208 protein-coding genes, 2 tRNA genes, 2 other RNA genes and 1 pseudogene (1 of these 213 cut by a window edge) are annotated in these 230,686 nt (G+C 57.1%); 91 read left to right on the top strand and 122 right to left on the bottom strand.

Annotated features, from left to right (window positions below; all coding sequences use genetic code 11):
* The 3 genes in view from BMX55_RS01710 to BMX55_RS01720 are tightly spaced (at most 48 nt apart) and all read left to right on the top strand, a layout consistent with a single transcriptional unit that may run on beyond the window.
* Positions 1-65: the 3' end of a DMT family transporter gene (locus tag BMX55_RS01710; RefSeq protein ID WP_091451780.1), read on the top strand. It extends 283 nt beyond the left edge of the window; only the last 65 of its 348 coding nucleotides appear in the window; its start codon lies off the left edge, out of view; it ends in the stop codon at positions 63-65.
* 7 nt (positions 66-72) lie between these two features.
* A complete protein-coding gene (locus tag BMX55_RS16050) occupies positions 73-2,649 on the top strand; it encodes a DUF7657 domain-containing protein (RefSeq protein ID WP_143059558.1) in 2,577 nt (858 codons plus the stop codon).
* A 48-nt stretch (positions 2,650-2,697) separates the two neighbouring features.
* Complete coding sequence (locus tag BMX55_RS01720) at positions 2,698-4,689, top strand: ABC-F family ATP-binding cassette domain-containing protein (RefSeq protein ID WP_091451787.1); 1,992 nt, start codon at positions 2,698-2,700, stop codon at positions 4,687-4,689.
* A 266-nt stretch (positions 4,690-4,955) separates the two neighbouring features.
* On the opposite strand, the gene phbB is transcribed toward BMX55_RS01720, so the two are convergent.
* The 4 genes from phbB to BMX55_RS01740 all read right to left on the bottom strand — a co-directional run bounded on the left by phbB (position 4,956) and on the right by BMX55_RS01740 (position 9,659).
* Positions 4,956-5,693, bottom strand: coding sequence for an acetoacetyl-CoA reductase (gene phbB / locus BMX55_RS01725; protein WP_091451790.1), 738 nt, complete (start codon positions 5,691-5,693; stop codon positions 4,956-4,958).
* A 123-nt stretch (positions 5,694-5,816) separates the two neighbouring features.
* The gene (locus BMX55_RS01730; RefSeq protein ID WP_091451794.1) at positions 5,817-6,587 is read right to left on the bottom strand and encodes an EAL domain-containing protein; all 771 of its coding nucleotides are present in this window, start codon (positions 6,585-6,587) and stop codon (positions 5,817-5,819) included.
* A gap of 144 nt (positions 6,588-6,731) precedes the next feature.
* Complete coding sequence (locus BMX55_RS01735; RefSeq protein WP_091451798.1) at positions 6,732-7,913, bottom strand: acetyl-CoA C-acetyltransferase; 1,182 nt, start codon at positions 7,911-7,913, stop codon at positions 6,732-6,734.
* Between the two features lie 39 nt (positions 7,914-7,952).
* The gene (locus BMX55_RS01740; RefSeq protein WP_091451800.1) at positions 7,953-9,659 is read right to left on the bottom strand and encodes a PHA/PHB synthase family protein; all 1,707 of its coding nucleotides are present in this window, start codon (positions 9,657-9,659) and stop codon (positions 7,953-7,955) included.
* Positions 9,660-9,770: 111 nt separating this feature from the next.
* Between BMX55_RS01740 and BMX55_RS01745 the strand changes: the two genes are divergently transcribed.
* Positions 9,771-10,097, top strand: coding sequence for a hypothetical protein (locus tag BMX55_RS01745; RefSeq protein WP_091451803.1), 327 nt, complete (start codon positions 9,771-9,773; stop codon positions 10,095-10,097).
* On the opposite strand, the gene pgeF is transcribed toward BMX55_RS01745, so the two are convergent.
* Positions 10,008-10,859, bottom strand: a complete 852-nt coding sequence (gene pgeF / locus BMX55_RS01750) for a peptidoglycan editing factor PgeF (RefSeq protein ID WP_091453091.1) — start codon at positions 10,857-10,859, stop codon at positions 10,008-10,010. The two genes, BMX55_RS01745 and pgeF, sit on opposite strands and share 90 nt — an antisense overlap.
* An 82-nt stretch (positions 10,860-10,941) precedes the next feature.
* On the opposite strand from pgeF, the gene BMX55_RS01755 reads away from it, so the two are divergent.
* Both BMX55_RS01755 and BMX55_RS01760 read left to right on the top strand, forming a co-directional pair.
* The gene (locus BMX55_RS01755) at positions 10,942-11,637 is read left to right on the top strand and encodes a fumarylacetoacetate hydrolase family protein (protein WP_091451806.1); all 696 of its coding nucleotides are present in this window, start codon (positions 10,942-10,944) and stop codon (positions 11,635-11,637) included.
* A 17-nt stretch (positions 11,638-11,654) separates the two neighbouring features.
* A complete protein-coding gene (locus BMX55_RS01760) occupies positions 11,655-12,203 on the top strand; it encodes an NUDIX hydrolase (RefSeq protein WP_091451810.1) in 549 nt (182 codons plus the stop codon).
* A 10-nt stretch (positions 12,204-12,213) separates the two neighbouring features.
* Here BMX55_RS01760 and BMX55_RS01765 read toward each other — a convergent pair whose 3' ends face one another.
* A complete protein-coding gene (locus tag BMX55_RS01765; RefSeq protein WP_091451814.1) occupies positions 12,214-14,343 on the bottom strand; it encodes a putative bifunctional diguanylate cyclase/phosphodiesterase in 2,130 nt (709 codons plus the stop codon).
* Between the two features lie 147 nt (positions 14,344-14,490).
* Positions 14,491-15,132 carry a maleylacetoacetate isomerase gene (gene maiA, locus BMX55_RS01770; RefSeq protein ID WP_091451816.1) on the bottom strand — a complete coding sequence of 214 codons (642 nt, stop codon included), beginning with the start codon at positions 15,130-15,132 and terminating at the stop codon, positions 14,491-14,493.
* Positions 15,133-15,291: 159 nt separating this feature from the next.
* Here maiA and katG point away from each other — a divergent pair, with 159 nt between their 5' ends.
* On the top strand, positions 15,292-17,466 hold the full coding sequence (gene katG / locus BMX55_RS01775) for a catalase/peroxidase HPI (protein WP_091451819.1): 2,175 nt from the start codon (positions 15,292-15,294) through the stop codon (positions 17,464-17,466).
* Between the two features lie 18 nt (positions 17,467-17,484).
* Here katG and BMX55_RS01780 read toward each other — a convergent pair whose 3' ends face one another.
* The 4 genes from BMX55_RS01780 to BMX55_RS01795 are packed head-to-tail and all read right to left on the bottom strand — an operon-like array spanning position 17,485 to position 23,072.
* The gene (locus tag BMX55_RS01780) at positions 17,485-19,146 is read right to left on the bottom strand and encodes an ABC transporter ATP-binding protein (protein ID WP_091451824.1); all 1,662 of its coding nucleotides are present in this window, start codon (positions 19,144-19,146) and stop codon (positions 17,485-17,487) included.
* Positions 19,147-19,183: 37 nt separating this feature from the next.
* On the bottom strand, positions 19,184-20,254 hold the full coding sequence (locus BMX55_RS01785; RefSeq protein WP_091451827.1) for an ABC transporter permease: 1,071 nt from the start codon (positions 20,252-20,254) through the stop codon (positions 19,184-19,186).
* The gene (locus BMX55_RS01790; protein ID WP_091451830.1) at positions 20,220-21,251 is read right to left on the bottom strand and encodes a microcin C ABC transporter permease YejB; all 1,032 of its coding nucleotides are present in this window, start codon (positions 21,249-21,251) and stop codon (positions 20,220-20,222) included. The genes BMX55_RS01785 and BMX55_RS01790 overlap by 35 nt, the downstream gene beginning before the upstream one ends.
* Before the next feature lie 3 nt (positions 21,252-21,254).
* Positions 21,255-23,072 (bottom strand): extracellular solute-binding protein, encoded by a 1,818-nt coding sequence (locus BMX55_RS01795; RefSeq protein ID WP_091453099.1) that lies wholly within the window; start codon positions 23,070-23,072, stop codon positions 21,255-21,257.
* A 136-nt stretch (positions 23,073-23,208) separates the two neighbouring features.
* Between BMX55_RS01795 and fabI the strand changes: the two genes are divergently transcribed.
* A complete protein-coding gene (fabI, locus tag BMX55_RS01800) occupies positions 23,209-24,006 on the top strand; it encodes an enoyl-ACP reductase FabI (RefSeq protein ID WP_091451833.1) in 798 nt (265 codons plus the stop codon).
* A gap of 30 nt (positions 24,007-24,036) precedes the next feature.
* A complete protein-coding gene (locus BMX55_RS01805; protein ID WP_091451837.1) occupies positions 24,037-28,473 on the top strand; it encodes a PAS domain-containing protein in 4,437 nt (1,478 codons plus the stop codon).
* A gap of 54 nt (positions 28,474-28,527) precedes the next feature.
* Here BMX55_RS01805 and BMX55_RS01810 read toward each other — a convergent pair whose 3' ends face one another.
* The 11 genes from BMX55_RS01810 to BMX55_RS01860 form a co-directional block, all read right to left on the bottom strand.
* Complete coding sequence (locus BMX55_RS01810; protein WP_091451840.1) at positions 28,528-29,052, bottom strand: phosphoribosyltransferase; 525 nt, start codon at positions 29,050-29,052, stop codon at positions 28,528-28,530.
* A 50-nt stretch (positions 29,053-29,102) separates the two neighbouring features.
* The gene (locus tag BMX55_RS01815; protein WP_091451844.1) at positions 29,103-30,479 is read right to left on the bottom strand and encodes an adenylosuccinate synthase; all 1,377 of its coding nucleotides are present in this window, start codon (positions 30,477-30,479) and stop codon (positions 29,103-29,105) included.
* A gap of 24 nt (positions 30,480-30,503) precedes the next feature.
* Positions 30,504-31,655, bottom strand: coding sequence for an ATP phosphoribosyltransferase regulatory subunit (locus BMX55_RS01820; protein ID WP_091451847.1), 1,152 nt, complete (start codon positions 31,653-31,655; stop codon positions 30,504-30,506).
* Between the two features lie 552 nt (positions 31,656-32,207).
* Positions 32,208-34,667, bottom strand: a complete 2,460-nt coding sequence (locus tag BMX55_RS01825; RefSeq protein WP_143059559.1) for an MFS transporter — start codon at positions 34,665-34,667, stop codon at positions 32,208-32,210.
* 36 nt (positions 34,668-34,703) lie between these two features.
* The gene (locus BMX55_RS01830) at positions 34,704-35,867 is read right to left on the bottom strand and encodes an ABC transporter substrate-binding protein (RefSeq protein ID WP_091451853.1); all 1,164 of its coding nucleotides are present in this window, start codon (positions 35,865-35,867) and stop codon (positions 34,704-34,706) included.
* A complete protein-coding gene (locus tag BMX55_RS01835) occupies positions 35,864-37,885 on the bottom strand; it encodes a SpoIIE family protein phosphatase (protein WP_091451856.1) in 2,022 nt (673 codons plus the stop codon). The genes BMX55_RS01830 and BMX55_RS01835 overlap by 4 nt, the downstream gene beginning before the upstream one ends.
* Complete coding sequence (locus tag BMX55_RS01840) at positions 37,882-39,402, bottom strand: glutamate-cysteine ligase family protein (protein ID WP_091451859.1); 1,521 nt, start codon at positions 39,400-39,402, stop codon at positions 37,882-37,884. The genes BMX55_RS01835 and BMX55_RS01840 overlap by 4 nt, the downstream gene beginning before the upstream one ends.
* Positions 39,403-39,565: 163 nt before the next feature.
* The gene (locus tag BMX55_RS01845; protein ID WP_091451863.1) at positions 39,566-40,360 is read right to left on the bottom strand and encodes an ABC transporter ATP-binding protein; all 795 of its coding nucleotides are present in this window, start codon (positions 40,358-40,360) and stop codon (positions 39,566-39,568) included.
* 21 nt (positions 40,361-40,381) lie between these two features.
* A complete protein-coding gene (locus BMX55_RS01850; protein ID WP_091451867.1) occupies positions 40,382-41,272 on the bottom strand; it encodes an ABC transporter permease in 891 nt (296 codons plus the stop codon).
* Between the two features lie 106 nt (positions 41,273-41,378).
* A complete protein-coding gene (locus BMX55_RS01855; protein WP_091451869.1) occupies positions 41,379-42,344 on the bottom strand; it encodes an ABC transporter substrate-binding protein in 966 nt (321 codons plus the stop codon).
* Positions 42,345-42,406: 62 nt separating this feature from the next.
* On the bottom strand, positions 42,407-44,113 hold the full coding sequence (locus BMX55_RS01860; RefSeq protein WP_091451872.1) for an electron transfer flavoprotein-ubiquinone oxidoreductase: 1,707 nt from the start codon (positions 44,111-44,113) through the stop codon (positions 42,407-42,409).
* Positions 44,114-44,394: 281 nt separating this feature from the next.
* On the opposite strand from BMX55_RS01860, the gene BMX55_RS01865 reads away from it, so the two are divergent.
* From BMX55_RS01865 to BMX55_RS01910, 10 genes are all read left to right on the top strand, one after another.
* Positions 44,395-45,198 carry a sulfite exporter TauE/SafE family protein gene (locus BMX55_RS01865; RefSeq protein ID WP_091451875.1) on the top strand — a complete coding sequence of 268 codons (804 nt, stop codon included), beginning with the start codon at positions 44,395-44,397 and terminating at the stop codon, positions 45,196-45,198.
* A 10-nt stretch (positions 45,199-45,208) separates the two neighbouring features.
* The gene (locus BMX55_RS01870) at positions 45,209-46,981 is read left to right on the top strand and encodes a nitrite/sulfite reductase (protein ID WP_091451879.1); all 1,773 of its coding nucleotides are present in this window, start codon (positions 45,209-45,211) and stop codon (positions 46,979-46,981) included.
* A gap of 23 nt (positions 46,982-47,004) precedes the next feature.
* Positions 47,005-47,394, top strand: coding sequence for a DUF934 domain-containing protein (locus tag BMX55_RS01875; RefSeq protein WP_091451881.1), 390 nt, complete (start codon positions 47,005-47,007; stop codon positions 47,392-47,394).
* On the top strand, positions 47,391-48,152 hold the full coding sequence (locus tag BMX55_RS01880) for a phosphoadenylyl-sulfate reductase (RefSeq protein ID WP_091451884.1): 762 nt from the start codon (positions 47,391-47,393) through the stop codon (positions 48,150-48,152). Before BMX55_RS01875 ends, BMX55_RS01880 begins: the two co-directional genes overlap by 4 nt.
* A gap of 14 nt (positions 48,153-48,166) precedes the next feature.
* Positions 48,167-49,099, top strand: coding sequence for a sulfate adenylyltransferase subunit CysD (gene cysD, locus BMX55_RS01885; RefSeq protein WP_091451888.1), 933 nt, complete (start codon positions 48,167-48,169; stop codon positions 49,097-49,099).
* On the top strand, positions 49,099-50,421 hold the full coding sequence (locus BMX55_RS01890) for a sulfate adenylyltransferase subunit 1 (protein ID WP_091451891.1): 1,323 nt from the start codon (positions 49,099-49,101) through the stop codon (positions 50,419-50,421). Before cysD ends, BMX55_RS01890 begins: the two co-directional genes overlap by 1 nt.
* 112 nt (positions 50,422-50,533) lie before the next feature.
* Positions 50,534-50,863 (top strand): ferredoxin FdxA, encoded by a 330-nt coding sequence (fdxA, locus tag BMX55_RS01895; RefSeq protein WP_091451893.1) that lies wholly within the window; start codon positions 50,534-50,536, stop codon positions 50,861-50,863.
* A gap of 30 nt (positions 50,864-50,893) precedes the next feature.
* Positions 50,894-51,970, top strand: coding sequence for an NAD(P)/FAD-dependent oxidoreductase (locus BMX55_RS01900; RefSeq protein ID WP_245751207.1), 1,077 nt, complete (start codon positions 50,894-50,896; stop codon positions 51,968-51,970).
* Between the two features lie 105 nt (positions 51,971-52,075).
* On the top strand, positions 52,076-54,922 hold the full coding sequence (locus BMX55_RS01905; protein ID WP_177172797.1) for a bifunctional diguanylate cyclase/phosphodiesterase: 2,847 nt from the start codon (positions 52,076-52,078) through the stop codon (positions 54,920-54,922).
* A gap of 32 nt (positions 54,923-54,954) precedes the next feature.
* Positions 54,955-55,422 (top strand): SH3 domain-containing protein, encoded by a 468-nt coding sequence (locus BMX55_RS01910; RefSeq protein ID WP_425432035.1) that lies wholly within the window; start codon positions 54,955-54,957, stop codon positions 55,420-55,422.
* Between the two features lie 11 nt (positions 55,423-55,433).
* Here BMX55_RS01910 and thiD read toward each other — a convergent pair whose 3' ends face one another.
* On the bottom strand, positions 55,434-56,288 hold the full coding sequence (gene thiD / locus BMX55_RS01915; protein ID WP_091453104.1) for a bifunctional hydroxymethylpyrimidine kinase/phosphomethylpyrimidine kinase: 855 nt from the start codon (positions 56,286-56,288) through the stop codon (positions 55,434-55,436).
* A 252-nt stretch (positions 56,289-56,540) separates the two neighbouring features.
* On the opposite strand from thiD, the gene thiO reads away from it, so the two are divergent.
* The 4 genes from thiO to BMX55_RS01935 are packed head-to-tail and all read left to right on the top strand — an operon-like array spanning position 56,541 to position 59,539.
* Positions 56,541-57,629, top strand: coding sequence for a glycine oxidase ThiO (thiO, locus tag BMX55_RS01920; RefSeq protein WP_091453107.1), 1,089 nt, complete (start codon positions 56,541-56,543; stop codon positions 57,627-57,629).
* The gene (gene thiS / locus BMX55_RS01925) at positions 57,626-57,823 is read left to right on the top strand and encodes a sulfur carrier protein ThiS (RefSeq protein ID WP_091451902.1); all 198 of its coding nucleotides are present in this window, start codon (positions 57,626-57,628) and stop codon (positions 57,821-57,823) included. The genes thiO and thiS overlap by 4 nt, the downstream gene beginning before the upstream one ends.
* A gap of 4 nt (positions 57,824-57,827) precedes the next feature.
* Entirely contained in the window at positions 57,828-58,640 is an 813-nt protein-coding gene (locus tag BMX55_RS01930; protein ID WP_091451905.1) for a thiazole synthase, read from the top strand.
* On the top strand, positions 58,637-59,539 hold the full coding sequence (locus BMX55_RS01935) for a thiamine phosphate synthase (RefSeq protein ID WP_091451907.1): 903 nt from the start codon (positions 58,637-58,639) through the stop codon (positions 59,537-59,539). The genes BMX55_RS01930 and BMX55_RS01935 overlap by 4 nt, the downstream gene beginning before the upstream one ends.
* An 18-nt stretch (positions 59,540-59,557) precedes the next feature.
* Here BMX55_RS01935 and BMX55_RS01940 read toward each other — a convergent pair whose 3' ends face one another.
* From BMX55_RS01940 to BMX55_RS01975, 8 genes are all read right to left on the bottom strand, one after another.
* A complete protein-coding gene (locus BMX55_RS01940) occupies positions 59,558-59,833 on the bottom strand; it encodes a FixH family protein (protein WP_091451910.1) in 276 nt (91 codons plus the stop codon).
* Positions 59,834-59,855: 22 nt separating this feature from the next.
* The gene (ccoG, locus tag BMX55_RS01945) at positions 59,856-61,301 is read right to left on the bottom strand and encodes a cytochrome c oxidase accessory protein CcoG (RefSeq protein ID WP_091451912.1); all 1,446 of its coding nucleotides are present in this window, start codon (positions 61,299-61,301) and stop codon (positions 59,856-59,858) included.
* Between the two features lie 71 nt (positions 61,302-61,372).
* A complete protein-coding gene (gene ccoP, locus BMX55_RS01950) occupies positions 61,373-62,299 on the bottom strand; it encodes a cytochrome-c oxidase, cbb3-type subunit III (protein WP_091451915.1) in 927 nt (308 codons plus the stop codon).
* 23 nt (positions 62,300-62,322) lie between these two features.
* Positions 62,323-62,460 (bottom strand): cbb3-type cytochrome oxidase subunit 3, encoded by a 138-nt coding sequence (locus tag BMX55_RS01955; protein WP_091451919.1) that lies wholly within the window; start codon positions 62,458-62,460, stop codon positions 62,323-62,325.
* A 14-nt stretch (positions 62,461-62,474) separates the two neighbouring features.
* Positions 62,475-63,107 carry a cytochrome-c oxidase, cbb3-type subunit II gene (ccoO, locus tag BMX55_RS01960; protein ID WP_091451922.1) on the bottom strand — a complete coding sequence of 211 codons (633 nt, stop codon included), beginning with the start codon at positions 63,105-63,107 and terminating at the stop codon, positions 62,475-62,477.
* A gap of 18 nt (positions 63,108-63,125) precedes the next feature.
* A complete protein-coding gene (gene ccoN, locus BMX55_RS01965; protein WP_091451924.1) occupies positions 63,126-64,568 on the bottom strand; it encodes a cytochrome-c oxidase, cbb3-type subunit I in 1,443 nt (480 codons plus the stop codon).
* A gap of 67 nt (positions 64,569-64,635) precedes the next feature.
* A complete protein-coding gene (gene ccoS / locus BMX55_RS01970; protein WP_091451927.1) occupies positions 64,636-64,773 on the bottom strand; it encodes a cbb3-type cytochrome oxidase assembly protein CcoS in 138 nt (45 codons plus the stop codon).
* Positions 64,774-64,790: 17 nt separating this feature from the next.
* Positions 64,791-67,187 carry a heavy metal translocating P-type ATPase gene (locus BMX55_RS01975; RefSeq protein ID WP_091451930.1) on the bottom strand — a complete coding sequence of 799 codons (2,397 nt, stop codon included), beginning with the start codon at positions 67,185-67,187 and terminating at the stop codon, positions 64,791-64,793.
* 101 nt (positions 67,188-67,288) lie between these two features.
* On the opposite strand from BMX55_RS01975, the gene BMX55_RS01980 reads away from it, so the two are divergent.
* The gene (locus BMX55_RS01980; RefSeq protein WP_091451934.1) at positions 67,289-67,732 is read left to right on the top strand and encodes a universal stress protein; all 444 of its coding nucleotides are present in this window, start codon (positions 67,289-67,291) and stop codon (positions 67,730-67,732) included.
* Positions 67,733-67,741: 9 nt separating this feature from the next.
* Here BMX55_RS01980 and BMX55_RS01985 read toward each other — a convergent pair whose 3' ends face one another.
* From BMX55_RS01985 to BMX55_RS01995, 3 genes are all read right to left on the bottom strand, one after another.
* Positions 67,742-69,205 carry a malonyl-CoA decarboxylase gene (locus BMX55_RS01985; protein ID WP_091451936.1) on the bottom strand — a complete coding sequence of 488 codons (1,464 nt, stop codon included), beginning with the start codon at positions 69,203-69,205 and terminating at the stop codon, positions 67,742-67,744.
* A gap of 85 nt (positions 69,206-69,290) precedes the next feature.
* Complete coding sequence (lgt, locus tag BMX55_RS01990) at positions 69,291-70,112, bottom strand: prolipoprotein diacylglyceryl transferase (protein ID WP_091451938.1); 822 nt, start codon at positions 70,110-70,112, stop codon at positions 69,291-69,293.
* Positions 70,113-70,146: 34 nt separating this feature from the next.
* On the bottom strand, positions 70,147-70,950 hold the full coding sequence (locus BMX55_RS01995) for an alpha/beta hydrolase (protein ID WP_177172799.1): 804 nt from the start codon (positions 70,948-70,950) through the stop codon (positions 70,147-70,149).
* 147 nt (positions 70,951-71,097) lie between these two features.
* Here BMX55_RS01995 and BMX55_RS02000 point away from each other — a divergent pair, with 147 nt between their 5' ends.
* On the top strand, positions 71,098-71,982 hold the full coding sequence (locus tag BMX55_RS02000) for a pirin family protein (RefSeq protein ID WP_091451944.1): 885 nt from the start codon (positions 71,098-71,100) through the stop codon (positions 71,980-71,982).
* Positions 71,983-72,019: 37 nt separating this feature from the next.
* Here BMX55_RS02000 and ilvD read toward each other — a convergent pair whose 3' ends face one another.
* Together ilvD and BMX55_RS02010 are read right to left on the bottom strand one after the other, a co-directional pair.
* Positions 72,020-73,879, bottom strand: coding sequence for a dihydroxy-acid dehydratase (gene ilvD, locus BMX55_RS02005; RefSeq protein ID WP_091451946.1), 1,860 nt, complete (start codon positions 73,877-73,879; stop codon positions 72,020-72,022).
* Between the two features lie 85 nt (positions 73,880-73,964).
* Positions 73,965-74,207, bottom strand: coding sequence for a TIGR04438 family Trp-rich protein (locus BMX55_RS02010; RefSeq protein WP_091451949.1), 243 nt, complete (start codon positions 74,205-74,207; stop codon positions 73,965-73,967).
* A 109-nt stretch (positions 74,208-74,316) separates the two neighbouring features.
* On the opposite strand from BMX55_RS02010, the gene BMX55_RS02015 reads away from it, so the two are divergent.
* A complete protein-coding gene (locus tag BMX55_RS02015; RefSeq protein ID WP_091451953.1) occupies positions 74,317-74,622 on the top strand; it encodes a c-type cytochrome in 306 nt (101 codons plus the stop codon).
* 72 nt (positions 74,623-74,694) lie between these two features.
* On the opposite strand, the gene BMX55_RS02020 is transcribed toward BMX55_RS02015, so the two are convergent.
* The 4 genes from BMX55_RS02020 to BMX55_RS02035 all read right to left on the bottom strand — a co-directional run bounded on the left by BMX55_RS02020 (position 74,695) and on the right by BMX55_RS02035 (position 80,292).
* A complete protein-coding gene (locus BMX55_RS02020) occupies positions 74,695-77,781 on the bottom strand; it encodes an efflux RND transporter permease subunit (RefSeq protein WP_091451958.1) in 3,087 nt (1,028 codons plus the stop codon).
* A 12-nt stretch (positions 77,782-77,793) separates the two neighbouring features.
* Positions 77,794-78,927: an efflux RND transporter periplasmic adaptor subunit gene (locus tag BMX55_RS02025; RefSeq protein WP_091451961.1), complete on the bottom strand. Its 1,134-nt coding sequence runs from the start codon at positions 78,925-78,927 to the stop codon at positions 77,794-77,796.
* 126 nt (positions 78,928-79,053) lie between these two features.
* The gene (gene rnhA, locus BMX55_RS02030; protein ID WP_091451964.1) at positions 79,054-79,506 is read right to left on the bottom strand and encodes a ribonuclease HI; all 453 of its coding nucleotides are present in this window, start codon (positions 79,504-79,506) and stop codon (positions 79,054-79,056) included.
* Positions 79,507-79,527: 21 nt separating this feature from the next.
* Positions 79,528-80,292, bottom strand: coding sequence for a class I SAM-dependent methyltransferase (locus BMX55_RS02035; protein WP_091451967.1), 765 nt, complete (start codon positions 80,290-80,292; stop codon positions 79,528-79,530).
* Between BMX55_RS02035 and gloB the strand changes: the two genes are divergently transcribed.
* From gloB to BMX55_RS02095, 12 genes are all read left to right on the top strand, one after another.
* Positions 80,291-81,070, top strand: coding sequence for a hydroxyacylglutathione hydrolase (gloB, locus tag BMX55_RS02040; RefSeq protein ID WP_091451972.1), 780 nt, complete (start codon positions 80,291-80,293; stop codon positions 81,068-81,070). The two genes, BMX55_RS02035 and gloB, sit on opposite strands and share 2 nt — an antisense overlap.
* A complete protein-coding gene (locus BMX55_RS02045; RefSeq protein WP_091451975.1) occupies positions 81,070-82,686 on the top strand; it encodes a transglycosylase SLT domain-containing protein in 1,617 nt (538 codons plus the stop codon). Before gloB ends, BMX55_RS02045 begins: the two co-directional genes overlap by 1 nt.
* A 114-nt stretch (positions 82,687-82,800) precedes the next feature.
* Positions 82,801-84,591 carry a methyl-accepting chemotaxis protein gene (locus BMX55_RS02050; protein ID WP_177172800.1) on the top strand — a complete coding sequence of 597 codons (1,791 nt, stop codon included), beginning with the start codon at positions 82,801-82,803 and terminating at the stop codon, positions 84,589-84,591.
* A 24-nt stretch (positions 84,592-84,615) separates the two neighbouring features.
* Complete coding sequence (cheB, locus tag BMX55_RS02055; RefSeq protein WP_091451982.1) at positions 84,616-85,653, top strand: chemotaxis-specific protein-glutamate methyltransferase CheB; 1,038 nt, start codon at positions 84,616-84,618, stop codon at positions 85,651-85,653.
* Entirely contained in the window at positions 85,650-87,161 is a 1,512-nt protein-coding gene (locus tag BMX55_RS02060) for a CheR family methyltransferase (protein ID WP_091451985.1), read from the top strand. The genes cheB and BMX55_RS02060 overlap by 4 nt, the downstream gene beginning before the upstream one ends.
* Before the next feature lie 2 nt (positions 87,162-87,163).
* Positions 87,164-89,332: a hybrid sensor histidine kinase/response regulator gene (locus BMX55_RS02065; RefSeq protein WP_091451987.1), complete on the top strand. Its 2,169-nt coding sequence runs from the start codon at positions 87,164-87,166 to the stop codon at positions 89,330-89,332.
* 44 nt (positions 89,333-89,376) lie between these two features.
* Positions 89,377-89,748 carry a response regulator gene (locus BMX55_RS02070; RefSeq protein ID WP_091451989.1) on the top strand — a complete coding sequence of 124 codons (372 nt, stop codon included), beginning with the start codon at positions 89,377-89,379 and terminating at the stop codon, positions 89,746-89,748.
* Positions 89,745-91,415, top strand: a complete 1,671-nt coding sequence (locus BMX55_RS02075; RefSeq protein WP_091451992.1) for a GGDEF domain-containing response regulator — start codon at positions 89,745-89,747, stop codon at positions 91,413-91,415. Before BMX55_RS02070 ends, BMX55_RS02075 begins: the two co-directional genes overlap by 4 nt.
* Entirely contained in the window at positions 91,412-91,930 is a 519-nt protein-coding gene (locus tag BMX55_RS02080; RefSeq protein ID WP_091451995.1) for a chemotaxis protein CheW, read from the top strand. Before BMX55_RS02075 ends, BMX55_RS02080 begins: the two co-directional genes overlap by 4 nt.
* A 5-nt stretch (positions 91,931-91,935) precedes the next feature.
* A complete protein-coding gene (locus BMX55_RS02085) occupies positions 91,936-92,337 on the top strand; it encodes a hypothetical protein (protein ID WP_143059560.1) in 402 nt (133 codons plus the stop codon).
* Positions 92,338-92,526: 189 nt separating this feature from the next.
* Positions 92,527-93,042: a GNAT family N-acetyltransferase gene (locus BMX55_RS02090; RefSeq protein ID WP_177172801.1), complete on the top strand. Its 516-nt coding sequence runs from the start codon at positions 92,527-92,529 to the stop codon at positions 93,040-93,042.
* A 51-nt stretch (positions 93,043-93,093) separates the two neighbouring features.
* Positions 93,094-93,879 (top strand): MetQ/NlpA family ABC transporter substrate-binding protein, encoded by a 786-nt coding sequence (locus BMX55_RS02095; RefSeq protein WP_091452004.1) that lies wholly within the window; start codon positions 93,094-93,096, stop codon positions 93,877-93,879.
* A 35-nt stretch (positions 93,880-93,914) separates the two neighbouring features.
* On the opposite strand, the gene BMX55_RS02100 is transcribed toward BMX55_RS02095, so the two are convergent.
* The 5 genes from BMX55_RS02100 to dnaX all read right to left on the bottom strand — a co-directional run bounded on the left by BMX55_RS02100 (position 93,915) and on the right by dnaX (position 98,513).
* Entirely contained in the window at positions 93,915-94,580 is a 666-nt protein-coding gene (locus tag BMX55_RS02100) for a methionine ABC transporter permease (RefSeq protein WP_091452008.1), read from the bottom strand.
* Positions 94,573-95,628: a methionine ABC transporter ATP-binding protein gene (locus tag BMX55_RS02105; protein WP_091452012.1), complete on the bottom strand. Its 1,056-nt coding sequence runs from the start codon at positions 95,626-95,628 to the stop codon at positions 94,573-94,575. The genes BMX55_RS02100 and BMX55_RS02105 overlap by 8 nt, the downstream gene beginning before the upstream one ends.
* Before the next feature lie 48 nt (positions 95,629-95,676).
* Positions 95,677-96,273: a recombination mediator RecR gene (recR, locus tag BMX55_RS02110; protein WP_091452015.1), complete on the bottom strand. Its 597-nt coding sequence runs from the start codon at positions 96,271-96,273 to the stop codon at positions 95,677-95,679.
* A gap of 17 nt (positions 96,274-96,290) precedes the next feature.
* Positions 96,291-96,623 carry a YbaB/EbfC family nucleoid-associated protein gene (locus tag BMX55_RS02115; protein WP_091452018.1) on the bottom strand — a complete coding sequence of 111 codons (333 nt, stop codon included), beginning with the start codon at positions 96,621-96,623 and terminating at the stop codon, positions 96,291-96,293.
* A gap of 63 nt (positions 96,624-96,686) precedes the next feature.
* Positions 96,687-98,513, bottom strand: coding sequence for a DNA polymerase III subunit gamma/tau (gene dnaX / locus BMX55_RS02120; protein ID WP_091452021.1), 1,827 nt, complete (start codon positions 98,511-98,513; stop codon positions 96,687-96,689).
* A gap of 102 nt (positions 98,514-98,615) precedes the next feature.
* Here dnaX and BMX55_RS02125 point away from each other — a divergent pair, with 102 nt between their 5' ends.
* Positions 98,616-99,167, top strand: coding sequence for a cytochrome b (locus BMX55_RS02125; RefSeq protein ID WP_091452024.1), 552 nt, complete (start codon positions 98,616-98,618; stop codon positions 99,165-99,167).
* Between the two features lie 25 nt (positions 99,168-99,192).
* Positions 99,193-99,289, top strand: an RNA gene (ffs, locus tag BMX55_RS02130) — signal recognition particle sRNA small type.
* A 74-nt stretch (positions 99,290-99,363) separates the two neighbouring features.
* On the opposite strand, the gene plsY is transcribed toward ffs, so the two are convergent.
* The 3 genes from plsY to BMX55_RS02145 are packed head-to-tail and all read right to left on the bottom strand — an operon-like array spanning position 99,364 to position 101,723.
* Positions 99,364-100,062: a glycerol-3-phosphate 1-O-acyltransferase PlsY gene (gene plsY / locus BMX55_RS02135; RefSeq protein ID WP_091453110.1), complete on the bottom strand. Its 699-nt coding sequence runs from the start codon at positions 100,060-100,062 to the stop codon at positions 99,364-99,366.
* A 54-nt stretch (positions 100,063-100,116) separates the two neighbouring features.
* Entirely contained in the window at positions 100,117-100,620 is a 504-nt protein-coding gene (locus tag BMX55_RS02140) for an aminoacyl-tRNA deacylase (RefSeq protein WP_091453114.1), read from the bottom strand.
* Positions 100,621-100,661: 41 nt separating this feature from the next.
* Complete coding sequence (locus tag BMX55_RS02145) at positions 100,662-101,723, bottom strand: aldo/keto reductase (RefSeq protein ID WP_091452027.1); 1,062 nt, start codon at positions 101,721-101,723, stop codon at positions 100,662-100,664.
* 144 nt (positions 101,724-101,867) lie between these two features.
* On the opposite strand from BMX55_RS02145, the gene BMX55_RS02150 reads away from it, so the two are divergent.
* Positions 101,868-102,785, top strand: a complete 918-nt coding sequence (locus BMX55_RS02150; protein WP_091452030.1) for an alpha/beta fold hydrolase — start codon at positions 101,868-101,870, stop codon at positions 102,783-102,785.
* Positions 102,786-102,814: 29 nt separating this feature from the next.
* Here the strand turns inward: BMX55_RS02150 and BMX55_RS02155 are convergent, their stop codons facing one another.
* Genes BMX55_RS02155 through BMX55_RS02165 form a run of 3 tightly spaced genes read right to left on the bottom strand, consistent with a single transcriptional unit; the run spans position 102,815 to position 107,454 of the window.
* Positions 102,815-103,201, bottom strand: a complete 387-nt coding sequence (locus tag BMX55_RS02155) for a response regulator (protein WP_091452032.1) — start codon at positions 103,199-103,201, stop codon at positions 102,815-102,817.
* 1 nt (position 103,202) lies between these two features.
* Complete coding sequence (locus BMX55_RS02160) at positions 103,203-106,385, bottom strand: response regulator (protein ID WP_091452035.1); 3,183 nt, start codon at positions 106,383-106,385, stop codon at positions 103,203-103,205.
* The gene (locus tag BMX55_RS02165) at positions 106,378-107,454 is read right to left on the bottom strand and encodes a response regulator (protein WP_091452038.1); all 1,077 of its coding nucleotides are present in this window, start codon (positions 107,452-107,454) and stop codon (positions 106,378-106,380) included. The genes BMX55_RS02160 and BMX55_RS02165 overlap by 8 nt, the downstream gene beginning before the upstream one ends.
* A 183-nt stretch (positions 107,455-107,637) precedes the next feature.
* Between BMX55_RS02165 and prfB the strand changes: the two genes are divergently transcribed.
* From prfB to BMX55_RS02185, 4 genes are all read left to right on the top strand, one after another.
* Positions 107,638-108,742, top strand: a protein-coding gene (prfB, locus tag BMX55_RS02170) for a peptide chain release factor 2 (RefSeq protein WP_143059561.1) whose coding sequence is annotated in 2 segments (ribosomal slippage) — positions 107,638-107,718 and positions 107,720-108,742 — 1,104 coding nt in all. Because the reading frame shifts where the segments join, the coding sequence is not laid out codon by codon here.
* An 8-nt stretch (positions 108,743-108,750) separates the two neighbouring features.
* Positions 108,751-111,459: an aminopeptidase N gene (gene pepN, locus BMX55_RS02175; protein WP_091452041.1), complete on the top strand. Its 2,709-nt coding sequence runs from the start codon at positions 108,751-108,753 to the stop codon at positions 111,457-111,459.
* A 10-nt stretch (positions 111,460-111,469) separates the two neighbouring features.
* Positions 111,470-112,477 carry a class 1 fructose-bisphosphatase gene (locus tag BMX55_RS02180; RefSeq protein WP_091452043.1) on the top strand — a complete coding sequence of 336 codons (1,008 nt, stop codon included), beginning with the start codon at positions 111,470-111,472 and terminating at the stop codon, positions 112,475-112,477.
* A 10-nt stretch (positions 112,478-112,487) separates the two neighbouring features.
* Positions 112,488-112,563: transfer RNA gene (locus tag BMX55_RS02185), tRNA-Thr, on the top strand.
* Positions 112,564-113,888: 1,325 nt separating this feature from the next.
* On the opposite strand, the gene BMX55_RS02190 is transcribed toward BMX55_RS02185, so the two are convergent.
* The 16 genes from BMX55_RS02190 to BMX55_RS02265 all read right to left on the bottom strand — a co-directional run bounded on the left by BMX55_RS02190 (position 113,889) and on the right by BMX55_RS02265 (position 124,253).
* Positions 113,889-114,542 (bottom strand): hypothetical protein, encoded by a 654-nt coding sequence (locus BMX55_RS02190; RefSeq protein WP_091452046.1) that lies wholly within the window; start codon positions 114,540-114,542, stop codon positions 113,889-113,891.
* Between the two features lie 149 nt (positions 114,543-114,691).
* On the bottom strand, positions 114,692-114,931 hold the full coding sequence (locus BMX55_RS02195; RefSeq protein ID WP_091452049.1) for a hypothetical protein: 240 nt from the start codon (positions 114,929-114,931) through the stop codon (positions 114,692-114,694).
* A gap of 202 nt (positions 114,932-115,133) precedes the next feature.
* Positions 115,134-115,727, bottom strand: a complete 594-nt coding sequence (locus tag BMX55_RS02200; RefSeq protein WP_091452052.1) for a hypothetical protein — start codon at positions 115,725-115,727, stop codon at positions 115,134-115,136.
* Entirely contained in the window at positions 115,724-118,534 is a 2,811-nt protein-coding gene (locus tag BMX55_RS02205; protein WP_091452057.1) for a DUF927 domain-containing protein, read from the bottom strand. Before BMX55_RS02205 ends, BMX55_RS02200 begins: the two co-directional genes overlap by 4 nt.
* A complete protein-coding gene (locus BMX55_RS02210; protein WP_091452061.1) occupies positions 118,531-118,902 on the bottom strand; it encodes a hypothetical protein in 372 nt (123 codons plus the stop codon). The genes BMX55_RS02205 and BMX55_RS02210 overlap by 4 nt, the downstream gene beginning before the upstream one ends.
* A gap of 10 nt (positions 118,903-118,912) precedes the next feature.
* Positions 118,913-119,104: a hypothetical protein gene (locus BMX55_RS02215; RefSeq protein WP_091452064.1), complete on the bottom strand. Its 192-nt coding sequence runs from the start codon at positions 119,102-119,104 to the stop codon at positions 118,913-118,915.
* A complete protein-coding gene (locus tag BMX55_RS02220) occupies positions 119,101-119,379 on the bottom strand; it encodes a hypothetical protein (protein ID WP_091452067.1) in 279 nt (92 codons plus the stop codon). The genes BMX55_RS02215 and BMX55_RS02220 overlap by 4 nt, the downstream gene beginning before the upstream one ends.
* On the bottom strand, positions 119,376-119,591 hold the full coding sequence (locus BMX55_RS16340) for a hypothetical protein (RefSeq protein ID WP_177172802.1): 216 nt from the start codon (positions 119,589-119,591) through the stop codon (positions 119,376-119,378). The genes BMX55_RS02220 and BMX55_RS16340 overlap by 4 nt, the downstream gene beginning before the upstream one ends.
* Before the next feature lie 406 nt (positions 119,592-119,997).
* Positions 119,998-120,264: a helix-turn-helix domain-containing protein gene (locus tag BMX55_RS02230; protein ID WP_091452075.1), complete on the bottom strand. Its 267-nt coding sequence runs from the start codon at positions 120,262-120,264 to the stop codon at positions 119,998-120,000.
* 9 nt (positions 120,265-120,273) lie between these two features.
* Complete coding sequence (locus tag BMX55_RS02235) at positions 120,274-120,819, bottom strand: helix-turn-helix transcriptional regulator (protein ID WP_245751210.1); 546 nt, start codon at positions 120,817-120,819, stop codon at positions 120,274-120,276.
* A 204-nt stretch (positions 120,820-121,023) separates the two neighbouring features.
* The gene (locus BMX55_RS02240; RefSeq protein ID WP_091452078.1) at positions 121,024-121,341 is read right to left on the bottom strand and encodes a HigA family addiction module antitoxin; all 318 of its coding nucleotides are present in this window, start codon (positions 121,339-121,341) and stop codon (positions 121,024-121,026) included.
* Between the two features lie 12 nt (positions 121,342-121,353).
* A complete protein-coding gene (locus tag BMX55_RS02245) occupies positions 121,354-121,692 on the bottom strand; it encodes a type II toxin-antitoxin system ChpB family toxin (protein WP_091452080.1) in 339 nt (112 codons plus the stop codon).
* Positions 121,689-121,943, bottom strand: a complete 255-nt coding sequence (locus tag BMX55_RS16345) for an AbrB/MazE/SpoVT family DNA-binding domain-containing protein (protein ID WP_177172803.1) — start codon at positions 121,941-121,943, stop codon at positions 121,689-121,691. The genes BMX55_RS02245 and BMX55_RS16345 overlap by 4 nt, the downstream gene beginning before the upstream one ends.
* 142 nt (positions 121,944-122,085) lie before the next feature.
* Entirely contained in the window at positions 122,086-122,397 is a 312-nt protein-coding gene (locus tag BMX55_RS02255; protein WP_091452087.1) for a HigA family addiction module antitoxin, read from the bottom strand.
* An 11-nt stretch (positions 122,398-122,408) separates the two neighbouring features.
* Entirely contained in the window at positions 122,409-122,687 is a 279-nt protein-coding gene (locus BMX55_RS02260) for a type II toxin-antitoxin system RelE/ParE family toxin (RefSeq protein ID WP_091452089.1), read from the bottom strand.
* 354 nt (positions 122,688-123,041) lie between these two features.
* Complete coding sequence (locus BMX55_RS02265) at positions 123,042-124,253, bottom strand: tyrosine-type recombinase/integrase (protein WP_091453119.1); 1,212 nt, start codon at positions 124,251-124,253, stop codon at positions 123,042-123,044.
* A gap of 668 nt (positions 124,254-124,921) precedes the next feature.
* Here BMX55_RS02265 and BMX55_RS02275 point away from each other — a divergent pair.
* Positions 124,922-125,950, top strand: a complete 1,029-nt coding sequence (locus BMX55_RS02275) for an SH3 domain-containing protein (protein WP_091452097.1) — start codon at positions 124,922-124,924, stop codon at positions 125,948-125,950.
* 606 nt (positions 125,951-126,556) lie between these two features.
* Here BMX55_RS02275 and BMX55_RS02280 read toward each other — a convergent pair.
* The 14 genes from BMX55_RS02280 to BMX55_RS02340 all read right to left on the bottom strand — a co-directional run bounded on the left by BMX55_RS02280 (position 126,557) and on the right by BMX55_RS02340 (position 141,810).
* Complete coding sequence (locus BMX55_RS02280) at positions 126,557-126,892, bottom strand: hypothetical protein (protein ID WP_091452101.1); 336 nt, start codon at positions 126,890-126,892, stop codon at positions 126,557-126,559.
* Between the two features lie 13 nt (positions 126,893-126,905).
* Complete coding sequence (locus tag BMX55_RS02285; protein ID WP_091453122.1) at positions 126,906-127,193, bottom strand: BrnT family toxin; 288 nt, start codon at positions 127,191-127,193, stop codon at positions 126,906-126,908.
* Between the two features lie 120 nt (positions 127,194-127,313).
* Entirely contained in the window at positions 127,314-128,270 is a 957-nt protein-coding gene (locus BMX55_RS02290) for a hypothetical protein (RefSeq protein WP_143059562.1), read from the bottom strand.
* Positions 128,267-129,073 (bottom strand): hypothetical protein, encoded by an 807-nt coding sequence (locus BMX55_RS02295; RefSeq protein WP_091452108.1) that lies wholly within the window; start codon positions 129,071-129,073, stop codon positions 128,267-128,269. Before BMX55_RS02295 ends, BMX55_RS02290 begins: the two co-directional genes overlap by 4 nt.
* Complete coding sequence (locus BMX55_RS02300) at positions 129,073-131,838, bottom strand: toprim domain-containing protein (RefSeq protein ID WP_245751212.1); 2,766 nt, start codon at positions 131,836-131,838, stop codon at positions 129,073-129,075. The genes BMX55_RS02295 and BMX55_RS02300 overlap by 1 nt, the downstream gene beginning before the upstream one ends.
* A complete protein-coding gene (locus BMX55_RS16060) occupies positions 131,831-132,046 on the bottom strand; it encodes a hypothetical protein (protein ID WP_143059563.1) in 216 nt (71 codons plus the stop codon). The genes BMX55_RS02300 and BMX55_RS16060 overlap by 8 nt, the downstream gene beginning before the upstream one ends.
* Positions 132,047-132,441: 395 nt before the next feature.
* Complete coding sequence (locus BMX55_RS02310) at positions 132,442-132,642, bottom strand: MerR family transcriptional regulator (RefSeq protein WP_425432036.1); 201 nt, start codon at positions 132,640-132,642, stop codon at positions 132,442-132,444.
* A 152-nt stretch (positions 132,643-132,794) separates the two neighbouring features.
* Complete coding sequence (locus tag BMX55_RS16065) at positions 132,795-133,472, bottom strand: cupin domain-containing protein (RefSeq protein ID WP_143059564.1); 678 nt, start codon at positions 133,470-133,472, stop codon at positions 132,795-132,797.
* 108 nt (positions 133,473-133,580) lie between these two features.
* Complete coding sequence (locus tag BMX55_RS02315) at positions 133,581-133,910, bottom strand: helix-turn-helix domain-containing protein (protein ID WP_091452116.1); 330 nt, start codon at positions 133,908-133,910, stop codon at positions 133,581-133,583.
* On the bottom strand, positions 133,907-134,236 hold the full coding sequence (locus BMX55_RS02320; RefSeq protein ID WP_091452119.1) for a type II toxin-antitoxin system RelE/ParE family toxin: 330 nt from the start codon (positions 134,234-134,236) through the stop codon (positions 133,907-133,909). The genes BMX55_RS02315 and BMX55_RS02320 overlap by 4 nt, the downstream gene beginning before the upstream one ends.
* A 46-nt stretch (positions 134,237-134,282) precedes the next feature.
* Positions 134,283-135,623: a tyrosine-type recombinase/integrase gene (locus tag BMX55_RS02325; RefSeq protein WP_091452122.1), complete on the bottom strand. Its 1,341-nt coding sequence runs from the start codon at positions 135,621-135,623 to the stop codon at positions 134,283-134,285.
* A gap of 299 nt (positions 135,624-135,922) precedes the next feature.
* Positions 135,923-136,990, bottom strand: a complete 1,068-nt coding sequence (locus tag BMX55_RS02330) for a DMT family transporter (RefSeq protein WP_091453127.1) — start codon at positions 136,988-136,990, stop codon at positions 135,923-135,925.
* 17 nt (positions 136,991-137,007) lie between these two features.
* On the bottom strand, positions 137,008-140,526 hold the full coding sequence (locus tag BMX55_RS02335) for an ATP-binding protein (protein ID WP_091452125.1): 3,519 nt from the start codon (positions 140,524-140,526) through the stop codon (positions 137,008-137,010).
* A 15-nt stretch (positions 140,527-140,541) separates the two neighbouring features.
* A complete protein-coding gene (locus BMX55_RS02340) occupies positions 140,542-141,810 on the bottom strand; it encodes a metallophosphoesterase family protein (protein WP_091452128.1) in 1,269 nt (422 codons plus the stop codon).
* Between the two features lie 160 nt (positions 141,811-141,970).
* Between BMX55_RS02340 and BMX55_RS02345 the strand changes: the two genes are divergently transcribed.
* Positions 141,971-142,333, top strand: coding sequence for a collagen-like domain-containing protein (locus BMX55_RS02345; RefSeq protein WP_091453130.1), 363 nt, complete (start codon positions 141,971-141,973; stop codon positions 142,331-142,333).
* Positions 142,334-142,469: 136 nt separating this feature from the next.
* Here the strand turns inward: BMX55_RS02345 and BMX55_RS02350 are convergent, their stop codons facing one another.
* The gene (locus BMX55_RS02350; RefSeq protein WP_091452131.1) at positions 142,470-144,869 is read right to left on the bottom strand and encodes a serine/threonine-protein kinase; all 2,400 of its coding nucleotides are present in this window, start codon (positions 144,867-144,869) and stop codon (positions 142,470-142,472) included.
* Between the two features lie 314 nt (positions 144,870-145,183).
* Positions 145,184-147,178, bottom strand: a complete 1,995-nt coding sequence (gene acs / locus BMX55_RS02355; RefSeq protein WP_091452132.1) for an acetate--CoA ligase — start codon at positions 147,176-147,178, stop codon at positions 145,184-145,186.
* Positions 147,179-147,307: 129 nt separating this feature from the next.
* Between acs and BMX55_RS02360 the strand changes: the two genes are divergently transcribed.
* The 4 genes from BMX55_RS02360 to BMX55_RS02375 are packed head-to-tail and all read left to right on the top strand — an operon-like array spanning position 147,308 to position 150,549.
* On the top strand, positions 147,308-147,724 hold the full coding sequence (locus tag BMX55_RS02360) for a DUF2069 domain-containing protein (protein WP_091452135.1): 417 nt from the start codon (positions 147,308-147,310) through the stop codon (positions 147,722-147,724).
* Positions 147,725-147,752: 28 nt separating this feature from the next.
* Positions 147,753-149,180: an FAD-binding oxidoreductase gene (locus BMX55_RS02365; protein WP_091452138.1), complete on the top strand. Its 1,428-nt coding sequence runs from the start codon at positions 147,753-147,755 to the stop codon at positions 149,178-149,180.
* A gap of 46 nt (positions 149,181-149,226) precedes the next feature.
* Positions 149,227-150,039, top strand: a complete 813-nt coding sequence (locus BMX55_RS02370; protein WP_091452143.1) for a thymidylate synthase — start codon at positions 149,227-149,229, stop codon at positions 150,037-150,039.
* A gap of 12 nt (positions 150,040-150,051) precedes the next feature.
* On the top strand, positions 150,052-150,549 hold the full coding sequence (locus tag BMX55_RS02375) for a dihydrofolate reductase (protein ID WP_091452146.1): 498 nt from the start codon (positions 150,052-150,054) through the stop codon (positions 150,547-150,549).
* Between the two features lie 24 nt (positions 150,550-150,573).
* On the opposite strand, the gene BMX55_RS02380 is transcribed toward BMX55_RS02375, so the two are convergent.
* From BMX55_RS02380 to BMX55_RS02390, 3 genes are all read right to left on the bottom strand, one after another.
* A complete protein-coding gene (locus tag BMX55_RS02380; RefSeq protein WP_091452149.1) occupies positions 150,574-150,924 on the bottom strand; it encodes a type II toxin-antitoxin system HicB family antitoxin in 351 nt (116 codons plus the stop codon).
* Positions 150,921-151,133, bottom strand: a complete 213-nt coding sequence (locus BMX55_RS02385; RefSeq protein WP_091452152.1) for a hypothetical protein — start codon at positions 151,131-151,133, stop codon at positions 150,921-150,923. Before BMX55_RS02385 ends, BMX55_RS02380 begins: the two co-directional genes overlap by 4 nt.
* A gap of 189 nt (positions 151,134-151,322) precedes the next feature.
* Positions 151,323-151,718 (bottom strand): MarR family winged helix-turn-helix transcriptional regulator, encoded by a 396-nt coding sequence (locus BMX55_RS02390; protein ID WP_245751214.1) that lies wholly within the window; start codon positions 151,716-151,718, stop codon positions 151,323-151,325.
* A gap of 204 nt (positions 151,719-151,922) precedes the next feature.
* On the opposite strand from BMX55_RS02390, the gene BMX55_RS02395 reads away from it, so the two are divergent.
* The 3 genes from BMX55_RS02395 to BMX55_RS02405 are packed head-to-tail and all read left to right on the top strand — an operon-like array spanning position 151,923 to position 153,502.
* A complete protein-coding gene (locus BMX55_RS02395; protein WP_091452158.1) occupies positions 151,923-152,378 on the top strand; it encodes a hypothetical protein in 456 nt (151 codons plus the stop codon).
* A 21-nt stretch (positions 152,379-152,399) separates the two neighbouring features.
* A complete protein-coding gene (locus tag BMX55_RS02400; RefSeq protein ID WP_091452161.1) occupies positions 152,400-152,849 on the top strand; it encodes a cytochrome c in 450 nt (149 codons plus the stop codon).
* Positions 152,846-153,502: a cytochrome b/b6 domain-containing protein gene (locus tag BMX55_RS02405; RefSeq protein ID WP_091452164.1), complete on the top strand. Its 657-nt coding sequence runs from the start codon at positions 152,846-152,848 to the stop codon at positions 153,500-153,502. Before BMX55_RS02400 ends, BMX55_RS02405 begins: the two co-directional genes overlap by 4 nt.
* A 165-nt stretch (positions 153,503-153,667) precedes the next feature.
* Here BMX55_RS02405 and BMX55_RS02410 read toward each other — a convergent pair whose 3' ends face one another.
* The 3 genes from BMX55_RS02410 to BMX55_RS02420 all read right to left on the bottom strand — a co-directional run bounded on the left by BMX55_RS02410 (position 153,668) and on the right by BMX55_RS02420 (position 157,385).
* Positions 153,668-154,870 carry an amino acid aminotransferase gene (locus tag BMX55_RS02410; RefSeq protein WP_091452168.1) on the bottom strand — a complete coding sequence of 401 codons (1,203 nt, stop codon included), beginning with the start codon at positions 154,868-154,870 and terminating at the stop codon, positions 153,668-153,670.
* Between the two features lie 71 nt (positions 154,871-154,941).
* Positions 154,942-156,771, bottom strand: coding sequence for a TRAP transporter large permease (locus BMX55_RS02415; RefSeq protein WP_091452171.1), 1,830 nt, complete (start codon positions 156,769-156,771; stop codon positions 154,942-154,944).
* An 11-nt stretch (positions 156,772-156,782) separates the two neighbouring features.
* Positions 156,783-157,385, bottom strand: coding sequence for a TRAP transporter small permease subunit (locus BMX55_RS02420; protein WP_091452174.1), 603 nt, complete (start codon positions 157,383-157,385; stop codon positions 156,783-156,785).
* A gap of 217 nt (positions 157,386-157,602) precedes the next feature.
* Between BMX55_RS02420 and scpB the strand changes: the two genes are divergently transcribed.
* From scpB to BMX55_RS02430, 3 genes are all read left to right on the top strand, one after another.
* Positions 157,603-158,421 (top strand): methylmalonyl-CoA decarboxylase, encoded by an 819-nt coding sequence (gene scpB / locus BMX55_RS02425; protein ID WP_245751216.1) that lies wholly within the window; start codon positions 157,603-157,605, stop codon positions 158,419-158,421.
* Between the two features lie 113 nt (positions 158,422-158,534).
* On the top strand, positions 158,535-158,672 hold the full coding sequence (locus BMX55_RS16350) for a hypothetical protein (RefSeq protein ID WP_177172804.1): 138 nt from the start codon (positions 158,535-158,537) through the stop codon (positions 158,670-158,672).
* The gene (locus tag BMX55_RS02430) at positions 158,662-159,099 is read left to right on the top strand and encodes a bacteriohemerythrin (protein ID WP_091452182.1); all 438 of its coding nucleotides are present in this window, start codon (positions 158,662-158,664) and stop codon (positions 159,097-159,099) included. Before BMX55_RS16350 ends, BMX55_RS02430 begins: the two co-directional genes overlap by 11 nt.
* An 11-nt stretch (positions 159,100-159,110) precedes the next feature.
* On the opposite strand, the gene BMX55_RS02435 is transcribed toward BMX55_RS02430, so the two are convergent.
* The 5 genes from BMX55_RS02435 to BMX55_RS02455 are packed head-to-tail and all read right to left on the bottom strand — an operon-like array spanning position 159,111 to position 162,510.
* Complete coding sequence (locus tag BMX55_RS02435) at positions 159,111-160,403, bottom strand: hypothetical protein (protein WP_091452184.1); 1,293 nt, start codon at positions 160,401-160,403, stop codon at positions 159,111-159,113.
* Positions 160,404-160,417: 14 nt separating this feature from the next.
* The gene (locus BMX55_RS02440; protein WP_091452187.1) at positions 160,418-161,167 is read right to left on the bottom strand and encodes a hypothetical protein; all 750 of its coding nucleotides are present in this window, start codon (positions 161,165-161,167) and stop codon (positions 160,418-160,420) included.
* A gap of 20 nt (positions 161,168-161,187) precedes the next feature.
* Positions 161,188-161,760 (bottom strand): hypothetical protein, encoded by a 573-nt coding sequence (locus BMX55_RS02445; RefSeq protein WP_091452190.1) that lies wholly within the window; start codon positions 161,758-161,760, stop codon positions 161,188-161,190.
* Between the two features lie 45 nt (positions 161,761-161,805).
* Entirely contained in the window at positions 161,806-162,102 is a 297-nt protein-coding gene (locus BMX55_RS02450) for a DnaJ domain-containing protein (protein ID WP_091452193.1), read from the bottom strand.
* Positions 162,103-162,132: 30 nt separating this feature from the next.
* Positions 162,133-162,510, bottom strand: coding sequence for a hypothetical protein (locus tag BMX55_RS02455; protein WP_091452196.1), 378 nt, complete (start codon positions 162,508-162,510; stop codon positions 162,133-162,135).
* Positions 162,511-162,609: 99 nt separating this feature from the next.
* Here BMX55_RS02455 and BMX55_RS02460 point away from each other — a divergent pair, with 99 nt between their 5' ends.
* Positions 162,610-163,245 carry an ABC transporter ATP-binding protein gene (locus BMX55_RS02460; protein WP_245751218.1) on the top strand — a complete coding sequence of 212 codons (636 nt, stop codon included), beginning with the start codon at positions 162,610-162,612 and terminating at the stop codon, positions 163,243-163,245.
* A gap of 14 nt (positions 163,246-163,259) precedes the next feature.
* Here BMX55_RS02460 and BMX55_RS02465 read toward each other — a convergent pair whose 3' ends face one another.
* From BMX55_RS02465 to BMX55_RS02475, 3 genes are read right to left on the bottom strand one after another with little or no spacing between them, the layout of a single operon-like run.
* Positions 163,260-164,075, bottom strand: coding sequence for a LytR/AlgR family response regulator transcription factor (locus BMX55_RS02465; RefSeq protein ID WP_091452199.1), 816 nt, complete (start codon positions 164,073-164,075; stop codon positions 163,260-163,262).
* Positions 164,072-165,154: a sensor histidine kinase gene (locus BMX55_RS02470; RefSeq protein ID WP_091452201.1), complete on the bottom strand. Its 1,083-nt coding sequence runs from the start codon at positions 165,152-165,154 to the stop codon at positions 164,072-164,074. The genes BMX55_RS02465 and BMX55_RS02470 overlap by 4 nt, the downstream gene beginning before the upstream one ends.
* A gap of 31 nt (positions 165,155-165,185) precedes the next feature.
* On the bottom strand, positions 165,186-165,599 hold the full coding sequence (locus tag BMX55_RS02475) for a DUF2306 domain-containing protein (RefSeq protein WP_091452205.1): 414 nt from the start codon (positions 165,597-165,599) through the stop codon (positions 165,186-165,188).
* A gap of 209 nt (positions 165,600-165,808) precedes the next feature.
* On the opposite strand from BMX55_RS02475, the gene BMX55_RS02480 reads away from it, so the two are divergent.
* From BMX55_RS02480 to BMX55_RS02490, 3 genes are read left to right on the top strand one after another with little or no spacing between them, the layout of a single operon-like run.
* On the top strand, positions 165,809-166,636 hold the full coding sequence (locus BMX55_RS02480) for an undecaprenyl-diphosphate phosphatase (protein WP_091452209.1): 828 nt from the start codon (positions 165,809-165,811) through the stop codon (positions 166,634-166,636).
* A gap of 8 nt (positions 166,637-166,644) precedes the next feature.
* Positions 166,645-167,511 carry a MipA/OmpV family protein gene (locus tag BMX55_RS02485; protein WP_091452212.1) on the top strand — a complete coding sequence of 289 codons (867 nt, stop codon included), beginning with the start codon at positions 166,645-166,647 and terminating at the stop codon, positions 167,509-167,511.
* A 48-nt stretch (positions 167,512-167,559) separates the two neighbouring features.
* Positions 167,560-168,771 (top strand): alpha/beta hydrolase family protein, encoded by a 1,212-nt coding sequence (locus BMX55_RS02490; RefSeq protein WP_091452213.1) that lies wholly within the window; start codon positions 167,560-167,562, stop codon positions 168,769-168,771.
* A gap of 17 nt (positions 168,772-168,788) precedes the next feature.
* Here the strand turns inward: BMX55_RS02490 and rraA are convergent, their stop codons facing one another.
* Both rraA and BMX55_RS02500 read right to left on the bottom strand, forming a co-directional pair.
* Complete coding sequence (rraA, locus tag BMX55_RS02495; RefSeq protein ID WP_091452215.1) at positions 168,789-169,298, bottom strand: ribonuclease E activity regulator RraA; 510 nt, start codon at positions 169,296-169,298, stop codon at positions 168,789-168,791.
* 36 nt (positions 169,299-169,334) lie between these two features.
* Positions 169,335-171,371: a methyl-accepting chemotaxis protein gene (locus BMX55_RS02500; protein WP_091452219.1), complete on the bottom strand. Its 2,037-nt coding sequence runs from the start codon at positions 171,369-171,371 to the stop codon at positions 169,335-169,337.
* A 128-nt stretch (positions 171,372-171,499) separates the two neighbouring features.
* On the opposite strand from BMX55_RS02500, the gene BMX55_RS02505 reads away from it, so the two are divergent.
* From BMX55_RS02505 to BMX55_RS02520, 4 genes are all read left to right on the top strand, one after another.
* Positions 171,500-171,575 (top strand) — tRNA-Lys (locus BMX55_RS02505).
* Positions 171,576-171,662: 87 nt separating this feature from the next.
* Positions 171,663-172,676, top strand: coding sequence for a tRNA dihydrouridine(20/20a) synthase DusA (dusA, locus tag BMX55_RS02510; protein WP_091452222.1), 1,014 nt, complete (start codon positions 171,663-171,665; stop codon positions 172,674-172,676).
* Between the two features lie 145 nt (positions 172,677-172,821).
* Positions 172,822-174,303 carry a polyhydroxyalkanoate depolymerase gene (locus tag BMX55_RS02515; RefSeq protein WP_091452225.1) on the top strand — a complete coding sequence of 494 codons (1,482 nt, stop codon included), beginning with the start codon at positions 172,822-172,824 and terminating at the stop codon, positions 174,301-174,303.
* A gap of 21 nt (positions 174,304-174,324) precedes the next feature.
* Positions 174,325-174,960: an RnfABCDGE type electron transport complex subunit B gene (locus tag BMX55_RS02520; RefSeq protein ID WP_177172805.1), complete on the top strand. Its 636-nt coding sequence runs from the start codon at positions 174,325-174,327 to the stop codon at positions 174,958-174,960.
* A 9-nt stretch (positions 174,961-174,969) separates the two neighbouring features.
* On the opposite strand, the gene BMX55_RS02525 is transcribed toward BMX55_RS02520, so the two are convergent.
* Positions 174,970-176,757 carry a GGDEF domain-containing protein gene (locus BMX55_RS02525; protein ID WP_091452232.1) on the bottom strand — a complete coding sequence of 596 codons (1,788 nt, stop codon included), beginning with the start codon at positions 176,755-176,757 and terminating at the stop codon, positions 174,970-174,972.
* Between the two features lie 235 nt (positions 176,758-176,992).
* Here BMX55_RS02525 and BMX55_RS02530 point away from each other — a divergent pair, with 235 nt between their 5' ends.
* A complete protein-coding gene (locus BMX55_RS02530) occupies positions 176,993-177,415 on the top strand; it encodes a phasin family protein (protein WP_218144453.1) in 423 nt (140 codons plus the stop codon).
* A 170-nt stretch (positions 177,416-177,585) separates the two neighbouring features.
* The gene (locus tag BMX55_RS02535) at positions 177,586-178,086 is read left to right on the top strand and encodes a helicase associated domain-containing protein (RefSeq protein WP_177172807.1); all 501 of its coding nucleotides are present in this window, start codon (positions 177,586-177,588) and stop codon (positions 178,084-178,086) included.
* Positions 178,087-178,102: 16 nt separating this feature from the next.
* Here BMX55_RS02535 and BMX55_RS02540 read toward each other — a convergent pair whose 3' ends face one another.
* From BMX55_RS02540 to BMX55_RS02560, 5 genes are read right to left on the bottom strand one after another with little or no spacing between them, the layout of a single operon-like run.
* Positions 178,103-178,744, bottom strand: a complete 642-nt coding sequence (locus BMX55_RS02540) for a glutaredoxin family protein (protein ID WP_245751220.1) — start codon at positions 178,742-178,744, stop codon at positions 178,103-178,105.
* Positions 178,745-178,768: 24 nt separating this feature from the next.
* Entirely contained in the window at positions 178,769-180,799 is a 2,031-nt protein-coding gene (locus tag BMX55_RS02545; protein WP_091452246.1) for a M3 family metallopeptidase, read from the bottom strand.
* 56 nt (positions 180,800-180,855) lie between these two features.
* Complete coding sequence (folD, locus tag BMX55_RS02550; protein ID WP_091452249.1) at positions 180,856-181,713, bottom strand: bifunctional methylenetetrahydrofolate dehydrogenase/methenyltetrahydrofolate cyclohydrolase FolD; 858 nt, start codon at positions 181,711-181,713, stop codon at positions 180,856-180,858.
* A 46-nt stretch (positions 181,714-181,759) separates the two neighbouring features.
* Positions 181,760-182,386: a response regulator transcription factor gene (locus BMX55_RS02555; protein WP_091452251.1), complete on the bottom strand. Its 627-nt coding sequence runs from the start codon at positions 182,384-182,386 to the stop codon at positions 181,760-181,762.
* Positions 182,383-184,935: a PAS domain-containing sensor histidine kinase gene (locus BMX55_RS02560; protein WP_091453134.1), complete on the bottom strand. Its 2,553-nt coding sequence runs from the start codon at positions 184,933-184,935 to the stop codon at positions 182,383-182,385. The genes BMX55_RS02555 and BMX55_RS02560 overlap by 4 nt, the downstream gene beginning before the upstream one ends.
* A gap of 186 nt (positions 184,936-185,121) precedes the next feature.
* On the opposite strand from BMX55_RS02560, the gene aceE reads away from it, so the two are divergent.
* The 3 genes from aceE to lpdA are packed head-to-tail and all read left to right on the top strand — an operon-like array spanning position 185,122 to position 191,343.
* On the top strand, positions 185,122-187,833 hold the full coding sequence (gene aceE / locus BMX55_RS02565; RefSeq protein WP_091452254.1) for a pyruvate dehydrogenase (acetyl-transferring), homodimeric type: 2,712 nt from the start codon (positions 185,122-185,124) through the stop codon (positions 187,831-187,833).
* Between the two features lie 18 nt (positions 187,834-187,851).
* Positions 187,852-189,495, top strand: a complete 1,644-nt coding sequence (gene aceF, locus BMX55_RS02570) for a dihydrolipoyllysine-residue acetyltransferase (RefSeq protein ID WP_091452257.1) — start codon at positions 187,852-187,854, stop codon at positions 189,493-189,495.
* 12 nt (positions 189,496-189,507) lie between these two features.
* Positions 189,508-191,343, top strand: coding sequence for a dihydrolipoyl dehydrogenase (lpdA, locus tag BMX55_RS02575; protein ID WP_091452260.1), 1,836 nt, complete (start codon positions 189,508-189,510; stop codon positions 191,341-191,343).
* Between the two features lie 68 nt (positions 191,344-191,411).
* On the opposite strand, the gene BMX55_RS02580 is transcribed toward lpdA, so the two are convergent.
* The gene (locus tag BMX55_RS02580) at positions 191,412-195,989 is read right to left on the bottom strand and encodes an AAA family ATPase (protein WP_091452262.1); all 4,578 of its coding nucleotides are present in this window, start codon (positions 195,987-195,989) and stop codon (positions 191,412-191,414) included.
* A gap of 64 nt (positions 195,990-196,053) precedes the next feature.
* Between BMX55_RS02580 and BMX55_RS02585 the strand changes: the two are divergent.
* Positions 196,054-196,218, top strand: a pseudogene (locus BMX55_RS02585) (FAD-dependent oxidoreductase); the annotation flags it as partial.
* A gap of 134 nt (positions 196,219-196,352) precedes the next feature.
* On the opposite strand, the gene mmsB reads toward BMX55_RS02585, so the two are convergent.
* The 3 genes from mmsB to BMX55_RS02600 all read right to left on the bottom strand — a co-directional run bounded on the left by mmsB (position 196,353) and on the right by BMX55_RS02600 (position 200,035).
* The gene (gene mmsB / locus BMX55_RS02590; RefSeq protein ID WP_091452267.1) at positions 196,353-197,249 is read right to left on the bottom strand and encodes a 3-hydroxyisobutyrate dehydrogenase; all 897 of its coding nucleotides are present in this window, start codon (positions 197,247-197,249) and stop codon (positions 196,353-196,355) included.
* 36 nt (positions 197,250-197,285) lie between these two features.
* Positions 197,286-198,452 (bottom strand): acyl-CoA dehydrogenase family protein, encoded by a 1,167-nt coding sequence (locus tag BMX55_RS02595; RefSeq protein ID WP_091452270.1) that lies wholly within the window; start codon positions 198,450-198,452, stop codon positions 197,286-197,288.
* A gap of 83 nt (positions 198,453-198,535) precedes the next feature.
* On the bottom strand, positions 198,536-200,035 hold the full coding sequence (locus tag BMX55_RS02600; protein ID WP_091452276.1) for a CoA-acylating methylmalonate-semialdehyde dehydrogenase: 1,500 nt from the start codon (positions 200,033-200,035) through the stop codon (positions 198,536-198,538).
* A gap of 143 nt (positions 200,036-200,178) precedes the next feature.
* Here BMX55_RS02600 and BMX55_RS02605 point away from each other — a divergent pair, with 143 nt between their 5' ends.
* The 4 genes from BMX55_RS02605 to BMX55_RS02620 all read left to right on the top strand — a co-directional run bounded on the left by BMX55_RS02605 (position 200,179) and on the right by BMX55_RS02620 (position 202,359).
* Positions 200,179-201,078, top strand: a complete 900-nt coding sequence (locus BMX55_RS02605; RefSeq protein WP_091452279.1) for a LysR family transcriptional regulator — start codon at positions 200,179-200,181, stop codon at positions 201,076-201,078.
* 202 nt (positions 201,079-201,280) lie between these two features.
* On the top strand, positions 201,281-201,592 hold the full coding sequence (locus BMX55_RS02610) for a DUF883 domain-containing protein (RefSeq protein ID WP_091452282.1): 312 nt from the start codon (positions 201,281-201,283) through the stop codon (positions 201,590-201,592).
* A gap of 63 nt (positions 201,593-201,655) precedes the next feature.
* On the top strand, positions 201,656-202,051 hold the full coding sequence (locus tag BMX55_RS02615; protein WP_091452284.1) for a phage holin family protein: 396 nt from the start codon (positions 201,656-201,658) through the stop codon (positions 202,049-202,051).
* Complete coding sequence (locus tag BMX55_RS02620) at positions 202,048-202,359, top strand: hypothetical protein (protein WP_245751222.1); 312 nt, start codon at positions 202,048-202,050, stop codon at positions 202,357-202,359. The genes BMX55_RS02615 and BMX55_RS02620 overlap by 4 nt, the downstream gene beginning before the upstream one ends.
* A gap of 41 nt (positions 202,360-202,400) precedes the next feature.
* On the opposite strand, the gene BMX55_RS02625 is transcribed toward BMX55_RS02620, so the two are convergent.
* From BMX55_RS02625 to ompA, 5 genes are all read right to left on the bottom strand, one after another.
* Positions 202,401-203,471 carry a quinone-dependent dihydroorotate dehydrogenase gene (locus BMX55_RS02625; RefSeq protein ID WP_091453138.1) on the bottom strand — a complete coding sequence of 357 codons (1,071 nt, stop codon included), beginning with the start codon at positions 203,469-203,471 and terminating at the stop codon, positions 202,401-202,403.
* A gap of 92 nt (positions 203,472-203,563) precedes the next feature.
* Positions 203,564-203,941: a transfer-messenger RNA gene (ssrA, locus tag BMX55_RS02630) on the bottom strand.
* Positions 203,942-203,953: 12 nt separating this feature from the next.
* On the bottom strand, positions 203,954-204,619 hold the full coding sequence (locus BMX55_RS02635) for an HAD family hydrolase (RefSeq protein WP_091453140.1): 666 nt from the start codon (positions 204,617-204,619) through the stop codon (positions 203,954-203,956).
* Positions 204,620-204,630: 11 nt separating this feature from the next.
* The gene (gene ubiG, locus BMX55_RS02640; RefSeq protein WP_091453143.1) at positions 204,631-205,344 is read right to left on the bottom strand and encodes a bifunctional 2-polyprenyl-6-hydroxyphenol methylase/3-demethylubiquinol 3-O-methyltransferase UbiG; all 714 of its coding nucleotides are present in this window, start codon (positions 205,342-205,344) and stop codon (positions 204,631-204,633) included.
* A gap of 91 nt (positions 205,345-205,435) precedes the next feature.
* Entirely contained in the window at positions 205,436-206,083 is a 648-nt protein-coding gene (gene ompA, locus BMX55_RS02645; protein ID WP_091452292.1) for an outer membrane protein OmpA, read from the bottom strand.
* A 223-nt stretch (positions 206,084-206,306) separates the two neighbouring features.
* Between ompA and gyrA the strand changes: the two genes are divergently transcribed.
* The 9 genes from gyrA (at position 206,307) to lapB (ending at position 217,920) form a co-directional block, all read left to right on the top strand.
* The gene (gene gyrA / locus BMX55_RS02650; RefSeq protein ID WP_091453147.1) at positions 206,307-208,961 is read left to right on the top strand and encodes a DNA gyrase subunit A; all 2,655 of its coding nucleotides are present in this window, start codon (positions 206,307-206,309) and stop codon (positions 208,959-208,961) included.
* A 38-nt stretch (positions 208,962-208,999) separates the two neighbouring features.
* Complete coding sequence (gene serC, locus BMX55_RS02655) at positions 209,000-210,112, top strand: 3-phosphoserine/phosphohydroxythreonine transaminase (RefSeq protein WP_091452295.1); 1,113 nt, start codon at positions 209,000-209,002, stop codon at positions 210,110-210,112.
* Positions 210,109-211,233 carry a prephenate dehydratase gene (gene pheA / locus BMX55_RS02660; protein WP_091452298.1) on the top strand — a complete coding sequence of 375 codons (1,125 nt, stop codon included), beginning with the start codon at positions 210,109-210,111 and terminating at the stop codon, positions 211,231-211,233. The genes serC and pheA overlap by 4 nt, the downstream gene beginning before the upstream one ends.
* Before the next feature lie 9 nt (positions 211,234-211,242).
* The gene (locus BMX55_RS02665; RefSeq protein WP_091452301.1) at positions 211,243-212,124 is read left to right on the top strand and encodes a prephenate dehydrogenase; all 882 of its coding nucleotides are present in this window, start codon (positions 211,243-211,245) and stop codon (positions 212,122-212,124) included.
* Positions 212,125-214,146, top strand: coding sequence for a bifunctional 3-phosphoshikimate 1-carboxyvinyltransferase/cytidylate kinase (locus tag BMX55_RS02670; RefSeq protein ID WP_091452305.1), 2,022 nt, complete (start codon positions 212,125-212,127; stop codon positions 214,144-214,146). It abuts the gene before it with no gap.
* Between the two features lie 175 nt (positions 214,147-214,321).
* Positions 214,322-216,007, top strand: a complete 1,686-nt coding sequence (gene rpsA / locus BMX55_RS02675) for a 30S ribosomal protein S1 (protein WP_091452309.1) — start codon at positions 214,322-214,324, stop codon at positions 216,005-216,007.
* A gap of 99 nt (positions 216,008-216,106) precedes the next feature.
* Complete coding sequence (locus tag BMX55_RS02680) at positions 216,107-216,430, top strand: integration host factor subunit beta (RefSeq protein WP_091453150.1); 324 nt, start codon at positions 216,107-216,109, stop codon at positions 216,428-216,430.
* Positions 216,431-216,464: 34 nt separating this feature from the next.
* Positions 216,465-216,773, top strand: a complete 309-nt coding sequence (locus tag BMX55_RS02685) for a LapA family protein (protein WP_091452313.1) — start codon at positions 216,465-216,467, stop codon at positions 216,771-216,773.
* Complete coding sequence (lapB, locus tag BMX55_RS02690) at positions 216,763-217,920, top strand: lipopolysaccharide assembly protein LapB (RefSeq protein ID WP_091452318.1); 1,158 nt, start codon at positions 216,763-216,765, stop codon at positions 217,918-217,920. The genes BMX55_RS02685 and lapB overlap by 11 nt, the downstream gene beginning before the upstream one ends.
* Here lapB and BMX55_RS02695 read toward each other — a convergent pair.
* A complete protein-coding gene (locus tag BMX55_RS02695) occupies positions 217,890-218,816 on the bottom strand; it encodes a LysR family transcriptional regulator (protein ID WP_091452321.1) in 927 nt (308 codons plus the stop codon). The two genes, lapB and BMX55_RS02695, sit on opposite strands and share 31 nt — an antisense overlap.
* A 140-nt stretch (positions 218,817-218,956) precedes the next feature.
* Here BMX55_RS02695 and BMX55_RS02700 point away from each other — a divergent pair, with 140 nt between their 5' ends.
* Positions 218,957-219,820, top strand: a complete 864-nt coding sequence (locus BMX55_RS02700) for an MBL fold metallo-hydrolase (protein WP_425432042.1) — start codon at positions 218,957-218,959, stop codon at positions 219,818-219,820.
* A gap of 211 nt (positions 219,821-220,031) precedes the next feature.
* Here the strand turns inward: BMX55_RS02700 and BMX55_RS02705 are convergent, their stop codons facing one another.
* From BMX55_RS02705 to BMX55_RS02720, 5 genes are all read right to left on the bottom strand, one after another.
* Positions 220,032-220,502 carry a GIY-YIG nuclease family protein gene (locus tag BMX55_RS02705; RefSeq protein WP_143059565.1) on the bottom strand — a complete coding sequence of 157 codons (471 nt, stop codon included), beginning with the start codon at positions 220,500-220,502 and terminating at the stop codon, positions 220,032-220,034.
* A 117-nt stretch (positions 220,503-220,619) separates the two neighbouring features.
* A complete protein-coding gene (locus BMX55_RS02710; RefSeq protein WP_245751225.1) occupies positions 220,620-220,976 on the bottom strand; it encodes a nuclear transport factor 2 family protein in 357 nt (118 codons plus the stop codon).
* 169 nt (positions 220,977-221,145) lie between these two features.
* The gene (locus BMX55_RS02715) at positions 221,146-221,790 is read right to left on the bottom strand and encodes a hypothetical protein (RefSeq protein ID WP_091452335.1); all 645 of its coding nucleotides are present in this window, start codon (positions 221,788-221,790) and stop codon (positions 221,146-221,148) included.
* A 137-nt stretch (positions 221,791-221,927) separates the two neighbouring features.
* Positions 221,928-222,806, bottom strand: a complete 879-nt coding sequence (locus BMX55_RS16070; RefSeq protein ID WP_143059566.1) for a hypothetical protein — start codon at positions 222,804-222,806, stop codon at positions 221,928-221,930.
* Between the two features lie 91 nt (positions 222,807-222,897).
* Entirely contained in the window at positions 222,898-223,764 is an 867-nt protein-coding gene (locus tag BMX55_RS02720; protein ID WP_091452339.1) for a hypothetical protein, read from the bottom strand.
* A 113-nt stretch (positions 223,765-223,877) separates the two neighbouring features.
* On the opposite strand from BMX55_RS02720, the gene BMX55_RS02725 reads away from it, so the two are divergent.
* The 6 genes from BMX55_RS02725 to iscA all read left to right on the top strand — a co-directional run bounded on the left by BMX55_RS02725 (position 223,878) and on the right by iscA (position 229,327).
* On the top strand, positions 223,878-224,153 hold the full coding sequence (locus BMX55_RS02725; protein WP_091452342.1) for a hypothetical protein: 276 nt from the start codon (positions 223,878-223,880) through the stop codon (positions 224,151-224,153).
* A 277-nt stretch (positions 224,154-224,430) separates the two neighbouring features.
* Complete coding sequence (gene uvrB, locus BMX55_RS02730; protein ID WP_091452347.1) at positions 224,431-226,494, top strand: excinuclease ABC subunit UvrB; 2,064 nt, start codon at positions 224,431-224,433, stop codon at positions 226,492-226,494.
* Positions 226,495-226,717: 223 nt separating this feature from the next.
* Complete coding sequence (gene iscR, locus BMX55_RS02735) at positions 226,718-227,254, top strand: Fe-S cluster assembly transcriptional regulator IscR (RefSeq protein WP_091452351.1); 537 nt, start codon at positions 226,718-226,720, stop codon at positions 227,252-227,254.
* 101 nt (positions 227,255-227,355) lie between these two features.
* Positions 227,356-228,570, top strand: coding sequence for an IscS subfamily cysteine desulfurase (locus BMX55_RS02740; RefSeq protein WP_091452353.1), 1,215 nt, complete (start codon positions 227,356-227,358; stop codon positions 228,568-228,570).
* Positions 228,571-228,585: 15 nt separating this feature from the next.
* A complete protein-coding gene (gene iscU / locus BMX55_RS02745; protein WP_091452356.1) occupies positions 228,586-228,993 on the top strand; it encodes a Fe-S cluster assembly scaffold IscU in 408 nt (135 codons plus the stop codon).
* A gap of 10 nt (positions 228,994-229,003) precedes the next feature.
* A complete protein-coding gene (iscA, locus tag BMX55_RS02750) occupies positions 229,004-229,327 on the top strand; it encodes an iron-sulfur cluster assembly protein IscA (RefSeq protein WP_091452359.1) in 324 nt (107 codons plus the stop codon).
* Here the strand turns inward: iscA and BMX55_RS02755 are convergent.
* A complete protein-coding gene (locus BMX55_RS02755; protein WP_245751226.1) occupies positions 229,324-230,472 on the bottom strand; it encodes an RNA-guided endonuclease InsQ/TnpB family protein in 1,149 nt (382 codons plus the stop codon). The two genes, iscA and BMX55_RS02755, sit on opposite strands and share 4 nt — an antisense overlap.
* Positions 230,469-230,600, bottom strand: a complete 132-nt coding sequence (locus BMX55_RS02760; RefSeq protein ID WP_091452362.1) for a ribbon-helix-helix domain-containing protein — start codon at positions 230,598-230,600, stop codon at positions 230,469-230,471. Before BMX55_RS02760 ends, BMX55_RS02755 begins: the two co-directional genes overlap by 4 nt.
* Between the last annotated feature and the right edge of the window lie 86 nt (positions 230,601-230,686).

Below are 230,686 nucleotides of genomic sequence, written 5' to 3' on the forward strand. Positions count from 1 at the left end.
TGTATTTTGTTGGGACGGCGCTGATTGTTTCTGGAATTGTAGTTACTGTTGCGGCCTCTCGATAGTTCTCAGATGATGTTTTTTGCGAACTTGGCCTTTTATTACATACGATTTTTCTGCTTATTTTTTCTTGTTGTAAGTATTAATTTTTTTATCACAACAAATTCTTTTGCAGAAATTTCAAATGAATCTACTACTAAAATTTATGGTTATATTGAATCCAATCAATACAACCCAGAATCCAGTTCAATCCATATTGTCGGCTGGGCATTTAATGATAAAATACAACGCAATGCAATAGATTTTGAAATTCAAATTGATGGCCAGCCGGTAAAAAATAAGAATTTTTCCACAACGGTGCGCAACGATCTTGTTCAGCACTTTGGCACTCCTGCGGCGCAACAAGCAGGATTTACCCTAGATGCAGAAACTTCTGCACCGCTATATCCAGGCCGTCACCAACTTTCTATTACAGCAAAATTTGATAATTCAAGCTCCTTGCCATTAACTTTTTTATCTGGCCAACCTGCTACTTTTTCCATTCAAAGTCCAAGCACCCCCAGACGGCATTGGGTTCTTGCAGGCATTCTTACTATCACGATAGGATTTTTGCTTTTTAATTTTCGCTCGAATATCTGGGAGAGAATAGGGATATTTGTTTCTCAAAATCAACGCGGATTAGCATTTTCGTTACTCGGCATCTTTGTTGCGTTGGTAAGTTTAGGCATCACTGGGTCTTCGGTACAACTTTTACTAGGTAAGAAGGGAGATGCTAGCACTCCATTTTTGAATACAGAGAGTGCAGTACAGCGCTTGCTTTTAAAACCACGACCGATACGTTCAGACGAATGGCGGGTAATGGCTCCAAATGCCTTGGCACAAGTCAATCATCACCCTCCATTTCCAATTATTAACCAAAATATAGGATTGGAAGGCCAAAACATGCTGATTATTGGCATGACTGGTGTTCCGGTCTGGCACCCCTCAAGCATCAGTCGTCCTGCAACATGGGGCTTTTTCTTTCTACCGTTAAGCCAAGCACTCAGTTGGCACTGGTTCTTTCCTATTTTTTCTTGCCTGTTAGCTCTTTGGGGATTACTCAATCTTTTCATACCAGAGCGATCTGGACGTAATCTTGCTGCTTCTGCATTATTTTGCCTAGCACCTTATGCTGCTGGCTGGTCACATTGGCCGCTTTATACGGTTTTCTTTCCTACTGCTGCCGTTTTATTAACCATCCAAATATCTCAACTGCATAGCAAATGGAGTATCTACTGGCGATCTATCGTTTTGGGTGTTTTGTTAGCGGGTTTTGCTCTTATATTGTATCCACCCTGGCAAATAACAGTCGCCAGCTTATATGCGACTCTATTTCTTTCTTATATTATAGAGCAGCGACTTAAATTAAAATTCAACAAACATACTTTTGCAGCATTTGCCATAGCATCTCTGCTGTGTACTTTCATTATTTTTCTTTGGTGGGTAGACGCACGTGATGCTATACAAGCCATGCGCAACACTGTTTACCCAGGTCAACGGGCTGCTTTGCATGGTGGGGATCAGTCATGGCTTTTATTGTTTCGAGGCAACAGTAACCTCGATACACTAAGCCACTTAAAAATTAGTAAATTTAATGAGAGTGAATTTAGTTCTTATATGGTTCTAATAATTCCCTTGTTAGCATTTTCTATTTTTAGCATTTATAAAAAATCAGCCCGATGGACGTTATGGTCAGGGTGGCTAATTTTTGTTACATTTCTCCTTGTATTTTATATGTTAGGAGTTCCTGTTTGGTTTGCAAAAGCTATTTTTTGGGATGTAGTTCCATCTTTAAGACTAGATCTTGCTTTGGGGTTAAGTTGCACCTTTGCCTTGGCTTTTGTCGAATATCAATGGACTGCACCAAAATCGACTTCTATTATCTTAGCTGGAATCAGCATGCTACTTGCATTGGCAGGATTAATTTTTATTCCGATTGAATTTTATTCCTCAGCCTCTTCCTTGTTTGTTGGCAGTGTAGTAATCTGTATATTTTTGATGTCATACTGGTTGCTTCGTGGCCATATAGCACAGGCCATCGCTCTAAATATAGCCATTTATATACTAGCTACAGTTAGTTTCCATCCCACATCTATTGCACCAAAACATGTTTTCATTGATAAAGAAGTTGAAAAATTTATCCAAAAATCAGAAAATAGTAGTGTGCGCAACCGTGTTTTGGTAATCAGCGACACTACTGCAGAGCCAATGTCTCTGTTCGCGGCAGGCGTCCCTGTCATCAACGGTACTTTTTATTATCCTCAGTTTACGTTTTGGCATAATCTCAAAATAGCAGCCTCTGAAATCAACACCATCAATAGATACCAGCATTTGACCTTTAAACTTGACGGCACACAAGATAATCCATTTGGTTATCTTGTGCACTCACCAGCACTAGATGCTGTGCAAATAACTTTAGATGCCACGCGCTTTGATTTTTCTACCACTGGTGCCGAAGTGCTCACTGCACCTGAAAAACACCTGAACGCATTGAAATCCAACGCGCAATTACACCATCTCGGCAACCATCAAGGCTGGTCTTGGTATGCCGTAAAATCTTCCGCTATCACCAAACCAAGCGACCTAAAAGGTCTCAACGTTGTCCGGTGATGCAGCGCTACCAGCTTTCTTTTCTGTGACGGTTCTCTTCCGGTTTCCATGATCCTCCTCAAAAACGTCATCCTGCGTCGCAGTGCCAAAGTCCTGCTCAATAGCGTCAATGCCACCATCAATCCCGGCGAGCATGTCGGTTTGGTGGGGCGCAACGGCGCTGGTAAATCCAGCCTGTTTGCCCTGCTCAATGGCTCACTGCACGAAGACGGCGGCGACTTTAATATTCCAGCGCAGTGGCGCATGGCCCAAGTGGCTCAAAACATGCCCGAAACCGACGAGTCGGCCACCGATTTTGTCGTTGCTGGAGACACCCGTTTGGCCGATGCCCAAACCCAACTGACCCAAGCTGAAGAATCTGGCGATGGCATGGCCATTGCCCATGCCTATACCGACCTGCACGATGCAGGCGTGCATGATGCTGTGCCCCGCGCCCAAGCGTTGATTTTGGGCTTAGGCTTTAAGGTGTCAGAGTTAAATAACCCTGTCAATAGCTTCTCTGGCGGCTGGCGGATGCGTCTGCAACTGGCCCGCGCCCTGATGTGCCCGTCTGACCTGTTGCTGCTCGATGAGCCCACCAACCACTTGGACTTGGATGCACTGGTCTGGCTCGAAGCGTGGCTCAAGCGCTACGAAGGCACGATGATCGTCATCAGCCACGACCGCGAGTTTCTCGATGCCGTAACGAATGTCACGATGCACATCGACAATGCCCAGCTCACACGTTACGGCGGCAATTACAGCAAGTTTGAAGAACTGCGCTCGCAACAGCTCGAATTGCAACAAGCCAGCTTTTCTAAGCAGCAAGACAAAATCGCCCACCTGCAAAAGTTTATTGACCGCTTCAAGGCCAAGGCCAGCAAGGCCAAGCAAGCGCAAAGCCGGGTTAAGGCGCTGGAGCGTATGGAAAAAATCGCCCCCGTGCTGGCCGATGCCGACTTTACCTTCGAGTTCAAAGAGCCGCAAAACCTGCCCAACCCAATGCTAGCGGTTACCGATGCCTCGTTTGGCTATCGCGCCGAAGATGGCAGCGAAACTGCCATCTTGCACAAGGTCAGCCGCAGCGTGCTGGCAGGCCAGCGCATTGGTATTTTGGGTGCCAACGGGCAAGGTAAATCCACCTTGGTCAAAACCATTGCCCGCACCATGACACCGCTGGCTGGTACCGTCACCGAAGGCAAGGGCTTATCGATTGGCTATTTTGCCCAGCAAGAGCTGGATGTGCTGCGCCCGCACGAAAACCCGCTAGAGCACATGATCCGCTTAGCCAAAGAGCTAGGGCCGCAAAGCCGCGAACCGAGCCGGGAGCAGGATTTGCGCAATTTCTTGGGCACGTTCAACTTCAATGGCGACATGGTTAAGCAAAGCGTGGGCAGCATGAGCGGTGGCGAAAAAGCCCGTCTCGTACTGGCCATGATTGTCTGGCAACGCCCCAATCTGCTGCTGCTCGATGAGCCCACCAACCACTTGGATTTAGCCACCCGCGAGGCGCTATCGATGGCGCTCAACGAGTTTGAAGGCACCGTGATGCTGGTCAGCCACGACCGTGCCTTGCTACGCGCCGTGTGCGATGAGTTCTGGATGGTAGGCCGGGGCGCTGTTGGGCCATTTGATGGTGATCTGGACGATTACCAGCGCTACCTGCTCGATGAAGCCAAGCGCCAGCGCGAACTGGCCAAACAGGAAGCAAAGCAAGAGGCCAGACAAGAGGTGGCCCCTGCCGCCAAAGCAGCGATCACCAGCGCCGAAGCCGACACCGCCAAAACCCCTGACCCGCGTGAGCAGCGCAAGCAAGAAGCCCAACTGCGCCAACAATTGGCGCAGAAGCTGCGCCCGTTCAAACGCGAACTAGAACAGGTTGAGCAGCGCATGGCTACGCTAGGCACGGAGCGCAGCAACCTAGAACACCGCATGACCCAGCCTCTGGCCCCGGCAGACATTGCCGAGGTAGGCCGCAAGCTCAAAGCCTGCAACGATGAAATCGGTAGCCTAGAAGAGCGTTGGCTCGAACTATCAGCACAGATCGAAGCACACAGCTAAAGCAAAAAAAGGCCCGGTTTTCCGGGCCAATTTTTTTGTTACTGGCTGTCAACGCGGCCACATTGCCGTGCGTTGAAGGAGCATCACAGACACTTTTGCAGAGCAAACCACCATGAACTCCTTCACTATCCTTGCAGCTTGGCCTGAAGACGAACGCGACCGCAAGCGCGCTCCCAGCCGTCTCTAAAGTACGTGTTTGGGGTTGCCCATGAAAAAACCCCGCCAGAATGAAGCGGGGTTTTTTGTGATTCAGTCCTAAAGACCGATCAGCTCATGTGCAGGCCACCGTTGACCGAGAACTCGGCACCAGTAGCGTAGCCGCCTTCTTCCGAAGCCAGCCAAGCAATGATCGAAGCGATCTCGCTGGGTTTGCCCAAGCGTTTGACGGGCACAGTAGCCACAATCTTTTCCAACACGTCAGGACGGATGGCATTGACCATATCGGTACCGATGTAGCCAGGGCTGACGGTATTAACGGTCACGCCCTTGGTGGCCATTTCTTGAGCCAAGGCCATCGAGAAGCCATGCATACCGGCCTTAGCAGCCGAATAGTTGGTTTGGCCCGATTGACCCTTTTCGCCGTTAACCGACGAAATGTTGATGATACGGCCCCAGCCCTTTTCTACCATGTCACCCACCACTTGCTTGGTGACGTTGAACATGCTGTTCAGGTTGGTTTCAATCACTTGATCCCAGCCTTCACGGGTCATTTTCAGGAACATGCGGTCGCGGGTGATACCAGCGTTGTTGACCAGCACATCAATGCTGCCATGCTCGGCCTTGGCTTTGGCAAAAGCCTCCACGGTGGAATCCCAGTCACCCACATTGCCTACCGAGGCGTAGAAAGTGAAACCGAGTTCTTTTTGCTCGGCCAGCCACTTGGCATGGTCACGGGTAGGGCCGCAACCGGCAATGACGGTAAAACCATCTTTGTGCAGACGCTGGCAAATGGCGGTACCGATGCCACCCATACCACCAGTGACGTATGCTACTTTTTGACTCATATTTTCATGCTCCTTGTGAATAATTATGTAAACAGGGTCTCGCCCCCACTGTACCGAAGATTTGCGACAACGCAGTGAAGGTAAACACGGTATTGGGACATTTTTTGCACCTCAGGCCACGCCCTACGCCAGCGGCAGGCTTTCCCAACCGGGCCGGGCAAACCAAAAGCCTTGTTGGTAGCGTATGCCTACCGAAGACAGGTAGGCCGATTCTTGCGCCGTTTCTACGCCCTCAGCCACCATATCAATGCTCAGGCGTGAACACACCAAGGCAATGCCGCAGACAATGGCTTGGCGCACCGGGTCTTGGTCAACGTTGCGGATTAGCTCCATATCGAGCTTGAGCACATGGGGCTGAAAACGCACCAGCATATTCAGGCCCGCATAGCCCGCACCAAAATCGTCGATAGCTGTGATCAAGCCACAGCGGCGGTATTCATTAAAAATGGATTGCAGGTGCTCGCCATTGCTCAGAGGCTCACCCTCCGTCACCTCAAACATGATCCGGTCGTGCGGGAAATTGAACTCAGCAGCCGCCTGCATGGTGGCGCGAATGCAGGTTTCGGCCCGATAGACGGCGTTGGGCAGAAAATTGATGCTCAAGCGGCAATCGGGGAGCTTGGCTAAACCCAAGCTAGAGGCCAACTCAATAGCCTTGACACGGCAGGCTTGGTCAAAGCGGTAGCGGTTCTCGTCATCCACCCAAGATAAGACCGTGGCAGCGCCCTCGCCACTGGTGCCGCGTACCAGTGCTTCATAGGCAAAAGGCCGACCCAACTCCAAATCCATGATGGGCTGAAAAGCCATCGTGAAATCAAAAGGCAACAGGGTTTTGTCGCGGCAAGCCACACAGCCCACCGGTACAAACGGTTGAGCAAAAACGGTCTGATTCATACTAGGATAAGTGTACGCTCGAGCTGGCACCATTGCAAAAAACAAAACGTAAAAATTGCACCAAAATGAAAAGCCGTGAACAAGTCACGGCTTTTCGTTGTGCGGTAAATGAGCCAGCCAATGCTGGCCCCTATCTACGGCAAATTAGCAGCGTTCGAGTGCCAGCGCTACGCCCATACCGCCACCGATACACAGCGAGGCAATACCCTTCTTGGCATTGCTACGCTGCATTTCGTGCAGCAGCGAGACCAAGATACGGTTACCGGACGCACCAATGGGGTGACCAATCGCAATCGCACCACCGTTGACGTTCACCTTGGCAGGGTCAATACCCAGTTCTTGGTTGACGGCAGCAGCTTGGGCGGCAAAGGCTTCGTTTAGTTCGAACAGGTCGATATCGGCAGCGCTCCAGCCAGCACGCTCAAGCGCCTTGCGGGTCGCGTACACCGGGCCCATGCCCATGATGGCGGGGTCAAGGCCGCTGGTGCCATAGGCGGCAATGCGGGCCAGAGGCGTCAGGCCCAAGGCAGCAGCCTTCTTGGCGCTCATCACCACGACGGCAGAAGCGCCATCGTTGATACCAGAAGCATTGCCAGCAGTAACGGTACCAGCCTTGTCGAATGCGGGGCGCAGGCCAGCCAGCACTTCAGCGCTGGTCTTGCGGTTCAGGTATTCATCAACGTTAAAGACAACGGGATCGCCCTTGCGCTGGGGAATGTTCACGCCAACGATTTCAGCTGCAAACTTGCCAGCGTCTTGTGCCGCAGCGGCCTTTTGCTGGCTGCCCAACGCCAGCGCATCTTGCATCTCACGGGTGATGCCGTACTGCTTAGCGACGTTTTCGGCGGTGATACCCATGTGGTACTGGTTGTACACGTCCCACAGGCCATCGACGATCATCGTGTCCTGCATTTTCCAGTCGCCCATGCGCTGACCATCGCGCGAGCCGTTGAGCACGTGCGGGCTGGCACTCATGTTTTCTTGACCGCCAGCGACGATGATGTCGCTGTCGCCGTGGGCAATGGCTTGGGCAGCCAAAATAACCGACTTCAGGCCAGAACCGCACACAGCGTTGATGGTCAGCGCTGGGGTTTCTTTGGCTACGCCGGCCTTGAGCATGGCTTGGCGGGCGGGGTTTTGACCAACACCAGCGGCCAGCACCTGACCCATGATGACTTCACCGACTTGATCGGGGGCCACGTTGGCACGGGCCAAGGCTTCTTTGATGACGATGCTGCCCAGCTCAGTGGCAGCAATCTTGGCCAGCGAACCACCAAACTTGCCCACAGCAGTACGGGCAGCCGAAACGATAACGATGTCTTCCATAGTCTTCTCCTTGTTGTCAATGGGAAATGCTGCCTGAGATCAGGCCTTTTGCTTTACATAGCGGCCTGGAGCCTGTTCAATCACCTTGAACTTGGCTCCATTGCCGTAGCCTTTGGGTGCAGCAACTTGCGCGCCCGCGTGCCCTTGCAGCCAGGTGCTCCAATCGGTCCACCAGCTGCCAGCATGTTCTTGTGCGCCGTCCATCCAAGCATCGAGCGTACCCGGCAATTGGCCGTCATCGCGTGTCCAGTGGCTGCGCTTTTTCTTGGCCGGTGGATTAATCACCCCGGCGATATGGCCTGATGCCCCCATGACGAAGCGTTTGGGGCCGGGCAAAATTTGCGTGCTGGCATAGGCCGAACCAATGGGTACGATATGGTCTTCACGCGAGCCATAGATATACACCGGCGTATCCACGTTGCCCAAATCGACCTTTTGTCCACACACGGTCAGCTTGCCGGGCTTCATCAGGTTGTTTTCAAGGTAGGTGTTGCGCAGGTACCAAGCAAAGAAGGGGCCGGGCAGATTGGTGCTATCACTGTTCCAGTAGAGCAGGTCAAAGGCGGGGGGCGTTTCACCCTTGAGGTAGTTGCCCACCACGTAGTTCCAAACCAAATCATTGGGGCGCAAGAAGCTGAAGGTGGAGGCCAACTCTTGGCCCTTGAGCAAACCGCCCTTGCCCAGTTGCATCTCGCGGAACTTGACGAAACTCTCATCAATGAACACGTCCAAGATGCCGGTGTCAGTGAAATCCAAAAAGGTGGTGAGCAAGGTCAGGCTGGCTACCGGATCACGGCCCCGTGCTGCCAGCACAGCCAAAGCGGTGCTCAGGATCGTGCCACCAACGCAAAAGCCCAGCGTGTTGATTTGCTCGGCACCAGTGATTTGTTGCACTGTGCTGATGGCCTCAATAGCACCGTCTTCAACGTAGTCGTCCCAGGTTTTTTGGGCCAGCTCGGCATCGGGGTTGCGCCAGCTCACCAAGAAGGTGTGGTGGCCCTGTGCTAGTGCGTAATACACCAGCGAGTTGGCCGGTTGCAAATCTAAAATGTAAAACTTGTTGATACAGGGCGGCACCAGCAACAAGGGGCGCTCGTACACCTTGTCAGTGAGGGGCTTGTATTCGATGAGCTGGAATAGCTCGTTCTCAAACACCACGGCACCTTCGGTGGTGGCGACGTTGCGGCCCACCTCAAACTGGCTCTCGTCGGTCATGGAAACATGGCCTTGGCGCAAGTCTTTGAGCAGATTTTGGATACCCTTGGTCAGGCTCTCGCCTTTGGTCTCGACCGCTTTTTTCTGCGCTTCGGCATTGAAGGCCAAGTAGTTGCTGGGCGACATGGCCGCCACCCACTGCTCTACGGCAAAGCGCACGCGGTTGTGGGTTTTTTCGTCAGCTTCAACGGCTTCGGCCAGCTCCATCAGGGTGCGGGCATTGAGCAGGTACATGGCTGCCGAGAAGGCCGAGACGGGGTTGGCTTTCCAGTCTGCACTGCTAAAACGGCGGTCTTGGGCGGCCACTTCTGCCGGAGCTTGCAGCCCTTGGTTCCAGAGGGCGCGGGCTTCTTCAAGATACTGCTGTTGTACCTGCTGGAGCTTTTCTGGGGCGATTTTGAGGGGCGCTACTGGCCCCGGCGTACCAGCGGCACCGATTTGCTGCAATGAGCGCAGCACCTGCGCGAGGTTATCACCGAAAATCTGCTGAAATTGCTGGGTATTTTGGCCCCAAGATGCTTCAGAACTCATTTTTTCTCCTGAAATTGCGGATCACTCGCACGCGGCCACTGTTGCCCCGATTGTTGCTGACCACATGGTTATGGTAACGCCCCTTTTTACTTTTTTAGCCTTGGAGCACGGATGTATCTCGTAGTTATCGCATGGCTTTATGTCACCGTCATGATGGCGCTGGCCGAAGCCACCAGCAGCACTGGCTCCATACTGGGAGCCATCATCACCTTTGCACTCTATGGTTTGCTTCCTTTGTCGATTGTGGTTTATATCCTAGGCACACCGGGGCGGCGCAGGGCCATCCATGCCCAAGAAATGGCTGAACGTGCGCAAGAAGCGGCCACACGGGCTGCGGCAACAGCCACATCAACCAGCCTCATCACGCCAGATGCAAGCGGCCATACGCCCACTGCTGCCGAGGGCAATGGCATCGCGCCGGTGCGAAAAGAACCGTGATGCATTAGCCACCGTACACCAAGGAGAGCTGCTGTCGTTGCCATAGATCTGCGTGATGCCCAAGGCGTGCAAGCGCTGGCGGGCCAGCGCCGCCAAATCGGCCCAATACTTGCCGACACCAGTACTGTGGGGCTGAAAATGCACGGCTGCCGCCGGTAGGCGGCTACAGAAGGCAGCGCGCACCTCTGGCCCTACTTCAAAGGCCGCAGGCCCAATGCACGGCCCTAGCCAAGCCAAAGTCGATGATGCCAGCGCTGCTTTGGCCGCTGGCGTCACCTCGCCCAGCACCTGAGCACAAAAGGCATCAAACACCGATTCGAGTACGCCATCCACCAGCCCACGCCAGCCCGCATGGGCGGCGGCCACGGCGCGGCCTTGCCTGTCCGTGAGCAGCACCGGCAGGCAATCGGCCACCATGATGGTGCAAACTTGGCCGGGCGTGGTAGCCACACAAGCATCAGCACAGGTGCCATCGGACGAGCCGCCATCCAGATGAGCAGTTTGAATGCCATGCACTTGGCGCAGAAAAACGAGTTGGGCCTCTGGGGTATCGGCTTGCAATGCCGCTTGCAAACGCTGCCGGTTGGCCTGCACTGCCTCAGGTGCATCGCCGACATGGTCACCCAAATTGAAGCTGTCGTAAGGGGTGACACTGACACCCCCGGCACGGGTAGTACACAGGGCATGGATATGCGCCGGGGCAGGCCAATCGGGGCGTATCCAGTCAGGATGCCATGCAGCATTAACAGAAGAAAATGACATGCTCACCAGTGTAGCGGGCAAGCGTGGCACACTGTAGTAACCAAACACCTCCCCACTGTTCAAATTTTCCATTGCTGCCACCATGAGCTATGTTTTCCCCCCTGCCCCTGTCACCAGCGTGCCCGTGCAAGGCAGCAGTGATCGCTTTCCGGTACACCGCATTTACTGCGTCGGACGCAATTACGAAGAACATGCCAAAGAGATGGGCTTTACGGGCAGAGAACCACCGTTCTTCTTTCTCAAGCCCGCAGACTCTTTGGTGGTAGTAGATGCTGGCACGACAGGCCAACTGCCCTATCCCAGCCTGACGAGTAATCTACACCACGAGATTGAACTCGTGGTGGCTATTGGCAAAGGCGGCAGCCACATTGCAGCTAGCGATGCCGCCGCGCATATCTTTGGCTATGCCGTTGGCCTAGACATGACGCGCCGCGACCTGCAAAACGACATGAAAAAGCAAGGCCGCCCTTGGTGCATTGGCAAGGCGTTTGAACACAGCGCCCCCATTGGCCCCATCACCCCAGCCGATCAGGCCGGTGCCGTGGCCGAGGCGGCTATCTGGTTGCAAGTCAATGGCGTAGAGCGCCAGCGCAGCCAGATTGCTCGCTTGATCTGGAATGTGGCTGAAACCATTGCGCACCTGTCTGCCGCGTGGGAACTGCAACCGGGCGACCTGATCTACACCGGCACCCCCGAAGGGGTGGGTGCGGTGGTGCGTGGCGATGTGCTCGAAGGCGGCATTGACGGACTAGGCACACTGAGCCTGCAAGTGGTTTGATTTTTCACCTTGACACCATGAGCTTTCACCCCCCGATCAAGCACTGCCGCCAATGCGGTGCCCCCGTGCTCTACCGCCTGCCCGACGATGGCGACACCCGCCAGCGGGCTATTTGCACCGCCTGCCACACCGTGCATTACGAAAATCCACTCAATGTGGTGGGCACCGTGCCAGTGCTGGGCGACAAGGTGCTACTATGCCAACGCAATATCGAGCCACGCAAAGGCAAATGGACGCTGCCCGCTGGCTTTATGGAGTTGGATGAAACCACCGCCCAAGGGGCAGCCCGCGAAACCGTAGAAGAGGCGGGCGCGCAGTTTGAGCTGGGTGCGCTGTTTAGCTTGCTCAATGTGCGCCGGGTAGGCCAAGTACATTTGTTTTACCACGCCACCCTGCTCAACGACCAATTTGACCCCGGCAGCGAAACCATAGAAGCGCGCCTCTTTACCGAGGATGATATTCCTTGGGATGAGCTGTCGTTTCGCACCGTGCGCGAAACCTTACTGCGCTATTTTGCCGACCGGCGCGCTGGCCGGTTTGGCATTCACTGCGTCGATATCGAATAGCCACACCCGCTCAGGCTACAGGGGACGCAGCAGGCAGTATGGTGCCGCCCGTCTGCTCTAGCAAGCGGCCAAAATCGTCTTCACTCACCGGGCGCGAGAGCAGGTAGCCCTGAAACTCATCGCAGCCTTGGTAACGCAGAAAATCAAACTGGGCTTGGTTTTCTACGCCCTCAGCCACCACGGTTTTGCGCAAACTTTTGCCCAAAGAGATGGCAGCACGGGCAATCATGGCTACCTCTTCTTCGTGCTCAATGCCGGTGACGAGAGAGCGGTCAATCTTGATTGTATCGAGCGGAAAGCGGCGCAAATAGCTCAAAGACGAGTAGCCGGTACCAAAGTCATCCATCGCCAAAGTCACGCCCAACGCCTTGAAATCACTGAGCACGGCCACGGCGCGCTCGCTGTCGCCCATAAACACCGACTCGGTGATTTCTAACTCGACTTGGCTGGCAGGCAAATCGGCCTCACGCAACAGCCCGGCGACTTGGGCCACGATATCGTCACTCAAAAACAATTGCGGTGACAGATTAACCGCCATGCACAGCGGTTTGGCACGCTGCTGGTTCCAACGCCGGGCTGCCGCAAAGGCTTGGCGCAAGATAATGCGGGTCAGGGGCAAAATCAGGCCGGTTTCTTCGGCCACCGGAATAAAACGGTCGGGTGCCACAGCGCCCAATTCGGGATGCGTCCAACGCGCCAGTGCCTCTACGCCCACAATGCGCCGCCGGTGATCCACCTTGGGTTGGTAGTGAACGGTAAAGCTCTGGCTCTCTAAGGCGGCACGCATGGCGGCCTCGAGGTGCAGGCGCTCATCGGCTACGCGGTTGAGCTCACGGGTAAAGAACTGAAAATTGTTGCGTCCCCGATTTTTGGCGGCATACATAGCCACATCGGCATGTTTGAGCAAAATTTGGGCATCGTCGCCATCGCTGGGGTACATGGCCACGCCCAAACTGGCCCCAACATGAAATTCACGCCCAGACAGCATGATGGGCCGGGCAATCTCTTTTAAGACCCGCTCTAGCAACGAGATCACGCTGTAAGTACGATAGTGGTCATTGATGACCAACACAAACTCATCGCCACCCAAGCGGGCCACGGTGTCGGGGCTGCGCAGACACCCCGATAAGCGGGCGGCCACCTCTTTGAGCAGCTCATCACCCGCTGCGTGGCCTAAGCTGTCATTGATGAATTTAAAGTTGTCCAGATCAATAAAAACCAGCGCCAAGTAATACCCCAAACGGGTAGCGCGGGCAATGCCCTGCTCGATGCGATCACCCAGCAGCACCCGGTTGGGCAGGCCGGTGAGCAAATCGTGGTTGGCTTGGCGCTCTAGTTGCTCTTGGTAGTGGCGGCGCTCAGAAATATCCTGCACCGTGCCTTCGTAGCAAATAAACTCGCCTTGGGGGCCAAGCACGACATGGGCGTTTTCAGAAATCCAGATGGAAGTGCCATCGCACCGATAGACTTCAGACTCAAAATTGAGCACCTGCCCTTGGGCCTGCATCAGCCGATGAAAGACTTCGCGGCGGCCCGGCTTGACGTACAAGCGCCGGTCGATGTCTGAGAGATCAGCCATGAGCGCATCGGCAGAGTCGTAGCCATAAATTTGCGCCAGTGCGGGGTTAGCTGCCAAGTAGTAGCCATCGCGGGTAGTCTGAAACACGCCCTCGCTGGCATGTTCAAAAATATGGCGATAACGCAACTCGGCGTGTTGAAGGGCATCGAGCGTGGCTTGGCGCTCCGTGATGTCTTCAATAAAGCCCTCCACCACCAGTGCTCCCTGCTCATCCAACACACCGACGCCACGCTCTAGCACATGCTTGATTTGCCCAGACAGGGTGGTGATACGGTACTGGGCAGAGAAACGCTGGCCACTGCCTATGGCCTGTTCGATGATGTCGCGCACCCGATCGCGATCTTCAGGGTGAGTGATCTGCTCCCAAGAAGCGGTGTGGTTGCCCAACAGTTGGGTGGGGGCATAGCCACTCAGAGCCTCACAGCCTCGGCTGACAAACACCATCGTCCAATGTGCATCATTTAGGCAGCGGTAGGCCATCCCCTCTAGGTTGTTGACCAGCGTATCCAAGACACGCGAGCGGTTGACGGTTTCAGTGGACAGCAGGCTGGCGCGGCGCATACAAAATGGAAAAATGGAAGCTCTCAAGAGGAAGGGATTCTCACCGAGAATGCTTGCATTAAACACGCAATTTTTATGCCTTGCTGGGACAAGCCACCGGCCAGCCCTCGATTGCACGGCCCACGCTACCACACATAGGTGGCAGGTTTAGCCAGCGTCGGGCTGCTGGGCCGGAGCGGCACGCTGGAAGGCATCCAGTTCGGCGCAAGCCTTGTCTACGGCAGCCACCAGCGGCCAGCGTGACAGATCCACCTTGAAGCGGCGGGCGCTCTCGATCTGCGGCACCAAATACACATCAGCAATGCTGGGCGCATCGCCAAAGCTGAAACGGCCCCGGTGCGGGTCTTGTGCCAACAGAGCCTCATAGGCGTCAAAACCGCTGCTGATCCAAGTGCCACACCAAGCATTGATGGCATCTTCATTGGCACCGAATTGGTGGCGCAGGTATTCCAAAATACGTCGGTTATTGACCGGGTGAATATCGCAACCAACGATAGCGGCGAGCGCCCGCACTTGCGCGCGCCCATAGGCATCGGCGGGCAGCAAGGCGGGCGTGGGGTGGGTTTCTTCCAGCCATTCAATGATGGCGGGCGACTGGATCAGCACTTGGCCGGACTCGGTAGCCAGCGCTGGCACCAGCATCTGCGGGTTGACGGCCTTGAACTCGTCTTTCAGATGCTGCTCGGTTCGCAAATCGACCGGGATATATTGTGTCTGCAGCCCCTTGAGGTTAAGCGCAATGCGCAGGCGGTGCGAGGTGCCACTACGGAAAAAGTTATAGAGTTTCATAGGTTTTCCCTGATTTCCTCGTTCAGATTAGACCAGACTGACAAGCCGCACCGATACTGCTATGCTGTTTTACACATTAGGCAGCCGGTAGCCATATGACCACAATCAGCTAAGGCCGCCTGGTGCAACCAAGACCCAGAATCCTAAAAGGAGACAGCGATGCAAGAAGCACAAAGCCCACGCAAGGCAGGCACCTGCCCGGTGATGCACGGCGGCAATACCGCAGCAGAGCAATCGAACATGGCATGGTGGCCCAAGGCGCTTAATCTGGACATCCTGCACCAACACGACAGCAAAACCCAGCCTCTTCCAGGTTTGGACTACCGCGAGGAAGTAAAAAAGCTGGATGTGGCAGCGCTCAAAAAAGACCTCACGGCGCTGATGACCGACAGCCAAGACTGGTGGCCTGCCGACTGGGGCCACTATGGCGGCCTGATGATCCGCATGGCGTGGCACGCAGCAGGCACCTACCGTATTGCCGATGGCCGGGGTGGTGCTGGCACCGGCAACCAACGCTTTGCCCCGCTCAATTCTTGGCCCGACAATGGCAACCTCGATAAGGCCCGCCGCCTGCTCTGGCCCCTGAAGAAAAAATACGGCAACCAAATCAGTTGGGCCGACTTGATTATCTTGGCTGGCAATGTGGCTTATGAATCAATGGGCTTTAAAACCTTTGGCTTCTCCTTTGGCCGCGAAGACATCTGGCACCCCGAAAAAGATATCTACTGGGGTGCAGAAAAAGAATGGCTGGCCCCTACCGGCAGCCAAGGCAGCCGCTACTCTGGCGAGCGCGACCTCGAAAACCCACTGGCTGCCGTGATGATGGGTCTGATTTACGTCAACCCCGAAGGCGTGGACGGCAAACCCGACCCGCTCAAAACCGCCCATGACATGCGTGTCACCTTTGCGCGCATGGCCATGAACGACGAAGAAACCGTGGCCCTCACTGCGGGCGGCCACACTGTAGGCAAGGCACACGGCAATGGCAGTGCCGCCAATTTGGGGCCAGCCCCCGAAGCTGCCGACGTTGAAGAACAGGGCCTAGGCTGGATCAATCACCAAAGCCGTGGCGTGGGCCGCGACACCGTCACCAGCGGCGTTGAAGGGGCTTGGACAACCCACCCCACGCAATGGGACAACGGCTATTTCAAACTGTTGCTGGGCTACGACTGGGAACTGACCCAAAGCCCCGCCGGGGCCAAGCAGTACAAACCAGTCAACATCCAGCCCGAAGATATGCCCGTCGATGTGGAAGACCCGGCTATCCGCTGTATGCCGGTGATGACCGATGCCGACATGGCGCTCAAGGTCGATCCAGAGTACCGCAAAATTTCGGAGCGTTTCGCCGCCGACCAAGCCTACTTTTCCGATGTGTTTGCCCGTGCGTGGTTCAAGCTCACGCACCGCGATCTGGGGCCTAAGAGCCGCTACCTTGGCCCCGAAGTACCGCAAGAAGATTTGCTCTGGCAAGACCCAGTACCGGCAGGCCACGCCGACTACGATGTTGCTGCCGTCAAAGCGCAAATTGCCACCGCTGGCCTGAGCATCAGTGACATGGTGGCTACCGCTTGGGACAGCGCCCGCACCTTCCGGGGTTCAGACAAGCGCGGCGGGGCCAATGGCGCCCGCATCCGCTTGGCCCCGCAAAAAGACTGGGAAGGCAACGAACCAGCCCGCTTGGCCAGAGTGCTGGCGCTGTACGAGACCATTGCTGCTAACACCGGTGCCAGTGTGGCCGATGTGATCGTGCTGGCGGGCAATCTGGGCATTGAGCAGGCTGCCAAAGCCGCCGGTGTGGAGGTGACGGTGCCTTTTGCACCGGGCCGGGGCGATGCCAGCCCAGAACAAACTGATGCTGAATCGTTTGCGGTGCTAGAGCCTGTGGCCGATGGTTTCCGCAACTGGCTGAAAAAAGACTACGTGGTCACGCCCGAAGAGTTGCTGCTTGACCGCGCCCAGTTAATGCGCCTCACCGCCCCCGAAATGACGGTGCTGCTGGGTGGCCTGCGCGTGTTGGGCACCAATTACGGCGGCAGCCAGCATGGCGTATTTACCGACCGGGTTGGCACCCTGAGCAATGACTTCTTTGTTCACCTGACCGATATGGCCTATAGCTGGAAGCCTACCGGGCGTAACAGCTATGCCATCGTGGAGCGCAAAACCGGGGCCACCCGCTGGACGGCCAGCCGTGTCGATCTGGTATTTGGCTCCAACGCCATATTGCGCGCCTATGCCGAGGTCTATGCCCAAAACGACAACCAAGCCAAGTTTGTGCAAGACTTTGTCGCCGCGTGGGTCAAGGTGATGAACGCCGACCGCTTCGACTTGGCCTAACAGCCTGCATCGCACCCCTCAAGCCAACGCGGCAGCCATGAGTTGGCGCGTGTAGGCTTGTTGGGGCTGCGCCAACACTTGGGCCAGAGGGCCTTGTTCTACCACTGCGCCGTCCTTCATGACCACAATATGATGGGCCATGGCGCGGATCACATCCATATCGTGGGTGATAAGCAGGTAACTCAAGCCCTTGTGGCGCTGCAAGCCTTGCAGCAAACTCAGCACCTGCTGCTGGATGGTGACATCCAGCGCGCTGGTCGGTTCATCCAACACCAACAGGCGCGGCTGCACAATCAGCGCACGGGCAATGGCAAGCCGCTGGCGCTGGCCGCCCGAGAACTCGTGCGGATAGCGGGCCAACAGGCCCGGAAACTGCGCCTCACTCAAGCCCACTTCTTCCAGCGCCTGCTGCACGCGGCTGCGCCGCTCGGCGGTGCTTAACGTGGGGGCATGGACGCGCAAACCTTCGCCCACAATTTCTTCTACCGTCAGGCGTGGTGACAAAGACGAAAATGGGTCTTGGAACACTACCTGCACCTGTTGGCGCAAGCGCTGGTTGGCGGGGGTGTTGCGACTGGCGGGTGCTTGCCAGCCTTGCCCAGCCAGCTCCAAAGTACCAGCATGGGGCAACAGGCCCAAAATGGCCTGCGCCAAGGTGGATTTGCCAGAGCCGGACTCGCCCACCACGCCCAAAGTCTGGCCGGGCTGCAACTGCAGGCTAGCGCCTTGCACAGCAATAAACTCCCCTTTTTGAAACCAGCCACGCAGCCCCGGCAAAGGCACCGGGTAGGCGACGCGCAAATGCTCGGTTTGCAGCACTGGCGGCAGGGTGGCAGCGGGATCGGCTTCCACCACATCGCGCTGGGGCTGGCTAGCCATCAGGCGACGGGTATAAGCGTGTTCAGGGGTGGCAAACACCGAAGCCACCTCGCCTTGCTCCACCAGTACACCATGTTCCATCACCGCCACCCGGTCGGCAAAACGACGCACCAAATTCAGGTCATGGGTAATAAGCAGCACAGCCATGCCGGTTTCGCGCTGCAAGTCCGACAGCAAATCAAGCATCTGGCCGCGCAGCGTCACATCCAAAGCCGTGGTCGGCTCATCGGCCAACAGCAACAAAGGCTTGCTGGCTAAGGCCATCGCAATCATGGCGCGCTGGCGCTGGCCGCCGCTCAATTGGTGGGCAAAGGCACGGGCGCGGCGCGCAGGTTCTGGAATGCCGGTGCGGGCCAGCATCTCTACGGCAGCATTAAACGACTGTGCGCTGGTCAGTGCTTGCTTGAGTTCTAACACTTCGGCAATTTGCTGGCCGATGGGAATGAGCGGATTCAGTGCCGTCATGGGCTCCTGAAACACCATCGCGATCTGGCCGCCACGCACGGCGCGAATATCAGGGGCAGGCAACGTCAATAAATCACGCCCCTGAAACAGGGCTTGCCCGCTCATTTTGGCATCTCCGGCCAACTGCAACAGACTCAGGGCGGTGATGGTTTTACCAGAACCCGACTCGCCCACCAATGCCAACTTTTCACCAGCAGCGATACCAAAGCTGACCTGATCGACCACCGTTTTATCGTTGAACCGCACCGACAGATTGCGCACCTCCAGCAGGGGCGGTACTGTAGTGGCTGCGTTGTTCTGGTGATGGATGTTGCTTTGGGCGTGATTTTTTGTCATATCCTCATATCATGTAAGTCACATTCAAGGCGATAACTCAATCGGCCTTGCGGGGGTCTAGTGCATCGCGCAGGGCATCGCCCATGAAAGTGAGCAGCAGCAAAGTGACCACCAGCACCGCAAAGGTAGACAGCGAAATCCACCACGCATCAATGTTATTTTTGCCCTGACTCAATAGCTCCCCCAGCGAAGGCGTACCTGGCGGCACGCCCAACCCCAGAAAATCCAGCGATGTCAACGCCAAAATAGCTGCACTCATACGAAATGGCAAAAAAGTAACCACGGGTGTCAAACTATTGGGCAAAATATGCCGCCAAATAATTTGGCCGTTGCTTACCCCTAATGCCCGTGCCGCTTTGACATAATCGAGCTGGCGGTTGCGCAAAAACTCAGCACGTACATAATCTGACAAGCCCATCCAGCCAAATAAACTCAGCAGCACCAATAACAACCCGATGCTAGGCGAGAGTACCGCACTAAAAATAATCAGCAAATACAATTCGGGCATAGAACCCCAAATTTCTATCAGGCGCTGGGCGATCAAATCGGTCTTACCACCAAAAAATCCCTGAATCGCCCCCGCCACCACGCCCAGCACGACACCAGTAAAAGTCAATGCCAGCGCAAACAACACACTGACGCGAAAACCATAAAGCAACTGCGCCAGCAAGTCACGCCCTCGATCATCAGTGCCTAGCCAATTTTGCCGCGAAGGAGCAGAAGGATTAGGAGCCTCAGCAAAATAATTAAGGGTATTGGGGCCGTAGGGATTGAGGGTGTAAAGCGCCCAATTGTCTCCTTGGGTGATGCGCTCACGGATGAACGGATCTAAATAATCCGTGGGCGTGGCAAAATCACCACCAAAGGTAGTTTCGGGGTAATCTTTCAGCATCGGAAAGTAGGTCTGCCCTTGGTAGCGTACCAGCAGCGGCCTATCGTTGCTCACCAGCTCGGCACACAAACTCATGAGCACCAAGGCGCAAAAAATAACCAAGCTCCAATAGCCTAAGCGCTGGCGCTTAAAACGCCGCCAAGCCCGCCGCGATGGCGACAAAGAGACTGAACTCACAGCACTAATCGAACTTGACACGCGGATCCACCCAAACATAACAAAGATCGCTGATGAGCTTAGTCACCAACCCGATCAGCGTGAACAGGTACAAAGTACCCAGCACGACCGGATAATCGCGTCGAATTACGCTCTCAAAGCTCAACAGCCCCAAGCCATCCAACGAAAACAGCGTTTCAATCAACAAAGAGCCAGTAAAAAAAGCGCCAATAAAGGCAGCAGGAAAACCGGTCACAATCGGAATCAGCGCATTGCGAAAGACGTGTTTATACAACACCTGCCGCTCAGATAATCCCTTGGCGCGTGCCGTAAGCACATACTGTTTGCGGATTTCCTCTAAAAAGGCATTTTTAGTCAGCATGGCGGTCACAGCAAAACTACCTAAGACCATCGCTACGATTGGCAAGGTGATGTGCCAGAGATAATCAACAATGCGTGCGCCCCACGACAATTCTTCCCAATGGGCAGAGGTAAGGCCGCGCAGCGGAAACCATTGCAACTGGCCGCCAAACACCACCAGCAGTGCCACCCCCAACACAAAACCAGGAATAGCATAGCCGACCAGAATCAACAGGCTAGTCACAAAATCGAAGCGCGAACCAGCCCGCACCGCCTTAGCGATGCCCAAAGGTACCGCCACCAAATAGCTGACAAAGAAAGTCCACAGCCCCAAGCTGATCGAGACCGGCAGTTTTTCTACAATCAGTTGCCAAACTTCTTTGTTTTGAAAAAAGCTGCGCCCTAAATCAAAGCGGGCAAACTGGCCCAGCATTTGCACAAAGCGCTCATGCGCAGGTTTGTCAAAACCATACAAGGCTTTGATTTGCTCTAGGCGCTTGGGATCGACGCCCTGCGCCCCCCGGTAGGATAGGCCACCGCCTTCAGCCCCGCCGCCAGTGGCACCAGCTTTGGCTTCGGCCAGATACTGCTCTACCGGGCCACCGGGCACAAATTGCAGCACGATAAAGGTCAGCAGCAGCACGCCCAGCAACGTGGGCAGCATTAACAAAATGCGCTTGAGAATATAGGCAAACACCGCTCAAGGCCCTTTCTGTTCTGGCGCGGGCTTGACCCACCAAGTATCCATCACCCAGCCCTCACCACTGGTGTAAGGGGGTACGCTGGCAGGCAGCGCCAGCCGCCAAGCGTTGTAGGCCATGCGGTGCGTGGGGGCTGTCCACTGCGGAATCAGCACATGACTGTGAGCAATAGCCCGCTCTAGCGCGTGGCAGGCGGGTAAAAGCTGGGCTTCGGTTTTGGCGGCGGTCATGGCGGTAATAAAAGCATCCACCGCCGGATTTTTGACGCCAGAAAAATTGCCCGAATCTTCGGTATCGGCGGCTTGGCTGCCAAACAGGTCAGCAAACTCTTGGCCGGGGTTGTGCGTGCCGCCATAAGCAATGCTGGTGATATCGAAATCAAATTTTTGCAGCCGCTGCTGGTAGAGTGCAAAGTCTACCGAGCGAAAACGCAGCGTGATACCCAATTTTTCTAAATTGCGCATCCACGGGGCCACGGTGCGCATCCCGCCCTCGTTGCTGTCCATGTATTCGAGCACCAGTGCTTGGCCTTGGGCATTGCGCAGGGCACCGTCGCGCACCTCCCAGCCCGCCTCTTTCAGCAATTGTTGCGCACGGCGCAAGTTGCCGCGCAAAGACTGCGGCGCATCGGTGCGCGGCGGCACAGTCATGGGGCCAAAGGCAGCAGCGGGCAAAGATGCACGCCAAGGCTCCATCAGGGCCAACTCTGCCGCTGTGGGCTGGCCTTGGGTAGCACAAGCAGTGTTGCCAAACAGCCCCTGCACGCGGGCATAAGAGCCATAAAACATCTGCCGGTTCATCCACTCAAAATCCACCGCCAGCCCCAGCGCCTCGCGCACACGCACATCTTGCAGCAATGGGCGGCGCGTATTGAGCACATAACTCTGGAAACCGGAGGGCAACTGGTGCCGAAACTCGCCCTTGACCAGCTCACCGGTATCAAATTTTTTGCCAGTAACACGCCGCGCCCAGTCTCCAGCGCTAAAAAAGCGCATCAGGTCAAACTCACCGGCTTTCAGGGCTTCTAGCCGGGCCGTGGCATCTTTGTAAATTTTGACGGTGATACGGTCAAAGTTGGCCGTGCCCCGGCGTACGTTCAAATCTTTGGCCCAATAGTGCGGGTCGCGCACGTAGGTGATGTCTCTGCCAAAGCGCACTGGGCCAATTTTGTACGGGCCACTGCCCAAAGGCTCATCCGTGACCACTTGGTCAAATGGCTTGGGTTTGCCACCTTCCACGCCCCAGTCGCGGCTAAACACTGGCAAGCCGCCCACCGTCAAGGGCAGTTCGCGATTGGGTTTTTTGAAGCGATAACGCACCGTGCGCTCGTCCAGCACATCCACCCCAGCCACGTCGATGAGCATGGTTTTGTACGCAGGCGAGGTGTGCGGGCCAATCAGGGTATCAAAGCTGTGCTTCACATCCAGCGCCAGCACCGGCTTGCCATGGTGAAAGCGCGCCTCAGAGCGCAAGCGGAAGGTGGCGCTCAGGCCATCAGGGGCCACCTGTATATCTTCCGCCAGCAGGCCATAGGCGGTAGCGGTCTCGTCCAGTGAACCGGCGAGCAAAGAATCAAACATCAATGGCGGCAAATACGCGGGCGCACTGCCCTTGATGGTGAAGGGGTTGTATTTATCAAAGGTGGAGGCTCTAGAGTTGCTCACCAAGCGCAACTCGCCGCCCTTGGGTGCTTGCGGATTCACATAGCTAAAGTGGCTAAAGCCTGCCGGGTATTTAGGGCTGCCCCACAGCGCATAGCCATGCGCCGCCCAAGCTGGGGCCGCTACACAGAATAAAGAGAGAAACAAACAGCGCATGCGACAATTCTGCACCACGTTTGCCGCCGTGGCTTTGCACAATTTTGGTGCGTACAGCGGGCCTCTGGCTCCAACGGTGGCCGACTCCTTACCTTCTGCCAATTTTTTATTCTTTTTTTGATACAGGGGAACCACCATGGGTTTTTTAACCGGCAAAAAGCTGCTCATCACCGGCGTGCTGTCCAACCGCTCCATTGCCTACGGCATTGCCAAGGCTTGCCACGCCCAAGGCGCAGAACTGGCTTTTAGCTATGTGGGTGAGCGCTTCAAGGGCCGGATCACCGATTTTGCCGCCGAATTTGGCTCCAATTTGGTGTTTGATTGCGATGTGGCGGATGATGCGCAAATTAACCAACTCTTTGCCGACTTGGGCGCAGCTTGGGGCCAATTTGATGGTTTTGTGCACAGCATTGGCTTTGCCCCACGCGAAGCCATTGCCGGTGATTTTCTCGATGGCCTGAGCCGCGAAAACTTCCGCATCGCCCACGACATCAGTGCCTACAGCTTCCCAGCCATGGCCAAAGCAGCCCTGCCTTACCTGAACGATAAATCAGCCCTGCTGACGCTGTCTTATTTGGGTGCGCTGCGCGCGATCCCCAACTACAACACCATGGGCTTGGCCAAGGCCAGCCTAGAGGCCAGCGTGCGCTTTTTGGCCGAATCGCTGGGGCCACGTGGTATGCGCGTCAATGGCATCAGCGCTGGCCCCATCAAAACGCTGGCAGCCAGCGGCATCAAAGATTTTGGCAAACTGCTGGGCACGGTAGCCAATGCCTCGCCGCTGCGGCGCAATGTCACGATTGAAGATGTGGGCAATGTGGCTGCGTTTTTGTTGTCGGACTTGGCCGGTGGTGTCACCGCAGAAATCACCTATGTCGATGGTGGCTTTAGCCAAACAGCGGGCCTGAGCCGCGACAGCGAATTGCTGGCTTGACCATTTACCAGTTGCCAGCACACTAAACTCATGAGCACCCACACAGCACCCCTGCCCCTTAGCAAAAATCAATGCCTCAAAGAATGGCTTTTGCTGCTGTCTGGGTTGCTGTTGCTGGGTAGTTTTATTGGCTGGTCTCTTTGGACGGAACACAAAGAAACCACCCAGCGCGAGCGCCAACGCCTGCAAAGTCAGGCGCAGATAGTGCACGACAACCTAGGCCGCCAATTAGAGGCCATCAATATGGCCTTGCTAGATGTGCGTGACACCGTGCCCCGCTGGCGCAGTGCGCCAGAGCAACTGGCACAGGCCAACCAGCAGTTGCGCACCATCGCCAACGCCATGACAGGCATTCGCACCATGACGGTACTCAACGCCCAAGGCATTGTTGAGGCCGCCAGCCGTGCAGAAATTATTGGCCTCGATTACAGCCAACGCAACTATTTTCAAGCGGTGCTGTCCACCCCCAATAGCAGCACCCTCTATGTTGGCGCACCTTTTACCACCACACTCGGCGTGTGGGCCATGAACGTGGTGCGCATGATCTCTGACGCCGATGGCCGTTTTGCGGGCATCGTCAGCGCAACACTAGACCCGCAAGAGTTTCAGGTGCTGCTCAACTCGGTGCGCTATGCCCCAGATATCTGGTCATCGCTGGCCCACGGCGATGGGGTCAATTTTATGATGGTGCCCAACCGGCCAGAGCAATCGGGCAAAGATTTGGCCCAGCCCAGCTCTTTTTTCTCGCAACACTTGGACAGCGGCCTGAGCAGCAATATCTTTACAGGTACTGTCTACGCTACGGGTCAAATAGGGATGCTAGCCATACACACCATACACCCCCCCAGCTTGAATATGGACAAGCCCTTGGTGGTGGCTGTAGGGCGTGATCTGGAGGCTATCTATGCCGATTGGCAAGCAAGCGCCAAAGAAACGCTTCTGCTGTTTAGCCTGCTGGCTCTAACGGCCTGCGTCGGCCTCTGGCTGCTACAAAGCCGGCAACAGCGTGCTTGGCTCGTCTATGTCAACAACCAAACCGCACTAGACAAGCAAGCCACGGCCCTTGAAGAGCGTTGGCAGGCCGTGATCAATGCCACCAACCAAGGTGTCTGGGACTGGAACACGCAAACCAACCAAGTATTTTTCTCCTCCGTCTGGAAATCGATGCTCGGTTATGCCGACAATGAAATTGGAGACCAGCTAGACGAATGGACTTTACGCCTGCACCCAGACGACCGTGAGCAAGTCTATGCCGACCTGCAACCACACTTAGACGGCAAAGTGGCGTTCTACCAAAACACCCATCGGGTACGCTGTAAAAGCGGCGGCTATAAATGGATTTTGGATCGGGGCTGCGTCATTGAGCGCGACAGCAACGGCAAGCCAGTGCGGATGGTGGGTATACGCACCGATGTCACCGAGCAACGCGAACAACAACAACGCCTGCAACGGCTGGCCGAAAACTTGCCCGGCTTTCTCTACCAATACCGCCTCTGTCCTGATGGGCACACCGACATGCCCTACGCCAGCCCCGGCATTGAGGATATTTATGGTGTCAGCCCGGAGCAAGTACAAGCAGACGCCAGTCCAGCCTTGGAGCGCATTCACCCCGACGATCAGGCGCGGGTGCTGGCCAGCATTGAGCAATCGGCCAAAAACATGAGCCCTTGGCACGATGAGTACCGGGTGCTGCACCCCACGTTGGGCGAGCGTTGGGTTAATGGACAAGCCACGCCACAACCTTGCGACGGCGATTGCATACTGTGGCACGGCTATAACTACGACAGCACAGAGGCCAAAGCCAAGAGCTTGGCACTGCAAAAAACCGAGCACCTCATGCGCTACATGCTCGATGAGATGCCCATTGGACTGTGCCAAGTCAATGCCAAAGACCAAATTTACTTTCGTAACCGGCGCTTTACCGAACTGGTAGGCTACAGCGAGGCACAAACCCCCACCCTGACTGCTCTGCGCACCTTGCTACACCCCGATGCACAATACCGCACCGAAAGCTACCAAGCGTGGATAGAAGCCGTTGACGAGGCCGCACAAACTGGCCGTGAAATCCCACCACAAACATTTTTGTTCTACACCGCCAACGGCCAAGAGCGCACAGTGCAGGTGGGCGGCATTCGGTTTAACGACAACATACTGATCACCTTTATAGACCATACCGCGCAAAAACAGTACGAAGCCCAACTGCGCCAAGCCAAAGACGCCGCCGAAGCCGCCAGCCAAGCCAAGAGCGCCTTTGTGGCTAACATGAGCCACGAAATTCGTACCCCCATGAACGCCGTGCTGGGCATGTTGCAATTGCTACAACACACGCAGCTCGATGCCAACCAGCACGATTACACACAAAAAGCCCAAGAAGCAGCCCGATCTTTGTTAGGCATCATCAACGATATTTTGGACTACTCCAAAGTGGAGGCAGGTAAGCTGGCGCTAGAGACGGTGCCTTTTCGTATGGACCAAGTGCTGCGCAACCTGTCAGTGCTGGTATCTGCTGCTTTGCAGCACAAAAACATCGAAATGGTGTTCAACATTGACCCACAACTGCCCACCGTCCTGCATGGCGATGGGCCACGACTGCAACAGGTGCTGCTCAACCTGAGCAGCAATGCCATCAAGTTCACCGAGCATGGCGAAATTGTGTTGCAACTGCGGGTGATAGACACCGATGCCCACCATGCCCGCATTGCTTTTTGCGTGCGTGACACTGGCATTGGCATTGCACTCGATAGACAACAAGCGATTTTTGAGAGCTTTACCCAAGCTGAAAACTCTACGAACCGCCGCTATGGCGGCACTGGCTTAGGGCTGGCTATCTGCCAATCGCTGGTCAGCGCCATGGGCGGGCAACTAAGCGTAGAGAGCACGCCGGGCCAAGGTAGCTGCTTTAGTTTTTGTCTTGATTTTTTGCGCGATGCCGAAACACTGGCACAAGAACAGCAAATCACACAGCAAGAACACAGCATACCCACCGCGTCAGGGCTACATGTCTTGATTGTCGATGACCACGCCACCACCCGCGAAGTGCTGTTAGACATTACCCAGTCTTTTGGCTGGCGCGCCGTCGCCGTGGGCAGTGGCAGCGAAGCCCTTGAGCAGACGCGCAACACCGCACTCACCGATCCTTTCGACTTGGTGTTATTGGACTGGATGATGCCCGGCATGGATGGTTGGGCCACCTTAGAGCAACTGCGCAACCTCTCTCCTGCGGGCAACTCAGCCAAGGTACTGATGGTCAGTGGCCACGGACGCGAATGGCTAGAGCAGCGGCAAAACACACAAGTACAGCTGCTCGATGGCTATGTGGTCAAGCCGTTTACGCCCTCCTCGCTGCTCAATGCCGCCATTGAGGCCACCAGTGGGCGGCGACCACCGCTGCCTGCCACCACCAGCCCGGTCATACAGCAGCCACTCAAAAACTTACGCATTTTGCTGGTAGAAGACAACCTGCTGAACCAACAGGTGGCGCGTGAACTACTGCTCCATGCCGGAGCGCAAGTGCGAGTAGCCAACCACGGCCAAGCAGCCATCGATTTCCTGCAAGAGCAGCCCGATGCCTACGATGTGGTTTTGATGGACATCCACATGCCAGGCATTGATGGTTACCAAACTACCCACGTCTTGCGTCAAGACCTGCAACTCACACTGCCGATCATTGCCATGACCGCCAACGCGATGGTCAGCGACCGCGAAGCCTGCCTTGCCAGCGGCATGAATGACCATGTCGGCAAGCCGTTTGACATTCAACACTTAGTGACGGTGTTGCGCCACCATTGTGGCCTAGAGAACCTGTCCAACACCCCCAAAACAGCCACCGACCGCAGCGCAACCACCCAGCAGGATTTGCCCGACTACCCTGCCGAGATGAATTTGCCCCAAGCCTTGGCCCGTGTAGACAACAACCGCGCACTCTATGCCAAACTGGCACGTAGCTGTGCGCTAGAACAAGCCGATACCCTGAAGCTGGCCGCACAATACTGGCGCAATGGCGATCATGAGGCAGCATTGCGGGCTATACACACCCTGAAGGGCTTATTGGCTACTTTGGGTGTGCAAGCACTGGCCGATCAAGTGGCGCAAGCCGAGGCCACCCTGCACCACATGGCCGCCACTGAAGCAGATATTCAACCCTTGCTGGCGGCGCTAGAAGCACCCTTACAGGTGCAGCTACGGCTGTTGCAGCAACTGGCCGAACAACTGCACCCGGCCGCCATACAGGCCCGCACAGTGGCACACCACTGCACCCCACAACGCTTGCGCGAACTGCTGCAAGCGCTGCACGAGCCACTGGCCAAACGCCAATTGCGCGCCCGCAAGCTGCATGAAACCCTACAACAAGAAACCGCCGGACTGGACATAGCAGAACTGGCCTTACTAGCCACCGCCGTAGAACGGCTGGACTTTAAAACGGCACTGGAACTGGTCGATGAGTTATTGGCAAAAACCACCGCCTAAGGGCCTCAGCGGTGGACTAACCAACAGCAACAGCAACAGCAACAGTGCTGGCGGTTAGAGCCGCCATTTCTCCAACAGCTTTTCGGGCGGCATACTGTCGTACACCTCAAACGGCTGGTGGATCCACGGGTTGCTAGGCAAAAAATCGACAGAATAGTCGGCAGTAAAAGACGATACCCCCTTCGTCCAGATCACAGCACTGCGCAAATCAGTAATGGGAGGGTAGTTGCTGCGCAACATGTTTATGACGGCGTGCAAGGTCTTACCTGTGTCGGCCAAATCATCAACCAACAGCACCCGGCCTGCAATCTCACCCTGCGGTGTGGTGATAAAGCGAGCAATGTCCAAATAACCCTGCACCGTACCGGCTTCGGCACGGTACGAGCTGGTGGACATGATAGCCAGCGGCTTATTAAAGATGCGACTGAGCATATCGCCCGGACGCAGCCCACCACGGGCCAAGCACAAAATAGTGTCAAACTCCCAACCAGAGCGATACACCTTGAGAGCCAGCTTTTCAATGAGGCTGTGGTACTCATCGTAACTCACGTAGAGATGCTTACCATCTTCTGTCAACATAAGGACTCCTCATTGACGGGGCCATGCTGGCCCGGTTGCACAGGACGGATTTAATCGGCCAGATAGGGGTGGCGCAACAAGATTGTGTGATCGCGGTCTGGGCTGGTCGAGACCACCGCAATCGGCACACCCGTAACGTCTTCGATGCGCTGCAAATAACGGCGGGCCGCCTCAGGCAGGGCGTCGTATTGCGTCACACCCACGGTAGATTGGCTCCAACCGGGCAGGGTTTCGTAAATGGGCTGGCAGCGGGCAATATCGTCAGCGCCCATGGGCAGCAGATCAATACGCTCACCATCCAACTCGTAGCCCACGCACAGTTGCAACTCGGTCAGGCCATCGAGCACATCGAGCTTGGTGATGCACAAACCCGACAAACCATTGACCTGCGCGCTGCGCTTGAGCAAGGCGGCATCAAACCAGCCACAGCGGCGGCTGCGTCCGGTGGTCACGCCTTTTTCTGCACCCACGGTGCTCATGTGGTAGCCGGGGGTGCCGGGCTTTTCCCAGTCCAACTCGGTGGGGAAGGGGCCACCGCCCACGCGGGTGCAATAGGCTTTGGTGATGCCCAAAATGTAGTGCAACATGCCCGGCCCGACACCCGAACCCGCAGCAGCATTGCCCGCCACGCAGTTACTGGAGGTGACATAAGGGTAGGTGCCATGATCGACGTCCAGCAGCGTGCCTTGAGCGCCTTCGAACAGCAGGTTGCTGCCTTGGGCATGGGCATCGTTGAGTTCACGCGACACATCGGCCATCATGGGCTTGAGCAGCTCAGCGTGGCGCATGGCTTCGGCATACACCGCGTCAAACTGCACTTGGCCATCTTGGACATAGGGTGCCAAGCCGGGGCCAAAGTCAAACTTTTCAGAGCCCAAGAAAGTGCGCAGCACATGGTTGTGCAGCGCCAGCAGCTCGCGCAGCTTGCTGGCAAAGCGCTCTGGGTACTTCAAGTCTTGCACGCGCAAAGCACGGCGGGCGATTTTGTCTTCGTAGGCGGGGCCAATACCGCGCCCTGTGGTGCCGATTTTTTCGGTGCCGCCTTGTTCGCGGGCCGCTTCACGGGCCACATCCAGTGCGACGTGGAAAGGCAAAATCAGCGGGCAAGCCTCGCTAACGCGCAGACGCGAGCGTACTTCAACACCAGCCTTTTCTAACCCAGCAATTTCTTCAAACAGCTTGGCAGCAGACAGCACAACACCGTTGCCGATATAGCATTTGACGCCGGGGCGCATGATGCCGCTAGGAATCAGGTGCAAAGCGGTTTTGATGCCATTGATGACCAAGGTGTGGCCCGCATTGTGCCCCCCCTGAAAGCGCACCACGCCTTGGGCGCTTTCGGTCAACCAATCGACCAGTTTGCCTTTGCCCTCGTCACCCCATTGGGTGCCGACCACGACCACATTACGACCTTTGGTAGTTTTCATCTCAAACCCGATCAATTGTCAAATTCACTCAATGGCTTGCACGATCCAGCGGCCATCAATGCACGCCAGTTCGCGGTCACAGCGGAACGCATCCGCCTCAGACGCTTGGCCCGCAAGGACACAAACGACGATTTCTCCCTGACGGCGCAAGTCGGCCACCAGATTGCTCAACTCAGGCTCGTTGCTCCAAGGTGCCCGAATGGCCAAGCGCTGCGACTGCTCAGGCAGGGCTTGTACCAGTTGTTTGATGTCTAGGCTAAAGCCCGCTGCTGGACGGTTGCGGCCAAACACAGCACCGACTTCGTCGTAGCGGCCACCACGCACCAAGGCATCACTGGCACCTTGGGCATAGATAGAAAAACGCACACCGCTGTAATAGGCATAGCCGCGCAAATCGGCCAAATCAAATGTGACCCGATCCGTACCGATATGCGCCATGACGGCCCGCAACTGGGCCAGCGGCTCTTGCACCCCCGGCAGATGGCTAAAGGCTTTGGCTGCGGCATCGAGCACGGAATGATCGCCGTACAACTGCAACAGCACCTGTAGGCCCTCGCGCGAGGCAGCAGGAAAATCGCACGTGAGGGCACGCAGTTCGCTGGCATCTTTGGCCGCCAAAGCGGCATGGACTTGGCGCAACCGAGCGGCATCGGCTGGCACGCCAGTCAATAAACTGCGCACGATGCGTACGTCGGCCAAATCAACACTGACCCGGTCAATACCCGCGCCTTGCAGGCAGTTAAGTGCCAGTTCTACGGCTTCTAAATCGGCTTGCAAACCAGCATGGCCGTAAATTTCGGCACCAAACTGCAAGGGTTCGCGGGTGGCATGGGGGCGGTCAGGCCAAGTGTGCAGCACCGAGCCGCAATAGCACAACCGGGTTACACCGGGGCGATTGAGCAAATGGGCGTCGATACGGGCCACTTGTTGGGTGGTATCGGCGCGCAGGCCCATCATGCGGCCAGAAATTTGATCGACCAGCTTATAGGTCTGCAAATCTAGCGCCTCGCCGGTGCCTGTGAGCAGCGACTCTAAGTGCTCTAGCAACGGCGGCGTGACCAATTCGTAGCCGTAGCTGCGGGCGGTATCGAGCAGGCCACGGCGGAGCTCCTCAATATGCCGGGCCTCGCAAGGCAACACATCGGCAATGTAATCCGGCAAAACCCAGGCAGACATGGAGGAACGCTTCGCTGTTAAAAACGAGATTCTACCGGCTCAAGGTGACTCTGGAGAGTCCGCACCAGAAATTTGGCTGCTGGCGCGTTGGAAAAAGCCCGTCCGCTGGCTACAGTGGACGGGCTTTGTGCTATGGGGTGGCGGAAGGTCAGGGATTCGAACCCTGGAGGGCGGTAAAGCCCTGCCGGTTTTCCTTACCTGCTATGGTTTTCACCACCAAGAACATGCAAAACATGCCTTGTTTGGGGTCTGGACTTTGCCTTCACCGTGGCCTACAAAGGGCTTTAGGTGGGAGCCGTCAAGTCTCTACACGTTCTGCCTCTTTAGATAAAAAAGGGCAGCTTCGCTCGGCGTTACCTCAGCATACGCTAGGGGCTTCTCCGAATTTGACTCCTTACAGCCTATGCGTTTCCACATAGGCGCTCGATTGAACAAGACCGGTGCAATCGACCACTCTGCCAACCTTCCGCAGCCTAGATTGTAACCACTTTACAGGCACCCTCTTCAGTCAGTACCAAAGGTGCGGCACCATGCCAACTACCACTGTGGCTTTCAAGCGCTAGCCGCCCCCAATGGGCGGGGGGGTTGTGCCAACAGCAAGAACAACACCGTGGCCCCCAAATAGAGCAGTCCGGTAATCGCCAACCCCGACGCCGCGCCCACTGAGGCAAACAAAGCACCAATCAACAACGGGCCAATCATCTGGCCGAGTTTGTCTGCGGCCCGCTGCACACCCATCGCTTTGCCCATGCCCATCTCTTGCACCGCGTGCAAATTGAGGGCAAAGGCAGACTGCGCTGCCCCCGCCAAGGAACTGGCCAACCCCAGTGCAAAAACCGACAAGGTGATAGCAAACAGGCTGTTGTCAAAAAACAGATAAATCATGCCCAGCGACCCAACCAGCCCCCCCAGCACGATAAATTTCTTTTTGCTGTCCGAGGCATCGACATAGCGGCCCAAAAATGGCCCCAGATAAATCACTGACAAGCCATAGATCATCATGATGCGACCAATACTGGACTGGCTCACCCCCTGATCGACCAAAAACAGCGGCAGTGTGAAATACAGCAGCCCCACTTGGGCCACCGAAAAAGGCACCACACTGCCCAGCATCAGCAAGGCAAAGTTTCGATCACCCAGCAGTTGCCGCACACTGGGCCAATCGAGTTTGCGTGAGGGCTGCACCGCTTGCGCACCCATGCCACTGGGCAACCCAAAATAAGGACGCATGTACATCAGCACAAACAGGCCGGGCAACAAACTCAGGGCCGCACTGAACAAAAACACCATGGTGTAACCGACTTGCTGTGCCAGCATGGCCCCCACAGCACTGCCACAAATATGGCCCGCAAAAATACCGGCCACCAAATGCGCCATGCCTTGGGCGCGGGTCTGGGGCGTAGCCCAGAGCACGATAAAGCCCTGAATCCCCATCCAAGCCAAGCCATAACCCGCCCCCACCAACGCCCGTGCCATCATGAAAGTCCAGACGTTGTCCGCAGCACTGGAAAACAAGGCCCCAGCCAAGCTAATCACCACACCAGCAAGAAACGGCACATGCCAACCACGGCGGTCTGTCAGGGCACCCGCCACCAGCGCCGTGACCAGCGCGCACAGCATTTCTACCGACAAAGGTAGTGCCAGCACGACATGCTCCGACAAGCCCAGAATCGGGGTGTAAATCTCCCGCATGCGCAGTGGGATAAAAGACAGGGGCAAGGCCCAAGCCAACAGCAACAAAAATGCCGTTGGCCGCCCCAATACATGGCGACCATCATCTGATGGGGTGGGCTGTGGCTGATTCGCAGGCTGTGCCGCTGGGGGCTGACGACGCATCAACACCCCAAGCAAAACAAAAAGCTCAATCACCCACAGGATAGACAGCAATACCACGGTGCCAGCATCAAGCAAACGCTGGCGCGCCCCAGCAGCGATGGCCGCACCATCCAGATGCACCCGCAAACTGCCTATTTGTGGCCCGCCTGCGACGTGGAAAGCGGTAGTCAGATCGAGTGCCGAATCCAGCGGTAGCGCTGGCGGTCGCTTTTCTAAGCGCCCCTCCCGATCAACACGGTACAGCACCGCACCGTCGGCAGCCTGAATCTCCATATAGCCAATTTCTGCGGCCTCATCCATGACACGCTTAAACGGTGCCTCAATGCCCACCAAGCGCTCGATATGTACGCCCTTATCAAACAAGCGTTGAAAGTCCCGGCCCAAGCGCTGCACAGCGATCTTGGCCGTTTCTTGTACAGCCCCTAGGTACTGCTGGTGAAAGGTGTGGATGCTGTCCCAAGAGTACACCCCTTGCGCCAGCACCACGACCACAATCGGCAAAGCAAACAAGCGCCAACGGCTCTGGGTACCCATACCACTGGCATCACCACTGATTCGCAACAAAGACAAGCCAGCCAACAACACCAAGGCCGCCAGCAAGGCTACCAGCGCCAGCACCAGTACATTGCGCCCCAGATGTTCAGACACTGCTTGGGTGATGGTGGCCTCGTGTACCGTCATGGTCAACGCCCCAGCCATCTGGCCCTCGCGGCCTTGGATGGGAAAGACCAGATAGTGGCGTCCCTGTAACTTGTCCACCACGGGTTTGCTAGCTGCCAGCGTACGGCGCACACTGGTGGCCAAATCGTCCCGCACTGGGGCTTGTCCCACACTTTGGATCAAAACCCCTTGCGCATTGGTGACGGCCACGCTAGCAACGGCTGGCAGGTCTTTTTGAATTTGGGTCAGGGTGGCTTTTAGGCCATAAAACTGCTCAATCGGCTTACCAAAACTGATGGCCCCCTGAATACGCAGCGCCCAGTCGTGCCCCACCATACGCACTGCGGCGGTGGTCGATTCAAACTGAACCTTGTGCAAAGCTGCCAGCGTCAGTCCGCCATTGAGCAGCAACACTAACAGTAAAACGGCAAAAAATGCCACAAACAAACGCAAGGTACTCTGGCGCGGTGCAGGAGAAGGGTTTTGCAGTGCCGGATTAGATGCAGCAGAAGTCAAAATAGCTCTCTGAGAGCAGCAGCCAATGCGGTTCGATCACTCGATTTTCTGAAAAATCTCATCACACGCCAACAAAATATCGACTGGCGGGTCGTAGCTGATGGCTTCGGCTACTTTCAGGTTCAAGGCAATCTTGGCCGGAGCCAGCCAGATTTGCGACAGTTGACGCGGCTTGGCACCATTAAAAATGCGTGCAATGGTTTCGGCATGAAAATGCCCAACATAGGTGTAGTTGCCTTGAGCGACACTCATCAGCACCCCCCGCTTGACTTCGCCTTCGCCCAGCATAGAAAACGACGGGCGTTGATAGCGCATCAGCGGCTTAACCACCTTAGGCAAAGACTGGCTATTGAGCCCCCGATGCACCGTGAGATACACCGCATCGACTTCCTTGCTAAGTTTTTCGTAGCAAGCCACCACCTTGGCCTCGGCCTCCTGTTGGGGCACATCATTGAAGGGCGCCAAACAGCGCACCACCTCAAACTTGCGCGCCTTGGCCGTGCGCTCAATCGCATCCACAGCAGCAAAGGTTCTGCCTTCAGGAGAGTCCTCGTACACCAGCCCCAGCTTGTGAAAGCCAATGATGTCGTGGAAAAGCTCTATCTGCCTTGCATAGCGGTCTGGCTCGACCTTAGCATGGACATGATCGCGCCCAGAGTCTTGCGCACTGGTAACAATATGGGAGCCAATCGGGTCGCTGGTAGAAGCCACCACCACAGGCACTTGGTGTTGGTCAGTGGCTAAATCTTGGCCCGCCCAAGTGCCCATTGCAATGACCAGATCGATATCACGCTTGCTGGCCAAACGACCAATCAACTCTGCCTTCACTTTGGGGCGCAAGTCCCGATCAAAGTTGCCTGCGCTGTAGTAGCCATCAGGAATAAACTCCACATAACGGCTTTTAGCATTTTTGACCAGATAGGCCCAAAATCCACCGGGTGTGGAGTTGTTGTGCTCTGGAATATCTAGTGGCTGAATCCAGCCCAGTGCCACCATGCCACGCACGGTGGCTTTCAGGATGACCTCATAGTCGGGGTATTGCCCGCCCTCGTAGTAAGCTATTTTCCATTTACCGCCCGGTTTGGCTTTGGGCAAGGTAGAAAAAGTTACTGTTTTAGGGGCATCTGCGGCCAGTACCGGTGCCGGGCCAGCCACACACAGCGCCAGCATCCACAACATGCCGTGCAAAAAACGTTTCATAGGCTTGCTTCTGCTTCTTTCTCTGAAGAACGTGCCGCTCCTTGGAAGCGCACCGCCACTATGGTGATGTCATCGGACTGTTCGGCCCCTGTAGCATGGGTACGCACATCGGCCATGATGTCCTGCACGATCTGCGCAGCAGTGCGCTGATGGCACTGGGAAAAAAGTTGGTGCAGGCGCTCATTGCCGTAAAGCTGATAGTCGGCATCCATCGCTTCATTAACGCCATCGGTATACAACAGCAAGCAATCGCCCGTGTGCAGCTGGGTTTGCATCAGGGTAAATTCAACATCATCGACCACCCCAGCCGCTGGGCCACTGATGCCCCGCAATATTTCCATCTGCCCCCCTTGGCGCAGCACCAAGGGTGGGCTGTGCCCGGCATTAGCGAACAGGATATGGCCTGTGCGCACATCAAGCACCCCAATCACCAACGTGACAAAAATACAATTGGGATTATCACGACTCAGATCAGCATTGACTCTGCGCAGCATCTGCGCTGGGTCTGACTCACGCTCAGAGGCCACCCGGATGAGCGCCATCGTAATAGCCATAAACAATGCCGCAGGCACGCCCTTGCCCGAGACATCGCCAATCGTAAAGCACAGGTGATGTTCGTCCAGAAAATAAAAGTTGTAAAGATCGCCACCAATCTCCTTGGCGGGCACCACCGTAGCAAACAGATCAATCTCAGCCCGCTCTGGAAAGGCAGAGAACATCTTGGGCAGCAGATCCATCTGGATATCGTGGGCCACATTGAGTTCGCTCTCGATGCGCTGGCGCTGTGAGATGGCCTGCATCAGCCCACGCACATTCTCATGCAGCTTGTTTTCCATAAAAACAAAGGCCCGCGCCAAGCGCCCAATCTCATCCTTGCGCTCCAGTGGCAGCAGGGCATGACCATCATTGCTCTGGTCAGCGGCAAAATCGGTGTTAGGCAGACCGATGGCATAGTCGGTCAGGCGGTTCAAGGGACGGGTAAGGTAATGCGCAAAAAGATAAGCCAACACCAATCCGATACTCAAGGCAGCCAGCAAGATGCCCCCCAGACGGGTCATCAAGTGATGAATAGGGCGCTGCATGGCCTCTACCGACACCAAGGAGGCAATGTACCAGTCAAACGGTTTGATATAAACGGCCCGCCCCTCCAGAGCCATGCTGTTGGGCAAACTCAAGCCAATAGCCAGTCCGGTGTTTACTTGGGCCAGCTTGCGCAACTCATCAATGGTTTCTACAGACACTTGAGAATACGGCTGATCTTTTGGAGGCACCACCATCGCGCCCCTACCATCAAAAATAAACACTACCCCACGCCCGTTAGTCAGAATATAGGGCAAATTGCTGATCAGCTCACTGCGCAACTGGTCTAACTGGCGCGCTACTTGCGCCTCAACCCGCCCCACATCACCCACAATACCAATCAGCCACTTCCAACGGCGATGTTGCACAAAATGGGCAAATTTGGCTTGCGTGTTCCCATCTGCGCCCATCCAATGAAAAGACAAGAAAGTCTCACCAAACCGGTCACTTTCTTCCCAAGCCGCAGAAGCCACTTTGCGCCCTTTGATGTCGTGTAGCTCCTGCAAGGTGCCACCGATTTGGCTGGGTATGGGCGAGAGCAGCACGCGCTGTTGTGCATCGAGCACTAACAAAAAGTTGCTATGACCTGGGAGAATTTCTGCCAGCCAACGCTGGGCCATCGCTTGTGCCGCCGACTCACTGACAGCGCCTTGGTCTACCAGTTCGACAAAATGGTCAAGCGTGGACTGGATCAATTGCGCAAACTCACGCGACTCTTGTTTGCGCGTTTGTATGGTCTCTACCTTGTTTTGCAGCAAGGTGTGATAGCGCCCCCGGATATTGTCCTCTACCAGTTTAAGCACGTTATGTACGGCACGCGCTTCTGCATCGGTAATTTCTTGCTCTAGGGCGTTTCGGGCAGCACTCATGGTGATGCCCGCAATGATGCCCACGACAAGAATGAGTGCCAAGAAAATCCGGGTCTTGATGGAGTTCATGGGCTGCTGAAAATGGGAGGGCAAGGCACCGCAAGCGCCTGCCGTGCCTGAATGAGAGCCTGCATTCTAGCGTTGGGGCTGCCCTGCAAGCTGGCATAAGTGGCCAACGCACGATCAGCGCCATTACAACCTTGGCGCAATACTTGTTCTGGATAGGCCAACATCCAAGTCTCGGTGCTGTCGAGCCCAGCACCAGCCAGCTCCAGCACGTCTTGGCAAAGCGCACGCACCGTCAAGGAACCCACCTTGCCTTGCAAGCCTTCTTGCATGGCCGCCGCACGCAAGGCAGGCCATATGGCCCAAGGCCAGCGGGCCACCCACCGACTGGCCTGTTCCAGATTGCGCAGCAAACCACACTGCAAGGCACTGGGGGCAATCACCACCGAGGCCCCCAGCACATCACCGCCTTCCATAATGTCGCGATCTGGAAAGTTGGCCCCTGGTGCACGCCCTTCGATGTAACAATAGGCCAAATGGGCCTCCAGCAGGGCTTCAAATTGCTCTGGGCTTTGCCAAGCAGCCCAAAAGCTCTCCAACGAAGGTGTTTGGTGCAAACCATATCGGATGCGCGCATCCAAAAAATGGGCAAACTGCTGAAACACCAGATGATCCACCGAGGGGTACACCGTAGTGGCGTTATTGTGTTGTAGGTGCAGTGCTGACCACAACGGCTGGCGCAAATAATCGAGTAAAGCCGGATCACCCACCACGCGGGCCATGTTAGGCGCACCCTTATAATCGCTACTGGTGCCATAGGGCACTGGCTGCATACGACTATCTCTACCAAACATCCACTCGAAATAATCGCGCAGATGGGCAAAAGGCCGGGTGGGGAGGCGATGGAGCCGATCATCAGCGGCAAAACGCGCAGTACTGAACATACGCGGCCACAATGTCAGGCGGTTTTCCTTGTATGCTGTGATCTGGCCGTTTTCAAACGGGCTGTTGGCAAACAAGGCAATAAAGGCTGGGCTGGCGGCCAATATGACATTAAGGGCCTGTACAGCCTTGGACAGCGGCACCCCAGTAGTGGGGCCGTTTTGCGCTTTGGCATCAATACCAGCGCTATGGCTCCAGCCACGCTCACGCACCCAGTAATCGTAAATGGCCTTGGGGGCGCGGATGCGTTGGTAGGCCTGCTCATCAATCGCCATGGCGGGGTGCTGCGAAAAATTGAGCAGCACAGCATCCTCTTGGGCCAAGGTGGCCAGTACATCGGCCACTTCGTCTCGAATCCAGCCATGCAGGGTATTTAAACCGCCGGGCTGCTCGACCGTACCCAAAGGCCCCAAGGCACTTTCTAGGTTGTTAAAACCATTGTCCACCGAGCTGTAGCCACGCTGACCAGCCACTCCCACAGGCTGGCCGTTGTGGGCCAACTCTAAGCTGGCCGACTCTCCCCGCGCCTGTCTACGGATATACAAGTGAGGAAAAAACTGTTCAACAGCATACGAAGCACCATCGCTGCGCCGAGCCACCACCATCTCCAGCTCGACTCCCAATGATGGCGATAGCATGGGCGCTGACAGGTGATGGGTATGAATTTCTGACCTCCGGGTGATGAAAACGGCAGACAGGAAGATGTGCCCTATCTTAGACACTCCACTTCTGACAAGGCAAGCCCAAAAGTGGCAGCTCCAGTATGCCCGCCTTCCAAGGACAAAAAACCAGCTCGATCACTTAACCCAACAACAAGGCATCATCGGCCAGCTTTTCGCCGCGCACTTTTTCAAACATCTGTAGCAAATCGGGCACATCCAAACGCTGGCGCTGCTCGCCCGACACATCCAATACCACTTGGCCTTGGTGCAGCATCACGGTACGCTGGCCGACATCCAGCGCCTGGCGCATACTGTGAGTGACCATCATGGTGGTGAGTTGGTTTTCGGCCACGATACGCGCTGTCAGTTGCAGCACAAAATCGGCGGTGCGCGGGTCTAGTGCGGCGGTGTGCTCATCGAGCAGCAGAATGCGCGATGGCTGCAAGGCCGCCATCAACAAACTCACAGCTTGGCGTTGCCCGCCTGAGAGCAAGCCAATGCGGTCGGTCAGGCGGTTTTCCAGCCCCAAGCCCAAGGTGGCCAAACGGGCGCGGAAGGTCTCGCGCTGGTGGGCCTTAACGGCACTGCGCAAGCCACGGATGGTGCCGCGCTCTTGCGCCAGCGCCATGTTTTCTTCAATGGTCAGGTCTTCACAGGTACCGGCCATCGGGTCTTGAAATACCCGTGCCACCCGCAAAGCTCGTGCCCACACTGGCTGGCGCGTGACATCGCTACCATCAATGCTGATGGTGCCGCTATCGACCCACTGGTCACCAGAAATAGCATTGAGAAAGGTGGATTTACCAGCACCGTTGGAGCCGATGACAGTGACAAACTGCCCAGCCGGAATGCTCAGGGACATACCGCGCAAAGCGCGGGTTTCGATGGGTGTGCCGGGATTGAAAGTGAGTTGGAGGTTTTTGGCGCTCAACATAGCAAGGTTCTCCGGTACGCTTTATTGGGGGCGGCGTGCCGCTAGTTTGCGTTTAAGCTGGGGAATGACCAGCGCCACCGTCACCAACAAGGCGGTGACCAAATTCAGGTCTTGCGCCTTGAGGCCGATGAAATCGCTGTTGAGGGCCAGCGCAATAAAAAAGCGATAGACAATCGCGCCAATCACCACGGCCAATGTGGCCAACACCAGCTTGCGCGATGGCAAGATACTCTCGCCCACAATCACGGCTGCCAAGCCAATGACAATGGTGCCAATGCCCATAGAAATATCCGCGCCGCCTTGGGTCTGGGCAAACAGAGCACCCGCCAATCCCACCAAGCCATTGGATACTGCCATCCCTAACAGCACCATTGCACCAGTATTGATGCCTTGGGCGCGAGCCATGCGCGCGTTCGAGCCGGTGGCCCGAATAGCCAAGCCGCGCTCAGTGGCAAAAAACCAATCCATCGCCAGCTTGGTAGCCAGCACGATCACCGCCAAAATCAAGGGTCGGGCCACATAATCACTCATACCCTCTGGTTGCAACAAGGTCAGCAACGTGGGGTCGTTGATAAGGGGCACATTGGGGCCACCCATGATGCGCAAATTGATCGAGTACAGCGCAATCATCATCAAAATGCTGGCCAGCAAATCCATGATTTTGAGCTTGACGTTAAGCCAACCCGTAATCAGTCCGGCCAGCGCACCGGCAGCCATTGCCGCCAAGGTAGCCACATAGGGATTGGTACCTGACGAAATCAATATAGCGCAGACGGCACCACCGAGCGGAAAACTGCCATCGACCGTCAGGTCTGGAAAGCGCAGCAAGCGGAACGAGATAAACACGCCCAGCGCCACAAGGCTAAAGATGAGGCCGATTTCAACGGCACCCAACAGGGAAAAAAGGGACATGGTGCAACGGCAAGGAAGCAAAAAATAAAGCAGGAGCCAGACATTGCATGACTCCTGCACAGCAGAAGGGGCAACCAGTACGGCACCCCGACAAAACAACGCTACTTTACTTCACGACTTGGGCAGCAGACTTGATGAGGGCCTCTGACAACTTGACGCCCTGTTTTTCTGCCGCGCCGGGATTGACAAACAATTCCATTTTTGTACTTACTTCGGGCTTGATGTCACCGGGCTTCTCACCCTTGAGGATACGAACCACCATGCGGCCTGTTTGTTCGCCCAAATCGCGGTAGTTGATGCCAAAGGCCGCCACGGCACCACGCTTGACGCTGTCGGTATCGGCAGCCACCAAGGGCAATTTGGCTTCTTGACCCACCTTGACCAAAGCCTCGTAGGCCGAGACCACATTGTTGTCGGTGCTGGTGTAAATCACATCCACCTTGCCGATCAGGCTGCGCGCAGCGCTGCCCACGTCCACCGAGCGCGGCGCAGCCGCCTCGACCAAGGTCATGCCCAGCTTGGGCAGCAGTGCCTGCAACTGCTTAACCACCACCACCGAGTTAGCCTCGCCGGGGTTGTAAACCATACCGACGCGCTTGGCACCGGGCACCACTTGTTTGACCAAGTCCATTTGTTTGTCCAGCGCCAGCAGGTCTGACACCCCGGTCACATTGGTTTTGGATGGCTCCCAACTGGCCAGCAGCTTGGCAGCCACCGGGTCGGTCACGGCAGAAAACACCACCGGCACCGTTTTGCTAGAAGCCACCACGGCTTGGGCCGAGGGGGTGGCAATGGCCACGATGGCATCAGGCTGGTCGCCAATAAACTTGCGTGCAATTTGTGCTGCCGTGCCCGTGTTGCCTTGGGCGCTCTGGTATTGCCACTTCAGGTTTTTACCCGATTCAAAGCCTGCCTCTTTCAGCGCTGCCTGCACACCGTCGCGCACTGCGTCCAGCGCCGGATGCTCCACAATGGCAGTAACAGCCACCGATTTTTGTTGGGCGCTGGCCGGAGCCACTGCCGCTACCGCCAAAGCAATAGCACCGAAAGCCATCCAAGGCAATTTTTTCATCACGCAACATCTCCAAGGTAAAAATGGCCTGCACAACAGGCCAACAAAGCGCAAGGCACGGTTTACATGCCAGAGTAGTTGGGGCCGCCACCGCCTTCGGGCGTCACCCAGACGATATTTTGCGTCGGATCTTTGATGTCGCAGGTCTTGCAATGCACACAATTTTGCGCGTTGATTTGCAAGCGCTGGGCACTGCTGCCTTTGGCCTCATCGGGCACAAACTCGTACACCCCTGCCGGGCAATAGCGCGTCTCTGGGCCAGCGAATTTTGCCAGATTGATATTCACGGGCACGCTGGCATCTTTCAATGTCAGGTGGGCAGGCTGGTTTTCGGCATGGTTGGTGTTGCTGATGAACACGCTAGACAGGCGGTCAAAGGTGAGCTTGCCATCGGGCTTGGGGTAGTCGATGGGGGTGCATTCTGACGCTGGCTTGAGGTAGGCGTGGTCGGGTTTGTCGCGGTGCAGCGTCCAAGGGATATTGCCCTTGAGCACAAACTGCTCTAGCCCGTTCATCACGGTGCCGACGGTCAAGCCCTTCTTAAACCACGCCTTAAAGTTACGCGCCTTGTTCAACTCGGTGTGCAGCCAGCTATTTTCAAAAGCACGCGGGTAGGCACTCAACTCATCGTGCTGGCGGCCTGCCACCAAGGCATCGTAGGCGGCTTCGGCGGCCAACATGCCGGTCTTGATGGCGGCATGGCTGCCCTTGATACGGCTGACATTCAAGTAACCAGCATCACACCCCACCAAGGCCCCACCGGGAAACACGGTTTTAGGCAATGAGAGCAAACCACCGGCGGTAATGGCGCGCGCGCCATAGCTGATGCGCTTGGCCGGTTTGATGCCTTGTTCGGCGTTGCCTTCAAGGTAGTAGCGGATGTTGGCGTGCGTCTTCCAGCGTTGGAATTCTTCAAACGGGCTCAGGTACGGGTTGCTGTAGTCCAGCCCGGTGATAAAGCCCAGTGTGACCTTGTTGTCTTCCATGTGGTACAGGAACGAGCCGCCGTAGGTGTTGCTGTCCATCGGCCAACCTGCGGTGTGCATCACAAAGCCGGGCTGGTGGCGTTTGGGGTCAATTTCCCATAATTCTTTGATACCGATACCGTAGGTTTGTGGATCGCGGCCTGCGTCCAGATGGAACTTGGCGATGAGCTGTTTGCCCAAATGGCCGCGTGCGCCCTCAGCAAACAGGGTGTACTTGGCGTGCAGTTCCATACCGAGCTGAAAATCGCCAGTAGGCTCACCTTCTTTGCTGATGCCCATGTTGCCGGTAGCCACACCCTTGACCGAACCATCATCGTTGTACAACACTTCAGCAGCGGCAAAACCGGGGAAGATTTCTACGCCCAAATTTTCGGCCTGCTGGCCTAGCCAGCGCGTCACGTTGCCCAAACTGACAATGTAATTGCCGTGGTTTTGAAAGCATTGCGGCAGCAAAAAATCGGGGGTACGAATGGCCGATTTTTCGCCCAAAAAGATCATCGCGTCTTCGGTCACGGGCTGGTTCAGTGGCGCGCCCAGTTCTTTCCAATTGGGGAGCAACTCCGTCAGGGCCTTGGGGTCCATGATGGCCCCCGATAGGATATGCGCGCCCGGCTCCGAGCCTTTCTCTAGCACCACCACAGAGACGTCTTGGCCTTTCTCTGCCGCCAATTGCTTGAGGCGAATGGCAGCAGATAGGCCCGCAGGCCCGCCCCCCACCACGACCACGTCGTATTCCATCGCCTCGCGGGGGCCGTACTCGGCCAAGATTGCTGCATTATTCATCGGGAAATCTCGCTTAATAGTGGGATAGCAAAAACAGAATTTGAACAGACCTGACGCTTGGCTGACGATTGACGTACACGTAAGGTTAAGCCAGAGATTTTATGCCGCACTGTGCTGCTACCTGGCTTGACGTCGGTTTCTTTTTTTGGGGGCTGGTCGGACTCTGGCTCCTATGGCACTGACACTAAAACATTTCACCGCTCTTTATATGCATTTTTTTACATATAAGAAGCACAAAACAATCGTTTGCTTTTATATGAAGGGCCGCTACATTCGCCGCCATGCACGATTTTGCGTTTATTTTTGCTGGATTTGCCGTCGGACTGATTGTCGGACTGACTGGCGTGGGCGGCGGCTCGCTGATGACGCCTATTCTGATTTTCTTTTTTGGCATCAAGCCACACATGGCTATCGGCACTGATTTGCTATTTGCCGCCTTCACCAAGCTGGGCGGCACCGTCAGTCTGGCCCGCCAACGGCTGGTGCCTTGGCGCGTCGTCGGCATGTTGTGCGCTGGTAGCATTCCGGCAGCACTGGCCTCGCTGTGGTTGTTGCGCTCTCTGGGGCCAGCCAGCGCGCAAGCGCAACACATCATGACCACCACCTTGGGCGTCGCCCTGCTGCTGACGGCAGCAGCCACCCTCTACAAGGTGATTGCTTTTTCGCACGCCAAACAGGCCATCGACCATGCTGCCCGGCTGGCCAATCCGGCACTAGCCACGCGACCACGCCATTGGAGCCTACCAGTGCTACTGGGGGCCGTGATTGGTACCTTGGTCACTTTTACCTCGGTGGGGGCCGGTGCTGTAGGCGTCACCGTGCTGCTGCTGGTGTATCCGCTGCTGCCGCTGCCACGCATTATTGGTGCCGATATTGCCTACGCCGTGCCTCTGACGATGGTGGCGGGCTTGGGCCATGCCTCACTCGGTTCGGTCGATTGGCCGCTGCTAGGTTTGTTGTTGGCAGGCTCGTTGCCCGGCATCTGGTTAGGCTCGCGTCTCGTCTCCCACGCTCCAGAGCGGTTTATCCGCTCGGCGCTTTCCGTATTGCTCGCTTGGGCGGGCGCCAAACTGATTTTGATTTGATTTTTGTCTTATGTACCAATACACCGACTTTGACCGACAGTTCGTCCGCCTGCGCGCCGACCAATTCCGCGACCAACTCAATCGCTGGCAAACAGGCAAGCTGAGCGAGGACGATTTCCGCCCGCTGCGCCTGCAAAATGGCTGGTATGTGCAGCGCTACGCCCCCATGTTGCGCGTGGCCGTTCCCTATGGCGAAATTGCCAGCCGCCAACTGCGCGTGTTGGCCACCATCGCCCGCGATTACGACACGCCCGAGGCTGCCGTGTTCCAAGAAGCCATGACCGGCCAAGGCAAGCTGGGCACCACCTTTTTGCCCAAAAATTGCGCCCACTTCACCACCCGCACCAATGTGCAGTTCAATTGGATTCCGCTGTCCAAATCTGCTGATGTGATGGACTTGCTGGCCAGCGTAGACTTGCACGGCATCCAAACCAGCGGCAACTGCATCCGCAACACCACCACCGATGCGCTGGCCGGTATCGCAGTGGATGAAGTGGTCGATCCACGCCCCTACGCCGAAATCATCCGCCAGTGGACAACCCTGCACCCCGAATTTGCCTTCTTGCCACGCAAATTCAAGATCGCCATTACCGGCGCTACGGAAGACCGCGCTGCCAGCGCTTGGCACGATGTGGGCCTGCAACTGGTCAAAAATGCCGCCGGTGAAGTGGGCTTTAAGGTGTCGGTGGGTGGTGGTATGGGCCGCACTCCCGTGATTAGCAGCGTGATCCGTGAGTTCCTGCCTTGGAACCAGATCATGAACTACATTGAGGCCATTGTGCGCGTGTACAACGAGCAAGGCCGCCGCGACAACAAATACAAAGCCCGTATCAAAATTTTGGTCAAGGCCGAAGGCCAAAGCTACTTTGACGCCGTGGAAGAAGAATTCCGCCAGATCGTCGAGATCGACGGTGGCCCGCACACCATTCCGCAGGCCGAATTGGATCGCGTGGCGGCTTGCTTTGTACCCCCCGTGCTGGCCGATGTGCCCGCCATTGACCCCGCCACCCTGACCGCCCAACTGCAAGCCCAAGGCGCAGAGCACCCGGCCTTTGGCCGCTGGTTGGCGCGCAACGTCCATGCGCACCAAAACCCGCAACTGCGCGCCGTCACACTGTCGTTCAAGCGCCCCGGCCAAGCCCCCGGTGATGCCACTGCCGACCAGCTCGACGCCTTGGCCGCGCTGGTGGACAAATACTCCGCCGGTGAAGCCCGCGTGACCCACGACCAAAACGTGCTGCTGCCTTGGGTGCATGGCAGCCAATTGTTGGCGCTGTGGCAAGAAGCCAAGGCGCTGGGGCTGGCCAGCGCCAATGTGCAACTGCTCACCGACATGATCGCCTGCCCCGGCGGCGACTTCTGCGCACTGGCCAACGCCCGCTCGTTGCCTCTGGCCCAAGCCATCACCGAACGCTACCAAGATTTGGACGAGCTGGACGACATTGGCGAGATTGACCTGCACATCAGCGGCTGCATCAACTCCTGCGGCCACCACCACAGCGGTCATATCGGCATTTTGGGTGTCGATAAGGATGGCAAAGAGTGGTACCAAATCACGCTGGGCGGCTCGGACGGCTCGCGCTTGTCCGGCCCCGCCGTGGCCGGTAAAGTCATTGGCCCCTCGTTCTCTGCCGCCGAAGTGCCCGCCGTGATCGAAGCCGTGCTCACCACCTACCGCGACCAGCGCCAGCCGCGTGAGCCTTTTGTCGATACCGTGCGCCGTATCGGCTTGGATGCCTTCAAGCAGGCCGCCAATGCCGTGCGTATCCCGGTGGCCGCCTAAAAAATACAGTGGATGATCGCCCCATGAACTTTCAGATTCTTGCTTCTGCCAGCCACACCCCGCCCGCCGAAGGCGACACCAGCGCTGTGGCCCTACCCAACGATGCCGATGCCTTGGCCTTGCCCTTGGACGGCGTGACCCGCATTGACCTGCACTTTCCTGCCTTTACCGATGGTCGTGCCTTTAGCCAAGCCTATTTGCTGCGCCGCCGCCGGGGCTTTAGCGGCGAAATCCGCGCCACCGGCGATGTGCTGATCGACCAGTTGGTGCAAATGCAGCGCACGGGCTTTAGTTCTGCCGTACTGAAAGAAGGCGTAGATGCCGCCGACGCCCAGCGCCAGTTTGCACGCTTTCAAGGCTTTTACCAAGCAGATGCCGTACAAGCCAAACCTATTTTTGTCTTGGAGCCCTGATGACTAGCAGCCTGCTTTCACGCGGTGCGCCCGCCAAAGCCACCACGGTTCACGCCCGCCCCAGTGCCGACTTTGCCGCCAAGCTAGAGCAAACCCGCGCCCTGCTGCAGCAAGCGGCGGCCTTGGGTGCGCCGGGTGCCGTGACCCAAGCCTCTAGCTTGGGTGCCGAGGATGTGATCATCACCCACCTGATGAACGCGCTGGAGCTGGATATCCCGGTGTTTGTGCTGGAAACTGGCGCACTGCACACCGAGACTCTGGCCCTGCTGGAGCGCACACAAGCGCACTCGCGCGCGCCCATCGTCGTCTATAAGCCTGAATTTGATGCAGTCATCCAGTTCATCCGCCAAAACGGCCAAGATGCGATGTACCGCAGCATTGAACTGCGCAAAGCCTGCTGCCAGATTCGCAAGATGGAGCCACTGGCCCGCGCACTGGCAGGCAAGCAAGGCTGGATTACCGGCCTGCGCCGCGAACAATCCAACGCCCGCGCCGAGGTACCCGCCATTGACACTTCCGAAGTGGTGTCCAAGGGCCTGACCAAGTTCAACCCCCTGACCGACTGGACGCTGGGCGACGTCTGGCACTACATCGCCGAAAATCAGGTGGACTACAACCCTCTGCACGACCAGTTCTTCCCCAGCATTGGCTGTGCGCCCTGCACCCGTGCCATCAGCTTGGGTGAGGACTTCCGCGCCGGACGCTGGTGGTGGGAAGACGAAGCCGCCAAAGAATGCGGCCTGCACGTCAAGAATTGATTGGAAAACGCACTATGAATGCCCGTATCGACACCTCTGCGCTGAGTCACCTCAGCAACCACCACCTTGACGCCTTGGAAGAAGAAACCATCTTCATCCTGCGCGAAGTGGCCGCCGCCTTTGAGCGCCCAACACTGCTGTTTTCGGGCGGCAAAGATTCATTGGTGATGCTGCGCTGCGCCGAAAAAGCCTTTGGCGCGGGCCGCATCCCGTATCCACTGTTGATGATCGACACAGGTCACAACTTCCAAGAAGTGACCGATTTCCGTGATTTGCGCGCCAAAGAATTGGGCGCAGAACTGATCGTGCGCAGCGTCGAAGACTCGATGGCCCGTGGCACCGTGCGCTTGGCCCACCCCGGCGAATCGCGCAACGTACACCAATCGGTGACGCTGCTCGAAGCGATTGAAGAATTCCGCTTTGACGCCTTGATCGGCGGTGCCCGCCGTGACGAAGAAAAAGCCCGCGCCAAAGAGCGCATTTTTAGCCACCGCGACAGCTTCGGCCAATGGCAACCCAAGGCCCAGCGCCCCGAACTTTGGACGCTGTTCAACACCCGGCTAGCTCCGGGCGAGCATTTCCGTGTCTTTCCGATCAGCAATTGGACAGAACTGGACGTCTGGCAATACATTGACCGCGAAAATATCGCTCTGCCCAGCATCTACTACACGCACCAGCGCGAAGTGGTTGATCGCCGTGGCCTGTTGGTGCCCGTCACCCCCCTGACGCCACCCAAAGACGGCGAAGAAGTGGTCGTGCGCGATGTGCGCTTTCGTACCGTGGGCGACATCACCTGCACCTGCCCAGTCGAAAGTTTGGCCGCTACGGCAGGCGAGATCGTCATTGAGACCTTGGCCGCTGATGTCAGCGAGCGCGGTGCCACGCGCATGGACGACAAGACCAGTGATGCCTCGATGGAAAAGCGCAAGAAAGACGGATACTTCTGATGACTACCCCCGACAACACCCCTATCTCCGCCCTGCGTTTTATCACCTGCGGCTCGGTCGATGATGGCAAAAGCACGCTGATTGGCCGCCTGCTGGTCGATAGCAAAGCCGTGCTGCAAGACCACTTGGCCGGTGTGCAACGCCAAGGCGAAACCGATTTGGCCCTGCTCACCGATGGCCTGTCGGCAGAGCGCGAGCAAGGCATCACCATCGACGTCGCCTACCGCTACTTTGCCACCGAAGCGCGCAAATTCATCATTGGCGATGCCCCCGGCCACGAGCAATACACGCGCAACATGGTCACGGCGGCCAGCAGCGCTGATGCCGCTGTGGTGCTGGTCGATGCCACCAAGCTTGATTGGCAAAACCCACAGCTCACGCTGCTGCCGCAAACCCGCCGCCACAGCCTGCTGGCGCATTTGCTGCGCGTGCATTCGCTGGTGTTTGCCATCAACAAGCTCGATGCGGTGGCCGACCCAGCCTTGGCTTGGAAACACATCAGCGCCGCCTTGGATGCTTTCTCCAACGCTGCGGGCATTGACGTGCATACCACCGTGCCCATCTCGGCGCTCAAGGGCTGGAACGTGGTCGATGCCCAGCCGGGTTGGTGCGGCTATACCGGCCCGACCTTACTGGAAATTTTGGAGCAATTGCCCAACACCCCCACCGATACCAATTTGCCCTTGGCCTTCCCGGTGCAATGGGTAGAAAAGTTTCACGACTCCGCCGTCACCACCCAAGGGCGGCGCGTGTTCTGGGGCCGGGTGGCGGCGGGCAATGTGGCCGTGGGCGCTGAAGTGCAAATCTTCCCCAGCGGCCAAAAAGCTGTGGTGGCCCAAGTCATTGATCATGCCCGTCAGCCCGGCAGCGTAGCGGCTGGATTGAGCGCAGGCATCACGTTAGACCGCGAAGTCGATGTCTCACGCGGCGACTGGATTGTGGCCGCTCCGGTGGCTGCTGCCGTGGCCGAAGACGATTTCGACACCCCCGCCGCCGTCAGCCCTTGGCCGGGCCGCAAGGAGCTGTCTACCACCATCGCTTGGATGGATGACGAGCCACTGGTGGCAGGCCGCACCTACTGGGCACTGCACGGCCACCGCTGGGTCAAAGCCAAGGTGCGCCGCGTCGTGCACAAACTCAATATCAACACCTTGGCCGAAGAAGAAGCCACCCAGCTCGAACCCAACGCCATCGGCCATGTCGAGCTACTGCTGCAAGAAGCCCTGCCCGCCGCCCCATTCACACAAGCCCGCGTGTTGGGCTCGTTGATTTTGGTCGATACTGCCAGCCACAAAACAGCAGCTGCCGTACTGGTGAACTAACCCTTACGCACCCGCTCCACCGCTGCCTCCCCACTGTGGGGAGGCTTTCTTTATCCATCGCCAGTGAAAACTCCTAAAATCACGGGTTTTCACCGCTCCCACAAAAAATCCCATGACCCACGTTGTTTCCGAAAACTGCATCAAGTGCAAATACACCGATTGCGTGGATGTGTGCCCGGTGGACTGCTTCGTTGAAGGCCCGAACATGCTGGTCATCAACCCAGACGAGTGCATCGATTGCGCCGTCTGCGTGCCCGAGTGCCCCGCCAACGCCATCTTTGCCGAAGAAGACCTGCCCCCCGCCGAGTTGGCCTTCATCAAAATCAATGCCGACCTGACCAATGCTCCCGGCTGGAAGGCCATCACCAAGCGCAAGGCCGCCTTGCCCGATGCTGACGCTTGGAACGGCCAGCCGGGCAAGCTCAAAGAGCTGGCACGCTAAGGCTTTTCAGTCGCCATCCACAGGCCCACCTTGCCTACCGTTGCGCCCCCCGCTACTGGCATCATCAGCACCGATGCACTGGTTATTGGTGCTGGGCCAGTGGGTTTGTTTCAAGTCTTTCAGCTGGGGCTGCAAGGGCTGCAAGCGCATGTCATTGATGCCTTGCCACAACTCGGTGGCCAATGTGCCCAACTGTATGGCGACAAGGCCATCTACGACATTCCAGCCCTGCCCAGTTGCAGCGGTCATGAATTGGTGCAACGGCTGGTAGAGCAGTGCGCACCCTTTGCCCCACAATGGCATTTGGGTGAACTGGTCAGCAGTCTGTCCAAACAAGCCGATGGCCGCCTAGAAGTCATTACAGCGCAAGGCACCAAACTGGTGGCGCGCACTGTGTTCATCGCCGCAGGTGTTGGGGCCTTCATGCCACGTCCGCTGCAATTGGCCGGGCTAGAGGCTTTTGCGGGCCAACAGGTGTTTTACTCTTTAGACGATACCGATAGGCTCACCGGCCAGCATGTGCTCATTCATGGCGGTGGCGAGGCGGCGGTCTCGCAGGCGCTCGAATGTGCCAGCCTACCCGCAGCCCAACGCCCGGCCAGCATCACCCTACAGCATCGGCGCGATGCCTTTGAGGCCCCGGCAGAGATGCTGGCGCACCTCCAGACCCTGCGCCAAAGTGGCGAAGTGCAAGTGGTTATCGGCCAAATCACCGGCCTAGAAAGCCAAGCAGGCCTGCTCACGGGTCTGAGCCTGCTCGCCCCCGATGGCAGCACCCAGCGCGTGGGCTTGGATGTGCTACTGGTACGCTTGGGGCTGCTGCCACGTTTAGGGCCGGTGGCCGACTGGGGCTTGGCGCTAGAACGCAAGCAACTCCAAGTCGATACTGCCACCTTTGCTACCAATGCCCCTGGCATTTATGCTGTAGGCGACATCATCACCTACCCCGGCAAACGCAAACTACTAGTCTGTGGTTTTCATGAGGCCACCTTGGCCGCTTTTGCCGCCGCAGAATACTTAGCAGGCCATACGCTTGCGCTCGAATACACCAGCAGCAGCCGTCGGTTGCAACAGCGCCTAGGCGTGCAGGAAACCCCAAGGCCATAGTACGTAGTGCCATATGCCGTAGTGCCATAGAAGAGCCCTAAAATCGGCATACCTCCAATCTAGCAATGTGTCGTGCGCATGGATCTGTCTGTCAATGAAACCACCATGCCCCGATTGCATCTGATCGGGACACTCAGCCTACTCTTGGTAGTCACGCTGGCAATGGCTGGTTTCTTTTCTTGGCAAAGTGTGCAAAACCACCGCGCCGCGCTAGAGCGCATCGAAACAGTCATCCATCAGCAGCAGCGGACACGCCTGAGGAGCGAGACACAATCGGCGGTAGATTATTTAGAATTTTTGCGCCAGCGCACCGAAAGCGTACTACGCCGAAGTATCGTCGAGCAAGTGGACGTTGCCATGCAAATGGTCGAAGCCATCCATGCACGTGAGTCGGCTCATCGTCCAGCAGCAGAGGTACAACGGCTGATCCGTGAAGCGCTGCGGCCTGCCCGCTTTTTTGAGGGTCGGGGCTACTTCTTTATTGATGATATGGATGGCAGCTTTGTGCTCTTGCCTACAGCGCCGCAATACGAAGGCCGTGCAGGCATTGACAACCGCGACGGTACCGGGCATTACATCATGCGCGGCCTGATTGAGGCCGCCCGCAAACCTCAAGGCGAAGGTTTCTCACGCTATCAGTGGTATCGGCCTGATGCACCACAAACCATGGCCGAGAAAATGGCCTATGTACGCCTCTTTGAGCCTTACCAATGGCTGATTGGCACTGGTGACTACCTTTATGAATGGGAAGACCGGCAAAAGAAGGAAGCGATGCAGCGTCTGCGTGCGCTGCGCTTTGGCTCCAGTGGCTCTATTGGTTTACTCGATCGCGATGGACGCTCGCTCATTAGCCCCAACAATCCGGCCCTCGAAGGACTCAAGCCAGAGCAAATGCCTGCGCATGAGAGAAAAGCACTGCAAACCCTTTTTGCCACCGCTCAAGCCGGTGGTGGCTTTGTAGAGTATGACTGGCCCCGGAAAAAATCCCCAGATGACAGCAACACCGAAGTGGGCCGGAAAACCGCCTTAGTCAGTGTTTATGAACCTTGGGGTTGGATCATAGTCACCACCACCTTCAATGACGAGTTGCAGTCCACCCTGCACGCTGAAACCTATGCCCAAGAACAAGGCAACAGTCAACAGCGCTTACAACTGGCCTTGGTGCTGGCAGCAGTCGCTGCCTTGGGCATCATGGGTTCCTTTGTTTTTTCTCGGTGGTCCAAAAAACTGTTTGCCCGCTACCACCAAGAACTGGCACAAGCACAAGCCGACTTACGCATTGCCGCCATTGCTTTCGACTCTCAAGAGGGCATTTTTGTCACCGACCCCCAAGGCGTCATTTTGCGGGTCAATCACTCCTTTACAGACATCACCGGCTACCCCGCCGAAGAAGCCATTGGACAAACACCCGCACTGCTGAAATCGGGGCGGCATGACGCACACTTCTACCAAAAAATGCGCGACACCGTCAACCACACTGGTGGTTGGCACGGAGAGGTGTGGAACCGACGCAAAAATGGCACCATTTTTCCAGAATGGCTGACCATCACTGCCGTCAAAACCGACGATGGCACCGTCACCCACTATGTCAGTACCCTGACCGACATCACCCAGCGCAAAGCCGCCGAAGAAGAAATCCGCCACCTCGCCTACTACGATGCCCTGACGCAATTGCCCAACCGCCGCCTGCTGCTTGACCGGCTGCAACACGCACTGCTCAACAGCCGCCGTACGGGCCGCCAAGCAGCACTGATGTTCATTGATTTAGACCATTTCAAGCTCATCAACGATACCCAAGGCCATGACAAAGGCGACATCCTGCTGCAAGAAGTGGCCCAGCGCCTACTCCAGACCGTGCGTGCCAACGACACCGTTGCCCGCCTTGGAGGCGATGAATTTGTGGTGTTACTAGAAGACCTCAGTCCTGAGGTAGATGAAGCGGCGGCCGAAGCCACAGTAGTGGCAGAAAAGGTTTTGGACGCTGTGGCACAGGCATGGATGCTCGATGGCAACGAAATCAAAAGTTCTTGCAGCATTGGCGTTGTGCTGTTTACCGACAGCAATGCCAGTGCAGAAGACCTGATGAAACATGCGGATCTGGCCATGTACCAAGCCAAAGAATCCGGTCGCAATACTGTGCGCTTCTTTAATCCACAAATGCACGAGTCCATTGTCAAGCGCGTGGCGCTAGAAAAAGACTTGCGCACCGGCCTAGAACGACAGCAGCTGTTCCTGCTCTACCAAGCCCAAGTCAACACCCACGGGCACATTTTGGGCGCAGAAGCACTGGTACGCTGGAACCATCCCCGGCATGGCTTGGTATCACCGAACGAATTTATCCCGTTGGCTGAAGACAGTGGTCTGATTTTGCCACTGGGCCAGTGGGTACTGCACGCGGCCTGTGAGCAACTGGCACGTTGGGCGCAAGAGCCAACCCATGCTCACCTGACACTGGCCGTCAATGTCAGTGGTCGACAACTGCGCCAGCCCGATTTTGTTCAGCAAGTGCTAGACACCCTGAAAAAGACAGGTGCACCGCCCCAGCTGCTCAAGCTAGAGCTGACCGAGAGCCTACTGCTAGACAACCCACAAGATGCCATCACCAAAATGATGGCACTAAAGAAGCATGGCGTCGGCTTTTCGCTGGATGATTTTGGTACAGGCTATTCGTCTTTGGCCTATCTGCGCCGCCTGCCCCTGAGCCAGCTCAAAATTGACGGCAGTTTTGTCCGCGACTTGGTCTCAGAACCACGGGCTGTAGCGATTGTGCGCACTATCGTCACACTAGCCGACAGCTTGGGGCTGCAAGTGATTGCCGAAGGGGTAGAAACCCAAGAGCAACGCGAGAGCCTAGCGCACAATGGCTGCCACACCTACCAAGGCTATCTTTTCAGCCGCCCTGGTACCGTGCAAGAACTCGAAATCATGCCTCAGCCTAGGCTGCCCACATAATGGTGGTGTTTTTCTCGAAAGGAGTTTGCCCTGTGTTGTCTTTGTCTCGTCGTCTTGCGCTATCGCTGCTTACCTATAGCACACTCACCTGCCTGATGGCCAACCCAGCTCAAGCGCAAGCACAAGAGTTTATTAGCGTCAAAGGTGCTGGTGCCAACGTGCGTGAGCAACCCTCCACCAAAGCCACCACTCTGTGGGAATTGAACGATGGCTACCCATTGCAAGTCATTCAGCGCAAAAGCGACTGGCTACAAGTCAAAGACTTTGAAGCAACGCTAGGCTGGATTTATGCCCCACGCACACAAAAAGTACCCCACATGGTCATTACGGCCAAGGTAGCCAACTTGCGTGCCGGCCCCACCCAACAGCACAAAGTCGTGAGCAAACTCGAAGCACAAGAAATTGTCAAGACGCTCAAAAAATCCAACGACTGGGTACAGGTGGAGCGCAGCAACGGCCAACAGGGTTGGATTGCCAGCAACTTGGCTTGGGGCTGGTAAAGCAGTTAGTTCTAAACGCTGTGCAGCCGCTGCGCCACTGGCGCATAAGCATGATTAAGCGGGCCGTGGCCGTGCCCAGTGCGTACCCCAGCACCTGCAGCAATAGCCCCCAAAATATAGCCACGCGCCTGCTCCACGGCTTGGGGCAAGCTGTAGCCCAAGGCCAAATACACGGTCAGCGCCGAGGACAGGGTGCAACCCGTGCCATGGCTGTTGGCCGTGGCAATGCGCGGCGACTGTAGCTGTAACGTTGCACCATTGCGCTGCACCAGTACATCCACCACGGTATCACCCACCAAATGCCCACCTTTGAGCAACACAGCAGGCGCACCCAATTTCAGCAAGGCATGGGCGGCGGCCTCTAACGCCTTTGGGCCATCAATCGCATAGCCTAGCAACAATGCAGCCTCATCGAGATTGGGCGTGACCACCTGCGCCAACCCAAACAACTCCTGCACCAGCACCTGTACCGTCTCGCTGGCCATCAGGCGGTCGCCGCTGGTGGCTACCATCACTGGGTCACACACCACATGGGGCAACTGGTAGTGGCGGATGGCATCGGCCACTACCTGCACCACTTCGGGTGAATGCAACATGCCAATTTTGACGGCGTCCACCCCAATATCCTCCACCACAGCAGCAATCTGGGCCTGCAAAATAGCGGGCGGCACGCCATGAATAGCACGCACCCCTTGGGTGTTTTGCGCCGTAATGGCCGTGATGGCCGTCATGCCGTAGCAGCCCAACGCACTGAAGGTTTTCAGATCAGCCTGAATACCAGCCCCCCCCCCACTGTCTGAACCGGCAATCGACAAGACCCGCACATAGCGAGGAGAGATTTCAGAAGTCGCAGCAGAGATTGACATGAAGAGATTCCAGAAAAACTGGCTACCCACCATCGTGATAGCCAAGATCAGATTGTGGCGTATGCGCCAAGTCAAACCTGACTGCACCGGGCTGTGATGTAATCCTATGAGGACGAAACAGGGGTGTCTGCCCAAGCGGCGCGGACTGAGAAACACCCTCCATCACCCGATCCAGATCATGCTGGCGTGGGGAGCTTTCGACACCGGCACACGCCCGTTTTGTCCTTGGATTTCCTACCAATGGACAAACCGATGATCTCTCCCTCCTCTTCGTTTGTGATTCTGGGCGCGGGCCTGATGGGCCGCTTGCTGGCGGTGGCGCTGGCCCAGCGCGGCCACACAGTCAGTGTTTACGATGCCCAAGGCCCCTGCGGTCAGGGCAGCGCCGCCCGCGTGGCCGCTGCCATGTTGGCACCCTTAGCAGAATCGGCCATCACGGAACCCGGCGTGGTTCGCATGGGCGAATACGCCCTGACGCGCTGGCCGCAATTGCTGGCAGAGTTGCAACAACCGGTGTTTTTTCAGCAAAACGGCACGCTGGTAGTCTGGCACCGCCAAGACGCCACCGAAGCTGCACGCCTGCGCCGCCTCTTTGAAACCACCAGCCGCACTATTGCAAGTCTGCCCATCATGGAGGTACTTGACAGCGCACGCATGGCCGACATCGAACCAGCGCTGGCACAGCGCTTCCATCAGGGCCTGTATTTGCCCGGTGAGGGCCAACTGGACAACCGCCAGTTACTGGCCGCACTAGAGCAACAAATGCTTGCGCTGGGCGTGACCTGCCACTGGAACACGGCAAAATCTCCGGCAGACTTCCAACCCGGTGCCAGCGGACAGCCAGACTGGCTGCTCGACTGCCGTGGCTTGGGTGCGCAGCCACAATGGCCTGCCTTGCGCGGCGTACGCGGCGAGGTAGTGCGGGTGCATGCCCCCGATGTCACCTTGCAGCGCCCGACCCGGCTGGTGCATCCACGTTACCCGATCTATATCGCACCGAAAGAAGATCACCTGTTTGTCATTGGGGCCACCGAAATCGAATCCGACGATATGTCTCCGGCCAGTATGCGCTCGGCCCTAGAGCTAATGAGTGCGGCCTACGCCGTCCATCCCGGCTTTGCCGAAGCGCGCATCTTAGAAATTGCTACCCACTGCCGCCCCACCCTGCCCGATAACTTGCCAGCAGTACGCCAAACTGCACCGCGCACCTTGGAAGTCAATGGGCTGTACCGCCACGGCTTCATGATCTCGCCAGCACTGCTCGATGTGGTGTTAGAACTGCTGACCACCGGCCAATCTATCCTAGCCCCCCGTTTTGATCTGCGTATCGATTTGCCATGAACCTGACCATCAACCAGCAAGCCCACCACCTGCCCGACACCTCCACCGTGGCCGATGCCATCACCGCTATCGATGCCCGCCCGCCGTTTGCGGTGGCGGTCAATACCGTATTCATCCCCAAAACCCAATACACCCAGCATCGCCTGCACGCGAATGACCAGGTAGAAATCATCTCCCCCGTCACTGGGGGTTAAGGCCATGCAAAACCATCCCACCTCTGACGATCCTTTGGTACTGTACGGTCAGGTGTTCCACAGCCGCTTGCTGCTGGGCACCTCGCGCTACCCTTCTCCCAGCGTGCTAGAGGCCGCTGTGCAACGCGCCCGCCCTGCAATGGTCACTGCCTCGCTACGCCGCCAAGGCAGCAACCCCGCAGAAAACGGCCAGCGTTTCTGGGAGCTGCTGCGCCAGCTGCAAGTGCCCGTACTGCCCAACACCGCAGGCTGCCACAGCGCACAAGAAGCTATCACCACCGCACAGATGGCCCGTGAAGTGTTTGACACCCCGTGGATCAAGCTCGAACTGATTGGCGATGACTACACCCTGCAACCCGATACCCTCCATCTGGTCAGTACCGCAGAACACCTGATCCGTGAGGGTTTTCAGGTGCTGCCCTACTGCACTGAAGATTTGGTGGTGTGCCAGCGTTTGGTGGATGTAGGCTGCCAAGCCGTGATGCCTTGGGCGGCTCCGATTGGCACCGGGCGCGGCCCCGTCAATCCTTACGCTTTGCAACTGCTGCGCGAACGCCTGCCAGTACCGCTGTTAGTGGATGCAGGCTTGGGCCTACCCTCGCACGCCTGCCAAGTCATGGAATGGGGCTATGACGGTGTGCTGCTCAATACCGCAGTAGCCTTGGCACAAGACCCGGTCTCGATGGCTGGTGCTTTTGCCGATGCCGTACAGGCCGGGCGCACTGCCTACCGCTCTGGTGCCATGCAGGCCCAAGATGCCGCCCAAGCCAGCACCCCAGTGCTGGGCACCCCTTTCTGGCACCACGACACCCCATGACCTCACAGCAGATTGACACCTTAGCGCAAGAGATCGTGCGCCAGCACAGTCACACCTTTGCACCCTGTACGCCACAACCGGTACCCGCCACGACCGAGCCATCGCCCATCTATCAGGCGGCCTTGCAAGCCTGTAGTACGCTGGGCTTTATTGCGCCCGATGCCCAATGCTTGGCTAGGGCTTGGCTGGCACAAACCAAGCGCGCGGGCAGTTTTGATCCCAGCCACTGGCCTGATACCGCAGAGGATTTTGGCCTACAAGCGCGGCCACAGCCCACCCATTTTGCCCCGTGTCCACACGCTCTGGGCTTGTATGCCGTGCTACCAGATGCCCAATGGGTGGGGCGTATGGCCCGCGCCGGTGTACCTACAGTGCAATTGCGTTACAAATCAGAAGATGCCTGCGCCATCGAGCAAGAAGTGCAAGCGGCGGTACAAGCCGTCCAAGGCACGGCAGCGCGTTTATTTATTAACGACCATTGGGAGGCCGCACTGGCTGCAAAAGCCTATGGCATCCATCTGGGCCAAGAAGATTTAGATGCCATGCGCCCTGAAGACCTAGAACGCATCCGAACTGGAGGCTTGCGTTTGGGCGTTAGCACCCACGGTTATGCTGAGATGGTGCGCGCTGATGCTGTAGGCCCCAGTTATATCGCCTTGGGTGCTGTGTTTCCTACCACCCTCAAGCGCATGGCAACAGCACCACAAGGGGTGGCACGGTTGGCAGCCTACGTAGGGCTCATGCAGCACTACCCCTTGGTAGCCATTGGTGGCATTGGCATAGAGCAATTTGCCTCTATTCGCGCCACAGGTGTAGGGTCTATTGCCGTAGTCAGGGCTGTGGTCAATGCGCCCCAGCCCGAAGCTGCTGCCACTGCACTGCTACAGGCGATGGCCTAAGCCACCGCCCTTTGCAGCTTAACGAGGGGCTGGCTGGTCTACTGGTGGCGTAACAGCATGGTTACGGCCATTGACAGCAGGTAGCAGGCTCTTTTCCACCAGCGTCTTGTTGATCTCGATGCCCTGACGATAGTAATCGTTGCTGACGACAGGGTCAGGGGTCTTAATGGCCAGCCACAGCGTGTAGAACCCAGCCACAATCACGATGGCTGGCCCGGCCAAAATTAACCAAACATAGCCAAATTTCCACCACGGTGGCGCTACCAAATCAGGTTTATTCGTAAGCGTTGTCATTCATTTATCCTTAATATCGGCATTAACGGGGTACCAAGAACACAGATTTTTCTGTCAATTGCGCATCACCATTCACCGTTTGAATATCAAAGTAGAACGGATGCGAACCCGAAGGCATAGAACCATACGGAATTTGCAGACGCACCGGAACCCAGCGCGATTGGGCAGCATCAATCTGCACCTCAGTCTCTGAAGCTACTTCTAGCCCATCCAGACCATGGGCCGAGATGCGATAACGTTGCGATGCTTCAGTGGCATTCATAATTTGCAAGCGATAAATATTCTCCAACTTACCACCTGCCACAATCCGAGACAAGGCAGCGCGATCACGCACCACATCAACCTTGAGCGGTGTACGCATCACCAAGCTGACCAGCATAGCCACACACAAAGAGATCAAAATAGCACTGTACACCAACACCCGTGGCCGGAATACACGCCGCATGATTTGCGATTGGCTCCACCCCTGAGCCACCCCATTTTGGGTAGAGAAACGCACTAATCCCTTGGCGTAGCCCATTTTATCCATCACAGTGTCGCAAGCATCTACACACAAGCCACAGCCAATACATTCGTATTGCAAACCATTGCGAATATCAATCCCCACCGGACATACCTGCACACACAAGGTGCAATCAATACAATCACCCAATCCCTTGGCTTTGTAATCAACTGTTTTATTGCGTGGGCCACGCTTTTCACCACGGGCAGTATCGTAGGTAACAATCAAAGTGTCTTTGTCAAACATGGCGCTTTGAAAGCGCGCATAGGGACACATGTATTTACACACTTGCTCACGCAGGAAACCTGCATTGCCATAGGTGGCAAAACCATAAAATCCTACCCAGAAAAGTTGCCAAGACCCTTGCAAAGCCATCAGTTCTGAACCTAATTCACGGATAGGAACAAAATAACCAACAAAGGTAAAACCTGTCCAAGCTGCAATCGCGACCCACAAAAATTGCTTGAGCGATTTTTTCCAGATTTTTTCAAATGTCCAGCCACTGTTGTCTAGCCGCACACGGGCACTGCGGTCTCCTTCGACCTTGTGCTCTATCCACATAAAAATCTCGGTATACACCGTTTGTGGACAAGAAAAACCGCACCACAAGCGCCCCGCTACGGCTGTAAATAGAAACAGCGACAAGGCCGAGATAATTAACAATCCGGTCAGGTAAATAAAGTCTTGCGGGTACAGTACCAGACCAAAAATATAAAAGCGCCGCGCTCCCAGGTCAAACAGCACCATCTGGCGCTGCCCCCACTCAATCCAGGGCAGACCATAAAAAACAAGCTGGGTCAGGAAAACCATGACCCAGCGCCAACGTGCAAAAAATCCAGAAATTGAACGCGGATAAATCTTTTTTTGTGCCGCGTACAATGACACAGTTTCTTGATCGGAATTAGATTCTGCTGCTACAGGCTTGATCGGAATGATCTTTTGCTGTTTTCCGTCAGAAGGTTGCATAGTGCAATTTCTCAAAAATCACTGGCACTTACAGCGGGTGGTGCCCGAAGGCACCACCAAGGCTAACGAAATTAGCGGGTAGCCGTAGCACCCGGTTTATTCGACAGTCCCCAGACATAAGCGGTCAGTACGCTCAGCTGCGCTTCCGTCAACTTACCAGTGCCCGCTTGTGCAGGCATTTGGTTGACCTTGCCATTATTGATCATTGCAGTGATCGCTGCTTCGCCCCAACCGTGCAACCAGATGTCATCGGTCAGGTTGGGTGCGCCCACTGCCTGCATACCCTTGCCATCCGAACCGTGGCAAGCAGCGCAAGCCACAAATTTGGACTTGCCTTGCGAAGCACGCAAGGAATCGTGTGGGCTGCCAGATAGGCTCAAAACATAATGGGCCAGATTGCGTACATCTTCTGGAGTACCCACAGCAGCGGCCATAGGAGGCATCATGCCAATACGGCCCTTGTGCAGGGTTTCGCTGATTTTCTCGGGGGTACCACCATGCAACCAATCCTTATCGGTCAGATTAGGAAAGCTCTTGCTACCGCGTGCATCAGAGCCGTGGCATTGTGCGCAATTGTTCAGGAACAAACGCTCACCAATCGCCATCGCCTCTGGGTCACCCGCCATTTTCTCAGGGGGCATAGAAGCAAAACGGGCATACAAAGGCTCCAGTGCCGTATTAGCTTCGGCCACTTCTTTGTCGTAAGCACCGTACTGGCTCCAACCAGCCTTGCCTTGGTAAGCGCCCAAACCAGGATAGAGAGCCAAATAACCCAAAGAGAAAATAACAGTCAAAACAAACATCCACATCCACCAACGTGGCATGGGGTTGTTCATTTCGCGCAAATCGCCATCCCAGACGTGGCCGGTGGTGTTGTCGCTGGCAGAGGCTACCTTTTTGCGTGCGGTCATCCACAACAAAAGCAGGCAACCAAAGATACCGACGATGGTAATTCCGGTGACAAAAATCGACCAGAAATTGCTAGTGAAGTCACTCATAGTGTGTTCTCGTTCTGGTGGCTTTAGTCTTGCAGAAAGGGCAGTTGGGCTGCTTCGTCAAACTGCGATTGATTTTTACGGGCGTAGGCCCAAGCCCAGATGCCAATAAAAATAACGAAGGAGATCAGCGTAACCCCAACGCGCATGGTGGTGATGTCCATGGCCAAATCCTTTCTTATTTGAGCGCTAGGCCCAGAACTTGGAGGTAAGCAACCACAGCTTCCATCTCGGTCTTACCCTTGATTTCTTCGGGTGCAGCAGCAATTTGCTCATCGGTATAAGGCACGCCTACCTTGCGCAAGGCAGCCATGTGCGAACCAATGGTTGCAGAATCGACCACATTTTTTTCCAACCAAGGATAGGCTGGCATGTTGGACTCAGGCACCACATCACGCGGATTGTTCAGGTGGATACGATGCCATTCGTCGCTGTACTTGCCGCCTACGCGGTGCAGGTCAGGGCCGGTACGCTTGCTGCCCCATTGGAAGGGGTGGTCGTACACAAACTCACCCGCTACCGAATAGTGGCCGTAACGCAGGGTTTCGGCACGGAAGGGACGAATCATCTGCGAGTGGCAGTTGTAGCAACCCTCACGCAGATAGATATCGCGGCCAGCCAGTTGCAACGAGGTATAGGGCTGCAAACCCTTGATCGGCTCGGTGGTGGACTTTTGGAAGAACAGCGGCACGATTTCCACCAGACCACCAAAGGCAATCACGATCACGATCAGGACGATCATGAGGAAATTGTTGGTTTCAATGGTTTCGTGGGAAAAGCCTGTCGAGGCGCTATGGTTGTTATCAGACATGAAATAGCTCCTCGATACTCAAGCGTGGGCTGGCTGCACGGCAGGAATGGCCACCGTAACGGAACGACCGGAAGTCGCCGTCATGACAACGTTCCAGAGCATCATGACCATACCTGTGAGGTAAAGCACGCCACCTGTAAAGCGGATCACATAGAACGGATAGGTAGCCTTAACGCCTTCAACGAAGGTGTAAGTCAGGGTGCCGTCGGCATTGACCGCACGCCACATCAGACCTTGCATCACACCAGCAATCCACATTGCAGCAATGTAGAGCACGATACCAATCGTGGCCAACCAGAAGTGGACTTCAACGGCCTTGACGGAGTGCATTTTTTCTTTGCCAAACAAACGGGGAACCAAGTAGTACATGGAACCCATCGTGACCAAGCCGACCCAACCCAGGGCACCTGCATGGACGTGACCGACAGTCCAGTCGGTGTAGTGGCTCAGGGCGTTGACCGTCTTGATGGCCATCATGGGGCCTTCAAAGGTAGACATACCGTAGAACGACAGCGAGACGATCAGGAAACGCAAGACGGGATCGTCACGCAGTTTGTGCCAAGCGCCAGACAAAGTCATGATACCGTTGATCATGCCGCCCCAGCTGGGAGCCAACAGAATCAGGGAGAACACCATACCCACCGATTGCGTCCAGTCGGGCAACGCTGTGTAGTGCAGATGGTGTGGGCCAGCCCACATGTAAGTGAAGATCAGCGCCCAGAAGTGAACGATAGACAAGCGATAGCTGTAGACTGGACGGCCTGCCTGCTTGGGGATGAAGTAATACATCATGCCCAAGAAACCAGCGGTCAGGAAGAAACCCACCGCATTGTGACCATACCACCACTGCACCATAGCATCTTGCACACCAGCGTAAGCCGAGTAGCTCTTCATCATGCCAGCAGGAATAGCAGCACTGTTGACGATGTGCAACACAGCCACGGCCAAGATGAAGGCACCGTAGAACCAGTTGGCCACATAAATGTGGCGCACTTTGCGAATGCCGACCGTGCCAAAGAAAACGATGGCATAAGACACCCAGACCACAGCGATCAGAATGTCAATGGGCCATTCGAGTTCGGCATACTCTTTACCTTGGGTGTAACCCAGAGGCAAGCTGATAGCAGCGGCCAAAATGACCAACTGCCAGCCCCAGAAGGTAAAGGAAGCCAGTGGGCCAGCAAACAGGCGCACTTGGCAGGTGCGTTGCACCACATAGTAGCTAGTGGCAAACAGCGCGCTGCCGCCAAAAGCAAAAATCACTGCATTGGTATGCAGTGGGCGTAAGCGGCCATATGTAAGCCACGGGATGCCAAAGTTGAGTTCGGGCCACGCAAGCTGGGCGGCGATGATGACGCCAACCAGCATGCCAACCACCCCCCAGACCACGGTCATGATAGAAAACTGCCGCACAACGGTGTCGTTGTAGTGCGCAGCATCTGCTTGTTTCGGTATATCCATAGTGCACCTCTTGATTTCAGGGAGAATAATAACCGGAGAAGGCGTGATGTCTTTGACAGTGGTCAAGTCAATTGTCGCGAAGAATACGCTCGCCTTCTTGCTCGATGTTTTCAAACTGTCCACGGTAGACCGCCCACCACAGACCCAGCAAGATCATCAACACCAACACCACAGACAAGGGAACGAGCAAATACAGGATGTCCACAGAACGCCCTCCATCGGTTAAACAACTGCATGGGCAGTGGGCTGCACAGCAGCCACTGGAGGCTCCAGCGACGGCAAAGGCAAGGAAAGACGAGCGGCATTGAGCACCACGAGGAGCGAGCTCAATGCCATTCCCAGCCCAGCCAGCCAGGCAGGCATGTATCCGGCCACGGCCAGCGGTACGCTCAAAGCGTTATAGCCTGCTGCCCACCACAGGTTCTGACGCACCACACGCAAGGTGCGGCGTGCCAGCAACACCGTCTGGGGAACCAGCCAAAGCTGATCCCCCAAAACGACGAAATCAGCCTTCGATTGTGCCAGCGCCACCGACTTACCAAAGGCAAAAGACACATGGGCCCCGGCAAGCACTGGCCCATCATTGAGACCATCACCCACCATGACCACATGCCGCCCTTGGGCTTGCAGGGTTTGGAGGGTTTCCAATTTGTCTTGGGGTGTGCAACCAGCACGCCACAAGCTGATGCCAGACTGCGACGCCACACGGGCCACGGCAGCCTCTTGGTCACCAGAAAGCAACTGCACAGCAATGCCAGCAGCCGCCAAGGCACGCACAGCACCAGCAGCTTCAGCGCGCAAGTCTTCGGCCAAATCGAATCGGGCCAACTCCACAGGGGCAGCATTTTCTGGCTGACGCACTAAATACACCTGCTGGAGCACAGCATCTTTTGCAATGGGTGCTTGGGTATGGCGCTCAGACCCCAACAAGACCCGACTGGCAGGCCACTGGCCTTGGGTATCGTGTACCCATGCTGTCAGGCCGTGCCCTATGGATTCTTGTACCTCAGAGACCTGCCAGCGCGACGGCGTTGGTAAGCCCTCGGCCTTAGTTACCACAGCGCGGGACACCGGATGCAGGGAATGGCACGCCAATGCCGCCGCCAGCGCCAGCGCATCGGCCTCAGACAGCCCAGCCACTGGATGCACCCCAGAGACCCACATGCCATCACGGGTCAGGGTGCCAGTTTTATCAAACACCAGTGTATCGACACTTGCCAGCGCTTCTAGCCCTTGCAAATTGCGCACCAAGACCCCTTGGCGCGCCAAAGCGCCTGCCGCAGACAGCATCGCCACCGGCGTAGCCAAAGACAAAGCGCAGGGGCAGGTAACGATCAGCACGGCCACGGCCACCATCAAAGCATGGGCCGGATCGGTAGGCCACCACCACAGTGCAGCCGCGCCAGCGGCCAGCAGCACCGCCACCAGAAAAGGCCGTGCTACTTTGTCTGCCAGTTGGGCGAGACGCGGTTTTTGCAAGGATGCACTTTCCATCAAGGCCACAATCTGACCAAATCTGGTAGCAGCCCCGGTACCCTGCACCAGCACCAGCACCGCTGATTGCAGGTTGTAGCTGCCTGCCGTGACCATGCTGCCTTCGGTGCGCAGCACTGGGGTGGACTCGCCAGTTAACAGGGCCTCATCGGCCAGAGTTTGACCTGAAACAATCTGCCCATCGGCAGGAAAAGCCTCTCCCGGTAGCACGCGCACGGTGTCTCCGGCCACCAGACGGCGCACCGCTACCCGCTCAAAACTGCCATCCGGGTTGCGCCGCTCCACGCTGTCGGGCAGGCGGTTCATGACTGCCTCTAGGGCACCGGCGGTGCGGTCGCGCAGGCGCAACTCCAGCCAACGCCCCGTGAGCAGGAAAAAGACAAACATGGTGAGGGAGTCAAAAAACACCTCACGCCCAAACGGCCCGGACGGATCGAATGTGCCTGCCGTACTGACGACAAAGGTAATCACCATGCCCAAAGCCACGGGCAAATCCATGCTCACGCGGCGCTGACGGATATCGCGCAGGGCGCTGGTAAAGAATGGCCCACAGGCAAACAACACTACAGGCAGCGAAATTACCCAAGAAGCCCAGCGCAACAACGTTTCCATCTCTAGCGTGAGATCACCGGGGGCCGCGACATAGGCAGGCCACGCATACATCATCACCTGCATCATGCAAAAGCCTGCCACCAGCCAGCGCCACAGGGCGCGGCGGTTTTCACGCCGACGCTGCTCGCGGGCCAAAGCATCCATGGCGGGCAGCGCGCCATAACCCGCTTTGCGCACCGCAGCCACCCATTGCGAAGGCAATACTCGGCACGGCTGCCAAACCACACGCGCACGCTGGGTAGCTGCACTGACTTCTGCCTGCATCACTCCCGGAACAGACTGCAAGGCATCTTCGATGGTCAGGGCGCAGGCGGCGCAGTGCATACCCTCCAGCACGACATGGGACTCCCACGGGCCACTCTCAGGGCCAGCTGGGGCCGCCAACTCGGTACAGGGACGCCCAAAGGCGGGCCACTCTTGGGGATCATCTAACAGCGCATGGAGGGTGCTGCCTGCCGCTGCACCATCAGCGGCATGACCCGGTGCAAAGGCATTCTCGGAATTCGTGGACATGCAGCGAGCTTACCCCTTTTGCGTGCCATACTGCCCCGCCTGCGTTATTTTCCCTACTGGCCTAGTACAGCTGCAGGCATGGTTTTTTGAGAGGATTTTGCATGTACCAATGTATTTTGATTGCCACCGATGGTTCCGAGCTTTCTGAAAAAGCCGTACAGAGCGGCCTGTCACTGGCGGCCTTGGCGGGTGCCAGCGTGATTGCCCTGAAGGTGGTGCCACGCTATCCGCGCAGCTATTTTGAGGGCGGCTTGCCTGTGGATGCCCAAGACATTGAGCGCATCGAAAAGCAGTGGGATGACGCCGCCCACAGTTTGATCGAAAAGATCAAGGCCGATGGCGCAGCACAGGGCGTGACCGTGCAGCCGGTGCTGGCCAAATCTGACTTGGTAGCTGAAGCCATCATTGCCGCCGCCAAAAAGCACGAATGCGATTTGATCGTCATGGCCTCGCATGGCCGCAAGGGCATACAGCGGCTGCTGCTGGGAAGCGAAACCCAGCACGTCTTAACCCATTCGCACGTGCCGGTGCTGGTACTGCGTTAAACCAAGCCCTCAGCCCCGGCACAGGCTCTCAACCTCGCGCGAGGCGGCCACGCGCCCTTGGGCCAGCAAGCTGCGGTGCTTATCAATGCGCTTGAGGTCGTAGAGATAGTTGACCATCAGGCCATAGGATTGCTTGATGCCCTTGGCAGACGGATCACCCGCCCAATTGAGCCGCTCGACACGGGCACCATTGCCCAAGTGAAAGCGGGCCACGGGGTCAAGGGGTTTGCCCGCTTGTAGCTCCTGTGTCAGGTAGTAGGCTGCACACTGCAACAGCCATTGGCCTAGCGGTGATTTAGCCTCTACTGCCAAAGGCTTGTCTAAAGCGGCCAGAAGATGTGTGGCCTCCAAGGCTTGCGCTGACTCCAGCCCCAAGGCTCGCGCCAGCTCGGTGCGGCGTTTTTCCGTCAGTGCTTGCAACCTTGCATCGGCCTGCTTGCCCAACCAAGCACGCAGCCCCGGAATGGGGGAAAGCGTGGCAAAGGTACGCAAACGCGGAAACTCTGCCGATAGCGTCTCTACGACGTGTTTAATCAAAGAGTCGCCAAAGCTGACGCCGCGCAGCCCGACTTGGGTGTTGCTGATGGAATAAAAAATAGCGGTGCTGGCACGATGGATGTCTGCGGGAGCTGCCGTTTCATCGAGCAAGGGGGTGATGCAATCGGACAGGCGATCCACCAATGCTACTTCGACAAAAATCAGTGGTTCATTGGGCAGATTGGGATGGAAAAAACCGTAGCAACGCCGGTCGCTATCGAGGCGGTTTTTGAGATCACTCCAACTGCGGATGTCGTGCACGGCCTCGTATTGGATGAGCTTTTCTAGCAGCGATGCGGGAGAGTCCCAAGACAAGCGGCGCAACTCCAAAAAGGCCACATCAAACCAAGTGGAAAAGAGCTGCTCTAAATCGGCGTCCAGCGCCAGCAAACGCTTGTCGGCCTTGAGCCGGGGCAGCAGTTCAGCGCGCAAGTCGAGCAAAAAACGCATACCGCCAGCAAACACGGCAAAACGCTGCAACAGCCGCGTTCGTGGCGACACCAAGGCACGGCGCAAGGCGATTTCGGCCTGTGCCTGCTCCTCTGTGCCTAGGGCCACTTCATAAGCTTGACGGGCTGCCTGCACCCGCGCTGGATCGGAAACAAATTGCTCACACAGCAGCGACCAAAGGTCGCCCCGCTCTTCGGGGGAGGCATTGGCATACCAGACCATCACGGTCTGGGCATGGCGGGCACCCTCGACATCGCTGACCTGCACGGCAGCTGCCGCTTGCAAATCAGCCAACAATTTGCGCAAGGCTCTGGGTGTGAGCGCCTCTTGACCGCGCCGCAAAGTAGCTTGCAAGCGCTCGTGGGTACTGCGCGGTGGTGCAGGTGGGCGCGTAGGCGCAGCGGTCTCATTCACACTGGCCGTATCTGATGCCCCAGAACGCAAACGCGAAACACCACGGGCTAGCCAATCGGTAGCAGTTGTCATGTAACACCTCCTCTAAACCCAAAACAGCTTATGAAATTTATGGGCTGCACAAAGGATACACAATACAGACCAGAGAAAATTCTGACTACCTGCGAATGGTGTCAGTGTGCTGCTGCGCCCACCACCACAGGCCGATACCGCCCAGAATCATCGGCAAACACAGCCACTGCCCCATACTCATACCCAAGGGTAGCAAGCCCAAAAAGCTGTCAGGCTCGCGGAAAAATTCAGCCACAAAGCGCAGCAGGCCATAGCCTAGCAAAAATGCGGCAGCCACCTGCCCCTGACGACGCTGGCGTCGGGCATAGAGCCAGAGCAAGACAAACAGCAACAGCCCCTCCAGCAGAAACTGGTAAATCTGCGACGGATGGCGCGGTTGCAAAGACCCGCTATGGGCAAACACCATGCCCCAAGGCAAATCGGGGCTGGCAAAACGCCCCCACAGCTCACCATTGATAAAGTTGCCTACCCGCCCAGCCGCCAGCCCAGTGGGCACGCAAGGGGCGACAAAATCGGCCACTTGCAACCAAGGGCGCTGGCGCGAGCGCGCAAACCAAACCATAGAGGCCACCACCCCCAACATGCCGCCGTGAAAACTCATACCTCCCTGCCAGATGGCCAAGATTTCTAGCGGATGGGTAGCATAGTAGCCGGGTTTGTAGAACAGGCAGTAACCGAGCCGCCCACCCAAAATTACGCCCATCACGCCCAGAAACAGGATGTCTTCGACATCTTTGCGTGACCAAGCCCCAGGCCCGGAGATATGCACAAACGGCGCATGGCGCAGGCGCAGACTGCCCAAAAACAGGAACAGGCCAAACGCTGCCAAGTAAGTCAGGCCATACCAGTGGATGGCCACCGGCCCCAATTGCAGGGCCACAGGGTTGATGTCGGGGTAAATCAGCATAGTGCCATTGTGCCCGGCTTGTGTGCAATCCGGATCAATGCAGCAATTGCCCCCATTGGGGCGCGGTAAGCTGCGCCATCCAGCTATTGTGATCTGCATCAGCGATGAGCATGACCTCTGCCGGGCCACGTTTTTTGGCCTGCGCCAATAATTGCAATCCGGTTTGTGGGCCAATCACTTCATCTTTTCCCGCAATCAGTATACTGACTGGGCCTGCATAATCTAGCAAATGCTGTGCTGATTCAAAAGTGTCCTTGAGCAACCAGCGCACCGGCAGCATCCAGTATTTTTGCGCAGCCACTTCGGTGATACTGCTAAAGGGTGTTAATAAAACCAACTTGCTCGGTGGCATACTGGCTTGAGCGGCTACTTGTACGGCCACACCAGTACCCAAAGATTTTCCTACCAAGATCACCGGCTGATTTTCTGGCGTCATGTGACGCCAATGGCTGTAGAGTGCCACGCCCTCGTCCACCATTTGATGCTCATTGGGCTGACCCAAGCGCCAACCAAATCCGGGGTACTCGGCCAGTACCATGCGATAGCCCATCGCATTGAATACTTTATGGTAGTGCAGATATTTCCAAGCGCTGCCTGCATTGCCGTGGTAAAAAATAACCGTGCCTTGGCTGGGTTGCTGCGCTGGCTCCACCACAATAGCATGGTGTTTCTGATCTACTTTGGAACCAACAGGCAGTGCTGCCACCGCCTGAATGAGAGCATCCGTACTATGCTGATCTGGATGGTAAAGCAGCTTTCCTTGCTGGCTATACATATAAGCACAAACCAGCAAATATCCTCCAACGATCAAGAGAATCAGGTATTTAAATTTTTTCATTTTGAGCATAGGCTTATCTTTGGTAAAAACGCGCCATCATGGCCGTAACGTGTTCAGGATTGGAACAGTGTTGTCTATTTTTGCCACTTATCAGTAAGCACTGCTTCCCGTACAGTAACCAGCATCCTCCATCCACACCCCACGACCATGCTGCACATCACCGATACCCCTTGGCCTGCCACACCCCGCAGCGTTGAACAACTCATCATCGGCCACCCCACCTCTGACGGGGCTGGGGTCAAGCTCACACGGGTGTTGACGCAAAATCTGCAACGCCGCCTCGACCCCTACCTGATGCTAGACGCCTTTGGCAGCGATAACCCCGATGATTACATTGCCGGGTTTCCAGAGCATCCACACCGGGGTTTTGAAACCATCACCTATATGCTCAGTGGCTGTATGCTGCACCGCGACAGTGCTGGGCACGAGGGCTTGCTGCAAAGCGGCGATGTGCAATGGATGACCGCTGGCAGCGGCGTGATGCACTCCGAAATCCCGCAACAAAAAGATGGTGTCATGGAGGGCTTTCAGCTCTGGCTCAACCTGCCCAGCACCGAAAAAATGTGTACGCCTTGGTACAAAGATTTCAGCAACCAAGCACTGCCACGCTACCAAACCACAGCCGGGGCAGCCGTCACGGTGATTGCCGGTAACAGCCACGGTGTGACCGGTGCCGTAGTGCGGGCCAGTACCCAAGCGCTGTATTTAGACGTGCATCTGCCCGCAGGGGCCGCATTTGCCCACCCCTTGCCCGCCGAGCACAACGCTTTTGTCTATGTGTATCGAGGACAGGTGACGATTGCGGGGCAAGCTGTGCCCACGCAACGCATGGCTATTTTGGACAACATGCCGGGCACCGATGGCGTGCTGATCGAGGCATCCGAAGATGCCCAACTGCTGCTGATAGCAGGCCGCCCCTTGAACGAGCCGATTGTGCAATACGGCCCGGTGGTGATGAACACACAGCAAGAAATCCGCCAAGCCTTGAGCGACATCCACGCCGGGCGCTTCGGCAGCATCTCAGCAGCGTAGCCCCCCAAGCCCTTTCGGGCCTTGGGAGCCAACGCCATTAGTCGTCAAGCAGGGAGACGTCGCGCACCGCACCCTTGTCGGCCGAAGTTACTAGCTTGGCATAGGCTTTGAGAGCAGCCGACACCTTGCGCGGGCGTGGCTGCTCAGGCTTCCAGCCCTTGACCTCTTGTTCAGCGCGGCGTTGAGCCAGCACTTCATCACTGAGCAGCACATCAATGCGGCGGTTCGGGATGTCGATACAAATGCGGTCGCCATTGCGCACCAAGCCAATCGCACCGCCTGCGGCAGCCTCTGGCGAGCAGTGACCAATCGACAAGCCCGACGTGCCACCAGAAAAACGCCCATCGGTAAGCAAGGCACAGGCTTTGCCCAAGCCTTTGGACTTGATATAACTGGTGGGGTAGAGCATTTCTTGCATACCGGGGCCGCCTTTGGGGCCTTCGTAGCGCACGATCACCACATCACCAGCCTTGACCTTGTCGCTCAGGATATTGGCCACGGCTTCGTCTTGGCTTTCAGTCACATGGGCAGGGCCTTCAAACACCAACAGTTCATCATCGACGCCAGCGGTTTTGACCACGCAACCATCGAGTGCGATGTTGCCATGCAGCACGGCCAAGCCGCCTTCTTGCGAGAAGGCGTGCTCAGACGAACGGATGCAGCCTTCAGCACGATCGGTATCCAAGCTGGGCCAGCGCACCGACTGGCTAAAGGCAGTTTGCGTAGGCACGCCACCGGGGCCAGCCATGTAAAAGGTTTTCACGGCCTCGTCAGCGGTTTGCAAAATGTCCCACTGCTTGAGGGCATCGCCCAAAGTTTTGCTGTGGATGGTGGGCACATCGGTATGCAGCTTACCGGCGCGGTCTAACTCGCCCAAAATAGCCATGATGCCACCAGCGCGGTGAACGTCTTCAATGTGGTACTTGTTGGTGTTGGGAGCCACCTTGCACAACTGTGGCACTTGCAGGGACAAGCGATCAATGTCCTTCATGGTGAAGGCAATCTCGGCCTCTTGGGCAATGGCCAGCAAGTGCAAGATGGTGTTGGTCGAGCCGCCCATCGCAATGTCGAGCGTGATGGCGTTTTCAAAGGCTTTAAAGCCAATGGCGCGCGGCAACACGGTTTCTTCGTTGCCTTCGTAGTAGCGCTGCGCCAACTCGACAATCAAATGCCCAGCGCGTTTGAACAATTGCTCACGGTCGGCATGGGTAGCCACCACGGTGCCGTTGCCGGGCAGGGACAGGCCCAGCGCCTCGGTCAGGCAGTTCATGGAGTTGGCGGTGAACATGCCAGAGCAAGAGCCGCAGGTGGGGCAGGCCGAGCGCTCTACTTCGGCCACATCGGCGTCTGACACCTTGTCATCGGCGGCCATGACCATGGCGTCAATCAAATCGAGTTTTTTGATCTCGATGGTTTTGCTGCCGGGCTTGCTCAGTTGCACCTTGCCCGCTTCCATCGGGCCGCCAGAGACAAACACCACCGGAATGTTCAGGCGCATGGCGGCCATCAGCATACCGGGGGTGATTTTGTCGCAGTTGGAGATGCACACCATCGCATCAGCGCAATGGGCATTGACCATGTACTCGACCGAGTCGGCAATGATGTCGCGGCTGGGCAGGGAGTACAACATGCCGTCGTGGCCCATCGCAATGCCATCATCGACGGCAATGGTGTTGAACTCTTTGGCTACGCCACCAGCAGCCTCGATCTCACGCGCTACCAGTTGGCCCAAGTCTTTGAGGTGGACGTGGCCGGGCACAAACTGCGTGAACGAGTTGACCACCGCAATGATGGGCTTTTGAAAGTCGGCATCTTTCATGCCAGTGGCACGCCAGAGCGAACGGGCACCGGCCATGTTGCGGCCAGCGGTGGAGGTTTTGGAACGGTAAACAGGCATGAGAATTTTTCTGGGAAGTTGGGCGCATCCATCCGCAGATGCTGCTGGATTATGTCCCAGCCATCCCCACCCTGCTGGCATCTGGTTAGCGTGGCTTGTTGGGGCGCATACCCAAATTTTCCTTCTGCTTGTTGAGGCGGTCTTGCTTGCGCTGATCGATTTTTTCCATCGCCTTGCGCTTGGTGTAGCCAGAAGAGTCTGCCCAACCCCACCACAATAGCGTCAAACCAAAGGGCGACAACACCCACAACCACGACCACTGTGCTACCGGCCCGACCTCTAGGTACTTGAGCAAGACCAGTGCAATTCCTAACATCAACAGGTACATGGTAAATCCTTCGTCAGATGAGCACCGTACAACAGGGCGCTGCCATCGCATACCAATACAATTGCCATCGCATTGAAACAATGTAACCCAACCCGAAGAAAGCTCCACTATGAAACGCTCTTTGACTTTGCTTGCCTTGGCGCTGTCTGCTGCCGCGCCTGCCTTTGCCGATCAGGCACTGGCCACTGCCAAAAATTGCATGGCTTGCCATGCCGTAGACAAAAAGCTGGTCGGCCCCGCTTACAAGGAGGTGGCCGCCAAATACAAGGGTGACAAGACCGCCGTAGACAAGCTGGCCGCCAAAGTCATCAAGGGTGGTGGCGGCGTTTGGGGTCCTGTGCCCATGCCCGCTAACCCACAAGTCAATGATGCTGAAGCCAAGAAACTGGTGGCTTGGGTACTGACGCAAAAATAAGCCCTGAGCGTTTTGCAACGCTGGTCTTATCCATCCGACCGGAGCGCTATAGCCGCTGCGGTCGGATTTTTCTTAGCGCCTAGCACCGGGCGCAGCAGCACGGGCCAGCAGGGCATACAAAGTAGGCACGACAAAAATGGTCAACACTGTGCCCAAACCCATGCCGCCGACGATCACCCAGCCAATTTGCGTACGGGTTTCGGCCCCAGCCCCACTAGCTAAAGCCAAAGGTACCGCACCGAGCACCATAGCGCCCGTAGTCATCAAAATGGGGCGCAGGCGCTGCGCCGAGGCTTGTACCAGTGCATCGACCATCTCCAGCCCCTGCTGGCGCAGTTGGTTGGTAAATTCAACGATCAGGATGCCATGCTTGGTAATCAAGCCCACCAGCGTAATCAAACCAATTTGTGAATAGACGTTGAGTGAGCCGCCGCTCCAGCGCAAGGCCAGCAAGGCCCCGACCACCGACAGCGGCACGGACACCATGATGACCAGCGGATCGATAAAGCTTTCAAACTGCGCTGCCAGCACTAAAAAAATGAACACCAGCGCCAGCACAAACACCAAGCCCAGCGCCCCTTGTGAGTTTTTGAATTCGCGCGAGGTACCATTCAAATCGGTGGTGTAACCGGGTTTGAGCACCCGCGTTGCCGTGGCATCCATAAAGGCCAGTGCTTCGCCCAAAGCATAGTCAGGAGCCAGATTGGCGGTGATGGTGGCCGAACGGCGCTGACCAAAGTGGTTCAGTTCACGCGGGCTGACGCTCTCGCGCACGGTCACTAAGGCCGACAGCGGAATCATCGCCTCCTTTTGGCCGCGCACGTAGATGCTATCAATATCCTCAGGCGTGGTGCGGCCACTGGGTTGTGTTTGCACTATCACATCGTATTGTTCGGCATCGCGTTTGTAGCGGGTAACGGTACGCCCGCCCAACATGGTTTCAATGGCCTTAGCCACGACATCCACATTGACACCCAAATCGGCGGCCCGCTCTCGATTCACATCAATGCGCAGTTCGGGTTTGTTCAGGCGCAAATCGACATCGGGCGACAGGATGCCCGGATTTTTCGCCATTTCAGCCAGCACTTGCTCGGCCACAGCACTGAGATTCTCGTAACTGTCTGAGGTTTGAATCACATAGTGCAGCGGCCTAGAACGAAACCCCTGGCCCAAAGAAGGCGGCGTGATGGGAAAGGCGTTCACCCCCGGCAAGCCCGCGAGGCGCGGCTGTAATTGCCGGGCAAGATCGAGCGTGCTGCGGCTGCGCTGCTCCCAATCGACCGTGCGATAAACCACGCTGCCTTGGGACACAGTAGGGTTGCCAATGTTGGCAAAGATGCGGTCAAACTCTGGGTAATCGCGGCCTATCTGCTCTAGTTCTAGCGCATAGCGATTCGTGTAGTCGAGCGTGGCCCCATCGGGCGCGGTGATATTGGCGACAATCGTGCCACGATCCTCTAATGGCGAGAGTTCTTGCTTCATTTGTGGGTATACCCACCACAAGGTCAGGGCACTCGCAGCCATCAGTGCCAACACCAACCAACGAGCCTGCAAACAGGCAGCCCCCATAGCCCCCGCCCCCCGATAACGGGCCGTAAGCAACCAGCGCAGCAGCCGTGCATAGGCTTGCGACAACGCCGTCAAGCCGCGCTCCATCGTGCGGTCAAACCAGTGCGGCTGCGGGTTGTGCTTGAGCAGCAGCGAGCACATCATGGGCGACAGCGTTAAGGCGACAAAGCCCGACACCAGCACAGCACCGGCCAGCGCCAGCGCAAACTCGACAAACAAGCGCCCGGTGCGCCCCGGCGTAAAAGCCAGTGGCGCATACACCGCCACCAAGGTCAGGGTCATGGCGACAATCGCAAAGCCGATTTCGTGCGCTCCCTTGATAGCCGCCGCAAACGGCTCCATGCCTTCCTCAATATGGCGGTAGATGTTCTCTAACATGACGATGGCATCGTCCACCACCAAACCAATCGCCAGCACCAAGGCCAACAAGGTCAGAGTGTTGATGGAAAACCCGGCCCACTGCATCAGCGCAAAGGTACCCACCAAACTGACCGGAATGGTGATGATAGGAATGATGGACGCACGCAGCGTGCGCAAGAAAACGAAAATCACCAGCGCCACCAACACCACCGCTTCCACAATGGTCTGGTAAACGCTTTTCACCGAGCGGTCGATAAAAATGGAGTTGTCATTGGCTACCTCCACTTTGACGTCAGCGGGCAAATCAGCCTGCAACGTCGGCAACATGGCGCGCACACCGGCTGACAACTCCAACGGGTTGGCCGTGGCTTGGCGGATGATGCCCACCGAGATCGCCTCGCGGCCATTGAGCCGCACTTTGCTGCGGTCGCTGGCTGGGCCTTCTTCTACATTGGCCACGTCGCGCAGGCGCACCGGAAAGCCATTGACGGTACGCACCACAATGTTGGCAAACTGCTCGGGCTGCACCAGATTGGTCTGCGAAGTCACACTGAACTCGCGTTGCTGCGATTCAATGCGCCCAGCAGGCAGTTCTAGGTTGTTGCGCCGGATGGCGTCTTCTACATCCTGCGGCGTGAGGCTATAGCCCGCCAGCCGCTGTGGGTCTAACCAAACACGCATGGCATAACGGCGCTCACCATAAATCGGCACATCGGCCACACCGGTCACGGTTTGCAACCGGGGCTTGACGATGCGGTTGAGCAGGTCATTGATCTCTAGCGGCGTGCGCGTATCGCTGCTAAAGGCCAACCACATCACCGGAAAGGCATCGGCCTCGACCTTGGCGATCACCGGCTCGTCCACATCGGCAGGCAAGCGGCTGCGCACCCGTGCCGTGCGGTCGCGCACTTCGGCGGCGGCGTTGTCGGCATCTTTTTCGAGACGGAAACGCACCGAAATTTGGCTGCGCTCGGCCCGGCTAATCGAGGTGATGACATCGACCGCATCAATGCCCGCAATGGAATCCTCTAGCGGTTTGGTGACTTGCGATTCAATCACCTCGGCGGAAGCACCCGCATAGGAGACACTAACCGTGACCACCGGCTCGTCAATTTTGGGATATTCGCGCACCGATAAGCGGGTAAAGCTGACCGCGCCAATCAACAAGACCAACAGTGACAACACCGTAGCCAATACTGGGCGGCGGATAGAGATTTCAGCAAGCTGCATGGCTGGCGGCCTTTAACTCGGCTTGCCCGTAGCAACAGGCACAAATACCAGTACCTTGGCACCATCTTTTTGCAAGCGCTGCTGCCCCGCTGTCACCACCCTGTCGTCAGGCTCTAGGCCCTGCGTGACTTCTACCCAACCGTCACGGCGCAGACCCAATTGCACCGGGGTGCGGCGCACTTGCCCACTTTTGCCATCAGCAGCGGTAGTCACAAACTTCCACACGGTGGTGGCATTGCCTTGCGGCACGATGGCTTCTTCGGGCACCATGCGGCTGCCGGTGCGCTGGCCCAGCTCTAAGGTGATACGGGCGAACATACCGGGGCGCAGCGGGCCGTTGCGGTTGTCTAAACTGGCCCGCACCGACAAGGAACGGCCATTGGCGTCAATTTGCGGGTCTAGCGCTTGCACAATGGCGCTGTGTTCACTGCCCGGCAAGGCATCCAAACTGATACGTACCGTTTGCCCCGGTTTAACGTGGCTTTGGTAACGCTCAGGCAGCCGAAAATCCACCAGCAGACCATCAATATCTTCGATATTGACGATGTCGGTGCCATCTTTCAAATAGTCGCCCACATGCACATTGCCAATACCGGCAATACCATCAAACGGTGCCACCATGCGCAGCCGGGCCGCTGTGGCTTGGGCCAGCGCCAGCTTGGCTTGGGCGACTTCTAAATTGGCCGCGCTTTCGTCCAAGGAGCGCTGGCTGATAAAGCCTTGGGCCACGAGTTCGCTGTTGCGTTGGTGGTTGGCACGGGCAATCGAGAGTTCTGCCTGCGCCTGCTGCACCTGCGCTCTGGGCAATTGATCGTCGAATTGGGCCAGCCACTGTCCTTGGCGCACTCTGGCCCCATCCCGAAAATTGAGTGCCGCAATGCGGCCACTCACTTCAGGGCGCAGCACCACACTACGCCGCGAGCGCAAACTGCCCACCGCCTGCACCTCATCACGCAGCGTGACACTGCGCACCGCTGCCACCTCCACGCTTACCGGCTTGGCGGCTGCTGGTGCCCGACCGCCCTCTGCCACCCGTGGAGCAGCCTCTTTGGCTGGAGATACCGGTTGCTGCCACCACCAAGCGGCCAAACCTGAGCCGGCAATACCAATGGCGGCAACAACAATGTAGAGGGCTCTGGGGGTCATGAAAAGGGCTGGAACAGGTCGTGCAAGAGAGGGCACTGTAGCAGTGCCTCTTGGCCAGCACAGCGCCTGATCTTGGCAAGGTAGCAAAAGACAGAGCCTTTTACGCCAGCTTTACCTGCACAGAGCCTATGCCTTACATCCTAGGGCCTGCTCCACGCCCCGGTTGGCCAGCGCATCAGCGCGCTCATTGCCCGGATCGCCCGAATGCCCCTTGACCCAGTGCCAAGCAATGCGGTGGCCGCCGCCATGCACCAAGGCATCTAGGCGCTGCCAGAGTTCGACATTTTTGACGGGCTGGTTGCTGGCAGTTTTCCATCCCTTGGCCTTCCAGCCATGAATCCACTCGGTAATGCCCTTGCGCACATACTGGCTATCTAGGTACAGCGCCACGGCACAGGGCCGCTTGAGGGCCGATAGTGCCTCAATCACCGCCAGCAGTTCCATGCGGTTGTTCGTGGTACCCATCTCGCCACCACACAGCTCTTTTTCTGCCGCACCAGAGCGCAACAAAGCCCCCCAGCCACCGGGGCCGGGGTTGCCTTTGCAAGCACCATCGGTATAAATGACCACCTCGTTCACACTTTTTTCCTATCTATGCGGTTAATCGCGGCTGCGGTTCAGGGCGGATACACCATGTACCACCCGTGACTGGCGCTGACGCCAAGCTGGCTCTAACAGGCGCATACCATGCACCCGCTTGATAGCCACCAAAAAATAGCCCGCCCCGAGTATCGGCCAAGCATGGGGGCCGAGGCGATCCAACCACGCAAAGCGGCGCAACCAACAGGCTGTGCGCAAGGCCGGACGGTAGCAACCAAATTGGGTAGCACCGACCTCAAAACTGAGCAGCCGCAACCAATCGCGCAAGCGCCAAGGGGTGATGAACTGGCAATCATCGGGCAAATACCACGGCCCGCCCCAACGCTGCATCCAGCGCAAACGCCTTTGGTGCATGCCCCACAAACTGACCGGGTTAATGCCACTGATGACCACCCTGCCTTCAGGCACCAACACCCGCGCCACCTCGCGCAGGGTGGCATGGGGGTCTAAACTCAGCTCTAGAGAGTGCGGCAACAGCACCAAATCCAAACTATGGTCAGCAAAAGGCAAGGCCACTGTGTGCAGCAACAAGTCGGGGGCAGGCCCCGCATTGGGGCCTGCCACAAAGGTGGAGTCTGCCGCCCGCCAGCGGTGCGGGATGCGACTGGCACCCAAGCCATCAAGCAAGGGCATACCCACTTGCAAAGCATGGTAGCCAAAAATATCAGCCACGGCTTGGTCAAAGCAGTGCTGTTCCCATTGCAACAAGTAGTGTCCGGGGGGAGAATCGAACCAATGGTGCAAATCTATAATTTGGGTGCTCATGAATCTGCTACCACTGCCCGCCTTCTCTGATAACTATATCTGGCTACTGCACGACGCAGGCCAGGCCCTTGTAATCGACCCTGGTGATGCTACGCCTGTACTGCAAGCGCTAGGCAAGCTGGGGCTGCAATTGCAAGCCATTCTAGTCACGCACCACCATGCCGACCATGTCGGTGGGGTAGAGGCCCTGCGCGCCGCTACGGGCGCTGTAGTGTATGGCCCGGCCCAAGAAACCATGCCCGCAGGCACATTGCCGGTGCAGGGTGGTGCGCAGGTGCAAGCGCTGGGTTTATCGTTTGCGGTGCTGGATGTGCCCGGCCACACTGCCGGCCATGTGGCCTATTACGCTACCGTGCCCGCACAAGCACCACTGCTTTTTTGTGGCGACACGCTGTTTTCTGGCGGTTGTGGCCGCCTGTTTGAAGGCACGCCCGCGCAAATGTTGGCCTCTTTAGACGCTTTGGCCGCCTTACCACCCCAGACCCGTGTGTGCTGCGCGCACGAGTACACCTTGTCCAATTTAAAGTTTGCCCGTGCCGTAGAGCCGGGCAATGCCGCGCTGGCCCAATACCAGCAACAGTGCGAGGCCCAGCGGGCACAGCAGCAGCCCACCTTGCCCTCGCACATCGGGCTAGAGTGCCAAATCAACCCCTTCCTGCGCGCCCGTGTGCCCGCCGTGGTGGCAGCGGCGCAAGCCCAAGCCCCTTCTTCTTGTCTCAACCCCGATGATGCGGTGTCTGTGTTGGCCACGCTGCGGGAATGGAAAAATAACTTCTAATGCAACTTCTGTCCTTGACTTGCTTGGCTGGTGCCCTGCTGCTTTCAGGCTGTGCCACCACCTCGGGCACTGGCAACAGCCCATCCTACAGCACAGACAGCGCTTGGGAAACCACCAGTTCTACAGCACTGGCGCCCGACCAAACCTTGGAGCCCATCACCCCCAGTAAAGCGGGCAATGGCAAGGTAACTCCCCTGTTTACTCCCGCCGATCTGTGGGATCGCATCCGCCGTGGCTTTGCGATGCCCGATCTGCAACATGATTTGGTGCAAGACCGCGAGCAGTGGTACGCCCAGCGTCCAGACTACATGCTGCGCATGACAGAGCGCTCGAGCAAATACCTGTTCCACATCGTCGAAGAGCTAGAGCGCCGGGGTATGCCCACCGAGTTAGCCTTACTGCCCTACATTGAGAGCGCCTTTAACCCGCAAGCAGTCTCTAGTGCCAAAGCTGCCGGTATGTGGCAATTTATGCCTGCCACTGGCACCTATTTTGACCTCAAGCAAAACGTCTTTCGCGATGACCGGCGCGATGTGCTGGCCTCAACCCGCGCCGCGCTGGACTATCTGCAAAAGCTGCACGGCATGTTTGGCGACTGGCACTTGGCGCTGGCGGCCTACAACTGGGGCGAAGGCAGCGTAGGCAGGGCCATTGCCAAAAACCAAAAAGCAGGCCTGGGCATCCGCTACACTGACCTAAACATGCCCGCCGAAACGCGGATGTATGTGCCCAAGTTGCAGGCGGTCAAGAACATTGTTGCCAACCCCGATGCCTTCCGCACCGAACTGCCACTGATTGAAAACCACCCCTACTTTCAGACGGTAGATATCACCCACGATATTGATGTGGCCTTGGTGGCACGTTTGTCTGGGGTGCGCGAGGCTGATTTTCGCGCCCTCAATCCATCGTTTAACAAGCCGGTGATTTTGGCCGCAGGCACGCCGCAAATTTTGCTGCCTTGGGACAACGCCAAAGTGTTTGAGCGCAACCTGCAGGCGCACAACCAAGGCCAATACGCCAGTTGGACGGTCTGGACAGTCCCCAGCACCATGAACGTGGCCGAGGCAGCGCAACGCGCTGGCATGTCCGAAACCGATTTGCGCGCCCTCAACAACATCCCGCCCCGCATGCTCATTAAGGCAGGCTCGGCCCTGATGGTGCCGCGCTCGACCACCATGCGCGAAGATGTAACCGAGCATGTGGCAGACAACGGCCACATGGCCCTAACCCCAGAAATCGTGACCCGGCGCACTGTAGTGCGTGCCAAAAAACGCGATACCGTCATTACGCTGGCCCAGCGCTACCGTGTCAGCCCAGCTAGCGTGGCCGACTGGAACGACATCAAGCCCAAGGCCGCCTTCAAGCCGGGACAAGAGGTGGTGCTGTTCTTGCCAGTGCAAATCAAAACCCATATGGCGGCACGCGATAGCAGCCGTGACACTGCCAAAAAAGCCGTGCCAACCACCCGCATGGCGGCCAAAGACGGCAACAAAGCTGACAGCAAAAAAGCGCTGGCCTCTAAGCCACGGGGCATAACCACTGCCCAAGCCAAAAAGAAAGAACCCGTGCGCAAGGTAGCGCAGGCTGATTCTCCGGCCAAAGTGCGCCGCCACTAATCTCCGGTGCGCCGCGTTGCCACGCGCACAGCGATGAAAAAATACAGATGAGCGCAACAAGTCATGGGTGTTGTCGCTGCACCCGCCTGCGCTTGTGCCCCTCAAGGAATATACATGCGACAGTTCAAATCCAGTCTGCGCTCCCTCTTCGTTTGGCTGACCGTGTTGTCGCTGCTCTTGGTATTGATCACCTTCGCAGCCTTGTCTGGCTTGTCATCGGCAGCCAATCGCGTCATTGAGGCAGAGACCAACCGCCACCAATCCTACCTGCTGGCTGACATGCTGCGCCAAAGCTCGGACGACCTGACCCGGCTGGCCAGAACTTACGTTGTCACTGGCGACGCCCAATTTGAAAAACAATATTGGGAAGTATTGGCCATCCGCAAGGGCGACAAACCCATGCCAGAGGCTTACCACCGTATTTATTGGGATTTTGTGGCTGCTGGACAAGCAAAACCACGCCCAAACGGCCCCAAAGTGGCCCTGCACCAGTTGATGAAAGAGGCAGGTTTTACCGAGTCCGAATTTGCCAAACTCGACGAGGCCGTAGAAAAATCCGACATCTTGGTGCGCCAAGAAACTATCGCCATGAACGCCATGAAAGGTAATTTCCAGGATGGCAATGGGGAGTTTACCAAGCATGGTCGCCCTGACTTCGAGCTAGCACGGCGGCTGATGCACGACGACAGCTACCACGCCGTAAAGTCCAAAATTATGCAGCCCATCGACGAATTTTTTGTGTTGATGGAGCAACGCACGGCCAAGGCCGTCCAGGAGGCAACACAGGACCGCGATTTGGCACGCAAAGAAGTCTGGGCCACCATCGTCCTCAACTTTCTGGGGGTAGCACTGGGTTTACAACTAGCCTACCGACACCTACTCAAAGTACTAGGAGGCGAGCCAGCCACCGCCACACGGGCGGTACAGCGTGTGGCCGACGGTGATCTGCGCGAACTAGAACTAGAAAAATCCGTGCAGCCCGACAGCCTGATGGGCCACCTCAAAACCATGCAACACAAGCTCGGCTTGGCACTGGGCAATGTGAAAACCACCGCCGAAGCCGTACACAGCAGCACACGAGACATCAAGGCATCTATCATGCAGCAGGCGGCATCGTCGTCGCAGATGTCAGCCTCGGTGAGTGAAATCACCGCCACGATGGAAGAGATGTCGGCCACTTCATCGCAAATTGCAGAGCATGCCAAATCAGTGGTCGATCTGGCAGAACAGGGCTGGGAAAACAGCCGCGACTGCCTACAAGCCATCGAAGAAGTGCAATCGCGCATGGCAAGCATTCGTGCACAAAGTGAACACGGCACCCAAGAAATTATCGCGTTGGGCGTCAAGTCCAAACAAATTGGCAAAGTGATGGAAATCATCAGTGACATTGCGGGCCAAACGCGCCTGATTGCCTTCAATGCGGCCCTAGAAGCCTCCAGTGCCGGGGATGCCGGTCGGCGTTTTTCTGTGGTTGCCAGCGAAATTCGCCGCCTAGCCGATAGCGTCACAGCCTCAACACAACAAATTGCCGATGAAATCAACGCCATCCAAGACTCAATTGAGCGCTTGGTTCTGACCTCGGAGAAAGGCGTAGCCAGTATCGAAGAAGGTATGCAGGCCACGGGTGCAGCAACGCAGCGCCTAGAAAGCATGGTTACTGCCACCAGCCGCACCAATGAGGCCGCGCTGCAAATTTCTCTATCGACCCAGCAGCAAAAAACGGCCAATAGCCAGATTTTGACGGCACTGCGTGAAATCATGCAAGCCAGCGGCAATACGTCCGATTCCATCCAGAGCATTTCTAATGTCAGCAAGCACCTGTCAGAACTGGCCGCCTCACTAAACGAGGCCGCAGGCAGTTTCCAACATGACGGACACAGCTTGGTAGACCCGCAGGTTCACTGAGGGACGCCATAGGAACAAGGAACTATGCCTGCCAAAATACGGGTCGTCATTGCCGATGACAGCAAACTGACGCGCGAGGTGCTGCGCACCTTGCTGCAAGAGGACGATGGCATCGAGGTGGTGGGTGAAGCTGCCAATGGCCGCGAAGCCATCGATTTAGTGCAGCGTCTCAAGCCCGATGTCCTCACACTCGACATCATCATGCCGGTCATGACCGGCACACAAGCCATACGGGAAATCATGGCGGCATCGCCTTTGCCAATTCTGGTGATTAGCAGTGTGGCAAATGCCAAAAATGCCTTTGACTGCATCCAAGGTGGTGCCTTGGACGTGGTCATGAAACCCCAGTTTAATGCCACCTCAGGGGCCGACTTGGCACGCCGAATACGGGTGCTAGCCAACACCAAGGTGATGCGAAACGGGCCAATGCGCCGCACGCCAGAATCTAGCCCCACCTCAAGCCTGCTCGAACCTACAGGCCAGCGAACGCAGTTCAGCCGGGTCTTTGCCATTGCATCCTCTACCGGCGGGCCACAGGCACTCGCTACGATCTTGCCCGCCTTGCCCAGCAGCTTTCCTTGCCCTGTGGTGGTGGCACAGCATGTAGCGTTCGGGTTTGCCCAAGGCATGGTGGACTGGTTGGGTAGCCTGTGCCCGATGCCAGTGCATCTGGTCACAGAGGCCGTGTGCCTGCAAGCGGGGCACATCTACATTGCGCCACCAGAACGCAACCTCAGTATCAACCGCCGCCTTCAATTGGTGCTAGACGAACAAAAGTCTGGCGACATCTTTCACCCCAGCTGCGACCACCTGCTCAAATCGGTGGCCAATATCTGCGGCTTGCAAGCGGTGGGCATCATCTTGTCGGGCATGAGCTCCGATGGCGTGCAAGGCATGGCCCAGATTCGCCAAAGCGGTGGTGTCACCTTGGCACAGGATGAAGCCAGCTCAGTGATTTTTGGCATGAACCGCGTTGCCATCGAGTCGGGGGCCGTGCAACAGGTCTTGCCCATCATGGCTATTAGCGAGCAGATGCAAAAGCTAGCAGGTGGCTGGGCATGAGTGCGCCGGTCGATCTAGCACCGTTCAAGGTGCTGATTCATGAGCGCTGCGGGCTGGGCTTTGCCAGCGCTGGCGATGATGCCAAACTGCGCCAAGCCATCATGACCCGGGTGCAATACCTACAGTTGCGCGCCGATGCCTATTTTCTGCGCCTTGGGGTGAGCAATAGCGAGTTTCAAGAACTGGTCAATCTATTAACCATCAACGAAACCTATTTTTTCCGCGAACCAGAGCAGTTGCGTTTTGTGATTGATCGGGTTTTGCCGCGCTTTGTAGCCCGGCCAAGCCAGCCCTCACCGATTCGTATTTTAAGTGCAGGCTGCTCCTCAGGAGAAGAACCCTATTCTTTGGCCATCGCCCTGCAAGAAAAATACGGCACCGCCGCCGCCGAAATGTTTTCCATTCATGCGGGCGATATTGACAGTGCCATGTTAGAAAAGGCGCGCCGGGCGATTTTTTCCGAATTCTCTTTTCGGGGCGTGGCCCCTGACATTCGGCAGCGCTATTTTGAGAAGTCTGCATCCGGCTATGCACTGGCCGCCAATATGTGCCAGCGGGTGCAGTTTCGGCTGCTCAATCTGCTACAGCCCGAAAGGCCGTTGCCACTGACGGATTTTGACGTCATTTTGTTTCGCAACGTCTCGATTTATTTTGACGCTGCCACGCGCAAACGCATTCAGCAGCACCTGTCTGAGGTCTTAAGGCCCGATGGCCTGCTGTTTACCGGCACCGCCGAAACGCTGGCCAACGACCTCAACGTCTTTGAGTTGATCGAAGAAGACGGGATGTTCTATTTTGCCAAGGGCAAGCCGCCGCTGCCCAGTACGCTGTCGCGCCGGGCTGCACTGCACAGACCACCACCAACGCTCACACCACCTCCCCCTCTGCGGCGCGCCCCGATGGCGGCTGCGGCTGCGGCTGCGCCTGCGGTTTCGGCGCTACAACGCCCCACATCTGTCGTCACTAGCCAAGCAAGCACAGCACCGACACGGGCAACAGCCATCGACGGCGATGCCTTGCGCCGCTTGGTGGCCGGTCACCATTACGAATCAGCCTTACAGCAACTCGACGCCGCCCTCGCCATCACCCCCCACAACCCGGCCTTGCTCTTGCTCAAAGCTACGGTGCTGCTAGAGCGGGGCCAGTTCTCAGGGGCCGAGGCGCTGGCCCACAGTGTCTTGAGCCAAGACCACTGGTCGATTGATGCCAGTTTTTTGCTCGGCCAAGCAGCGCGCAGCCAGCAACGGGTGGATGAGGCCATCCGCTGCTTCAAACAGGCTGCCTATGCACACCATGCTTGTTGGCCCGCCCACTATTACTTGGCCGATTTGTACCGCCAGCGTGGCGATACGCAACTGGCCCGTCGGGCCTATCACGCCGTGCTGCAATTGCTCGATGACAGCAACACTGACCACGGCATCCGCCATCTCCCTCTGGCACTGCCTACGGGCGAAATACGCAAGCTGTGTGAGCGCCATCTGGCCAGTCTGCCCGCAGGACGGAAATAGACATGGCCATTGATATCCGCAAGTTTATTACCCGTTTTGTTGAAGAGGCCCGCGACCACATCCGCCAATTGAGCGAGGGCATCGCCCAACTTGGCAATGGCGGCGCCAGCCACGACACCATCAATGCCCTGTTTCGATCAGCGCATACGATCAAGGGGTCGGCACGCATGCTCAAGCTGCTGCCCATCACCGAGACCGCCTTTCAGGTCGAAGAGGTATTGGGCAAGCTGCGCGATACCAGCCTGACCTACACCCCCACCTTGGGGCCATTACTGCAACAGGCAATTGACCAGTTGGCCACGTTGGTCGATGTGCTGGCCGGCACGGGCGACCCCGGCAGCCTGCCCGCTGTAGATGCAGCACTGGTGGCTGCACTGATGCAAGCCAGCACGGGCGTAGGCCCTGCCACTACAACACCACAACCCACAGCATCTACAGACAACGCCGAGCAGAGCGCACCACCAGCGCCCACCCCTGCCCCGGCGGCAGTGGAACCCAGGCTTAGCACCACCGACACCGTGCGCGTGCGCCTGACCAAGCTCGACGAGCTCATCAAGCTAATGGGAGAAGTAGTCTCTAGCCATGTCCGGCTGCAACAGCGCCAAGCAGACTTGCGTGCGCTAGAACACGCTGCGGCCCAGCACGATGCCGGACTAGCCCAGCAACTGCGGCGCTTTGCTCAAGCCCTCAGAGACGACGTGCAATCCCAAGCTATGCTGATAAATGAACTGCATGACAAGACACTGGCTATGCGCATGCTGCCACTAGCCATCGTCTTTGAGCCAGCGGCGCACTTGGTTCGCGACCTTGGACGCTCGGTGGGCAAGCAAATCGATTGCACCGTGCGCGGTGCCGACATCGAGCTAGACAGGCAGATGATCGACCAACTAACCGACCCCTTCATCCACCTGATCCGCAACGCCGTAGACCACGGCATCGAGCCACCAGAGCTGCGGGCGGCCAGAGGCAAGCCCACCGTGGGCACACTCACGCTCAGTGCCTGCCAAGATGGCAACTGGGTTCTGCTGGAAGTGAGCGACGATGGCGGGGGCATTGCACTCGACCAAGTGCGTGATAAAGCCATCAAAAAAGGATTTATTACCCCTGAAAAAGCAGCCGCCTTGAGCGATAGGGGCCTGATCGACCTGATCTTCTTGCCGGGCTTGTCCACCAACCACATCATCACCGACCTGTCTGGGCGTGGTGTGGGCATGGATGTAGTCAAGGAATGCGTCTTGAACGAGCTGCATGGCATCATCAGCGTTGATACCCGCGCGGGCGTGGGCACCACCTTCTCGCTGCGCCTGCCTTTGTCACTGGCGATGATGCGTATGCTGCTGGTCGAGGTGCAGGGCCTGCCCTTTGCCATCAATGCCCAATATGTTGGCGAACTGCTGCGCCTACCCACCGAGGCCCTGATGCTGGTGGCGGGCCGCCAAGCCGTGATTATCCGCAACGAATTTGTGCCTGTGGTACGTCTAGCAGAACTGCTGGCCATTCCGCCCAAACGCACTCCATCACCCCGACAGGGTTCCACCACCGACGCCAACCTACTGATGCTGGTGCTGCGCGTGGACAATCAGGCGCTGGCCGTCTGTGTTGATGCCCTCTTGGACGAACACGACATGGTCATCAAGGCACTGCCTGCCCACCTCAAACACCTGCCACTGCTCTCGGGCATGGTACTGACCGGACACAATGAGCTGGCCAGCGTGCTGCATGCGCCGGCCTTGCTCGATGCCGCCCGCCAAGCACGCGGCGAGTCAGTGCGCGCCGAAGCCACCCACCACCAAGGCGACGTCAGCACTTACCATGTGCTGGTGGTAGATGATTCGCTCAATACGCGTGAAATTGAACGTGATGTACTCCAAGCCTATGGTTATCAAGTCACTTTGGCCGAAGATGGCCTCGATGGCCTCAACAAGGCCTTGGCTAACGATTTTGATGCCGTGCTAACGGATGTGGAAATGCCCCACATGGATGGCTTTACGCTCACTGCACGTCTGCGCCAAGAGACCAAGTACCAAACCAAGCCCATCATTATTATCACCTCGCGCGAAAAAGACGAAGACAAACGACGAGGCATCCAAGTCGGAGCAGATGCTTACATCGTCAAAGGGGATTTTGATCGCAGCAATCTGGTAGATACACTCAAGTCGCTGCTCGGCTAAGTGCTGGCCCACTATCAACAGACCCCTAAAATAAGGACAAGACCATGCGTATTTTGATAGTCGATGATGACCCGATGGCCGCAGAGATGATCAGCAGTATCCTCCAAGAGCTCGGGCACAGCGTGCTGCTGGCTCAAGACGGCATGGATGCGGTGGGCCATCTGAACACCGACGCCACCATTGAGATGGTCGTCAGCGACATGAACATGCCACTGATTACAGGCATTGACCTGTTCCGCGAACTGCGCGAGCAGGGCAGTACGCTGCCCTTTATTTTGCTCACCGGCGACGATCCGGCCAAACTGCTGGCGCTAGAGCCGCGTCTGGGTGCTTGCGTCATGAAAGATTTTGATCTGGATAGCACACTGCCAGTGGCTATAGCCCAGGCCTGCACACTCACCGCAACCAAAGCATGACAGCCCAGGAAAGAATCGCTGCCCTGCGCAAGAAGTTCTTAGAACAACTGCCTGAGCGATTGGAGCGCATCAAGGTATTGTCTACACAGCTGAGCACCACCGCAGCTGCTGCCCCCGTGCTCGATGAATTACACCGGCTGGTACACAACATCAAAGGCACTGGGCGCTCGTTTGGCTTCAGTGATCTTGGCGATGTGGCTGGACAAGTAGAAGACCTAGTGTGTTCTTTGCTCGACTCTGGTGCTAGCGCCCCCACTACAGACTGCCATCAGTTATTTGGGCAATCTGTCCAAGTGCTTGGGCTGCACATTGCTGCACTGTGCACCACCGAATCTGCATCAGAATACACTGAACACGAGGCCCTGCTCTTGCCTGAAACATGTATTGCCCCACTCAGCCCCAAAGAGACCTGCTTGGTCTACCTATGCGAAGACGATGAGCTGCTACTGCAACAACTGTCTATTCAGCTGGGTTGTTTTGGTTATGAAATCCACACTTTTCTGAGCACAGAGGCGTTGCGCGAAGCAGTGCGCGAGCGCTGGCCGGATGTCGTGCTCATGGACATTGAGTTTCCCGAAGGCCGTTCGGCAGGAACCTCCATTGTGCAGGCCATTCGCCAAGAAATGGGCAAACCGCTGCCAGCCGTGTTTATGTCCAGCCACGATGACATCCAATCGCGGCTCAATGCCGTCTTGGCGGGCGGTGAAGCCTATTTTCACAAGCCAGTCAATGTCATGGATTTGGTGCGGGTGATGGACGAACTGAGCAACCGTTCACAACCTGAGCCCTACCGGGTGCTGATCGTGGATGATGAACCGGGAGTAGCCACCTACCATGCCATCTTGCTCCAAGAAGCAGGAATGCTGACAGCACAACTGACCGATCCAGCCCAACTGCGCAATGCACTGGATGATTTCCGGCCCGACATCGTGCTGATGGATATTTACATGCCCGGATGCAATGGTCGCGATCTGGCCAAGTTGATTCGCCAATTGCCCGACTATGTGGGTTTGCCCATCGTTTATCTGTCCAGCGAAACAGATCGCCAAAAACTTTTTTCGGCCATGCAGGTGGGGGTAGAAGGCTTTTTGTGCAAACCGGTAGTGCCCCAAGAGCTGGTGGCTGCCGTGAGCGTACGGGCCGACCGGATGCGCATTTTGCGCTCTCGGATGGTGCGCGACAGCCTAACAGGGCTGCTCAACCACACCGCCATCACACAGTTTCTAGAAAACGTCTTGGCCAACGCCGAGCGGCAACAGGCTGAGCTGTGCTTTACGATGATCGACATTGATGCTTTCAAGCAAGTCAACGACACTTACGGCCACCCCGTGGGCGACCAAGTGCTGCTGGCCTTGTCGCGCTTGATGCAACAACGCCTGCGTGGCTCCGACATTGTGGGCCGCTACGGCGGCGAAGAGTTTGCCATTATTCTGGCAGGAGCCTCGCCCGCGATGGCCTGGGACATCATTGACGAGTTGCGCCGCAATTTTGAATTGTTCAAATTTAAAACGCCGCAAGGCACTTTTTCTTGCACGTTCAGTGCGGGCATTGCCAGTTGCACCCGCCATACCACCCTGACGGCATTGCGTGAAGCCGCAGACAAAACGCTTTACCGCGCCAAGCACAATGGGCGCAATCAGGTGCTGATTGAGGAAGATGCACCATGAGTGGCCAGATTCTCGATCAAATATTGTCCCAACACCAAGAGGCAGAGGCGCGCCAAGGCATCATCAATGTCGATGAGCCCACGCTCAAACTGGTGATTTTTGAGTGTAGCCAGCAATGGTTTGCTTTTCACGGTGAACAGATCAAAGAAATTTTGGCCCACCAGCCGGTGTTTTTTATTCCCGGAACACCTGCCACCCTCGAAGGGGTGATTAACGTGCGCGGCGATATCGAATCGGTGCTGCTGCCACACACGCTGCTGGGCTTGCCTGCCATGCCGGCCTCGACAGACTCACTGATCCTGATCGCACAGGGGGATACGGTGCGCAGCGGCATTCGGGTCGATCGGGTGATCGATGTTTGCGATGTGCTGCACAGCAACATCCAGCCACCACCCGCCACTGTGCCGATGCTACTGCGGCCACTGATTTTGGGCGTGCTGCAACTTCATGGGCAGCCAGTGTCGGTGTTAGATGTCAACCGACTACTGTCAGACTACGCCAACACTGGTGATTAAAGAACGTGTCGCTGCCCTCCGTTGTTGCCTCCCTAGAGCTGGTCGTGCTCAGTGCCGGTGGCTACTGCATTGCTTGCCCTAGCGACCAAGTGGACGCAATGGTGACCACACCAACGTCCGCGCCTTGGGGTAGCCTAGAGAGTCTGCTGGGGCTGGATGATCTAGAGCCTGTCAAGGGCGCTGCGCGCCAATACCTAAAAATTTACCGAGGGCGGGAGCCGGTGTTGATCTCGCTGCCAACCCCCCCGCACCTGATCACGCTCGATGCCACAGCTGTCTACCCCCTGCCCGTGCTGGTGCGCCAACACTGCCGCCTGCCCGGATTGGTGGCGCTAGGCTCCTTGCATCAGGGATGGAGCCAAGGTGCCGATCAATGGTTGCTGATTTTTGATTTTCGCCAGCTATGAGCAGCGGCTCCCTCTTTTTCTGATTTTTACCTCATAACAATCTACAAAATAAAATCAGATAAACAAGATTGTTTTTATATAAATAAATTTCAATTTGTTATATCGCAACAAATACTCTATTCGATACTGATAGATTGATTCTGCTACAATACAAAAACCAATCAATTCACTCCTGCAAAGCCACTGATAATGCACATCAGAGATGCCACTGTGGCTGATATTTCAGCCATTTTAGAAATATACAACCATGCCGTGCTACACACCACTGCCATCTGGAACGAAAAAACCGTAGACTTGGCCAATCGCACAGCTTGGATGGCGGAGCGCCAAAAAATGGGTTATCCGATCTTAGTTGCTGTGGATGCAGAACAACGGGTGCTCGGTTATGCCAGCTTTGGCGACTGGCGCGCTTTTGAAGGCTATCGGCACACAGTAGAGCATTCGGTGTACGTACACCCAGCGGCGCAGCGGGGTGGCGTAGGCAAAGCCTTGATGCACGAACTGATCGAGCGAGCGCAGCAGCTACATAAACACGTTATGGTGGCAGCGATTGAAGCAGGCAATACTGCCTCTATCGGCCTGCACCGTCAATTAGGTTTTACACAAACCGGATTGATGCAAGAAGTTGGCACCAAATTTGGCCGCTGGCTTGATTTGGTTTTTATGCAATTACTCCTTAATACCCAAGAGCATCCCCCGACCTGATACACAGGCTTTCATTGGCAACCACTCTCACTTTAAAAAGGTATTTTTGATATGTTGAAGAAAACCCTCTCTGCCTTGGCCTTGGCGACTTTGGCCCTGACCAGTCATGCTGCTGATGTGCTCAAAGTGGCCGCTACTGCCGTGCCCCACGCTGAAATTTTGCAATTTGTGAAGCCCCAGCTACAGGCCCAAGGCGTAGATTTGCAGGTGCGTGAATTTAGCGATTACATCCAACCCAATGCAGCGGTTGAAGACAAGCAACTAGATGCCAATTTCTTCCAGCACCAGCCGTATTTAGACAGCTACAACAAAGACCGCAAGAGCAGCTTGGTGTTGGTGCCCAACGGCAAAATCCATGTCGAGCCTTTTGGTGCTTACTCGCACAAAATCAAAGATATCAAGGCCCTAAAAGATGGCGCAGTGGTAGCTATTCCCAATGACCCGTCAAATGCCGGTCGTGCTTTGTTGCTGCTGCAAAAACAAGGGCTTATTGAACTCAAAGACCCGGCAAACATCACCGCCACCCCGATTGATATCGTCAAGAACCCGAAAAAGCTCAAGTTCCGCGAACTAGAAGCCGCCTTGCTGCCACGCGCGCTGGCCGATGTTGATCTGGCGTTAATCAACACCAACTACGCTATCGAAGCCAAACTCAATCCAACCAAGGATGCCTTGTTCATTGAGGGTGCTGATTCACCGTACACCAATATCATTACTGCCCGCGCCGACCGAGCCAATGACCCACTCATCCAAAAGCTAGTCAAGGCCCTGCGTACCCCCGAAGTGAAAAAGTTTATCTTGGAAAAATACAAGGGCGCGGTGGTTCCGGCTTTCTAAAGCCGGAAAAGATGAGACTAAAGGGGATGGGGGTATCAGCGGTGGCTTAAGCGCCGCACGGCCCAATCTCCTAGGCTCTGGATGGCTTGCACAAACACGATAAGCACCAGCACCACCGCCAGCATGACATCGGGCAAGAAGCGCTGGTAACCATAGCGGATGCCCAAGTCGCCCAAGCCACCACCGCCAATGGCCCCGGCCATTGCCGAATAGCCGGTCAGGCTGACCAGTGTGATGGTTAAGCCCGCAATAATGCCGGGCATGGCTTCGGGCAACAATACTTTGTACACAATCTGGCTGGTGGTAGCTCCCATCGATTGGGCGGCTTCCACCAAGCCGTGATCGACCTCGCGCAGCGCGGCCTCTACCAACCGGGCCACAAAGGGTGCTGCGGTCAAGGTCAGGGGCACAATCGCCGCTGCCGTGCCAATCGACGACCCCGTGAGCACACGGGTGAGCGGGATGATAGCCACCAGCAAGATGATGAATGGCGTGGAACGCACGGCATTGACCACCCCGCCTACCGTCTTATTGAACAGGCGGTTTTCCAAAATACCGCCTTGGTCGGTCAGGCGCAAAAACACACCCAACGGGATGCCCAGCAGTGCCCCCACCAGCCCTGAAACGGCCACCATCACCAGCGTTTCCCACAAGGAGGTGGCAAACAGCTCCAGCATCATGGCAGAAAGATTGTCAAACATGTTGGGCGCTCCCGGTGTCTACTTCTTCAACGCGCACGCCTTCGCTGCGCAGTTGTGCAATCGCAGCTTGCAATGGCCCACTCTGGCCGCTGACGTAAATCGCCAAGGAGCCAAAAGCCTGCCCTTGGATCTCGTCAATCTGGCCGTGCAAAATGGACAAGTCCAGCCCATACTCCCGAATCAAGTGCGAAAGAATGGGCTGATAGGCACGCTCCCCAGCATACGATAGCCGCAGTAGTTGCCCACTGCCACCATGCAAGGGGGGCTGAAGCTGGCGCACGTGGTCAATCACGGTGGCAGGCAATTCTTGCGGCACGATCTCATCGATCAAGCGTTTGGTAATCGGCTGCTGCGGTGCAGTAAACACATCAATCACCCGGCCCTGCTCGACAATGCGGCCCGCATCCATCACCGCGACACGGTCGGCAATTTGCTTAATCACCTGCATTTGGTGGGTGATGAGCACCACGGTCAGACCCAGTTCTTGGTTCACTTGGCGCAATAGGGCCAAAATGGAGCCGGTGGTTTCTGGATCGAGTGCGGAGGTGGCCTCATCGCTTAACAGCACCTTGGGCTGGCTGGCCAAGGCCCGTGCAATACCCACACGCTGCTTTTGTCCGCCACTGATTTGTACGGGGTAGCGGTCGGCCAAAGCCGTTAACCCGACCAGTTCTAGCAGCGGGTTCACACGCTGGCGGATGTCATTTTTAGCCATACCAGCCAATTCGAGCGGCAGGGCAACGTTGTCGAACACGGTGCGTGAAGACAGCAAATTGAAATGCTGAAATACCATGCCAATATCGCGCCGCGCTGCGCGCAAACGGGCATCGTTGAGTTGCGCCAGATCATGCCCGGCCACAATCACCTGCCCTTGGGTAGGCCGATTGAGCAGGTTGATGACACGCACCAGCGAGCTTTTGCCCGCACCGCTGCGTCCGATGATGCCAAAAACTTCACCCGGCAAGATGTGTAAATCAATGCCGCGTAGTGCTTGTACCGGGCCTTGTGGGCCCGGATAAATTTGGGTGATACCCCGTAAGTCAATCATGAAAAAAGCAAAAGCAGAGAGAAGGGAGAGAAGCGCTACCGGTGCGCCTTAACGGCGCTCGGCCAAGGCGTGGGCAATGGTACCCAGATCGACATATTCCAGCTCACTGCCCACCGGCACGCCGCGTGCCAGACGAGTAGCCCGCAAGCCACGGGCTTTGAGGGCTTGGGCCATGACATGGGCAGTCATTTCGCCTTCTGCCGTGAAGTTGGTGGCCAAAATGACCTCTTGCACCACACCATCGCTGGCCCGGTCTAATAGCTTTTTCAGCCCAAGGTCGTGGGGGCCAATACCATCCAAGGGGCTGATGCGCCCCATTAGCACAAAATACAGGCCAGCAAAGGCCCCGGTGCGCTCCATCGCGGCTTGGTCTGCCGGGGTTTCTACCACGCACAGCCGGGTGGCATCGCGTTGCGGGTTTTGGCAGATGGCGCAAATGGGCGCTTCGGTAAAGGTGTGGCAACGCTCGCAATGGCGCATGTGGTCTACCGCCTGCACCAGTGCTTGGGAAAGCTGCAAAGCGCCATCGCGGTCGCGCTGCAACAGGTGGTAGGCCATACGGGCTGCCGACTTGGCACCCACGCCCGGTAGACGCCGCAGGGCTTGGATGAGCGCCTCAAGGCTGTGCGCAGGTGCAACAGGCATGGGGAAGCGGTTTGGCGTTAGAACGGGAACTTCATGCCACCGGGCAGTCCGGGCATACCTGCGGTGATCTTGCCCATTTTTTCTTGCGAGGTTTCTTCGGCCTTGCGCACAGCAGCATTGAAGGCGGCAGCCACCAAGTCTTCGAGCATATCTTTGTCTTCGGCCAGCAGGCTGGGGTCGATGGTGACACGCTTGACGTCGTGCTTGCAGGTCATGGTGACTTTGACCAGACCCGCACCGGATTCGCCCTGGACTTCGACGTGGCCCAGTTCGTCTTGGGCTTTTTTCAGGTTGTCCTGCATGGCTTGGGCTTGTTTCATCAAGCCAGCCAGTTGTCCTTTGTTAAACATGTAAGTTCCTTTCGTTGTGAACTGAAAAAAGGGAAAAAAATCAATGCCTGTTTGAGCAGCAGCTTACTGGGGCTGGATGCTGCCCGGCACGATGCGCGCATCGTAATCGCGCATCCAAGCCTGCACCCGGCTATCGGCCAGCACGGTAGCACGGGCTTGCTCTTGGCGGGATTTTTCGGCAGCAGCATTGCGGCGGGCGGGGGTGTCAGAGACCGGCCCCAGCTCAATACGCAAACCGCTTTGGGCATGGCCTGCGGCCTGCAAGGCAGTAGTGAGCCGTTCGCGGGCCGTGGGCTGGTTGAGAGTTTCGTGCTCAATGCGCAAGCACCAAGGCCCCTCATCGCAGGACTGCAATTGTGACTGCAACGCCAACTCACGGGCCAAGGCGGTGATGGCCTCACTGGTTACCAGTGACTGCACCAGCGTATGCCAGCGCTCGCCCAAGGGGGTATCGGCAACGGCTGCCGGTGCTGGTACTGGTGCCAAGACTGGTTCTGGAGGCGCATCTTCCCAAGGCAAGGGGGCCACAGGCGGGGCGGGTACAGGGTCTGGCTTGGCAGGAGCGACTGTGGGCACGGGCGGGCGCTGTGCTGTCTCCGGCAGCGCATGCGGCATCACCTTGGGCGCGGGTAGCGGCGCTGGCGCGATGGCTGGGGCAGCAGCCGCAGCCATCGGCGGCGGGGCCGGTGCAATGGCCTGCCTAACGACAAGGGGCGCTGGCAGCGGCGCTGTATCAGCCGTTGTCAGTGTTTTTTTTTCTGTCCCCCCCGCTGCGGCGGCGGGCTTGAACGCCAACAGACGCAACAGCACCATGGTCAAGGCAGCATACTCATCGGGGGCCAAGCCCAGCTCGGCGCGCCCATGCAGGCAGATGCTGTAGAGCAACTGGGTCTCGTCTGCGGGCATCAGAGCGGCCAGACGCACAGTGGCCGCTGCATCAGGGTCATCAGCGTCTACAGCGGCAGCGGCGGCCATTGGCGGCACAGCCTGAAATACCGCCATGCGCTGCAACATCGCAGACATGTCTTCTAGCGCAGCGGCAGCAGAAACACCATGTAAGCGCAGCAGTTCAGCGGTTTCGACCACGGTCTTACCATCGCCCAGCGCCAGTGCTTCAATCAAGCGCAACACATGGGAGCGGTCTACCGCGCCCAGCATCAGGCGTACCGCTGCTTCTTGCAATTGCCCACTGCCAAAAGCAATGGCTTGGTCAGTGAGCGACAAAGCATCGCGCATCGACCCCCGTGCCGCTCGCGACAGCAAGCGCAGTGCCGCCACCTCGGCGGGGATATGCTCTGCTGCCAGCACATGACTCAGGTGCTCCAGCACGGTCTCAGGGGCCATCGGGCGCAGATTAAATTGCAGGCAGCGCGACAACACCGTGACCGGCACTTTTTGCGGATCGGTGGTAGCCAGCACAAACTTGAGGTATTCGGGCGGCTCCTCCAGCGTTTTGAGCATGGCGTTAAACGCCGTGTTGGTCAGCATGTGCACTTCGTCGATCATGAAGACCTTAAAGCGCCCCTGCACCGGCTTGTACACCGCCTGCTCTAGCAGGCTTTGCACTTCATCTACGCCCCGGTTGGAGGCGGCGTCGAGTTCGGTGTAATCGACAAAACGGCCACTGTCGATGTCTTGGCAGGCTTGGCAAACGCCGCAGGGCGTGGCGGTGATGCCGCCTTGGCCATCTGGCCCTTGGCAATTGAGAGATTTGGCCAAAATGCGCGACACGGTGGTTTTACCCACGCCACGGGTGCCGGTAAACAGGTAGGCATGGTGCAGGCGCTGTTGCGTGAGGGCGTTGCTCAGGGCCTGCACGACATGCTCCTGCCCCACCATCTCAGTGAAGTTGCGTGGACGGTATTTGCGGGCGAGCACGATGTAGGACATGGGGCGTGATTCTATGTGTGCCCCGCCTTAGTGCTGAGGCACCTTCAGAAAACCTTCAGTTAGGCGGGCGAAGATGGCCTTTTTGCCTAGGATTCAAAAAACATGGTCACCCCCGCCGCTCCACAACGCTACCACCGCTTTTCTATCGCCATGCACTGGCTGATGGTTTTGCTGTTGATTGCCACAGCCACCACGATGGAACTGCGGGGCATGTACCCCAAGGGGACTCCTGCGCGTGAACTGATTAAATCGGCCCACTATGCCCTGGGGCTGGCGGTATTTGTGCTGGTTTGGGTGCGCCTGATGGCCAGCCTGTCTAGCACCACACCAGCCATTGAACCAGCCCCCCCCGCATGGCAATCCTTGCTGGGCCACGGTGCCCATGCGGGGCTTTATGTTTTGATGATCGGGCTACCGGTATTGGGTTGGCTGGCACTCAGCTTTAAGGGCGCCCCTGTCTATTTTCCGGGAGGTATCCCCGTGCCGCTGCTGACTTCTACCAACAGCAACACCGCCCACTGGTTCAAAGAGGTACACGAAATCGGGGCTGTGGTCGGTTATGGACTGGTGGCACTGCACGCCGCTGCTGCGCTGGTACACCACTATGTGCTGCGCGACAACACCCTGCTGCGGATGCTGCCCGGCAAACGCTGATCTCTTATAGATTACAATTGCCGTTGACGGGCCTCCCCGCATGGGGAAGCGGCCAACCGGGTCAGGTGGGGAACCAAGCAGCCCTAACCGCAGATACAGTGCCGGGGGTAAGGCTCGTCAAACCTCTTTTATGTGCGTTGCCAGCGGCAGCGCCTGCCAGCAGGGCCACCACGGCCCTTGCTTCAATCCCTTTGTTTTAGCGACGGCGCTTTTTGTTACCCACTGGGTGTACATGGCCTACTGCGGGTGCCTCTGGCACAGGCGCTTTGTTTTTGCTTTGGCCCAGCTTGGACTCGGTGCCACGCAGCAAGCGCCCAATGTTTTCTTGGTGCCGCCACACCAGCAAGCCCGCCATCGCTCCAATGGCCGCTGCCACACGGTGATCGGCATACCACAGCGGCCCACCCGCCAATAAAAAGAAGGTAGGCGCAAACAAAGCCGCCGCCATAGACGACAGCGAGACATAGCGCGAGATGGACACCACCACCAGCCAAGCCGCCAGTGTGGCAAGCCCCAGCCAACCACTCACGCCCAACAACACCCCCAACGCCGTAGCCACGCCCTTGCCGCCCTTAAAGCCAAAGAACACCGGCCAGAGATGCCCGACAAACGCCGCCAAAGCCACCAGCGCTTGCGTGCCTTCTTCGAGGCCATAGGGCGCGCCAAACCAGCGCACCAGTGCCACGGGCAACCAGCCCTTGGCGGCATCGAGCGCGAGCGTCAAAATGGCAGCGGCTTTGCTGCCCGAACGCAACACATTGGTGGCACCCGGATTTTTACTGCCAAAGGTGCGCGGGTCATTCAGGCCCATGACGCGGCTCACAATGACTGCAAACGACAACGAGCCCAGCAAATAGGCCGCCAGCACCGCCAGAGCGGAATAAACGAGGGGCAAAATCAATCTCCAGAAGGGTTTAGCGGGGCGTCATTGTGCCAGCGGCCCGTGGTTTTATTCTGCCAAGGCGCATTGCACTGGCGTTGCGCCCAGCAAACGCACGCACACTTGCGGCTCGATCTGTACCAAAAAGCCCCGACGGCCACCATTGATGGCAATGCGCGGTAGCTCCAGAATCGACGATTCGATATACACCGGCATGGTTTTGCGCGTGCCAAATGGCGATGTGCCGCCCACCAAATAGCCACTGTGGCGGTTAGCCACCTCTGGGGTGCAAGGCTCCACCGATTTGGCACCGATCTGGCGGGCCAGCGCCTTGGTCGAGACCTTGCAATCGCCGTGCATGAGCACGATCAGCGGCTTGGCGTCTTGGTCTTGCATCACCAAGGTTTTGACCACGGTATGCTCATCCAGCCCCAAGCTGGCAGCACTGTGCGCGGTGCCGCCGTGCTCTACATAGTCATAGGGCAGCCCCGTGAATGCTACCCCCTGTGCTTTGAGCCATTGCGTGGCCGGGGTTTCACTGACGTGGGTGGTTTTGCTGTCTTTTTTTGCCATGATGGCAAATTGAACCACAAACGCTACCCCTGCCCAGCGGCTCAAAGGGCTGGGTCACCCAACTCCCAGCGGATAGCATCCACTTCGGCCAGCAATTCGGGCGACAAGTTGGTGCCCCAAGCATCCAAATCTTCCTCCAGTTGCGCCAGCGAGGTGACGCCAATAATGGTGCTGGCTACCTGCCATTTGGTATAGCAAAACGCCAGTGCCAGCCGAGTGGGTGTCAGGCCATGCTGACGGGCCAGCGCGTTGTAGCGGCGCGCAGCGGCCAGGGCTTCGGGTCGGCCCCAGCGCTGTTTGCGCACCGACTCATAGGTGGACAAGCGCGCCCCCTGCGGTGCCTCTGGCCCCGTGGTGCCGCTTTGGTCGTATTTGCCCGTGAGCAGACCAAAACCCACCGGAGAATAAGCCAACAGCGACACATTCAGGCGGTGGCAGGTCTCATCGAGGGCATTTTCGTAACTGCGGTTGATGAGGCAATAGGGATTTTGCACGGTAGCAATGCGCGGCAGGCCATGCTGCTGGGCCAGACGTACAAACTCATGCACGCCGTAAGGGGTCTCGTTAGACAGACCAATGTGGCGCACCTTGCCTGCTTTTACCAGCCCAGCCAGTGCTTCCAATTGCTCATGCAGTGAGGTTTGGGTGCGCTCTTGCGTTGGGTCGTAGTATTTGATGCCAAAAGCGGGCACATGGCGCTCAGGCCAGTGGATTTGGTACAGGTCAATGACTTCGGTTTGCAAGCGGCGCAAGCTGCCCTCGCAAGAGGCCACGATGTCGGCCGCCGTCAGGCCATCGCTACCACGCAACCAAGGCATGCCACGCGAGGGGCCTGCTACCTTGGTGGCAAGCACGATTCTTTGGCGCACACCGGGGTTTTGCGCCAGCCAGCGGCCAATGATGGTTTCGGTGGCACCAGCGGTTTCGGCGCGGGCAGGCACCGCATACATCTCGGCGGTGTCGATAAAGTTAATACCACGCTCTAAAGCACGGTTCAGAATGGCGTGGGCATCTGCTTCAGCCACCTGCTCGCCAAAAGTCATGGTGCCTAGGCAAATAGGGGTAACGTGCAGGTCACTCTGACCTAACTGGATGGTGTCCATGCGCTTGCTCCGGTCAAAACTTCCAGTGTACGCAGGGCGACATGGCCTTGCAGGCATCAGTTCATGACGCAAACATCGTTGGCCCCTAGTGGGTTACTGGCCGCCACACAGCGATGGTCAGCCTTGCTGCGGAATAATCCAAGGATGTACCAAAGCCTTCGCCCTTTTCAAACCGAATGGATTCCCCTGCGCGGCCTGCGCTACCATGTACGCCACTGGGGCAGCGCCACCAGCACCGAACCACCGCTCGTGCTACTGCATGGCTGGATGGATGTCGGGGCCTCGTACCAATTTGTCGTCGATGCGTTCAGTGAGGCTTTTGTGCAGGGGCGGCGCATCATTGCCCCCGACTGGCGCGGCTTTGGCCTGACACAGCCCCCCGCTGGCAACGACCACTACCAGTTTCCCGACTATCTGGCCGACTTAGAACGCCTGCTAGAGCATTACTCCCCCGGCCAAGCCGTCGATCTGGTGGGCCACAGCATGGGCGGCAACATCGCCATGATGTACGCCGGGGTGCGGCCTGAGCGCATCCGCCGCCTCATCAACCTAGAGGGCTTTGGCATGCCTGCCAACACCCCAGAACAAGCCCCGGCCCGCTATGCACAGTGGCTAAACGAGCTGCACCAATACGAGTGTGGCACCCTGACCATGAAGGCCTACGACAGCGCCGAGGCCGTAGCCCAACGCTTAATAAAAACCAACCCACGCCTGCCCCAAGACAAGGCCGACTGGTTGGCACAACACTGGGCGCAAGCCAACGCCCAAGGCGAATGGCGCATTTTGGGCGATGCGGCGCACAAAATTATCAATGCCCAACTCTACCGCGTGGAAGAAGTGTTAGCCCTGTGGCGTGCCATCACCGCGCCCACCTTGGCCGTAGAAGCCACCGACAACCACATGGCACACTGGTGGCAAGGCCGCTATACGCTGGAGCAATACCATGAACGCCTGCAAGCGGTGTCCAACTGCCAACAGGCCGTAGTGCAAGATGCGGGGCATATGCTGCACCACGATCAGCCCCAAGCCGTGGCTGCGCTGATTGAGGGCTTTGTGTCGTAGCGCTACGCCATGAGGCCAGCGTGCAATGGTCAGGCCACCGAAGGCAAAGCACCACCGTTCACCATCGCATCCACCACCTGCAAAAATTCTTTATAGCGCAAGGGTTTGGCGATGTAGGCATCGCACCCAGCGGCCAGAATTTTTTCGCGATCACCGCCCATAGCCAGCGCCGTCAGCGCCACAATTTTGATGCCTTGGGTGGCCGCATCGGCCTTGAGCAGGTGCGCAGCCGTCAAGCCATCCATGCCCGGCAGTTGGATGTCCATCAAAATCAGGTCTGGCTCCAGCGCGCGCGCCAAGCGGATGCCTTCTTCGGCGTCGGTGGCCTGCGTGACCTTGTGGTGCGCATTCTCCAGCAGAAAAACCGCTAGTTTCATGTTTGCCGGGTGGTCTTCCACGACCAGTACGTGGGCCACTTCAGTGCTCCTTCCAGGCAATCGCCCGTTTGACTTCATCGATGAAACGGCCGTGGTTGAGCTTTGATTTCTCAATCAGCAAGTCAACGTCGCCCGCCAGTTTGGCGCGGTCTTGGGCCGTGATTTGCTTGGCGGTGACCACGATCACGGGGATGCTGGCCGTGTGCGGATCGGCCTTGAGCGTAGCCACGACATCAAAACCACTGACCTGCGGCATCATCAAATCGAGCACGATCAGGTCGGGGTGTTCGCGCTGTGCCATGTCGATACCTTCTTGCCCGCTAAAGGCCATGAGCACCCGAAAATCGGCCGGATTGAGGTAAGTGCCCAGCAATTGTAGAGATTGCGGATCATCGTCTACCAGTAACACCGTGCGCCTGCTGCCGTCGAGGTGCAGCTGAAAACCGAGGCCCGCCAGCGCTTGGGTCAGCTCTTCGCGGCCCACCGGCTTTTGCAGCACCCGGCTAGCCCCCATCGACAGGCCCAGTACCTTGTCGGCCACGATGGAGACAATGACCACCGGGACGCCAGAGAAATGTGGGTGCTGCTTGAACTGGTTCAGAAACTCCCAGCCATCCATGCCGGGCAAGTGGATGTCTAGCGTAATCAAGTCGGGGCACTCTTGCTCTGCCAGCGTCATGGCGGCTTCGGCACTGACCGCACGCACGGTGCGAAAGCCGGTGTGCTCCAGTTGCACGCGCAGCAGCTCGGCAGATTTGTCGTCGTCCTCTACCACCAGCGCCAGCGGTTGCCCGCCACGCGCCAGTGCGTGTACGGGTGTGCTCACCTGAGCGACCAAAGCCACAGGGGGCAACACCAGCACCGGTTCCGCCTCGGCTTGGGTGCGCCACGGCAACCAAACCGTGAACGTGGAGCCACTGCCCGGCGCGCTGTGCAAGCCAACCTGCCCGCCGTGCAGCTCAGTCAAGCGCTTGACCATCGCCAAGCCCAAGCCGGTGCCCTGAAAACGCCGCGCCAAGGTGCTGTCAATCTGCGTGAAAGGCTGAAACAACCGGGCTTGGTCTGCTGGCAAGATGCCGATACCGGTGTCGCTGACTGCAATCTCTAGATACTGGGCGTGCGTGCCTTGCGCCACTGCCTCCTGCCCCACGCGCCGGGCAGACAAACCCACCGTACCTCCTTGGGGCGTGAACTTGACGGCGTTGGAGAGCAGGTTATAGAGAATTTGCTTGACCTTTCTGGCATCCAACCAAATCTCACCCAAAGGCCCGGGCGGCTCGGCCACGATGTGCAAGCCGTGGGCCAAGGCTTGTTCGCGCACCACCTGCAAGCCCGATTGCAACAAGGGTTCCACCTGCAAAGGCTCTAGCTCCAGCGTCATCTTGCCAGCTTCCACCTTGGATAGGTCAAGAATATCGTTGATAAGCGAGAGCAGGTGGGTGCCGCTGGTGGTGATGTCGTTGGCGTACTCTTTTTGCTTGGGTTGTAGCTCGCCCAGCAGGCCATCAGCCAGCACCTCAGAAAACCCGATGATGGCGTTCAGCGGTGTGCGCAGCTCGTGCGACATATTGGCCAAAAACTCCGACTTCATGCGGCTGGCCTCTTCGAGCTGGCGGTTTTTGACGGCAATCTCTTCACTGCGGGTGCGCAGTTGCTCGGTCAGCAGGCGCAAATCGCTGTATTGGCGCATATTGTCCAGTGCCACCCCCAAGGTCACGGCCAGCCGCTCGACAAAGGCGCGCTCGCCATCATCGAGACGGCTGCTGGCCGCCAGCACCAGCACCGCCAAGCGGCGCTCTTGGTAACTCACCGGGAGCATCAGCACTTGCATGGGTGCAAAGTCCAGCAAGCCCGTTTGTAGCGTGAGCTCGGCACAATCGAGCACCGCCGTGCGCCCGGTTTGCGCCGCCTGCCCCAGCAGTCCCTCGCCCAGCGCAAACTGGCGTGGCCCGTCCAGACCCATACCGTGCGCGGTTTCGCAGCGAAAGCGCCCGCTAGCCTCTTCAAAGCCATACAGGGCCGACACCGGAAACGGATGGCGCTGCGCCAGCAAGGCCAGCAGCCCAACGAGGATTTTTTCGCGATCAAAGGTAGTAGAAAACAGCGCCAGCGCTTGGCTCTGGGTTTCGTCAAAACGGGCGGTGGCACGCAACTGGCGCTCGGTGCGTTTGAAGCTTGTGACGTCAATGTTGACGGCGATGGCACTGACCACCGCGCCCGTCGCGTTGCGAATCGGCATGGCGTAGCTGGCGATGGTCTTGCGGCTTCCATCGCGGCAGTGGATATCAACCAACTCGTCGCCAATGGTCTCGCCCGTGTGCAAGGCGCGCACCAGTGCCCAATCGTCTGGGGCCAGACGTTTGCCCGACTCGGGCCAGAAACCCACGTATTCGCCATACTGCAACGGATCGGCCAGCGGGTCTGAGGCCCAGATGCTGCGCGCTGCCGGGTTGATGTGGGTCAGCGCGCCTTGGGCATCGGCCACCAAAACCCCCACAGGCAGTAGGTTGAGCACTTGCTTTAACAAAGCACTTTCTTGTGCCGAAGCCTCATCGACCACCCGGTTGCGGGCATCCACGCGCAGCCGCCACCACAGCAACAACATACCGATCACCGTCAGCCCGACCAGCAAGGCACTGACTGAGAGCGCCCACTCGCTGTTGGATTGGGCGCGTTCGGTGCGCTGCTGGAGCAAGCTGTGCTCCGCAGCGGTAAGCAAGTTGATTTCTTTGAGCAGCGCCTGCATGGTGCGCTCAGAGACGCCGCTGCGAATCAGGTCACGCGCGGCCTCAAAACCCTGGGCCTGAAACACGGCTACGTTGTTGTCGAGCAGTTGCAGGCGCGACTCGGTCAGTTGAGCAATTTGGCTGCTGCGCATTCCCTGGGCGGGATTGTCAGCAGTCAGGCGCTCCAGACGTGCAAGCACAGCGCGCACGGCCTCTGCCTCGCGGGCGCGTTGGGCCACATAACGCGGATCGCCAGTAATGATGTAACTGCGCTGGCGGCTTTCAATCTCGCGCACACCCGACACCACCTCGCCCAACGCATCGAGCACTTGGTATGAATGCACTACCCAGTGCATGGTGTTTTTGTAGCCATAGACCGATCTCGCCATCTGGGCACCGGCCAGCAGCAGTGCGGCCATAGCGAGGCCCAAGCCCACCACCAACCGCAGTTCGAGGCGGCTGGCAGACTTTTTTGCGCCAAGGGGAGGGCTAGCCATGAGGATGTGCCTCGTAAATGGCTGCAAACAGCGGTGCCTGCGCCACAAAGCAAGCCAGCACAGCGGGGTCAAAATGCTCAGGCTGGGTACGCCCGTCGCCTAGGACAATGATGTCTACTGCTTGAGCGTGTTCCATGTCTGGCTTGTAGGGCCGCCGACTGCGCAGGGCGTCGTAAACGTCGCAAATCTGCATCAGGCGTGCGGCCATCGGGATATCCGTGCCGCGCAGGCCGGCCGGATAACCACTGCCATCCCAGCGCTCATGGTGGCCCAGCGCAATCTCAGCGCCCATGCGGGTATAGCGCGAGGTACCGCTGGACAAAATACGCGCTCCCAGCGCACAGTGGGTCTGCATGGTGGCCCATTCGTCGGGTGTCAGTGGCCCCGGCTTGAGCAGCACATGGTCGGGGATACCAATTTTTCCGATGTCATGCATGGGACTGGCATGGAAGATAACGTCGCTGCCCACCTCTGGCAAGGCCATAGCATCAGCCAGCACCACGCAGTAGTGGCTGATGCGGCGCACATGGTGCCCGGTTTCTTCGTCTTTGCGCTCGGCGGCGCGCACCAGCGTTAGCACGGTGTCGCGGTAGGCTTCTTCGAGTTGTGCCGTGCGCTCTTTGACCTGTGTTTCTAGCAACTGGTTGTGGTGGGTCAGGAGATCGCTGTACTGCTTGAGCCGCAGCAGGTTGCGCACGCGCACCGTCAAATCAGCACGAATGATGGGTTTGCTCAAAAACTCCTCAGCCCCGGCCAGCAAGGCACGTTGCTTGGTGTCGCGGTCATCCAGCGATGTGACCATGATGACCGGCACCTGCCGGGTGCGTGGGTTAGCTTTGAGTTGCGCCACCGTCTCAAAACCATCCATGTCCGGCATCATGATGTCGAGCAAGATCAGGTCGGGGCAGGCCGATACGGCAGCCGCCAGTGCCTCGCGCCCATTGAGCGCAGACACCGTGGCGTAGCCCTCGGCTTGTAGCAAGACTTCGAGCAGCTTGACGTTGCGCTCTTCATCGTCCACCACCAAGATGGTGGCGACGGGAGCAGTGGGGGCGGCGGACAGGTTCATGAAATGGGCAGGAACAACGTTCGTGCCTTCAGCATAGGACTGACACTGTGCGCGGTCTGTGCGGTAGCGCACAGCCAGCGGGCCGCCGCCAACACGAGAACCGGCAGTTCGGGAGCCGTGTGGTGCTGCGCGTGAGAAAATCCCCCGTTATCGGTTATTTCACCCATTACTCAGGACAACACCATGGAAGCAGAACGCGTCAACCTTATCGGCAACACCTTGCAAGACCTGTCCACCCGGACAGAAGAGTTACGGAGGTATCTTTGACTACGATGCCAAATTTGAACGCCTGCGCACCGTCAATGCCTCGCTAGAAGACCCCGCCGTCTGGAACGACCCCAAAAAAGCCCAAGAACTGGGCAAAGAAAAAAAACTGCTCGACGGCGTGGTGCTGACCCTAGAAAAGCTCACCCGCGAGCTGGCCGACAACGCCGAACTGTTTGAGATGAGCAAAGAAGAAGGCGATGAGGCCGGTCTGCTCACCATCGAAGAAGAGTCAGGCAAACTCAGCCCGCTGATTGAGCAGCTAGAGTTTCGCCGCATGTTCCGCTACGAGGCCGACCCGCTCAACTGCTTTGTCGATATCCAAGCGGGTGCCGGTGGCACTGAGGCTTGCGACTGGGCCAGTATGTTGCTGCGCCAGTACCTCAAATATGCCGAGCGCAAGGGCTTTAAAGCCACGGTGGAAGAAGAAACCCCCGGCGATGTGGCGGGCCTCAAGAGTGCCACCATCCATATCGAGGGCGAATATGCCTACGGCCTGCTGCGCACCGAAACCGGCGTCCATCGCTTGGTGCGCAAATCGCCGTTTGATAGCTCCGGTGGCCGCCACACCAGCTTTGCCAGCCTGTTTGTCTACCCGGAGATTGATGATTCGATTGAGATCAACATCAACCCTTCGGATGTGCGTACCGACACCTACCGCGCCAGCGGCGCAGGCGGCCAGCACATTAACAAGACCGACTCCGCCGTGCGCCTGACGCACATACCCACCGGCATCGTCGTGCAATGCCAAGATGGCCGCAGCCAACACGGCAACCGTGACATCGCTTGGCAACGTTTGCGCTCTAAGCTGTATGACTTTGAGATGCGCAAGCGCCAAGAAGAGCAGCAAAAGCTCGAAGACACCAAGACCGATGTGGGCTGGGGCCACCAAATCCGCTCCTATGTGCTGGACAACAGCCGCATCAAGGACTTGCGCACCAATGTCGAAATCTCCGCCACGCAAAAAGTGCTGGACGGCGATTTAGACGCATTCATCGAAGCATCGCTCAAACAGGGCGTTTAAGGAAAACCATGTTGCTTATGCCTGACGGACAGGGTCAACCCACGGCCATCCACCGCAGCGACTACCAGCCCCCGGCGTGGTGGATTGACACGGTAGAACTGACCTTCGACCTCGATCCGGCCAAAACCCGCGTGCTCAATAAGATGCGCCTGCGCCGCAACCCCGATGTGGCGGCGCAAGCCCTGCGTCTGGAGGGCGAAGAGCTGAACCTCTCGCGGGTGCTGGTCAATGGGGCCGGAACGTCGTTCAAGATGGACGGCAGCCAGCTGGTGCTGGAAAACCTGCCCGAAGGCCCAGAGCCGTTTGATCTGGAGATCTTCACCACCTGCGTGCCGGAGAAGAACACCCAGCTCATGGGTCTGTACGTCAGTCAAGGCACTTTCTTTACGCAATGCGAGGCTGAAGGCTTTCGGCGCATCACCTACTTCTTGGATCGCCCCGATGTCATGGCCAGCTACACCGTGACGCTGCGCGCCGACAAGGCGGCGTACCCGGTGTTGCTGTCTAACGGCAATCTGCTGGAGCAGGGCGATCTGGACGCTGGCCGCCACTTTGCCAAGTGGCACGATCCGCACAAAAAGCCCTGCTATCTGTTTGCGCTGGTAGCGGGCAAGCTGGTGGCACGCCAACAGCGCATTGTGTCGCGTGCGGGCAAAGAGCATTTACTAGAGGTGTATGTGCGCCCCGGCGACTTGGGCAAGACCGAGCACGCCATGAACTCGCTCATGGCGAGCGTGGCTTGGGACGAGGCCCGCTTTAATCTGCCGCTGGACTTAGAACGCTTCATGATTGTCGCCACCAGCGACTTCAACATGGGCGCGATGGAAAACAAGGGCCTGAACATCTTTAACACGAAGTATGTGCTAGCCAGCGAAGCCACGGCCACCGACACCGACTTTGCCAACATTGAGGCCGTGGTGGGCCATGAATACTTCCACAACTGGACGGGCAACCGCATCACCTGCCGCGATTGGTTCCAGCTCTCGCTCAAAGAGGGGCTAACCGTCTTTCGGGATCAAGAATTTAGCATGGACATGGCGGGCAGCCCCTCAGCCCGCGCCGTCAAGCGCATTGAGGATGTGCGCGTGCTGCGCACCGCGCAGTTCCCAGAAGATGCTGGCCCGATGGCACACCCCGTGCGCCCCGACAGCTATATCGAAATCAACAACTTCTACACCGTCACCATCTACGAAAAAGGGGCCGAAGTGGTGCGCATGATGCACCACTTGGTGGGCCGTGATGGCTTTGCCAAGGGCATGGCGCTGTATTTTTCCCGCCACGACGGCCAAGCCGTGACCTGCGACGATTTTGCCCAAGCCATTGCCGATGCCAACCCCGGCAGCGCACTGGCGCTGCAACTGGAGCAGTTCAAACGCTGGTACAGCCAAGCGGGCACACCACGGGTGCAGGCCAGCGGCCAGTACGATGCCGACCAACGCACCTATACCCTGACGCTGCGCCAAAGCTGCCCCGCCACACCGGGCCAGCTGGGCAAAGAGCCGTTTGTCATTCCTGTGGAGTTGGGGCTACTTAACCATGACGGTCAAGCACTGGCCTTGCAGTTGGAAGGTGAAGAAGCCGCCACCGGCAGCAACCGCACCGTGGTGCTGCACGAGGCCGAGCAGCAATGGACGTTTGTGAAGGTGGCGCAAGCGCCAGTGCCCTCGCTGCTGCGCGGCTTTAGCGCGCCAGTGGTGCTGGAGGTGGATTACACCGATGCCGAACTGCTAACGCTACTGGCCCACGACCACGATGCCTTCAACCGCTGGGAAGCCAGCCAGCGCTTGGTCTTGCGCCGCGCCTTGCAGGCCATCGCCACCCCAGACAGCGGCAACGATGCCGCCATTTTGGACGAGGCCCTGTTGCAAGCGCTGCGCCAAGTGCTGCGCGATGCCACGCTGGACGCCGCGTTCAAAGAACTGGTGCTCACGCTGCCATCAGAAACCTACATCGCCGAACAGTTGGCGGTGGTCGATCCGCAACGCATCCATACCGTGCGCGAGGCCATGCGCCTGCAATTGGCCTTGGCCCTGCACGCAGACTGGCAATGGGCCTACGAAGCCCACCAAGCCAGCGGAGCCTACCGGCCCGATGCCATCTCAGCAGGGCGGCGCGCACTGTCGGGCTTGGCCCTGACCATGCTTTGCTTAGGCGCTCAACATACGCAGGACAGCGTCTGGCCCGGCAAGACGTTGCAGCGGTTCAAAGACGCAGGCAACATGACCGACCGCTTCCAAGCCCTCGCGGCTTTGGTCGGCTGTGGTCATGCACTGGCAGCGCCAGCGCTAGAGCGCTTTCATACGCTGTTCAAGGACGACCCGCTAGTACTGGACAAATGGTTTGCGCTGCAAGCCGGGGCCAGCGACCGCGCTGGCCATGTACTGCCCATCGTGAAACAACTGCTCACGCACCCGGACTTCACCCTCAAGAACCCGAACCGCGCCCGCAGTTTGATTTTCAGCTATTGCAGCGCCAACCCCGGTGCCTTCCACCGCCAAGATGCTGCCGGTTATGTCTTTTGGAGTGAGCGCGTCTTGGAGCTAGACGCCATCAACCCCCAAGTGGCCGCCCGCCTCGCCCGCGCCCTCGACCGCTGGAAAAAACTGGCCGAGCCTTGGCGCAGTGGTGCCCGCGAGGCCATTGCCCGCGTGGCAGCCCGCCCCGATTTGAGTAACGATGTGCGCGAAGTCATTAGCCGCGCACTGGCCGACGAATAAGGAGAGAACTATGGCAAAACGAATCAGCCTGACCCGCTATCTGGTCGAACACCAGCGCGTAGATGGACTTATCCCCTCGCAACTGCGCCTGCTGCTCGAAGTGGTGGCCCGCGCCTGTAAGAGCATCAGCCAAGCTGTGAACAAGGGCGCGCTGGGTGGCGTGCTCGGCAGCGCCGACAGCGAAAACGTGCAAGGTGAAGTGCAAAAAAAGCTCGACATTATTGCCAACGAAGTGTTGATCGAGGCCAATGAGTGGGGCGGCCACTTGGCAGCGATGGCCTCGGAAGAAATGGACGGCATCTATGTCGTGCCCAACCGCTACCCGCAAGGCGAATACCTGCTGCTGTTTGATCCCTTGGATGGCTCCAGCAACATTGACGTCAATGTCAGCATCGGCACCATCTTCAGCGTACTGAAAAAGCCTGAAGGCGACCGGGGCGTGGAAGAAAAAGACTTCCTGCAACCGGGCTACCAACAAGTAGCGGCGGGCTATTGCGTCTATGGCCCGCAAACCACCTTGGTGCTGACTGTGGGCGATGGCGTGGCCATGTTCACCCTAGACCGCGAGCAAGGCTCGTTTGTCTTGACGCAAGAAAGAGTGCGTATCCCCGAAGACACCAAAGAATTTGCCATCAACATGAGCAATATGCGCCACTGGGACGAACCCGTGCGCCGCTACATTGACGAGTGCCTGCAAGGCAAGGAAGGCCCACGCGGCAAAGACTTTAATATGCGCTGGATTGCCAGTATGGTGGCCGATGTGCATCGGATCATGACCCGTGGTGGCGTGTTCATGTACCCTTGGGATAAGCGCGAACCCAACAAGCCGGGCAAACTGCGCCTGATGTACGAGGCCAACCCGATGGGCTGGCTGGTAGAGCAAGCGGGTGGCGCTGCCACCAATGGCCGTCAACGCATTTTGGACGTTCAACCTACGCAACTGCACGAACGGGTGAGCGTGATCTTGGGCTCCAAGAACGAAGTGGAGCGTGTCACTAGCTACCATCAGTCGGTATAATGACGCCTTCGCCGGTGTAGCTCAGTCGGTAGAGCAGCTCATTCGTAATGAGAAGGTCGGGTGTTCGATTCATCTCTCCGGCACCATAAAATCAACAACTTAGCCACTCTTAACCGGGTGGCTTTTTTGTTGGGCTAGCACGGGGCTAGCACCAGAAAAAAATGGGGACTGTTTGTTGCGCGAATCTGACAGCTTTTTGCCGTAGCTCTGTCGTTAAGCCAGCCCCAAAACGGCCCATGCCTTTACCGCAACTGGTGACGCTGGCCTAGGCAGTTGCTCCACGGCGGCCAGCACCACATTGGCGGATACCGCTCTTGAGACCTCATTCGGATTGACGCGCGACAGTGGACGGCGTACAAATGAGTGCAGCCCGGCGATAGGGGCGAACCTTGAACTAGCTTGCTGGTCAGGCCGCCCATAGGAATCCTGGGCTGCTTCGTCGTTTTGGGCCATTGCACAGCCGGTTCACAACCCCCGGTTTACAGCCCCAAAACGTGTAAACCAGTTTGTAAACTGCCCCAACTGGTTAACGGTTAACTGCCCCCAAACCACGTTAACCACGGCGTTAACCTGAGTGGCAAGGGGCCAGCGCCGATACTTCACGCCACTCGCTTAACACCCCAAAATCTTGTTAAGCAGCCTGTTAAGTAAGTGCCCTGTTGGCACCTCTTGCCCACTAACCACGGCGCTAACCTGCACCACGCTAACCAAAGTACGCACTCAGAAATAGCGCTTCCGTGCGTACCGGGCTGCGTACCGTGGCCTTGCGTACCAACTTCGTGCCTACCCTTGCAGTCGGCATCTACTCCCAGAAGGTGCAGTTTCGCTGCGCACCTGCCTGCGCACCACACTTTGCGCACCAGCTCAAAAATGCGGGTTTCCGTGGAAACCTGCTTGGAAACCCCCAGTTTGGAAACCGGCCCTAAATATGCGGCTTTGGCTTGTAACCTTGCCTGCAACCATTGCCTCTGTAACCATCCTGAAAATGCCCGATTCCTTGGATACCAAGTTGGATACCTTGCCCTTGGATACCACGCAAACGCTTGTATCTCTGCTATTTAATAAATAGCGCTGGGCTGGCCTGCACCGAACGTGACGGGAAAGATTTCGGCACGTTCACAGCGGCGTTGTGCTGGATACCTCTTGGCTACTTTTGGCAACCAACAGCGCCACCGCCAAAAGCAAAATCCGGCACTGGGCCGGGCTGGGTAGGGGTCAGATTTGGAATCTAATCAAGACTGCTGGGCCACCACAGTGGTATCCAGTCACGGCGGTAGCGACCCACCTTTAATTGGTTAGCCTCAACCTATCGCCGAATCAACAAGGATTGAACGCTACGGATTGGCCTAGCAGGGCAACGTGACAGACGGGAATCGACCCAAAGCGGATGTTTTCGCAGACCGAGGAGGACTTATATATCCTGAAACTCTGGCAAGAAAGTGTATTCGCGAATGGTATGGATGCCAGCACCTCCAAAATCAATAGAGAAGCGGGTACACATTTGAAGCACGTCATTCACAGCTTTCAGCGCGTGCTGCGCAGACTCCATGTAAGCGACCTCAAGTGCAACAACTGCCTCCAGAACGCCGAAGTAACGAGGTGTGATTCTTGCATTATCAAGCTGAGCAACATCCAACCGTTCTGCGAAACGCCTCAACGCTTCGATCCGGTGCGCCATCACATCGGTTCGGGCAGGCGTCTCGACGATGCCGCAAGTTTTGGTTAAGTCTTTCTGGATTCCAGTGGACACATAGCGTATGTATCCAATAGCGGCCAAAACAATGGCAGTGTTTCTCAGACGTCTTTCGTATTCCTCGCATTCTCTTTTTTTACGCTCCCTGTCAGCTTGCGTATGTGCAAGCCATACAGCTGCACCAATCGCTGCAACCGAGCCAATGGCTTGTACCCACGCAGCAGCATTCGCTCCCGAGAGTAGCCCCCGCGCAGCTGGCCAAGCAATAAGAAGAAGTAAGAGAACTATTGAAATGACAACACTGGTGCCAACAACCATCTGTGTAACGGTGGGTGGCGCATCCTCGGAATCTGGAGTATTTTCTTTGTGCATCTTGAAAAGTGTACTGTTGCACCATGGCGTAGTTGGAAGACCTCAGCAACCGCCCGTGCCCAAGCTGTAACCCTGAGTTGCGCCGTCCTACGACCAGGTTCTCCAGTACGGCATCCATCTCGTTGCAGTCAAACATTTCGTACGCGGGGTCATGTAGCGCGCAGCACGGCCTTGGCCTCGTCGCGGGTCTTGGGCCGGATGGTTGCCATGCAGTGGAATAGGTAATCCTCTCTGGCGGCATCACCAGTCTGCACCACTTGACGCAACCACAGTACGGCGTCCAAGTCGTCATCACCCGTTGCGGCTACGGGCTGGGGCGGTGCAACCGGGGTTTGCAGTGCTGTGCAATGGCTGGCTACCGGGTCAGGCAGCCGAAAAAACTCGCGCACAGTTTGGGGTTGTCGCGGGTGATGCCAGAGTGGCTACTGATGGCCTTGACGGTGCCTAGAGGGATTCCAATGGGTTGAGATACCGCCTTGGCCGATTCCGTGCGGCGCAGCGCCAGCACCTAGGCGCGTAAGTGGTCAGGGATGGATGACCGGGTGGGGGCGCTTGCAACCCCCGGTTGCGATGTGTTCATCATGGTTTGGCTCATTTTGCCGCTGCCTGTTCGTAGGCGGAATGCAGTTGCTGGCCTTCGGTGCAGCGGGCGCTGTGCCCCCCACTGCGGGCGGCGGCCTTGCAAGTGGGGCAGCTCCAGTGATGGGCCTGATAGGTGCGGTCGGCTACGTTCCAAGGCTGGGCCACATGGAACTTGGGCAGTGGTTTGGGGACTGGCGTCTGCACTGGTGCCTTTGCTGGTGCTGATGCTTGCATTGGTAGCTGGCTTTGCAGGTAGCGCTGCAAGTCGCCACGCAAGCCGGGCGGTGTCTGCTCGATGTCGGTGCGCCAGTCTTGCCGGGCCTTGTCACTGGCACCAGTTCGATCACACAAGGCCATCGCCAGCGCCAGCAGCGGGGCAATGCCGGGGTCAGGCGCTGGGGGTGATGGCGTCCAATCTGAGGGCGATTTCTGATTTTCACTCTGCCCTCGTTCTTTTTTTGGGGCTACCGGGGCTACCGGGGCTACCGAAGCGTTTTCCCCTCTGAGGATGTCATTTTTTTCGGTAGCCCCGTGCAAAGTCTGCGGGGCTACCGGGGCTACCGGAACGGCTTTTAGGCGTTCCATCAGGCTAGGAACGGTCATTCTGTCGCCTCCGCACCATCGGGATACACTTCATAAAACTTCAGGTTTCGCCCTGCAATCTTGCGCTGGCGCTGGCGTTTTCCCCCTTGCCCGGCTGGCCCAATCAGCCCGGCGGCCTCTAGGTAGGCCAGTGCCCTGCCGAAGTCAAAACCCTTCAAGGCTTCGCGCATCCCGGCCCCAATGAACAGGTACACGCGGCCTTGGTCGGTCTTGCGCCAGTATCCAGCCCGGTCACGAATCAATGGGGCGCGTGCATCCTCTGTGGCGTCGGCATCGCTAAATCGGCTGTCGCCATGCTTATCAATGAAGTCGGTCACGGCCTGCACAATCTGGCCCTGTTCTGCATTCGCGCCCGTCTTGTCAGTGCGCAGACTGCGCCACGCCTGAAAGCCCACAGCAGCAGCGCAGATAGCTTCGCCTGCGGGCCAGCCGGTAATGCCGTAGTCGGTAGCCAGTTCGCCCGCCATCGCCAGCACGGCAAAGCGGCCTGCAACCCGTTGTTCTTGCCCTTCGCCGTCGGTGCTGAATTCAGGCCGGGCGCGTATAGCGGCCAACAGTTCGCCCAAGTCGCTATCTTCGGTTGCCAAACGCTCTAGGAAGGCCCGGCCAGCGTGCCCGTAGTGGGTGGCGGCCTCAGTTTTGAGCGCGTCAGACAAGGCGCGAGCGCTGGGGTGGTGGTGCAAGGTGTCCCAAGCGCCAAAGGCACGCGGCGCACATGGCACATCAAACAGGCGCACCTGTTGCCCGGCCTTGATACGGTAGCCACCCTCGGCCATGCTGGTACCTATGCTGTATTCGCCATTGGAGATAACGGCGCAGCGCCAGCGGGTCAACTGCCTACCGCCACCGTGCCGGGTAGCCCGTTGCTTGCCTTGTCCGTTCCCCAGCATATAGACCACTTCGCCCACGTCCTTCGGGTCGCATTCGCTGATTTCATCCAAGGCCAAAAGGCAGTCATTGAACATGGCGGCAGCAGCCTCTAGCCCGTTGCTGGTAGCGCGCCAGCTTCGTTTGTAGCCCTTGCCACCCCAGACACTGCACGCGGCTTGCAAGATGCTGGTCTTGCCCGTGGAACTGCCACCGATAAAGTGGGGGCCACCGTTTTCGGCATGGACTTTTGCCAGCACTGGCCCAGCAAAGGCCGCACACAAACCCAGCGCCAGCATAGGATTGCCCACCGCCATAGCCGCTATGCCAGCTTGCCAGCCTTGCAAGGTGCCAGCAGTGCCGTATTCACCACTGGCGCGGTCTTCAGACTGATAAACCACGTCGGCAGCTTGTGGGCCAATCACGGCATCGGGCAGAACAAAGGCTTTGCATTTGGCATCTACCCAACCCGTTTGCGCCACGCATTGCAGGTGCTTATTGGGGTGCTGGCTTTGCAGGTACATCGCCAGTGCTTGCCTAGCGTTGGGACTCAAGTCGGCCCCCATATCCAGCAAGATAGAACGCAGCTCGATACCGTCACCGGCCAGCATACGCATAGGCATGGCCCACTCTACCCAGTTGCCACGCCGGTTTTTAATGCGCAGCATTTGCCCATAGCTGCCGTCGTGTGCATCCGAAGTAATGGCTTCAACGTGCATCGGGCTGCATATCCATTGCTGGGTGGGCACCAAGGTAGCGCTATCGCCCTTGCCCACCGACTTCATGGCGAAAAGCCAGACACCGGGGCGAAACTTTTGCCCGTCTTCACTGTGCCAGTCTTCAAACACCACATAGGCCGGGCGTTCGTTTTCGGCGGGTATCTGGCTGGTGCTGGCCTTGGTATCGGTGGGTGCTGGTGGTGGCTTGGTGGGCTGGGTGGCCGTAGCCAATAGGTCGGCTAGGGCTTGGGGGCCATGCGCTTGCAGGTAGTCCCAAGCGTCCGTGTTGTCCTCCCAGTCGCCGGGCAAGGGCACCACGGCGCAACCTAGCTCTTTGGCCGTCTTTTGGGCTTGGGCTTCCTGCCCTACGTCTGGCACCAGCACCGGCCATGCTTGCGGGTGGTGCTCTATCACCGCCTTGGTCACTGCTGTGGTGCGGCCTACGCCAAAGGTCACTACCGCTGCGGTGCCCGTGGCCTGATAGATGGCCCATGCCGCGCCTATGCCCTCCACGATATGCACCGGCTGGCCTGCCTGTATTTGGCCGATAACGTGGAACCCTTGTGCGCCCGTGTCGGTTTTAAAGTGGTAGCCCCTCAGATTCGGCTTTTCAAACTGGGGTGAACCGTCGGGCTTGGTGCCCACTTGGGCAACGCACTGCACAGTGAGCAACGCACCATCGGGCAAGCAAACAGGCACCAACAAAGCACCGGCCATGCTGTGGCCTTTCAGGCGCAGCGGGTCATTGTCTGGCAGCACGCGCAAACCCTCCAAGGCCGGGCCATCGGTCACACCTTTGGCAATGCAGTAGGGGTGCTGGGCTGTGGCTGGCGCTGCCCGCTCCCAGATATTGAGCAGGTCGTACACCGGGTTTGGCGGCTTGGGCGCTTCGGTGGGGGCTGGCGCTGGTGGGGGCGGTGGTGTCCTTTTCTGGGTGGCAGCGCCTGTCCGTGGTGCCTTGGGCGCGTTCCATCCATCACGCTTTGCCATGCCGTATAGGGTAGCAACACCAATGCCGCCTTCTTTGGGTGGCAGACTGTTCCAAGTGGAACGGCACGCGCTGGCATCGTAGGTGTCACCCCCACGGCTCCATTGGTCGAACGTGTCGAATTCAATCCCAGCGGCACGAACGGCGGCGCAGACTCTGGCCCAATCCTCACGCGGCATATTGGGGCTAAGGTGGTGCAAGGCACTGATAGCCTTGTCAAGTTCATGGGTCATACGCTTACCCCCGCTTGCTGCACTGCGCTGGCTGGCACTTGCTGGATGTATTTTTTAGGAAGGTGAAAGACCGCAACATGGCGGCTACGGTTACGGCGCGATGGCTCCGGTACCGTTACCTTGTCGATAGGCCAGCCCAATTTTTTGAGCCTCCCCACTGCGGCGGGTAGCCGGGTGCTCTCGGTCAGTTGGCGAAACCGTTCCACAGTGACAAATTCGCCAGCAATGAACAGTTCCAAGGCGGTGTAGTCGCCGGTGCCCATGTTGGGCCAGCGTGGTGCGAACGGTGGCAAGGGGATAGCAGGCAAATCCATTTGCACGGGCACCCCGGCGGCGCAGCTTGGGCGCTGCATTTGGTTTTTAGTCATGGCTGGCGTCCTACTGGGTCAGGTTCGGCGTCTGGCTGGCGATGAACTCACGCAGCACGCTGCGGGCGGTCATCAAGTCAACCATGCGGGCGGCAGCATCAGCAAAGCCGGGGCTGTTCAGGCTGCGATGTTCGGCAAGGTCAGTAGCCGCATCGTCCAGTTCGGCATCCAGCCACGCCAAGTAATCGGTGGTGGTGCTCATACCTCCTCCGACTCGTTCAACAGGCGTTGCAGCCGGTCGTTGACGTGAGAAAGCACGTTGGGCAAGGTGTCGTGGTGTGTGTCCCAATTGCAGGGCGCAACTACACGGGCGTTAATGCGCTCACTCACTTCTGGGTACCAGCGACGAACCTCGTCGATACCCTCTAAGGTGCGGCGGGCATCAGCAGCAAAGGCGGCCAGCGTGATGATGTCGTTGAGGTTTTGCAGTTCGCACCACGTTTCAGCGTCCAGCGTTTTTTTGGTGATGGTGCTCATGCTGCCACCTCCATGACTTGCAGGGCCTTGAGCAGTTGCACGGCCTTGCGGCGGGCGGCTGGCAGGTTGCCACGGCGGATATAAAGGCCAGCCAGCGCGGATGCGTTGATGGCTTCAAGCAAGGCGAATGCTTGGGCTTCGGTGGGGGTGGTGCCCGTGGTGGGCGTGTGGATGGGCGCAGCGCAGCGGCTGGCCACGGGGGACGTGGTCATGGTTTCGGCTCCTAACTGAGACGGCAAACCACTCGGGCCAGTGTTCAAGCTGTACCGGGTGGGCTGGGTGGTTGAACAGGTGCAGTTAGTCACCCCCCGCACCTCACGGATACGGGACACCCAGCCCAAAACCATCGCGCCCCGGAAAATTCGGGAACGCATGAAAACTAGGCATGGCAAAGCCCCGCTATCGTGGGGGCCTTGGACGCTAACTGCGATTTGTTCAACTTTGGTGTGTTCAGCACCGTGGCGGACTGTAGCACGGGCCTGCACGGTGGTACAAGCGGCCAGCGCCAGCCGATTGACGGCCCGCATGGTGGTGGCAGAATGCAGCTTGCTTAATGCGGCGCTCTCCATTGCCTTCGGGTGGTGGGGGGCGTTTTGCTTGGTGTGCATCTTTTGCCCCCTACACCGTAGCGCCACTGACGCGGCACCGTTGCTGCAACCAATCTTCCAAGTCGGCGCGGCGATAACGCACGTTGCGGCCTACCTTGAGAAAGGGCAGTTTGTAGCGGCCTGTGCTGCGCCAGACAGACAGCGTTCCGGGTGACAAGTCCAGCACGGCGGCGGCTTGCCTTTCGTCCAATAGCTCCTTGGTAGGTTCGATCAGGGCCTGAATATGCGGTGTGGGCGTGGTTACGCCTACCGGGTGGGCGGTATTGATTGCTTGCATAGTGGCCCCTTACAGCGAAGCCACTAGGGCGCGAATATCAGCGGCACGCCATGCAACGGCACGGGTGGCAATCTTTACGGGTGGGGGGTATATGCCAGACTTCACACCAGCAAACCAAGTGCGTTTACTGACCGGATAGCGCTGTAACACCGTGGGCAATCGCCACAGTTCAAATTCTGGATTATCGGGAGGGGGTGCGCCAGTACGAGTTACCGCATTGCACGGTGGGGCGCGAAGGGGGGATAGGCTAGGGGATGGTCGCCACCCGTCGGGGTCGCCGTCACCATCCCCGCCATCATCATCGTCGGATGATGCTTCGGGCGCAGCGTCGGTGCCAGTGGCTTCGGTGCAAGCCGATTCGGTAGTGGATACACCACCTCCGCCGGATTCTGGGAAGCCGTTGGTAATGGCGTTCTTAACTCCTTCAAAAATAGAAGGAGCTGTACGGCGGCAAGTATTCTGATGGCGGTGGTTTTGGGTGCCGTAGTCCCCCATGAAAGCCAACGCCGTAGATTCGCCACCAATGCCAAAGCCGATATATGTTGCAGCAATCATATCTCTGTTCATGTTTTCCCTTTCACGCTGCTAAGAAGTGCAGCGCGGGGCAAATATACCCGAAGCCGTAGGGCACTACACCGGCATGGCAAAGCTCCCAGCACCAGATATGCAAGGTTTATCCAAGGGGGCAGCACGCTCAAATGTCAGGTTTTTTTAGGTTTTGCACCCAGCACCAGCAAGGCAAAAGCCACGGTCAAGGGTTTAGGCGTGCACCATTTGCGGGGCCGGTTGAACGTGCATAGGCGTGGCCTTAAATCGCTGCTCGACTTGCCACACGTCATAGGCGCTTTGTTCTGCCAGCCACAACCGGGCTTCGCCACCACGTTCTACCCCCAGCCATGCCTCTATGCGCAGCGCCATTTCAGGCGATACAGCAGCGCGGCCATTCAATACGCGGGACAAAGTCACGCGGGATACGTCCAATTGCTGGGCAGCTTGGGTAACGCTTAGACCCAAGGCGGGTAATACATCATCGCGCAGCGTGAGGCCGGGGTGCGGTGGGTTGAATATGCGGGGCATGGTGCTTGTCGGTTAATCCAGCAAGGCAGCAAGCCGGGCGCGTACTTCCTCAGTAATGTGGTCTGGTGCCCGCTCTATCCAACGGGCACGGCGGGCGCTGGCGTCAATCATGCGGAACTGTTGCACCAGCACAATCCCCGCTGTTTCAGTCCCTGCCCCGGTCAGGGATACCGCCATACCCACAGCACGGGCACCCTGTCCGCCTTGGGTAATGGGGCACACGCCTATCAAGCCCAATCGGTTAAAGGCTTGTGGCGTCAACACCAGCGCCGGGCGGTGGCCTTGCTGTTCACGGCCCAAAGTAGGGTCAAAGGTCAGGGCTACGATGTCGCCACGTTCAAACACCTTCACAGTGCCACCTCACGGCCTGTTGCTGGCATGGTGTCCCAATCGGTATCCAGCGCCAGCGGGGCGTCACCTTGCATAGCAAGCACCTGCTCTAGCGTGTAGCTACGGCGGGCAGCGGGTGCCACGATGAGGCGGCCCTGTTCCGCGTCTAGGCTCACTGTGTCGCCAGCGTGTAAGCCCAAGGCACGGGCCAGCTTTTGCGGGATGGTCAGGGCGATGGAACCGCCTACGGTGCGAAGGGTAGAGGTGTGCATAGTGGTTGCTCCAAAAGTTGCACACAGTTTAACTTTTTGGGCGTTTTGGCGCTGGTGAACGGCGGCATACACACCACGGCACCAGCGGGAAGGGGTACCAGCACCAGCAAGGGCAAACAATGGCACCGGCTGGCGCTGTCGGTCAGGCGTGGGCCAGCTTGGGCGTGTGGCGTTGGATGCGTGCCAACACGTCCGACATGGCATCTTTGGCGCGAAGGATGTCGTAATCGGTTTGCAGGTTGACCCAGCTTTGCGCGTCGGTGCCAAAGAAGGCAGCAAGGCGCAGCGCGGTATCGGCGGTAATGGCGCGTTGCCCCTTCACGATCTCATTGATACGCCGGGGCGGTACCCCGATAGCCTTGGCTAGGGCGTATTGACTCAGGCCCATAGGGGACAGCCATTCTTCTTGCAGCACTTCGCCGGGGTGGGGCCACTTCAGTTGTTCATCGGTCATTGCATTGCCTTTCAGTGGTAATCGGTGATTTCTACCCGGTGGGCGCGGCCATCGCACCAGACAAAGCACAGCCGCCATTGCTCGTTTATGCGGATACTGTGCTGGCCTTTTCTGTCGCCTTGCAGGGCCTCTAACCGGTTGCCGGGGGGCACGCGCAGAAAGTCCAATGTGGTAGCAGCGTTCAACTGCGCCAGCTTGCGTAAGGCCACGGCTTCAATGTTGGCAAAGCGTGGCACCCGGCGGCGCAGAAATAGCGCGTGGGTGTCTGCACACTGGAAGTCTTGAATCATGCCTTAGATGATAACGTATGGCGTTATTGATTGACACAAAAAGCACCAGAAAGGGCAAGAAATGGGCTTTCGGTAGCCCCGGTAGCCCCGCAAAAAATCCAAGGGGCTACCAACTTTTGGGCCTGTTTTCCCTCTGTGGAGGGGTCAAGGTAGCCCCGGTAGCCCCGGTAGCCCCAAAATAAATACAAGTCGCGCGAGAGTTTTCCCAAGCTGGGCCACTTGCACCAGCCGTAGAGGGTTGCCCTTGCTGGTACTGGGTGCCCTTTCTTGCCTTCGCTGGCGCTGGTGGCCCCAGAAAGGACAAACCCGGCGCATGGCCGGGCTGGTGGTGGGGTGCTGGTGGTTCGTGCGGCCTTAGGCGGCCTTTGCTAACAGTGGCACCACTTGGGCAGGCTGTTTTAGGCCAGCGGCTTCCATCATTGCGCTGGTGGCTGCATTGACCGACTGGCGTACCGGGTGGAGGTCAAGGCGCGCATAGATGCCGGTAGCGCGCTGGGTCTTGTGGTTCAGGCTCTTACCAATGATGGCTAGGCTGGTGCCTGTGCGCGCTTGCCAGCTCCCCAGCGTGCGGCGCAAGTCGTGAACGCGCAAGCCCTCGATATTGGCCGCTTCCAACAATCTAGCCCATGCCCGTTTGGGTTCCACAATATGGCCGGTACTGCCTGTGCCGGGGAAGACGTAACCGCTACTGGTGCCCTCGGACAAGTCCTTGCGTTGCTGCAACACGGCCACGGCTTCGGGGCTAAGGGTCACATTCTGGGGCGTGCCGTTTTTGGTCATGGCAATGCGCCAAAGGCCAGCACCCATATCAATGTCTTGCCAGCGCATAGAGGCCACGTTAGCGCGGCGTGCCCCCGTCAACAGTGCCACCATAAAGAAGTCGCGCATGGTGGGGTTGGGCATATCGGCCAGCGCCTGAAAGAACCTTGCCAGTTCGTCCGATAGCAAATAGCGGTCACGCTCGATAGGTGGGTTCTTCTTGATACGTTCCGCCGGATTGGGGCCAGCGAAGTGCTCCATATCCTTCATAAACGAAAACACCGCCGACACCAGCGCCACACACTTATCGGCTTGGGCTGGGCTGCCCTTGGTGACACGGGTATGGGTGGCCTTGATTTCGGTGCGCTCGATGGCCGATAGCTTTTTGGCCTTGATGCCATCCATGTGCAAGCGCAACAGATCGCCGTAATCCTTTTTGGTCTTGGCACCGATAGGCGTGCCGTCACGCTTGCGCTTGTCCTTGAGGAAAATCTCTAACGCTTCGGCAAAGGTGGGTTCTTCCTTCAATGCACGCTTAACCGCTGCTGGATTCGCCCCAGTCGCAAACTCTCCCAGCACCTTGCCAGCTTCGGTGCGGGCCTGTTCCACGGTCATATCCGGGAACGCTCCCAGCTTGAACCATGCCATGCTGGTGCCAGCACGCTTAATCACATAGAAAGTCTTGGCCCCAGTCGAGGTAACACGAACGGCCAAAGCCGGAACCTTGGTGTCGTAGATGGTTTTGCGTTGCCGGGCTAGCGGTAGCGCAACGGCTTGCAGCAATGTTTTGGTTAAGTGCTCTCTCACAATGGGGCCTTTCTGGGCTAGCACCGGGCTAGCACTGGGCTAGCAGGAACGGTTAAAAATGGGGTGGTTTGGTGCTAGCCCGTTAAGGTCATTCTATGGTTAAGATGTTGTTTTATAAAGGAGCGTTAAGGTAGGGCAAAGATGGTAAAACACCCGGCCCACAGATTCGTAATGAGAAGGTCGGGTGTTCGATTCATCTCTCCGGCACCAATAAAAACAACAAATTAGCCACTTCTTCGGGAGTGGCTTTTTTGTTGGTCGTGCTGGTGTAGCCACTGCGTAGCCACGGGTACATGGTTTTTGCACTTTTTGGCCCACATTGCCAGCTCAGTGCAGCATTGACGGGGCGACTCTTTTGATAGTGCTGGCCGGTGGGTTGGGGTGTCCTGCTGTACATGGCCAACAGCACTAGCTTAGGTACTTGAAGCGCGCACCTGTTTTCTGCGATGTACCGGGTGTTCCAGTAGGATACGTGGGGGGGGGTGCAGTCCGATTGCAGAACTCGCCAGCGGGCACAAGCTAGCTGGGCAACCATCGGGCACATCGAACCCTTGCAATGCAGCGGTATAAGACGAAACTTTCGTAGTAAGCGCTGGATAGACACCAGAAGCCTTTGTCAAGCACCATCACCCCAGAGCTTCAAAATCACCTCTGTGCGGAATCTTCCAATGAACATCACTCACTTCACCTTCGCAGATATGCTCAAGAAGACCGAGCTCCAGCAACTTCAAGAGAAAATTGAACGTCAGTTGGATCCATTCCGTCAAATTGAGGCCATGCAACGCCTAATGCAGAGGCATTCACCGGAATACCTATCCAAAGACCTAGCAGGTCAAGTCGCTTCGTATCAGAAAGCTCAAGAAATGCTTGAGGGTTCAATGACTCACAAGCGCATTGAAGAATCAATCCTCGCAGCACAGGGCGAGCGCATGATGGAAAAGCTGTTCCCTAAAAGCGTTTTATCCAGTTTTAGTCTGGGTAACGACGCTGTTCTACGAGCGGCTGGGCTGATAGAAAACCCAATCCTGCAAGCGACAAAGATGGAGCTCGCTGGACGCTTTACCACTCAGTATGAGCAGCTTCTAGGGTCAGCCTCCACACTCAGGACAATCGAGGATGTTCAGAAATCGCTGGATCGCTTGTGGCCAGCGCTCAGTGATATGAACCTTGGACGATTCGAGTTCAGCGAGGAAGACGAGCAGGAAGCTAGGCAGGTTGCAGAATCCACGACGCTGATAGCCGCTCAACAGGCGTCCATGCGGGATGCCCTTGAATACATTGTTAGCACTATTCAAGCGGAGAAAAATCCGACTGTGCAGAAAAGGCTGTATCAAATTTTCGTCTGGCTGATGCTAACGCTATTGGGAGGCGCTATTCAAACAGTCATGGGCTACCACGCGCCTTCAGTGTTAGGGGGCAGCCCACAGGCAGCAAAAAAGGAAATACAGGAAAGCGCTCGCGTCGCCGTCCCATCAGTGGTGCTGCTGGAAGAGTACCGTTACGTTTCAGCGAAGACGCTTGTTGTTAGACAGAACCCAAGAGCTAGATCGCCAGAGGTCGGCCATCTGCCCTTCGGCAGAACGGTGAAGCTACTGAAGAAGGAGGGCGATTTTTCTTTGATCGCATGGACTAATCGGGAGAGCGGCACCGAGATCCACGGCTGGGTTTTTTCGCGATACCTTGGCAAGTTCAACTGACCCACCCAGTGGCTAGTGCTGGTTAACGTAGGCTGGTTAACGCCCCAAAATCGCGTTAACCACGGCGTTAACCTGAGTGGCGTGGGGCCATGCCGGTGCTTAACACCCCCAAATCGCGTTAAGCACGGTGTTAAGCAACAGGCCTTTCGCGTCCTGTCACCGCTACCTTTTTACCACCCACACCGCGCTAACCACGGCACTAACCTGCACCACACTAACCAGACAAGTACGCACCCAGAAAGTGCGCTTTCCGTGCGTACCATGCTGCGTACCGGGTCTTGCGTACCAACTTCAACCCCACATTTGCAGTCGGCACCCACTCCCAGAAATAGCGCTTTCGCTGCGCACCGGTCTGCGTACCGCAATCCTTGCGCACCAGTTCCAAAATGCGTATTTTCTTGGAAACCTGCTTGGAAACACCGGCCTTGGAAACTTGGCTTTGGCTGGTAACCGCTGCTGGTAACCAGTGCTTTGGTAACCATCCTGCAAACGCTCAATTCTGTGGATACCGCTCTGGATACCTTGCCCTTGGATACCCACAGCGCCATCGCCAAAAGCAAAACCCGGCGCAATGGCCGGGTTCTTCATCAGGATGGCATCGTGGGCCTACGCAACTTTTTTCCACTCTTCAAGCTGGTGCTCAACCTCTACGGCCTTAGCCTCGTGGTGTTGTAGCACTTCACGCATCAGTTCGGGCAATGCGCGTTGCAGGATGTCACGCATCAGCGGTTGATACCCGACACCGTGGTGAGCGCCAATCAGCTTGTAGCCATCAATCAACTGTTTGGGTAGCCGGATGGAAATGGCTTGTAGCCCCAGACTGGCATCAATGGCAGCTTCCATATCGGCGGGCGCTGGTTTGGTATGGGCTGGGCTGGCCCCCAAGGTGCCCGATTCCCATGCTTGATCTGTGCTTTCAATTTTTGGCGTGGTTTGCTTCATATTTACTTCCTGTTTAGCGGGCTTGGGTTTCGTATAGCCGTTGAATTTCTGCACTTGCATCGTAGGCTGAGCGCAAATGCACTAAGCCATCGCGGAAGATGAAGATGATCTTGAGCAACCTTCCGGCATTGGTCGGGGCCACGAACCACAGGGTAGGCGGGTCGGTGCGGTGTTCTTCTCTATCGTCCATCAGTAGCAGGCCACACTTGTTTTCAAAGCACTGCTCCACTTCGCGGCGCATGACGTTATGTTTGGCCTTGAGCTTTTCCAAGACCGCTTCCGAGATACGAAGGTTCTGCATGTGCTTTGGATGTTGATTCCGGTTCATCTTACGCTATTTGTATATACATGAAGATCTGAAAAAACAAACCCCGACGCATGGCCGGGGCTGGGTGGTGAGTATTGCAACCGGGGGTTGCGCCTATCCAATCAAGTTATCCAAGATGGCGTCAACGCCTGTCCTGTCCATGCGCTCGTGGTCGGCCAGATAGCGCAGTATCGACTTGGCTTCCTGCCTGCTCTTGGGTCTGAGCTGGCCCATGCAGCAGAACAGGTAATCCTCTCTGGCGTTGACTTCGGCGGGGCCATCGCCGCAACCGGTACCCCAGCCATCGCGTAGGCGGTAGAGACCATCCCAGAAGGCCAGCTCATAGAGACAGTCACTCAAAGTGTGCGGTGCCATATCTGCCTGAGCGGCAAAGGCGGCATTGGTCAGGGCGATGTCGAACTGCCAAATGCTTTTCTCTTGCTTGGGCACCAGCGCCAGTGCATCTAGGCAAAACTGCTCTTGGGGCAAGGTGGCAAATACCGCATCGACACTGCCAAAGCGGGCCAGTGCCTCACGCTGGTGGGCCTGTTTGTCCAACGTGCGCTCGGCCAAGCCTTTGATGTTGGCAAAACCAATGCTGCCAAACACTGCACGCATGGTGTCGCCGTTGGACACGCGCATCAGGTAGTCGCCATATCGCTTCTCCAAGTCCTTCTCTAGCGTCTTTATGCGCTGGGCGGCCTGCATGGCTTTGGCTATCAGGGCTGCGTCCCCAGTCTGCACCACTTGGCGCAGCCACAGCACCGCATCCAAGTCGTCATCACCCGTGACGGCTACGGGCTGGGGCGGTGCAACCGGGGGTTGCAGTGCTATGCAGTGGCTTGCTGCTGGGTCAGGCAGCTTGAAGAACTCGCGCAGCTTGGCATTGTCCCGTGTGATACCTGATCGGCTACTGATGGCCTTGACGGTGCCTAGGGGGATTCCAAGGGCTTGAGATACCGCCTTGGCCGATTGCGTGCGGCGCAGTGCCAGCACTTGGGCGCGCAAGTGGTCAGAGATGGATGACCGGGTGGGGGCGCTTGCAACCCCCGGTTGCAATGTGTCCGTCATGGTGTGGCTCCTTTTGCCGCTGCCTGTTCGTAGGCGGAATGCAGTTGCTGGCCTTCGGTGCAGCGCTGGCTGTGCCCATTGCTTCGGGCGTAGGCTTTGCAGGCGTCACAGCTCCAATGGTGGGCTTGATATGTCTTGTCTACCTCATTCCACGGCTGGGCAACATGGAACTTGGGCAAGGGCTTGGCCGGGTCAGTCTTGGCAGCAATGAAGCGCTCACGGCTTGCGGCCTCGATATAGGCGTCACTCAGGCGCTGGCCTTTGGGGCACTTGGCACCCGTGCGGCATTGCTTGCAGGCCCAATAGTGAGATTGATCGGCGTGGTCGGCATCGCGCCATGTGGGTGCAGGTGCTGGTGGGCTTGGGGCTGCCACCACGGCGGGCGGCATGGCCTTGGGCATCAAACCTTGCAGCAGTGCCAGCAAGTGGCCCCGATTTTCTGGCGCGGCCTGCTCAATATCGGCGCGCCAGTCTTGCCGGGTCTTTTCACTGGCCCCCGTTCGATCACACAAAGCCATCGCCAGTGCCAGCAATCGAGCCATGCCGGGGTCAGGCAATGGTGCGGGCGGCGTCCAATCTGGGGCGGTTGCCGGTTTTGACAGCAGTTGCACCAATTGAGGTTTACACGCCCTGATGTCTTGCGCCAATTGAGCAATGCCAGCACGGCACCCAACGGCGTGCAATTCGCCACCAGACAAGGCCAGTTTCACGCCCAAGGCTTGCGCCTTTGCCAGCACTTGGGACGCGGTCAGGGCATCACCTTTTTTTATCTTATGGCCCAGATGGTAGGCAAGGGCGGCCATCAAAATGCCACCTCGATAACTTCATCGTCACCGCCTTGGGCATTGGGGGATAGTTGATCTACCAATGTCCTGAATGTCCTAATGTCCTGCTCATGTCCTGCCGTGGTGGCATTTTTGCCTAAATTTTCAGCAAAAACCGGGGTTTTGGGGCTGGTTGCAGGACTTGCAGGACTTGCAGGACATTCAGGACTTGGGGTCGTCAACTTTCCCCCGCTGTCGCAATCCTTCACGCTCCATTTCACGGTGCCGCCTACCTTGCCCAAGGACTTCACTTCCACGCCGATATAGCGCAGTGATGGTGCGGCGCGGCGCAGTGCATCGCCAAAGCCTTTGGCACTTTTAGGCCATGCGTCGGCGCCTAGGGGCTTGAACTTTTCCACTTCAGTCAGTAGCACCTTGGCAGACATTTCCGCGCTGGCGTTAAACCGGCTCTCGAACCATTCCAGCAATGCGGTCGCCACCGGGCTGGAATCAATGGTGCGGGCAATGCTTTCCTGCCGTGATGCGTGGAACTGGCGCAGAAACTCGCCAGCCGGGGCACCTAGGGCGCGCTCCATTGCTACACCAAGCCGGGCAAAACCCGCCATACGAATGTTTTCGCCATCGGGTAGCCGGGTGCTGGGAAGCTCCTTGAGGGTCTGGGCCATAAGTAAAAAAAGCCCTGCCACCAAGGACGGATAAGTGGCCTCAAATTCGCGCTGAATGTCGCCATCCTCACGGCGCTGGTGTAAGCGTTGCGGCTCGATGCAGATACTGCGGTCGATCAGGTCATGGGCAGTAATGCTGGCCGAGATGCCGTTAATCACCACGGGCCGGGTGACGTTGATAACGCTTTCATCCGCGTCGGTGTAGTGCTTGCGTTTGGCGTAGCCCCCGCCTGTAGCCAGCACGCACAGTGCATCCTGCATGGGTGCAGCGAGGTGGCTCACGTTTTCGAATGAGACTACCCAGTTCATGCCAGCACTGACAAATACATCCTCTACCGACTTGGGCGGGCTTCGTAGGTTGCTGGCGTTGGGGTCAATCAGCATCCGCAGATAGCGCTGTGTAGTGCTTTTGGCGCTACCGGCCTCCCCTACCAATTCCAGCACCGGAAAAACGCTGTCGGGGCGCAAGCATTCCAACAACCACGCCAGCACCAACAGACGCGCATCCTCTGGCACGTTCACAAAGTTCCAAAGCTGGCTTACCTCCCCCACGGTAGGCGTGGGCAATGGGCGCATGGTGTCCGGGCGCAAAAAACGCACCGGCGGCGCTTGCACCAGCTCCCAGCGTCCCGCCTCGATTTTGGCAGCCATGCTGCTACCGGGCTGGGCTAAATCCACATAGATAGCGCCCTCATGGGAAGCCGCACGGATATGCACCGCCTTTTGTTCGCCGTCGTGCTGCGCCAGCCCATCCAACACTTGCAGGGCCTCACGCACGGATTGATCCCGTGCGGCCTTGCCAGAGGCTTTGTAGAACTCGGCCATCAGCCAGCTTTTGAACTTGCCACCGGTCAGACGGTAGGTTTCTTGGGCGCTATGCACCAGCGCAAAGCTATCCCTGTTTTCATCGTGGAACAGTTCGGTGCGCTCCAATACAAAGGCCACCAACTGGGAAGACAAGCTATCTTTGCTATCAGTATCTTGGCTGTCGCTATTTTCCAATGGCGCGAAGTCGGTCGCATAGGCTGGCAGTTCTGGTGACGCCGATTCCACGGGCGCAGCGGCATCTATCAGGCGGGCCACTGCATCCGGGCCTTCCTGTTGGTGCAGGTCGTTGAAATCCATCTTGCGGCTTGGGTCTTGGCTACTGACAGCCAGCGCCAGCACGCCAGCCACGGCTTGGGCGGCTTCGGTAGCCTTGGTCAAGCCGGTATTAGGTTCATCGGGCTTGATGTCGTTGTCTGCGGCCAAGATCAGCTTGGTATCTAGGTGCTTGGTGCGCAGTGCTTGGGCCACGGGCAATAGGTTGCCAGCGTCAAAGGCCACCACCACGGGCAAGCCGGTAGCCTCATGGATAGATGCCCCCGTGGCGAAGCCCTCACAGATCACCAGCACCGGGCCGGGCTGGCCTAGGGTGTAGAAGCATCCCTTCTTTTTGCCATCGGTCAGGAAGCGTTTGTTGCTCTTGCTGTCGAGGTCAGTCCCAATTGTTTGCAAGCTGTGCAGCGTCCCTGCTGTATCGCGCATGGGCACCAGCAACAGATTACCTTCTACGCGCAAGCCGTGGGGTTGCACGCCTTTGGCTACTAGGTAGGGGTGATCGGTCGAGGCGGGTTTTGCAACATCCCAGCGGGCCTGTGCTGTGGCTTGGGCCTGTTGCCGGGCTTGTGCCTGTGCGGCATCGCGTGCGGCTTGGGCGGCCTTCACACGCTGGCGCATCGCCTGCTTTTCGGCTTCGGTCAGGGCGTTGTCTGGCTTGCTGCTCCACGTCTGGGACAGGCCCTCACGCCAGCATCCAAAGACGCCAGCGGGCACGCCATCCAAGTGCAAGACATACCAGCCCGATTTATCGCCGCGCTTGCCGTTGGAGCTGAAACGGTGCATGGTGCCATCGGGTTCTATGGACTCAGGCGGGGTTAGGCCAGCGGCCATGATGGCACTCAGGAATGCAGACTCAGGGCGTTCTGTAATGGTGGGCACCACTGCCACCGGGGCGGCCTCTATGGCTGGTGCTGTCAGTGTGGGCACTTCGGGCAATGCTTCTACCGAAGGTGCCAGCACTGGCATATCGCCAAAAATGTCAGCCTGTAGATCGAACGATTGTTGCTGTTCACGCATGGCCGGGCACCTCCAAAACTTGCAGGCTTTTGAGCAGTTGCACAGCTTTGCGGCGGGCGGCGGCCACGTTCCCTTTGCGCAGATAGAACGCTGCCAAGCTGGCGCTGGTGGTGGCCTCTAGCAGGGCGTGGGCTTGGGCTTCGGTGGTGGTGGGGATGGTCGGGGCGGCCTTGGACGTGGGCGCAGTGCGGCCCATCAATGCGGTCATGGTTTCAAGTTCCTGTTTGAACTGTTGAAAACCACTCGGTGCAGTGTTCAAGCTGTACCGGGTGGGCTGGGTGGTTGAACAGGCGCAAACAGTCACCCCCCGTACCTTGCGGACACGGGACACCCAGCCCGAAACCATAGCAATCCGGCAAAAACCGGAGCGCTGGAAATATGGGCATGGCAAAGCCCCGCTATCGTGGGGGCCTTGGACGCTGTTTGCGATTTGTTCAACTTTGGTGTGTTCAGCACCGAGATTGATTTTGCCACAGCTCACACCAGTGGTGCAGGCCAGCGCCAGCAACTTGACGTACGGTGCAGTGCTGGCAAAATGCGTCTTGTCGGCGGCGCTCTCTTTTGCCTTTGGGTGATTGAGGGCGTTTTGCTTTATGGGCATCTTTACACCCCCAGTAAGGCGCGTAGGTCTGCCGTCTTCCACTGCAAACGGCCATGCACGCGGATAGGACGCAGCGGCCCATTCTCTTTGCAGGCCCAAATGCGTAGGGTCTGGGGTGAACGGTTGAGGTGCTGGGCGGCTTCGGGTGTCGGAAGTGCTGTGCGTGTTTCTTGCGCCAGCGGTTGGATTGTCTTCATTGCCATCTAAAAACCCTTTGGTTCGTTGTAGATGGTTGTGAATTATTCTGGCGCAAGCTCCCTTGCGGTCAAGGCGCAAGCCTTATTGCGTGTGCAGCCTATTGATTTTTAAGCGTTGATTTGCCCAAAGCGCAAGGGGTTGCGCAAGGGGGTTGCACCTACTTTGTCCGTTGATTAAACGCGCTGTAACCCTTGGGCCGTGGCTCTTTGCTGGGCAATAGTTGTCGGATACGTTGCTCTGTTACCCCAAAATGCAAGGCGGCTTTCTTGGTGCCATGCTCCTGTCGATAGGCCGCCAATTCTGCACGGGCTTGAGGTGTCCATCGTTTTTGCGCTGACGCTGGGAGCATGGACTCATCTGCTACGCCAGCAGGGGCCGCCAGCGCCAGCAATTGCGCTAATTCGTTGGGCGCTGGTGTCGATAAAGTGGCATTATTGAATGGAAAATCAGGAAAGCAACCACGGGAAATAGCCCATGCAATTACTTCATCTGGCCTGAATCTAGGTTCAAGATGATGCTTATACCTAGGTGCGGTGTAGTGTGCAATCGGCGTCAGTTTTCCCGCTGTAATTGCATCCTCAATCATTCGAGGCAAGCCAACATCTTCCGGAACTGAGCGAATCACATGCGCTTCATTTTTATCTTCAACCAAAAACGTGCCATCCCCTAACTCATGGGTGACTTTGGTTTTCAATTCAAGAAGACATACATTCAATGATGAAGGCGGGTGGTCGCACTCGTCGGGCCATTCGCCATTCAGCAGACATTGAACTTCGCTGAAGCTCCATAAATCGCAATTGCGCCAGTATCCGGCGCGGTCGTTCTCGTAGCCCATGTGCATCCTCCCGAATGCTGCAACCCGCAATAGGTGCCACCAGCAAGCCAGCGGGAGGTCTGGCGGTTCGGTCGGATTGCAGCCCTTCCTAGCTGGTGGCGTAACTGGTCAGGCGTGGGCTGGTGTCTTGCGTGCAGGGCGGCGGGTGGGTGCCGCCTTGGGCTTGGATACCTGAATGGTCGGGGCCATGCCTGCGGTAGCGGCCATATCCATCAGGGCATCCAGCGAGAATAAATTTACCTTGCCGCGCATCAGGTCAGAAATGCGCGGCTGGGTAACGCCAAACAGGGCGGCGGCTTGGGCTTGTGTCATACCTTGCTGGCGGATGGCCTCGGTCAGACTCATCATCAGGCTGGAGCGGGCACGCATACTGGCCGCTTGCTGGGGCGTGTCCTCAATGGCATCCCAAATGCTGGTAAATCGCTGTGCTGTGGTCATGGTGCAATTTCCTTCATTAAGTCTTTGAGCCGTTTTTGGGCCAAGTCAATATCGCGTTTGGCGGTCTGCTGAGTCTTTTTCTGGAAGCAGTGCAGCACATAGACGGCATCGGCCAGCTTGGCTAGGTACACCACACGGAATGTCCCAGCCTCATCCCATATCCGAAGCTCCGTTACGCCCTGCCCAATACTGGGCATGGGCTTGAAGTCATCGGGCGGCAATCCATGCTGCACGCGGTCTAACTGATACCCGGCCTCTCGCATGGCACTAGGCGGAAAACCGCGCAAGTCGTCCAAGGCAGTGCCCCTAAACTCAATTGGTTTCATGGGTAAAAGTATATTTGTTTTTGTATATCACTAGGGCCACTGGGTACTACACCACAGCACGCAGCTTGCCCGGTTCGATGGTGCTGTCCAACTGCACCCCAGCCAAGTGCAGGATATGGGCCTCTATCTGTTCTAAGAACGGGCGCAGCGCATCCACACTACGCGGCCTGTAGCCTTCGGCGGTGGCGCTGGGTTTGTGTCCCATCACTTGGGCAATGGCCCCCGCTGGTGCACCTGCCGCCTCTCCCAGTAGCGAAAAGCTGCGGCGCAACCCATGTAAGGTAAGGTGTTCAATGCCAGCACTTTGCAAGGCTTTGGCATGGCTGGCGCGGGTGTCGGTAATGCGTCCGGCCTTGCCCGTGCTGGCAAAGACATACGGCCCCACTCTGGGCAAACCGTGCAGTAACTGCGCCAGATAGGGCGATAGCGGTATCGTTCTGGTGCTCTCTACTTTGTCGGCAATGGTCAGTTTGCGCCACTGAAAATCCACATCCTGCCATTTGAGCGCGGCCATTTCTTCACGGCGGGCACCCGTCAATAGCAGGGCACGAAGGTAAGCACTGGCAGTACGGTTGCCAAGCTGCTCAACACCCAGCCACCAGCCGGGCACCTGTGCCGCCTCTAAGGCATCGGTGCGGCGCTTGGTGCTGGGCAGGTTCTCTACGATGGCGGCGGCTTTGGCAGCTTCACGGTCGGTGAGGTTGCGGTACTCAGGCCGGGTACAGCACCAGCGAAGGAAGCCTCGGAACATCATCAATGCGCGGGTGGCTTGGTGTCTGCCTGCCACGGCTTCACGGTCAAACCAGATTTTGAGCGTGTCCTCGTTGACGTTTGCCAGCGCCAGCGCCATGAGCGGGTGCAGCGGGCCGGGTCTTGTCACCCCTTGACCGCGCTTTTTTTCTATTCCACCGGGGCTGGCCATCGCCTCTAGGTCGGCACGGTAGCCGGGCTTCCAGTTGTCTTTGCGCTTGGGCCTGCCCTGCTCTAGGTACAAGGGCCACAGTTCACCCACGGTCAGAACTTGGGCTTGCTTGGCAGCTTTGGCGGCTTCGCGGTCTGCCTGTTGCTGTCGCTCTATCTCTCTGGGGTCTTGCCCATTGTCCAACACCACGGCTAGGCGACGCGCTTCGGCGCGTGCTTCCTCAATAGACCATGTGCGAACGTCCCCGATGGTGCGGCGGATGGTCTGGCGCTGGAGCTTGCGTTCAAACACATAGGACTTCGCGCCCGTGTTGGTTACGCGCACACGCAAACCGGGGGCCTTGGTATCTCTGAGGAACGCTTGCGCCTTCACGTCCGTGCGACACGTCAATCGGTCGATGGCACCTGCTGTCAGTTCGATGGCTTGGGTAGTGTCTGGCGTGTCGGCTTTTTTGGGGCGGGCCATGCGGGTTCCTTCGGTGGTGTTGGCTACACCAGAACCCGTGTAGCCACTGTGTAGCCACTTTTTGGCTATTTTGGCGAATATTCATCAACACTTGGCAGACTTCGCCAGTGGAGAAAAACATCTAATATATTGATTTTTATGGAACAAACCAACAACAATCAACACTCCGGAATCATTGTATCCCATCATTCGTAATGAGAAGGTCGGGTGTTCGATTCATCTCTCCGGCACCAAACAATGGCCCCTGATTTGTAAAAATCCGGGGCTTTTTTGTTGCCCGCCGCTCGTAGCTGTACCCATTAATCCTCCACATGACTATGCCGGTGGTGAATATCAGGGTAATGGTGGTGAAAATGGGTCAGTAACCCATGCCGATGGGTATGTGCATGGGGCTTGTTTACATCCCAAACAAAATCATGAACATGCTGATGGTGCTCATCATGGCGATGGTGGTGGGTATGCTCCATCGGGGTATGCGTATGGAGGTGAATATGCCGCTCGTGCAAATGCAGCCAGACTCCCAACGCCATCAGGGCTGCAGCGGGCCAGAACATCGGCGGCAGTTGTCCAGGCCAGAGGAGCATCGAGAGGATGACGCCAAACAAAGGCGCAACTGAAAAATAAGCCCCGGTTCTGCTGCTACCCAACAGACGCAAGGAGACGACAAACAAGGTCAAGCTCAAGCCATAGCTGGCAAAGCCCAACAACACGGCAGCGCCTAACACCCCGTTGGCAGGCAACGTGTCACCAGACAACAGGCCCAAACTGGTATTGAGTGTGCCAGCCACCAAGCCCTTGAGGCAGGCCACCAGCATACCGTCGTTGGCAGAAACCTTGCGGGTCAAGTTATTGTCCAGCGCCCAACATAAACAGGCCGCCATAATGAACAAAGCCCCACTGGAGAGGCTCACCTGAGCGGGCTGCCACGACAGCAGCACGCCTCCGGCCACAATCGCCACCATGCCCCACACAATATGCCGGTCAGCATTTTCTTTGAACACCACCCAGGCAATCCATGCCGTGAACACGCCCTCCACATTGAGCAGTAAAGAGGCCGAGGCGGCCTCAGTGGAGCGCAACCCAACCAGCAACAGCACCGGCCCCAGCACCCCGCCAAAACCAATCGCCGCCAGCAACCAAGGCCACTCTGGGGCAGGAATAGTCCACAGAGCAGGGGGGTTTTTAGTAGATGACGGCATCCAGTACCGTATGCACAACAACACGGCCAGGCCCAACCCACTGCCCAAATACAACACCCCGGCCAAAAGAAACGGCGGCATATCGGCCCCCAACAGCTTGGCCAAGGGGGTGCTGGCACCAAACAACAAGGCAGCGAAGAGAGCAGGCAAAGCAGATCGCAAAGACATAGGCATTTTCAAAAGCATCAAGGCGGCAATGGCAACACATTCAACCCGGCCCCTAGGGCCTGTTGTGCCAGTGGCACCAGATGCTCATGGTGGGTTAAAAAAATCACTTGGGTTTTGCGCGCCAATTGCCCCAAAGCTTGCAGGCCAGCGCTGGTGCGTTGGTCATCAAAGTTGATAAATAGATCGTCGGCCACAAAGGGCATGGCACAACCGGGCTGTACCTGCATCTCCAGTGCTGCCAAACGCAAGGCCAGATAGAGCTGGTCACGCGCCCCTTCACTCAGGCCCTCTACCCCCACCAAGGCCCCGTGCGCGCGGTGGCCGTACAGGCGTGGTTTATCGCCCTCGGCATCCACCACCAGCCGGTCAAACGCCCCCAGCGTTAATTGAGAAAAAATCTGGCTGGCCAGCGCCAGCATCGGGCCTTGCTGGGTCTCCCGAAAACGCGCCACCGTCCAATGCAGCCAACGCGCTGCCGTGTGCACCTGCACGTAGCGTTGTGCCGCCTCCGTCATGCGGGCGATGGCGTCTTGACGCCGCGCCTCGGCATCGGCGGCCCGGTGGGTACCATCAAACACGGCCAGTGCCGTGCGCGCTTGCTGGGCGGCGGCGCTGAGTTCTTCGGTGTGGGCCTGCCATTGCTGCTCTTGGGCGTCCAGCGCTTGCAGCGCAGCGGGGATGTCGGCCAGCGGCAAGGCTTGTACCTCGGCGCGCAAAGACTCCACGGGCAAGCCATCGCCTTGCTCATGCAGACGGGCTTGGGCTTGGGCCAACTCTTGCCGGTATTGGCGGGCCTGTGCGGCTTGCGCCACGGCACGGGCCAAGGCATGGTGCCTTGCTGCTGCGCTGTGACTGTCGGCCTGTGGCCCTAGCAGAGCATAGAGCCCCGCCAAACCGGCTTGGAGTTGCGTCTGGCGCTGCTGCGCCTGTTGCAAGCCAGTGCGGGCCTGCGCTAGGGCCTGCTGCCCACGCTGGCGCTGGGCCTGCACTTCTTGGGCAGCGCTCAGGCGCTGGCGCAGCGCCCCTACCTGATCTTCGGCCACCGTGCCCAGCAGTTCAGGTGCAAGACGCTGGCACAGGGGGTGTACTGCCGCCGCTAGCGCATCCAAATCGGCACGCATGGCCTCAATGCGCTCGGTGCGGATGGTGTCCATACGCTCTAGCCCGCTGCTGATGCGCTCCATAGCCTCTAGGGCGGTGCGCAGGGTGGCTGGTTCGGTATCGCTGCTGTAACCGGCTTGGCGCAATGCAGGCTGCCATTGTTGTTGCCACTGTTGCCAGTGCCGTTGCGCATCATCCCGTTCGGCTTGTAGGTTTTGTAAGGCCCGGCGGGCGGCGCTGGCCTGCTGGCGCAGGGTGTCGCGCTGGCCGCGCTGGCGTTCGGCCTCATCTAAGCGCTGGCGGGCCAAAGCCATACACTCGGCCAAGCTAGGGTGGGACGGAACAGCCCCTTCTGGCAAAGCACCATCTGCCAGCCCCAGCAAGGCAACTAGGGCGGCATGGGCTTGTTGGCATGTTTGGATGCCATCGTCGTATTGGCGCTGCAAGCGGCCTAACTGTTGATGTAAGGTTAGTGCTTGGGCGTGCCGCTCCAGCCAGTCTGGTGCCGCTAACAGGGGTAAATCTGCCGGCAAATGGCACGCTTGCACCAATGTTTGCCATTGCCGTTGGCGCTCTTGTAGGCGCTGGGCCAATTGCTGGCCGCGCTGGGCTTGTTGCGTTAGCTCTAGGTGCAACAGTTCAAGGCGCTGGGTTTGGGCCAGATATTGCGCTTCTTGTTCTAGGCGCTCTAGCCGGTCATCGGCCAAGCTATCGGCCTGTGCCACCAGTTGTTGGTATTGCAAGGCTTGTGTGGGCCACGCTGCGCTGGCATGGGCTCCACCTCCTGCGCACTGCTGCCAATAGTCATCACGGGCCTGACGGGCTTGCAGCACCTGCTGGCGCGTCACGGGCTGCAGCACTTCTACTGATTGCTTCAATACCAATTGCAGGCGCGCCAGTTCGGTCTGTTGCTGCTGGTGCTGGTTTTGTGCGGCCTCTAGCGCCGCCTGATCGGCCCGCTGCGCTTGCAACAGTGCCTGCACCTCGGTGGCATCAGGCACGAGCATGGCCTGCAATAGAGGCAGGTGTAAAGCATCAACCCCTAGGGCCTGCAACTCGACCGCCAAGGCACTTTGGCATTCGATGAGTTGTTGCTGCAAGGCTTGCCGCTGGCCCTCATGGTCACCCAGTTGCTGGGCATGTGCTAGGGCCACGCCCAAGGCCGTATGGTCGATGCTGCTGGCCAAGTGCTGTTGCTCGGCGTCAAGGTGGGCGCATTCTTGTTGCCGGGCGTGTACCTGCGTTTGGGCAAATTGCAGGTTTTGCCACAGTACCCCGTGGGCCTGTAGCAGCTCGGCCAAGGCGGCGCGCAACGCTGCATAGGGCAGGCGCTCACGCACGGTCTGCACGCTGCTGGCATCCCAGCCTAGGGCTTTAGCGCTGGCTTGTACCGCCTGCCAGTGGGTTTGTACCTCGGCCTCGCGTTTTTCCATATCGGGGCGATGGGCGCGGTACTGCATCCGGCGCTCATCCAACTCGATGATTTCTGCGGCCAGCGCCAGACAGGGGGCATCGGGCGGCAAAGTCTGTAAAGCCCGGTGCGCCTCTTCGATGGCCGTTTGGCAGCGCCGTGCTTCGGCCTCGGCCAGCGCCAGCTCGCGGTCGGTGTCTGCAAGTTGTTCTGCCGCCTGCTCTGGAAACGCTGGTACCGCGCCCAATTCTTGCAGGGCCTGTACAGCAGCATCGTGGCGCTGCAACCACGGCACGACGCGGCGCACCCGCTCCAGCCGGTCACGTTGGTGGCGGGCTTGGTCGCGCTGCTGGCGCAGATCGGCCAGTTGCTGCTCAATCTGTGCCAGTGCATCACGTTGCGTTTTCCAGCCTTTAGCACTGGTTTGGCTGGCTTTAAGCTCCTGCTGGGCCAGTTTGAGATCGTCTTGGGCTTGGGTATACAGGCGGTGGCCTGCCCGGCGTGGCCCCCAGAGACTCTCGGCCTCCGCTTCTAAGCCTTGCAGCACCCGCCCCAACTGCTCTAAGCCCGAAGCCGACTGAAACAACATGCGCCCCACGTCATCTTTGGCGGACAAAATCCCTGCCGCACCTGCGCGCAAGGCGGCGTGGTCTAACGAGAACATCTGCTCAAATGAGGGCCGCTGCATATCGCCCAGCCAAGGACGCAAAATGCTATCGGGCAGGGGGCTGTCGTCGGGGGTGCGCAGGGTATCTTTATGGGCCTTTTTGCGCTGAAAGGCCAGTTGCTGGCTATCCCTCTCCAGCACGCCGCCTAGGCGTAAATCGGGCATGGGGTGCAAAAAAGCCATGGGGGTACGCACACCAATGCCAAACAGCCAATCGCCCAAGGCAGCACGGGTGGTAGATTTTCCGGCCTCGTTGGGGCCAACAATCAGGTGGATGTCCTGCTCTGCGCGGGGCAGCTCCAACACATGGTCGGTAAATTTGCCGTAGCGGATTAACTGTAACTGGCGGATTCTCATGGCCGCTGCTCCTCATTAAGCGCCCGCCTGCTGCACCCGTGCCAACAACAAGGGCAGGGTATCAGTGAGCAGGGTTGGGTAGACTGCATCATCCTGGTGCAGGGCTTGGAGTTCGGGGTTGGCGGCCAGCACTTCGGCGGGCAATCCAGCTAGCAAGGGCCTTAAATCGCGGCGCAGTTCGGCTAGAAAATCCGCATCGTCCAAAGCCCCTAAAGCCAAACCTTGTAAAGTGGCTAAGGCAGCCGGGCCGTCAGCATCCAGTGTGGGTGATTCTTGCGGGGCTTGGGTGGCAATCTGCACTTTTTCAATCCACAGCCGATCTGCATCCACCATGACTGCTTGGGCCAGCACTTCCTGGCGCAGTTGTGCTTGTTGCGCCAGCAAGGCCGTATGCACTGGGCTGGTACCGTGCAAACGCACCCGCACCGCCAACGGATGCTCGGCCTCTTGCTGGCTCAATAAATCTTGTAAAGATTGGCCCACCGCACGCACAGCCCCCGTCCAATCACTTTGGCCGCTCACATCCACGGCCAGCTCGGCCCAGCGCAGCACATCCACCCACAGCGGCTCAATATGGTGCAAATGGCCTTCTTCTACAGTGATAAGCAAGGCCCCGTGTGGGCCGGTCTCGCGGATATGGCGGCCTTGCAAATTGCCCGGAAAAGCCATCGTCGGCTCGCCCCGGCGAATCCACTGCGTATGCACATGGCCCAGCGCCCAATATTGGTAGCCTTTGGCATCCAATTCAGCCACTGAACAGGGGGCGTAGCTGGCGTGGGCGGCAGCGCCCTCTAAAGCCGTGTGCAACACGCCGATATTGAACCAACCGGGCACCGGCAGCGGGTAGCTGGCCGCTAAATTGTCGGTAGTGGCCGCGTGCTTAAAACTGCGCCCATGCAGCGCCACGCGCAGTGCGTCAATACGAAAAGTCTGCGCTTTGCCGCTAGAAAAAACCCGCACGTTGTCGGGCAGCTCCAGCCGCTTGGTGATTTCATTCTCGGCATCGTGGTTGCCATAGAGCAGATAGACGCCAATACCCGCTTGGCGCAGCCTCCCCATCTGGCGCACGAAAAACAGCCCGGTATTAAAGTCGTGCCAGTCGCCATCGTACAAATCACCGGCGATGACCATAAAGTCCACCGCCTCATCAATGGCACGGCTGACCAGCCGCACAAACGCATCGCGCGTAGCGTTGCGCAGGCGCTCGGCGGGGGCCTCAGGATAGGCAGACAAGCCGCGCAACGGGCTGTCCAGATGGATATCAGCGGCATGGATGAATTTCATGCCCTGCACTGTACCCAGTTATGCCAGCCACTGGCGCGCCACAACTTCTGGGGTGGCCTACCACCCTATGTGCGACAACGAACGGACTACCTTGGGTGTTTGGCACGACATTTCGCGTATGCGGCTTTTTTTTGCTGCATGTCATACCCAAGGAAATGCCATGAATTATTTAGTCTCTACCCTGTTCATCACCGCCCTGCTCGGCTTGACTGCCTGCACCGGGCCGATGGGGCCACAAGGTGCCCAAGGCAACACCGGCAATACAGGTTACACCGGTTACACCGGTGCCCGGGGCGAAACCGGTAGCCAAGGCAATACGGGCAATACAGGTTATACCGGGGCCACGGGCAATACAGGCAGCGCTGGTGCCGAAGGCATGCCCGGAGCCACAGGCAGCCAAGGTGCCACCGGCTATCAGGGTGATACTGGTGCCACCGGTGCCAGAGGCACTACCGGCGCGCGTGGCAACACGGGTAGTGCCGGCAGCAGTGGCGCGATTATCGTGGTGCCCAGCAAGCCATAATCGTCGCGGATCGGCTAGCGATAAAAAACCCGGCACGCAGGCCGGGTTTTTTATACGTGCTGGCACCTTGCGATGATTTCTTTGGCTATCCAGTTGCGTGGCTCGTTGGTCAGCCAAATATTCAACCCCTGCCCCTTTATTTCCGATTCAAATAAGCTTTTGCCTCCTCGTATAGTCGTGCCTCTTCAGGAAAAACTTTATCGCCCTTGATCTTGGCTTGTTTTTCGAGATTTGCATCTCCTGCCTGTCCAGCAACGAAAGCCAAGCAGTCGTAACTTTCGGCTCGCCAAGGAGCAATTTCTACTAACAACTGCCCATACTTCATCCCTTCGGTAAAGTTTCCGCTACTGGCATGAAGCATAGCCATCAACCTGATACCGTTGAAATCATCTGGCACATCAGCGAGATAGGTTGCAAGAATCTCTAAAGCCTCTTTTGTTTCTCCAAGCCAGTATTTTAACTGTGCTGCCAATATTGGATCAGGAAATGATCCAGAAGATTTTTTGTTGAGGAAATAATCTCCAATTTCAGGAGATATAACTCTTTCTCCAGCCTTGCCTTTTCCTCTCATCATTTGGTATCGAGCAATCGTCCGCAGCTCTATTTCTTTCAGCTTGGGAGTAACGGAAAGCCATCCGGGATGGGTTTTGATAAATTGCAGAACAGCATCGGCTTTTGCATCTGACCCCCAACCGTTGTCAGCCCAATGTTCCAGCATTTGTATAAGAGCATACTTGCGAATGTCAAGAGGAACCAATTCAGACCCCCACAAGGCGGGTGCAATCGTATTGACCGCTTCTGCATCTTGAATGAGGCTTCGTAGAAGAACCTCTTTCATACGAAGAATGTGATAGTTCGGGTTGAGATGAAGACCTTCCTTGATCAAGTCACCCATCGTTTTGGCAAGTTCAATGGCACGCGGTAGATCGGTGCATCGAATGGCCGTAGCATATTCGAACAAAACATCAGCCGCCTCATCAAGCGAATGAACATCGCGCCGAATTTTCAACCGCTTGAGCGCAGAGTCGAAGGCGTGCTCATACTCGCCTACTTGTAGCAGTGCAATTGTTAGATTTCCTTGAATATCTATGTCATTGGGGAAATATTTAAGGCCTTCTCGGCATAAGTCCGTTGCTTGTCGGCTTTTTTTAAGAATATTCAATGTAAGCGAATAATTGACATAGAACACAGCAGGTTTTAATCCGTTCTTTGCCAGCACCAGAAAAATCTTTTCTGCTTCAAGTGCGCGCCCTAGACGGTCAAGGCAGAGGCCATAGTTCGCAGCTGCATCGTGAGGCAATCCCCACCACCCTGTCCATTTTTCGAGCATTTCAGGGAGCACATGGGGACGGTAAATTTTCTCTGCTTCAGCGTAGCGCTCCAAGGCTATCAGACTATCTGCTTCTATCAAAAATGGCAGCAAGTCACTCATGTCCGCGACCATGTATCCATTCTTACCTCGAATTATCTTCGGGTCATTCATGAGCATGTCCATTTGCTGCTTCTCGCCTTGACCAAGAACCGTCCGTTTGTATCGTGTTCCCTGTTCACAACGCTGTAGCGCAACACCTTGCTTTTTGGCAATGGGCAGCAAATCTGATTCAAGTTGTTCATAACTTTGATACCTATCTTTCGGATTTTTCTCCAAGCAACGGGCAATGATGTGTTCTAAACCCAAGTCGGTGGAGCTAAACCAGCCGCCCAGTTTTTTTGGCTTTTCCCGCAGATGTTGGTTAGCAATATCAAAGACAGTTTTTCCTAGAAACGGAGGGGCACCGGTCTCGAATTCAAACATCATGCAGCCGATGGCATAAATATCGGTACGATGGTCAATCGCAGCTAATCCCATGATCTGTTCAGGTGCGGCATAAGTTACAGTTCCAATAAAACTTCCCTGCTGGGTGCGATCTGGCCGATTAACAATATTAGCCATTGTTTTACCAACACTGTGCAAGGCGTGCCCAATAGGGCGGGCCAACCCCCAGTCGGCAACATATGCCAAGCCATCCTTATCAAGAAAAATATTCGATGGTTTCAAGTCACGGTGAATAACACCCAAATTATTTTTCACCCAAGACAGGCCACGAATAATTCGCAATAACGCTTCTATCTTTTTTGTCTTTGTTAAATGTGGAAGCGAGTGCGACAAATCGCCATTGGGCATCCATGTCGCCAAAACATAAGGCGATCCATTGAGGCGAACTACAGCCAACGCTTCAGCGATAAGATTGCAGGACGATGCAGCAACCCACACTTTCAATTCATCAAGAAATCGATCTACGGTTACTTGTTCACTAATAAATTCGGGTCGAATGCCTTTGAGAGCAAACTCTTTATTTGTTTCTGGATGGAATAGGCGAATACAAACACCCATACCTCCTGCAAAGATACCCTTCACGATAAATCTGGAAGATTTGTTAGATAAATGGGTTGCAATTTCAGGTAGTTCTATAGAACTTCCAATGTGCATATGGTCAAGATTCAGCATGGTATGCAACCCGGTGATGATTTCAAGCCTTCTTTGGTTGAAGGACAACTAGATACACCTGAACGAAGCGACATCTAACTACTTGTTTTAAAAAGAGAAAAAAGCTTGTTCGCAATCGGATAAACTTGGCCTGTCTTGGGTGCAAAACCTGTCTTTGAAGAGAAAATTTTAGCAAGACGTCTTGATATTACCAATTATTTCGGCAACCAAGTAAGCATGTGTAACTGTCGTGGAAGTCGTTACACTGGAGAGATACCCAAAAAATCCCACAGCGGTTGCGTTTTCTTACTTGCGGACATAAAAAAACCCGGCACACAGGCCGGGTTTTTTATATAAACTGGCACCTTGTGGTGCCTTCAGCATCAGTTGGTACGGGCCAACTGCTCCAAGATGTGCGGATTTTCCAGTGTGGAAGTATCTTGCGTCATGGCCTCGCCCTTGGCGATGCCACGCAGCAAGCGGCGCATGATCTTGCCAGAACGGGTCTTGGGCAGGTTCTCACCAAAGCGGATTTCCTTCGGCTTGGCAATCGGGCCAATTTCTTTAGCCACCCAGTTGCGCAGCTCGTTAGCCAGTGCCTTGGCGGCATCGCCGGTGGGCACGGGGCCTTTGAGCACGACAAAGGCGACGATGGCCTCACCGGTCAGATCATCAGGGCGACCCACCACAGCAGCTTCGGCCACGATATCGCTCTTAGCCACCAAAGCCGATTCGATTTCCATCGTGCCCATGCGGTGGCCGGAGACGTTCAGCACGTCATCGATACGGCCTGTGATGCGGAAGTAACCACGGTCTTGGCTGCGCACAGCACCATCACCGGCCAGATAGTAGCCCTTGAGCTCTTCTGGGAAGTAGCTTTGCTTAAAGCGTGCTGGGTCGCCCCAGATGGTACGAATCATCGAAGGCCAAGGCTTCTTGACCACCAAAATACCGCCCGAACCATTGGGCACGTCTTGGCCGGTTTCATCAACGATGGCGGTGGTGATACCTGGCAGCGGCAGGGTGCAAGAACCCGGCACCAGCGGCGTAGCGCCCGGCAGTGGGGTAATCATGTGGCCGCCAGTTTCGGTTTGCCAGAAGGTATCGACAATTGGGCAACGCTCGCCGCCAACGTTCTTGTAGTACCACATCCAGGCTTCGGGGTTGATCGGCTCGCCCACCGAACCCAAAATGCGCAGGCTAGACAAATCAGAGCGGTCGGGATGCACGCTGGCATCGCTGTCGGCAGCCTTGATGAGCGAGCGAATAGCGGTAGGAGCGGTGTAGAAAATGGTGCACTTGTGCTTTTCGATCATCGTCCAGAAGCGGTCGGCCTTGGGGAAGGTAGGCACGCCTTCAAAGATGATCTGGGTGGCACCAGCAGCCAATGGGCCGTAGGCCACGTAGCTGTGGCCGGTGATCCAGCCGATGTCGGCGGTACACCAGAAAATATCGCTGTCTTTCAGGTCAAAAGTCCAGTCCATCGTCAGTTTGGCCCACAGCAGGTAGCCACCAGTGCTGTGCTGCACGCCCTTGGGCTTGCCGGTAGAACCAGAGGTGTAGAGCACAAACAGCGGGTGCTCGGCACCGACGAATTCGGGCGCGCACTCGGTCGATTGGGCGGCCATTTCTTCATGCATGAAGGTGTCGCGACCAGCCACCATGTTCACGGCAGTGGGCGTGCGCTGGAACACCAGCACGCTCTTGACCGACTCGCAACCACCAGTAGCCAAGGCCTCATCCACAATCGACTTGAGTGGCAACTCTTTACCACCACGCATCTGGTAATTGGCAGTGACCACAGCCACGGCACCGGCATCATGGATACGCTCGTGCAGCGCCTTGGAGGAGAAGCCGCCAAACACCACGCTGTGGGTAGCACCAATGCGGGCGCAAGCCTGCATGGCAATCACGCCCTCAATCGTCATGGGCATGTACAGCACCACGCGGTCGCCCTTTTGCACGCCCTTGGATTTGAGCACATTGGCAAACTGGCTGACTTGGGCCAACAGCTCTTTGTAAGTGACCTTGGTGACTTCACCGCCGTCGGCCTCAAAGATGATGGCAGTTTTGTTCTCGGTGGGGGTGCCGATATGCTTGTCGAGGCAGTTGGCCGAGGCGTTCAGTTCGCCATCTTGGAACCACTTGAAGAACGGGGCGTCAGACTGATCGAGCGTTTGCGTGAAGGGTTTGTTCCAAACCACGTTTTCGCGGGCCAGACGGGCCCAGAAGCCTTCGTAATCGTTTTCAGCTTCAGCGCACAGGGCTTCGTAGCCTGCCATGCCAGAGATACGGGCAGCCGCCACGGTAGCATCTGTGGGCGGAAAAACGCGGTTTTCGACCAAGGTGGACTCAATAGCGTTAGAGGGTGCAGTCATGCGGTTTGTCTCCTGAAGTTGACTGTCGGAAATTTGAATCTACTTTGGACGCTTGCACTTACAGGCCACTGACTGACCAAAGTCTGACGCGAAATTGAGGGGCATTGGGTCTCGCTATGATGCCCCGCAATGCAAGCTCCTCATTTTGATTCTTCACCCGCTCCCCAGCCGCCCGCCGTGGCTGCCGGGGTTCACCACAGCCGCCGCGTGGCGGTGGTCAGCCTATTGCTGTTGATCCTTTTATGCTTGGCTTGGGAGCTGTTTTTGGCCCCGGTGCGCCCCGGTGGCTCTTGGCTGGCACTCAAGGCACTGCCGCTGTGCATCCCGCTGGCCGGGCTGCTCAAAAACCGCATGTACACCTACCGCTGGCTCAGTTTGATGGTCTGGCTGTATGTGACCGAGGGTTGCGTGCGCGCTTGGAGCGACCGCCCCCCCAGCAATCTACTGGCACTGCTAGAAGTCGTCTTGTGCTTCGTGCTGTTTACCGCTTGCACAGCACATATCCGCCTGCGCTTGCGGGGGGCCAAAGCCGCCAGCACGGTGTAAAAAACAACCTTCTCAATTGCCCACAGCTATGCCTGAAGAACCACTGCTCGATGTTTTGCGCCACACGGTAGGCCCCGCCCATGTGCTGACCGGCGACAGCTTAGGCGCTTGGGAACAAGACCGCCGCCAGCGCCGCCCCCAAGGCAAGGCGCTGGCTGTGGTGCGCCCGGCTGATACGGTGCAAGTGGCTGCTGTGGTGCGCGCTTGTGCTGCTACCGGCACCCCCATCGTGCCCCAAGGCGGCAACACCAGCTTGTCGTTAGGTGCTACCCCTGATGCGTCGGGGCGGGAGCTGGTGCTCAGTTTGTCCCGGCTCCATGCCGTGCGCGCTATCGACCCACACAACCTGAGCATGACAGTGGAGGCCGGTTGCATCCTGCACAACGCACAGCAGGCCGCACAGCAGGCTGGGCTGCTGTTTCCGCTGTCATTGGCCTCGGAGGGCAGTTGCACCGTGGGCGGCAATCTAGCCAGCAATGCGGGCGGCACCCAAGTGCTGCGCTACGGTAATACCCGCGATCTGTGCTTGGGGTTAGAAGTGGTCACTGCGCAGGGCGAGGTCTGGAACGGCCTGCGCGGCCTGCGCAAAGACAACACCGGCTACGACCTGCGCCACCTGCTGATCGGCAGTGAAGGCACGCTGGGCATCATCACTGCCGCGACGCTCAAGCTCTTTCCCCAACCTGCGGCACAGCTGACGGCGTGGGTCGCCGTAGCCTCGATAGAGCAGGCGGTGGTGCTGTTGGGCTTGGCACAGCAGTATCTGAGCGCGGGCCTGACCGGCTTTGAGGTCATGGGCCGCCCGGCACTAGAGTTGGTGGCTCGGCACTGCCCGCAATGGCGCGTGCCGCTGCTGGCAGAGATGGCTTGCCCTTGGTTTGTGCTGCTAGAAAACAGCGATTGCGAATCCGAAAACCATGCCCGCAACCGTTTTGAGGCCCTGATGGAGGCAGCTTTGGCCGCAGACTGCATTCAAGATGCGGTGATCGCACAAAACCAGTCGCAAGCGCAAACATTCTGGCAGGTGCGCGAGAGCATCTCGCAAGCACAGGCCCGCGAGGGCCTGAACATCAAGCACGACATTGCCTTGCCCATTGCACGCATCCCCGCCTTTGTCGCCCACACAGATGCCCTGCTGGCGCAAGCCATTGCCGGGGTGCGGGTGGTCAATTTTGGCCACTTGGGCGATGGCAATTTGCATTACAACGTGCAAGCCCCGGTGGGCTGCGATGCCGCTGTTTTCCTGCGTGAACAAGAAGCGCTGGTGAATCAGATTGTTTACGACACCGTGGCACAGTTTGGCGGCTCTTTTTCTGCCGAGCACGGCGTGGGCGCACTCAAGGTGGCGCAATTGGAACAATACCAATCCCCCGTAGCCTTAGGATGGATGCGTGCCATCAAACAGGCATTAGACCCCCAAAACTTGCTCAATCCCGGTCGGGTGCTACGGCGCTGATCCCGCCCTAAAATCCTGTCTTTTTGCCCATCCAAACTGCCCGCCCATGTCCAGCCGCCCCGTTCGCTCCCCCTACGAAGATTTCATGCGCCATGTCTATGCACAGGGGGTTAACAAAGGCGACCGCACCGGCACCGGCACGCGCAGCGTGTTCGGCCACCAGATGCGCTTTGACCTGAGCGAAGGCTTTCCGCTGGTCACGACCAAGAAAGTGCATTTCAAAAGCATCGTTTTGGAGCTATTGTGGTTTCTGCGCGGCGATAGCAACGTCAAATGGCTTCAAGAGCGCGGCTGCACCATCTGGAACGAATGGGCACGCGCCGATGGCGACCTTGGCCCCGTATATGGCGTGCAGTGGCGCAACTGGCCCACCCGCGATGGCGGCCATATCGACCAAATCGCCGAAGTGGTGCGCCAGCTCCAAACCAATCCCGATAGCCGCCGCATCATCGTCAGTGCATGGAACGTGGCCGACCTCGATCAAATGGCACTGATGCCCTGCCATGCCCTGTTCCAGTTTTATGTGGCGCAAGGCAAGCTGTCTTGCCAGCTGTACCAGCGCAGCGCTGATCTCTTTTTGGGCGTGCCGTTCAATATCGCCAGTTACGCCTTACTCACGCACATGATGGCGCAGCAATGTAATTTGCAAGTGGGTGACTTTATCTGGACAGGCGGCGACTGCCACATTTACGACAACCACCTAGAGCAAGTGCAAACCCAATTGGCACGCCAGCCCTATCCGTTTCCGACCTTGCATATTCGGCGCAAGCCCGAATCGTTGTTTGATTACACCTTGGATGATTTTGAAGTGCAAAACTACGAACACCATCCGGCCATCAAAGCACCGGTAGCGGTGTAAGGGGACACGTATATGCGCCTGCACCTGATTTATGCCCGCGCCGAGAATGGCGTGATTGGCCTCAACGGCCAAATGCCTTGGCACCTGCCAGAAGATTTGGCACATTTTCGCCAGCTCACGCAAGGCTGCCCGGTCATCATGGGGCGCAAAACGTGGGATTCACTGCCGGCCCGTTTTCGGCCCCTGCCAGGGCGCAGCAATGTTGTGATTACCCGCCAACCCGATTGGGCCGCTGACGGCGCACTGCGCGCCGCCAATCTGCCACAGGCGATGGCCCTGTGCGCTGCGGCCCCGGTAGCTTGGGTGATGGGGGGAGCAGAAATTTATGCCCAAGCTGCACCTTATGCCCACACCGCCATCGTCACAGAGATTCATGAAGAATTTGCGGGCGACGCCTTTGCCCCCACACTGGGCGAGGGTTGGCAAGAAGTAGAACGCAGCCGCCACCGGGCGGCCAGCGGGCTGGAATACAGCTTTGTGCGGCTAGAGCAACAGTGGCCACTGCCCTAGCCACAGCCTAGAAAGCCCTGTGCCTCAGGGGTGCGTGCCAATGCTTTGCGCCAGCACCGATACCAGATAAGTATTCATACTCACCCCCTCTACTGCCGCACGGGCCACCAGCCGGGTGTGCAAACTCTTGGGCACTCGGGCCACAAACCGGCCAGATTCGCCGCCCATGCTGGGCTTGGGGATAGGGTCACCACACTCAGCTGCCACGTTTAACCACGCTTGCGCCGCCTGATAACCATCGGCTACTGCCGTTTCCGGTGTATCGCCGTCACCCATGCAGCCAGGTAAATCAGGAAACGTCGCCAACCAGCCACCGCCATCATCCACGGCCAGCGGGCGAATCTCTACCGGATAATCTTTGCGGTTTGGGTTCATGCTTGATCTCCTTTGCCGGTTTTGATGAGCTGAATCAGTTTTTTGATGTAAATCGCTTTGATCGGGCGGTGTGCTGGAATGCTAATTTTGGTACCAGCAGCGTTGCGCACGACATGATGGCTGCCACCAGGGCAGTGCATCGTCAATCCAAACGCTTTTGCCACCGTCTTCACTTGGTCGATGTGCCAATCCAGCGGATGGTTGCTCATAGCATCTATCAGTTTTTGCGCTTTAACTCATAGGCACTATGACACTACATACAGTATCATGAAGAGGGTTTGGATGGTAAATGCTGTCGTATTGACTTCTTACTCTTGAAGTCAGCGCACGACGCTCTTGGAAAGTACGCATAACCAGCAACTGCTTGCTGTGGTTTGCACGACGAAGTACCTATTTCATCATTCCGCTGAATTTCCTTCGCCCTCATCCAGTCGCTTGCGCAAAAACTTCAGCACTCGGTGCATGGTTTGAATATCCTCGACTAGCAACCCCTCGGTGAGGTAGTCCATCCAAGGCGCCTCTAGAACCATCACACGGTCAAAAGCATTTCGACCCGCTTCAGTCAGTTGGATCAACGAGGCCCGCTTGTGATGGGGGTTGTCCGTCAGCTCAACGAATCCCTCTTTTACCAAGTCATTGACGATGCGCTGCACGTTTTGACGATTTGCTCCCATGTCACGAGCCAACCAAGCCACAGGTTGAGGGCGCTCTGCCGCAATGACGGTGCCCAGCACTTGCCATCTGGCACTCGTCAGCCCCAGCGGAGCAACCAAGCGATCTCCAGTAGCTAGCATGCTGCTTGAGACCTTGAACAGATCAAGTGATGAGGCGCTCAACGCGGCGCCTGATGAAGTTCGTATTAGGTTTGTCATATTTTCAAGGTATTTTTCGATTCATATTGACATCATGATGTCAATATGACAATATACGTTCACTTCGCAAATCAGCCAAGTCGATAGGCAAACAGCCTTCGTACCAACCTTACTCCAAGAGGAATCATGAAAAAAACAGTCATTCATGCCACAGCTGGCACTCTCGCCATGCTGTTGGTCACGTGCTTTTGGACATCAACCTTGGTGTCTGAGCTATTTTTTGATGATCTAACCGTTACCTACGTAAAACAGGTCATCGCGAAATACGGTCTGGTGTGCCTAGTGCTTGCGATGGCAGCAACCGGAGGCTCAGGCTTTGCATTGAGCAAAGGACGCACCGGGCGCTTGATCGAGGAAAAGCAAAAGCGCATGCCCTTTTTGGGCGCCAATGGCGTACTCATCATGATTCCCGCAGCGATCTATCTCTCAGTCAAAGCCACGGCAGGCCAATTTGACTCCCTCTTTTATGTAGTCCAAGCCGTTGAATTAATTGTTGGTTTGGTTCAGTTGACCCTGCTTGGCAAGAACTTCAAGGCAGGACTGCGACTGTCTGGCCGACTATGCCCAAACTGCACTCAATAATTTATTCAATTTGGAAAAACCATGAAATATTTTCGTCTGTTTACTGCCGCTTCAGCCTTGATCGTCATGGTCGGCACTGCTTTGAATGTTGTCGCTGCCGACCCCATATCCGAGCGGGAGGCTGGTTTCAAATCCTCGAAGAAAACGTCAGTTCAAATCAAAGAAGCGATTGAACGCGGTGATCACGCATCGGTTGCAACGTCTGCTCGGTCTCTTGCGGTATTCGCAGCCAAAGTTCCAGATTTGTTCCCCGCAGGCAGCAAGGGGAGCTTCTTTTCCGGTGCAAAAGACAGCATCTGGGCAAACTTCCCTGACTTTGTACAAAAGTCCAAAGCTTTCGAACTGGAGGCACTTGAGTTGGAGCGTCTGGCCACGTCAGAACCTGTAAACAAAGGTGCGCTTCTCAGTTCCTATCAGCGACTTTCCAACACCTGTAGCGGTTGCCATCAACCGTACAAGCGGGGGCGATGATGAGCACCGTGCCAAGCAATGAGCGCGTATTAGTTTGGGATTTGTCTGTCCGATTATTTCACTGGGCACTGGTGACCTGTATCACAGTGCTGCTCATATCAGGTTTCACCGGTGCTATGAAGCTCCACATGATACTTGGCAACTTGACTACAGACCTGGTTGTTTTTCGTTGGATTTGGGGCTGGGTAGGCAGTCAAACCGCTCGCTTTGACGACTTTGTAGCCGGACCGATGACAGTGATCAACTACTTGCACAAAGGGCGTCCATCCCATCTCGGTCACAACCCACTTGGGGGATGGATGGTTGTGCTCCTGCTCATAGTATTGACTCTACAGACATTGACAGGGCTGATTGGAACAGGTGATGGTTTGACTGAAGGCCCCCTTTCGCGATGGGTTATGGCCGAAGTTTCGTCTGCTGCATACGAAATCCATGCGTTGTTGGTACCTATCATTATTATTTTGGTGGTACTCCACATCATGGCTGTATGCATTCACCAGATAGCATTTAGAGAAGAAATGATCAAACCCATGATCAGTGGGTACAAGCGTTCTGCGGTGGTTATTTATCCACCAAAAATTGCCAATCCTTGGATTGCATTGATGTGCTGGGTGCTTGCGACAACTGTTGCTTCTTTTCTTTTTTTGATTTGAAAGACACCGAGCGCCAAATGGCTCCAGTGGGTCGAAAGCAGTTGCGCGCCTTAGCGTGCAACAAAGCCTTTTAGCGATGAAGTGGTGGTTTTATAACCCTACAATGCAGCGGTAGCCTTCTTCTATCGTTGGAAAAAGGCTACCGTACCGCTTACCGCCCCACTATCAGCCAGCGATCACCTTGGCAATGGCTTGGCAAACGTAGTCAATGTTTTTGCTGTTGAGCGCTGCCACACAGATACGGCCTGTATCGGTGCCATACACACCAAACTCGCTGCGCAGGCGCACCATTTGGTCTTTGCTCAGGCCAGAGTAGCTGAACATACCGATCTGCTGCGTCATGAAGCTCATGTCTTGCTGCACGCCAGCTGCTTTCAGGCCATCGACCAGTGTTTGGCGCATGGCCTTGATGCGCACGCGCATTTCGCCCAGTTCTTTTTCCCACAGGGCGCGCAGTTCGGGGTTGCCCAGCACTGCTGCCACCACCGCACCGCCGTGGGTGGGAGGGTTAGAGTAGTTGGTGCGGATGACGATCTTGAGCTGGCTCAGGACGCGGCCCGCTTCTTCTTTGCTGTCGCACAGCACGCTCAGGCCACCCACGCGCTCGCCGTACAGGCTAAAGCTCTTGGAGAACGAGGTGGAGACAAAGAAGGACAGGCCAGCAGCAACAAACTTTTGGATCACTGCGCCATCTTCGGCAATGCCATAGCCGAAGCCTTGGTAAGCCATGTCCAAGAAAGCCGTCAGGCCCTTGGCCTTGACCACTTCCACCACCTGATCCCACTGCGCTGACGTGATGTCGTAGCCGGTGGGGTTATGGCAGCAAGCGTGCAGCACAATGATGGTGCCGGGGGCAGCAGCATTCAGGCTAGCCAACATACCGTCAAAGTTCACGCCACGGTTGTCAGCATCGTAGTAAGCGTAGGTATCAACCACAAAACCGGCGTTGGTAAACAGCGCGCGGTGATTTTCCCAGCTGGGGTCAGAGATCAGCACCTTGGCATCGGGGCTGATCTTTTTCAGGAAGTCGGCACCAATTTTCAGGCCGCCAGTGCCGCCAATAGCTTGCACGGTAGCCACACGACCAGAGGTGACGGGTTCGCTGTCAGCACCAAACACCAAACCCTTGACAGCGTTGTCATAAGCCACGATGCCGTCAATGGGCAGATAGCCACGGGCGGTGGGCTTGTCCATCAGGGCTTTTTCAGCCGCTTGTACGCATTGCAGCAGCGGCAGTTTGCCGTTGTCGTCGAAATACACGCCCACGCCCAAATTGACCTTGTTGGGGTTGGTGTCGGCGTTGAATTGCTCATTCAGACCCAGGATAGGGTCGCGGGGGGCCATTTCGACGGCGGAGAACAGAGACATGGAAAGTCCTTGAAGGAGGGGGGAAAAGCGAATCTTCGATTTTAGCTAGGCCAAGCAATTCATCGGCACGGTTATGGTTTCTGACCCTTTGGCATGCTCTCTTGGGCGGCCTTGAGCAGTTCGGCTTGGGCGTCGGCCTCACTGGTGGCGGGCAGATCAGGGGCTGGTTCGGGCGCTGAGGGGCTGGCCGGGTCAGCACCCTCACTACTCTTGTCCTCATTGGCAAAGGGGTCGGCACCAAAGGGGGTAGCGTCGGGCATATCGGCTTCCATTTGCTGCTGGATTTTGTCCATGTCATAGACCTCGGCCTTGTCCAGATTGCCCGACACGATACCGGGGAAGGCAATAATCAACCCCACCATCATCAGCTGGATCAACACAAAGGGCACCGCGCCCCAGTAAATTTGCATCGTCGTTACAGGCTGCACCAGCTTTTTCGTGACCTTGTCGGTGTAGGCACTGTGGGGCGCTACGCTACGCAAGAAGAACAGCGCAAAGCCAAACGGCGGGTGCATGAACGAGGTTTGCATGTTCACCGCCAACAGCACGCCAAACCAGACCAAATCAATGCCTAGCTTGTCAGCCACCGGTGCCAGCAATGGCACAACGATAAACGACAGCTCAAAAAAGTCTAAGAAGAACGCCAAGAAGAAGATCATGACGTTGACCAGAATCAGAAAGCCGGTTTGACCACCGGGCAGGCTACCCAGCAAGTGCTCGACCCAGCGCGGGCCATCCAAGCCCTGAAACACCAGCCCGAACACCGTCGAGCCAATCAAGATAAAGACCACAAAGCACGATAGCTTGGTGGTGGTATTGAGTGCCTGCTTGAGCAACGACATATTCAGGCGGCCACGGGCCATGGCCATAGCAAAAGCACCCAGCGCCCCCATCGCACCGCCTTCAGTAGGTGTAGCTACGCCCAGAAAGATGGTGCCCAGCACCAAAAAGATCAGCAGCAGCGGCGGAATCAGTACGAAAGTGACACGCTCGGCCATGCGCGAGAGCAGGCCCAAGCGCAGCACCTTATTCACCACAGCCACAACAAAGGCCAGCGTCACACCGGCACACATCGAGACCACAATGGTCTCGTCTAGCGCCACACGCTCTACCGCCTCACCTTGCCACCAAGAATGCACGGCCACCATGTTTTTGGCCAGATAGATGCTGATGGCGGTACACAGGGCCGTGAGAACAGCCAGCGAAGGCAGACCGGTTTTACCGCTGTCTTCGCGGATGGTGCGCGCCTCGGCGGGCAGGGCTGGCACCCAAGTGGGCTTAAAAATAGCCAGCACAATGATGTACACCGCATAAAAGCCGGTCAGTATGAAACCGGGGACGAAAGCGCCCTTGTACATATCACCGACACTGCGGCCCAATTGGTCGGCCAAAATAATCAGCACCAGCGAAGGCGGAATAATTTGTGCCAGCGTGCCCGACGCGGCAATCACGCCCGTGGCAATGCGCCGGTCGTAACCGTAGCGCAGCATGATGGGCAGCGAGATCAACCCCATCGAGATCACCGAGGCGGCCACCACGCCGGTGGTCGCAGCCAACAGCGCCCCCACAAAAATGACGGCAAAAGCCAAACCACCACGAATCGGGCCAAAAAGCTGGCCGATGGTGTCGAGCAGGTCTTCGGCCATGCCGCTGCGCTCCAAAATCAGGCCCATCAGCGTAAAGAAGGGAATAGCCAGCAGCGTTTCGTTCTGCATGATGCCAAAGATGCGCAGCGGCAACGCTTGCAACAGGGCCTCAGGCAGCAGCCCCAATTCAACGCCAATCAGACCAAAAAACAGCCCGCAAGCTCCAAGGCTAAAGGCTACTGGAAAGCCCAGCAGCAAAAAAATGATGAGTCCGCCGAACATGATCGGCGCAATGTTTTGGGTAATGAATTCCATGATGGGGGCGCTCAGTGTGGCTGGCTGGAGAGGGCTTCAGCTTGGCGGCGAATAGCCTCGGCCAGTTCTTCTTCTGGCGTCTTTTCTATTTTTTTGATGGTCGGGTCGTCGATCAAGCCCTGCAAAAAAGCCAAGCGCTTGATGAGTTCCGAGCCACCTTGCAGCAGCAGCAGCGCAAAGCCCAGCGGAATCATGGCGTACACCGGCCAGCGTATCAGCCCACCAGCATTGCCCGACGTTTCATTGGAGTGGTAGCCTTGCAAAAAGAAGGGCACGCCATACCACAGCACCGTCAAACACACTGGAGTCAAGAAAAAGGCAAAGCCAAAAATATCAATCCAAATTTGCGCCCGTTTAGACAGTCGGCTAGAGATGACATCGACCTTCACATGCTCGCCCTGCAACAGGGTGTAGCCTGCCGCCAGCATAAAGGCAGCGGCAAACAAGTACCACTGCACTTCCAAAAAAGCATTAGAACTGTAGTTGAACACCTTGCGCACCACGGCGTTTGCGCCGCTGATGACGGTAGAGGCCAAAATAAGCCACAGAACATATTTCCCGATCTGGTGGTTGAGCCAGTCGATGCCCTTGGACAATCTGAGTAAAGCGTGCATGTTCTGTTCCAAAGAAAACGCCAAAGCCCGCAGAACGACTGCGGGCCTGTAGGGAGAGGGCGCTGGGAGCGCAAGGGCGCGATTTTAAGACGCTGAAAAAATTAGCGTGCGCCCGTGGTCATAGCAACGACACAAGGGCGGCCCATAATCAGCCCCATACCGTAAGACCGGGTGGCAGCCGCAGGATTTTCTGGCGGCCCATCGGCAGAGGATTTTTATGCCCCACACATCACTTCACCGCACGCCCATGCAAGGCCCAGCACAAATTCTGACCGATATCAGCGATGGCATCGGCACCATCACCCTGCACCACGAAGCCAAGCGCAACGCCTTGTCCGAGCACATGGTGCAAGAAATGATCCAAGCCTTTGACCAGTTCAAACAGGCAGATGTGCGCGTGGCTATTTTGCGGGCCTTGCCTGGTATCAAAGTGTGGTCAGCGGGCCACGATGTGACCGAGCTGCCCGCTGGCGGCCACGATCCGTTAAGCTGGCAAGACTCGTTGCGCACCCTGATCCGCGAGGTGGAGGTGTTTCCCGGCCCAGTCATTGCGCTGATTGAGGGCGGCGTCTGGGGCGGAGCCTGCGAATTGGTGTTTGCTTGCGATATGGTGGTGGCAACCCCCGAAGCCACTTTTGCCGCCACGCCGGCCAAACTGGGCGTGCCCTACAACGTGACGGGGCTACTTACCTTCCTGAACGTGGCCCCACCCCATATTGCCAAAGAGCTACTGTTCACGGGCCGCCCCATGACCGCAGCACGCTTAGAGCGCCAAGGCGTCATCAATGGCGTGGTGCCCGCCGAGCATATTGGTGCCCATGTGTTTGAAATGGCCCGCACCATCGCCCAAAACGCCCCGCTGGCCGTGAGCGTGATGAAGGAGCAATTGCGCATTTTGGCCGGGGCCAATGCAGTGTCGCCGGGCGATTTTGAGCGCATCCAGAGCCTGCGCCGCGTGGTGTACAACAGCCAAGACTATGCCGAAGGCATACAGGCTTTCAAAGAGAAGCGCCTACCGCACTACCACGGCGAGTAAGCGCCCCACGCCAACCACGCCCCTGCCTACGGGTTGCCCCGGAGGCGCTTTTTTCATCAGGGTGTAAAAAAAGGCCTCCATGATGAACCCCTATTTGTCACAGGGGACTCATCATGCAGCGCTCTTTCATAGAAAAAATTCTGCGGTTTGCCTACAGCGCCAAGCCCAAAATTATTATCTGTTTGGGCTTTTTGCTGGTGGCCCTCCTTGTTTATCAGGGAGAGTTAGGGGGAAGCGGTTATGAGCGATGAACACGTCCTGTACTGGAGTCCAGCACTGAGCGTAGGCAATGCTGATCTGGATGCACAGCACATCATCTTGCTAGAAATTGGCCGTGACATGATCGAACTGTTGGATCATGGCGGCGCAGCCCAGCCGCGTCTGTGGTCGTTATTGAACGATTTTTTTGTCATTGCCAACCACCACGATGCCCTAGAAGAAAAGGTGCTGGCTGCAAATGGCTACCCCAGTTTGCCTGAGCACCGTGCAGAGCATGTTCGGGCCAGAGAGCATATTCATACCGCCCTGTGTGAGGCGGCAGAACAACGCCTCAACCAAGGCCGCTTGCGCCAAGCGCTCATGAATTGGATGCACCATCACCTTAGTGAGATGGATCTCAATGCCAAGCCGTTTTTGCGCCACCACGAACACCAGCCGGAGGCGGCGCTGGCCTGCTAAAAGCAACTGATTCAACCAACGATATGGCACTCGCGGCGTAGCAGCGCCAGCGCTTCTTGGCGCTGACCGTGGTGGTCACCGCACAAAGTGCGGCGGGACTCTTCAACAAAGCTCTGCCACAAGGCGCAGTAGGTACCTTGGTGCAACACCGGGGCGTGGCTGCGGATAAAGTCCAGCGCCTGCTCAGGGTGTAGGCCGCGTTGGTGGATAGAACGCAGCAGGGCCACGGCGGCCTTTTCGGTCAGCAGGGTTTTGTCTGCGGGCACATAACGTTTGGGCGCACCCACCGACAGGTACAAAAACAGCGTCAGCAGGGCATGTTCGTCTTGCTGGCCTTGGGTGACGCGCTGCCACGTCTTGCTGCCACTGCTGGGAGGCACTTCTTGGTGGTGGCCGTGGGCCTCATCGTCTAAGCTGTGGTGGTAATGCTCGATCTCGGCCAGCGGGTCTTCTAGCCAGAAATAATGGCCGTTAAACGCCGGGCTGCGCAGCAAAATGCGCAGGTTTTGGCTGGGGTCGCGCAAGCGTGGCAAATCGGCCAGCACGCTGGCACGCACGCGCTCCACCACCTCGCGCAGTTCTGCCGGGAACTGTGCAGGCAGTGGCAGGGTGATGGGGCCAGTCTTTTTGCGCAGCGTAGCGATCAAGGCTTCAAAAGCTACGGTATCAGGCCATTGTTGCGCCTTGGGAGCTAGGGTGTGCAGCAGCAAGCCGGTGCGAATCACCGCTTCGGCATCGGTGCCCGCTTCTTCCAAATCGTCGGCCTGCAAATCAAAACGGGCTGCTAACCACAACGCGGCGTCGATCAGTTGGCCGATGGGCTGGCGCACGGCCAGTTCGGCTTGGTACTGGGCATGGCTTTGCAGGCTCCATTTGGCCAGTTGCGGAATTTGGGCCTCGGTAAAGCCTTCGCGGTCGTGCATCGCAAAGTGGGTATTTTGCGGCATGGCGATGAGATTTTTCAGCATCTCGGAGCCGCCTTTGGAGCGCGACAACAGGCTGTGGTCGCGCAGAGATTGCGCCGCCAGATGCAGCTCGCCGCCGCAACTTTCCAGCAGGTACAAACTCACCAGATTGACAATGCGCAGCCGCGCCTGTTCCAAATCGGGGCGCAAGTTCTCGTTGCCAAAGTAGCGGGCAATTTGCACCATGCCCTTGGGGGCTTCGGTGCAGATGGCGTCTAGTTTGGCGGCACTCAGCAAGCCGTGCTGCACACCGTAGGCCAGCGCCTTTTCAAAGAACGGGCGAGCATCGTGCAGCGACAGCGCAGAGGCGGTAGGGGTCGTAGGGGCCGAAGCGGACATAGGCAATGCGGCTTTCAGATGGCCGATTCTTCGTCCGGGTCACGGGCCACGGGGGTGGCTTTGCCTCGGTCGGTGTCGCGGGTTTCAAACTTGCCGTCGTCTTCTTCGGCTTCTTCCTCTTCACCTAGGCCCAAATCGTGGGCGCGGGCCTTGGCGCGCAGCACCAGTAGCATTTCAATGAACAGGTCGCGGCATTCGTAGCGCAGCAGCCAAGCCAACTCCATCCAGTCGCTATCGGCCACTTCTTCTTGGGTGATGTGCGCGCGCACGTAGGCTGAAGCGCGCAGTTCGTCGTCACTGAGCAGGTCGCCGTCGTCTTCGATGGTGTCAAAGTGGCCGGTACGGGCAAAGGCTTCAATGCGGCTCCACTTTTCGGCAAAGTAGTTCGCCAAGGCTTCGCTGCCGCCTTCCAAATCACCAATCGCTTCCAAAAACTCCAGCGGGTCAGCCCCATCACGGAAGATGATGCCATTGACCATGCCGCGCAGGTGGGTGTGCGAGAGGTCTTTGTACTGCTTTTCTAGCACCAAAGCGCGGGCAAACTGCTCCGGGGTAATGAGCAAGTTGACCACGGAGTCGCGTGAGGAGTCGTATTCACGGATCACGGCCAGCACGTCTTTGGCCGGCAGTTGGGCGATGACTTCCATCAGGGCGTGGTCGCCTTCGGTGTCGGCCAGTTCGGCCAGTGCGTATTCGGCACCAACGATGTCGCCGGAGGCGATCAGGCTTTGGGTTTGGGTAATGAGGGCCAAATGGTTGCTCATGGGTGGCTCCTTGGTGCTGCTCAGTCTTTACGGTCAAAGCCTTGGCCGGACAACCAGTCATCACTGGCTTCGTCGCGGCTGCGCTCGTCTTGCGGGTCGGTGGCGTCGTCGGCGCTCAGGGGTTGGGCGTTGTCGTCATCGCTGTCTTCGCGGTCTTCAGCGTTGTCGTCGTCTTCCTCCACGGCGGCAGGGGCCAAACCTAGGCGGGGGTGCTGTTGCAGGTACTCTAGGCAAGCGGCCACGGCCAGAAACCAAGCGCCTTGCGGTTCTTGCAGCACGCGCTGTGCCAGCGGCTGCGCCCAAGTTTCTAAGGTCACAGCGGAGGCCAGCTCCGTCCAGTCGGGTTGCGTGCCCTCCTCGGTCAAAAAGCGCTCTAGAGTGCTTGCAGCGCTGCCAAAGCGGAAGGCACGGTGAAAGACTACCGCCACCATTTCGGGGCTGAGTTCGATCATCTGCACCAGAAAATCGAGTTCTTTGCGTTTGTCAGCCAAGCGTTTGCGCAGTACGTCTTTGCCTTCGGAGTCGGAGGTCAGGTCGTCCAATTCAGCTTGGTAAGCAGAGCGCAGGGGATGGAAAAAAGAGGTCAGTCGCATGGATTTTTACAAAAAAATGGGGGGGAAGAACGTAGGCCAGTGGCCTTAGCGCGGCGGCTGAATATCGGCCAGCACCTGCTGAAAATACCCTTTCCAGATGGCTTGGGCGGTTTCTAGCGGGTCATCGAGCAGGTTGCGGCGGCGGTTGTCATCGTAGGCTTGGCGCTGCTCAGGGTCGGACAGCACTTCGTAGGCTTGTTGCACGGCACGAAAGCGGGCCGCAGCGTCGGGCGCGGGGTTTTTGTCCGGGTGATAGAACGATGCTTTTTGCCGAAAGGCTTTTTTGATGTCGGCCAGCGAGGCATCGCTGCCCAGCCCTAGGGCGGCGTAGTGGTCTGTCATGCGGGGGGAGTTTTATCCAAAAGAGAGAAATTATTCTGCATCCAGCCCAAAACGCGCCCGCAGGGCTTGGGCAAAGGCGGCACTGCCACTGAGGGTGAGCGTCAGGGTGTAGCGGGCTTGGGGGTCGGGGGGCTGGGCCAAAGTGATCTGCCCGGCCTCTTCATCGTAGTGCAGACGCAAGGCGGGGGCACCGCCCTCTGGCTGGCTTTGTAGGTCGTAATCCCACAGGCCATCCTCATCCAGCGGGCCCCGCTGGCCGCAAAATTGCTGCTGCGCCCAGTTGAGCACCACGGTGATCTCGGTCAGCAGGGCAGGCAGACGCTGCGTTGTGACCGAGGCCATCGCATCCCAAGTGCTGATGCCCTGATCGTCTTCACTGTAGTCAAAATCGAGGTAAGACAAGGTCATGGGTGCGCAAGCAGCAGGTGGCGGGGCAAGGATTGTGCGGCAAATGCAAAATAGGCAGCGTGCGACGGGTTTTCAAGCCGTAGCAAATAAGGAGTGTAGATGGACGATAAAGCCGCAGTGCTGCAAGTGCATGAGATGTGTTTTAGCTACCCAGAGCGCCCGCTGTGGGCGCATTGGTCGGGCACCGTGGGGCAGGGTGCAACACTGGTGCTAGGTGGCGATGGCAGTGGCAAAACCACCTTACTGCAATTGCTAGCCGGTGATGTACTAGTTGATTCTGGCACGCTCACGCTGGCGGGTGTGGCGCTGCACGAAGATACCCCAGCGTACCGCCAGCAGGTGTTCTGGCAAGACCCGCGCTCATCCGCCCTAGATGCCTTGAGCGTGCAACAGTGGTGGGACACTCTACCCGCTCGCTACAGCCGCTGGGATGCAACCGCATTAGCGGCCCATATTGCAGGCTTTGCGCTGCAACCCCACTTGGACAAAGCCCTGTACCAGCTCTCGGCAGGCACTCGGCGCAAGGTGTTGATGGCAGCGGCGCTGGCGTCCGGGGCCACGCTCACTTTGATCGATGAGCCTGTGGCTGGACTGGATCGTGCCTCGGTGCGGTACCTGCAACAGGCGCTGGCCGATGCGGCAGCGCAGCCCGGTCGTGCCTTGGTCGTGGCCCACTACGAGGCGCTAGATGGCGTGCCGTGGGCACAAGTAATCGAACTGCCTGACGAGGCTTGAATTGGCAGTGGGCCTCACATGGCCTTAAAACGGTGCACATACAGCCTGCTCACGGTCAGTTTTTCTGGACGCTGGCGCAGTTGCAGGTGCAATCGACCGGCCTCATCGCGCATCACAGTGGCAATGGCGCTGGCACGCACCAGTACCGCCCGATGTACTTGCCAGAATATTTCCGAATCCAGTTGTGCTGCCAACTCTTTGAGAGGGGTGCGAATCAAAAATTCACGCTCGGCGGTCAGTACGCGCACATACTTGTCAGCCGCTTCAAAATACAGCACGTCCGAGACCGGAACCAAGTGTAGATGTGGCCCGCTACTGGCTTGAATCACCGTGAGCAGTGGGCGTGGTGGTGGCACCGCGATAGCGCTTGCCAAGCCCGGCACCGCCAGCAGTTGGCGCAGTTGTTCTACAGTGGCGTCGAGCGCTGGTGTGGCGGGTAATGGCTGCTGACGCAACTGCTGGAGTCTGTGTACTGTTTTTTGCAATCGCGCCGTCTGTATCGGTTTGAGCAGATAGTCCACAGCCTGCGCTTCAAAAGCCTGCACAGCATATTGTTCGTAAGCGGTAACCAGCACCAAGGCCGGAAAAGGCAGGTCAGCAGGCCAAGCATCCGCCAGTTGGGCTGCAGCTTCCAAACCCGTCTGGCCCGGCATCCGAATATCGAAGAACAACACATCGGGGCGCAATGCCAATGCCTGTTCCACGGCGCTGATGCCATCGCCCACCGTGGCCACAATGTGCAAATCAGGCCACACCTGACGCAGCGCGTGCTCTAGGGCGGCGGCCAACAGCGGTTCGTCTTCGGCAATCAAGGCGCGGGGTGCAGTCATGTGGGGCAGGTCTCAGGCAGTAAGGGCAAGGTGATGCTGGCGCTGGTACCCCCTGCACTCACGGCAGCAAGCTCCAGCGTTGCAGCAGGGCCGTGCAGGGTACTTAGCCGTTCACGCACTTGGGCCAAACCAAAGTGGCAGCCCTCTTGCGGCGGGAAAGGTGCCGCAGCCGTGGCCGCCAGACCGACACCATTGTCCAGCACCTGCAATTGCAGCAGGCGCGTGGGGGCTGCCTCTATGACACGGGCCTGCACCAGCAGGTGTCCACCTTGCACCTGTGGCTCCAAGCCGTGGCGGATAGCGTTCTCCACCAAGGGCTGAAGCAGCAGCGGGGGCACAGGAAGATCGCGCAGGGCATCGGGCAAGTCCAGCTTGTAAGTTAACCGTGCTCCCATGCGTACAGCCATGATTTCCAGATAGTCGCGCACCCGTTCAAATTCTTCGGCCAAGGGGTGTTGTGTGCTGCGCGAGCCACCCAGGGTAGCTCGCAAATAGGCGATCAGGTGCTCCAACAGAGTTTGGGCGCGTGCCGGATCGGTGGCTATCAAGATATGCAAATTGGCCAAGGTGTTAAACACCATGTGCGGCTCCAATTGAACCTCCAGTAATTTCAGGCGCGCCTGTGCGGCATCGCGTTGAGCCAAGGCCATTTGCGTTTCCAGAAACCGGGCCTTGCCCCGGCTGTAGAAAAAGAACGACATGACCGCACTAGCCACTACGGTGATCGCCAAGGTCAAGGCAGCACCATGCGGTGGCCACAGAGGCAGTGCCTGCGGGCGGCCACCGCCGCTATAGGCATCCCCCAGCGCGTTCCCAAGTACAAAGCCACTGCTTATCCCCAGCGCCAGCAGTACCCCTGCACGCCAGCCTTGAGGCCACGCGATGGCTTGGGCACGGCACCACCAGCACCGGCCCAGATCAATCACCAGCCAACTGATCAGTCCAATAGACAGAGAATAGACGAGCGCAACGTCCCAAGTGCTGTGTTGGGCGAACACCAGCGCCAAGGCGATCAAGCCACAGCACAGGGCAGTAGCCAGCCCGTGGCCCAAAAAAGCGCGTAAATCAAAATGATGCATGATTTGGGAGGGTAAACGATGGCACAAGAACTCAAAGCAAACCCAGATGGCCCCACAGCCATTGCCCCAGATACCGGCTCGGTAACAGGGTAAAGGCCCCCGCCACCACGCAAGCGCCGATATAAGTCCATTGCATTGTGAGCCGGTGGCCGGTAATGTTGTGCTGTGCCAAGTACCAAAATCCCCGCCCCAAACCCAATAGGGTGACGGGAATCAGCAAGTGAATGGGGGTGTAACCCGCCCAATCAGTCCCTGGCAGACCCCGAATGAACAGTGCAGACAGTGCGGTGATGAGCATCAGGATTACCCAAGCATAGCCCGCAGCGCGGTGCAAGCGCGGATAAGTGGATCGGCCCAGCCGCGCCCACAAGGCCAAGGGGCCAATGGCAGTGGCAGCCAATGCGGCGGTGAGATGGATAGCGATGGTGGGTGTCAGTGGCTGCATGATGAAGGCATCGGTTAGTCAATGCCGCCACTGTGCTATGCCACTGTGGATACTGCCACCAGCAAGCGACGAAATGCCGTCTGGCGGCGTGTAATGCACCCACATGGGTACAGACGGCGACACTTTTCTGATTGCAGGAGCGGTCTGAGCTGCGGCGCAGGCGGATAATCCGCGCTTTTTTGGCCCCCGTGTGGGCCTGAAGGACAACCGTGGATATCGTTTTATTGGTCAAGGCCGCCATCATGGGGGTGGTAGAAGGTCTAACCGAGTTTTTACCCATTTCTTCTACCGGACACCTGATTTTGGCTGGTGCCTTGCTGGGCATGGATGACGCCAAAGCCAAGGTGTTTGACATCGCCATCCAGACCGGGGCTATTTTTGCCGTCATTTTGGTCTATTGGCAAAAAATCCGCACCACGCTGGTGGCCTTGCCCACACAGCCGCAAGCGCAGCGTTTTGCCCTGAATGTGCTGATTGGCTTTTTGCCTGCGGTGGTGATGGGCCTGTTGCTGGGCAAAGCCATCAAGGCACATCTGTTTACGCCAGTGGTGGTGGCTAGCACCTTCATCATTGGCGGTTTTATCATCTTGTGGGCCGAACGTCGTCCAGCCTCTACGGTTCGTGTGCATTCTGTCGATGACATGAGTGCGCTCGATGCCCTCAAGGTAGGGCTGGTACAGTGCTTGGCAATGATTCCGGGCACCAGCCGCAGCGGCGCGACCATCATTGGTGGCATGTTGCTGGGTTTATCGCGCAAGGCCGCCACGGATTTTTCTTTCTTTTTAGCCATTCCGACACTGATTGGTGCCGGGGTCTATAGCCTGTACAAAGAACGTGCGCTGCTGGCTTGGGCCGATGCACCGATGTTTGCCGTCGGGTTGGTGTTCTCATTTGTGAGTGCTTGGCTGTGCGTGCGCTGGCTGTTGCGCTATATCAGTACGCACAACTTTGTTATTTTTGCCTACTACCGCATTGCATTTGGCGCACTGGTACTGCTCACCGCTTGGACGGGTTGGGTGCAATGGGCTGACTCATAATTAACCCCATGAACACCTTCTCTACCACCATTGCTTGGCAAGCCTGTTTCTGTGCCGTGGGCTTGGCACTCTCGGCCAGTGCCACAGCGCAGGATGCAGCCACCCCAGCACCAGCTGCTGCTGTAGAGGGCACTTCCGGCCATGCCGGGTTTATCTGGGCCTTGGGCGTCACCGCAAACAACGGTGCTAACTATGCTGGTAGCAACCGGCGTGGTACGGGTATTGGGCATGTAGTGGGCGTCGCACTGGGGCGCTATACCCTGAGCACAGGCGGAGGCGGTACCTTGCTAGACCGCGACTTGGATCGAACCGAGTCGGGCGTCAGTGCCCGTTTGGTAGATCATGGCCGCCTGCGCCTGACAGGCTCTTTGCGTTTTGGCGGTGGGCGTACAGCGGGCGATGAGCCCCAGTTACAAGGCTTGCCAGAAATCCGGCGCACCTTGCGCGGGCGCATCGGCGTGGTTTACGACGCCAGTGACAATTGGTCTTTCCGCAGCGCCATCACCCAAGATTTGCTTGGCCGTGCTGGTGGCGCAGTGCTCAACAACACCGCCCGCTACGAATTCGACCTACCACCCGGCACCGAGCTGGCACTGGTGGCAGGCTTACAGTTGGCAGATAAAACCTATATGCGCAGCTTCTTTGGTGTGTCAGAGGCCTTGGCTGGAGTCACCACGCCCTTGCCAGCCTTTGCGCCCCGTGCTGGCTGGCACAGCGCTGAAGTCGGCCTTGACTGGCGTCAAAATGTGTCCCACCATTGGGTATTGCTGGGCGGGCTGCGCTACACACAGTTGCATGGCGATGCCCGGCGCAGCCCGCTCACGCTCAAACCCGACAACTACAGCGTGTCTCTCGGTCTGGTTTACCGTTACTAACCACCCCCTCTGGCCCCGCTGGGCTGTTTCTTTAGCGTAGAGTTTTTCATGAGACAAGCTTTTTTGCATTGGCCGCGTCTGGCCACCACTTGGGCCTTGGTGGCGGCATTAGCGGCCTGTGGTGGTGGCAATGATGGTGATACCGATGCCAGCACCAGCCCGGAGGTGCCAGTGGTACCTGTTACCCCGGTGGGTACAGGCGAGTTCAAAACGGCTACGGCCTTGGGCACCATTACCAGAGCCGACATCGTGCAGGCCCTGCAAGCCAAAGAATCGCGCGTACCCGCCGCCTTGGTGCCACGCTACGACGTGATGGCCTACCGGCTCGAATACATGACCACCGACATCAATGGCCAGCTGATTCGGGCCTCCGGGCTGGTGGGGGTGCCCGCCAAGGCACCGGGGGCGTCCAGCCCTATATTGGGCTACCAGCATGGCTCAATCTTCCGTGACATCGAAGCGCCCAGCAACAACGCCGTGCCGTCAGAAATCGCGCTGGTCATGGCCTCGCTGGGCTACATTGTGCTGGCACCCGATTATGTGGGCTATGGTGCCTCCAAAGGGGCACCACACCCCTACCTGCTGTCGGCCCCCACAGCAGCAGCCGTAGTGGATTTTTTGGCAGCAGCGCAAACTTGGCGTCGCCAACAAGGCATGGTTGATAACGGTCAGCTGTTTCTGGCGGGCTATTCAGAAGGCGGCTACGTCACGCTGGCAACGCACCGGGCTTTACAACAGAGCAACTCGCCCCATTTGCAAAACCTGCGCCAAGTGGTGGTGGGTGCAGGCCCTTACAACGTGCAGGCCACGATGGATGGTCTGATTGATCTCGTGCGCAAAGAAAACCGGCTCATTGGTGCCTTGATTAACCCCGGATTTTTGCGCTACCTGGGTGGTAGCGCCCAGCGCGAAGTGCGTCGGCTCTTAATTAAAAATTTGCTGCCCGACGATGCTGATGTGGTCATTGACACCACCTTTATCGACAACTTTTTGTCAGATGATGTGCAAAATCTGGATCGTTTGAGCAACATCCACAACTGGAAGCCCCATCTGCCGGTGCGCTTTTATCATGGCAAAGATGACCGCACCGTGCCCTATGCCAGCTCAGTGAGCACGGTACAAACCATGCAAGCCCAAGGCGCGGGAGATTTGGTCAGCCTGGCCGATTGCCCCGCCAGCCCCGCCGGACATTTGCAGTGCGTGCCACCCTTCTTAAGCTTTATGCTCGACCAACTGACAACACAAGCCCAAGATTTGTGATGGCCCAGCGCTAGTGCTTAGTGCAATGGCGCGGCACTAAGCACCGTGCCATCAGCATCGGCATAGAGCCAGTCACCGGGGCGCACCCACACGCCCTGAATGCGCACAGCCACATCACGTTGGCCTTGGCCGCGTTTTTCGGTGGGCAGGGGCATATTGGCTAGCGCCCGAATACCCACTGCGCTGGCGGCCAACTCGGCCACATCACGCACACAGCCGTCCACCAGCACACCCGCCCAGCCATTGCGCGCTGCCGCTGCTGCCAGATTGCCCCCCACCAATGCCCGGCGCAAAGAGCCACCGCCATCGACCACCAGCACCCGGCCCTCGCCGGGGCTATCTAGCGCTGCTTTGACCAAGGTGTTGTCTTCGTGGCATTGCACAGTGCTGACTGGGCCGCTAAATGCCACGAGGCCACCAAAGTCCCGAAAAACCGGCGGCAATACCCGAAAGGTACCACTGTCATCGTTTTTATGCACATCACAAAAATCACAGGTGCTGAAGCTGGGGATGGTGCTGTTGCTCATGTCTGAGAAGACTCCAGAAAAAAGAAAAAGGCTTCTTTATAAGCCACGCTTGGCGGTACTCAGCAGGGTGGTCACTTCCAATGAAATATCCGAGAAGTGCGATCCCGCGCCAATCAGCTTTTCTGCATCGCTGTACTGCCCAGCATTAATTTTGCGCGCCACAGCCCCCGCACTCTGGTGGAAGTCGGCATGCTTGGTCAGCAATTGTGAGAACAACGGACGGCTGCCCCACTGCGAACCACCTGGGCCATGAATCCAGCGGCCCAAGGGGCATTGGTCATCGCGGCAGATAGCGTCTGCGTCGAGCTTATCGTGCTTAGCAATCGCCGAGCGCAGCTTGACCTTCCACTGGCGGTGTGCTTCGATAGCGCTATCAAAGTCAAAATCAGTGACCGATGTGGTGCCGTACTGACTATCTTCTTCGAGCTGAAGGTTGGCAGGCAACACAAAGCGCGCAACTTCACTGACCAGTGTTTGGGCTTGGTTTTGCATGGCGGTAGCTGCAGCGGCGGTTTCTTCCACCAGTGCGGCATTTTGCTGTGTCATGCGGTCAAGCTCTTGCACGGCCTGACCAATCTGACCAATACCTTGGTTTTGTTCGTGCGCGCCAGTAGCCACTTCATTGAGCAACTTATTGACCTGCTGCGACGATTGCACGATGTCTTCAATCGTACTACCGGCCTTGCGCACGATGTCGGTACCGATACTCACTTGGGTGACGCTGCTGTCAATCAACGCTTTGATTTCTTTGGCGGCAGCGGCACTGCGGCCCGCCAGATTGCGCACTTCGGAGGCCACCACGGCAAAACCCCGACCCTGCTCACCCGCACGGGCAGCCTCTACGGCGGCATTGAGCGCCAAGATGTTGGTTTGGAACGCAATACCATCAATGGTACTAATGATGTCTGAGATCTGCGCTGACGACTGACGAATGCCTTCCATTGTCTGCACCACTTCGCGCATAACTTGGCCGCCATTGCCAGCCACTTGCGCATTGTGCTGGGCCATTTTTGCCGCTTCTTGTGTGTGTTGTGTGGTGTAGCTCACGGTAGAAGTAATTTCTTCCATCGAGGCCGCTGATTCTTCGAGGTTGCTGGCCGTGTGTTCTGTGCGCCGCGACAGGTCTTGGGCACCACTGGCAATTTCGCTGGCAGAGTGCACGATGTCATCGCTGGAGCGGCGCACACGCAGCACCATGGTGCGCAAAGCATCTTGCATGGCGTGCAGCTCGATCATGAGTTGGGCGGCTTCATCCTTGCCCCAAGGCAAGGGAGAGGTAGTCAGGTCGCCACTGGTCATAGCGTGCAAATGGCGACGCGTCTCCTTGAGACCACCGTCGATGACATAATAAAAACTCAGAAACAGATAACCTGCCAGCACGGTGCTGACCAGCCCACCTAATCCAGCGATCAGGAGCTTGTGCAGAAAAATACTATACAAATCATCGATATACACGCCTGAACCCAACACCCAGCCCCAAGGTGCAAAGCCCTGCAGGTAAGATACCTTATCTACGGGCTGCTGACTGCCGGGCCGAGGCCATTGGTAAGACACAAAACCCTTACCACCGTTGCGCCCAGTATCTGCAAAGGCTTGGAACAGGGCAAAACCGTTCGGGTCTTTGCTCGTACTCATGTCTTTGCCATTGAACTGGGGCGAGGTCGGGTGCATCACCATACGTTGCTGCACATCATTGATCCAGAAGTATTCTTGGTGGTCGTAGCGCAGATTGCCAATGACTTGCTTGGCCAACTCTTGCGCCTGTGTCTGCGATAGTTGACCAGAGGTTTCTTGGCTGTGCGCCCACACCAAAAAACCATGAGCAATCTCTACATGCTGGCGCGTAGCGTTCATGCGCGATTGGATAGAGCTGTCAAATTCTGTTTTCAGCATCCAACCCACCAGCGTGAGCATAGGCAGCATAAAGGCCACTGAAATAATCAAGGCTTTGGTGGCAAAGCGCAGGTTGCGAAAGGCGCGTACACCTGGGGCCCAGATGCCATGGTACCGAAAAAAGCCGGAGGAATCGGAACGCTGTGTGGATGGAGTGGACTGAAGAATCGGCGTGCTCATTGGGTAGATTGTCTGGATAGTTCTTTTAGGACAGACGGAATCATAGGCGAGCACAGCGTTTGCTAGAAGATTTTGCTTTTTTAAGCGCCCACAATCTTCGTGCTATAATTCGATTCGAAACGTCAGTTGGGACGTTAGCTCAGTTGGTAGAGCAGCGGACTTTTAATCCGTTTGTCGTGGGTTCGACCCCCGCACGTCCCACCAAAATTTTTATGCCTTACGGCACAACAAAACCCTGCTATCTTAAACGGTAGCAGGGTTTTTTGTTGGTGCTGAACGATGCCACATCGAATGCTACACAGCCCCCCCTCCCTCAAAACCCCTAAAGCCCACTCGCTGTGGCGCATGAGCGTCGCGCCCATGCTCGATTGGACAGACCGCCATTGTCGTTTCTTTCATCGGCTGCTGTCTCAACGGGCATTGCTCTACACCGAGATGGTCAATGCTGGTGCCATTGTGCACGGTGGCACTGAACGCCATTTGCGCTTTAACGCCGAAGAGCATCCTGTGGCCCTGCAATTGGGTGGCAGTGAGCGCGAGGTGCTGGTACGCAGCGCCCGCCTTGGGCAAGCATGGGGCTATGACGAGATCAACCTCAATTGTGGCTGCCCCAGTGAGCGCGTACAACGCGGTGCTTTTGGGGCCTGCCTGATGCAAGAACCCAGCTTAGTGGCCGATTGCATCAAAGCGATGGTCGATGTGGTGGAGGTGCCGGTCACCGTCAAACACCGCATTGGCATCGACAAAAACGAAGACTATGGCTTTGTGCGCGACTTTGTGGGCACTGTAGCCGAGGCGGGCTGCAAGGTGTTTATCGTCCATGCGCGCAATGCTTGGCTCAAAGGGCTGTCACCCAAAGAAAACCGCCAAGTGCCGCCATTGCGCTATGGCGTAGTGGCGCAGCTCAAACAAGATTTTCCGCACCTGACCATCGCTATCAACGGCGGCTTTACCGACGATGCCAGCGTGCAAGCCCAATTGCAGCAGGTCGATGGCGTGATGGTGGGCCGTGAGGTTTACCACAACCCTTGGTGGTTAAGCCGTTGGGACGAGGTGTTTTATGGCGATGCTCCCCAAACCCTGACGCGTGAAGCGGTAGAAGCCACCATGGTGGAATACATGGCCCGCGAGGCCGCACAGCATGGCACGCATTGGTACGCCATTGCACGCCACATGCTGGGCTTGCGCCACGGCCTGCGCGGCGCACGGCACTGGCGGCAAGTCTGGAGCAACCACCGCCTTAAAGATTTGCCTGCCCATGCTGTGATGGCACTGGCCCACCAGCCTCCCAGCGGCCCAGACTAAGTTGATAATGGCAGGCTCTCACGGGTAATGCAGTTGTACACAAACAAACTGCAATCGCACTGCTAGCATCAATAGAGAATTACTATCGACTTGCTATATTGCAGTGCAACATTTATATTGCAGTGCAACAAAATAGGATGCCACCATGCTCTACAAGATCTATGAAACCCAACGCTCTTTGATGGAGCCGTTTTCGGACTTTGCGCAAGCGTCGTCCAAGCTGTTTAGCAATCCCGGCTCGGTGCTCAGTCAGGCCCCAGCCGCGCAGCGCATTGCAGCGGCCTACGATCTTTTCTACCGCTTGGGCAAAGACTACGAAAAGCCATCGTTTGACATCAAGACCGTGATGGTCGATGACGTTGAGGTGGCTGTCTATGAGCGCATCACGCTCGACAAACCATTTTGCGAGCTGCGCCGCTTTAAGCGGTTTTCTGATGACACGGCCACACTGACCAAGCTCAAGCAGCAGCCGGTGGTGTTGATCGTGGCCCCACTGTCGGGTCACTATGCAACGCTGCTGCGCGACACCGTGCGCACCATGCTCAAAGACCACAAGGTCTTTATTACCGACTGGAAAAATGCCCGCTTGGTGCCGCTGTCGGAAGGTGAATTCCACTTAGATGACTATGTCAACTATGTGCAAGAATTCATCCAACAACTGCAAGCTTCTTACGGCAACTGCCACGTCATCAGCGTCTGCCAGCCTACGGTGCCGGTGCTGGCTGCCGTCTCACTAATGGCAAGCCGGGGCGAAAAAACACCCCTGTCCATGACCATGATGGGTGGCCCAATCGATGCCCGCCACTCGCCCACCGCCGTCAACGACTTGGCCGCCAAGCGCAGTTACGAATGGTTTGAAAACAACGTGATCTACCGTGTGCCCGACAACTTTCCGGGGGTAGGCCGCCGCGTGTATCCGGGCTTCTTGCAATACAGCGGCTTTGTCGCCATGAATCCCGACCGCCACATGGTCAGCCATTACGACTACTTCAAAGACCTGATTAAGGGTGATGGGGCCAGCGCCGAAGCACACCGCAAGTTCTATGACGAGTACAACGCGGTGCTCGACATGGATGCGTGTTACTACCTTGAAACCATCCGCACCGTGTTCCAAGAATACAAGCTGGTCAATGGCACTTGGGATGTGCGCTCCAGCGACGGCACCCCAGAGCGCGTGCGCCCACAAGACATCACCAGCACCCACTTGCTGACGGTAGAGGGCGAGCTGGACGATATTTCTGGCGCTGGCCAAACCAAGGCAGCGCAAGACCTGTGCAGCGGCATTGCCCCAGAACACAAGCAGCATTTTGAAGCCCAAGGTGCAGGCCATTACGGGATTTTCAGTGGTCGGCGCTGGCGCGATGTGGTCTATCCACAGGTGCGTGCCTTCATTCTGGCCAGCCAGCAGGCGGGTTCCAGCGTTGCTGCGCCGGTGGTAGCCCCTACGGCCCCCACCACGGTAGCTGCCGCCGATACCGCCACCGCCGTCAGCACCAGCACGGGCTTTAGCGGTGCTGCCGAGGCCATGCCTCAGCAAGCAGAAACCGAGCACAACCTGCAAATGGCCGTCACTGCCAGCCCCAGCAAGGCACCGGTCAAACACAACCGGCGCACGCGCAAAGGCTAAAGGCAGCACGGTACAGTGACGGTGCAGAAAGCAAACTGGCAGCTGCTGGCTGCGCGCATTGATGCTGTGCTACCACAGACGCAATGCACGCGCTGCGGCTACCCAGACTGTGCCGCTTATGCACAGGCGATTGCCCAAGAACAGGCGGCCATCAACCAATGCCCTCCGGGTGGTGCCGAGGGCATTGCCCGTTTGGCTTCCCTGACAGGGCAGCCTATGCAGGCACTCAATCCGGTACATGGCACAGAAGGCCCGCGCAGCGTGGCCGTGATCGATGAGGCCTGGTGCATTGGCTGCACCCTGTGTTTGGCCCCCTGCCCCACCGACGCCATCGTTGGGGCCAACAAGCAGTTGCACACCATCCTCAGCGACCATTGCACTGGCTGCGGCTTGTGTGTTCCGGTTTGCCCGGTAGATTGCATCGATATGCACCCCACCAGCGGTGCGGCCACAGGTTGGCAAGCATGGTCAGCAGCGCAATCCCAGCAAGCCCACACACGCTACCGGCAGCACCAACAACGCCTCAACCCGCAGCCCAGTGCGAGCCAAGCTGCTCACGCACCAAGCACCACCGCAACTGTTCAACACAGCGCACCAGATAAAAAAGCCGCTATTGCCGCCGCTTTAGCCAAAGCACGGGCGCGCCGCACGGCATAACTTGGGCACTCAAGGGTGGCGGTGGTTGATATAGAGGCTATTGCCGGGTATGGATTTGGCTTTTTTCTTTACCTCGGCGGCCACCTTGGCCACCTCCAGATGGTTGGTAAACATGCCCGCTTTGATTTCCACGGCCCCCAAAGACAGTGAAATCAGGGGATGAAACTCAGGTAGGCCTTTGCGGTTTTCGGTCACGTAACCACCGCGCTCCAAATCGTCGTTGCTAAAAAACGACATGATTTCCGTCGCAAAGCTATCCAGCGCCGCTTGGCAGCGCTGACGCCAATCGGGGCTACAACAAATCAGAATGAAATCATCGCCGCCAATATGGCCCACATAGTCGATGTCGGCAGCACAGGCTTGGGTGAGCACACGGGCCGTCAACTTAATCACCTCATCGCCCTTGGCGTAGCCATAGACATCGTTAAAGGGCTTAAAGTTGTCTAAATCGCAATAGACGACGCAATGCTCTCGCCCCGAACCTAGCAGGTGGTCAATGTGCTGGTTGATGGGCACATTGCCAGGCAGTTGCGTCAGGGGGTTGGCATAGCGGGCTGATTCCATCTGCATGGAGGTGACCTCGCGCAGCAAATCCTGCACCCAGCCTATGCCCAAATAATGGCCAGAATCCGTGACTACAAAACCACTGATTAAATGGCGGGGATCGGCCCCCACCACCAGATGGGCCACCTCTTCGAGCGCGGTACCCACATCAACCATCAGCGGCTCATCGTCCATAAAACGCTGGCAGGGCTTGTGACCAAAAATTTCTTTGCGGAAAGAGCGCGCCATCACATCAATCATCTCGTAGCGCGAGATCAGCCCCAAGGGTTTGCCGTGCTCGACCACGGCCACGGCGCGCAGGTCTGGGTTGCCCTCGAACCTATCAAAAACGTCCCCGGCAAAAGTCATGGGGGTGACTGGCGGCGATTTAATCAGCAAGCGCTCTAGCACCCGGCTGGGCTTGGCACCCAAGTTACCGGTTTCGGGGTGACCGACCGTGATGGCTTTGTGTGCTGCCGCCGACAAGGCCCGTGTGGGCACTTGGTTAGGGCGGCCAATAAAGTGGCTGGCACCATAACGCACACCCATCTGCATCAAGGCGTGCAGTTCGTTTTTGTTGGCAATACCACTGGCGAGCAATTGGCGACCCCGTTGTATCTCTACAGGCAAGAGGTGCTGCAAGGGGTTGGCACCCACTAGATCCATGCTGTCGAGGGTTTCTTCGTCGAGCAAGGTGAAATCGACCTCGGCCTGAGACCAGAGCTGCTGCTCGGCACTGTGGCATAGCAAGGTTCGGGCTGCAACACGCAGACCTTGGGCGCGCACATAGCGTAGCCACTGGGCCACCTCAGGGTAAGCATCAGCCCGGACATCGGGCACCATCAGCACCACCCTATCGGGCACGATAGCTGAGGCTTGGGCAATGCGCACCAACTCTTTGGCCAAGGGCAAACCAAAGGTTTCGATGGCCCCTTTGGGCACTGGGGCAAAAACCAAGCCCCGGCATTCATAATCCAAAAACTGCGCCAATACTGTGGCAAAGGCGTCGCAGGTGAAATGGTGCAAGCGCCCAATGGTGCCGGAAATTTGTGTCAACCTTTCATAGGCACCGCGCAACATGCCTGCTGGGCCGCGCACCGAGGCGATGTATCCGGCAATATCACAGTGACTGAAATCAGCCACCGGACGAAACCGGGCCATAAGGCTATGGTCATCAAGCACGGCATGGACTTCCTGCGCGCACGCATGGCAAGCGTTATCGTGGGCAGCCGCCTTGACAAGGTTGGCAAACATGGGGGTGCCTTAGCGCCTCATCAGGGGGGCAGTAAGGGATTTTGCATTCAGCATGGCAGAGATCCTCAGACGCAGTACATAAGCTGTACCTTAGGCCCCAGTTATGACAAACCGATTGCAGCGGTGTAACAGTAGCCCGTTGGCAGCCAGCGCTCACAGCGTTTTCGTATTTGTTTCACACAACCGACCTACATTGCGGGTAGCCCCTTTTTCTTTATATATTTTTCTTTCCGCCATGATGACACCGGAACAATTTTCCCAATTCCAGCAACAACAGCTCCATGCACTGCACGAGTTAACGCTGAAGTATGTGTCTAGCATTCAATCACTGACTGAACTGCATTTGCAGCACACCAAAAATTCTCTGCAAGCCCATAGCCAGCACCACCAAGAGTTGCTACAGGTCAAGAGCTTGCAAGAGTTGGTGCAACTGCAAAGCAAAAGCCTCCAGCCAATGACTGAAAAAATCACCGACTACACCCACCATCTGTACAATATCTTCTTTGGTCTAGGCCAAGAGGTCAATCGCTTGTTTGATGTGCAGCAGGCACAGACCAAACCACAAGAACAAGCACAGGTTGCACCCACCACACTGCCTGCCCCCAAAGCAAAAACTGCAGCCAAGTCTAGTGTGGGCCAACGCGGTTCGTCGGCCTAACCCGCCACCACAGCCCTGCCCGTAGGGCAGTGCGCCGTGCCAATACCCACATTTGTGGCACAGTCTAAAATGCTGGTATCTATGGCGTAGCCTTACTTGGCTCACCTATTGAGATTGCAGATTTTTTTCTAATGCCCCGTGGCTACACTGAAAGCCACTTTGACTCCACCATGTCGCAAGGAAAATCCATCCCCACCGTTGCCCTGAGCAATTTTGCCTCCCGCGTTGCGCTGATCGAAAAATTTATCGCCCGCGAAGGCCATGCAGATATTCCGCTAGAACAACAAGAAGATGGGCAACCCATCGGCTACTGGTGTAGCAACTGGCGCTTTCGTCTCGAAACCGCCATTGACACCATTCCAGCCGAGCAACTGGCCGTGCTGCGCAACATTGGCTTCTTGCCCAGTATGGTGCCCAGCGCCAAAGCAGCAACGCCCACGCCAAGCCCGTTCCCGTTTTTTCATCCAGCACCAGTGGCAGTGCAGCAAAAGCAGATCAATCAGGCCACAGAAGACATCCCAGAATGGATGACTCCACCACAGAAAGCACCAGAAGAGACACTATGGTTCTTGCCTGTGGGCAATCTGCGTTGCGCCAATCTACCCCCAGCGCAAACCAAAGTAGCGCTGAAGAAGCGGCGCACCATTCCAGGGGAAGGCTTGAGCCGGTAACAGCAACAGCACCGGGTTAAAACCGGATGCCTGCGGGGTTGCTCGGTGCTGGCCCTGCGGGCCCGCTGGGTGGCAGGTCATTGCTGGGCTGCACCGGGGCGCTGGCCCTCGATGGCGGCTGGACTTGCTGGACAGTCACCAATGGCGTAGCCGGTGGGCGACGGTAAGACGCTGGCAATTGCGACTGTTTGGGGTAGCCTGCGGCATCCAAAAACTGCGTCCACTCGACATCCGAAAAACCCTGCAATTGCTGGCTACCAATGGTGCCAAACGGCAAACTGGCACTGCCACTGAGGCGTTGCAAGGCAGTGATGTCTTCGTTGCTGGACACTGTACGCTCAGTAAAGGGCACACCACGCTGCACCAGAAAATTGCGAGCGCTAGTGCAAGGCGCACAATCGCTGCCGGTATACAACGTGACCGGAAAACGGCTGGCAATTTGCTGCAAACCGAACGGCAAGCTGCTAGCAGCGCCAGCACCGGCTGTGGCATTGCCGCCGCCCACAGCGGGGGTATCCAAACTGGGGGCGCGGTCCGAGAAGGTCACTTTGCCGTCTGGCCCAACGACGCGGTACACCGGCTGCGCCAGTGCAGCACCGGCACACAGGCCCAAGCACAGGGCCATGCTCCAAGGACGAAGGTTGTGTGAAAGTGGCATGGTAAAAGTCTTTCTAGCCATCCATCAGGCCATGCCTTGGTGGCGCAGCAGCGCATCCAAGCTCGGCTCGCGGCCCCGGAAGGCCTTGAAAGATTCCATCGCCGAGCGGCTGCCCCCGGCTTCCAAAATCGCCTCGCGGTAACGGCGGCCCGTGTCGGGGCTGTGTGCGCCATCGGGGCTGGCGGTTTCTTCAAAAGCAGCGTAAGCATCGGCACTGAGTACCTCGGCCCATTTGTAGCTGTAGTAGCCCGCTGCATAACCACCAGCAAAGATATGGCTGAAAGTGTGCGCAGTACGGCTAAAAGCGGGTGGTTGCAGCACGGCCACTTCAGCGCGCACCAAGCCCAGCAGCGGCATAAAGTCTTGGCTGGGGTCGTGCTCGGTGTGCAAGAGCATATCGAACAACGAGAACTCGATCTGGCGCAGAGTCTGCATACCGCTTTGGAAGTTTTTAGCGGCAATCATTTTGTCGTAAAGCGCGCGCGGCAGTGGCGCGCCGGTCTCGACATGGGCGGTCATGTGCTGAAGCACATTCCACTCCCAGCAAAAGTTTTCCATGAACTGACTGGGCAGTTCTACCGCGTCCCACTCAACCCCAGCAATGCCCGCAACATCGCGTTCATTGACCTGCGTGAGCATGTGGTGCAGACCGTGGCCAAACTCGTGGAACAGGGTGATGACATCGTCGTGCGTGAGCAGGGCAGGTTTGCCATCGACGCCTTCGGCAAAGTTGCACACCAGATGGGCCACCGGGGTTTGCAGTTGCCCGGTATCGGGGCGCAGCCAGCGGGTGCGTACATCGTCCATCCAAGCGCCACCGCGCTTGCCCGTGCGGGCCGGCATATCGAGGTAAAACTGGCCGACCAATTGGCCCGCCCGCTCAATGCGGTAAAACTCCACTGCCGGGTGCCACACCGGGGCCTTGTCGGGCCGGATGCTGACTTCAAACAGGTTCTCGATGATTTTGAACAGCCCCGACAACACCTTGGGGGCCAGAAAATACTGGCGCACCTCTTGCTCGCTGAAGGCATAGCGCGCCTCTTTGAGGCGTTCGGCAATGTAGGGCCAATCCCACGCTTGGGGGTCGGTCAGGCCCAAATGGTCGGCGGCAAAGGCGCGCAGATCGGCCACGTCTTTTTCAGCATAGGGCCGGGCGCGCTGGGCCAAATCGCGCAGGAAGGTGATGACTTCCGTGGCCGATTGGGCCATCTTGGGCACCACCGAGACCTCGCCAAAGTTGGGGTAGCCCAGCAATTGCGCTTCTTCTTGGCGCAGCGCCAAAATTTCGCGGATAAAGGCTGTGTTGTCGAATTTCAGCGCTTCAGCCGGGGCTTGGTCAGAGGCGCGGGTGACGTAGGCGCGGTAGAGCTTTTCGCGCAGGGTGCTGCTGCGGGCAAACTGCATCACTGGCAAATAGCAAGGCATGCGCAGCGTGAGCTTGTAGCCATCTTTGCCTTCGGCTTGGGCGGCAGCACGGGCAGCGTGTTGCACATCTTCGGGCACGCCCTCCAAGTCTTCGGCGCTGGCGTAGTAGGCGTAGGCATCGGTGGCGTCGAGGGCGTTTTCGCTGAATTTTTGTTGCAGCTCGGCTTGGCGCTCTTGGATTTGGGCAAAACGCTCTTTGGCTGGGCCGGTCAGTTCAGCCCCAGACAAAACAAAATTGCGCACCGCATTTTTTACCGCTTGGCGCTGCTCGGTGTTGAGCGTTTGCACGTCGATGGCCTTGTATTTGGCGTACATGCGCTCATCAGCACCTAGGCGCGTCCAAAACTCGGTCACGCGGGGCAACACGGCGTTGTAGGCAGCACGCAGCTCAGGGGTATCTACCACGCTGTTGAGGTGGTTGACAGCGCCCCAAGCCCGCCCCAGCTTCTCAGTAGCCACATCCAGCACTTGGGCCATCGCCTGCCACTGGGCCGGAAAATCGGGGGCGGTGATGGTTTCCAGCGCCGCGTTAGCCTGCTCTAGCAGCGTGTCTATCGCCGGGGCGACATCAGCGGGGGTGATGCGATCAAACGCGGGCAGGTCGGAGAAGTCAAGGAGGGGATTGCTCATGCGGGCTCAGATGGCGTTGTGGGCTACAGGTTCAAGGGAACGCGTGTAAAAAAGAGTTAAACCCCAGCGGCCCGTTCAGCCGCTTCCATCGTGTTGACCAGCAGCATGGTGATGGTCATGGGGCCGACGCCACCGGGCACCGGGGTGATGTAGCCCGCCACTTCTTTGCAGCCGTCAAAATCGACATCGCCGCAGAGTTTGCCTTCGTCGTTGCGGTTCATGCCCACGTCAATGACCACAGCACCGGGCTTGAGCATGTCTGCGGTGAGCACATTGCGCTTGCCCACGGCAGCCACCACGATGTCGGCTTGGCGGGTGTGGTGGGCCAGATCAGCGGTGCCGCTGTGGGTAACGGTGACGGTGGCGTTGGCCGCCAACAGCATCATCGCCATCGGTTTGCCCACGATGTTGGAGCGGCCAATAACCACGGCATGCTTGCCGCGCAAATCTTTCATGCCGATGGATTCGAGCATTTTCATGCAGCCGTAGGGGGTGCAGGCTTTAAATCCGACTTCACCCACCATCAAGGCACCGGCGCTGGCGACGTGAAAACCGTCCACATCTTTGAGCGGCGAGATGGCCTCAATCACCTTATGGTCGTCAATGTGCTTGGGCAGGGGCAGTTGTACCAAAATGCCGTGGATGGATGGGTCGTTGTTGAGCGCCTCGACGCGGGCCAACAGTTCGGCCTCGGTCAGGCTGGCGTCGTACTTTTCGAGTACCGAGTGCAAACCGGCGTCGTTGCACGCCTTAACCTTGTTGCGCACGTACACTTGGCTGGCTGGGTTGTCACCCACCAAAATCACAGCCAAACCGGCGGTAGTGCCTTGGGCTTTCAGGGCGGCAGCACGGGCAGCGACTTCGGTGCGCAATTGTTGGGAGAGGGCGTTGCCGTCAATGAGTTGGGCAGTCATAGTGCAATGTTGAATCAAAAATAAAAAGGGGACGCAGGGCTTACTGTCAGGCTTTGGGCGCGTTTTGGCCCAAAACCACCTTGAGCAGATCGGCCACGGTGTTGGCACCCAACTTCTCCATGATGTTGGCGCGGTGGGCTTCTACGGTTTTGATGCTGATGCCCAGATCGTCGGCAATTTGCTTGTTCAGGCGGCCCGCCACGATGCGCTCTAGCACTTGGCTTTCGCGGCTGGTGAGCTTGGACATCAAGGCTTCGCGGGTGGCAGCTTGCTGCTGATCGGTAAAGGCTTCGCGGGCGTGCTCTAGCATGCGCTCGACCAGATATACCAGCTCGTCTTCTTTGAACGGCTTTTGGATAAAGTCCAGCGCGCCCTTTTTCATGGTGTTGACGGCCATTGGCACATCGCCGTGGCCGGTGATGAAAACAATGGGCAGGGGCGACTTGCGCTCTAGTAGCCGGTCTTGCAGTTCTAGGCCGGTCATGCCACCCATACGGACATCGACAATCAAGCAGGCGATTTCGCGCTGGTCGTAGCGCGCCAAAAACGATTCGGCCGAATCAAAGCAACGCACCCGGTAATCTTTGCCTTCAAGCAGCCATTGCAGCGAATCGCGCACAGCCTCATCGTCATCGACCACGTAAACAGTGCCTTTTTTCGGAATCAAACTCATGCAATTGTCCTTGGGGGGTGTGTGTTTGCTACAGTGTTTGTAGTGTCACTAGGAGGTGCAGCCAGTGGCAACCAGAACGAAAACAGGCAGCCCGTGACCTCTGAACCATTGTAGAGGTTCTGCGCCTGCATACGGCCTTGGTGGGACTCGACAATGCTGCGGCACAGGTTCAGCCCCATGCCCATACCTTCTTGCTTGGTAGAGAAAAAAGCTTCAAACAGCCGCTCGCGCGTTTCTTCGGCCAAGCCTTGGCCCGTATCTTGCACAGCAAACTCCACCACCGCTTGGCCCTCAATGGTTTTAGGTACCACACGCAACTCCACACTTCGCCCCGAAGGGGGCCGGTCGGCTTGGGCGATGGATTCGGCGCTATTTTTCATCAAGTTGATGAGCACCTGCTCGATCAAAATGGCATCGGCCATCACCGGCGGCAGGCGCGCTGCCACATGGTGCGTCAGGCGCACGTTGTGGCGGCGCAGTTCGATGTCGGCCAGCTCCACAGCTTCGGCCACCATTTTTGCCACATCGGCCAGTTGGCGGTTGGGCTCACTTTTTTTCACAAAAGCACGGATGCGCTGGATGATCTGGCCCGCACGCTGGGCTTGGTGCGCGGTTTTTTCTAGCGCCGTGAGCAATGCTTCCTCACTAAGCTGACCGTTGCGCAAGCGCGAGATACAGCCGTTGCAGTAGTTGTTGATGGCGGTCAGGGGTTGGTTGAGCTCATGGGCCACACTAGAGGCCATCTCGCCCATCGTAATCAGGCGGCTGACCGATTGCGCTCGCTCGGTTTGGCGGGCGGCTTGCTCTTCGGCCAAGCGCCGGGGGGTGATGTCGGTGGCAATCACCATCTGCGCCAATCGCCCATCCACCCAACTCAAGTAGCGCGAGCGCACCTCCAGCCATTTACCCAAATCGGGCAAGTAGATTTCGGCATTTTCAGTGTGGGCGCTGGTGACGGAATCGGTGGGCAAGCCCATCAGGCCGTCTTCATCCTCAGCGCTGCTGGCGCTGGAGACAGGCAAGACCCCCGCTTGGGCCACCAATTGCAGGTGCCCAGCAGTTTGCGAGCCAAACCATTGCCGATACAGTTTGTTGGCAAAGAGCAACTCGTGGCTGCCCAGCGGTGCCACCGATACCGAGGCATCCAGTGCTTCAAGCACAATGGTAAAGCGCTCATGCGATGCCGTCAGTTGCTCACGGATACGGTTAGGCTCGGTGATGTCGGTCATCGAGGTCATCCAGCCCGTTTGCTTGCCCACGGCATCAATCAGCGGCGAGACATAGAGCCGGGCATCAAACAACGCACCATTCTTGCGCCGCACTCGCACCTGAATACCCCCTGGCATAGTTTTTCCTGAGAGTTCATCCTGCAAATGACCTTGCAAGTGTTCGTAGTCAGACTCGGGCCAGTAAGCGTAAGGCGGGAACTGCCCCACCAGCTCCTCCTCGCTCCAGCCAGTCATCTGGCAAAACGCTGCATTCACATAGGTGATGCGACCGTGTAAATCCAGTGCGCGCATCCCGGTCAGCACCGAGTTTTCCATGGCCCGACGAAAATTGGTTTCGGCCACCAGCGCCAGCTGTGTCTGCATCCGCCGACGGGTGTGCCGCCAAGTAGCCAGCAACATCCACACAGTAATAGCGCTGAGCGTGACCACGAGCCAGAATAGGCCGCTGCCCACCACACCCAACGAGGTGCGGTAAGCCTGCGCCCGCAGCACCAGCCTATCGCCCACCGGAGAGATCGACACTTCGTAAGCGTTGGCATCGTGCACGCCCATACTTCCCCAAGGCAGGGCCCGTGTGCGTGGGGCCAACGGGGTACCTGCCAGCACCTGCGCATTGGCATCCAAAAAAGTGATGGCATAGCGGGCCAGCACCTCGGTCGGGGTGCCGTAGCGCATCAAGCTATCAACCGAATACTCGGCCAGCAACACGCCATTAAAACGCCCCTGCACATTGAGGGGCACTTGCAATTGCAGCAAGGGCACGGGCTGGCTGGCCTTGACGGTTTGCTGGGCATACACCGGTTGCTGCTGCTCACGTACCAAATCGAAGGTCTGTGCGGTTTCATCGCCTTGCAGCACCTCGCCGCGCAAACGGGTCAGCTCGGCTGGTAGCGAAGGCGCTGCCTGACTGGCTTTGGTACGGCCATATTCATCCACCCAGGTGATGGCTTGCAACTCTGGATATTGGTTCACCAGCGCCTCAGCGCGCTGGCCGAAGGCATCTTCGGCCAAGTCTTGGTTGGACAAATCGCGGGCCATGCGCATCACCTGCTCTTGGCGCTCTAGCAAGCGCAGGCGCACGCGCTGCTGGGCGTATTCGACATCGCGGCGCAGCGCCTCGTGCTCGCGCTCGGCCTCTTCAGTGCGCAAATACCAAAACGCCGCCACGATGGCCGCCATAAACAGCAGCACTGCCGCCAGTGGAGCCAGCGCAGCAAACCGATCTTGGCGGCTGGGAGACAGGCCACGCCACCAATCATCACACTGGCGCAGCAAAGTGGCCCCGCGCTGGCGGGCCGTGGTCAGAAAGCGTCGAAACATAGGCAGCAAGTGTAGGCCGGAACACAGGGGCCGCAGCAGCCCCCAAAAATGTGCAGTTGCAGCAATTTTTCACAATACGATATTGATAGCCATTATTTGAAATTACACAGAAAATATGAGAAACTGCGTAAGCGGCACCCCCTTGCGCGCATACTTTCTTTACGGTTTACCGATAGGAGACAAACCATGTCAGCACCGACCGATCCCCAGTCCCAAAGCACCGGCCCCGACATCGACAACCAAGAAACCCGCGAGTGGCTCGATGCCCTGAGCGCGGTCATTGCCAAGGAAGGCCCCGATCGCGCGCACTTTCTGATTGAGCAATTGCTTGAAGAAGCCCGCCAGCACAGCATCGACCTGCCGTTTTCGGCCAACACGGCCTACGTCAACACCATCGAGGCGCACCAAGAAACGCACTGCCCCGGCAACATCGAGATTGAAGAGCGCCTGCGCGCCTACATGCGCTGGAACGCGATGGCGATGGTGGTCAAGGCCAACCGCCACAACCCTGCCGATGGCGGTGACTTGGGCGGCCATATTGGCTCGTTTGCCTCGCTGGCTACCATGTTTGGCACCGGCTTTAACCACTTTTGGCAAGCCGAGAGCGAAAACCACGGCGGCGACTGCATTTATTTCCAAGGCCATGTCTCGCCCGGTATTTATGCCCGCGCCTTTTTGGAAGGCCGCCTGAGCGAAGAGCAACTGCTCAATTTCCGCCAAGAAGTCGATGGTCAGGGCCTCTCCAGCTACCCACACCCCAAGCTGATGCCCGGCTTCTGGCAGTTCCCTACGGTGTCGATGGGGCTGGGGCCGCTGATGGCGATTTACCAAGCCCGTTTCCTCAAATACCTGCACGCCCGTGGCATTGCCAACACCGAAAACCGCAAAGTCTGGGTGTTCTGCGGCGACGGCGAAATGGACGAGCCAGAAAGCCTGGGAGCCATCGGTTTGGCCGCCCGCGAAGGCTTGGACAACCTGATCTTCGTCATTAACTGCAACCTGCAACGCCTCGATGGCCCAGTGCGCGGCAACGGCAAAATCGTGCAAGAGCTCGAAGGCGAATTCCGGGGTGCGGGCTGGAACGTGATTAAGCTGCTGTGGGGCAGCGAGTGGGATTCTTTGCTGGCCCGCGACAAAGACGGCGCACTGCGCAAGCTGATGATGGACACCGTCGATGGTGACTACCAAAGCTTTAAGGCATTTGACGGGGCCTATGTGCGCAAAAACTTCTTTGGCCGCGATCCGCGCACGCTAGAGATGGTGGCGCACATGAGCGACGACGACATCTGGAACCTGCGCCGGGGCGGCCACGATCCGCAAAAGGTGTTTGCAGCCTTTGACCGTGCCGTCAAGCACGAAGGCCAACCCACCGTGCTGCTGATTAAAACCGTCAAGGGCTATGGCATGGGCAAGGCCGGTGAAGCGCGCAACACCGTCCACCAAACCAAAAAGCTCACCGACGAAGACATCAAGTACATCCGCGATCGCTTTAACATTCCGGTGCCCGACAGCGAACTGGCGAACATTCCGTTCTACAAACCAGCGGACGACACCCCAGAAATGCAGTACCTGCATGAGCGGCGCAAAGCCTTGGGCGGCTACCTGCCCCAGCGCCGCACCCAAGCCGAAGAGCATTTCACCGTGCCCTCGCTCGAAACCTTCAAGGCCGTGCTCGAACCCACCGCCGAAGGCCGTGAAATCTCTACCACCCAAGCCTATGTGCGCTTTTTGACGCAACTGCTGCGCGACCAAGCCCTTGGCCCACGCGTGGTGCCCATTTTGGTCGATGAGGCCCGCACCTTTGGTATGGAAGGCTTGTTCCGCCAAATTGGTATTTACAACCCCAAGGGCCAACAGTACACCCCGGTCGATCGTGACCAAGTGATGTACTACAAGGAAGACAAAGCCGGTCAAATCCTGCAAGAAGGCATCAACGAAGCCGGTGGCATGAGCAGTTGGATTGCAGCGGCTACCAGCTACAGCACCAGCAACCGCATCATGGTGCCGTTCTATGTCTACTACTCGATGTTTGGCTTCCAGCGCATTGGCGACTTGGCTTGGGCCGCAGGCGATATGCAGGCACGCGGCTTCTTGCTCGGCGGCACTTCGGGACGCACCACGCTCAACGGTGAAGGCTTGCAGCACGAAGATGGCCACAGCCACATTTTGGCAGGCACCATCCCCAACTGCATCAGCTACGACCCGACCTTTGCGCACGAAGTGGGCGTGATCTTGCACCACGGCTTGAAACGCATGGTAGAAAAGCAAGACAACGTCTTCTACTACCTGACGCTGCTGAACGAAAACTACGCCATGCCCGGCCTACAGCCCGGCACCGAAGAGCAAATCATCAAGGGCATGTACCTGAGCAAGCCCGGCGCTCAAGGCGTGTCTGGCCCGCGTGTGCAGTTGCTCGGTTCGGGCACCATCCTGCGCGAATCCTTTGCTGCGCAAGAACTGCTGGCCGTCGATTGGGGCGTGCAGGCCGATGTCTGGAGCTGCCCATCGTTCAATGAACTGGCCCGCGACGGCCAAGACGCCGAACGCTTCAACCTGCTGCACCCGCTAGAAACTCCCCGCCTGCCCTTTGTGGCGCAGCAACTGAACACCAGCACCGGCCCTGTTGTCGCCTCCACCGACTACATCAAAGCCTATGCCGAGCAAATCCGTGCCTTTATCCCGCAAGGGCGCAGCTACAAGGTGCTGGGCACCGATGGTTTTGGCCGTTCCGACTTCCGCAGCAAACTGCGCGAACACTTCGAGATCAACCGCCACTACATCGTTGTCGCTGCCCTGACGGCACTGGCCGAGCAAGGCGAGGTGCCGCGCGAGCGCGTGGCCCAAGCTATTGCCAAGTACGGCATCAATGCCGACAAGGTCAATCCGCTGTACGCATAAACCCCACCGGAGACAAACATGGCATTGGTAGAAATCAAGGTCCCCGATATTGGGGATTTCAGTGAAGTGGCAGTGATTGAACTGCTGGTCAAACCCGGCGATACGATTGCCGCCGAGCAGTCGTTGATTACCGTCGAGTCCGACAAAGCGTCGATGGAGATTCCCTCCAGCCACGCTGGCGTGGTCAAAGAACTCAAAGTAGCTTTGGGCGACAAGGTCGCTGAAGGCAGCATCGTGCTGGTACTCGAAACCACCGGCGAGGCGGCTGTGCCTGCGGCGGCAGCCCCGGCCCCGGCAGCAGCACCTGTGGCCGCCCCGGTAGCGGTGGCGGCCCCTGCGGTGACCGTAGCGGCTGGCCCAGTCGAAGTGCGCGTGCCCGACATTGGCGACTTTAAAGACGTAGCGGTGATTGAAGTTTTTGTGAAGCCCGGCGATAGCGTCAAGGTCGAGCAAAGCCTGATTACCGTGGAGTCAGACAAAGCCTCGATGGAAATTCCATCTTCCCACGCTGGCGTGCTCAAAGAGCTAAAGGTCAAGGTCGGTGACAAGGTCAATATTGGCGATCTGCTGGCGATTTTGGAAGGTGCTGCGGGTGCTACGGCCCCGGCAGCGGCTACCCCTGTTGTAGCAGCGCCGGCTCCAGTGGCTGCGGCAGCCCCGGTGGCCGCCACAGTGACGGCCAACGCAGTGGCACACAACCCCACCGCCACCCCAGCGCTGGGTCTGCCCCACGCTTCGCCCTCGGTGCGCAAGTTTGCCCGTGAACTGGGCGTGCCGCTGGCCGAAGTCAAAGGCTCTGGCCCCAAGGGCCGCATCACCCAGTCTGACATCCAAGGCTTTACCAAGTCGGTGATGGCGGGTGCTATCCAAACCTTGGCGCAAGCTGCCAAGGCTCCAGCAGCAGCGGCCAACAACGGTGGTGGTTCTGAACTGGGCCTGATTCCGTGGCCCAAGGTGGACTTTGCCAAATTTGGCCCGATTGAGCGCAAAGAACTCAGCCGCATCAAAAAGATCAGCGGTGCCAATTTGCTGCGCAACGCCATCATGATTCCGGCGGTCACTAACCATGACGATGCCGACATCACCGATCTGGAAGCCTTCCGCGTCTCGACCAACAAAGAGAACGAAAAGTCCGGCGTCAAAGTGACGATGCTGGCCTTCCTCATCAAGGCTTGCGTGGCCGCGCTGAAGAAGTTTCCGGAGTTCAATAGCAGCTTGGATGGCGATGCACTCATCTACAAGCAGTATTACCACATCGGTTTTGCCGCTGACACGCCCAACGGCCTGATGGTGCCCGTGATTAAAGATGCCGACAAAAAAGGTATTTTCCAGATCAGCCAAGAAATGGGCGAGCTGGCTAAAAAAGCCCGCGATGGCAAACTCAGCCCAGCAGAGATGACGGGTGCCACCTTCACCATCTCCAGCTTGGGCGGCATTGGTGGACGTTACTTCACCCCCATCATCAACGCCCCTGAAGTGGCAATTTTGGGCGTGTGCAAGAGCACTATGGAACCGGTCTGGGATGGCAAACAGTTTGTGCCGCGCCTGATGCTGCCGCTCTCTTTGACTTGGGATCATCGCGTGATTGACGGTGCCGCAGCGGCGCGCTTTAACGTCTATCTGGGCCAAATCCTCAGCGACTTCCGTCGCGTGCTGCTGTAAGGAGGCCACGCTATGGCACTGATTGATATCAAAGTCCCTGACATTGGCGATTTTGCCGATGTGGCCGTGATTGAGTTGCTGGTCAAACCCGGCGACACCATCAAGGTGGAGCAAAGCCTGATTACCGTCGAATCGGACAAAGCCTCGATGGAAATTCCCTCCAGCCATGCGGGGGTAGTCAAAGAGTTGAAAGTCGCTTTGGGCGATAAAGTCAAAGAAGGTAGCGTAGTGCTCTCGCTGGAAGTGAGCGGCGAAGCTACTGCGGCGGCCCCGGCTGCGACACCCGCGCCACAAGCAGCGGCAGCGGCTCCGGCTCCCGTAGCGGCTGCTGCACCAGCGGCCCCCGTTCCGGGCGCGGCCAGCTACACAGGCGCTGTCGATCTGGATTGCGACGTGCTGGTGCTCGGTGGTGGCCCCGGTGGCTACTCGGCGGCGTTCCGCGCCGCCGATCTGGGCCTCAAGGTGGTGGTGGTTGAGCGCTATGCCACACTGGGTGGCGTCTGCCTGAACGTGGGCTGCATCCCCTCCAAGGCACTGCTGCACGTCGCTGCGGTGATGGACGAAGTAGCGCACTTGGGCGACTTGGGTGTGGACTTTGGCGCACCCAGCGTTAACATCGATAAGCTGCGCGGCCACAAAGAGAAGGTGATTGCCAAGCTGACCGGCGGTTTGGCCGCGATGGCCAAGATGCGCAAAGTGACCATCGTGCGCGGCTTGGGCCAGTTTGTCGGGGCCAACCACCTCGAAGTGGCAGAGACCAGCGGCAGCGCCCAAGAGCAAACGGGCAGCAAAAAAGTAGTGGCTTTCAAGAAAGCCATCATCGCTGCGGGTTCGCAAGCCGTGCGCTTGCCCTTCATGCCCAACGATCCGCGCGTGGTGGACTCCACTGGCGCGCTGGCGCTGGCGGGCGTGCCCAAAAAGATGCTCATCGTCGGCGGTGGCATCATTGGTTTGGAAATGGGCACCGTCTATTCCACACTGGGCGCACGCTTGGATGTGGTCGAGATGATGGATGGCCTGATGCAAGGTGCCGACCGCGATTTGGTCAAAATCTGGCAAAAGATGAACGCCAAGCGCTTTGACAACATCCTGCTCAAAACCAAAACCGTCGGTGCCGAAGCCACCCCCGAAGGCATCAAGGTGCAGTTTGAAGGCTTGGATGGCACCAAATCCGAAGGCGTGTACGACCTCGTGTTGCAAGCCGTGGGCCGTACGCCCAACGGTAAAAAGCTGGCTGCCGACAAGGCCGGAGTAGCGGTGACGGATCGCGGCTTTATTGACGTCGATATCCAGATGCGCACCAATGTGCCGCACATTTTTGCCATTGGCGATATCGTCGGCCAGCCCATGTTGGCGCACAAGGCCGTGCATGAAGCCCATGTGGCGGCGGAAGTCATCGCCGGAGAATTGCAAGGCAACAAGGAACTGGCCGCCAGCGCCTTCAATGCCCGCGTGATCCCTAGCGTGGCCTACACCGACCCCGAAGTGGCTTGGGTCGGACTGACCGAAGACCAAGCCAAAGCGCAAGGCATCAAGGTGAAAAAGGGCTTGTTCCCTTGGACAGCCTCGGGCCGCGCTATTGCCAATGGTCGCGACGAAGGCGTGACCAAGCTGCTGTTTGATGATTCTCCCGAGGCCCACGGCCACGGTAAAATCTTGGGCGGCGGCATGGTCGGCACCCATGCGGGTGACATGATCGGCGAGATTGCCTTGGCGATTGAAATGGGCGCGGATGCCGTCGATATCGGCAAGACCATCCACCCACACCCCACGCTGGGCGAAAGCATTGGCATGGCGGCAGAAGTGGCGCACGGGTCTTGCACGGATTTGCCGCCGAGCAAGAAGTAAACTCTTTCACGCACACCTTTAAAAAGCCCGAACTGGCAACGATTCGGGCTTTTCTGCTGGTGAACCAGTCACTGCCTTTTCGCTGCTTCGTCGAGCCATTCGTCCATACCATTAACGCCAAGGGCAAGAAGTTTGTCTTGAACTGAAATAACACGCTGAATCATTGCCCCATCGTCTGACTCTTCTAGCTCTTCTGCGTGGGCAAAAAGATGGGTTAGGAGTTGGGTTAGGTTGTTTTCATAGTCGTAAAGATAAGGTCTCGTCCGCTCTACGAAGTTCAGATAAATCTCTGTAGCTGCCAGCGCTTCTTGTGGCGCATATTGTGAAGTGGCATTAAGCCAAGCATCGAAGCCATAAATATCGCAACGATTAGATTTAGCATCTATCTCTAGCAGCTCAAAGCATCGTTTTAGAGTATCTTCGGGAATGACTGTCAATGGCTCTATATGGCGTAATAGCTTTTTGAATTGGCATGAAACAGTCACGGCATGAGGGTTATCGGTGGACATGGCTGCTACGAATGCTGCAAGACAATAATTTCGGTGATGTAGGTAATTATCTGAATGACTCCAAACAATTGCAGCCCCCCGCCAAGCTTCAGCATTATTAATATCCCTGAGCTGATGAAGCAGCTCGTTAATATCTAATTTTCCGCTTAGCGTCGCAAGCGCAGCAATACGACCCCATACTTCCAAGTCTTTGCCGCTACCAGTAGTGGCCAACTGCGCAAGCCATGCTTTGACTATCTCAAAATTTTGATAATATGCAAAATAGAGGCAACGCTCGGCTATCGCCCAGAGTCCTGGGGCAGTTTTTTGCATGGTAAGGTCAAACAATCGCCAACCTAATTCAGGAGCCATACTCTGTAAATAGGGCAAGCGCCGCAACATGACTGCCCGAACAGCGGGGTGTGCATCGTTTGAAAAACTGCATAGAGCGACATCCAGAATTTCAGGAAACGGCGCATTTTTTTCCAAAAAATTAATGGCGAGAACCATTAAAGCATCTGCAGCCTTTCCTTTTGCCATGTTGATGCCGATAGTTAATAAGTCAGTAGAGTTATCTGAAATAGGGCTTTGTTCAGAAAAATCTAAGAATTTATTGACCAAGTGCACCACGCGTTCTGCCATTTTGGCTTCTTGTATCACATGCGAACAGGCTTCTAAGGCTTTGGCTGCTTCTCGACTGTGATGCCAGTGTTCTGGGTAATTCTCCAAGATATTTAGTGTATCTCGAACCAATTGGGCTGCATCGGCTTCTTCGACAGGCACCCAATTCCCATTAGGCTGTAAATTTCCGTGGCGAGTAGCAAGGTAGGTTGCTACCCCATCTATGATGTCATCACGAAATGTTTTTGGAATTTTTTCCCAGTGGTGCAATAAAATTGCAATGAATCGACTTGGGTGACGGGAAGTGGCTTCTTGAAGTTGAGCGCCAACCTCTCTCTCTCCACCAATCAAAAAATCATCAAATGAATTTTTTTGGTGCCCATCGTAGTGACTAACTAATAAAAGTACGGCTGAATCACTGCAATTTAAGAAAACTTCAAAAGAAAACGGGGGTGAAACTATTCCGCCACGAGAGCAAATATTGGCCTGCCTCACAAATGGCCACACCCACTGCTCGACCTTATTAAGGATTGCTTGATTTGCCAAAGAGCGCTGATGACACGAAATCGGTAGAATTAATTGGGCTTGCTGGCACAATTTCCAAGCAACATTTCCTGTATCATTAACTTCTTCCGAATATAGGTTCAAAATTTTCATTTGAATTGCATCTTGGGTGGCAGAATCCAATTCTATGAAAGCAGTTTTGATCAGCACTCCTAGCTCAAATGATAAATCTGATTTAAGCAAATCTACATCGCACAACATATGGCCAATCACATCCAGATTCGTGACCGACGCTACTATGCAGGCTTGGACAGAAAAATACCGCAAGGCTCCCTCGGCATTGAAACACAGTCGTTGACGGTTCAGTTGCCACCACTCGGAATTGATATTAGCATGGTGAACAACAGCTCCCTCAATAGCGTCCATCAAAATGCGTACGCTATCCACGTGCCTGAGGTCAGTTTGGCTGTGAACATCTTCATAAGATGTTTCACGTAGAAAGCCACTCCAATAGCTTCGATCTTCACCGTATTGTGATGATTTGATTTGACTCCATTTTTCTAAGGTATCCACTGCCAAATTGAGAAAAGATATAGAATCCTGCATGCGATATTTTAAAAAATGGTCATTTTCATCACCAAATTCATGTGGCTCACAATGCAATTTATTATTGAAATTGTACCTAATTACATCTTCATCACTGATTTCATATGCAATATACCTCCACAGTAGCACATCGTCCAGCCCCCCAGCAGTGACACAACGTGCCAAAACTCTCCCGAGAAAACTGTGCTCTCCTCTTGGCATATTCAGCAATGTTTTTAACAGAGGAGATAGCAGGCCTGCGTGAATCTCATCCATGTTTGAGATGGCAATAGTCAATTGCTCACCCAAGTGCGTCTGATCAATCCAATCTGTAGCCAGCACTTCCGTCCAGAAGCCAATTACCCCCGCCGCATCATCGTTTTGCCAAACCGAGATGCGATGAACGTGCCTTTTCATGCCCTCACTATCCTGTTGTTGTTTCAGCATTGGCACCAAATACTTCATCCAAAAGTGGTGCCACTCCAGCCGAACAGCTTGGGCGTAAATAACCTGAAAAACTTCTGGGTATTTGTCTTGTAAATCGCGAATTAGGGGCCAGTCCTCATCCTGAGGTATTTGCTCGGCGAAGCATTCCGCCACTAAGCGACGGATGTGAAATGCATGTTGATTGGTGAGTACGGTACGTAGTTGGCTGCGAAATGTTTTTCTGTCCCCAGTAGCCAATTGGGCCACGAAGCTGCGGATGCTGGGGCGCACAAAAGGTACAGGTGGCAAGCCCTGAATGAATGCATGCAGTGTCTTCCCCTGCCGTAGGGCGTCGCTGATGACCAAAACATCCAGCAAGGTTTGGTGTCCAAATGTTATTTTTCCATCTTGGGTTTTTTGCAATATCTTGTGACTGAGCAGCGAACGTCGGATCACATCAGAAGTTGTCAACCGTTGCGGTGGTACTGACAGGCTGCGCAACTTCAGCATTTCAGTGGCAACGGCCTCGATGGCCTGCATAGCAGCACTGCCCAGTGTGTCATCAGCTTGAACAATGGTGTCCAGATATTTTTGGGCTAATGCCTGACTGGTCACTACATTGAAGCTTCCGCCTTGGCGGGCCAGTTCTACGTACAAAACCAATTCACGTGGATTTTTAATTAGTTGCCGGGTGGTAGTATCCATGCCGGATATATCTATGCCTTGTCTAGTCAGCAGAGGTGCAATATCTGTTTCCCAGTTCAACGGTTGGCATTTGAATTCGTTGCTCCACTTTCGTTGAGCGATACTTCTTTCATATTGGCGGTCAAAGTCGCGGCAGGCGGTGATGACCGTGATATTGGACAGCCTCAGTAGGCGATTCATTTGCGCTAGAAAATAATCCAGCACCTTGTGTTCGCGGGCGATGGAGAGCACATCCAGCGAGTCAATGACCACCACCACATGGACTGTTTCGGCCATACGTGCCGCACGTTCTACCCAGTCTTGCGGCAGCCCTTGTGCCTGGCGGTCTTGCGCGGTATCCAAATCCGCAAATTCGCGAGATTGGATAAAGATGGGAAACCGATCTGACCGAGACTTGGTTTGCTGCTCAAGTGCTTCTTGCAAGGCAAGCATCACGCATGTTTTGCCAGAGCCAGGCTGGCCGGTGAGCAAAATCGAAGAAGGTTTGGTTTCAATAGCGGTCAGGATCTCAGCCACCAGCGGAATTGACATGGTTTCGCCAGCGATGTCTCTGCACCAATCTCTGCCAATGGATGAGGTGCTTTCAAATGAGGAGCGAACTTCCACCATATTCATAGGCGGAGCCAGCACAGAACCTGCCGCATGAAGAATGGATTTCAGATCAGCTTTGGTCAGTCGGTGTTGTATAGCTACGTCTTGTCCATTTTGGCTGTCAGCACGCATACCGAGAAGGTCAAGGCGCGTCCAAAGGGCATTGAAAGCAGCATCAGGACTGCTTACCAATCGACGCAGGCGTTCGCGCAACAATCTTTCCATATGATCCAGCTCTGGACTGGGTTCAAACGTGGTACGACGCATGAAGTCGTAGGTTGAAAGTGTTGGGATGTGATGCGCAATCTGGGTTTTCAGTTGGGTATCTGTCGTCGCAGTCGCCCTTCCCAAGTTAGCTTGGTAGCTGGCCTCGTCGGGATATGTGGTGCTGTACTCCCGCAAAGTTGCCAATTCACCGAAGGGACTGCGGGAGTAGAAACGTACGGATGCCATCGGGTCGTTGGCAAGCAATTGACCCGCTTTTTTAAGCTCGTCAGCAAGATCGGTTACTGACCATGAGTGGTGCAATTTTTGGTTTTTTTTGCATTGGCAGCAAATTTTGGAGCCATCTGTTTTACCTATCACCATGTCATCAACTGGCAGTGTTGAGGCGTCCACTTCAAGCCATTCATAGGTTGGATCATCAAGAACGAAAAGTGCCCAATCAAAGGCCACCAACGTCTGATAGCCATCACCTCGGTTGGATTGAATACCTGCTTTGCTCATGAAGGGCTTCCTATTGCGCGTTGTTTTTCTTGCAACTCTGCCGGATGGCGGGGGATTTCCCATTGTCGCTGCCGACAAGACTATGAGTGCTGTCACCGATCAAGGACTCATCAACGTCGATATCCAGATGCACACCAACGTGCCGCACATCTTTGCTATTGGCAATATCGTCGGTGAGCCCATGCTGACACGCAAATCGGTGCATAAACCCCATGTAGTAGCGGAGGTAGCACATAGCATCTACACCGATTTTTCACAACAGAAAGAGTGATACTGGAATAAAAACCTCTGCTGGCCAAGCAAAAAAGGCAGCCAAGGCTGCCTTTACTCTGTACAGTTGCGCCAGAAACTCTGGCACTTTTTTTAGTCCTTCTTGCCCACCATCTGGATGATGCTAGAAAAGTCCAGCCCCCCCTGCCCAGCAATGCTATGCATGGCATACAGGTTGCGCGCCAAGCCACCCAGCGGGGTCGATGCCTTAACGGCGGTGGCATTTTCTTGCGACAGGCCCAAATCTTTCAGCATCAAATCGGTGCCAAAGCCACCAGCATAGCCTTTGCTGGCTGGTGCGTTTTCATGCACACCGGGGCAGGGGTTGTATTTTTCCAGCGCCCAGTTGCCGCCAGAGCTGCGGCGCATGATTTCCGAGAGCACCTTGGGATCGAGCCCATTGGCGACGCCCAAAGCGATGGCCTCAGAGGTGCCGATCATCAAAATGCCCAGCAGCATGTTGTTGCAGATTTTGGCAGTTTGGCCTGCTCCCACAGCACCAGCGTGGAAAATATTAGCCCCCATTTTTTCCAGCAGTGGACGGGCGCGTTCCAGCACAGCAGCATCGCCACCAACCATAAAAGTCAGCGTACCAGCAATGGCACCGCCGGTGCCACCCGACACCGGGGCATCAATAAACTGCACGCCTTGGGCCTGCGCGGCGTCGGCCACTTTACGTGCGCTGGCGGCAGCGATAGTGGAGCAGTCAATCACCAGTGCGCCCGCTGGCAGCAGGGGCAACACGCCAGCCTGCGTGCCGTTGCCCAAGAACAGCGCTTCTACGTGGGCGCTGGCGGGCAACATGCTAATCACCACTTCAGCGCCTTGCACAGCAGCAGCGGCATCGGTGGCAATGGCTACGCCTTCGGCGGCCAGTTTCTCGCAGGCGCTGGTGGACAGATCAAACGCTTGGACGGTGTGGCCGGCCTTGTGCAGGTTCAGGGCCATTGGGCCGCCCATATTGCCTAGGCCGATAAATGCGATATTCATAGTGTTGTCTCCGGTGTGGTGTTGTTGGGGGTGGCTTTAGCGGATGGCGTCCGGGGCGTCGGAGTCGAGCATACGGCGCGCAATGATGACGCGCATGATCTCGTTGGTGCCTTCTAAAATCTGGTGTACGCGGGCATCGCGCAGCAGGCGCTCTAAGGGGTATTCGCGGATATAGCCATAGCCGCCATGCAGTTGCAGTGCTTCGTTGCAAACAGTAAAGCCCGCATCGGTGGCAAAACGCTTGGCCATCGCGCAGTAGGTGCTGGCATCAGGGGCACCGGCATCGAGTTTGCTGGCAGCCAGACGCACCATTTGCCGCGCTGCCACCAGTTCGGTAGCCATATCAGCCAACTTGAACTGCAAGGCTTGGAAGCTGGCCAAGGTTTTGCCAAACTGCTTGCGCTCTTGCATATAGCTTTGCGCTTGTGTCAATGCGCCTTGGGCGGCCCCCACGGAGCAGGTGGCAATGTTGATGCGCCCGCCATCCAAGCCCTTCATGGCAATTTTGAAGCCCTCGCCCTCGTGGCCGAGCAGGTGGTCATGTGGGATGCACACGTTGTCAAAACTGATGGTGCGCGTGGGCTGGCTGTTCCAGCCCATTTTTTCTTCTTTTTTGCCATAGCTGATGCCGGGGGTATCGGCAGGCACAACAAAAGCAGAAATGCCTTTAGCACCATCTTCGGTGCTGCCGGTGCGCGCCATCAAGATCAGCACTTTGGTACTGCCAGCACCAGAGATAAACGCCTTGGCCCCGTTGATAACATAGCCATCATCGGTGCGCTGGGCACGGGTTTTGATAGAACCGGCATCAGAACCGGCACCGGGTTCGGTCAGGCAGTAACTGGCGAGCTTTTGGCCGGTGGTGAGCGCTTCGCCCCACGTGGCGCGCACGGCATCAGTGGCCCAAGTGCCCAGCATCCACGTAGCCATATTGTGGATGGTGATAAAGGCAGTGGTGGAGGGGTCTACCGCCGCCAGCTCTTCAAACACCATCGTGGCATCGAGCCGGGGCAAAGCCAAACCGCCCGCGTTCTCAGGGGTATACAGGCCGCAAAAACCCAGCTCGCCCGCTTTGGCAATGGCCTCACGCGGAAAGATGCCTTCAGCATCCCAGTGCGCGGCATGGGGGGCCAATTCGGCTTGGGCAAAATCGCGCGCCGTCTGGGCAAAAGCGCGTTGTTCTTCGGTCAGCTCAAAATCCATAGACAAAAGTCTCCAGCAGGGTTCTGGGAGGTTGCAGGATTATTGGGGCAACGGCAGACCCGCTGCACGCTGCCCCGTGGGCCTTATTTCAGGCTGATGGTGGTGTTAACACCTTGGTTGGTGGTGCTATCGTCAAACCAGCGCGCCGTGACGGTCTTGGTTTGGGTATAGAACATCACCACTTGCTTGCCGTAGGGGCCGAGATCCCCCAGCTTAGAAGCACGCGAACCGGTGAACGAGAAGATTGGTACTGGCACGGGGATTGGCACGTTGATACCCACTTGGCCGACATCAATTTCTTCTTGGAACTTGCGTGCTGCTGCGCCCGACTGGGTGAAGATGGCGGTGCCGTTGCCGTTGGGGTTGGCGTTGATAAATTCGATGGCTTCGTCCAAGTCTTTGGCAGCCACCAAGCTGAGCACGGGGCCAAAAATTTCTTGGTCATACACGGCCATACCGGGTTGCACGCCGGAGAAAATGGTCGGGCCGACAAAGTTACCGTCTTCAAAACCGGGCACTACAGGCTTGCGGCCATCGAGTTCGAGGGTGGCACCATCGGCCACACCGCGCTCAATCAGGCCCTCAATGCGACTCAGGGCAGCACGGGAGATCACTGGGCCGACATCGGTGCCCTTTTCTGTACCACCACTGACCTTGAGGGTCTGGGCCTTGGCTACCAGTTCCGCTGTCCATTGCTGGCTCTCGCCCACCAAAATCACCACAGGCAGAGCCATGCAGCGCTGACCAGCGGCACCGAAGGCGGCACCGGCAATCGCATTGAGCGTTTGCTCTTTGTTGGCATCGGGCAGCACAATGGCGTGGTTCTTAGCACCCATCATGCACTGGGCGCGCTTGCCCGCCAAAGTGGCGCGGTTGTAAACGTGTGTGCCCACCTTGGTAGAACCCACAAACGACACCGCCTTGATGTCTTTGTGGTCGCAGATGGCGTTAACGGCATCTTCACCACCGTGAATGACGTTGAGCACACCGGCAGGAATGCCCGCTTCCAGCGCCAGCTCGACCAAGCGCATCGTCACCAGTGGGTCTTGCTCAGACGGCTTGAGCACGAAGGTATTGCCAGTAGCAATCGCCATCGGGAACATCCACAGCGGAATCATGGCTGGGAAGTTGAACGGAGTGATACCAGCGCACACGCCCAAGGGTTGCAGAATGGTGTAAGTATCGACACCACCGGCCACATTGTTAGCCAGCTCGCCCAGTTGCAGATTGCCGATGCTGGCGGCGTGCTCTACCACCTCAAGGCCACGGAACACATCGCCTTCGGCGTCGGGCAGGGTTTTTCCTTGTTCTGAGGTGAGCAGGGCGGCCAGTTCACCCATGTTTTCGCGGATGAGCTGCTGCAACTTCAAGAAGATGCGGGCGCGGGTGCCGATGGGGGTTTTCTTCCAAGTCTTGAAGGCTTCCTTGGCTGCGGCCACGGCGGCGTCAATTTCTGCGGGCGTGGCAAAGGGCACGCGAGCCAGCACCTGCTGCGTGGCGGGATTGACGACATCGCGCCATTGGGTGGTCTGGGATTCGACGAATTGGCCGTTAATCAGCAGTTTGACGGAAGGTACAGTCATCAGTGGTGTCTCCTAGAAATGGGGCTGTGCCGGGACTATGCGCCCGAAGCACTGCATCGTAGCTGTGCGGTTTTATTCAGACAATAGGTAATTTCGCGCAATTGATCTGCAAAAATGCACATCTTTTGCTTGGCTGTCATGCGATGGACTGGAATCATTTACGCTACTTTTTACAACTAGCCCGTGCGGGCACCTTGGTGGGGGCAGCGCGGCATTTGGGCGTAGACCACACCACGGTGGCGCGGCATATTCAGGCGCTAGAAAAGCAGATGGGCGCTGCCTTGTTTGCCCGCGAGGCCGGAGGCCACCGTCTGACGGAATTGGGCCGCCAGTTGCTACCCGCTGTGGAGGCGATGGAATCGGCGGTGATGGGGGTCGAGCGCGTGTTGCCAGCGGCGGGCAGTGGCCCCGCCGGGCTGGTGCGTGTAGGGGCTACCGAAGGTTTTGGCACCTTGATTTTGGCACCCCAACTGGCCCGGCTAACGCAGCGCCATCCGCAGCTGTCGATTGATTTGCTAGCGCTGCCGCGTATGGTGCATTTGTCACGCCGCGAGGCCGATATCGTGATTTCGCTAGAGCGGCCCACGCGCGGCTCGGTCATCGTCAGTAAATTGGCCGACTACACCTTGCACCTGTACGGCCAGCGCGAATACTTGGCCCGCCGCCCACTGGTCACGCAGCGCGAGGATTTGCGCCACCATGCTTTTGTCAGCTATGTCGATGATCTGCTCTTTACCAAAGAACTGCAATTTCTCGATGCCCTGCACCAACCTGAACGCTTTGCCTTTCGCAGCACCAGCATCACGGCACAACACGAGGCCGTGCGCGCCGGGGCCGGACTGGCGGTGCTACCCGCTTTTCTGGCCGACCGCGACCCGCTGTTGATGCGCGTGCTCCCAGAAGAAGCCCGCTTCACCCGCGTCTTTTGGATGAGTATGCCTGCCGAGTCCAAACACCTGGCCCGGATGCAAGCGGTGTGGCGGTTTTTGAAAGAAGTGGTGCGTGAGCAAGGAGACCGGTTGGTATCCACAAAGGCAACGTGAGGGTGCATAAGAAAACCGGGGGTAGATTTCAAAGGATCAAGGCTTTCTTCTTGTGCTGACGCACAAAACAGCCCAAAAGACCCTTCGGCACCGCCTTGGATGTTCTGTCTTGGCCCGCACTTCGTTAAGATGGTAGTTGATCGTCGCTGACATGGTCTGATGTCATGGTAGCGAGCTTCTTCCCTCTCACGAAAGGCTGATAATGACCCATTCTGTCTCTGAAACCATCTCTAGCACCCAAACCGAACTGGAAAAACTGGTGGCTGACTTGCGTGGCCTGATTTCCAGCAAAGACCTCGACAACGTGCCTGAAATCAAGATCCTGCGCCAGCGTCTGGACGATGGCATGCACAACGTGCGTGACGCCGCCGTCCATGCCGCCCAAGAAGCGGCTCGCCAAGCCAAAGATGCCGCCCGTGCTGCCGACCGTTACGCCCACGATGAACCTTGGCGCGTGGCCGGTGCTGCACTGGCCGTGGGTGCCGTGGTCGGCTTTTTGCTCTCGCGCCGCTAAGCCCTTGTTGGCTTTGCAAACTGTGCCTAGTGCAAGCTACCCCAGACTGTGCCGGTACGCGACATGAATTTGATCGCTTTACTCGGCCTTGATGCTTGGCTGGCGCGCTGGCGCACCTTGATCGCCGAAGGTGCCAACGCCGCTGAAGACCGCCTCGAACTGGCCCGGCTGGAGTGGTTGGAGCAAAAGCGCCGCCTGCGCCAAGTGCTGTTGCTAGGGCTGGTGGTCGTGGCCGTCACGGTGGTAGCGCTGCTGTTGCTATCGTTGGCCTTGCTAGTGCAGTTTTGGGATACCCCACAGCGCAGTTTGGTCGCTTGGCTGCTGGCCGCAGGCTGGTGTTTGGTCTGGCTGGGCACGGTGGTCGGTTTCTTCTCGGCGCTGCGTGGCATGGGCCCCGCCTTTGCCCTAACCCGGCAAGAATTGCGCAAAGACTGGCACGCGGTCAAGGAGCATCTGTGAACCAACCTCCTACCCCCGCCATCATGCCAGTGCCCACCACAGCGCAACAGTTGGTGCTAAACCGCATTGCCATGCAACGAGGCCGCTTGGCCTTGCTATGTGCAGAGCGGCAACAGCGCCAAGCCACTGCCGGCACTGGTTGGGCCGCGTTGCTTTCTACGCCCCTGCTATACCAAGCCGTGTACGTGGCGCGCCAACACCCACTGGCCGTGACTGCCTTGGTGGCTGGGGCGGTAGCTGCTGGCCCCAAGCGCTTGGCCCGTTGGGCCGGGGTGTTGCTGCCGTTGCTGATTCGGCTACGTGCCTAAACATTACCAGAAAAAAAGGGGGCTGTGGCCCCCTTAGTGTTTTAGCGCATCGCTTTTTTGATGGCACGTGCGGCACTGCTGGGCAGCCCCGGCCCAGCATAAATCAAACCGGTATAAATTTGCACCACATCGGCCCCCGCACGGATTTTGCTCACCGCATCTTCGGCGCTCATAATACCGCCGACACCAATGATGGGAAATTGCCGCCCCAAAGCTGCACGCAATTGTGCAATCACCCGGTTGCTGGCCTCTAACACTGGCGCACCGCTCAAACCTCCAGTTTCTTGGGCGTGGGGCAAGCCCTGCACGGCATCGCGGCTGATGGTAGTGTTGGTGGCAATAACACCATCCATGCCGTGGCGTTGTAAAGTGGCGGCAATCACCGACACTTGGGCGGCATCCAAATCTGGGGCAATCTTGACAAAGATAGGGACGCGCCGCGCCTTACCACTGGGGCCGGGCTGGCGGGCCAACACCTCACGGCGCTCGGCAATGGCTCCCAACAGGGCATCCAAAGCCTCATCGCTTTGCAAGCTGCGCAGGTTTTGTGTGTTGGGCGAGCTGATATTCACCGTCACATAGTCGGCATGGGGATACACGCCGTCCAGACAAGTCAGGTAGTCGCGGGTGGCCTCTTCAATCGGTGTGGTGGCATTCTTGCCAATGTTCAGACCCAGCAGCATCGGGTGGCGGCGTTTTTGCTGGCGAAACTTGGCCTGCTGCACATTGCGAATAAAGGCATCCAAGCCATCGTTGTTAAAACCAAGCCGGTTAATCAGTGCTTGGGCCTTGGGCAGGCGGAACATGCGCGGCTTGGGGTTACCAGGCTGGGGTTTGGGCGTCACGGTGCCCACCTCGACAAAGCCAAAACCCATCGCCCCCAAGGCATCAATGCAGCGGGCGTTTTTGTCCAGCCCAGCGGCCATACCGACACGGTTAGGAAAGGTGAGGCCCGCCAATTCAATTGGATCATCCACGGTGTCATGGCACCAAGCCCATTGCAGGGGGGTACCTTGACCACGGGTCAGCATATCCATCGTCAGATCGTGGGCAGCTTCGGCATCCATGCCAAACAGAAACGGGCGGGTAAGGGCGTAAGGAATCAAGGACATGGTGAGAGTGTGTTGAGATAAACCACACAGGTGGTAAAAAACCGATTTGGCAAGAAAAAAGGCCCGGAGGTGAATCCGGGCCTTTTGGTAGGTGGTGGAGCTGGCGGGAATTGAACCCGCGTCCGCAAGCCTTCTTTGGGCAGATCTACATGTTTAGCGGTCTGATTTGAGTCTTACGCCCAGTGCCGCGCAGTCGCACGCTGCACTGGATGCCAGCACCCTAAAATCTTGTTCTGCACCAAGGTACCCGATGCAGAACCAGCTAATGTAAATTACCTTGCAGCCTGGAAGTCTTGCGACCCCCTTGCCCAGCCCATCAGCGTGCTGTTGCAAGGCTCACCGGATTTAAGCGGCGAGTGCGAAACGTTCGTCGTTTGCAGTTAGTTTGTTGAATGCAGATTTACGAGCGCCAATCAAGCTCGACATGCACCACACCAATTCCGAACCCACGTCGAAACCAGGGCAGCCCCTTAGTACCTATTTTAGGCCAGATTGAGGTATTGCAATAGCGCTTGTGGAGAATTAACCACGGCATGGGCTCCCCACTGCTTGGCATCAGCCTGCGCACCTAAATAGCCATAGGTGGCAGCCACCGTGCCCATGCCTGCGGCCAGCCCGGCCACGATGTCACGCTCATCGTCACCTACATAGACGCAATCGCCCGCTGGCACATTCAGCTGCTGCGCTGCATAGAGCAAAGGTGCCGGATGCGGCTTGGCATGGGCCGTGGTGTCGCCGCTGACCACAGTGGCGGCACTCTGAAACAAAGGCAGGGCCTGCACCAGCGGGTCAGTAAAGCGGGCCATTTTGTTGGTGACCACACCCCAAGGCAGTTGGCGGGCCTGTAATTGGGCAATCAACTCTGGCACGCCAACAAAAACCGTTGTACTTTGCGTCAGGCGTGCCGCATAATTTTGGAAAAATTCTTCGCGCATCTGCGCAAAATCGGCATGGTCTGGCGTCATGCCAAACGCCTCGGCCAGCAAGCCACGCGCCCCAGCGCCAGCCATAGGCCGATAACGCTGTGCGGGCAACGAGGGCAAACCCCGATCCGTGCGCATTTTGTCGGCGGCGGCCCCCAAATCGGGGGCGCTATCAATCAAAGTGCCGTCCAAATCAAACAGTACGGCGCGAATGTTCTTGAACATAGCTGCTGGCATCAACCTACCCGGCGGGTAGCAAAAAGATAATTGACGCTGGTGTCATCGCTGAGCCAATAGCGCTGCGTCAGGGGGTTGTATTGCAGGCCACGGGTGTGCAAGACCTCTAGCTGTGCAGCGCGGCAGTGGCCGGCCAGCTCGCTGGGGCGGATAAATTTGGCGTATTCGTGCGTGCCTTTGGGTAGCATATTGAGCACATATTCTGCGCCCACAATGGCCAGCAAAAATGCCTTGGCATTGCGGTTGATGGTGGAAAAAAACACCCAGCCACCCGGCTTGACCAGCTGCGCACAGGCGCGCACGATGGACGCCGGATCGGGCACATGCTCCATCATTTCCATGCAGGTCACGACATCAAAACTGCCCGGCTCTTGCTCGGCCAAGGCTTCAGCACTGATTTCTTGGTAGCTCACATTGGGGGTTTGCGCTTCCAGCGCGTGCAGTTGTGCCACGCGCAGCGATTTGGTGGCCAGATCAATGCCCAGCACTTCAGCCCCCTTGCGCGCCATAGCGTCGGCCAAAATGCCACCGCCACAGCCCACATCTAGCACCCGTTGGCCTTGCAAAGAGACCAGGCCATGGATCCAGTCTAGGCGCAGTGGATTGATTTGGTGCAGCGGACGAAATTCACTTTCTGTATCCCACCAGCGGTGGGCCAAATCAGAAAATTTGGCCAATTCGGCCAGATCAACGTTCTCGGTGTGGTGGTTCATGGCGTGATTTTCTAGCAAAGTGGGGCAGCACTTTGCTGCCGACCATAAAAAAAGCCCCGTTGCCGGGGCTTTGTGACAGCAATCGTGAAGATTACTGAGCGGCGCGAGTACCGACCACTTCGATTTCCACGCGGCGGTTCTTGGCGCGGCCATCTTTGGTCTTGTTGTCGGCCACGGGTTGCTTTTCGCCCTTGCCTTCAGTGTAGACGCGGTTCTTTTCGATGCCCTTAGACACCAAATAAGCCTTCACGGCAGCCGAGCGGCGCAGCGACAGCTTTTGGTTGTAAGCATCAGAGCCGACGGAGTCGGTGTGACCCACAGCAATGATGACTTCCAAGTTCACGCCCTTGACCTTGGCGATCAGCTCGTCCAACTTGGCCTTACCAGCGGGCTTGAGCACAGCCTTGTCAAAGTCAAAGAATGCGTCAGCAGCGTAAGTGACCTTGCTGGCCACGGCTGGAGCGGGCTGCACGGCAGGAGCAGGAGTAACAGCCGCAGGAGCGGGTGCAGGGGCTACGGCAGGAATGGCAGCGGGCGCAGGAGCAGCCAAAGCGCCATCGCAGCCAGGAGCGGCGGTAGCGGGTGTCCAGTTGGCATCGCGCCAGCACAGTTCATTGGTGCCGTTCTTCCAAACCAGATCACCGGTGCCGTTTTTCCAGTTGTCTACAGTTTGTGCGCCAGCTGCGGTTGCAAGCGCTGCAGAGGCAAACAACATCGCCACTTTGTTCAATTTTTTCATGGTTCTCCTCTTGGGGAAAAAGCCGCAGCCGCGCTGCGTATCAATGACGTCGTCGGTGACCACCACCAAAAACGTTATTTTGATTGTGCCATACGCAACCGGACAGAATCGCCCCGACAGCCCAGTGACCGCAGTGCGAGCGTGCATTTGAATGCATGTGTTGCGCAGTTGCTACAACGGCTTGGGCCTAAAATGGGTGTCCATTGCTGTCCTTGCCCCTGTCATGACCCAGTTTGCCAAAGAAACCCTGCCCATTAGCCTAGAAGAAGAAATGCGGCGCAGCTATCTCGATTACGCCATGAGCGTGATTGTGGGTCGGGCCTTGCCAGACGCACGCGATGGCCTCAAGCCGGTACACCGCCGCGTGCTGTTTGCCATGCACGAACTCAACAACGACTGGAACCGGCCCTACAAAAAGTCGGCCCGTATTGTCGGGGATGTGATTGGTAAGTACCACCCCCACGGCGACAGTGCTGTCTATGACACCATCGTGCGTATGGCGCAAGATTTTTCCTTGCGCCACATGCTGGTCGATGGCCAAGGCAACTTTGGCTCCGTCGATGGCGACAGTGCGGCGGCCATGCGCTACACCGAAATCCGCCTGTCCAAAATCGCCCACGAAATGCTGGGTGATATTGACCGCGAAACGGTCGATTTCGGCCCCAACTACGACGGCAGCGAACAAGAGCCGTTGGTGTTGCCCAGCAAGTTGCCCAATTTGCTGGTCAATGGCTCATCAGGCATTGCCGTGGGTATGGCTACCAACATTCCGCCGCACAACCTCAATGAGGTGGTGGATGGTTGCTTGCACCTGCTGGCCCACCCGCAAGCGTCGATTGATGAGCTGATGGAGATTATTCCTGCGCCCGACTTTCCAACCGCAGGCATCATCTATGGCATCAACGGCGTGAAAGATGGCTACCGCACTGGGCGGGGCCGCATCGTCATGCGCGCCAAATGCCATTTTGAAGAGATTGACCGGGGCCAGCGCCAAGCCATCATCGTTGATGAGCTGCCCTACCAAGTCAACAAAAAGACGCTGCAAGAGCGCATGGCGGAACTGGTACACGAAAAGAAAATCGAGGGTATCAGCCACATCCAAGACGAATCCGACAAATCCGGGATGCGCTTGGTGATTGAGCTTAAACGCGGTGAAGTGCCCGAAGTGGTGCTGAACAACCTGTACAAGCAAACGCAGTTGCAAGACACCTTTGGCATGAACATGGTGGCGCTGATTGATGGTCAACCGCGCCTGTGCAACCTCAAGGATTTGATCCGCGTCTTCTTGCAACACCGCCGCGAAGTGGTAACACGCCGCACGGTGTTTGAACTGCGCAAGGCGCGTGAACGCGGCCATGTGCTAGAAGGCTTGGCCGTAGCGCTGGCCAATGTGGACGAGTTTATTACCATCATCCGCAATGCCCCAACGCCCCCGGTAGCCAAGGCGGCCTTGATGGCCCGCACGTGGGATAGCGCCCTCGTGCGCGGCATGCTGACACGCACACGCACCGATGGCGCGCTGGTTAATGCCCAAGACTACCGCCCCGAAGCACTAGATGCCGAGTTTGGTATGCAAGCCGATGCGCTGTACCGCCTGTCCGAGACGCAAACCCAAGAAATTTTGCAAATGCGCCTGCAACGCCTGACCGGGCTGGAGCAGGACAAAATTGTGGCCGAATACAAAGAGGTGATGGCGCACATCGATGATCTGCTGCACATCTTAGCCACCCCTGAGCGCGTCTCCACCATCATTGGTGATGAGCTGAACAGCATCAAGGCCGAGTTTGGTCAGAGCAAACTGGGTACACGCCGCAGCCAAGTCGAATACAGCGCCCAAGACCTCTCCACTGAAGATCTGATTACGCCCACCGACATGGTGGTCACCCTCAGCCATTCGGGCTATATCAAGAGCCAACCTTTGTCTGAATACCGCGCACAAAAGCGCGGCGGGCGCGGCAAGCAAGCCACCGCCACCAAAGAAGACGACTGGATCGACCAGCTCTTTATTGCCAACACGCACGATTACATCCTGTGCTTCTCTAACCGGGGCCGCCTGTACTGGCTCAAGGTTTGGGAAGTGCCCGCCGGTTCACGTGGCTCGCGCGGTCGCCCCATCGTCAACATGTTCCCGCTGCAAGAGGGCGAGAAAATCAATGTGGTGCTGGCCCTGACCGGTGAGATGCGCAGCTTCCCAGCAGACCACTATGTCTTTATGGCCACAGCCGCTGGCACAGTGAAGAAAACGGCACTGCAAGAATTTAGCAACCCGCGCAAAATCGGCATCATTGCTATCAAGCTCGATGAAGGTGACCAATTGATTGGTGCCGCTGTCACGGATGGCAAGCATGATGTCATGCTGTTCTCCGATGGCGGCAAGGCCGTACGCTTTGACGAGGATGATGTCCGCGCCTTGGGCCGAGACACCCGTGGCGTGCGCGGCATGAACTTGGAAGAAGGCCAAAGCGTGATTGCCATGTTGGTGGCCGAAGACGAAACCCAATCTGTGCTCACCGCCACCGAAAACGGTTATGGCAAGCGCACCAGCATTGCCGAGCACACGCGCCACGGCAGAGGCACCAAAGGCATGATTGCCATCCAGCAATCCGAGCGCAATGGCAAAGTGGTCGCTGCCACCTTGGTACGGCCAGATGACGAGATCATGCTGATTACCGACAAGGGCGTGCTGGTGCGCACCCGCGTCAGTGAGATTCGGGAGTTGGGGCGTGCCACCCAAGGCGTGACCTTGATCGCCTTGGACGAAGGCTCCAAACTCAGTGGTTTGCAGCGCATTGTCGAAAACGATGCCAATGCGGGAGACGTAGCCGACACCGATGCGGATGCAGATACCGATACTTCGTCTGCGCCAGTGCAGGCTTGATGCCCTATCGCCGTAGCCTTATTTTTGGATTTTGATATATGAATCAACGCCCTTATAACTTCTCTGCTGGCCCAGCCACCATCCCAGTGGAAGTGCTAGAACAGGCCGCCGCCGACATGCTCAACTGGCAAGGCAGTGGCATGGGAGTGATGGAAATGAGCCACCGTGGCAAAGAATTCATTTCTATTTACGAACAGGCCGAAGCAGACTTTCGCGAGTTGCTGGCCATTCCGATGGACTTTGAGATTTTGTTCATGCAGGGCGGTGGCCTAGGGCAAAACGCCATCGTGCCACTGAACCTCTCGCGCGGTGGCACGGTCGATTTTGTCGTCACCGGCAGTTGGAGCCAAAAGTCGTGCCACGAGGCAGAAAAATATGCCGCTGAAGTCAATTTGGCTGCCTCTGGCGAGAGCAGCGACTTCACCACCGTGCCCGATCCGGCCAGTTGGCAACTGAGCCGGGGGGCCAGCTACCTGCACCTTTGCAGCAACGAAACCATCCACGGCGTCGAGTTCCAAAAGCTTCCCGACCTGAAAGCCTTGGGCAGTGATGCGCCGCTGGTGATTGATTTTTCTTCGCACGTTGCGTCGCGCACAGTGGATTGGTCGCGGGTTGGGCTGGCTTTTGCGGGTGCGCAAAAGAACTTGGGGCCAGCGGGTCTGACGGTAGCGGTGGTGCGCGAAGACCTGCTCGGCCAAGCCTTGCTGGCCTGCCCCAGTGCCTTCAATTACCAGATTGTGGCCGACCACCAATCCATGTACAACACCCCACCCACTTGGGGCATTTACATCGCGGGCCTGACCTTTGATTGGCTCAAGCGCCAACGCGAGGGCGATTTGACGGGCATTGCCGCCATTGAGCAACGCAACATCACCAAAGCCCAGTTGCTCTACGACACCATTGACCAATCCCAGTTCTACGTCAACAAGGTGGCCCCCCATTACCGCTCGCGCATGAACATTCCGTTCTTCTTGCGCGATGAGTCGCGCAACGATGCCTTCTTGGCCGGTGCCAAAGAGCGTGGCCTGTTGCAGCTCAAGGGCCACAAATCGGTGGGCGGGATGCGTGCCAGCCTGTACAACGCCATGCCGCTCGAAGGGGTGCAAGCCTTGGTAGCCTATCTGCAAGAATTTGAACGCCAATCTGCATGACCTCCGAATCATCTTCTCCTTCTCCTGCCATTGTGCAAGCCTCGCCCGATCTGGCCGATCTGCGTGTACAAATTGACAGCCTCGACCGGCAACTGCTGACCCTGCTCAACCAGCGCGCCTTGGTGGCCGAGCAAGTCGGTGAAGTCAAAAAGCGCGAAGGCACGCCGTTTTTCCGACCCGACCGCGTGGCCCAAGTGATTGACAAAATCACCACCGCCAACCCCGGCCCGCTAAAAAGTGCCCATGTCGCAGCCATCTGGCGCGAGATCATGTCAGCCTGCTTAGCGCTGGAGTCGCCCCAGCGCGTGGCCGTGTTGGGGCCAGAAGGCACCTTCTGCGAGCAAGCAGCCGTCGAGTATTTTGGCGGTGCTGCCGACTTGATGTACTGTGCCAATTTTGACGAAGTGTTCCACGCTACGGCGGCAGGCAGTGCCCAATATGGCGTGGTGGGCGTAGAAAACTCCACCGAAGGCGTAGTCACGCGCTCGCTGGATATGTTCTTGCACACGCCTTGCCATGTGGTGGGCGAGGTCAGTTTGCTGATCCGGCACAACCTGCTGCGCCAAACCAACTCTTTGGATGGCATCGAGGCCGTGCTGGCACATCCGCAGGCGTTGGCCCAGTGCCAAGGCTGGCTGTCTAAGCACCTGCCTCATGCCGAGCGCCGCCCAGTATCAAGCAATGCCGAAGGTGCCCGTTTGGCTGCCACCAACCCGGCTTGGGCTGGGCTGTCAAGTGAGCGCGCCGCGCAGCAGTTTGGCCTGCACATTGTGGCCCATGCCATCCAAGATGATGCCTACAACCGCACCCGGTTTGCCATCATCTGCCTGCCACATACGCTGCAAACACCGCCACCCTCTGGCAAAGATTGCACCAGCCTGATTGTCTCAGTGCCCAACCAGCCGGGGGCGGTGCATGATTTGCTGGTGCCGCTCAAGCAGCATGGCGTCTCCATGACGCGCTTTGAGTCGCGTCCGGCGCGCACCGGCCAGTGGGAATATTATTTCTACATTGATCTCGACGGCCACCCCAGCCAGCCACATGTCGCCGCTGCGCTGGCAGCACTGCGTGGCCTGTGTGCTTTTTATAAGGTGCTGGGCACGTACCCGGTGGCTTCCTAAGGAAACGGCATGTTTGAACAACTGGGGCTCATCGGCTGCGGCCTGATGGGCGGATCGTTTGCGCTGGCACTCAAGCGTGCCGGGCTGGTAAAACGGGTCGTGGGCTACAGCAAATCACCCTCTACTACCGACCGCGCCCGCCAAATGGGGGTGATTGATGTCGAGGCTCCTTCGGCCCTGCTCGCCGTGGCAGGGGCCGATATTGTGCTGCTGGCCGTGCCGGTGTCGGCCACCGAAGCCTCCCTCAAAGCCATCAAGCATTTGGTCACGCCCCAGATGTTGATTATGGATGTCGGCTCCACCAAGGCCGATGTGGTCAAGGCCGCGCGCAGCGCCTTGGGTGACAAGGCGGGGCCGTTTGTGCCGGCCCATCCCATCACCGGGCGCGAAGTGGCCGGGGTAGAACACGCCGATGCTGATTTGTACGTGGGCCGCCAAGTCATCCTGACCCCAATTGAGCGCACCCTGACTGCACAAATCCGCCAAGCCGAAGAAGTCTGGAAAGCGCTGGGCTGCCGCGTCACCAGTATGTCGCCCGAATCGCATGATGAGGCCTTTGCTGCCGTCAGCCATTTGCCGCACTTGCTCGCTTTTGCCTTTATCAACGGGCTGGCCGGTCAACCCCAATCCGACACCTTTTTCTCGCTGGCTGGGCCGGGGTTTCGCGATTTCAGCCGCATTGCCGGGGGTGATCCCAAAATCTGGCGCGATATTTTCTTGTCTAACCGCAATGAGGTCTTGGCGCAGTCTGAATTGTTCCGCCAAGCGCTGCTGCAACTAGAACAATTGATCCGCAGCGGTAACACCCAAGGCTTAGAAGACCTGATTACGCTGGCCAGTGAAACCCGCACCCATTGGCGTATGGGCGGACAACGCAGCAAAGGCCACTGAATGTTTGCTATCCCATTTCTTGATCTGCCGTCGCTGCACCATGCCGCAGGCAGCGTACACCTGCCCGGCTCTAAAAGCATTTCCAACCGTGTCTTGCTGCTGGCAGCCCTGAGTGCAGGCACCACGGTGGTTGAAGACCTGTTAGCCTCTGACGATACCCGTGTCATGCTCGACGCCCTGCGCCAATTGGGTTGCGGCGTCGAAGAAAACGGCACCCAAGCGCGCATCACCGGCTTGGGCGGGCGCACACCCCAATCCACTGCCAAGCTATTCTTAGGCAATGCGGGCACCGCCATGCGCCCACTCACGGCAGCCTTGGCGCTGCTGGGTGGCGAGTATGAGCTGGGCGGCATTCCCCGGATGCACGAACGCCCCATTGGCGATTTGGTCGATGCCCTGCGCCAACTGGGCTGTCACATCGACTATCTGGGCCAAGACGGCTACCCACCGCTGCGTATTGCCCAAGCCGATGGCGTCCCGGCGCTGTCGCTGGACAAGCCGATCCCTGTGCGCGGCGATGTCTCTAGCCAATTTTTAACCGCCTTGCTCATGGCCTTGCCGCTAGCGGCCACGACCCAAGACGTGGTGATTGAAGTGGTGGGCGAGCTGATCTCCAAGCCCTATATCCACATCACGCTAGAACTACTGGCACGCTTTGGCATTGCTGTGCGCCACGAGCAATGGCAGCGCTTTACCATCCCAGCAGGCAGCCGTTACCAATCGCCCGGCACCATCCATGTCGAGGCCGATGCCTCCTCAGCCAGCTACTTTATTGCTGCCGGGGCCATTGCAGGCAGTGGGCAAGGCGTGCAGGTGCTGGGCGTGGGGCTAGACTCCATCCAAGGCGATATCCGCTTTGTCGAGGCGGCACGATTGATGGGGGCGCAGATCAGCGGCGGCCCCAACCATTTGCACATTCAGCGTGGCGCTTGGCCCCTGAAGGCGATTGATCTCGATTGCAACCATATCCCCGATGCCGCCATGACGCTGGCAGTGATGGCCCTGTACGCCGATGGCACCACCACCTTGCGCAACATTGCCAGCTGGCGCGTGAAAGAGACCGACCGTATTGCCGCAATGGCTACCGAGTTGCGCAAACTCGGTGCCACAGTAGAAGAGGGCGCGGACTTTATCCGCGTTACCCCCCCGGCTGCTGATGCGGATTGGCGTGCCGCCAGCATCCACACCTACGACGATCATCGGGTGGCGATGTGCTTTTCCTTAGCGACCTTCAATCCAGCGGGCCTGCCCGTACGCATTGAAGACCCCAAATGCGTCGCAAAAACCTTTCCCGATTATTTTGAAGCCCTATTCTCGGTGGCTCAAACCGCCGAAAAAGCCATTCCGGTGATCTGTCTGGATGGCCCGACTGCCTCCGGCAAAGGCACCGTGGCGGCAGCCTTAGCGCAACAGTTGGGCTATGCCTTTCTGGATTCTGGGGCGCTCTACCGCATCACCGCATTGGCAGCCACCCGTGCAGGTCTGGCGCTCGATACCAGTGGCGAAGCCGCTATTGCCGCGCTGGCACAAGGCCTAGACATCCGTTTTGAAGGCGAGCGCGTCTGGCTTGCAGGCGAAGACATCACCACGGCTATCCGCACCGAAGAAGCAGGCATAAATGCCTCGCACGTCTCCAGCTTGCCTGCGGTGCGCACGGCGCTGGTGGCCTTGCAGCACAGCTTTCGCCAGTTGCCCGGACTGGTGGCAGATGGCCGCGATATGGGCACCGTGATCTTCCCTGATGCTACGCTCAAGGTTTTTCTCACGGCCAGTGCGCAAATACGTGCGCAAAGGCGCTATGACCAGTTGCTTGCCAAGGGCGATTCGGCTAATATGTCCGACCTCCTTGACGACTTGCAGGCGCGCGATGCACGGGATATGTCCCGCAGCGTGGCTCCCTTGCAGCCTGCACAGGACGCGCTACTGCTAGACAGCACTTCTTGCACCGCCGCACAGGCCGTGCAGCAGGTGCTTGGCTGGTGGCAGCAACGCCAGCCTTTTGTGCCCAGCACCCAAGGCTGAAAAATGGGGCCATGTTGGCCCTATCGGCCCACCTTGGCTAGCGCAGTGTTGCGCGGGCTGTGTGGTTCTTTGTCAACTTAACCTGCGGCTTATGGCCGCATAGCAAACCACCACTGGCGGCCTTTGAAACTGCGGCAATCGGGCTGTGGTCAACCTGTCAGTGGTAAGGAAATACATGTCTGAATCTTTTGCCGCCCTTTTTGAAGAATCCCTACAGCGTACCGAAATGCGTCCGGGCGAAGTTATCACCGCCGAAGTCGTGCGCGTGGAGCACAACTTTGTCGTCGTGAACGCTGGCCTCAAGTCTGAGTCCTACGTACCGCTGGAAGAGTTCAAGAACGATCAGGGCGAAGTCGAAGTCCAAGTGGGCGATTTTGTCTCCGTGGCTATCGGCTCGATTGAAAACGGCTACGGCGACACCATCCTGTCGCGCGATACCGCCAAGCGTCTGGCTTCGTGGCTGGCCCTGGAAAAGGCACTGGAATCTGGCGAATTCGTCACCGGCACCACCAGCGGCAAGGTCAAGGGCGGCCTGACCGTGCTGGTCAATGGCATCCGCGCCTTCCTGCCCGGCTCCTTGATCGACACCCGTCCGATCAAAGACCTGACTCCCTACGAAAACAAGACCATGGAGTTCAAGGTCATCAAGCTCGATCGCAAGCGCAACAACGTGGTGCTCAGCCGCCGCGCTGTGGTCGAAGCCTCGATGGGCGAAGAACGCGCCAAGCTGATGGAAACCCTGAAAGAAGGCTCCATCGTTCAAGGCGTGGTCAAGAACATCACCGAATACGGTGCATTTGTGGACTTGGGCGGTATCGACGGCCTGCTGCACATCACCGACATGGCATGGCGTCGTGTTCGTCACCCCTCCGAAGTGGTCACGGCTGGTCAAGAAATCACTGCCAAGATCCTCAAGTTCGACACCGACAAAAACCGTGTCTCGCTGGGTCTCAAGCAAATGGGTGATGATCCTTGGATGGGCGTGTCGCGTCGCTACCCACAAAGCACCCGCTTGTTCGGCAAGATCACCAACATCGCTGACTACGGCGCATTTGTTGAACTCGAACCCGGCATCGAAGGCTTGGTGCACGTCTCCGAAATGGACTGGACGAACAAGAACATCGCTCCTTCCAAGCTGGTCACGCTGGGCGACGAAGTCGAAGTCATGGTCTTGGAAATCGACGAAGACAAGCGTCGTATCAGCCTGGGCATGAAGCAATGCAAGGCCAATCCTTGGCAAGAATTTGCACAAAACACCAAGCGCGGCGACCGCGTCAAGGGCCCGATCAAGTCGATCACCGACTTTGGCGTGTTCGTGGGTCTGGCTGCCGGTATCGACGGTCTGGTGCATTTGTCTGACCTGTCTTGGAACGAAGCTGGCGAAGCCGCTGTGCGCAACTACAAGAAGGGTCAAGAAGTTGACGCCATCGTGTTGGCTGTGGACGTGGACCGCGAACGCATCTCCTTGGGCATCAAGCAGCTCGACGGCGACCCGTTCACCACCTTCGTCACTGTCAACGACAAGGGCCAAACCGTCACTGGTAAGGTCAAGACCGTGGACGCCCGTGGCGCTGAAATCGATCTGGGTGAAGACATCATCGGCTACCTGCGCGCCTCTGAAATCTCCCGCGACCGCGTGGAAGATGCCCGCAACGTGCTCAAGGAAGGTGATGAAGTCACCGCCGTGGTGGTCAATGTCGATCGCAAGACCCGCAACATCCAGTTGTCGATCAAGCAAAAAGACATGGCTGATGAGCAAGGCGCGATGGCTAACCTGAGCCAACAAGCCAGCCGCGAAAGCGCCGGTACCACCAGCCTGGGCGCTCTGCTGCGCGCTAAGCTGGACAATTCCGAGAAGTAAAATCTCATTGGCCTAAGGGCTGAGTAGAGGCCGGGCTTGTGTACCCACACAGGCCCGGCCCTTTTTTCATGAGGATGGCTGATGAGCTTGCAAAATTCCATGACCCGATCAGAGCTGGTGGCCGCCTTAGAGCTCCAGTTTACGCAGTTAAGCCACCGCGACGCAGAAGCTGTGGTCAAAACCATGCTGGACGCGATGGGCCACACCTTGGGGCAAGGGGGGCGCATTGAAATCCGAGGCTTTGGTAGCTTTTCGGTGCATGAACGCCCACCGCGCATGGGGCGCAATCCGCGCACTGGCGAGGCCGTGGCGATTGCCGCCAAGCGGGTACCCCATTTCAAGGCAGGTAAAGCGCTGCGCGAAGCAGTAGATGCCAGCACCAGCAGCCCTAGCGATGCCAGCATCGCGTCTGCACCGCTTTAGAATCTCCCGTTCACCCAAAGGATGGGATTGCGCAATGAAATACCTCCTGTGGCTGCTCAAAGCAGCCATTTTTTTTACCCTGTTTGCTTTTGCTCTGAATAACCAGCAGGATGCAACGGTGTATTTTTTCTTTGGCACACAATGGCGTGCGCCCATGGTGTTGCTGGTGCTCAGTGCCTTTGCCATTGGCATGGTGGTAGGGGTGCTGGGCATGGTGCCGCGCTGGTGGATGCACCGTTGTGCCGCCCGGCGTCAGCAAGCTGCGCCGGTGGCTGATGCTCCCGCTACGCCACCCCCTTCTGCCTCGGCTACGGCCCCCGACAGTACACCCCATGGAATTTGATCTTGGCTGGATTTTGCTGGGCTTGCCCCTGGCCTTTATGCTGGGCTGGCTGGCCTCGCGCTTTGACCTGCGCCAGTTGCGCGCAGAAAACCGCCGTGTGCCCAAGGCGTATTTCAAGGGGCTGAACTACCTGCTCAACGAGCAGCAGGATCAGGCCATTGATGCCTTTATCGAGGCCGTGCAAAACGACCCCGACACCTCAGAACTGCATTTTGCGCTGGGCAATTTGTTCCGCCGCCGAGGGGAATATGACCGCGCCGTGCGCGTGCATGAGCATTTGCTCTCGCGCGGCGACTTGGACGGCAAAGACCGCGACCGGGCGCAGTATGCGCTGGCACTTGATTTTCTCAAGGCTGGTTTGCTCGACCGGGCCGAAGCAGCCCTGCACAAACTCGAAGGCACCGCCTTTGAAGCACAGGCCCGGCTGGCCCTATTGGCTATCCATGAGCGCTCGCGCGATTGGGTACAAGCTACAGCCATCGCCCAAACCATGCAAGCCGCCGATCAGGGCGATTTCAGTACCCGTCAGGCGCATTTTTTGTGTGAGCAGGCCCAAGCCTTGATAGTCAGTGAGCAGTGGCCCCAAGCCAAGCAACTGCTAGAGCAAGCCATGCAGATTGCTCCAGAAGCCCCGCGCCCGCGCATCATGCTAGCGCAGATGCAACTGCGTTTAGAGCAAGCCCCACAAGCCTTAGCCACACTCACTACTTTGGGCCAAGAGGTGCCCCAAGCCTTGCCTTTGGTGGCCCCCTTGCTAGCGCAAGCAGCCAAAGCCTGCGGCCAAGAGCAACAAACCTTAGCGCTGTTACAAAAGCACTACCAAGAGTCTCCGTCCTTAGATATTCTCGATAGCATGGTGGACTTGGAGGTGGCCGCAGGCCAACTGCCAGCGCAAGCAGCGGTACGTTATGCCCACCATCTGGAAAAAGAACCCTCTTTGCTGGCCGCAGCCAAATGGCTCCACCATGAAACGCTGGGGCATCCGCAGTGGCAGCCTGGGGTGCAGCGGGCGTTAAACCATGCTGCCCAGCCCTTAACACGCTACCGCTGTGCCGCCTGTGGCTTTGAGGCGCGCCAGCATTTTTGGCAATGTCCGGGCTGCCAAAGTTGGGACAGCTACCCAGCCAGGCGTATTGAGGAGCTTTGATCCCACGGGGCGGTGAGCCCCGCAAACCGTTGGGCCAGAAAATCTACCAGCAGGCGCAAAGCCAAGGGTTGGTACTGGCGGGAAAGATAAATGGCATGGATGCCCAGAACCTCTGGGGCATAGTCTGGCAACAGCCGAACCAGACGCCCGGCCTGCAAATCATCACCCACATAGTAGGTGGGCAACATACCGATGCCTGCACCAGCAAGCGCTGCCCGGCGCAAAACTGCTGTTTCGTTGGTATGAAAGCTCCAATGCACCGGCACCTCTATCGTCTGCCCTTGGTGTGTAAAGCGGTATTGCTTGCCAATACCAAAGGCATGGGCAATACAGCGGTGGTGCTGCAAATCATCGGCATGGTGGGGCATCCCTTGGCGTTCTAGGTACTGGGGGGACGCGCACAGCACAGAGTGGCATAGGGCCAAAGGCCGGGCAATCATGGCCGGGTCTAGGGTATTGGTGATGCGCACCGCCAAATCAACACGCTCGGCCACCAAATCTGTGGCTTTGTCGGAGACAGACAGCACCACTTCAACCTGTGGATGCAAGCGCTGGAAATCCACCAGCGCCGCCGTAAGCTGTGCCTCGGCAAAGGAGCTGGCCGTGGTGACGCGCAACACCCCAGCAGGCATACGGTTGGGAGCCGCCACAAGGTGTTGCACATCTTGTGCCATATCCAGCAGTTGCCGACAGGCAGGCAGTGCCGCCAGCCCAGCATCGGTCAGGCTGATCTTTCGCGTCGTGCGGTGCAGCAGCCGGGCGTTAAACCAAGCCTCCACCGCAGCAAGGTAGCGGCTGACCATGGCGGCAGACATCTCCAGCGCTTGGGCCGCCTGCGTGAGGCTACCGCGATCCACCACCTCTACAAAAACACGAACAGCAGTAAGGCGATCCATTTCATCGATTCATGCAATAAACAATCAACAGATCAGCACTTTATCAAGATTGATGCAAAAAATATAGTTCACACCACTGCAACCCCCTCTACCCTTCAAAGGAAATCACCATGTCTTATCGCAATCGGCTCACACGTTTCATGTTCCCTGCCCTGATGACGTTGGGCATCATGGCCAGCACCGGGGTGTCTGCGCAAACGTCTGCGCCCTTGACCCTGAAGGTCTACAACGCCGATAGCCAAAGCTTTCATGTCAATGCGGTGGTGGTCAGTGGCAAGACCGAAGCCGTGGTGATTGACAGCGGTTTTACCCGTGCAGATGCCTTGCGTGTGGCGGCCCATGTGCTCGACAGCGGCAAGCAGCTCAAAACCATTTTTATCAGCAATGCTGACCCAGACTTTTATTTTGGGGCGGAAGTGCTCAAAGGCTTGTTCCCAGAGGCACAGGTGCTGACCACCCCCGCCGTGCGCGCCAAAATACAGGCCAAAATGGCGGGCAAGGTGGCTTTTTGGGCACCCAAAATGGGGGCTAATGCGCCACAACAGCCCATCGTGCCCGAACTGCTCCAAGGCACCCGTTTGATGGTGGATGGCGAAGCCCTTGAGGTGCGCGGCACCACCGGCGCGTTAGCCCATCGGCCTTACGTTTGGATTCCCTCCATCCAGACCATTGCGGGCAATATCGCCATCTTTGGCAATCTGCATGTGTGGACAGCAGACACCCAAAAGCCTAGCGAACGCAAGGCTTGGCTGGCGCAGTTGGACGAGATCGAAGCCCTCCAGCCCGCCACTGTAGTGCCCGGCCACATGGCGGCTGGCACAGCACTGGATATGGGGGCGGTACGTTATACCCGCGATTACCTGTTACGCTTTGATACCGAAGCCGCCCAAGCCCAAAGCGGAGCCGATTTGATCGAGCGCATGAAAAAAGCCTACCCACAGGCGGGTTTGGGCCTCGCCTTGGAGATCGGGGCGAAGGTGAACAAGGGCGAGATGCCGTGGTAACGGGATTGGCGTATCTGCATTGAGCGCACGGCTGCTGGTGCTGGGTATGGAGTCATGGGTCACTCGGCATCTGCTGCTACCACGTAGGCCGAGAAAATATCAGCGCTGGATGCCACAGTAATCCTGTCGGACAGCAGGGTTTCTGTGGAGTGGGCCAATGCTAACGAAACAAGGTAAGTGGCAGCTGGAAGCTGTCCGCTTGAGCACCATATTAGAGCTGCCCACGTTGCCCTCGCGAGTTGAAGACAGGAGCGTGCTTTTTGACAATCTTTTCCTCAACCTCTTTTCGCCCGATAGCCACTGGAGTAAGAGCTACTCGGATGTTTGACTCCATGTATTCTGTAAGCCGTAACTCGACATCAAACGGGAATTTTGTTTTGGCGTTGGCCTCCGAAACTCCGACGACACCAGAAAACTGACGCTTTCCCAGCGATCTACGAAATGAATGATTCACAGTGCGAAAAATATCTTTCATCCGCGCCTTGAGAGAGCCAGTTTCACCGACGTAAATTACTACCTCACGTTCAAAGATGCAGTAGACACCCGGTTTGTCTGGAAACGATGCTGTACGTATCAGCGGAACTGAATTAATTGGATTGACTAAATTTTCTACAAGTTGCTCGATGTAACGAGACAATTTGTCGGCATCTTGCTTTTCAAGCAGCGAAGAAAAAATGTTCATTGGATAGAGGGCTTTAATGTTTGAATTCACCGGCCTGCGCGGCTTTTAGCGCAGGTCTGATGGAATGATGGGTTGGGCCTTGATGACTCACAGGGGACGGCGTTACCGGGATACCAACTAGACAGCGTAGTGAGCAAAGGCCCGAACGACTTTATTGTCCGTGCCGAAGTGAAAGACCTCGGCGGCAAGGCGACCCCGAGCCCCTTTGTAGTAGAGGGTAATGGAATTGACGCCAACAAGAACTGAAAGAAGTTCAAATTGGAGGTCTGGAATTAGCCCCAGTGCCTTTTTCCAATACGCGCCAACGGCAGTTTTGTCTCGGAGTGTACCGGATGATTCACCGGTGACTTGAATAATCACAGGCGACGACATTTCGAAATCGTCAGCGTAGTGCGACAGAATTCTTTCTAGGTCATGAGCATTCCACGAGGCGATCCAGTCCGCCGCAAAATTTTCAACAAATGCTTTATCCATCTTCAATTGCTCCATTGGTGAGTGGTTGTCGGATGAGAGGCCCAACGCCCGCGGTAAGCCGCACCGGAGTGCGAAGCACGGAGGGTACCAACAAGCGGAGCTTGTTGGTGTCGGCTTGACCAAACAGTTAGGCCTGTAGCCAAGTGAGAATTTTGCTGGCAGAACATAACTAGATGTGCAGTTTTTCTGCGCAGGTAATAGCGAAGACTGTATGACGCCCAAAGAACTGCATTCCCCAAATACCACTGCCATCTTCGCCAACATGGCCTCTGTAGAGAAATGTTCCCTTGTTCAGGGGGCGCAGTGGCAAACTGTGCATCACCTCCATAATGCTTTTGGCCAGTGCAGCATCTAGGCTATCCCCTGACAAGACGGTGGTCTTTAGCTCTGCATTTTGGGCTTCACCTGTCTCCATCCAGTGTAGCGCCTTGACGATCCTTGTGATGACGCGCTCATACTTCGTGCGATCAAATGTAATTGCTACAGCAGGTTCCAATATTGCACTATTGAGCTTTGCATAAACATTCCTCTTGGTTTCGAAAATGTTATTTGCGATTTTTTGATTGCCACTGATGGTTCTTGCTAGTGAATTAATAACCCTGTCCTGCGCAATTTGATGCTCGCCTGTTGTGATGCCAATAAATACTTTGAACTCTTCATCGTCAGTTGATGCGCCGTTGTTGCATTCCTTGCATGCCGGAACTGTATTGAGGTTGATATCGTTGTCGCGTGGCTTTGGATACAAGCTTTGCGGAGGAATGTGGTCGCTCGTAACCGCTGGGTTAACGCCGCAAATTGCGCACAGTTTTTTCATTGTCCGTCTTTGAGGTGAAGTGGCCTAACGTAGAGATCACCAGACAAACCCACAAACGACCGCTAAAGGCGGGCAATTGTGGGTTTTTCTGGTGCATCGACCTGTTATATTATGCTTTTGACAAAGTGTGAACTGATTTATTTATCATGGGTAAGCCATTCTAGTAGTTTTGTTTTGGAAACATTTAATTTTCTACCGCAAAGAAAAGTTTCTGAATCTGCTATTATTCGGTCGCATTGATCAGATAGCGAAGATAACTTACGCGCCTGTTTTCTAATTTCTTGTCGAAGGTATGGTTTTATTTTATTTATTCCATTATATTTGTTTGCAATAGCAGTTATCATTCGTTCTCTTAGAGAATTACGCTCATGAGAAGAGCAAAGTGCTCTAACAACAAGATAGAGTGCATTTAAATAAATTTCTTCGACTCGTTGAAGTATAAAATTTGAATGTTCAATTGGAGGTAAAACTTTTTTTGTTTTAAATAGATTTTTGTAGAATTTCGCCATATTATCTTCCAGTGTCCCTGCTGATATTGCACCGGTATATGATAAGCAAAAGTAAAAAGGGGAAGGGATGTGGAAATCTCGTATATTGTATGGGCCTAAGCCATTGCAGCATGCGAAAATAATACCGAGTCCGCATTTACTTTTTTCATTTATTTTTCTAAAGATGGCAAATAATTCTTCATGAGTTATTTTTTCATGTGCATCACCTATCTCTATAAGCTGGCCATCTCCATGGCATTCAATATGAACAATGCCATTCCAATGTGAATTAACGATACTGAGTAATTTTTCTAGTCTTGCTAGAAATTCATCCCTTGTTGTTATTTTTTCTAAATTAATTTCTAAGCGGTTGACGTTCTCTGCAATTTTGCCAGGGTCTATATTTTTCAAGTCGAGCAGAAAATTGTAAGTTGATCTTGCTGTTTGGAGTTCATCCGAACGTAAGCAGTCAAGAATTAAAACTTCCGATAAATAGAATTCTGAATAAAAATCTAATCTATTGGTCATGTGAGCACAGGTTGGGAAATAAAATGATAGCGTATTTTATATAACGAACTAAGGTAAGCGGCAGCTGGAAGCTGTCCGCTTGAGCGACTTGTTAGGCCGCATTCTCGACAAGCTCCAGTAGCTGGCTCGACGAATCATTGATCGCCTGTATGAGTAGCTCCAATAGACGCTGGTAGTCATCGACGGAGCCGCCAAGCTTCGCTGCCACGTTCTTGATCATGTCTTCGGACATCGAATGATCTGCCCAGAGCCTCAGGTCATAAAGGCAAAAGAACGGAGCTATAAGGTTGCTCTTGTCGTGCAGAACTGCGTCGTATACAGCGGCAAGTAGCTTATTGCCCTTGCTTCCGGATTGCGTTGTCACCCCTTTCGCATCAAGAAGTCTCCTGAGCTCCGGGTTATTGGCGTTCTCATTGATGATCTCGTTGAGCTCACTCACGAACCTCTTGAAGTCGTCCACGTTGTTCAAGAGGAGCCTCTTATACCTGCGAGTCTCTTCTACGCGCTCTTCGATCGAACGTTCGTGATACAGGTGAACGCCGAACTTCTTGTGAAACCCTGCGTTTAGCTTCGAAAGCGCGTTCAGCGCACGGATGATGGCAGGTGGTTCAGTGAACTTGGCATTCACCTGGGCATCGTAGAACTCGGATTTCGCGTCGCCTTCAGGATCCTTGTTCTCAACAAGCCAATAGAAGCACTCACGTACTGGGAGCGACTGAAGGTCTCCCAGCCACGCGAGCACAGAGCCATTGGCATTGATCCCAAACGAAATATAAAAATCATCGCCATGAACAGTGCCGTAGGTCTCACTTGCGAAATCGCACGTGAAACGTGAGTCGTAAAGATAACGCACTAAAACCTGTCGGTTGAAATAGACAGGAGTGAGAAATACATCGCCTCCGAGCGACTCAGCGGGATTCCATTGAAAAGTGAGAACGTTTCGTTGTGGCTGGTTCATATGCGGTGATATCGAAGATGCTCGCGACTTCAATGCGGCCTAACGCCTGAATTCACGGGCGGCTGGCCGTCCCGTGCAATGAATTGTTAGGCTTTTGAATTGAAAGACCATGTATGAAATATGAAGAGTTAAAACTCAGGTGGGAAATGTGCCTTGAGAAAATAGAGGAACAAGAATCCGAAATTGACAGGCTAGTGGGCGAATTAAAACGCACACTATCTGCATTGACCCTCATATCAGAGGGGTTGACTGTACTTGACATAATGGCGACTGTGGCGCGGCCTAGTGAATTTGAGATTCTGTTCAAAGATTACGCCCCTTTCAGCAACATCATGGCGACATACTTCCCAAAGCCAAAGAAAGAGCGCAAACGGAAGCAGCCTAACTAGGATTAGACGACAGCCCCACGCAGGCTAGCAGTCGGATAAATTTTTCCATCCTACTGCATCCATAGGAAAATGCCAAGAGTTTACTGTTTAGACAAACCTAAATTTTTGTAGATGCCAACATCCGCCCCCAGAACCGATATTTGTAACAAATATTAAACGCCTCTGTCCTTGATTGAACTCCTGTGGTGTGGGGTGGCCCTCCGCCTGTTGCAGAATCGGTACGACATTCGCACCCTGCCAAAACTTTAGGGCCATACTTATCTGGCCCCCAGCCACCATGCCCACACCCCCAGGCCAGTTCCTCACCTTCCCCGGCTCACCGTTTGAGCTGTTCCAACCCTACCCCCCCGCCGGAGACCAGCCTACGGCCATCACCCAGTTGGTCGAGGGCGTGCAGGATGGCGAGGTCTTCCAAACCCTGCTGGGTGTGACCGGCTCAGGCAAGACCTTCACCATGGCCAATGTCATCGCCCAGTTGGGGCGCGCGGCCATCGTTTTTGCCCCGAACAAAACGCTGGCCGCGCAGTTGTACAGCGAGTTCCGCGAGTTCTTCCCCAAGAATGCGGTGGAATACTTTGTCAGCTATTACGACTACTACCAGCCCGAAGCCTATGTGCCGCAGCGCGATTTGTTTATCGAGAAAGACAGCGCCATCAACGAGCACATTGAGCAAATGCGCCTGTCTTGTACCAAAAGCCTATTAGAGCGGCGCGATGTAGTCATCGTGGCCACGGTGTCGGCCATCTACGGCATTGGCAACCCCGAAAGCTACCACCGCATGGTGATGACGCTGCGCGTGGGCGATACGCTAGGCCAGCGTGATGCCATCGGCCAATTGGTGCGGATGCAGTACCAGCGCAACGATACGGATTTTTCACGCGGCAATTTTCGGGTTCGGGGTGACACCATTGATGTGTTTCCTGCCGAGCATTCTGAGTTGGCGCTGCGCATTGAGCTGTTTGATGACGAAATCGAGAGCCTGCAACTGTTCGACCCGCTTACTGGGCGGGTGCGCCAAAGCATTCCGCGCTTTACCGTCTATCCGGGCAGCCACTACGTCACGCCACGCGATCAGGTGTTGCTAGCGGTAGAGGCCATCAAAACCGAGCTGGCCGAGCGTTTACAACAACTGGTGGCAGACGGCAAACTGGTCGAGGCGCAACGGCTGGAGCAGCGCACCCGCTTTGATCTCGAAATGCTCACTGAAGTCGGGCACTGCAAGGGCATTGAAAACTACTCGCGCCACCTGTCCAGCACCGCAGCGGGTGAGCCACCCAGCACGCTCACCGATTACCTGCCCAAAGATGCGCTGATGTTTCTGGACGAAAGCCACCAGATGATCGGTCAATTGAGCGCCATGTATAACGGCGACCGCTCGCGCAAAACCACGCTGGTCGAATATGGCTTTCGCCTGCCCAGTGCCTTAGACAACCGCCCGCTCAAGCTGGAAGAATTTGAGCAGCGCATGCGGCAGGTGATTTTTGTCTCTGCTACCCCGGCAGACTACGAAAAAACCCATGCCAGCAAAGTGGTAGAGCAACTGGTGCGGCCCACCGGGTTAGTCGATCCCGCCGTCGAGGTGCGCCCGGCCAGCAGCCAAGTGGACGATGTGTTGCAAGAAATCCGCCTGCGCGTCGAACGCCAAGAGCGCGTGCTCATCACCACACTCACCAAGCGCATGGCCGAGCAGCTCACCGACTATCTGAGCGACAACGGCGTGCAAGTGCGCTACCTGCACAGCGATATTGACACCGTGGAGCGCGTCGAGATCATCCGGGATTTGCGTCTGGGCACTTTTGATGTGTTGGTGGGCATCAATCTGCTGCGCGAGGGCTTAGACCTGCCGGAGGTGTCGCTGGTAGCGATTTTGGATGCTGACAAAGAGGGTTTTTTGCGCTCCGAGCGCAGTTTGATCCAAACCATAGGCCGCGCTGCGCGCAATCTGCACGGCCAAGCCATCCTGTATGCCGACCGCATCACCGCATCAATGAAAAAAGCCATCGACGAAACGGAACGTCGGCGCGAAAAACAACTCCAACACAATTCAATGCAAGGAATTACGCCGCGCAGCATTGTCAAGCAGGTGAAAGACCTGATTGACGGCGTGTACAGCGAAAAATCGGGCAAAGAAGCTGAAAAACTGGCGCAAGCGGTACTAGAACGGGCCAAAGTGGAGTCGATGTCACCGAAAGAGGTGGCCCAAGAAATCAAGCGCCTAGAAAAGCTGATGCTGGGCCACGCCAAGAATCTGGAGTTTGAGCAGGCCGCACGGGTGCGTGACCAATTGACCCAGCTCAAAAACCAAGCATTTGGCGGCCCCGGTGATGTGGTAGCCCCCTGATCGCCCCATAAGTGTTGCCCTTACGCCTTGTTAATGACCACCAACTTACTTATCCGACAAATTTAATGGGAATTGTGCTATACTGGGGTGAAACACTCAACAACTACCCCGATGAAGACGCCTTGCAACCCTTGCAAGGCGATGGGGATGAGACGTTGCCCCCCAGTGCGCGATCCGCCACGAGGGCCGTTTCATGAACCCACCAGCGAAGAAGGAGCTTGCCATGCGTCTTACTACCAAAGGCCGTTTTGCGGTCACTGCCATGATTGATCTGGCCTTGCGCCAAAACAATGGCCCCGTTACCTTGGCCGCCATCAGCCAGCGCCAGCGCATCTCCTTGTCGTACTTGGAGCAACTTTTTGGCAAGCTGCGCCGCCACGAGTTGGTCGAATCCACCCGTGGCCCCGGCGGCGGTTACACCTTGGCCCGCAAGGCCGCCGATATCACCGTGGCCGACATCATCGTGTCGGTCGATGAGCCCATTGATTCCACCCAATGCGGTGGCAAAGAAAACTGCTTGGGCGAGTCAGGCCGCTGCATGACGCACGATCTGTGGTCGTCGCTCAACCAGCGCATGGTTGAATTTTTGGATGCCGTCACGCTGCAAAAGCTGGTGGACGACCAATTAGCCAAGGGCGTGCTGGTAGAAAACAAGCCTGCCGTGCGCCGCGCTATCTCTACCACCCCGGTGGTCAAGCCCATTCGCGTCAATGCACCCAACTCGGTGTTTGCGCTGGGCAACGTTTTCGCCAAGTCCTGATTTTTACGCCGGGCCAGCCCGCTGACCTGCACAGGTCAGCTTTGCCCTGCCCGTCAACAGTTTCTCGCCCGCCAAAACCCTTCATTGAGTAAGCCAGCCCTATGACCCCGCACTTTCCTATCTACATGGACTACGGCGCCACCACGCCGTGTGACCCGCGCGTGGTAGATGCCATGATTCCTTGGTTGCGCGAACATTTTGGCAACCCCGCTTCCCGCAGCCACGCTTGGGGCTGGGAGGCCGAGGCCGCCGTCGAAAAAGCCCGCGAGCAAGTGGCCGAGTTGATCCATGCCGATCCACGTGAGATCGTCTGGACAAGCGGTGCCACCGAATCGAACAATCTGGCCATCAAAGGTGCAGCGCATTTTTACCAAGGCAAAGGCAAGCACCTGATTACGGTCAAGACCGAGCACAAAGCAGTGCTGGACGTGATGCGTGAGCTAGAGCGCCAAGGCTTTGAAGTCACCTATCTGGATGTGCAAGACAACGGCTTGCTGGATTTTGAGGCCCTCAAGGCCGCCATCCGCCCCGACACCATCTTGATTAGCGTGATGTTCGTGAACAACGAAATCGGCGTGATCCAAGACATTCCGGCCATTGGTGCTCTGTGCCGCGAAAAAGGGATCATCTTTCATGTCGATGCTGCCCAAGCCACCGGCAAGATCGAGATTGATTTGCAAACCCTGCCCGTCGATCTGATGAGCTTGGCTTCGCACAAGACCTACGGCCCCAAGGGCATTGGTGCGCTGTATGTGCGCCGCAAGCCCCGGGTGCGCCTAGAGGCACAAATGCACGGCGGCGGCCACGAGCGTGGTATGCGTTCGGGCACCCTGCCCACACACCAATGTGTCGGCATGGGCGAAGCCTTTCGCATTGCCAAAGAGGAAATGGCGCAAGACAATGCCAAGGCTCTGGCCTTGCAACAACGCCTGCTCAAGGGTTTGCAAGACATCGAACAGGTGTTCATCAATGGCGACTTGGAGCACCGGGTGCCGCACAACCTGAACATCAGCTTCAATTATGTTGAAGGTGAATCGCTCATCATGGGCATCAAGGGGCTGGCGGTGTCGTCTGGCTCTGCCTGTACCTCGGCCAGCTTAGAACCCAGCTATGTATTGCGCGCCTTGGGCCGCAGCGACGAGCTGGCGCACAGCAGCCTGCGCATGACCTTAGGCCGCTTCACCACCGAAGCAGAAATCGACTACGCGATTGACACCATTCGCGTCAACGTGGCCCGGCTACGCGAACTCAGCCCCCTGTGGGATATGTACAAAGACGGCATTGATATCTCAGCGATTCAATGGGCCGCGCACTAATCAAGGAGATTCACCATGGCTTACTCTGACAAAGTGATCGACCACTACGAAAACCCGCGCAACGTAGGCTCGTTTGACAAAGGCGACGACACCGTGGGCACCGGCATGGTGGGCGCACCCGCCTGTGGCGATGTGATGAAGTTGCAAATCAAGGTCAACCCCGACACCGGCGTGATCGAAGATGCGCGCTTTAAAACCTATGGCTGCGGCTCGGCCATTGCGTCCAGCTCGCTGGTGACCGAATGGGTCAAGGGCAAAACGCTGGACGAAGCAGCAGCTCTGAAAAACAGCCAAATTGCCGAAGAACTAGCGTTGCCGCCGGTCAAAATCCACTGCTCCATCTTGGCCGAAGACGCCATCAAGGCCGCAGTGAACGACTACAAGACCCGCCACGGCGGCAACAGCAGCGCTACGGCTGCTTGAGAGATCAGACATGGCCATCTCGCTGACCGAAGCCGCTGCGCGGCATGTCACCCGTTACCTGAGCCGCCGGGGGCAGGGGCTGGGCGTGCGGCTGGGGGTAAAAACCAGCGGCTGCTCAGGCTTGGCCTACAAGCTCGAATATGTCGATGAAATGGCCCCCGAAGACCTAGTGTTTGAAAACCACGGCGTCAAGGTCATCATCGACCCCAAAAGCCTGGCCTATATTGACGGCACCGAACTCGATTTCGTGCGTGAGGGCCTGAACGAGGGCTTTCGCTTTAACAACCCCAATGAGCGCGACCGCTGCGGCTGCGGAGAGAGCTTCCGCGTCTAGCGCTTCCTGCTGGCCCCTTGCTGCAAAACCGCCACCGCGCAGCGTGCTGGCGGTTTTTTTTTGACATCCTCCCCTCCCAAAAGGAAGGGAATTCCCACTACTGGCGTGTCATGCCCGACACGGAAACTTAATTGGTTCAAGATGTTTTTAGCCGCATTCACATCACGATCATGCACACCGCCACACTCCGAACAAATCCAGTTTCTTATTCCAAGACCGGCGATACCTTTCGGCCTCGAATCGGGCAACGCGCCGCAATCCGAGCAGGTCTGGGTGCTATAGCTTTCGTTCACTTCTTCAAACCATGCGCCATGCTTAACAGCCTTGTACGCCAGTTGAGTTCTGAAGGACGTCCAACCTGCATCCAAAACAGACTTCGCCATGCTGGTCTTGGCGAGTCCGGCGGCGCACACGTTGCCGACCGCAATGTAATCAAACTCACGCACGATGCGGGTGCTGAGTTGGTGGTGAAAGTCGTTGCGCCGGTTCGCGATTTGTGCATGAATGACCTTCACCCGACGTTTTTTATGGGCACGTTGTGCCACGGCCAAAGCTTGCTCTGCACCACGGTAAATGCGCTGCGCTTCTATCTTTTCTCCGGTGGACAGGGTCGCAAATTCTTTCAGACCCAAGTCGATACCCACACCTTTGACGGGCTGGCGGACACCCATCGCCACAACCTCGACATCAATCACGATGTTCAGAAACCAGTTGCCCCGACTGTCTCTGGAGAAGTTGGTGCCGTCTTTGATTTTGCCCACAGGCAGCACCCGGCTGTTGAAGACGCGAAACGTATGGCCTGCAAAGCGAAACGCATCGCCTTCACGCTTCAACTCGCGGCCTTTGAGTGGAACCCAGCCCAAGGACTTTTTACCCCGGTAGCGCAGGTAGGGGCGTTTCTTTTGACTGCGCGATTTGGCGTACTGCTCGCAAACGGCGTTGACCGTGCCCGAATGCAGGCCCAGCTCTTTGCTGCTGCCCGTCGTGAGCTTGTTCAGATCGAACCCAGTGTGCCAAGGCCGGCCAAAGCGCAAAGCATCTTTTTGCCGGTCGTTACAAAAATTCCAGACGAAGTTAACCGCTCGCGCCTGCTGGTTCAGCAAGCCATTGAGCGACTTCACCCGGTACCTGTAAACAAGGATCATTTTTGTTTTTTCAGGAAGTCTTCGACAGCGCGACGGATCAGCTCAGAGACGGAAACATCAAGCTTTTTAGAAAGCTCCTGCAACCGCTCAAAGGCTGGATCAGGAAGAAAAAAGTGTGTGCGTTTCATTCACACATTTTACAGCAATCCAATGGACTAAAAAATGCAAACCCAACAGCCCGACCACTTTGCGGTCGCCCTCTACCTCCCCGGCC

Source organism: Giesbergeria anulus (genome assembly GCF_900111115.1).
Taxonomy (GTDB): Bacteria; Pseudomonadota; Gammaproteobacteria; order Burkholderiales; family Burkholderiaceae_C; genus Simplicispira; species Simplicispira anulus.

Bases quoted from the DNA above. Each gene is read 5' to 3' on its own strand.
- BMX55_RS01875 (WP_091451881.1), top strand. From the start codon at position 47,005: ATGAACTTTCAGATTCTTGCTTCTGCCAGCCACACCCCGCCCGCCGAA.
- lapB (WP_091452318.1), top strand. From the start codon at position 216,763: ATGGAATTTGATCTTGGCTGGATTTTGCTGGGCTTGCCCCTGGCCTTT.
- BMX55_RS02715 (WP_091452335.1), bottom strand. From the start codon at position 221,790: ATGAAAAAACTGTGCGCAATTTGCGGCGTTAACCCAGCGGTTACGAGC.
- BMX55_RS02090 (WP_177172801.1), top strand. From the start codon at position 92,527: ATGCACATCAGAGATGCCACTGTGGCTGATATTTCAGCCATTTTAGAA.
- BMX55_RS02365 (WP_091452138.1), top strand. From the start codon at position 147,753: ATGCCTGAAGAACCACTGCTCGATGTTTTGCGCCACACGGTAGGCCCC.
- BMX55_RS02075 (WP_091451992.1), top strand. From the start codon at position 89,745: ATGACAGCCCAGGAAAGAATCGCTGCCCTGCGCAAGAAGTTCTTAGAA.
- BMX55_RS02070 (WP_091451989.1), top strand. From the start codon at position 89,377: ATGCGTATTTTGATAGTCGATGATGACCCGATGGCCGCAGAGATGATC.
- BMX55_RS02310 (WP_425432036.1), bottom strand. From the start codon at position 132,642: ATGGCAATGAAGACAATCCAACCGCTGGCGCAAGAAACACGCACAGCA.
- BMX55_RS01740 (WP_091451800.1), bottom strand. From the start codon at position 9,659: ATGAGTTCTGAAGCATCTTGGGGCCAAAATACCCAGCAATTTCAGCAG.
- BMX55_RS02685 (WP_091452313.1), top strand. From the start codon at position 216,465: ATGAAATACCTCCTGTGGCTGCTCAAAGCAGCCATTTTTTTTACCCTG.
- BMX55_RS02000 (WP_091451944.1), top strand. From the start codon at position 71,098: ATGCTGCACATCACCGATACCCCTTGGCCTGCCACACCCCGCAGCGTT.
- BMX55_RS01890 (WP_091451891.1), top strand. From the start codon at position 49,099: ATGACTACCCCCGACAACACCCCTATCTCCGCCCTGCGTTTTATCACC.
- BMX55_RS02395 (WP_091452158.1), top strand. From the start codon at position 151,923: ATGAAAAAAACAGTCATTCATGCCACAGCTGGCACTCTCGCCATGCTG.
- BMX55_RS01940 (WP_091451910.1), bottom strand. From the start codon at position 59,833: ATGACAACGCTTACGAATAAACCTGATTTGGTAGCGCCACCGTGGTGG.
- BMX55_RS02485 (WP_091452212.1), top strand. From the start codon at position 166,645: ATGAACACCTTCTCTACCACCATTGCTTGGCAAGCCTGTTTCTGTGCC.
- BMX55_RS02295 (WP_091452108.1), bottom strand. From the start codon at position 129,073: ATGGCCGCCCTTGCCTACCATCTGGGCCATAAGATAAAAAAAGGTGAT.
- BMX55_RS02255 (WP_091452087.1), bottom strand. From the start codon at position 122,397: ATGACCGATGAACAACTGAAGTGGCCCCACCCCGGCGAAGTGCTGCAA.
- BMX55_RS02400 (WP_091452161.1), top strand. From the start codon at position 152,400: ATGAAATATTTTCGTCTGTTTACTGCCGCTTCAGCCTTGATCGTCATG.
- BMX55_RS02380 (WP_091452149.1), bottom strand. From the start codon at position 150,924: ATGAACCCAAACCGCAAAGATTATCCGGTAGAGATTCGCCCGCTGGCC.
- BMX55_RS02275 (WP_091452097.1), top strand. From the start codon at position 124,922: ATGAACATCACTCACTTCACCTTCGCAGATATGCTCAAGAAGACCGAG.
- BMX55_RS02470 (WP_091452201.1), bottom strand. From the start codon at position 165,154: ATGCATCATTTTGATTTACGCGCTTTTTTGGGCCACGGGCTGGCTACT.
- BMX55_RS02315 (WP_091452116.1), bottom strand. From the start codon at position 133,910: ATGACCACAGCACAGCGATTTACCAGCATTTGGGATGCCATTGAGGAC.
- BMX55_RS02150 (WP_091452030.1), top strand. From the start codon at position 101,868: ATGTACCAAAGCCTTCGCCCTTTTCAAACCGAATGGATTCCCCTGCGC.
- ilvD (WP_091451946.1), bottom strand. From the start codon at position 73,879: ATGCCTGTTTACCGTTCCAAAACCTCCACCGCTGGCCGCAACATGGCC.
- BMX55_RS01835 (WP_091451856.1), bottom strand. From the start codon at position 37,885: ATGAACTCCATCAAGACCCGGATTTTCTTGGCACTCATTCTTGTCGTG.
- BMX55_RS02050 (WP_177172800.1), top strand. From the start codon at position 82,801: ATGCGACAGTTCAAATCCAGTCTGCGCTCCCTCTTCGTTTGGCTGACC.
- BMX55_RS02345 (WP_091453130.1), top strand. From the start codon at position 141,971: ATGAATTATTTAGTCTCTACCCTGTTCATCACCGCCCTGCTCGGCTTG.
- BMX55_RS02390 (WP_245751214.1), bottom strand. From the start codon at position 151,718: ATGCTAGCTACTGGAGATCGCTTGGTTGCTCCGCTGGGGCTGACGAGT.
- BMX55_RS01830 (WP_091451853.1), bottom strand. From the start codon at position 35,867: ATGAAACGTTTTTTGCACGGCATGTTGTGGATGCTGGCGCTGTGTGTG.
- BMX55_RS16070 (WP_143059566.1), bottom strand. From the start codon at position 222,806: ATGACCAATAGATTAGATTTTTATTCAGAATTCTATTTATCGGAAGTT.
- serC (WP_091452295.1), top strand. From the start codon at position 209,000: ATGAATCAACGCCCTTATAACTTCTCTGCTGGCCCAGCCACCATCCCA.
- BMX55_RS02025 (WP_091451961.1), bottom strand. From the start codon at position 78,927: ATGACCCCCAGAGCCCTCTACATTGTTGTTGCCGCCATTGGTATTGCC.
- BMX55_RS02405 (WP_091452164.1), top strand. From the start codon at position 152,846: ATGATGAGCACCGTGCCAAGCAATGAGCGCGTATTAGTTTGGGATTTG.
- BMX55_RS01780 (WP_091451824.1), bottom strand. From the start codon at position 19,146: ATGACAAAAAATCACGCCCAAAGCAACATCCATCACCAGAACAACGCA.
- BMX55_RS16350 (WP_177172804.1), top strand. From the start codon at position 158,535: ATGCAGCGCTCTTTCATAGAAAAAATTCTGCGGTTTGCCTACAGCGCC.
- thiO (WP_091453107.1), top strand. From the start codon at position 56,541: ATGATCTCTCCCTCCTCTTCGTTTGTGATTCTGGGCGCGGGCCTGATG.
- BMX55_RS02335 (WP_091452125.1), bottom strand. From the start codon at position 140,526: ATGAGAATCCGCCAGTTACAGTTAATCCGCTACGGCAAATTTACCGAC.
- BMX55_RS16345 (WP_177172803.1), bottom strand. From the start codon at position 121,943: ATGCACACCTCTACCCTTCGCACCGTAGGCGGTTCCATCGCCCTGACC.
- BMX55_RS01980 (WP_091451934.1), top strand. From the start codon at position 67,289: ATGTACCAATGTATTTTGATTGCCACCGATGGTTCCGAGCTTTCTGAA.
- BMX55_RS01845 (WP_091451863.1), bottom strand. From the start codon at position 40,360: ATGTTGAGCGCCAAAAACCTCCAACTCACTTTCAATCCCGGCACACCC.
- ccoP (WP_091451915.1), bottom strand. From the start codon at position 62,299: ATGAGTGACTTCACTAGCAATTTCTGGTCGATTTTTGTCACCGGAATT.
- dnaX (WP_091452021.1), bottom strand. From the start codon at position 98,513: ATGTCCTACATCGTGCTCGCCCGCAAATACCGTCCACGCAACTTCACT.
- BMX55_RS02190 (WP_091452046.1), bottom strand. From the start codon at position 114,542: ATGCACAAAGAAAATACTCCAGATTCCGAGGATGCGCCACCCACCGTT.
- BMX55_RS01810 (WP_091451840.1), bottom strand. From the start codon at position 29,052: ATGTTGACAGAAGATGGTAAGCATCTCTACGTGAGTTACGATGAGTAC.
- BMX55_RS02700 (WP_425432042.1), top strand. From the start codon at position 218,957: ATGTTCCCTGCCCTGATGACGTTGGGCATCATGGCCAGCACCGGGGTG.
- BMX55_RS01820 (WP_091451847.1), bottom strand. From the start codon at position 31,655: ATGTCTGCCTGGGTTTTGCCGGATTACATTGCCGATGTGTTGCCTTGC.
- BMX55_RS02140 (WP_091453114.1), bottom strand. From the start codon at position 100,620: ATGGCAAAAAAAGACAGCAAAACCACCCACGTCAGTGAAACCCCGGCC.
- BMX55_RS02725 (WP_091452342.1), top strand. From the start codon at position 223,878: ATGAAATATGAAGAGTTAAAACTCAGGTGGGAAATGTGCCTTGAGAAA.
- gyrA (WP_091453147.1), top strand. From the start codon at position 206,307: ATGACCCAGTTTGCCAAAGAAACCCTGCCCATTAGCCTAGAAGAAGAA.
- phbB (WP_091451790.1), bottom strand. From the start codon at position 5,693: ATGAGTCAAAAAGTAGCATACGTCACTGGTGGTATGGGTGGCATCGGT.
- thiD (WP_091453104.1), bottom strand. From the start codon at position 56,288: ATGTCAATCTCTGCTGCGACTTCTGAAATCTCTCCTCGCTATGTGCGG.
- BMX55_RS01905 (WP_177172797.1), top strand. From the start codon at position 52,076: ATGCCCCGATTGCATCTGATCGGGACACTCAGCCTACTCTTGGTAGTC.
- BMX55_RS02065 (WP_091451987.1), top strand. From the start codon at position 87,164: ATGGCCATTGATATCCGCAAGTTTATTACCCGTTTTGTTGAAGAGGCC.
- BMX55_RS02445 (WP_091452190.1), bottom strand. From the start codon at position 161,760: ATGCGACTGACCTCTTTTTTCCATCCCCTGCGCTCTGCTTACCAAGCT.
- BMX55_RS16340 (WP_177172802.1), bottom strand. From the start codon at position 119,591: ATGACCACGTCCCCCGTGGCCAGCCGCTGCGCTGCGCCCATCCACACG.
- BMX55_RS02385 (WP_091452152.1), bottom strand. From the start codon at position 151,133: ATGAGCAACCATCCGCTGGATTGGCACATCGACCAAGTGAAGACGGTG.
- BMX55_RS02605 (WP_091452279.1), top strand. From the start codon at position 200,179: ATGGACTGGAATCATTTACGCTACTTTTTACAACTAGCCCGTGCGGGC.
- BMX55_RS01930 (WP_091451905.1), top strand. From the start codon at position 57,828: ATGCAAAACCATCCCACCTCTGACGATCCTTTGGTACTGTACGGTCAG.
- BMX55_RS02100 (WP_091452008.1), bottom strand. From the start codon at position 94,580: ATGTTTGACAATCTTTCTGCCATGATGCTGGAGCTGTTTGCCACCTCC.
- BMX55_RS02720 (WP_091452339.1), bottom strand. From the start codon at position 223,764: ATGAACCAGCCACAACGAAACGTTCTCACTTTTCAATGGAATCCCGCT.
- ccoO (WP_091451922.1), bottom strand. From the start codon at position 63,107: ATGTCTGATAACAACCATAGCGCCTCGACAGGCTTTTCCCACGAAACC.
- BMX55_RS02595 (WP_091452270.1), bottom strand. From the start codon at position 198,452: ATGGATTTTGAGCTGACCGAAGAACAACGCGCTTTTGCCCAGACGGCG.
- BMX55_RS02740 (WP_091452353.1), top strand. From the start codon at position 227,356: ATGACCCCGCACTTTCCTATCTACATGGACTACGGCGCCACCACGCCG.
- BMX55_RS01745 (WP_091451803.1), top strand. From the start codon at position 9,771: ATGTATCTCGTAGTTATCGCATGGCTTTATGTCACCGTCATGATGGCG.
- BMX55_RS01840 (WP_091451859.1), bottom strand. From the start codon at position 39,402: ATGCTATCGCCATCATTGGGAGTCGAGCTGGAGATGGTGGTGGCTCGG.
- BMX55_RS02320 (WP_091452119.1), bottom strand. From the start codon at position 134,236: ATGAAACCAATTGAGTTTAGGGGCACTGCCTTGGACGACTTGCGCGGT.
- BMX55_RS01860 (WP_091451872.1), bottom strand. From the start codon at position 44,113: ATGAATAATGCAGCAATCTTGGCCGAGTACGGCCCCCGCGAGGCGATG.
- BMX55_RS02615 (WP_091452284.1), top strand. From the start codon at position 201,656: ATGAATTTGATCGCTTTACTCGGCCTTGATGCTTGGCTGGCGCGCTGG.
- BMX55_RS02180 (WP_091452043.1), top strand. From the start codon at position 111,470: ATGGCAAAACGAATCAGCCTGACCCGCTATCTGGTCGAACACCAGCGC.
- BMX55_RS16050 (WP_143059558.1), top strand. From the start codon at position 73: ATGATGTTTTTTGCGAACTTGGCCTTTTATTACATACGATTTTTCTGC.
- BMX55_RS01855 (WP_091451869.1), bottom strand. From the start codon at position 42,344: ATGAAAAAATTGCCTTGGATGGCTTTCGGTGCTATTGCTTTGGCGGTA.
- BMX55_RS02035 (WP_091451967.1), bottom strand. From the start codon at position 80,292: ATGAGCACCCAAATTATAGATTTGCACCATTGGTTCGATTCTCCCCCC.
- BMX55_RS02490 (WP_091452213.1), top strand. From the start codon at position 167,560: ATGAGACAAGCTTTTTTGCATTGGCCGCGTCTGGCCACCACTTGGGCC.
- BMX55_RS02755 (WP_245751226.1), bottom strand. From the start codon at position 230,472: ATGATCCTTGTTTACAGGTACCGGGTGAAGTCGCTCAATGGCTTGCTG.
- BMX55_RS02465 (WP_091452199.1), bottom strand. From the start codon at position 164,075: ATGACTGCACCCCGCGCCTTGATTGCCGAAGACGAACCGCTGTTGGCC.
- BMX55_RS02410 (WP_091452168.1), bottom strand. From the start codon at position 154,870: ATGTCTCTGTTCTCCGCCGTCGAAATGGCCCCCCGCGACCCTATCCTG.
- BMX55_RS01795 (WP_091453099.1), bottom strand. From the start codon at position 23,072: ATGCGCTGTTTGTTTCTCTCTTTATTCTGTGTAGCGGCCCCAGCTTGG.
- BMX55_RS02015 (WP_091451953.1), top strand. From the start codon at position 74,317: ATGAAACGCTCTTTGACTTTGCTTGCCTTGGCGCTGTCTGCTGCCGCG.
- BMX55_RS02325 (WP_091452122.1), bottom strand. From the start codon at position 135,623: ATGGCCCGCCCCAAAAAAGCCGACACGCCAGACACTACCCAAGCCATC.
- BMX55_RS02475 (WP_091452205.1), bottom strand. From the start codon at position 165,599: ATGCAGCCACTGACACCCACCATCGCTATCCATCTCACCGCCGCATTG.
- BMX55_RS02460 (WP_245751218.1), top strand. From the start codon at position 162,610: ATGGACGATAAAGCCGCAGTGCTGCAAGTGCATGAGATGTGTTTTAGC.
- iscA (WP_091452359.1), top strand. From the start codon at position 229,004: ATGGCCATCTCGCTGACCGAAGCCGCTGCGCGGCATGTCACCCGTTAC.
- scpB (WP_245751216.1), top strand. From the start codon at position 157,603: ATGCCCCACACATCACTTCACCGCACGCCCATGCAAGGCCCAGCACAA.
- BMX55_RS01815 (WP_091451844.1), bottom strand. From the start codon at position 30,479: ATGAAAACTACCAAAGGTCGTAATGTGGTCGTGGTCGGCACCCAATGG.
- gloB (WP_091451972.1), top strand. From the start codon at position 80,291: ATGAATCTGCTACCACTGCCCGCCTTCTCTGATAACTATATCTGGCTA.
- fdxA (WP_091451893.1), top strand. From the start codon at position 50,534: ATGACCCACGTTGTTTCCGAAAACTGCATCAAGTGCAAATACACCGAT.
- BMX55_RS01985 (WP_091451936.1), bottom strand. From the start codon at position 69,205: ATGACAACTGCTACCGATTGGCTAGCCCGTGGTGTTTCGCGTTTGCGT.
- BMX55_RS02290 (WP_143059562.1), bottom strand. From the start codon at position 128,270: ATGACGGACACATTGCAACCGGGGGTTGCAAGCGCCCCCACCCGGTCA.
- BMX55_RS02125 (WP_091452024.1), top strand. From the start codon at position 98,616: ATGGTCACCCCCGCCGCTCCACAACGCTACCACCGCTTTTCTATCGCC.
- pepN (WP_091452041.1), top strand. From the start codon at position 108,751: ATGTTGCTTATGCCTGACGGACAGGGTCAACCCACGGCCATCCACCGC.
- pgeF (WP_091453091.1), bottom strand. From the start codon at position 10,859: ATGTCATTTTCTTCTGTTAATGCTGCATGGCATCCTGACTGGATACGC.
- maiA (WP_091451816.1), bottom strand. From the start codon at position 15,132: ATGAAACTCTATAACTTTTTCCGTAGTGGCACCTCGCACCGCCTGCGC.
- BMX55_RS02525 (WP_091452232.1), bottom strand. From the start codon at position 176,757: ATGTTTGCCAACCTTGTCAAGGCGGCTGCCCACGATAACGCTTGCCAT.
- BMX55_RS02625 (WP_091453138.1), bottom strand. From the start codon at position 203,471: ATGTCCTTGATTCCTTACGCCCTTACCCGCCCGTTTCTGTTTGGCATG.
- BMX55_RS01730 (WP_091451794.1), bottom strand. From the start codon at position 6,587: ATGAATCAGACCGTTTTTGCTCAACCGTTTGTACCGGTGGGCTGTGTG.
- BMX55_RS02230 (WP_091452075.1), bottom strand. From the start codon at position 120,264: ATGCAAGCAATCAATACCGCCCACCCGGTAGGCGTAACCACGCCCACA.
- BMX55_RS02115 (WP_091452018.1), bottom strand. From the start codon at position 96,623: ATGTTTAACAAAGGACAACTGGCTGGCTTGATGAAACAAGCCCAAGCC.
- BMX55_RS01755 (WP_091451806.1), top strand. From the start codon at position 10,942: ATGAGCTATGTTTTCCCCCCTGCCCCTGTCACCAGCGTGCCCGTGCAA.
- BMX55_RS02695 (WP_091452321.1), bottom strand. From the start codon at position 218,816: ATGGATCGCCTTACTGCTGTTCGTGTTTTTGTAGAGGTGGTGGATCGC.
- BMX55_RS02420 (WP_091452174.1), bottom strand. From the start codon at position 157,385: ATGCACGCTTTACTCAGATTGTCCAAGGGCATCGACTGGCTCAACCAC.
- BMX55_RS02235 (WP_245751210.1), bottom strand. From the start codon at position 120,819: ATGATTGCTGCAACATATATCGGCTTTGGCATTGGTGGCGAATCTACG.
- ccoG (WP_091451912.1), bottom strand. From the start codon at position 61,301: ATGCAACCTTCTGACGGAAAACAGCAAAAGATCATTCCGATCAAGCCT.
- BMX55_RS01735 (WP_091451798.1), bottom strand. From the start codon at position 7,913: ATGGAAGACATCGTTATCGTTTCGGCTGCCCGTACTGCTGTGGGCAAG.
- BMX55_RS02515 (WP_091452225.1), top strand. From the start codon at position 172,822: ATGCTCTACAAGATCTATGAAACCCAACGCTCTTTGATGGAGCCGTTT.
- BMX55_RS01720 (WP_091451787.1), top strand. From the start codon at position 2,698: ATGATCCTCCTCAAAAACGTCATCCTGCGTCGCAGTGCCAAAGTCCTG.
- katG (WP_091451819.1), top strand. From the start codon at position 15,292: ATGCAAGAAGCACAAAGCCCACGCAAGGCAGGCACCTGCCCGGTGATG.
- BMX55_RS02160 (WP_091452035.1), bottom strand. From the start codon at position 106,385: ATGGCTAGCCCTCCCCTTGGCGCAAAAAAGTCTGCCAGCCGCCTCGAA.
- BMX55_RS02530 (WP_218144453.1), top strand. From the start codon at position 176,993: ATGATGACACCGGAACAATTTTCCCAATTCCAGCAACAACAGCTCCAT.
- BMX55_RS02095 (WP_091452004.1), top strand. From the start codon at position 93,094: ATGTTGAAGAAAACCCTCTCTGCCTTGGCCTTGGCGACTTTGGCCCTG.
- BMX55_RS02020 (WP_091451958.1), bottom strand. From the start codon at position 77,781: ATGCAGCTTGCTGAAATCTCTATCCGCCGCCCAGTATTGGCTACGGTG.
- lgt (WP_091451938.1), bottom strand. From the start codon at position 70,112: ATGCTGATTTACCCCGACATCAACCCTGTGGCCCTGCAATTGGGGCCG.
- ubiG (WP_091453143.1), bottom strand. From the start codon at position 205,344: ATGAACCACCACACCGAGAACGTTGATCTGGCCGAATTGGCCAAATTT.
- BMX55_RS02280 (WP_091452101.1), bottom strand. From the start codon at position 126,892: ATGAAGCAAACCACGCCAAAAATTGAAAGCACAGATCAAGCATGGGAA.
- BMX55_RS02200 (WP_091452052.1), bottom strand. From the start codon at position 115,727: ATGACCGTTCCTAGCCTGATGGAACGCCTAAAAGCCGTTCCGGTAGCC.
- BMX55_RS02600 (WP_091452276.1), bottom strand. From the start codon at position 200,035: ATGACTGTACCTTCCGTCAAACTGCTGATTAACGGCCAATTCGTCGAA.
- BMX55_RS02450 (WP_091452193.1), bottom strand. From the start codon at position 162,102: ATGACAGACCACTACGCCGCCCTAGGGCTGGGCAGCGATGCCTCGCTG.
- BMX55_RS02580 (WP_091452262.1), bottom strand. From the start codon at position 195,989: ATGAGCAAAGCAGGTATTCAATCCAACCGAGGTGATGGCTATCAGACG.
- BMX55_RS02360 (WP_091452135.1), top strand. From the start codon at position 147,308: ATGCAAGCTCCTCATTTTGATTCTTCACCCGCTCCCCAGCCGCCCGCC.
- BMX55_RS02370 (WP_091452143.1), top strand. From the start codon at position 149,227: ATGTCCAGCCGCCCCGTTCGCTCCCCCTACGAAGATTTCATGCGCCAT.
- BMX55_RS02105 (WP_091452012.1), bottom strand. From the start codon at position 95,628: ATGATTGACTTACGGGGTATCACCCAAATTTATCCGGGCCCACAAGGC.
- BMX55_RS02610 (WP_091452282.1), top strand. From the start codon at position 201,281: ATGACCCATTCTGTCTCTGAAACCATCTCTAGCACCCAAACCGAACTG.
- BMX55_RS16060 (WP_143059563.1), bottom strand. From the start codon at position 132,046: ATGACCGCATTGATGGGCCGCACTGCGCCCACGTCCAAGGCCGCCCCG.
- BMX55_RS02045 (WP_091451975.1), top strand. From the start codon at position 81,070: ATGCAACTTCTGTCCTTGACTTGCTTGGCTGGTGCCCTGCTGCTTTCA.
- BMX55_RS02285 (WP_091453122.1), bottom strand. From the start codon at position 127,193: ATGCAGAACCTTCGTATCTCGGAAGCGGTCTTGGAAAAGCTCAAGGCC.
- BMX55_RS02455 (WP_091452196.1), bottom strand. From the start codon at position 162,510: ATGACCTTGTCTTACCTCGATTTTGACTACAGTGAAGACGATCAGGGC.
- recR (WP_091452015.1), bottom strand. From the start codon at position 96,273: ATGCCTGTTGCACCTGCGCACAGCCTTGAGGCGCTCATCCAAGCCCTG.
- BMX55_RS02240 (WP_091452078.1), bottom strand. From the start codon at position 121,341: ATGCCCCGCATATTCAACCCACCGCACCCCGGCCTCACGCTGCGCGAT.
- BMX55_RS02540 (WP_245751220.1), bottom strand. From the start codon at position 178,744: ATGCCACTTTCACACAACCTTCGTCCTTGGAGCATGGCCCTGTGCTTG.
- BMX55_RS02205 (WP_091452057.1), bottom strand. From the start codon at position 118,534: ATGACCCATGAACTTGACAAGGCTATCAGTGCCTTGCACCACCTTAGC.
- BMX55_RS02300 (WP_245751212.1), bottom strand. From the start codon at position 131,838: ATGCGTGAACAGCAACAATCGTTCGATCTACAGGCTGACATTTTTGGC.
- rpsA (WP_091452309.1), top strand. From the start codon at position 214,322: ATGTCTGAATCTTTTGCCGCCCTTTTTGAAGAATCCCTACAGCGTACC.
- iscU (WP_091452356.1), top strand. From the start codon at position 228,586: ATGGCTTACTCTGACAAAGTGATCGACCACTACGAAAACCCGCGCAAC.
- BMX55_RS02080 (WP_091451995.1), top strand. From the start codon at position 91,412: ATGAGTGGCCAGATTCTCGATCAAATATTGTCCCAACACCAAGAGGCA.
- acs (WP_091452132.1), bottom strand. From the start codon at position 147,178: ATGACTGCACCCTCTAACGCTATTGAGTCCACCTTGGTCGAAAACCGC.
- BMX55_RS01805 (WP_091451837.1), top strand. From the start codon at position 24,037: ATGAGCACCCACACAGCACCCCTGCCCCTTAGCAAAAATCAATGCCTC.
- BMX55_RS02545 (WP_091452246.1), bottom strand. From the start codon at position 180,799: ATGAGCAATCCCCTCCTTGACTTCTCCGACCTGCCCGCGTTTGATCGC.
- BMX55_RS01995 (WP_177172799.1), bottom strand. From the start codon at position 70,950: ATGAAAAAATTTAAATACCTGATTCTCTTGATCGTTGGAGGATATTTG.
- BMX55_RS02435 (WP_091452184.1), bottom strand. From the start codon at position 160,403: ATGTCCGCTTCGGCCCCTACGACCCCTACCGCCTCTGCGCTGTCGCTG.
- BMX55_RS01935 (WP_091451907.1), top strand. From the start codon at position 58,637: ATGACCTCACAGCAGATTGACACCTTAGCGCAAGAGATCGTGCGCCAG.
- BMX55_RS02340 (WP_091452128.1), bottom strand. From the start codon at position 141,810: ATGAAATTCATCCATGCCGCTGATATCCATCTGGACAGCCCGTTGCGC.
- BMX55_RS01975 (WP_091451930.1), bottom strand. From the start codon at position 67,187: ATGTCCACGAATTCCGAGAATGCCTTTGCACCGGGTCATGCCGCTGAT.
- BMX55_RS02555 (WP_091452251.1), bottom strand. From the start codon at position 182,386: ATGAGTTTGATTCCGAAAAAAGGCACTGTTTACGTGGTCGATGACGAT.
- BMX55_RS16065 (WP_143059564.1), bottom strand. From the start codon at position 133,472: ATGGGCTACGAGAACGACCGCGCCGGATACTGGCGCAATTGCGATTTA.
- BMX55_RS01760 (WP_091451810.1), top strand. From the start codon at position 11,655: ATGAGCTTTCACCCCCCGATCAAGCACTGCCGCCAATGCGGTGCCCCC.
- BMX55_RS02060 (WP_091451985.1), top strand. From the start codon at position 85,650: ATGAGTGCGCCGGTCGATCTAGCACCGTTCAAGGTGCTGATTCATGAG.
- BMX55_RS01870 (WP_091451879.1), top strand. From the start codon at position 45,209: ATGTACCAATACACCGACTTTGACCGACAGTTCGTCCGCCTGCGCGCC.
- BMX55_RS02670 (WP_091452305.1), top strand. From the start codon at position 212,125: ATGTTTGCTATCCCATTTCTTGATCTGCCGTCGCTGCACCATGCCGCA.
- BMX55_RS02260 (WP_091452089.1), bottom strand. From the start codon at position 122,687: ATGATTCAAGACTTCCAGTGTGCAGACACCCACGCGCTATTTCTGCGC.
- rraA (WP_091452215.1), bottom strand. From the start codon at position 169,298: ATGAGCAACAGCACCATCCCCAGCTTCAGCACCTGTGATTTTTGTGAT.
- cysD (WP_091451888.1), top strand. From the start codon at position 48,167: ATGAATGCCCGTATCGACACCTCTGCGCTGAGTCACCTCAGCAACCAC.
- BMX55_RS02760 (WP_091452362.1), bottom strand. From the start codon at position 230,600: ATGAAACGCACACACTTTTTTCTTCCTGATCCAGCCTTTGAGCGGTTG.
- cheB (WP_091451982.1), top strand. From the start codon at position 84,616: ATGCCTGCCAAAATACGGGTCGTCATTGCCGATGACAGCAAACTGACG.
- fabI (WP_091451833.1), top strand. From the start codon at position 23,209: ATGGGTTTTTTAACCGGCAAAAAGCTGCTCATCACCGGCGTGCTGTCC.
- BMX55_RS02635 (WP_091453140.1), bottom strand. From the start codon at position 204,619: ATGTTCAAGAACATTCGCGCCGTACTGTTTGATTTGGACGGCACTTTG.
- aceF (WP_091452257.1), top strand. From the start codon at position 187,852: ATGGCATTGGTAGAAATCAAGGTCCCCGATATTGGGGATTTCAGTGAA.
- BMX55_RS02165 (WP_091452038.1), bottom strand. From the start codon at position 107,454: ATGAACCTGTCCGCCGCCCCCACTGCTCCCGTCGCCACCATCTTGGTG.
- BMX55_RS02430 (WP_091452182.1), top strand. From the start codon at position 158,662: ATGAGCGATGAACACGTCCTGTACTGGAGTCCAGCACTGAGCGTAGGC.
- lpdA (WP_091452260.1), top strand. From the start codon at position 189,508: ATGGCACTGATTGATATCAAAGTCCCTGACATTGGCGATTTTGCCGAT.
- pheA (WP_091452298.1), top strand. From the start codon at position 210,109: ATGACCTCCGAATCATCTTCTCCTTCTCCTGCCATTGTGCAAGCCTCG.
- BMX55_RS02375 (WP_091452146.1), top strand. From the start codon at position 150,052: ATGCGCCTGCACCTGATTTATGCCCGCGCCGAGAATGGCGTGATTGGC.
- BMX55_RS02705 (WP_143059565.1), bottom strand. From the start codon at position 220,502: ATGAACATTTTTTCTTCGCTGCTTGAAAAGCAAGATGCCGACAAATTG.
- BMX55_RS02215 (WP_091452064.1), bottom strand. From the start codon at position 119,104: ATGAGCACCACCACCGATTACTTGGCGTGGCTGGATGCCGAACTGGAC.
- BMX55_RS02210 (WP_091452061.1), bottom strand. From the start codon at position 118,902: ATGACTAAAAACCAAATGCAGCGCCCAAGCTGCGCCGCCGGGGTGCCC.
- folD (WP_091452249.1), bottom strand. From the start codon at position 181,713: ATGACTGCCCAACTCATTGACGGCAACGCCCTCTCCCAACAATTGCGC.
- BMX55_RS02560 (WP_091453134.1), bottom strand. From the start codon at position 184,935: ATGTTTCGACGCTTTCTGACCACGGCCCGCCAGCGCGGGGCCACTTTG.
- BMX55_RS01865 (WP_091451875.1), top strand. From the start codon at position 44,395: ATGCACGATTTTGCGTTTATTTTTGCTGGATTTGCCGTCGGACTGATT.
- BMX55_RS02500 (WP_091452219.1), bottom strand. From the start codon at position 171,371: ATGAGCACGCCGATTCTTCAGTCCACTCCATCCACACAGCGTTCCGAT.
- thiS (WP_091451902.1), top strand. From the start codon at position 57,626: ATGAACCTGACCATCAACCAGCAAGCCCACCACCTGCCCGACACCTCC.
- iscR (WP_091452351.1), top strand. From the start codon at position 226,718: ATGCGTCTTACTACCAAAGGCCGTTTTGCGGTCACTGCCATGATTGAT.
- BMX55_RS02710 (WP_245751225.1), bottom strand. From the start codon at position 220,976: ATGGATAAAGCATTTGTTGAAAATTTTGCGGCGGACTGGATCGCCTCG.
- ccoN (WP_091451924.1), bottom strand. From the start codon at position 64,568: ATGGATATACCGAAACAAGCAGATGCTGCGCACTACAACGACACCGTT.
- BMX55_RS02330 (WP_091453127.1), bottom strand. From the start codon at position 136,990: ATGTCTTTGCGATCTGCTTTGCCTGCTCTCTTCGCTGCCTTGTTGTTT.
- mmsB (WP_091452267.1), bottom strand. From the start codon at position 197,249: ATGAATATCGCATTTATCGGCCTAGGCAATATGGGCGGCCCAATGGCC.
- BMX55_RS02220 (WP_091452067.1), bottom strand. From the start codon at position 119,379: ATGAGCACCATCACCAAAAAAACGCTGGACGCTGAAACGTGGTGCGAA.
- BMX55_RS01765 (WP_091451814.1), bottom strand. From the start codon at position 14,343: ATGCGCCGCGCCAGCCTGCTGTCCACTGAAACCGTCAACCGCTCGCGT.
- BMX55_RS02680 (WP_091453150.1), top strand. From the start codon at position 216,107: ATGACCCGATCAGAGCTGGTGGCCGCCTTAGAGCTCCAGTTTACGCAG.
- dusA (WP_091452222.1), top strand. From the start codon at position 171,663: ATGCTACACAGCCCCCCCTCCCTCAAAACCCCTAAAGCCCACTCGCTG.
- BMX55_RS01955 (WP_091451919.1), bottom strand. From the start codon at position 62,460: ATGGACATCACCACCATGCGCGTTGGGGTTACGCTGATCTCCTTCGTT.
- BMX55_RS02665 (WP_091452301.1), top strand. From the start codon at position 211,243: ATGTTTGAACAACTGGGGCTCATCGGCTGCGGCCTGATGGGCGGATCG.
- BMX55_RS01785 (WP_091451827.1), bottom strand. From the start codon at position 20,254: ATGTTTGGGTGGATCCGCGTGTCAAGTTCGATTAGTGCTGTGAGTTCA.
- ompA (WP_091452292.1), bottom strand. From the start codon at position 206,083: ATGAAAAAATTGAACAAAGTGGCGATGTTGTTTGCCTCTGCAGCGCTT.
- BMX55_RS02535 (WP_177172807.1), top strand. From the start codon at position 177,586: ATGTCGCAAGGAAAATCCATCCCCACCGTTGCCCTGAGCAATTTTGCC.
- aceE (WP_091452254.1), top strand. From the start codon at position 185,122: ATGTCAGCACCGACCGATCCCCAGTCCCAAAGCACCGGCCCCGACATC.
- BMX55_RS02415 (WP_091452171.1), bottom strand. From the start codon at position 156,771: ATGGAATTCATTACCCAAAACATTGCGCCGATCATGTTCGGCGGACTC.
- BMX55_RS02440 (WP_091452187.1), bottom strand. From the start codon at position 161,167: ATGAGCAACCATTTGGCCCTCATTACCCAAACCCAAAGCCTGATCGCC.
- BMX55_RS01850 (WP_091451867.1), bottom strand. From the start codon at position 41,272: ATGTCCCTTTTTTCCCTGTTGGGTGCCGTTGAAATCGGCCTCATCTTT.
- BMX55_RS02010 (WP_091451949.1), bottom strand. From the start codon at position 74,207: ATGTACCTGTTGATGTTAGGAATTGCACTGGTCTTGCTCAAGTACCTA.
- BMX55_RS02145 (WP_091452027.1), bottom strand. From the start codon at position 101,723: ATGGACACCATCCAGTTAGGTCAGAGTGACCTGCACGTTACCCCTATT.
- uvrB (WP_091452347.1), top strand. From the start codon at position 224,431: ATGCCCACACCCCCAGGCCAGTTCCTCACCTTCCCCGGCTCACCGTTT.